The organism is Leptospiraceae bacterium (assembly GCA_024233835.1).
Lineage (GTDB): Bacteria > Spirochaetota > Leptospiria > Leptospirales > Leptospiraceae > JACKPC01.
This window is the reverse complement of the sequence record JACKPC010000003.1, coordinates 493,872-724,557: the sequence shown is the minus strand read 5'-3', so window position 1 is coordinate 724,557 and position 230,686 is coordinate 493,872. Positions and strand designations below refer to the sequence as shown.

Sequence of the window (230,686 nt, the reverse complement as noted above, 5' to 3'; positions counted from 1 at the left end):
GAAGGCACAGCTGTACGGATTATTGAAAAAACAGACCCTTATAATAATCGTGTTATATTTCAGGCAGTTACCAATGAAAATGGTTCCGTAAAAGGAAACTTTACTATCAATACAACTACTGATGTTGTTTATCTGGAAGTCCATGTAAACGGACAGGTGATTGTAAGCGAAATTAAAGTTTCGGAAGTAAATTCGGTAGATAGAAAAGTATTGGTACTGGTTCAATCTACTTCGAAAGAAATTGTGGATAGAGATGGAGACGGTATCGAAGATTCCAAAGATGATTTCCCCGATGATCCAACAAGAGCTACTCTCATTAAATATCCTTCTGATGGAACCTATTATACAGTTGCTTTCGAAGATCTTTTTCCCAAGCAGGGAGATGCAGATTTCAATGACTATGTAGTAAGAGTCCGTTATGAGGAAGAATTAAATGCTTCCGGTAAGCTGGTTAACCTGAAAGGCTTCTATCAACATGTTGCCAAAGGAGCCGGATATAACCACACATTTAATTTCAGAATTCCTTTAGAAGCAGGGGATGCCAGTTTTACCCTGAATCGCTTAAACTCTCAATCAGAACTTTTAGAAAGTATTGGTGGAGACTTAAGCCAAAAAAGAGATATAGAAATACTGGGTAATAGTAAGAATACCATCAGTCAATCCAATACTTCCAAGGGACAGGTATTCAAACCCGGAAATAAAGCCGAATTGTCTATACACTTTACAAATCCTGTAGATAAGACTATTTTTAAATCCATTCCCTTTGATATCTTCCTTTATGTAATCAATACAAAATACGAAATCCACTTCGCAGGACGCTACCTGGATGAAAATAACAAAGATAAATACCTTGATCCGGTCGGATTTCCCTGGGCAGCCATTATCCCCGGTGATTTTGCCTGGCCCTATGAATGTCAAAATATACACAATGCATATGAAAAGTTCTATAATTGGTACAGTTCATCCGGAGCTAATGATACAGATTGGTATAAGTTCCCTGATGAAAAATATGTTTTTCCCGTTCAGTAATCGTTTCAGGATTTCCAATCCCATTTTTGCAGGGCAAACAGCCCTGCTATTTTTTTATTTCCCTTTTTTTAAATAAAGTAACTTTTAGGTAGTTGCACATATATAAGGGGTAGTTTACTATGTCCGGTATGGAAATGTTTGAAAAAAAAGATCATAAAATCTTTAAAGGTGATGTAATCGAAGCCTTATCAAAACACGTTCCCGATAACTCTATTGATCTTATTTTTGCAGATCCTCCGTATAATATCGGTAAAAATTTTAATGGAAGAAAAGACAAGTGGGCTTCCGATGAGGATTATCTAAATTGGTCCTATAAATGGTTAGATCTTTGTATTTCCAAATTAAAAGAAAATGGCTCCATTTATGTAATGACATCTACACAATTTATGCCATTTTTTGATTTATATTTAAGAGATAGACTTACCATTCTTTCCAGAATCATTTGGAGATATGATAGTTCCGGTGTTCAAGCTAAAAAGTATTTTGGTTCTATGTATGAACCTATTTTATTTTGTGTAAAAGACAAAAAAAATTATACATTTAATTCCGAAGATATATTAGTTGAAGCTAAAACTGGTGCAAAAAGAAAGTTAATTGATTATAGAAAAAAAGTTCCAACAATTTACAATGCGGAAAAAGTACCCGGTAATGTCTGGGATTTTCCACGAGTCCGTTATAGAATGGAAGAATACGAGAATCATCCAACTCAAAAACCTATAGCCCTATTAGAAAGAATCATAAAAGCCAGTTCAAAGGAAGGAGATGTTGTTATGGATCCTTTCTCTGGAACCTTTACGACTTCGTACGTTTCAAGTATTTTAAATAGAAAAAGTATAGGTATTGAAATAGATACGGATTACGTAAAAATTGGTTTAAGGCGACTTAACATTTTAGAACATTATAATGGAGAAAAATTAGAACGACAGAAAAAATCTTTTGAAATAAAAAATATAAATAATTCCGAACGAAGCCTTTTTAATTTAACATGAATGATTTTACGAATAAAATCAAAGAAATTTTACAAAACAGTTTTGGCAAGGAAGCTGATGTTATTTTTGAACTTAACGATCTTCTAAAATATGTAAATATTAAAACCCGCTCTGCAAATAGTGGCTCTAAATCCAGGGGAAGTTTCGCAAATCTCTACGCCATTTACGTTTTATTAGAAGATTATAAAAATAAAAACTTTCTTCAGAATCAAAAATATTCTACATATGAAGGAGCTATTTTTTCAGAGTTATTACAGCGGCAAAGAGAACTTCCATTTGGCGCAAAGTTACAAAATCACGCACTAAATCATAGACTAAATGAAGAGTTTAAAAAATATTTTCCTACAAATGCATTTATTCCTATAATCAGAAATGTAGAGTCTAATCGATATTGGATTAATGAAAACCTTATAAAGGTAAAAATAAAAAATAAAAAATATAATTTATGCTCTGTTATTATAGAAATAATAGATGAATACATTAAAACTAAAAAAGACTCCTTTGAAAAATTTATTAGAGATTGTGAAAATTTAAAATTAGCGATTGAATCGGATGATGAAGATGTTAAAAACTTTATTATCTCTCTACTCGCACCTAATGTAGACGCAAGATTATTTGAAATAATTAGCTATTCCATATTAAAATATTATTATTTTAATCAAGAAATCTATTGGGGATTTGAAATAGAGAAAATTCAAAAAGACAATTTAAAGCTTTATAAAACAGGCAGAACAAATGCCAATGATGGTGGAATAGACTTTGTAATGAAGCCTCTTGGTAGATTTTTTCAAGTAACAGAAACATTAGATACAACAAAATATTTTCTCGATATAGATAAGATCGAGCGCTATCCAGTTACTTTTGTTATTAAATCAACAGAGGCTCCAAACTACTTATTAAACAAAATTGAATCAACTGCAAAGAAGAAATATCCTATAGATACCTTAGTCCACACTTACATGTCATGTATAGAAGAAGTAATAAATATTCCAATCCTCATTCAAAGATTCAGAGAATCTATTAAAATGGGATTTTTAAAAAATATTTTAGACGAAATAATTTTGCAATCAAAAGTGGAATTTAACCTCCCTTAAAAAGATTACTATGGATAAGAAATGAACCTTTATCAGAAAGATCTTCCGGATTCAGAATACTTCGAAGAATTGCTATCGAGCATTTCTCCACTGGTTACCCTTGATGAACACAACCGAATTCTTTATGTAAACGAACCTTTCATTGATCAATTCCCCTACTGCAAAACCCATAAGGTAGAAGGTTCCCGTTTTTTTGATGTAGTACGTTTAAATCGAGCAGAAAAAGAAAAATTTTTGCGCAACGTGCAGATGTCCAGAACGGAAAGGGTTCAAAACTGTGAGTTTAAAACCGGTACTAAGATTTTCGGTTATACCATGTTTTTGTTCTCCGGCAATACCGGGATTATCTTAAAAGATATTACAGAAACAAAAAAGCTTCAAAAAAAAGTCAGCAACCTGCATTCAAGGCTTTTAGAACTACAGGAAAAAGAAAGGCAGAGACTGGCAAGAGAACTTCACGATGGAGTCGGTCAGATTGTCCTTGCAGCTAAACTAAATTTTATTTCCTATCAAAATGATCCCATTAAGTTTAAAGATAGATTTCAAACAGGCATGTCTTTAATCGATAGAGCAAGCCAGGAGCTAAGAGAAATCTATAAGGACTTATACCCTTCTACGCTTTCAGAATTAGGCCTGGAAACTGCTATCCGTTCTTTTGTTAGGGATTTTCTTGAACTTAAAAATACAAATGCAAGTCTTAACATTCACCTTTCAGAAAAACTTCCTATGATAATTGAAGTAAACCTGTTCCGCATTATACAGGAAGTTATAACGAATATTGTAAAACATGCAAATGCCACTAAAGTAGTTTTAAACCTCAATCATAAGAAGAATATTATACACCTCATGATTAAGGACGACGGAATTGGTTTTGATGAAAGTAAAGCTCGATTAAAAAAAGATAGTTTTGGCTTAGAAAATATCCGCCGAAGAATTGATGATCTGGATGGAAACCTCGTTATTAATTCGGTGCCGGGAAAAGGCACAGCCTATGAAATTCAAATTCCACTGGAGAAAGAATAATGGAAGCAATTAGTATTTATCTCGCTGATGACCACGCGATACTACGTGAAGGTTTAAAATTAATTCTCGCGGCCAATCCGGCCTGCAAGGTCATAGGAGAATGTGGAGATGGAGCTACCGCCTTCGAAGAAATCGAACGCTTAAAACCTGTGATTGTAATCTTAGACATTTCCATGCCTGAAATGAACGGGGTTGAAGTAGCCCGCAAAGTAAAAAAATACCACGAAGATATAAGAATCATCATTCTATCCAGGCATGATAACCGAGAATATGTGGAACAACTAATGAAATACGGAGTTAATGGTTATGTCCTGAAGGACGATGCAGGTAACGATCTGCTACGAGCTGTAGAAGCTGTTATGAAAAATGAAATCTACCTCAGTCCGAGAATTGCCAAACAACTCGTCAGCGGTATTAAAGGAACAGCAGGTTCAAAACCCATACAGGACGCTTTTGCTGTGCTTACCAACCGGGAAAGAGAAATCTTAAAACTCATAGCAGAAGGTAAGTCTTACGTAGAAATTGGAGAAAAACTCTGGATTTCTCCAAGAACCGTTAAGGTACACCGGGCCAATATTATGAAAAAGTTAGACATTCATAAAGCAACAGACCTGGTTAAATATGCTATCAAATGCGGAATCATTGAAACCTGATCATTGTTGCACACAGAGGATATATTTGGATGTATTGCAGGCTTCTCCGAAGGCATTTCCATCATTAATACTAGTCAGGTTTATTACATTAGACTTACCGGTAATCCCTGAAAAAAAGGCAGTACCATCTTTCCATGTATCACAATAGGTTGCAATATCGGTTTTCCAATCGGAGTTTAAACCTGTCCACCAGAGCTTTCCGGCTGTGCTATCAAAGGCAGTATCTAAACTTGTAAAAAGGCCTTTACTATCGCTCAGGAATAATTGTACGGGAACTCCTCCATTGTCTTTCACGTAATAGGTGTTAGCCTGTAAAATCCAATCTATATGTTCGGCAACCCCTCCTCCACAATTTGGCGTAGTGCAGGCTACCCGATTGGTATCATCGACCAGTAAAGCCTTATAGTCAGTTCCGAGTCCGGGAAGACTGGCAAAGTTAGCATTCTTTTCATTCGAGCAAATATTATCCGCACCGGCTATTCCATTTGCAAAGGTTCCTTTTAAGTTTCCGTTATAAGTTCCGGAGCTTACAAAGATATATTTACCGGAGCCTATAGCACTTAAGTTTATTATATACGTTCCTTCATCCGCATCATTATTACTGATACTCAAACTTGCCGTTCTCTGCCCTATGCCCTGCGGAACAAATTGCAGAGTGAATGTAGTTGTAGAAGAAGCGGTTATATTGCTAACTCCGGGCTGAGTCAGGATGAAGTCTCCGGGATTTGCACCACTCAAACTAAGTGCAGCACTTAAAGTTAAATCGGCCATTCCGGTATTCGATATAGTAAATGTAATACTTGCAGAAGTACTTCCTCTGAGGATAGTACCAAAGCTATAATTTGAACCGGAAGCATAAGATACAGAAGAAATGAGTACATCGATTTCCGGATTGCTTGTTGTTCCCGTTCCGGTACCTGTTGTTGTTCCGGTACCTGTACCTGAACCGGTTGTAGTTCCGGAACCTGTCCCGGTACCCGTTGCTATACCGGTTCCGGTAGAACTTCCTGTAGCAGTTCCCGTACCAACTCCTGTTGAAGTATTAATTAATTCTTCGTTACCGGAAAGTAAAGATAATAGGGGTACTCCTTTCTTGAAAGATTGAGAACAAGAAAGAAACATAAAGCTTATTAGCATATATGTAACATACCGTTTCATACTTTAAGTCTATCATAAAATATAAAAGAATCAAGTCCTGTTTTTAAAAGGAGTAAGAAAAGCGTATAGAATATAATACATTCGGCTTAGATGTCTCTAATGTTTTTATAGTATCTAAACCTACATCTGCATGAATATAATATACATCTAATAGATGAAAGCCATAACCCAGTACAGCAGCTAAACCTAAGAATCTTTGATTTCTTTGATAGACACTGTGTTTTTCTTGATCTCTTGCTCTTGCCTGCCAGAGGTAAAGACTTAAAGCTGAATTATTATAGGAGTAAAAGCTTATATTGTTCGGATCATTGAGATACTGCTGGGCCAGCGCATTACCCTTTCGGTATTCAGAATAAGCAGCAAGACTGATAGCTGAAAAGAAAATCGGATAAAACATGGACTGCAAGGTATCTCCTCTCCTGTATTGAGGAAGTCCGGGTATTAGTTTTTGCCACTGAAAACCTGAGTTTTTCGTTTTAGTTTCAGGTAACTTGATTTCCTTTTTTTCTTCTATTGTTTCTTTCTTTTTTTCTTCAGCTTTCTTAAGTTCTTGTTTTGCTTTCTCTTCTTCCTCTTTTCTCTTTGTTTCTTTTCTTGTTTTATCCTTATCCACCAAAAAGGAGTTCCAGGAGGTATAAGAAGATGGCTTTCCAAATTTATTTAAAGAAGCAATCCTAAATTTGTATTTCCCGCCGGGTATTTTAAATTCATAATAATGCGTCTTTAACTTCTGTTTTAAAAACTCGGTTTGAGATTTCTCATCCTGTATTTCTATATAATAACCCTTACTCCCCTTTACTTCCTGCCACTCTATATAATACGTATATAACTTCCCTTCCTGTGGAAACAGGGGACTCAACATTAATAAGGCTGTTATAATACCACAAGCCAGCAATTTCATAAGAATATCCTTATGTACTCGACACTTACTGACTTTTCTTTCCTGAATTTACACCGGAAGGAGCTTCAGGTTGTTCATTTAAGCTTATTTTAAATATACTTTCAGAACTTTGCTCTTCATTTTCAAAAACAGCGCTTAACTCAAAAAGAAACTCACCTACATCGAGTATACTTAAATCAGTAATATTTACAGTATTAGACTTAATTTCTTTTTGAAATATAACTTTCTTTCCACCTTTTAATTGATATAGTTTGACCTTATAGAGTTTGACTTCTTTATCCATTGTCCAGCGTAAAGGTAAGGTTTCCATATTATTCATGTCTACCGTGCTTTTATGTTTTGGATAAATTATCAGTGGTTTTTGGTTCTTCCTTATTTCTTTTTTAACAACTTCTACTTCTTTAGAAGCAGCGGGAAAGGGTTCCCGGACTGGAAATTGAGTATTTGTGTTAGATGTAGGAAATACTTCTTTATTTGCTTTGAGCGATAAATTCTTTAATCTTTTCTTATAAGAGATTTTTCTACTTTCATTTTTCTCTTCTTGCCATTTTTCTTTTTCTGTAAATACAGAAAACTGAGTGCTGGCTTCCGGTGCTTCCTGGGTTTGAAGCTTTACTTTCCAGTAATAGACTCCTTCTTCCAATTTTCCCTGGTATTTTATGTAATTAGTTTTTATATTTTCTTCTTTAAATATAAGAGAATTAAACGAAGCATCAGAAGAAAGATAGAAATTATAATGCCCGGTATTACCGGGTGTTTTCCAGATAAATTGCAAACCTTTCTTTATCTTTTCCTGTTGAATGAAAGCATTTTGAGCGGGAGAAAGCAGGATAGGTTTATAAGGTTTTTGTTGAATTACTTGAAAATTTTGTATTCCACTTTTTGTTTCTATTTCTTTAAAGTTTCCATAGCTATTTAAACGCCAAAAATATTCTCCTTCAGATAAAAAAATGCGAATAGAATCACGCTCTAATTTCACTTTCTTTTCGATAATATCAAAATTTATATTCTTAGATATTTCTAAAATATGATATGTATAAAGTTTTGAAGGTAACCAGTGAAAATATACCGAAGCTTTATCCTCAAAAAAGAAGAACTTTTCCTTGTTCTTTGGAGAAAGAAGCTCAACTACAGGTTTTTGAATTAACCTGAGTTTGTGAACCATACTTCCCTGTCCGCCATCCTTATAGATTACTTTCCAATAGTAGATTCCTTCAGTCAAACTCACTCGAAAACTTGTATTCTTACTTATTTCTTTATGAATTATCTTAGAAAAATCCCTATCTTCCGATAGAATAAAAACACATTCCTGATCGGCATTTCCGGCATTCCAGGAAAAAGAAACTTCTTGTGAGTTATTATCATAGAAAAATCTGGCATTATCAAAAGGAATCTTTAGCTCAATCGAATGTTCAAGTTTGCTAATTTGCTTATTTCGAATTTCATAAGTTTCTCCCTTTTGAACCGTACCTTTTTGACCGTCTATAAAAAACTCAAGGATTCCCTGCAAAGCATGAAAGATAGTTCGTTCTTCGTTATGATGGATTCTGAACTCTCCTTCCTGTAAATTTCCAAGATAATCTCCCGTGCGCACAGAAAGCTTTTCTACCCGATTCTTTCCCGTATTCTTAATATAAAAGGAACCCTGTTTTAAATCAAAAATAACCCTATCATCTTCCACAATGATGAGAAACATACTATTCGGATCTAATTCAATTTTAGTAGTTTTATCTTTTATACGAATAATGGCTTCTGATTTCTTATCTGTTCGAATCGAGTCATAATTATAGGCCGGAAAGTTTTGCTCTACATCATTCCAGATCATACTGTTGGACAGTTTTCTCTGGGCGACTCTATACTTAAAACTTATCTCTCCAACAACTTTTCCTTGCCTTCTATCGCCCGGCCTACTTTCAAGATACAAAAAGTAAAAAGCAATTCCTAAAATTAGCAAACAGATACTCAGAACAATGCTATCAGTTTTATTCCAGGTTTTCATGTTAAACCCCCGTATCAGGAATTCCGAGAAGCTTCCTTAATTCTTGAAGGTTAGCAGGTGCACTCATATCCTCTTTAAACCCAAGAACAGCATAAGTGGCCTGTAGTTTAGATTTTCCCCTAATTTTTATTGGATCCATCTCTACAAAGTGAAAATAGTCTTTTACCTGTTCATAGGCATTCTCGGAAATCAAAATATCGGTTCCGAACTCCTTGTTTAAGTATTCGATCCTTGAAGCAAGATTTACCGTGTCTCCAATAACCGTATATTCTAATTTCTTTTCAGAACCAATTTGTCCGGCAATTAAGGGACCCGTATTAATACCACAACCGAAGCGTAAGTAAGGTCTTCTGCTGGCTTCTGACTTCTTATTAAAGTCAATCAGGGCTTTTCTCATCATAAGAGAGGCCGTTACTGCATTCAAAGTGTCGTTCTTATCGGAATATAAAGCTCCCCAGTGAGCCATAATTGCATCCCCGATAAATTTATCTACGATTCCTTTTGTATGATATACACACTCCACCATTTCGGTAAAATACTCATTCAAATATTGCACCACCTCTTCCGGCTTTAAGCCTTCTGACATCGCTGTGAAGCCGCGCAGGTCAGAAAATAAGACGGCACAAATCTTCTTTGTTCCACCCAATCGTATTTCTCCATGTAAAGCCTGCTCTGCAATTTCCTTATTCACAAACTTACCGAAGGTATTTTTAATTTTTTCTCTTTCGGCGAGACCCTTTGCCATCTTAGAAAAAGCATGGGTGAGAACTCCAATTTCATCCCTGGAACTGGGTTGTATAGAAACCTGAAAGTTTTCTTTCTCAATTTCTTCTGTTGCATCTACCAGGCGTATAATAGGAATCGTAATGGTTTTAGCAAAGAAGTAGATAATCAAGAAGGATAGGGTTAAGACAATGATAGTAATAATGAAGTTCTGTCTTTGTATTTTATAAACGGCTTCAAAGACCTTATCCGATCTTATACTGGAAATAACTCCGAGTTGAGAAAATTTTAATATATAAAAGGAACCGAGGTATTCTACACCGGAATAAGTGTATTTTTGAGAACCATTATTCGCTCCGCTCTGCATCATATTCTGAACAATAGGCTTATCCTGTTTATTTGCTGCTGCTAAGACTTCTGCTGCATTAGAATGGGCGAGAATATTTCCTTCAGGACTTAAAAGAGATAATTCAAACATCTCAGTTTTTAAAGAAGAACGAAAAATATCAGTAATTTCTTTAGAATCAATTAATAAAAGAACTATATTGTTCCTGTAAGGCATAAATAAAGCCAGTATGGGACTTTCCAAAAGTGGTGAAACATTCACCAGGACTTTTTCTCCCTGTAAGGCCCTTTCGATCATACCGGAATTTTCCTTGTATATCATGGCTTCATTCTTCTTGATTCTTTCCAGGTCCTGTTTTATGATTAAATTACTATAAAATACCTGTCTTTTTTCTAATCCAATAGCAGGATTCCAGATAGACAAATAGATATAGTTGGGATAGCGTTGATAGAACCTTGCAACCAGTTTTTCTGATTCTTTCGTTCGAAAATTCACATCTGCCAATAAAGAGATTAAAGCTTCCGTTCTATCGAGAGTATTATGCAAACCTGTTTCTACCTGTAAACCGGTTAACCTGGCAAGACTTAAGTTATATTCCTGTATTAGAATTTCACTATTATTCTTGAATAAAAAAGTAGCGAGAATGATTATGATGAGAAGACTCGTCGATAAAATTGCAGAAATAATAGATAATAGTTTTACCCGAATTGATAGCTTTGAGGGTTTAAAAGTCTGTATTTTTTCAGAAATAGGATTTTCATCAACAATATGGGTTCTGTCGCTGAGTTGCTTTACATCTATAAGTTCTTCTTTTAGTATTTCAGAAGAAGGTTTCGTATCCGGTTTTAAATAGTAAATGTATTCATTCACCAATTTTTCTTCTTCAACACTTCCATAATTTCCCCTTACCAATTGCAGGCACTGCAAAGCATTTAATTCCCTATCCTTTCTCGAAGCTAAGAGAGAAGCGAAAAAACTACACATATCTTTCTCAATCAAAGAAGGATACCAGATAAGACAGTTTCCATTCTCCAATATATTTAAAAAATATTTTTTAAACCCGGCATAATATCTAAATTTTTTCTGAAGAATAAAGCTACTCGATACAAATTTATAGCGAATTTGCATCCTTTCTAATTCTTTTATGAGAAGTTGTATGTTTTGATTGTAGCTTACATTCTTTTTTCCTTCAGGGTAAAAAAGAATCACCTGCTGGATAAAACTATCCTGAATATGGGAAATAGAAGCCCGTAGCTTGTTTCCATCCAGACCCTTATCGATATGAGAAAAGGGAAGAGTCTCATGAAACAAGAAAAACCTCTTCGGCGGAGCGAAATCAGAGCCTGCAATGTTAAGAAAGGGTAAAAGCTTCATATAAGACTAATTTCTATACCCTTATTTTTGATTTATGGCAAGTATATTTTTAGTTTTTAGCTAAAAATTCCGTAAATTATCCCTATAAATAAGACTTCCTAAAAAAGTCTCTTTGTTGTATTGTTTCAAAGAAGAGGGAGAAGCTTATAGAATTTCCGCAGGTTCTCTCTTAACCCCACACTTAAGTGTGGGGTTAAGAGAGATATCTCTGTGGTTTCGGAGTCTTCTAATAGCTTACAATAAGGAGATGTGGTTAAGAAATCCACCCTGATGTAAATAATATACTTTCCTGATGTTTTTGCTTATCTGCTTTCTATATTCCAGCAAACTATATATGGTTTTTGCAGAGTAAATAGGTTCCAAAGGAAACTTATACCGGGTATACGTTTCTTTAATAAAATCTTTTAGTTTCCGATTTACATTGGCATAGCCGGGAGAAATACTGGCCGGTATCAAGCTTAGTCTTTCGATTACTTTATCTTGTAATTCAAACTTTTCACAAATCGTTAACAGGTATTCTTTCATCTTATCTACCGGGTAACCGATTGATACTCCCAAAATTTCCGGTTGGTTTTGAAAGGGATACATCAAACAGGACAGGGCAGTAAGACCGGAACCCACATCTAAAACGATAAGACTTCCCTCTTCTATTTCACTGTCCATTTCTGACCATATACTTTTTAGACCTTCCAGACTACCTTCATGCATTCCAAATTCGTCTAAAATGAAATTTTCTCCGACATGAGAATCCCTGATTTTTAATAGCTCAAACGGTGTTTGACAGGGATAATATTGGCTCGCATATTTTCTAACAAGAAGACTATTTGGTGTTATCAAACCGGAGTCCCTACTATAAGAAGCCAAATAGGTTTTAAATCCGGAAAGGTAGAATAAATAAGTAAAAGTGGCGAGGTAATTGGAATGCGGGTTTCCGTATAAGAAAACCGTATGTATATTTTCCTGTTTGAGTCTTTTTCTTAAACCTTCAAACTTTCTCATTTTGCTTCCAAAAGAAGCAAAGGAATAGTCGTCTCTTTTTACAGAAAGCTTAAAACCTTCTGAAAGAGTAAACTCTTCTATTGGTGTATTATATACCGAAGAGATTACTTTTTCATAGAAGTTCAAGATAGTGTTAATCAGCTTTTAGAACGGCTAAAAAAGCTTCCTGGGGAATTTCAACAGAACCAAATTGTTTCATTCTTTTCTTTCCCTCTTTTTGCTTCTCTAAAAGTTTTTTCTTACGGGTAATATCACCACCATAACACTTGGCGGTCACATTTTTCCGAATGGCAGAAATATTCTCACGGGCAATAATTTTACCACCAATCGCAGCCTGTATAGGAATAACAAATTGATGACGGGGAATAAGGTCTTTTAGTTTTTCTATGATAGAACGTCCTCTCTGCTCTGCCTTGGTTCTATGCACGATAATAGAAAGTGCATCTACCGGTTCAGAATTAACCAGTATATCAAGTTTCACCAGTTTAGATTGTCTGTATCCTATAGGTTCATAGTCGAGCGAAGCATAACCCTGTGTATAAGACTTTAGTTTATCGAAAAATTCAAATATTAGCTCAGCGAGGGGAATCTCATAGGTCAACTGCACCTTGTCTTCATCCAGATATACTGTTTCTCCCTGGAATCCACGTTTTTCTACAACCAGAGACATGATATTGCCTACATATCGAACCGGGGAAATAATCGTAGCTTTTACAAATGGTTCTTCGGTAACTTCTAAAGTAAAAGGATCGGGAAATTTAGAAGGGTTATCAATTTCATAAACTTCACCGGTTTTAGCAGTGAGACGGTATTTCACGGAAGGTGCTGTGGTTAATAGATCCAGATTAAATTCTCTCTCCAATCGTTCCTGCACTATCTCCATGTGAAGAAGACCTAAATATCCCACACGAAAACCAAATCCGAGAGCCGTAGAGTTCTCCTTTTCAAAAACGAGGGCGGCATCATTCAGTTTTAATTTCTCAATCGCTTCGGCCAGTTCATCGAATTGCTCTCCATAAATAGGAAAGAGACCGGAGAAAACCATGGGCTTCACATCCTTAAAACCTTTTACCGGCTCGGAGGTTTTCTTACTATAAGCAGTTATAGTATCTCCCGTTCTGGCATCGGATACTTTTTTAATGCCGGCTACAACATAGCCCACATCTCCGGCGCAGAGTTCCGGTGTTGTCGTTAAAACAATACGGTTAATCCCGGTTTCCGTAACAATAAAATCTTTATCATTACTCATAAAGATGATTCTATCACCTTTTTTAATTTTCCCGTCGAAAATTCGAACCTTTGTCACCACCCCCATATAATTATCAAAAAATGAATCATACACCAGGGCTTTCAAGGGAGCTTCCGTATTACCTTTGGGTGGAGGAATGTGCTGTACAATAGCTTCTAAAACTTCCATCACATTTTCTCCGGTTTTAGCAGAAATCGGTATAGCTTCTTCCGGATCCAGACCGAGGGTATCTTCTATCAGTTTTTTGGCTTTGGGAACATCCGCACTGGGCAGATCAATTTTATTAATAACAGGAATGATTTTCAAATCTAATTCCATTGCCAGATAGAGATTCGCAAGAGTCTGGGCTTCTACCCCCTGGCTCGCATCTACAATCAGCAAGACTCCCTCACAGGCTTTCAGGGAGCGGGAAACTTCGTAGTTAAAGTCTACGTGCCCCGGAGTATCAATCAGATTGAAAAGATAGGTTTCCCCATCTCTGGATTTAAATTCAAAAGAGGCATTATTAGCTTTGATGGTAATACCTCTTTCCCTTTCAATATCCATCGAATCAAGAATCTGATTTTTCTTGGTTCGGTCATTCGTTACCAGAGCAATCTCTAAAATCCTATCAGCAAGTGTGGATTTTCCATGATCGATATGAGCAATGATTGAAAAATTTCGGATTCTTGTAAGCCTGTCTTTCATATTCTCCCGTTCTCTGACTGAAATTAGAAATAAGCTCAGTCAAGAAACAGTAAATTTACACTGGGGCTATTCTTCAATGCAATTTTTATATTGAGTCAGCGATTTCCCTATCTTCAGGAGTCACCCGAGAGCGCGTGTAACGTATAAATTCGACTTCTTTAATCGTCGCGATTCCATCTCCCATATAAGAATCCAAAATATGAACAATTTCTTCAATTTTTTCATCCGATTCTATTACAGTTATGATTACAGTAGAGCTTTTTGTCATTAAGACGGACATGATATCATCACCATATTTTACAATCATGTCACTTCCATAACCGGAATTTGACCTCAATATCGTACAACCGGTAACTCCAATTTCTATAAATTTATCGATTAAAGCCTTATATAGGAGTTGATCTCCCATCTTTTCCGTACCGTTTATGTAGATTTTAATTTCCTTTTTTCTATCACGAACCTTCATGAGAATACCTTTTTTTAGATTATAGCATAACTAGCTTACTCAGATTTATTCGGTTGACAATATAAAATTTTATAAAATATCCTCTTGAAATAGAGAAAAAGCCTCTTTTAAAGGAGAACCCCTATGATTAAAAAGCAGTTAATTCTTTCTGTATTCGTCCTGATTTTTCTATTAGGAATGAATTGTAAAAAAGAAAATAACAATATCAACTTGGAGACTAAAGTGCCAGAACAGAATAAATCGGAAAATACCGTGAATAATGATAAAGAAGTAGCGGTGATCGAAACCAAACATGGTAAAATTGTAATACGTTTTTTTACAGAACTTGCTCCCAAGCACGTAGAAAGCTTTAAAAGCCTGGCCAAAAAAGGTTTTTATGATGGTACAACCTTTCACCGTGTTATTCCCGGTTTTATGATTCAGGGTGGAGATCCCGTAACCAAAGAACAACCAGATAATCGTGCTATGCATGGTACCGGAGGTCCGGGTTATCAGGTTCCCGCTGAATTTTCTAAAACCAGCCATAAAAGAGGAATCCTTTCCGCTGCACGGGCAGCCGACCCTAACAGTGCTGGCTCCCAGTTTTTCATCTGTGTAAAAGATTCTCCCTTCTTAGACGGTCAATACACTGTTTACGGAGAAGTAATAGAAGGCATGGATGTTGCTGATAAAATTGTAAATGAAAAAAGAGATGGAAGAGATAACCCGATGGATAGAGTCGAGATGAAAGTTAAGATTGAAGAACGTTAAAAACATCAAAAGAAAAGCAGGCTATCTTTTAGCCTGTTTCTTCTAAATAAAATGCTTCCCTATAAAATCATACTTCTATATATCAGTTTATTCTTATTTCCTTTTTTATTTTATTCTAAATTAGTATTATTTAATTATACTCCGGGAGGAGATGCCTACTTTGAGTCCTTTCCCTTTCGGTATTATTTAGGTAAAATGTTAACAGAAGGAAACTTTTTTCCTCTCTGGATGGATGAATTAAATTTTGGACATCCCTTTGCGGCTGAAATCCAAAACAGTCTTTTATACCCTCCTACCCTCCTTTATTCTCTCATTGCCTATCACTTCGGTTATATAGCCTGGCAAAGCGATTTGCTTTTTCATCTCGGTGCTTTTAATATAGGATTCTACTTATATTATAAAGAACTTGGATTTCAAACAAGGTCCTCTGTCCTCGCTGCTTTCTCCATTACTTTTGGAGGTTTTACTTTTTCCCATCTGGGTCATAATTCTATGATTCATACTCTCAGTTTTACCCCTTATCTATTTCTTTACAGCCGAAGAATATTTTTAAATGGTAAACGGTTTGAGTTTATTATTTTTGCCATACTACTGACTTTCAGTTTTCTCAGCGGTTCGAGTCCCTTATTCTTCTTACAGTGCCTGTTTATCCTGCTTTACTTTTTATTTTACTGCATATTTTCTTTCAAGACCCTAAAGCATCTTTTTATTCAATGGAAGAAGAATCTAATCAATATCTTTTTACTTCTCCTAATTTTTCTACCTTTTTTCCTATTTCAATTTGGCTTAAGCTATCCCTTATATTCCACTTCCGGCAGAACCGCCTGGCCGGAAATGATGTACTTTGGGTTTAGAACCAATCTTTTTAGCCTCTTTCACCTCGTGTACGGGCTGGATTGGTTTCGCTTTCACCCGTTTCCCGGAGTTATGGAAGTTTACATCTATCCGGGCTTAGTCCTGATTCTCCTGCCTTTTTTTGGTTTTATTTCAAAACCTGTAAAAAAGCCGGAAACTTTCTTTTTTCTTTTCCTATTTATCCTGGGGATTATCTTCTCTCATGCTCTCAATCCTCTGTATTATTTTGTTTTCAAGCATATACCGGGTTTTTCTGCGTTTCGAGTTCCGGGTCGCTATCTATTTTTTTCTTTATTGGCTCAAATTTACTTTTCCTGTATAGGTCTGGAAAAACTGTCGGAAACCAGGCACTTCAGTAAAAAAACGATTCTTCTGATTCTTTTTTCTTTTCTTTTTTTGGCTATATTACCTTTTTATAAAAATACAAAGCGTATGCCTTTAAACTTTTCTAACTTTATGAAAAATTTAGAAGTATACAGCCTTCTCGGAATATCGTATCTTTCTTTTATTCTATTTTACCTTAAACCCAAGCGTTTATCTTTCATTTTTCTCAGTACATCGCTTTTTATAGGTTTATTCCTAAATCATAATCGTTTTACTCGGTTTCAGCCCTATCCCACAAGCACAAATCCTAATCAACGTATATATTCTTTCCATGAAACCAACTTTCCCCTGATCTCCGGTTCTCCGGATGCCGGTGGTATTTTAAGTCTTGAAAGTTTAAGAACCTATGAATTTAAGCAAAAACTAAAAGTTGTCTTACAGTCTAAGCAAGAAAGTTCAGGTCTATTTTTTGCTTCTGCTGTAGATCCTTATAAAAAAAGAAATTTCGCTTATGGCTTAAACAAAATCTTATACGCAGATAAGAAAAATCTATTAGAAGCCCTGAGTCAGTCCAAACAAACCTGCCCGGTTTATACGGAAAATAAAGAATTAGAAAATAATCATAATGAAACTTGCATAGGATTAGAACTTCTTAAAAAAGAACCTTTTTCTGAATATGAAATCCGAATCCCTAAGAAGGAATCTCTTTCTTTTCTATATGTTTCTCTTAGCTACTATCCGGGATGGAAAGCCTACTGTGACAAAAAAGAAGTTCCTATCTACAGGGCTAACTATAATTTCTTACTGATAAAACCTACAAAAAATTGTTCTACACTTCTTTTAAAGCAACATCTGTATTTAGCTTATCCTAATGGATGGAAGTTTTATTTTTAATTTCCTCTTTTCCTGTATCGATTAGAATTTCTAATACAGGTAGCATAACCGCTAATCCTCCCGCATTTACAATAAATCTCCAGAAACCTTCAAACTTTTTCCATCCCCCGGTATAAAGAAAATGCTTTAGCTTTTGTTTATATTCTTTGTGAGTATTAGAAGATTTGATTATATTTCTCCATGTATAAAACTCCCGATAAGCCCAATGATAGCCTTCTTCCAGTTCTTCTTGCTGCATCCCTTTCAGCTTATAAACCGTGTGCCTTGTGTCATATAAGTCCCAATTTTTGCTGATAATTCGTCCTTCAGTCTCCATTTTTTCAAATAACCGGGTTCCCGGGTAAGGAGTGAAAATATGGAAGGTTGCAGTGGTCAAACCTTTTTCGATTCCCCAATCTACCGTACGCTTAAAAACTTCCTTCGTATCTCCATCCAGACCAAAAACAAAGCTTCCATTAATTTTTATATCTAAAGAATGTAAACGTTTCACAACAGCCTCATAGTCTTTGTTTATATTATGCTGCTTATTTCCCTGGATAAGACTGCTTTCCGAAAAGGTTTCAAAACCAATAAAAATGCTTCCAAGACCGGCTTCCGCTGCTTTTTCAATTAAATCAGATTTTATAATAGATTCCAGTGTCGCAGCTCCCTGAAATACCCTTCCCATACCTTTCATAGCGACAAACAATTCCGAAGATAATTTAGGATTTCCGAATAAATGATCATCTAAAAAATACAGGTGCTTTCCGCCCAAACTATGAATCTCTTCTAATATTCTATCCAGATACTCTGTGTAGAATGATTTTCCTCCTTTATAAAATGCATCCTTATAACAAAAATCACAGTGATGGGGACAGCCTCTCGAAAAAACAATAGAGTTTGGAACCAGGTATTTTTCTCTCTTAATCAAATCTCGTCTCGGATGTGGAACTAAACTTAAAGTCCTTCCATGAGTAGAAATGTAGCGTTTTTTAGTTAGTTTTTTCCGAAAATCTTCTATAAATAAAGGGAAAGTTTGTTCAGCCGGACCTAAAAATATTGTATCAGCATGTATTTCTGCCTCATCGGGAAGAGAAGTTACATGCAATCCACCCAGAACCACATAGACTCCCTTTTTTCTGTATTCATCAGCAATTTTATAAGCACGATAAGCATTGGTAATATAGACCTGTATTAAAACCAGATCCGGTTCATCATCGGTTTTAAGAATTTCTACATGCTCATCAACAAGAATAATTTCATCTGAATCACTCAGATAAGCTGCCAGTGTAGCAAGACCTAATGGAGGAAATAGGGAATATTTGATCGGTCTAAAAAACGGGCTTTTAGCTTCTGTCAAAGATGGAAGAATAAATTTAGCCCGCATTTTAATTTTTTATTCTTTAGTTTTAACTTTTAAGAATTTACCGAAACCTTTTTTCTTTCCAAGATTCGGGTTTAGTTGATAATTATCTACAGCTAAGTTTCCATTGATCATTACGGTTTGCACGGCCTTAGGATTCCTCCTTACAAGACGTTTATAGGAACCAAATTCTTCCATAGCCTCCTCATGAATCTCATCTACACTTTCATCCAGACCTTCGGGATCTATGACCAGTACATCTGCTCTACTTCCTTCTTTTATATATCCTGCATCGAGGTTATACCAATCGGCTATTTCCCCTGTTAAGCGCCAGACTGCCTTTTCTAAAGACATAAGAGGTTTCCCTTCTTCATGAGAATCCTTTATAAATTTTAGCATACGTAAAGGAAAATTATAATAAGCCATATTTCGTAAGTGAGCTCCTGCATCGGAAAAACCTATCATAGAATTTGAATAATTCATAATGCTGCCCAGAGCTTTCTTCCTATCATTACCCATTACAGTATACCAGCGAAGTTTCGTTCCGTATTCACAGACCAGATCTAAAAATGTATCCACTACATCTTTGCTTTTTTCTTTTGCGATTTCTGTAAATGACTTTCCTACGAGACTATCATCCGGACATTCCTTAACTATTGCAAAGCTAAAATTTCTATGAAAGACTTTTGGAAGAAGAGGATTTTTCCACTGACGTTTAAACCAGGAACGATAATTCGGATCTTCTAAAAGTTTCCGTCTTTCTACTGCGTTTTGCAGGTGCAATGCGGCGGCACCCGCACCAAATTCCTCAAATACCACGATATCCACACCATCTGCATATAGATCAAAGGGTGTAGGTAGAGATTGGTAACGAAAATCCCCACGTAAAACTTTATTAAAAATAAAGCCAAGGCCCTGTAATACCTTATACATTATACGATTCGATCGAATATCCATGAGCGAAACAAGAGATATCTTTAAAGCTTTTCTAAAAAATAATCCTGCACTGAATAAGGCATAGATAAAAACTTCATACTTGGTAGAAATATTAGGTATTGTTTGAAGAACCAGATTTCTTTTGCGAGCCAGACTGATTACCTCTCTCAGCTCTTTCCAGCTCGCATAGGTTGAAGGAAGGCAGTGGCTATTAAACCTTTCTCCCCCCATTTTATCCCAATAAAGAGTATTTACAGATAAGCCAATTAGTCCTTCATCGAAGCCTTCCTCGATTAATGACTTAATCTTCTTAATTTCATCGGGTGTCGGTTTTTCTCCTTTTGTTAAAGAACGTTTTAAACCCATAACATAACTACGTATAGTAGAATAACCCACATAAGAAGCAACATTTGGACCGATAGGAATCTCTGAAAAATGGTCAACATATTCTTTTATAGTATTCCAGGATTTCTTATTTTCTAAAAGTGGAAGCAAATGTTCTCTGGGAATAGCCTCTACACGGGTAAATGTGTCGGCCAGATCTTCTGCGGTTCCGAGGGCAACACTTAAAGAACAACTTCCTAAAAATACCGTACTGATCCCGTGTCGAACAGATTCATGCAGGGAAGGAATCGCTTCTATTTCTGCATCATAATGAGTGTGAATATCAATAAAACCCGGCATTACCCATTTCCCCGCTGCATCTATCACTTTTACAGAGGAGTCTATTGGAATTTCTGTTTGAGAAAGCTTTACAATCTTTCCATTTTTGATCAAAAGATTTTGAACTTTTGCTTCAGCTTTTGAGCCGTTAAATAGTAATCCATTTTTTATTAATATACTTTTATGCTCCATACCTTCTCCTATTTAAAACAATTTTCTAATTTATTTCTTATGTAATATTTTATTATATGAATATTACGACATTGCCATTGCATAGAGAGGGTGATCCAGAATTAATTCATAGTATTCATCTCCAAACATTTCTGAAACTTCTTCTTTTTTAAAATATGTTAATATCCCTTTTTCTAATTCCTGCTCTTCTTGCGATAAAATCACACCCAATAGCTTTAATGCAAATAACTCACCAAGCCGGATGGCCTTACTTACATCCGGCACTGTATCCAGCTCTTCGAGTGTAAAATTTTGATAGGCAATAGAATCTAAAAAGCCTTCCGGCATTTTCCATAATTTAAAAATTTTATGGCCTATATACTGAGAGTTAGTAGTAAACATTTCCATTTCGGCCTGAGTCAAATCTTTTATTCCAAACTCAAAAAAACGCAGGGTCTCAAGATATTTCTTCGGAAAGTTCATTGCAAAAACTGTCATTCCAATTCTTCCGAGTAAAGAATACAGGAATAGATATTCTCCCTGCTTTTTAAGTCCCAATATATTAGAAAGGTCAAAACAAATCAGGGCGGAAAGAATTGGTAGTTCGTGTAAGAAACGTTTGTATAATTTTTCTTTTAGCTCTCCATACAAATTTTTCTTCGCTTGTAGGAAAACCAAATTTTTAATAGTATTTACACCTAATAAGGTTATTGCATCTTTTAGAGTCTCTATACTCCCCGAACGTCCGTAGAATGCAGAATTAGCCAGACGAATAACAGAAGAAGATATTGCTTTATCAGGGCTAATCAATTTTTCAAGTTCCCTACAGCCGACTTCAGGATCCTCCGTATTCACCCTTAGCACCTGCATAATTACTCCCGGCAGACTCGGAAGTTTTAATTCTCTCAAATCTATTTGAGATTTTTGATAGATATGAAACTCTTCTTTAGGTGCCAGATCTTTTCTACCCAGAACCTGGGCCATCTTCTCAGTAATAATTTTATCATCAAATGGCTTTAATATAAAAGTGTTTACTTTTAATTGCACAAGATCCTTTATCAGATCTTTTTCAGCATTCTTACTGATTACAACAATCTTTATATCAGGATACGTTTCTCGAATCTTCTTAAGGTTACGCAGAGCTGTCAGGGCATATTCTTCGATGTCTACAAAAAGTATTTCAGGTAATTCAGGTAAGTTTTCTAGCACTTCCACTGCAATTCTTGTGTCTCCAACAGCCGAGGTCATGGAAAATTCTTTTCTTAGCAGTATCCGAATTAAATGCTCTCTATCCTGCTTGGCAGAACTAACCACCATCACATTATAAGATAAATAGTTTTTCGGATTAATCCCGAGTGCCATATCTTTTGGATTCATAACCTACTCCTGATATTTCGGTAAAACTTACTATGAAATACAATGTGAAATAATCAAGTCTTTTAGGCAAAAAAAGGAAAGAGACTCTCCGACTAAAGTCGCCGGAGTTTTATATGAAGAGATAACTTTATATTTCTACATCCAGCTCATTTTGGTATATTTGTTCCAGACTTTGTCTTTTGCGGATCAGCTTAAATTTTCCATCATTATCCAGAAGAACCTCAGCTGCTTCCGGATGAGAATTATAGTTCTTGGTTGACATAGCGGCACAATAAGCTCCGCAACCTTCCATAATTACAAAATCCCCCACTTTGGTTTCCAAAAGTTCCCTTGTTTCAGGTTCTCCTCCAAAGGCCTGGGTAAAAACATCTCCACTTTCACAACAATGCCCTACTACCACATAGTTTTCACTTTTTCGTTCTTCTTCCTTTATCGGAATCGTAATTATCGGATGCCTCGAACCATATAAAGATGGTCGAGTATTCGTATCCATACCGGTATCGAGCTTAACAAATCGAAATCCATTTGCCCCGGTATGAACCACATCATTTACCGTCGATAGGATAGAACCCATATTGGCAACCAGAGAAGTTCCGGGTTCAATTTCAAGATGCAACTTTCTTCCATGTTTTTGGAAAAACTCCTCGAATAGTTCTTTAACAGGTTTTCCTATTACTTGAAAGTCGGTAGATACTTCTTCCTGCATTCTTCCTACTTTGTACCCACCTCCAAGATTGACAATTCTACATTCTGAAAACATTTCTGCGTATTCCAGAGTATATCTGGCTACTGCTTTCCATACTTCTGGATCACTTCCGGAACCTATATGAGTATGTATTTTATATATGATTAAATTATAGTCTTTTACAATTTTCTTAACTTCCTCGATCTGTTCATGCCAGATTCCGAATGATGATGTTGTTCCCCCCACATCGGTTTTTTTACTGGAACCGGAACCCAAACCGGGATTTATACGAATACAAACTTCCTTTCCAGGAAAAAGCTCTCCAAAACTTTTTAACTGCTTAAGTGAACAGGCATTAAACAAAACTCCTCTTCTTACCAGATCTTTCAAATTCCTGGCTTCTTCCTGGGAAGTAAGCATAATCTCGGAAGGTAGAAAACCTGCACGAATAGCACGGTAGGCTTCAAACTCAGAACTTGCATCGATATGCAAACCCTTTTCTTTCATAATACGAAGAATGGTAGAGTTAGGGTTAGCCTTCATCGCATAACGTACAGTTAAACCGAATGCGTTTGGAAAATTGAGTGCATACTCACAGCGTTTCTCCAGTTCCTTACGGGAATAAATAAAGATAGGAGTGCCGAACTCCTTTGCCGCGGCTCTAACCTGCGAAGGGCTCAAAAATCGAAGTTTTTCCATAATCTGACCTAGTATTTTTATTGTGTTTATAAAAAAAGCAGTTTTTCTGAAATCTATTTATTCCCAGATCCTTTCGTACCACTTCCTTTTAGGAGAGGTCTTCATAGAACCCAAATTCATTTTCTTTCTAATTTCCTGAATACTCCATCCGGTCAGGTTTGCAAGGTTTTGAGCTCTTTCCTCCTGCCTCTTTTCTAATTGAGTGAAATAACGCTCCGCCGCAGAACAGGAATTTGAATTTCCTGTCCAGGGGTGACGAATGATATATCTACCCTGAAAATTAGCTGTATCTGATGTCTGTTGGAACATTAGATCTTCTGGAAAAGTTTCCTGATTGTACCGAAGATGTAGTCTTGTGACTTTCACATTACTACTTCCACCAAATCTATTTCGATTAGTATTTTCTTCATCTAACCAGAAGACTCCTAAAGATTTCAACTCCTGAGGACTAAGAGGATTGGCAGCACAGGGGTCACACCAACCCATATCCCAGAAGTACTCAGTAAAAACCACACGGTAGTTTTCTTTTTTTACCTGCCGACTAAACATATCTCTATAAAAATCTTTAAATTCCGACTTCACAAATTCCGGAACCTCGGTATCAGAAGGAAGCTTGACTGTACGGTAATTCGTAGTTTCAACCCTTCCGGTCTTTGTTAAAACATAGACAAGTAATTCCTGTTCACCTTTTGCATTTATCATCCCGAGTCGAATCGGCAGCATAAACTTTTCCGATTCATAAGCAAATTGTAATGGACGAAGAAACTGCAAACCGGTTTTTAACTGTTCTTTTAAATTTACTTTAGCGACAAAAAATTTCATTTGTTGACGGATATAGGGTTGCAGAGCCTTACTGGCCCCTTTAGGAATTTTATACCCATTCGTGCTAAGCCAGGTTTCAAGACCGTTCGAATATTTAGCAGAGAGAATTTTAATATCATATTCTCCTACTGTATAACTGGCTTCTACTTTTACTCCGAGACTTCCTCCACCCTTTCTATTGTCTTTAGAATCATCCATTTTCATTTTTGCTTTTTTTCTTGAAAGCCCATTTTTATACCTTCTACGACAGGGATTTGAATCATAGTATTCAACAAGTCTCGGAGCCGTAAAAGCATCCAGATGATCGAAAACTTTTGAATCGCCCACATTTATTTGTTTTTTTTGCAAAACGACAGGTACAGGAACTACCAGAGCAAAGTCCTTTAATTCACCTTTGTAATCATTCATCATACTGACCACGGTCCTATCTTCATCTCGCACCAATACGACTCTCGATGCACTATTATAAAGACTTGCATCCGCACGGGCTACAAAAAAACCACAAAACGCCAGTATCGATGGCACAGAGAAAAAACTCATAATCAAAATGCTACTCAGTAAAATTTTTTTATTCTTCATTCAAGTCCCCTTATATCTTACTTCTTCTTCAAGAAGGATTTTACTCTAATATTTGCATTATCTCTAATATTCGAATAAAATAAATGCATATCTACTACATGATAATTATTTCCTGCAAGTACAGTCAACTTTGGAATATTAGGTTTTGAAATTTCGAGGATTCCCTTTTTACATCCGGCACCTACTGCCTTAGGATAAAACTGGAAAGAATTATTAATTCCACCCATATTATGCTCCGAAGAAACAAACTCTTCATCTACCTTCCAACTTAAAGGATTTACACAGGAAGAACCCTCAAAGCGTTCAGGAAAATACCCTGGTCTGCTTCCTTTTCCGTATGTATTCCAGGATACAAAACAGGAAGTCTGATTCGCATCTTTACAGATAGGAATCTCAGAAAATTCCTTTTCTTTTACAGGCATCCCCACCAGATAGGCTACCACAAAGTTTTTTCTGTTAACCTCTTTTCCTACTTCCTCTTTCAAGAGGCGAATCAAATGAAAAGCTCCCTGGCTATGACCGGCTAAGATATAAGGTCTACCCTTATTTAATTCTTTCATATAATACAGGTAGGCTTTGCGTACATCTGAGTAAGCAAGTTCAAGAGATTCTTTCGTATTATCATTCTCTTTAAAAAAAGCTGTAATAATTGCCTGTCTGTATTTAGGTGCATAAACCCTGCAACATTTATTAAATATACTGGCCTGTGAGCGAACCACCCTGATACCTGTTTTTTTATTCAAGCGTTCATCTTTTAAATCCGCGTTCCAACGCTCTCCCTCTAATAAGGTTGTTGGATAAATATATAACACATCTCCGCTGGCTAAACTTTGCTCATCCTGCATTTCTTTTGTTGGAGTTTTATCTGCATGATCTTGCCTCGAAGGTAGCGCTATCCAATTATTCAAGTCAGAATAATCCGGATAGGAGTCTTCGGGTTTTTGTGGAGAACCCTTGGGACTGGGGAGAGTATAACAATTCCCCAGTAAAACGAATAAAGCTAAACAAACTTTATAAATAAATTTATACTTCATAGTTAAACAACTTTTTCATTTCCCTGTATATGAACAGTCCTTGTAGGATAGGCAAACTGTATTTTGGCTGCTTCATACCGCTTCAAAATTTGCATATTTACATCAGTCTGAGTTTGAAGAATATCTCCTTCTTTTAAAATAAAATAGATAAGTAAAATCTCAAGTGCTGATTCACCAAAATTCACAAAGGAAGTCAAAACCGGTTCCCCTATACTTGCGTGTTCAGTACAAATTTCTTTCAGGATCGTCATGGCTTCTTCTACTTTTTCAGAAGGTGTATCATACTTTAACCTTAATACAAAGGAAATCTTTCGAGAGGGTTCAGCTGATTTATTTTCAACCGGATTTTCTGCAAAATAAGAATTGGGAATGGTAATTAACCTTCCGGCCATATTTTCAAGCCTGGTACTTCTCAGACCGATTTCCTTCACTTTTCCTTCATGATTCTTTATCTCAATCTTATCTCCTGATTTAAAGGGTTGATCTACAAGAATAGTAACTCCACCGAAAATGTTGGAAATTGTATCTTTGGCAGCCATTGCCAGTGCCAGACCTCCGATACCCAGACCGGCAAGAATTGCCCCCACATTATACCCGGCATTGTTTAAACCGACGATTATCCCGATTGACCAGATAATAACTTTAACACCTTTTCTTACTACCGGTACAATTATATCATCCAGATCGGTTTCTGTTTTTTCTGTTAGAGGTATCAGGTATTCTTCAAATAAAGAGTCAATCAATCTCTCAACCAACCAGGCGATATTAATAGCAATCAAGATATGATAAACTTTTCCAATCCAGCCCTTTACCTCCTGAGAAAGAGTGAGGGTTTCAGCAGCCCACCAGAGGCCGATAATGGTTATTGCAAAAACAACAGGTTCTTCCACCATATCGACGATAATATCATCTAATTTTGTTTCTGTTTTACTGGCCAATTTCTTAAAAACATTACCGGAAATCCAATACACAATTTTTGCAAGAATCACCGAAGCCAGAACAATACCAAAAGCGATAGACCAATCAAGAATCGTATTACCATAATATTTTGCAGTTAAAAAACCCATATACATCTCCCTCTCCTTTACATGCTCAGAAAATTAATAAACGGTCAAATTCTTTTTATTGCCAGAATAGAGCATTTTTTTAGAAAATCCAAAAGTACTATGTTCCCCTTAGAAAAACTATTAAACTTTGATTTTTTAAGCCAGATTTTTGCACTTCTTCTTTTTCTCTTCCTCTGGCAGTTGGAAAAGTGGAAACCTTATTATAAGTTTTCTAACAAAAAAAGCCATGGTAAACTGAATGTAAGTTTTTCGGTTTTAGCTCTTCTGATTCAGTTTCCGATTTCTTTATATACCCTATCCTATCTGGAATCCATACAGTTTCAGTTCCAGGGACTACGGGGTCAAATCAATAATGTATATATCTATTCGATTATTGCATTTTTAGGTTTCGATATGTGGATGTATTTCTGGCATCGCTTAAACCATGAATTTTCTTTTTTCTGGAAGTTTCACAGCGTACATCACAGTGATCCGGAAATGGATGTAACCAGTGCTTATCGCTTTCATTTTGGTGAACTTATCTTTTCAGATTTATTGCGGATTCCTATTTTATTACTTTTAGGTTTTAGTAAAACAGAGTTACTATACTATAATGCCTTTTTGGGAATTAATATTCTTATACATCACAGTAATATTGCATTTCCGGAAAAGATAGATAAATTCTACAGAGTTTTTCTTGCTTCTCCCGAAATGCACAAGGTGCATCATTCAGAAGTGATAAAAGAAGCCAATACGAATTATGGAAGTTTACTTTCTATCTGGGACAGGCTATTTCATACCTTCCATTTAACAAATACTTCTCGTTTAAAATTAGGAATCGGAGAAGATTCAAAACCGGAAATGCAAACCTTTGGTACCCTTCTTCTCTATCCCTTTGTAAAGCTATTTAAGAAAATTTAAATATTAGAATAAAAAGGTTGTAATATCAAACTCTCAAAAATATCATTTTTTATTTCAATACTCGGTAGATTCAAAAGATGTATTCTTCTGATGATTTTCAACCTTTCCGTAATTTTCTTATAAAATAATTCTTTATCAATTCCGTAGTCATTACTTCCCAGTTCCCTGTCCATCCATCTCAGAAAGTATTTTTTAAGATTATCTTTTTTAGGTTTGGCAAAAGCTGTCATCAGTATAATAATTTTCTCACAGCCCTTTGGAACTTCCAGTTCAATCAACCTATCAATGTCCGATATTACCCTATCTAACTGTTCATACGGAGACATCCAGTTTACTATGGATTTCATTTCCAGAACATAACGAATTCCCATCTGGGAATAGATAATCATATCAAACTTTTTGGCATTAATTTTCTGGCGTGGATATACGCTAAAGCCAGAATACTCCGGATTATTTTCTATAATTGTATCTATCTGACTGGCAAGCTCCAGGTTCATCCAACTTTTTATGTTCGCTTCGGCTTTCACCAGGTAAGAATACATCATATCATCGGGATTTTCTTCCCTTCTTTCAATCTCCTTAAAAAGATTCTGTATACCTTTTTCTACCAGTTCCATATCCTTTCTTATAATCCTTTATTTTTCTTATATTTCTTTCTAGGGAAGGCAAGCGAACCCTAATGGTTCGCTTACAATTGCTTAACTCAAGAAGAAACGGCTGCTTTGAAAAACTCTCGGTTTAATCGAGCTATATTTTTCACACTGATTCCCTTTGGACAGGCTGCTTCACATTCGTACTGGTTTGTACAATTTCCAAAACCTTCCTCATCCATAGCTTGAAGCATTTTTTTCACTCTCTCTTTTCTTTCTACCTGTCCCTGGGGTAAGAGAGAAAATTGAGAGACCTTGGCCGAAACAAAAAGCATAGCCGAAGCATTCTTGCAGGAAGCAACACAGGCACCGCACCCAATACAGGCTGCTGAATCCATGGCTTCATCCGCATCAATCTTGGATATAGGTAATGCGTTTGCATCCGGTGCTCCCCCGGTATTAACTGAAACATACCCGCCTGCCTGTATAATCCTATCAAAGGCAGAACGATCGGTTGCGAGGTCACGAATTACCGGAAAAGCTTTGGCTCTCCAGGGTTCTACGTAAATGGTTTCTCCATTTTTAAAATTAAACATATGAAGTTGACAGGCAGTAGTTCCACCGAGATGACCGTGTGCTTTTCCATTAATTACGATAGAACAGGTTCCGCAGATCCCTTCCCGGCAATCATGGTCAAAGACGATGGGTTCCTTTCCCTCTTCTTCCAGCCTTTCATTAACGATATCCAGCATTTCCAGAAAAGAAGCATGAGCGCTGATGTCTTTGGCTTCGTATTCCTCGAATCGACCCTTATCGTTTTTATCTTTTTGTCTCCAAACAACAAGTTTTAAATTTAATTTCTCCACTTACTTATAACTCCTTGTTGAGAGTTTCACATTCTCAAACTCTAATTGTTCACGATGCTCTTTGGGAGATTTTCCTTCTCCCTGGTATTCCCAGGCACTCACATGGCAATATTTATCATCCTGTCTTTTGGCTTCTCCATCATCCGTTTGATACTCGGTACGGAAATGACCTCCACAGGATTCCTCACGGGTTAAAGCATCGAGACACATCATTTCTCCAAATTCTAAAAAGTCAGCAACCCTACCCGCTTTTTCCAGATTCTGGTTAAAGTTCTCGTTTGAGCCCAGAACATTCACGTTCTTCCAGAATTCTTCGCGGATTTCCGGAATTTTTTTCAGAGCTTCTTCGAGACCTTTTTTATCCCTTGCCATTCCACACTTGTCCCACATCGTAAGACCGAGTTCACGGTGAAAAGAATCAACCGTACGTTTTCCTTTTACAGCAAGCAAACGATGAATTTTCTTCGTTACTTCTTCCTCGGCTTTTTTGAACTCCGGATGATCGGTTTTAATGTCCTTATGCCCTTCCCTGGCGAAATAATCTCCGATTGTATAAGGAATCACAAAATAACCATCTGCCAGACCCTGCATGAGTGCACTGGCTCCGAGTCGGTTTGCTCCGTGGTCAGAGAAGTTGGCTTCACCCAGAACATGAAGGCCGGGAATTGTACTCATTAAATTATAATCAACCCAGAGACCACCCATGGTATAGTGAACCGCCGGATAAATCCGCATAGGCACTTTATAGGGGTTTTCATCAGTAATTCTTTGGTACATATCAAAGAGGTTTCCATACTTATCTTTTACAACCTCTTCTCCTATGCGACGAATTTCCTCCTCACTGGAACCGGCAGGAGCTGTATTGGAACCATAACGCATGACAGCGGCTGAGAAGTCTAAAAATACTCCCTTACCACCCGGTCCGATTCCGAAGCCAGCATCACAGGCTTCTTTCGCACTTCTCGAGGCAATGTCACGGGGAGCAAGGTTACCAAAGCTCGGATATTTCCTTTCAAGGTAATAGTCTCTTTCACTTTCGGGAATTTCATGAGGAGCACGGGTGTCTCCCTTTTTCTTGGGAACCCAGATACGGCCATCATTTCGAAGGGACTCAGACATAAGAGTCAGCTTGGATTGATAGTCCCCACTCACCGGGATACAGGTCGGGTGAATCTGTGTATAACAGGGGTTAGCAAATAGAGCACCTTTTTTATAAGCTCTGTAAGCCGCGGTAACATTACAGCCTTTCGCATTAGTAGATAAGTAAAACACGTTACCATAACCACCGGTGGCCAGAATAACTGCATCTGCCGCGTGGGAACTTATTTGACCCGTTACCATATCCCGAACAATAATTCCTTTCGCGTGGCCATCAATCAGGACCAGATCCAACATTTCATGTCTGGAATACATTTTAACCGTTTTAGCCTGAATCTGGCGGGATAAAGCTGAATAAGCTCCTAAAAGAAGCTGCTGACCGGTTTGACCTTTTGCATAAAAGGTTCTCGAAACCTGTGCTCCCCCAAAAGAACGGTTTGCAAGGTGTCCACCATATTCCCGGGCAAAAGGAACTCCCTGTGCTACGCAGTGGTCAATAATCGCAGTACTTACTTCAGCCAACCTGTAAACATTGGCTTCTCTGGAGCGGAAGTCTCCTCCCTTGATCGTATCATAGAAAAGGCGAAATACGCTATCTCCATCATTCTGATAATTCTTAGCTGAGTTAATCCCTCCCTGGGCTGCAATACTATGAGCTCTTCTGGGACTATCCTGGTAACAAAAACATTCCACATTATAGCCGAGTTCACCAAGAGTAGCTGAAGCAGAAGCTCCGGCGAGACCTGAACCCACAACAATGACTTTGTATTTTCTTTTATTGGCCGGGTTAACAAGTTTTAAATCAAATTTATGCTTCGTCCATTTATCTGCCAGAGGGCCGGACGGAATTTTGGAATCTAATTTCAAAGTATCTCCTCCAAAGATTAATAAGGATATTTTAAAATACCGGCTAATACAGCTACCGGAACTGAAGAATAGCCGAGGAAAATAAAAATGGCTATCAGCCCACTCACAAGTTTTATCTTTCCATCGTTTTTCGGATCATTTAAACCCAGGGTTTGAAACAGGCTAAAAAAACCGTGGCTCAAGTGAGAGGAAAGAAGAGCCATACAGAGAATATACCAGCCTGATACAATAGGACTACTGAAGCCTTTTACAAGCATTGCATAAACATCATGCCTTCCCGTTGCATCCTTCACTAACATTAGATCAGAATCAATTGCACCTACAGTATAGTGTAATAAATGAAATATCACAAACATTAGGACCAGGATTCCTGAAATAGCCATAGTCCTTGAAGCATAGGATGCTACATGCGTTTCAAAACGCTTATAGGGAACAGGTCTGGCTTTCCTATTTTCACGTGTCAGACGAATCGCAACCCCTACGTGGGAAAGAAAAACAATAAGTAGAAATGCCCTGACCGCCCATAAAGCAGGTCCAAGGCCCTGTAAGAATGCGGCATAGTTATTCATTTTCTCCGGTCCGGCAAAAACCTGAAGGTTTCCAAGTAAATGACCTATCACAAAACCGAATAAAATAAGTCCTGTTATGGCCATTACATATTTTTTACCGACGGACGTTTGAAGCAATCCGGGTGCCTTACTCATTTAAGTATCTCCTTGCTCATAGAATACCTCTTTAAGTTCAGCATTATTCTATTGCCTTGAAAGAAAAGTAGAAAATATTTTACAGATGGGATTATTTTTATGAGATTTTTCCATACTGATAGCATCTCTCCGTATTCGGAAGTTTTGCAAGCGAACCTCCGAGAGTTCGCCCACTTTCCTGGGTTCTTCGTTTAGCTCTCAGTCGTCGTCATCATCGTCTTCATCTTCATCTTCATCGTCATCATCATCTTCATCATAGTCATCATCTTCATCATAGTCATCATCATCTTCTTCATCTTCATCTTCATAGTCATCTTCGTCATCTTCGTCATCTTCGTCATCATCGTCATCATCATCATCTTCTTCATCGTCATAGTCGTCATCATCGTCATCATCATCATCTTCTTCATCGTCATAGTCATAGTCATCGTCATCGTCATCGTCATCGTCATCGTCATCTTCGTCATCTTCGTCATCTTCGTCATCTTCGTCATCATCGTCATCTTCGTCATCATCGTCATCATCGTCATAGTCGTCATAGTCGTCATCATCGTCATCATCGTCATCATCGTCATCATCGTCATCTTCGTCATCTTCGTCATCATCGTCATCTTCGTCATCATCGTAGTTGTCGTCATCATCGTAGTCATCATCTTCTTCTTCCAAAGAATCATAATAATCTTGAATGGAATCAAAGGTTTCCTGACTACCATCTGATCTAAAAACTCCGATTTCATCACTTGGATATTCTGTTAGAATGTCTCCATTATCCATTAATTGCATTTTTAAACCCATTTCATCGTAGCCTCTTCCATTCTTATCTAATTGAGATAATACTTCCTGATATGCCTCTACAGTTGCCATAGCCTTTTGGTCTCCTAAAATCTATTTAAAAAAAATTTCCAAATTTCCTTATATATTTACCAGTATAATTTTTAAAAATAAAAAATTGAATTTGCGAAAAAAAAAGGCCTGTAGAAATTTATACTCATATTAGATGAATCCAGGCTCATTCGAACAACGGAATATAAGCCCGAAAGAAGCCATTCAGCTTCAAAAGGAACTTGCAGGTCAACTTGTAATCAAAGGAAAACCTGAAAGTGTTAAGGTCATAGCAGGAATTGACCTCGCTTATGATAAAACCTCCAACCTCGGTTTTTGTTCAATTTTAACATTTTCCTTCCCTGAGTTAAAGCTATTAGATATTTATTCCTTATATGATACAGTTTTATTTCCCTATATACCGGGACTTTTATCATTTAGAGAAGGACCCCTGATTCTCAAAACACTCAATTTACTTCCCAAACTTCCTGATGTTCTTATCTTTGATGGACAGGGTATCGCTCACCCCAGGAGACTTGGAATTGCCGCTCATATCGGAGTACTCTTACAGATTCCTTCAATTGGTTGTGCAAAATCTCACCTGTGCGGTAACTATTCAGAACCCGGAATGAATAAAGGAGACATGTCCGTAATGAAAGATAAGGGAGAAGAATTGGGTTATGTGATTCGTACCAGAAAAAATGTAAAACCCATTTTTTGTTCTCCCGGCCATCTGTTCGGAATAAAAGAAGCAGCTGATTTTTTACTCAATTGTTTGGGTTCTTATCGAATCCCGGAACCAACTCGATTGGCTGATATTGAAGTGGATAAGTTTAAGCTTTCAGTATTAAAAACGAACAGGGAATAATACTATTTCTTCTTTGATGTTTTTTTCTTAGAAGACTTCTCTTCGGTTTTTCTTTCTACAGGTTCTTTAATTTTTGTAAGAGCCCTGTCTTTTTCGGATATCTTAACCAGGTCTTTCTTCTTCTGAACGGTTAATTCTCTGGGTTTCAGAACTTCTATACTTTTCTCTGAAGAAGAGTCTTCGTTCTTATAAAACTTACAAACAAAATTTAAATAGGAGAATTCCTGATTATAAAATTGGCTTTCTTTATTGGAACACTTAACTTTTTTTTTATTAAGAAAACTATTATGAACGCAAGTTGAACATTCTTTCAATTTTTAACTCCTACCCTATTTTTTAATCCCCTCAGATTTTTGTAAACCTTCTTTGCAAAATGTAAAAACCAATTTTATAATTTTTATAAGGTATTATAACAACTCAAATAAGTATCCATTATCTCCGGGTATAGAATTCGTATGTTGTATTTTATTAAAAATGATTTCAAGGGGGATTCCATTGGGGAAGGCTTTACAGGTATGCGTTCTTTTGCAAACCGGTGCGTTGTCATGTCCGGTATAATGTTTACACATAGGGCACAGAGGTATATCCATAATTTTACTCCTTATTACTATCGGAAATAAATAATTTATTTATAGTTATAGACGTAAAGAATTCTTTATTTTATGAAATTATTTATTTCCTTTTTGTTAAAATCCTAATGAAACCTCTCAGTCCATTTCTATTTCTTCCTCCGGAATTTCAAATTCTTCCATAGCCTTTACAAAAATCTTAGCTTTATGCAGTTTCCAATTTAAATAATTAAGATCCAGCTCTTCTGATGTATGTGTGGCCAGTAATTTATTAATAACTTTTATAATCTCTTCATAGGCTTCTATTTTCTCATAATAATTGACCAGTGCTATAACAATAGATTCTTTGTTTCCTGTTTTCTTTCTCAAGGCTTTTTCAGCAGTTTCTTCTAAAAAACCGGGTGCTAAATTATAAGCAGATAGAACATCTAAATACTTGCTGATATCTTTCTTTTTCGAGTGTTTGTATTCCAAAGAGTGAATAAAAGTTTCTATATAGGATTCAAAAAATCGTAAAGCCAGAGCAGGTTCCTTATCGACCGGGGGTAGATAGTCTTTTCCTATATTATAAAGTTCTATAAATACCTTATCATCATAGATATTCTCTGTTACAGTATAGAAAATTTTCTCGAAGAGTTTTTTATCTTTCTTCTTAGTATTTTTAAATTTCTCATAAACTTGAATATATGTTTCCCGAATACCCTCAACATCCTCCAATGCGGAAAGTTTCATAAAATACTTTTCTAATACTTTTATATTCAATGGATCTTTTGAGATTTCCTCTTTCAGACTTATGAAAGTATTCTTTCCTTCTGCAATATCCTCCAGTACAGTCAAGAATTCTTCCGGAGGAAGAAAGCCTCCTATTACATCCAGAATTTCTTCATTTGAATTTAAAAATAATATTGTAGGATACCCATTCACTCTATATTTTTCTACAAGCAAGGAACCCTTTTTTGTTTCCGCATCTATCTTAAGATTGATATATGACTGTATGAGCTTTTCCTGTACCTTCTTATCTGAATATGTTTTTTCATCCAGCTCCGTGCACCAACCACACCAATCGGTAAAAAAATCGATCATGATTAGCTTATTACTTTTTTTGGCCTGTTTAACAGCTAATTCATAATCCTTAATAAAAATAGATTCCTCTGTCTTTTTCTGCGTCTTTTTTGTTCTCATAAAAGGTATTGAAAATAAAATAACAACTTTGTCAATAATTTTCTGATTGCTTTTTTAGGGATTCCTCATAAATTTATTTTCCGTTTGATACCTCTCTAATAAAAGGAGTTTTGCATTGAATCTATTTGAGCATTTTTATTTGAATTTTTATGGCTTAAGCCTTTTAGGAGGCATGATAAGCTGGACTTTCGCTGTTATCTTTATTTTTTTACTCAAGCAAAAGTCGAAACCCACCAAATTTCTTGCCTGGAATATTTTCGCCGGAAGTATCACTTACTATGCTTATATGGTTTCCCAGAGCTTTTATGAACCCTATATGACAGTCAGGATCCTCGCCTTAATACCCATCCTCTTTTTCTACCCTTTACAAAGCTATTTTCTTCTAAACTTTCCAACAGAGGTTTCCTCTCGCTTTCAAAAAATTACAGTTTCTATTAATTTTTCCTCAGCCATACTGGTTTCAATAGTCATCATTATTAGTTCTCTGAAAGCAAAAGTCGTGTATAAATTTGATGGGCATTTTTTTGATTTCGATATGCCGGTAGCTATTAAAATCTATGGTTTTGCAGTTTTATACTTTGTTTTTTATACTTTAGCAATTACAATCTGGCGATTTATTAAAGCTCCGGCTCAGGATAAATACTACGCGGGCTTTATCATTTTAGGAGTTTTCATAGAAGGAGTTCCCAGTGCAGTTTTAAATGTTCTAAATCGTCTTGGTCTTGTGAGTCGACAATTCTTTTTTACATTTTATGTACTTTTTGTTATGCTGGGAATATTCATTATCCTGATTTCCTACATTAACCGAACCCGTGATAAAACCAGTTTCATGTTCAAAATCACAAGCATCAGTTTTTTGATCCTGATTATGATCTTTAATTTTTATAGTTACATTATCATGAATTTTGCTGAAAAACAATATGATAGTAAACAAACGGATCAAGCTGCTTCTATCATTTTTCAAAAAATGTATCCTGAAGATCTTAGTTATGTTGTTGAATATAAAATAGATCAAACCGACTTAAACTACCTCTACAACAAAAATGGAGAGAAAGTAATAGAAAAAGAATTGATAGAACTTCAAAATTCCTATTTCTTAGCCAAATTCTCACAAAAGAGAGTTTCAGAAATCTCGGATAAAGATATTAAGGAAATGATTTCTAAGGGAGGCTTTGAATATACTCATTCATATATTCAACTCCTTTTAAATAATAGAAATGTGGAAAACTATAAAAACCTTTACGTCTCTGAATTTTTTCATAATTTCCAGAGAGCTATTTTTTCCCTACAAAGCCATGTTTATGATTTAAAAAGTGATAATTTCAGAACTGAATTAATTCATCTTATAGAGAAATCACCAAAAGAAATCGAACCCATCCTAAAAGTCCTTCAGTCTCAACTTGAGAAAAGTTTAAAAGAAAAAGAGGAGTTAAAAACTGAAATCCTCTTTTACCTACAGGATATAAAACCTCTCAAAGCAAGAAAATATATTAAGACCTCTCAAAACGCTTATGTTCGTTACCACGTTTACTTTCCTGATAAACCCGGATACATTTATGAATTGGGTTATTCCTATTTACATTATCGCACCTTTATACACAATATTGCAAAAGAGATCTTTTATGTATTTCTAATTTCCATTATCATAGCTGTTTTCGGGACTCCTATTTTTCTGTCCGGCTCCTTAGTTAAGCCTTTAAATGCCGTTTTGGGAGGTTTGAAACAGGTTCAGGAAGGAAACTTGAATACAAGTGTTCCGGTATATGTGCAGGATGAAATTGGTTTTTTAGCCAGTTCTTTTAATAAAATGGTTACTTCTATTCGAGAAGGAAAAGCCAAACTTGAAGAATATTCCTTGAGTCTGGAAGATAAAGTCGAGGAAAGAACGAAAGAGTTATTGGTATCCTACCGAGAAATTGAAAACTTAAAAGAACAGCAAGATGGTGATTATTTCTTAACCACATTATTACTAAGTCCCTTAAGTATAAATAGAGAAATTAGTCAGAGAAAAATTTTAATTGATTTTTTTGTGAAACAGAAAAAAGAGTTTCAATTCCGAAAACGTAAACATGAAATTGGTGGGGACATTTGCATTGCACACGACCTCAAACTAAAAGGAAAATGGTACACAGCTTTTTTAAATGCTGATGCCATGGGAAAGTCCATGCAGGGAGCCGGAGGTGTACTGGTGTTGGGTGCTGTTTTCCAATCCATTCTACAACGAACAGCAACATACAAAGAACAGTCCGAAGTTTATCCTGAAATCTGGATAAAAGCTGCTTTTAAAGAAATGCATAAAATTTTCGAAAGTTTTGACGGATCTATGCTTATCTCTCTTATCTTCGGTCTTGTAGAGGAAGATACAGGTTTAGTATATTATATAAATGCTGAGCATCCCTGGCTGATTCTCTATAGGGATGGAAAAGCTGATTTTATAGAACACGAACTATATTTTAGAAAATTAGGAACTTCCGGAATGAGTAACTCTTTATTCGTCTCTACTTTTCAAATGATGCCCGGTGATATGCTCATTATGGGTTCGGATGGTAAAGATGATCTGCTCATTTCTAATGCTGAAAATACAAGGATTATCAATGAAGACGAAACCTATTTCCTAAAACATGTAGAAGAATCTAATGGAGATTTGAATGATATTTTTAAAGCCATAACAGAAAAATATGAACTTATTGATGATTTCTCTTTACTTTCCATACAATATCCTCTTTTAGAAGAAGATCTGGAAACCAAACAAAAAGCACTGGAATTTATCCGAAAAGCTCGGAATGAAATTCGAAATAAAATGGATGATAAGGCTTTAAGTACTTTAGAATATGGATATATTCAAACAAATAAGCATCCGATCATAGGGAGAGCTCTTACAAAGCTCTATCTTAAGCTACATAATTTTCCTAAAGCAGCTGAAACCAGTCGAGAGTACATTCAAAATAATCCGGTAGATACTCCTCTCATGATTCAGACTTCCTATAGCCTTAAATTAAACCATGAATTCTCTGAAGCCATAGAAATTGCAGAAAGAGTAAAATTAAGGGAACCTTCTAATCTCCGGAACCTGGTTCATCTAGCTGATTTATATACCTACACCAGGAATTATGATAAGGCAAAGAAAACTCTGAATAAAATTTTCACTATTGACTCCAATAATCTGAAAGCAAAACGAATTCAAGAGATCCTAATTTCGGAAAGTTCAGGAAACAAGAATCTCCAGAAGACTTAGAACTCCTTCCGGGTTTTCATTGACCGATTTTAAAAATTAAATTTTCTTGGTTTAAAGTAAAGAAAAAGGAGTAGAATATGCTGGCATATTCAAAAGTAAGCTTACCTTTCGTACTGGGTTTATTCAGCTTTTTTAGTTCAACCTTTTCACAGGGTATAGTACAGGAAGAAGGAAAAATAGATAAAGTCACCCTCTATAGAAAGCAGGCCCTTGTAACCCGGAAATTAGAATTAAACCTGAATGAAGGCAGTCAGGAAATCCTTGTTAAAAAACTTCCTTCCCAAATCATTCCTTCCAGTCTATTTGCAGAAGGAGAAAATATGGAAATTCGGGCAGTTAGATTAAAGACACAGGAAGTAAAAGAAGATCCGGAAGAAGAGATTCGTGTCTTAGACGATAAGATCAATAAGCTCTCTGAAGAAATAAAGCGTGTAAATCTCCTTCTATCTGTAAACCATGCAAAGAATAATTTTCTTATTAAGCAGGGAGATTTTTCCATTCAAAAAACAAAGGAAGATTTGAATACAGGAAAACTCGAACCTCGTACCATGAAAGAACTTACTCTTTTTCAATTTGAGCAACAAAAAGAATTAGCACTTGAAAAATTAGATTTAGAAAAAGAACGATCTAAATACTATCAGGAAAAGAATCAAATCTCCAGACAAAGAAGCAAATTAGCTTCTAATAACCTGCAAACCAAGGAAGCTCTTATTTTTATTGATAAAAAAACAAAAGGGAATTCTGTAATATACTTAAACTATCTCGTTAATAATGCCGGCTGGGATCCGGTTTATAACTTTCATGCAAAAAAAGATTCAAAGAATGTCGTTGTAGAGTTTAATGCAAATGTACATCAGATAAGCGGCGAAAATTGGAATGATATTTCCTTAACCCTTTCCAATGCTTCACCCGCTTTAAGTGCTATGTCTCCGGGTATTTCTCCTTTCCGGGTTGAACTGTCCAGTGGTAGCTCTGCCGCAAGCATGGGAGCTCCCAATGATATTACAGTGCAGACGAGAGCCATCAGTAACAAGTTAAGCCAGGCTTATCAAAAACAACTTGAATCCAAAAACTGGAAAGAAAGTCAGGAATATAGCTGGGACATGAACTCAGCAGCCAATGAATACCAGGGTCTGGAACTTATCGCCAATGATGAGGATATTAACATATTAAAAAAAGACTCTGAAACAGCCTTTGCTCCTTCCGTCCAATTTGAACTGGATGGAAAAGTATCACTCGATAGTAAAAAACAGCAACAACTGATTCGTGTCAATCGGGCTGAACTTCCATCCAAATTATACATGGTAAGTACCCCAATTTTAACTGCTTATGTTTACAGAGAAGCAGAAATACAAAATAATGCCATTGAAGTTTTACTAAAGGGACCTGTCAGTGTGTATCTCGATGATAGCTTTGTAGGAAAAGCTGAATTACCTGTTATTGCAAGAGGGCAATCGTTTGTAATGGGATTTGGTATCGATTCTCAACTCAGGGCCAAAAGAGAACTGGTGGAAAAGAAAGAACGAGTTATGGGAGGAAATAAAGAACTAAGTTTTAATATTTCAATCTCTATAGAGAACTTTCATAGCACAGAAATTCCGGTTAGGATTCTCGACCGTATCCCTCTTGATGAGAAAAAAGATAATCTTAGGATTTCTCTGGACTTAAAAGGTAATGAGTTAAGTAAAGATGAGCTCTATCAAAAAACGGAAAAAACAAAGGGAATTCTACGCTGGGAAATTTCAATACCGGCTAATTCATCCGGGGCTAAGGCTAAAAACCTTGAATATTCCTATCGCCTGGAATTTGATAAAAACTTGAAAATCCAACTGCCCGGCTCAGAAAAGAAAGAAAAACTCAAACAGGAGTTTGAAGAAATTCAAAAAATGAGATATAAATATTAAGTATATCCTAAGGAAAAAATCGAAAGTTTTTATAGGTAAGCGAGCCACCAATGGCTTGCTTACTTTCAGTAAAAAGATACAATTTTATAAATCCATTTCTAAAACTAAAGGAGCATGATCAGAAAGAATTACATCCTGAAGTATATCAGAATAAATTAATTTACTTTTTAAATTATTCGTAATAAAGAAGTAATCGATTCTCCAACCCTTATTCTTTTGCCTTGCACCTGCCCTATATGACCACCAGGAGTATCGATCTGTTTTCCCTGGATGAAGGAACCGAAAAGTATCAATTAAACCCGTCGATAAATACTTACTTACCCATTCTCTTTCTTCCGGTAAAAAACCACTGGTTTTCTGGTTAGATTTTGGATTATGAATATCTATTTCCGTATGACATATATTCACATCTCCGCATAGAATCAGTTTCTTATATTCTTTTTCCCAGGACTCTTTTTTTATCAGGAAATCTTCCAAAAACTGCATTTTAATTTCCTGTCGAATATCTCCTGTTGTCCCGGATGGAAAATAGGTATTCACAAAAGCAAAGTTTTTGAACGCAAGAAGAATGTTTCTTCCTTCTTTATCATAAAGTTCATGTTGCATTCCAATTTCCACTTTTTTGGGTTTTATGCGACTGAAAATTGCGGTTCCACTATAACCCTTCTTTTCTGCACTAAAAAAATGTGGAATATATCCCAAATCTTCCCAGGGTTTCAAGTCAATATCTGCCTGTAAAGCTTTGATTTCTTGAAAAGCAATAATATCCGGATTTTCTTTCTGAATAGATTCCAGAAGTCCCTTACTGGTAGCTGAACGTAGACCATTACAATTTAAACAATAAAATTTCATACTTCTTTTTATTTTACACTCAGGATGAAGTTAAGCCTATCAAAATAAGAGTTATACTTCTCAGCACTATTCCACTGATCTGAAAAATAGGCATCCGGATAGGAAGCTTTTCTTCCGTTTTCGACTAAGCCACCAAATTGCTCAAGTAAGACTGCCGTACTATAAAATAAATCTTTCTTATCTTTTGTTGCCATTTGCACTTCTGCTGAAACACAAAAACGTTCCAGATCCCAGATAAGTGCATTGATAGAGTAATCACTCCTAACCGTTTTATTAAAGTAGCTTAAAAAATATCCGGGTTTACTCAAGGACTCTGCAACTCCTACAAAATATTTTCCTCCCGGAGCCAGATAGGGTAACATAGAAGGTAGATCCTCATGGAGAAGACTTCGAATAAGATAATCCTGTGTTTTCGTCTGAGGATCCAGAAGCATGGCACCTAAAATAGATAGCATAGAATTTAGCTCTACTTTTGTAGGTTGAGCATCGATAAGCACATCCAATATCTGACTTAAATTATCCGTATATCGGAATGCTGAAGCAGTCGACAAATAATCCTTCATAAAACCAACCAGATCATCGAATATATCCCAGGAAGGATCATTCAAATTTGTTACCGGTCTCGAATCAGGATAGGCAGCCACTCTATCCCTGAGTCTTTTGATTGAGGCTTCTATATTAAATTGTTTGCTGTTATCTGTTACCTCTGATTCAAGACGAAGTTCATTAACTATCATTTGTAAACCTTCCACGAAGTTTTTCCTCATTGTATCTCTGCTGCTTTTTCCAAGCTCAAACAGCAGACCACTTAAAGAACTTAAAGTGCTTCCTTTTCCAACAAGGCTGAATAATCCATCCTGATAACGTAACTGATTTTCAATTAGAACAGAAAAAAATCCCCTGATTTCTTTGTCGGGGTAATAAAGATCTGCTGTAGGCATCTGTGCACTTCGAATTCCAAAGGCCCCTGCTCCTCCTCGTATTTTTAAAGATACAATCGAGATGGCCTGAGGATTCGTTGTATCATTTAGAGCTACCGGATCATTGATTCGATTCATATAGGGCCTGCTTAAAACGGCTGCCAGTTCTGTTAAAAGAGAAAACGCATTTTTTCCGGAAGCTACATCTGTTTGCTCCATTAATGCTTTGGCTAATGCTACTACTAAAGGTAGTAGTTGATTTCTCTTCTCCCAATTATCCTTCACCAGTGCAGGAGTAACTTCAAGGCTGCTAATAAAGCCCAGCTTCTCCATCACATTAAAGTTCCACTTAATCGGAGCCGGAATCGGTCCGTAGAATCGAGAGGGTTCATTAAATTTAGCAAAGAGTAAACGAAATACCTGCTGATAAATAGTGCTATCTGTAAATCCGTAAACTTCTCCTGCAATACCAAAACCCCAGACCTGTATTAAAAAAGCAGAATCTCCGGGTAGATCAGAAAAATAAGTCAAATCGCCTTTGGTATCATATCCACTTTTGATTCTCTGCTTTGCCTGAAGCCAGATACCGCTATCTTTTTCAGAGCAGGTATCCGTACAATATGGTTTTACATTCATTAAACCTTTCAAACCATTTGCTACTACAGTTGCATAAACGGCTTCCCGAATTTCATTTCCGAGAGCGTCCACATGTACCGGGATAACCAGAACCATTCTCTTTTGATACAATAGCCATTGGAAATTTTTATAAAATGCCTCCTCATCGGTTTCCAGAGCTCTGTCAGTTTCAGATAAGCTCACTTCCTGAATGCTATAATAAGTTCCGTTTGCGATATTCGTAGACTCAGTTCCATCTAAGCCTGCGTAGTTTTTGATTCCTTTTGATTTCTTCTCTACTTCAATTTTATAAGAAGCCGTTCTCCAGGAACTTTTATAAGTTAAATCATTTCCGGCTGAATTTCTATAGATACTTCCATCCGAATTTAACACATTCCCATCTGCATCTTTTTTGTTTTTATTAAAGTAAGGTGCTTTACCCGAATACAGGGTATCCGCAATGAGACTTAGCACGAAGGGAATAGTTTTGGTGTATACTGAATCTGAAGCTGAACTTAAACGTCCCCTCGACTCACCTTCTAATAAACTTAAAGCCGAAGTATTTAAATATATTGGGTAATTAATTCCATCGCGCTTAACTTTTCCATTATTTAAGGCCTCGGTGTAATTTGTATTCAAAACCGCTGTTAAACCTAAATTTGTAATGCTATCATCCCCATTAGCAGGTTTTGGAGAAGAAATTTTGGATCCCAGAGAATGTGTGGCATCACCCAGACTGATAATACCTCCGCTCATACCGGTTATCTGGGTTTTCTCCTGATCATTATTCCAGTAATAACCATAAATATCAGCCAGACTTAACATGAACATTAAACTTTCGATAGCAGACACAGAATCACTGCTTGTATCGCTAGCTCTTTCTTTTCCATTCAAGTCGATACTCATCAATTGAGTAATGCTATTATCTACAGAGTTTATACTCTCTGTAAAATTCAATTTATTGTAATATACTGATAAAAGAGATAATACTGAATTACCGGAATCTTTGATATATCCACTCGGCGTAAGAATCAAATTTCTAACTCTCTTATATAAATCAGTTAAGATTGTTGCAATTTCAGTTGAGTATCCGGTTTCATTATAATTACTATCTGCATCATAAACAGAACCTCCGACTGTATAATATTTCTCTACATTTATCACCAGCTCTTTAAATACGGTCTCAGGAGATTTTGAACCCGTACCCAGACCGGCTTTAGATGCCATCATATTACCCAGCCCCTCAATTACACCTATTAGCTTTTCTTTAATTACTCTATCTTTCAAAAGACTTGAATCGAAAAATCCCTCCAAAAATTTTACAATTCCTGCTTTTATGTTCTCATTTTTGTTAATGGACTTATCTAGAATATCCTCCACATCTGTTAGAAGATCTTTAGCATCTGTACCTTTAAGTGTATTTGATATTTTTAAGATAGCTGCTTTTAATTTGTCTTCCCGTATCTTTTCTACTTCTTCATAGCTTAATGAAGTTTTACCTGATTCGGCTAACTTAATTTCATACTCTGTTTGTATGTACTTTATATCGGAACGAAGATAATGAAGAAGCGTGTAGTCTACAGGTAAAAGTGGTGCAATAAAATCCGAAGAAGAATTGCGTATTTTTTCAAAAAAAGATAAAGTATTACTATAAGCTTCCGGGTCTCCGGTTCTGAGCCGGTTTAAAAGTTTATTTACCTTAAATAAGGTAGGTCGAATATTCGAATGATCATTTTTTAATAGCTCACTCAAAGATCTCAGTGCTCCCGGTATATCTTTTCTGTCCAATTCTAAAGAAGCATTCACCTTTTGATTAAATTCTATAGGTTCAAGTTTTTTTATTCCACTTTTTAGAGCCGGATAATTATCTAAGAGACTGAACAGGGCAATTCCATCTTTGGAAAGACCATCTGAAAATAAATTTGGATCAGCTAACTGTTTTTTAGATTTATTTGAACAGCTAATTACAAAAATCGAAATAAAAAAACTAATGCCGGCCAGGATAAGGCCCGGCAAAACATTCTTAATAAACTTCTTATATTGTTTCATGGAGTTTCCTCACTTAGGCTATAATAAAGAAAAGGGAGAATATTCTCCCTTAGTTCTATAAGCTACAATTACCCGAGAATGTATAATCGCTTAACTTTGTATTGATGAGAAAATAAGGATTTGCCTCACCTTCCGGAATCGGAAGGATAGTTAAATCGTTTAGTCTGATTCCACAATTTGCCGCAATTTTATTATTCGGCATATTCGGGTCTTCTTTAGATCCATCCTGATTGCTATACTGACCGGAAGCCGGGTTATAGAGAGTATCGGTCGGATAATCTTTTGATTTTTTCTCTAAAGGTAATTCGGCTAATACATAGTTCAAAACCGGGATAATAAGCTTTTGTATGGTCGGATTCAAGACCTCGTAAATCCCATTCGGATCTAAGCCCAAAGGATTATTTGTAGTTCCGTCCAAAACTTCCAGGCTAAAAGACAAGTCATCAGAAGAACTGTAGGAACTTCTCATTGTATCACAATCAAAGGCGGAAGCTTCCGAAGTATTCCCTGAGTAATCATTGTCATCACAGACGTTTAATTGAATAGAGGTTACATTTTGAAAATCATTACTGCCGGAATTGATAGGAGAACTAAATTTATGTATGTTCATAGCAGCTTTTGATTTGAAGTTTACAAGCAAAGTTGCCATTTTATACTGCAACCCCGTTCTTTTGCCGATAACTTCAATCTTCATATTTCCAAATTCGGCTTCCATCAGAGGATAACGCATTCCTGTTCCGAGACTTTTAGAGGAGGACATCGGAAGGGTTTTTAATACCGGTGGTTGTAAAGGTGTCACCACAAATTCTACATCATCATTATCTAATATTTCAACTAAGGCATTGCCGTTCGAAGCATCCTTCACATACATAACCGAAGCAGCTCCCGGTGCCAGTACCTTTTTAATCGAAGAAGCTTTCAATAATATTTGGAAAATCTGAAAGAGTCGGTCACTATCTCCCCGGAAAGCTTTAACCGAGTTTGCAAAAGCCTGGTTCAAGTTCAAATTAAAACCACCGGCTTTCCAGAGCTGATACATTGCCTGGTTTACCGCATCGGCTCTGAGGGCAATTAAGGTTCCCGGAGACGATCCGAGTCTTGTGTAAAGACCGGAAGCTCCATCGAGTGGAGGTAATGATTTTCCACCATCAAACTTAACAAAACTATCTTTTGCAGCACCGGAACTGTGCATAGCCGGGGGTGTGCTATTCGGACTTGTAATCGAGGCTTTGATTCCTGCATGTAAACCTATACCTAAGCCCTGGGATTTTGTAACATTTGTGTTTTGTTCCTTGAGTTTTGCTCCCACATAGAGTTTGGTTGTATTAAAGGGAGCCGGGAGATAATCGGGAAGGGTAACGTCCATACCGTTGTAAGTTCCATCAAATCGAAGCTGCCCGAAAACAGCGTTAAGGACACTCGGAGCAACTACCTGTAAGGTATCTTTCAAAACTCCCTGCACAATCTTCCATTGCAAGGTTGGAATCTCGTCTTCCACAAGAGAAGTAACAAGACTGCTTAATAAACTCTCAAGAGATATACCTGCCGCGGAAATATCAGTTGCCGGATTGGATTGCTTTGCAACATTGTAAGCTAAAATAGAATCACTCCACTGGCACATATAAAAATTACTACCCGAGGTACCACAGCTATTTGGGACACTAATAATATTTAGTTTAATCTTGCCATTGCTGTCTACAGTCAAATAATTCTTGGAAGTCGCCAGACGAAATGGTTTGGAACTGCTATATACCGGAGAGGTAGAATCAAGGTTCATGGAAGGATCATAGTTCATGATAAAATCAACAGTATATACAAGGTTATCAATTTTTATTAAGATCCCAACACAGGCTCCAAAGGCCCAGAAGCCTATACACTTATCCACATCTCCTACATGTATTCTGAGCTGTCCGCGAAGTCTTTTTCCTTCAAGACTTGCATCCATTCTATCATCATAAGGGGTTAGTGTAGCCTTCACATTTGTGGAATTACTTTCAGCCAGATTTTCTATGACGATATTCGTTACATACGCATCTACAGTACCCTCAAAAGTTATAAGGAGGCTGGTTTGAAATGCTATATTACAATAGGGACCAAAATTTCCTATCCAGTTAAAAGAAGGCGTAGAATAATTACTCCAGTCAGATTTACAGGGATTTCCATCTCTATCGGTAGAGGGATGCCCTGTTGTAGGATACGTATTCGGAGCTGGATTTACAGAACTCGAAGAAAATGCAGGCTTGGGATTTTGCATATATTCATTAAAGGTTCCCCTACCGTACGGATCCGGAATTTTAAAATTCCCATTGGTAAGCGAGCCATTACTTTTAATGAATCTCTCTAATAAATTCGAGAGACGATTGATTCCATAAACTCCGGTACCCATAGCCAGAATCCCTGCATCACTGATGTAAGTACCTGTATCTGTAGCTATAGTTCCCCATTCAAAACTAAAGGTTTTATAATAAGTTTTGCTTCCCTTCTTAATTTCCACCACGTAACTATTTGAACCTTCCGTAGCCTGCAAATCACCACTCAAGGAAGAAAGAGTCACAGAAGAAGACCAATTTGTCTCATTTACACCCCCGATTTTTTTCAACTTGATTGAATCGGCCTGTCCGGAATTTGTAATAGAGCTGGAAAGACTTACAGATGAAGCAGAAGCCTTATCCAGAACCAAACCTTTAGAACCGAGGGCAAATCCATTGACAGAAAATGTAGCATCATAGTTATACTCTGTTGTAAAGGAAGTATTAACTCCTCCACCTGTATTACAGGAACCGGAAAGAAGGCATATTTTTTGAATCGGTGAAGCACCGATACTCGAATAGGTTTTACCATCCGGGATCTCCATAGTATAAGATTTACTCGGATCCAGGGGAACATAGGGATCAAAAATTAACTGAGTATAACTTGTAAAATTACTTCCATTGTATACCCCCCAGGCGCAGCGTCCATAAATTTTATTTGTAGGATTAGAAGTTTCATATATAGTGATTGCCGCATTACCATAGGTATTCGTGCTTTCATTATGGTTATTGGGGATTGTTGCCGGACAAATACTTCCCCTATCCATAGCATGAGAAAACTCGATAATAATATTTTGATACCTGTCTACATTTGTCAGAGGTTTTAGAACGGTAGCAATCACCTCGTCTGAGCCAGAACCTTTAAAAAGCAGACGAAATTCGGGGTTTATATGATCATTGGTTTTAATCAAGACCGTTCCCACTTTATAACCACTGCTATTCGGCTGAAAGCAGACATAGAAACTCGCTTCCGCAGCAACAGCGATATTTCCTGTAGGAACTGTACCTATGGCAAAATGTGTTCCATTAGTTTCCAAACTAATACTTTCTATATTTAATTCTTTTGTAGCTGAAGAAAGATTTAAAATTTTCACCAACTTTGCACCGGTATGAGAAACGTTGCAGGCAGGTGGAGCTGGAACCAGAGCTTTAGAACCATAAGAAATTTGGGTTTCAGAGCTTAAGGATACTCCCGGATTCGTGTCGATTTCGACCTGCAAAGCCGGTTTGGGTAAATTATCGGCCGTCGTTGAACTTCCCGAAGAACTTCCTGTAGAGCCCGTATTTGCAGGAACTGAACCTGCAGGTGTAGAAAGGTTATCCGGTGTATTCGTATTCAGTGGAGTATAACTTACAGGATTCGAGGATTCCCCTTCTCCTCCCTGTGAAGAAGTCAAGTCCGGAGCCATCGTATTTTCTGTCGTTTGGTTCATTCCCAATAAAGCATAAGGAACCGGGTTGAAAAACTCCGTTTTAGAACAAGAGCTTAAGAATAAGCTAAATAAGAATATACTAATAATTTTAACTTTCATGGTAATGGACTCCTTTTTTCTCATAGTTGACAGTTCCCTGTAAATGTGTAATTACCCACTTCTGCATTGAGTAACATATAAGGCATACTCGAAGTAGAAGGAATTGCTAATGTTTTTAAATTCTTTAGTTCCAATCCGCAGGATCTCATCCTCGGTAAAGGTATATCTTTTGTAACGTTATTCAATAAGGGTAGTACCAGGGACTTCACCAGCGGATCCATTACTTCCCAAATTCCATCGGGATTTAAACCAAGGGGGTTATTAGAAGAACCTTCGAGAGGTTCTACAATATAAAACAGGTCTCCGGCAGCATCAGAAATCTTTAGCTGAATCGATGTGTTTCCCACGGAAGCAAGTAAGGAAGAAGAGGGGTTAAAATTCGCCGGTGTCACTGCCGGCAAATTGTAAGTACCGAAGGTTAATTCGGCTTTAGTGCTTAAACTCACCATTACCCTTGCAATCAAATATTCCCTGTAAAACTTCAGTTCTACAGCAGTTCCCGAACTTGTTGGTGCAGCTGATAATACAATTGAATTTCCGGATACACTTTGAACCGTACTGCCTTTGTTGATACCGTTTCCGGAAACCAGCATACCGGCTTCGATTCCGCAGGCCTCCGTCAAATTAAGACCCGTGTTACCGGCTGTTACATTTGCTGTTAGAACTCTACCTCCATCCACAAATTTCAAAGATTCGGAACTCAAAGAAGAAGTGGCTGCATTAGAAAGAGTAAGTACATTGCCATTGATAGAGTTAAGTTTCGTATTGGCTGCTATTCCATTACCGCAGACAATCATATCTTTCGCCAGACCGGAAGAAGAAAAAACCGTGACAGTATTTGAACCAGATACCATATCGGCACTGATAGAACGAGTGCGGCTTACATCCGTTTTTTTACCGTATATATCAATGCCCATATCTGCCAGATTTAGCTTCACTTTCGGAACCTCTGACTCACCGGCATTCCCGCTTAAAGGAACAATTCCTACAAAAGGTAAAAGAACCGGATTTACTTTTAAAACTACTTCATCGCTCTTATAAATCCGCTCTCCCCCGGACTCTAACTTGTCTCTACCCGGGGCAAATACGGTGGTAATGGGGTCGGCTTTCAAAAGAGATTCGGTTAATTTTAAAAGTCCCGACTCACCTGCAAAACCATTGATAGTATCTATAAAAGTTTTATCGATACTAAAATTTAGCGCTCCTCCTTTCCAGAGGTGATAAAAAGCCTGGTTCACAGCATCCGCATGAATCGATAAAAGAACACCGGGATTTTCAGCACTTCTATTATAGATAGATGGTAAACTAGCTGAACCCTTAGTAATAATATAAGCATTATTTCCTCGCAGCGTAGGTGGCACATCGGGATTATTATATCCGGCTTCTCCGGGACATTTTCCTGCCACATCTTTCACGCAGGCCATAATACTGGCATTGGCATTGGCTTCAAGCCCCGAATGAGTCCCGTCATTGATAGAGCTTGCACTGTTTAGTTTTGCTTTTATTGTAATCGAAACCCGATTTAAGGGCGCCGGAAGATAATCGGGTAGTGTCACGCTAATCCCATTTTTCAACTGGCCTATGATATTATTTACTATGTCCGGAGCTACCCTCTCCGCTATGTCCTTCACCACACCCTGAACCACTCTGGGTTTTACTTCTTCGATTTTCTGATTCACCACATCAGCAATGATAGCAGCCACCGCTCCGCTACCCACTACTGCTCCTGTAGCAATATTATCCGACCACTCAATCGTCTGCGGGTTACATTCTTCCGGATGAAAACCGGTAGCACATTTATTAAAATTGATTCCATTTAGACTTGTAGGAACAGAAGGTAAGAATGTTGCCGGACTTACTGAAATTTTTAAATTACCGGCTTCAGCACCGCTTAAAACCGACAGAGAGGTTTTGGCTCTGGCAAGTCTCGGACTTAAACTGGGAGGATCATTATTCAAAGAAAAAGAAACAGCATCTCCGTCGTAACCCGAAACCGAATTACCGTAGAAAACAAAAGTATCTCCTACAAGATAGGTAAAAAATTCAATTCCCTCAAATTTTATAGAGACTCCCGTACCGCTTTGAGTGGCATTTTGAGAAAGAGTAAGCGTATTGCCATTCATAGAACTGATAGTAGTACCGGCAGGAATCCCGGTACCTGTTACGACCATTCCATTGATTAAACCTGTAGTAGAAGCTAAGGAACTTAATTGATTGGAACCGGATACCAAATTGCCTGTAGTATTTAAGGTGTCGGGTAATTTAGCGACAAGTGCCATTTTACCACTGGCTTTTTTACCATTTAAGAATATATCAACATAACCATTTTCTGTAACAATATCGATGCTCACATTATCTACATCACCCGGTTGAGCCACTTCATCAATTTTAACATCGGTTATATACACATCGGCTTTGGCCGCATATTTTACGGATGGATAGCTACTACTTACAAAAATCGTTCCCGAAACCTGTATATCACAAAAAGGTCCGATTTTACTGAGATAATTAAAAGCGGGTTTGGTTCCCCAGGACAGGCAGGTCTTACCGGAAAGATCCGTACCAGGTGGAGAATTAGCCGTACTACCCGTAATAAATTGATTCAAGGACTTACTATCCAGGACAAATTCACCCTTTCCATAACTTTTAATAAGACCGGAAAGAGCACTGGCTGTACTTTTTGAAGCTCGCGAAGCATCTAGCTGTCTGTCTAAAACAACCGTAGCCGCATTTACCGCTTCCAGATTCGGATCGGCTATATTTCCATAATCGAAATTAACGGTACGATAATATTTCTTTCCACTCTTCGACTCGATCTGATAAAAATAATTATTAGCACCATCCTGAGGCTTAATAACCGAAGAACTCAGGTTAAAAGTCAAGGTGCCGGTACAATTGCTATTACAAATTTCAATTCCTCTGGCTACTTCGGCCCGACAAATAATGGTTCCACTTGTTTCGCTTAAGTTTCCCAGCTTACACAATTTTATAGAGGCTATCGTTTCCGGCTCGTTGATGGTACTTTCTATAACTAAGAAGGAATCATTAGACTTATCGAGTAAAACCCCACTTTCTTTATTGATATCAATTCCAGAAGGAAAACTGGAACTTTTAATTTTATGAGTCATAATGAAAGTCGACTCAGTCGTAAAACTTCCCAGAAAAGGCTTCAGAGCTTTTCCCTTAAACGTTTTCGCTGAATCAGAAATGCTGATACTGTAGGTTTCCCGGACATTCAATTCTTTCCTCGGATCCATAATCAGATCCAGGGGACTATCCCAGTATAAAGCAAAACCCGGATTCCCATTGGAATCCAAAACTTCCGTACCGTTCTTATCCAGAAGTTTGATGACCTTTTCGACCGACGAAATGTCCATAGACTCGGAAAAACGAATTTGAAGGTTATTATAACGGTTTACTGCACTTGTATCAAAAAGAAATACTGCCTCCGGCTCTTTTACTCCAAAATCTGCCGGAATGCCCGGACTCGAAGTATTCGATTTCTGACTGCTACTACCCTCTTCTACAGGGGTTTGAGGGATTTCTATGACAGGAGGGGAAACCTCTCCTTTTAGTGCAATCGGTATAAGTTCACTAACTCCCCTTTCCCCGGGATCCACAGTCTTTGAGCAGGAATAAGACCAAAAAAGGAGGATTATAAGAATGTAATTAAATTTTTTAGCTTTCATGCCGGAACCTCTATTCAAAAAAAAGTAAGTTTTTATGTCGACAATCCTTATTGAACATTATTAGAATTATAATCTATCTGACACCACATTCAAGTTTTTTTTATATAGAACAATCATTATTTAAAAATTTTTTAAATAGTTCGCAAAAAAAAGACTGTGAATGTAAGCACTTAAAAAAGCTGGGAGTTTTTCTTTAAGCGTAAGCGAACACAGGTCGTTCTCCTCCTTCCCTGTAGTTAGTCACCCTTACACATAGACTTTCAATGATACAGAAAATATAGTCGACCAAATTACGATATTTATAATTGTGGTATTTTTCACCTTACATGGAGAACTTACGGATATAACATGCAGGCTCCCTTTACTACTAAAAAGGGATAGTTTTAAATGTTTCCGGGGGGAATGCGAGAATATTCCCTTATAACTTCAAGAAAATCACGAGGAATATTTTAGGACAGGATTAGAATGAGCGCATCTACTTATCGCGAAAAAATGTTAAAGACCCGTAACATCGGGATTTCGGCACACATCGATTCCGGAAAGACTACTCTTACAGAAAGAATTCTTTTTTATACCAACCGGATCCACCAGATACACGACGTTCGTGGAAAAGACGGGGTCGGGGCCAAGATGGATAGTATGGAACTCGAAAGAGAAAGAGGAATTACAATTCAATCAGCCGCTACCTATTGTCAGTGGAAAGACCACGTAATCAACATTATTGACACACCCGGACACGTTGACTTTACTATCGAGGTAGAACGTGCTCTCAGGGTTCTGGATGGAGCCATCCTTGTATTATGCGGGGTTGCCGGAGTTCAGTCCCAGTCTATCACTGTAGACAGACAGATGAGACGTTACAATGTACCGAGAGTTGCTTTCATTAATAAACTGGATAGAACCGGTTCTAATCCTTTCAAAGTCATTGAACAACTTCGTGAAAAACTCAGACATAATGCAGTAGCCATGCAGATTCCTATCGGGCTTGAAAACGAACATCAGGGTATTGTAGACCTAATTACTATGAAAGCCTACTACTTTGAAGGCGCAAACGGGATGGAAGTTACAGAAAAAGAAATCCCGGAAGACATGAAAGAACTCGCAACTAAAAAAAGAGAAGAAATGCTGGATGCAGTTTCTATGCTCGACGATGAGTTAATGGAAGCCATGTTAGAAGGCGAACCCAGTGTAGAACAGGTAAAAAAAGCTGTTCGCAAAGGAGTTCTTAGCCTTCAGTTAACACCGGTTTACATGGGTTCTGCCTACAAAAATAAGGGAGTTCAAAAACTTCTGGATGCAGTAACCGAATTCCTTGCCTGTCCTGAAGACATTACCAATAAGGCACTCGATTTAGAAAATAACGAGCAGGAAGTAATTTTAAAATCCAGCCCGGACGAAAACCTGGTAGCTCTTGCCTTCAAGTTAGAAGATGGAAGATACGGCCAGCTTACCTATATTCGCGTTTATCAGGGTAAATTATCTAAAGGTATGGCGATTTTCAATTCCAGTACCGGCAAAAAACATAACGTAGGAAGGCTTATCCGTATGCACTCCGATGAAATGGAGGACATTCAAGAAGCTGAAGCAGGTGATATCGTAGCTCTTTTCGGTATCGACTGTGCCTCCGGAGACACTTTTACCGATGGAAAAAGAAAGCTCTCCATGACCTCTATGTTCGTTCCGGAACCGGTTATCTCTCTTACTATTGAGTGTAAAGAATCCAAGCAACTCCCTAACCTGGCAAAAGCTCTCAACCGCTTCACCAAGGAAGACCCGACTTTCCGTACAGAAATGGACGAAGAATCCGGACAAACCATCATAAAAGGGATGGGTGAGCTTCATCTTGAAGTTTACGTAGAAAGGATGAAACGCGAATACAATGTGGATCTCGTTACCGGTGCTCCTCAGGTAGCCTATCGTGAAACCATTACACAGAACGCAAATTTTGACTATACTCACAAGAAACAGACCGGTGGTCAGGGACAGTTCGGTCGTGTAGCCGGTTTTATGGAACCCATCCCGCTCAGCGAAGAGAAAAACTATGAATTCGTAGATAAAATCGTAGGTGGTTCCATTCCCCGTGAATACATCAGTTCCTGCGATAAAGGTTTTAAAAGCTGTCTGGAGAGAGGTTCTCTTATTGGCTTCCCCATTATCAATGTTCGCTGTGTAATCAACGATGGTGCATACCATGATGTGGACTCTTCTGATATGGCTTTCCAATTGGCAGCCCGTTATGCTTTCCGTCAGGGATTCATGAAAGCCAATCCTCAAATTCTTGAACCAATCATGAAAGTAGAAGTAGATGGTCCGGTTGAGTTCCAGGGAGCTATTTTAGGCGGTTTAAACCAGAGAAGAGGTATCATTGTCGGAACCAGTGAAGAAGATGCTTACTGCCGTATAGAAGCTGAAGTTCCTCTGGCTGATATGTTTGGTTATTCTACAGTCCTTCGTTCTGCCACCCAGGGAAAAGCAGAGTTCACTATGGAATTCTCTCGCTACGCCCCGGTTCCAAAGCAGATTGCAGACGAATTAATGAAAAAATACAAAGTGAAAGAAGAAGATTAATTTTTATCTCTCCCGGTGGGGGTCTGGCATACCAGCCCCCTACTTCCTAATGTTGCCTACTGCAAGGGATGCTCCAACTTCTTTTCCAATTTTTCAATTTCCATTTTTAAATCCTTAATTGAATCTACAAACTGAATGAAATTTCCCCTGTTTTGCGATATTATAAATTTTGAATACGAGGTATGAATACCTTCTGTCATTACAGGTAAATCCTGAAGCCGTTCGGGTTTCAATTTTCTGTATCGGAAATATTTATAGATCCATTTGCCCAGGCGTCCCAACTCCATTAGGTAAGCCGGTACAAGAATATAGGCAGCTGTATGTAACACTTTTAATAATCGGTATTCTTTCAGCAAAAGCTGATTCGCGTACATCCAGAGTGCACAGAGTAAAAATATAGAAATGCTTAAATTTCCCCGAACGGTAGTGGGAGATATACTATTTAAAATTACCAGTAAAAGTACAGCCAATAACAAAAGAATAAAAACTTCGAGGGGGATAAAGCTAAAAAACTGGTCGAGAGTATGCTCCAGCTTCTTTTGAGCAAGCTTCAATTCCTGAAAAGAAGTCTGCATCTCTTTAAAAGATTCTTTAAGACCCACAAAGCCTTCTTTCAGGTTTATAAAGCCTTCTTTTATATCTTTGATTAGTTCCATATTTTACCTGTTTTCAGGTAAGTAAAAAACTGACAAGAGGATTCTGATTGGAGCTTTTCTTTAAATAAAAGTAAATCATCGAACATTCACCAGCAAGCGGAAAATCCCCTTTTTAGCTATTATTTCTCATGTCCAGCCTTGATAATTATCATTATATGTATATACATGTAAAGTAGGCTAAATCAGTCTATTAAGTACAGGAGGTGAGGATCATGGATACGAACACGGAAGATCTTCTCTCAAGAAAGATTAATAGCCTGGGAAAAAGCTGCTTTAATTGCATTCACTACCAACAATATATATTAGTGTCACAGGAAAAACGCTCTCAAACCGCATGTTGTGAAGTTGTAGATGAAGAAGAGCGAGCCGATTTTAGAAGGATGGGTATAGTCTGTAAACTATATAAAGAAGAAAGCCATCTGGATAAATACAGATTTAATTGAGAAGGTCTAGGACCTTCTCAATTTCATAAATATACCCATACCAATAAAGGTAGTAGTGATAACATACAAAAACTTCACCAGGCCAAGAGGAGGTAATTTCATCGGCCTGAAAGAAGACGAGATCCCGGAAAACTGGGGAAGTTGTGAGGCAACTAAAACCTTCTCTCCATTCTCAACTTCCACCGGTTCCTTAAATTTTATCACCCTTGCATTTTCTGTCAGTAAATAGTATTTACTGGCTTCCATAGCAAGAGCTTTCTCATCGTTTTTCAGCACTTCTTGCCTGATCTTGAGCTTGTCATTCTCATTTTCCAGCCTGTCTACCTCTATTCTGAGGGCTTTAATACGATTTTCCAGGTTTCGTCTTTCGATGATACCTGTCTTACTCAAAATAGAAAAATAGACCAGCACAAAAAGTAGTGCCAGGCTCAGTACAGTTGGAGTTCTTGATGTAAATCTAAACATTAAGATTATAGAACGTATCTTTTCCTTTATAGATTGCTGTCTTTCCTAATTCTTCTTCGATCCGAAGGAGTTCGTTATACTTCGCCATCCTGTCGGTTCTGGAGAGAGAACCAGTTTTTATTTGCCCGGCATTTGTTGCCACGGCTATATGTGATATAGTACTATCTTCCGTTTCACCGCTTCTATGGCTTACTACAGCTGTATAACCAGCTTTTTTGGCCATTTCTATCGCTGCAAGGGTTTCAGTCAAACTTCCAATCTGATTAACCTTGATAAGAATCGAATTACCGATTCCATCCTGAATCCCTTTTTCTAATTTTTCCACATTCGTTACAAAGAGGTCATCCCCAACAAGCTGAACTTTAGACCTTAGTTTGTCACTACAAATTTTCCAACCTTCCCAGTCGTTCTGATCCAGAGCGTCTTCTATAGTTATAATCGGATACTTGTCTACTAAATCTAAATAATATTGTACCATTTCTTCGCTTGTCTTTTCAGAAATATCGGAAATAAATTGAGATTTCTTACCAAAAGTATAACGTTTTGTTTCTTTATCGTAAAATTCACTCGAAGCTACATCCAGACCGAGCATAATATCTTTTCCTGCTTTAAAGCCGGCTTTTTCTATGGCTTCGATAATAACCTCAACCGCCTCATCATTTGTTTTTAAATCAGGAGCGAAACCACCTTCGTCACCAACTGCTGTATTTAGTTTCTTCCCTTTTAGAACGGATTTCAAGCTATGGAAAACTTCTGCTCCCATTCTGAGTCCTTCCCGGAAGCTTGGTGCGCTAACCGGAAGAATCATAAATTCCTGAAAATCTACGTTATTATCAGCATGAGCTCCACCATTGATAATATTCATCATCGGAACCGGAAGCTCTCTTGCGAAATTTCCACCTATATAACGATAAAGAGGAAGTCCGCAGTGATTGGCCGAAGCTTTAGCAACCGCTAAAGATACTCCAAGAATGGCATTTGCACCCAGATTTTTTTTATTTTTGCTTCCATCCTCTTCAATCATGAGTTCATCGATAAGAGTTTGTTCAAGAGCATTTTTGCCCAGGACAACCTTTGAAAGCTTCTCGTTTACATTGGCAACCGCTTTTAAGACTCCCTTTCCGAGGTAGCGTTTTTTATCGCCATCACGTAATTCTACAGCCTCATATTCTCCTGTAGAAGCCCCGGAAGGCACAGCAGCTCTGCCCATTGCACCACTTTCCAAAACTACATCTACTTCAACGGTAGGATTTCCTCTGGAGTCCAGAATTTCTCTTGCTTTTACCTTTTTAATGATGGATGAACCACTCATGTATGAATACTCCCTCTGCTTTTATACTTGGATAATTATTTTTAGTCAGGGGTTTTATGCCCTAAAGATAGCATCATAACCTTTTCAATTTTTTCAAGTAATTTATATTTTTCTATTTTTAAAGATAGACTTATGTATCTATTTGAGCATTATTATTAGTAAAAAAACGAATCAGAATAATCAGAACAAAAGGATTTATATTCATGATAACTATCATATTTTCTTTTATAATTGCAATTCTTTATTTTTACCTGTTTTTACCCGTACTAAACTACGGTTTTTTTGGTTTGCCAATCGGAATAATACTCATCTTTTCACCTATTGTTATAACGGAATCTGCAAAACGAAATATTCTATTCTACAGTTCAATCGCCTTTTTAGTTCTCAGTATTTTTTACATGAGTATCTATTCCTTTATAACCACATCTCCCTTATTTCGAGCCGCTTCCTATCGAAGCTTGATTGGAAAAGTTGAGGAAAGGCAAAATTTCTCCGAAGACGTATCTCCTGTATCAACAGAAAAGATACGAATTATTGACAGGGCAGTAGCGTATCGACTTGGAGATAAGGTTCTCGGAACTCGTGCTTCTCTGGGAAGTCAAACTATTTTAGGTAATTTTAATATTCAAAAGGTTGGAGATCAACTTTACTGGGTAGCTCCTCTTTTACACTCCGGTTTCTTTAAATGGAATAAAAACAGGATAGGTACTCCGGGCTATGTAATGGTTTCTGCTATTAATGAAAGAGATGTAAAGCTTGTCCAGAAAGTAAATGGTAAACCCATTCGAATAAAGTTTCAGGAAAATGCTTATTTTACTGATAACCTGGAAAGGCATATTTATATACACGGTTATCTGAGTAGAGGTTTAACTGACTTTACCTTTGAAATAGATGATACAGGAAAACCTTATTGGGTTATTACCCTTTTTAAAAAGAAAGTAGGATTTGGAGGAGAAGACGCAAGTGGTGTTTTATTAGTGGATACTGCTACCGGTTCTATACAGGAATACAGCATTGAAAATGCACCTAAATGGGTGGATAGAATTCAACCTGAAGAGTTTATTGTAAATCAATTAAATGATTGGGGAGAGTATATACACGGTTATTGGAATTTTTCTAATGAAGGAAAGTTAACAACCACTACCGGAATTTCCCTTGTATACGGAGATGATAATCAATCGTATTGGTATACAGGACTCACCTCCGTAGGTAGCGACGAGGGAACGGTTGGTTTTATTCTTGTAAATACCAGGAATAAAATGACAAAATGGTTCAGGCAGGTAGGCGCCACAGAAACCGCCGCTATGACATCGGCAATGGGTAAAGTACAGGAAAAAAGATACCAGGCATCTTTTCCTATTACTTATAATATAAACGGTGTTCCTACTTATGTGATGTCCTTAAAAGATAAAGCCGGTCTTATTAAAATGGTATCTATGGTTTCTGTATTAGATTACTCTATTGTAGGTGTGGGAGACAATTTAAATGAATGCTTACGTTCTTATAAAAACGCTCTCAATTCAGCAGGGAATGCCCTGGCTCCTAATAGTAAAATTCAACGTTTTTCGATTACTTCCGAAATTATGAGAATTTCTAAAGATATTTCTAATGGAAACACACTATATTACATATTACTCAAGGATTTTCAGAACAAGTTATTTGTTGGAAGTTCCTCAATTTCTCCAGAATTGCCTATTAGTAGAAAAGGAGATGTCGTTAAGCTAACCTACGATGAAGGGGGAAATGTTGTAGTAGATATTGCTACATTTGATAATATGAATATTATCTTACAAAAAACAGATGCTCAACAAGAGATAGAGAAATTCTTTTATATAAAGAAGAAAAAATAAGAGATAACTCCACTTCATTTGTTTCGCAAAAAGAATGACTACTAAGGAATTAAGAAATAGAGAATGTATTGTTTTACAAATATTCTATTTATAAGTTCATACTTTTCAAGGATTAAAAATATCTTTTGTCTATCTTCTTATTGATTAAGAACTTTTATTTTGTGCACTAATACCCAATTTTTTTAATAGACTGATAAGACTTAATTTTTCTTTCTGATCCAATATTGAAAGAACATCTTGAAGGTTGGCCATATGTAAAGGAAACAGCTTTTCAATCAATAATCTGCCTGCGGAAGTTAGATGAATAAGATGAGCCCGTCTATCAGCTGGATCCGGTTTTCTCTTGACTAACTTTTGTTTTTCCAGATTGTCAATGACTACCGTCAGATTTCCACCGGAAGATAAAGTTTTTTCAATAATTGTACAAATCCGCATTGGACCTTTATGATACAATAATTCTAAAACACCAAATTGGGCCATTGTTAAACCGGCTTCGGATATTACTTTTTTTTCATTTTTTTGGACACTCTGCCAGCAGCGGTTTAATGCTATCATCAATTTAAGATTTATAGTGTCTTTTTCTTCATATTCAGGCATAGTTCCATCAGAGTAAATATTCGAAATAAAGCAAGCCAAGAATGGTAAAATGTATTTCCAATTATCATTCCCGGCTATGAATAGATTTTAACAGTTGGTATGACTACCATCACAAAAAGGTGGATTATTGGTTTGCTTGCAGACACAGAGGTATACCTCACTGCCGACCTTTCCCTCCACCTTTTTCGGTCTAAATTCGGTTCCTTTGTGAGAACCATCACAAAAAGGCTGGGAAGCGGATAAACCACAGGCACACCAGAACATTGATTTTTCTGTTACTTCAACTTTTGCCGGTGCTTTCCCGGCTATCTTTCCTTTCTCAGACATAGATTAAATCTCCTTCAAATTAATACTAATTCATATATTACTAATTAGTATTAATTTGTAAAGAAGAATTTATCATTATCAAAGGTTTTCTTTGCCAATCGAAAACTATAAGAAAAATATTCCAGTTATAAACTTCTAATTCACAAAGAGAAGGTTTATAAACAAATTCTTAAACAGACGCACAAAGAAGATTTTTCGATTGCTTCAGAAAGTATAAATAATAGAATGAGCCAGAAATAGGATCTGTTCCTGCTGAAATAGAAAGACTTCCTACTTTATTGAAGCAATCGAATAATAATTGATAATGAAAATAAATCATCACATAATATCCAACTCAAATCCCGGTAAATACCAGAACCTTATTTTCATACTTTTCTATATTCTTTCTTTTGTTCTGATGATTTCCTGTTCAAGTGCCAGAATGTATAGAGCCGAAAAGACAGCGGAAGCTTCCGGTGCCGATTACGATTCTCCTGCTGAGGAAAAAACTGTCGCAGAAGAAGATGAAGCCGGAGAGGTCAGTGGTTCTGTAATGGCGGGTAAGAAGTCCAAGCCATCCAAAAAGCGAATGATCATTTACGAATCAGAGCTCAGGCTTGAAGTCGAAAGTATTCAAAACTCTATAGCAAGAACAAAAAGTCTGCTTCAGGAATACAAGGGAATTGTAGAAGAAATAGAAACCCGTAACTCAGGGAAAGAAGCCCATCTCAAACTCAGGGTTCCTGTTCATAAATTTGATGAGGCTCTTTCCGAGCTTGAGAAATTAGGAAACCTTCTTTCAAGAAGTATCAGTGCTGATGATGTCACCGATGCCTTTACCGATACAAAGCTACGCCTGGAAACCCTGAAAAAAATTCGAACCCGTCTTTATTCTCTTTTAAAACTGGAAAAAAAAGCTGAAGAGAAAGTAAAAATCTTAAAAGAAATTCAGAGGTTAACTACAGAAATTGAATTAATGCTCACAAACCTTGAATACTATAAAAATAAATCTTCTTATTCTACTATACAACTTCATCTACAGGCATTAGCCCATAAAACAGAAACGGTGTACATCCCCTCTCCTTTCTCCTGGATAAACAACCTCTCCCCTTCTTCTATATCCACACGTTATAAAGGGTTTTTATTTGATTCTTTCAAACTCCACAAACCTGAAGATTTTTTCGATCGCTTATCGGATTATAAAGATCACAAAGGAAACTATATATTTACAACACCCGGTTATACCTCCGGCCTCAGAGTAGGTTATACCCGGAATTATCCAAAGGCCAATCGAGAATTCTGGAAACAGGCTTTACTCTTAGATGCAAAGAATCGTTATTATAAAGTTGTAGAGGAAACGAAAGTTTCCGGGAACTATGAATTTATCTCATTTGAAACCTCAAAGCAGGAGATCTATTCGATAGCCTTTCAGGTTCGAGAAAAAGAAATCATCATCTGTGAAGGATATTTTAAAGATAAGGATATTTATAAACAATACAAACCTTCCTTCGTTTCATTTATAGAAAAACTGGAGGTTCTTAGATGAGTTTTCTATTCCGTTTCCTTTTTATAATTCTTTTATTTTTTCCCTCGATTCTTTTTTCTACGGAGCGAAAAATCGAATCGTATTACTTTTCTCTTATGCACCCCCTTCCCGATAAGCTCATTTCTGAACTGAGAAAACTGGCAGGTGAACACTCAGGCTACACTCTCTCCCTTCACGAAAAACGTTTAAAACTAAATCTACCTTCAGTTGAAAAAAACCCTGTAATCAATAAAATCCGCGAACTAGCCTATATAAATGATTCAAAAGAAAGAATTGAGGATATAAGCCAGAACCTACTGAGTCTGCAATCCAAATTAAGCGTAAAAGAAAAATATCTTCAGGATCTCTATTCTATCGTTCAAAACTCGAAATTTGCAGAAGCTTTAAGCACAGAAATCGAACTGGGTTCCACTATACAGGAAGTCGAAAGACTGAAAGGAGAAATTCGTAAACTAACTTATCAATCGGAAAATATAATTATAGAGATTTTAATCAACCCCTCCGATTCGAACACCCGGATAAATGAAGTAAATAGAAGTAGCTTCCGTTGGATAAAAATATTAGGGGTGCAAAACCTTTACAACCGGGAGGAATAATATTATGAAAATTTGGATATATTCGCTTTTTACTCTGAGTCTTTTATCCTGCGGACCCCAAATTCGAGTCTCCGGCAGTTCTCAACATTTTGCCCATTTCGATGAAATTCAGTCCTATTATAAAGCCATTTCTTACGATGATGTTCGAATCTTGATATACGAGGTTGAAACATCTTCAGAAACACAAACTCCGGCTGATCTATGGATGAAAGAAATCCTTCTTGAACAAAAAGCCAAAGGTTATAAATTTCTTGATTCAAAAAATTTTAAGACAGATAAAGGAGAAGAGTTTCTATATTCCGAGTTTGAGACCTTTTATAATGGAAAACCTTACCTTTACTCCGTTTCTGTCCTGGTTCGAGATGGAAAAAATATTATTTCAGAAATTTCCGGCGAAAAAGATAAATATACAAAACAAAAAAAAGAGGCCCTGAGTATAATCAGTTCGATTGAATAAAATCATATTCTTTTTTTTGAATATATTATTTTTTATGAGTACATTAAAAGTTTTTGACGTCTAATATATAATATCATTATGTGGGCGTAATTCAACTATATGGACATTTTAGTATATTAGAAATTTTTTAAACTTGGGAGTTAGTTCGGATGAATAAGATTTTTTCAGATAAACAGGAAGGTTCTCTACCTCACTTTGTTTATGAAAAGTCTTTCAGTGAAATCGCCGATGAGATGAAATACGATCCGAAGTTTTACTATCTTAAAGATAAAAGTTTTAGGAAGAAATTCGAACTCCTTTACAATAAATATGGCCCTGAATTAGAGAAATACGGCATCTCTATTAAATCCTACTTTGAATATACACGGGAAGAAATGAAGCGTATGAAAAAACCCTCCTTAACCCGAACAACAGATTACTATAGCGACTCCGACTTCAAATTCCTGGAAAAATTTCTACAGGACTTGATTCATAACTTAGATAAGAGTTCCTAGAATTTTTAGAAAAATTGATTTTACTACTACAATAGTTGATTATTCTGGCATTATCATGGTTTCACTGGATGAGAAGTTTCAATCCATACTCGGAGATATGGAGTATTTGTTGCAAAAAGGAGCTTTTCCCATCCTCCGTAAAGGGAGAGAACCACAGCCGGATAGTTATTCCTTCACCTGGGAAATAAAGGCTGAGGAACTAAAAACCCAGGAAATCGCAACAGGCATCATCCGAAAACACGCCAGGGATTCCGTAGAACCGAACTTTACCTGTAAACTCTGCCCGGGAAAGCTTGCCGGTATTCGTCAATTCATTCACGAAGGTCAAAAGCCAATTTTAGTCCTGCACTATACAGGAGAACACAGAGTCGGTAAAAAACCACAGGCTAAAAAAAGCAAGAACTTGATTTTCCGAACAGAAGAAGCCGAAGACTTATTTTCACGCCTGGTACAAAAGGTTTTTTCCATTTCTTATCGTCAACTTCACTATCAGGAATATCCGGCCTGTGTCTTCTCACCTTCCGGTTCCACAGAAAAGGATTGGAAACACAGGATTGATTCCTGCAATCAATATGTGAAAGAAACCCTGGAAAAGAAAAAAATTCGGGCAGTGATTATGCTCGGAAGCCCGGCTCTGTTTTATTTTGGGAACACCCTGGCAAGAGAAAATACAGATAAGATGGTTCGATTTAATTTTTCCGGTCTGGAGATTCCCGGTATCGTACTTCGATCTCCGGAAGCCATTCTTCATTTTGAAGATAAAAAGAAAAGCCTGAACCCGGAAAGGGAAGCTGAGAAATACAAAGAAGCCAGAGAAGAAGAAAGAAAAATCAAACTGAATATTGTGGAGCAACTACAAAGATTCCAAAAAGAAGTTGGTTTAAATTTTGTTTCTTAAGTTTGCCGATGTGGCTCTGAATATCCCTTTTCAGGATAGAGATAGCCTGACCTATATTATTCCGAAATCTATGGAAAAGAATATTTCTGTTGGAGTTCGGGTGGAGGTACCTTTAAAAGCCCGCAAAGTAGAAGGCACGGTAATCGAGATACATTCCTCCGAACCTTCCTACCCGGTAAAAGAAATTTTGAAACTGGTGGATAAAACTCCCGTAGTCACAGAAGAGCAGATCGAACTGGCATTCTGGATGAAAGATATGTATCTAGCTTCCCTCGGAGAATGTTTATATAAAATGGTACCCGGTGGAAGACGTAAGAAAAATATAAAAAACCTCGGAGTAGAAGTAGAAGCAAATTTACTCAATCTCAATTCGGAGCAAGAAATAGCTTTTAAAAATATTTATTCCTGTTTTGGTAAAGAATCTTCTCATCTCCTTTACGGGGTTACAGGTAGTGGTAAAACCGAAGTCTATATCCATCTCATCCATAAACTTTTGGAAGAAACCGACAAATCTGCTATCTATTTAGTTCCCGAAATTAGCCTTACCGTGCAAACACTCAGACGCTTACAGATTATATTTGGAGATGAGTTAGCTATTCTGCACTCAGCTTTACGAATCTCAGATAGATACAATACCTATCTTCAGATCCTAAAAGGCGAAAAAAGAATCGTAGTAGGAACAAGAAGCGCCATATTTTCACCGGTGCAAAATCTCGGATTAGTTATTATAGACGAAGAACACGATTCTTCCTATAAAGAACATTCTTCTCCACGTTACCATGCCCGACAGGTTGCCATGCAACGCTGCAAGACCCATTCGGCTGTACTACTAATGGGAACAGCAACCCCTTCCGTTGAATTGTACTACCATGCAACAAAAGGAGCTGTTCATCTTCATGTTCTTAAAAATCGAGCAAAGGCTTCTTCTTTATCGGAAATTACCATTTCAGAGAACAAAGATAAGAAAAAAATATTAGGAGATAATCTTTTATTTGAAGTAAAAAAACGCCTGGAAAGGCAGGAACAATGTATTCTACTTTTAAATAGAAGAGGCTATAGTCCCTTGCTCTATATCAAAGAACAGAAGAAGTTTTTAGAATGTCCGAATTGCACAGCCAATCTTTGCTATCATAAAAAAGGAACAGCTATCTGTCACCTCTGCGGTTTTTCAGAAAGTTTAAATGACCTGAAAAAAGACTACGGTCCGGATGGAATAGAAATGATAGGAGCCGGAACGCAAAAATTAGAAGAGTTTCTCTTAGAAAAGTTTCCTTCTGCAAGAATAGAAAGACTGGATCAGGATGTTACAAAAAATAAGGAAATTCTAACAGAGGTGATTGGGCGTTTGATTGATGGGGAAATTGATATTCTAACCGGTACACAAATGATCTCCAAAGGACTCGATGCTTCGAAAGTCACTCTTGTTGGAGTAGTCAATGCAAATATCGGCCTGGGTTTACCTGACTTCCGAGCCGGAGAAAGAGTTTTCTCCCTTTTAACCCAGGTAGCCGGTAGGGCCGGTAGAAGTGAACTCAAAGGCCAGGTAATTATCGAAACAACAAATGCCAATCATCCCGTTATCCAACTTGCCTGCACCCAAAACTATGAGAATTTTTATCAAAATGAAATTCATGCAAGATACCACACCTTCTATCCTCCTTATTCCCGATTAGTGCGTTTACTCTGTCGTTCCAAATCAGAAGAAAAATCTCAGGAAACCTGTGATAAATTAAAACTGGCTTTAGAAAAGAAACTTGAGACCTTAAAAGGCACAAACACAATACTCTTAGGCCCTGCCCCCTGCCCTTTTTATAAAATAGATACAAACTTTCGAAACCATATCATTTTCAAGACAAATGCATTAAACCAATTGCGCAATCTGATCCGTGAAGTTGTATATCCCTTTAATCTGCCTTCGAACGTTTATATAGAAATTGATATTGATCCGGTCGACCTGGTATAAATTATAAATACAGCTTGACTTTCCCTTCCAAATTTTTATTATCGATTTAGGAGTCAGGCATGAATACAGAAAAATATATCCGTTCCTATCTACAGGAAAACATTACCGAATCAGAAACCCTCGGACGTATGGGGACAGTGATCTCTGAGTTTGCAGCCAGGGCTCCCAAAATCCTGGTCACCAAATGTATTGATGGTAGAGTCCACGGAAGTAAGGCAAAAGGTTATCCTGCTACAACCATTCATTTTGGTAGAACTGATGGTAATAATGTATCGACTGAGAAAAATAATTACTGGTTCTGGCATCGCATAGAAAATATAATAAATAACGCTCGTTGTAATACACCGGAAATGCCGGCTATTTTTATAGCCTATATGCACCATTCAAGGCTGGGGACAGGATGTGCGGCCCATAAAAATAATGAAATAGAAGCTTACAAAGCCATTAACGAACAAACGAGGGCTATTAAAAAAGTATGTAGTTCGGATAAACTTTATGTATTGGAAGGAAATACGAATACCGATACCATGGCGGAAGAACTAATCTTTGATGAAAGTATTCGGCTCAGTACAATAGAATTCATAGAAAACTTTGCCTTCCAAAATCTCAGGGATATATTCCATAAGGCTTTCCTTAAATATCCGATTAAAGATCCGGCCACTTCCCGATTTGTTGCTTTTAAAACCCCGGAAGAATTAACCGAAGAACCCACTCTCCTATTTCACTCTGATTACCAGACTTCCCTCGCTATGAAATCTTTTCTTCTTTTAGAAATATCCAGAATCCTGCATGAAAATGACTACTCCTCTCAAAAACTTATTCACCCGGATTTATTTCATGCCATTCTTTCGAGGCTGGAGCAGGTGAAGACCTTACCTAAAAGTTTATTGGCTCCTTTCTTTTATCAATCTTTTTGGAATATTAGTTATGCCTTATATCAAAAAAGTATCCTGGAACAACTCAGTGAAGCTGAAAAAGATAAACAAATAAACCACTCCGAAGAATTAATCTGCTACGGAGATGGCTTTGAGCTTTTAGATCGTAATAAATCCATCCTTGTAAAGACCGGTCGAGGGGATGATTCCAATGCCCTGGTTGTAGCCAAAGAAGTATTAGAGAATAATCGTAATAAAATAAAACCGGATTATTCAAAAATAATTCATTTAAACATTGAAATTAGTGGAGAACTTACCTCCTGGGATGATTTTAATGAAAACATTTCATCAAGGATGCATACCATGCTCAGGTTAATAGACAGTATATTTGGGGAGGATATAAATATACTTACTACGTACTCCTATAGAAAAGAAAAAAGATTTTATCCCATTGTCACTTTAGATGATAAACGTATTATAAATATCATCAACATCATAGAAGGAATTAATTCGAATATGCAATTTTCGAATATGGCTCTAAAAAGCAAAGAGGCTTTGTACGCAACCAATCACTTATTATGAATTCTTTTAATAGGAATCCAAAAAAGCTGTGAGTTTTTTATTTGTAAGCGAACTAACATTGATTCGCTTACTTTCCCAACAAAGCTTTCTTCTCCATAATAATTTGAAAGGGGTCCTGTAAGCCTTTTATTGCTTCTATTTCAACTTCCATTGTTTTATAAGATTCTTTTATAAGACGTATCTTATATTTTTTCTTCAAACCAAGGGGTTTAAAAAAAAGTCCGGTTTTGGGAGATGAGGTATATTTCTCTCCTTCATAATATTTGATTCCGGGTATCTGCACCTCTGCTTCCAATGCTTCCCCAAATTGATTCCTTACTTTTAAAAAAATAGCTTCTGTTTCTAAAAAATCAAAAAGAAAAGCTTCCGTTGCCGGATGGAAATTTTTCACTACCTCCCTTGCAAGAGGATACTCGGGATTCTGATGGGAACTTTCAATCAGAAGAGCCATCGTCCCGTATGTAAAAAATAAATAGTCCTGAAAGGTTCCATCTACCGAGTAAATTTTTTTTAAAGGAGTATAACGACTAAATTTCCTTCTTATAGAAATAGCATAATCACTCATTTTTTTTGCTAACCCTTCTGCATAGGAAGGTTCCGGATTCTTTAAATTATCTATAGTATAGGGAAAAAGAATGCAGGTTCCAAAAGAATGGAAACTTAAAGAATAACTAAACCTTTCAGACTCAGCAAGTTGTATCATTGCCTGAACCTCCGGCTCCGATGCGGGACTCTCTCCCCGATAATGAGAGGATACATAATCTGAAGAAGAGGCTTTTTCATTTCCCGAATTCCAATGAAAAGGGTAATTACGATTTAAATCTACACCTGAGTGAATCCTTTCCTCTACTGAATAGCTTTTATTCTCCATACCATTCTTTCTTCCCATCTGCATGGAAAATCTCCAGAAGTTTTCATAACCATCCGGGTTAACAATGGGAACAAACCATATTTTTGTTCTTTCTAAAAGAGTTTGATATTTTCTCTTATCCCGGATGATTTTCTCCAATGTATACAAAACATGTTCGGTTGAAATTTGTTCATCCCCATGATGAGCTCCATTGAGTAAGATAGAAATCTTTTCTTTTGTTGATTTTTTATAACTGAGCACAAGTGCCGGTATATGTCTTCCCTTCCTGCTTTTTCCAATAATTTTATATTCGATAAAGGAAGGATTTTTTTCAGCTAAATTTTTAAGAGAAGTTTTCACTTCGTTATAGTCTTTATAAAAAGCAGAAGATGGATCTACAAAGAATTTAGCTTTAATATAATGAAAAGGAATATCTTTTTTTTCTAATAAATTGATTCTATTATTTGTTAAATTTTTCTTAGACTCATAAATAGAAGCACCCTCTTCTTCTAAAATTTTTTTAGGAAATGAAAAAGAAAAGATGAAAGACTTTAAACGAAATGGAATTTCCTCTTCTTTAGGAATTTTATACAAATATAAGTTTTTCTTTTCTAAAGCATCGTTAGGTCTATAATACTTTACAGGATGAGAGTATAGACCTATACAAAAAAAAACAGATAAAGAAAAAACTTCATGCTTACCAAAAACTCTTTTCTTACTTATTCTATACGACTGGGAACTCCAACAGTACTTATATCCCCATGTTGTTTTGAAAGAACTCGGTAATTTCGTAATTGGTTAATGTGTTTAAAATCTTTTCGTAAAAGCCTTCTTTGGAAATCCAGACCTCCTCTAACCAGATAATGCCAGTATCCATCCAAAACCCCTCTTCGATTCCAAGTATTTGATAATGTACTAATAATCACTGATTTGTCATCAAAGGGAAGTCCCAATACATTCTTTTTGTAGGCTTCATTAAAAGACCAGAACACTTCCACATTACTTGGATAATATACTCGAACATTTATAGACATTTTCCGGGCAGTATTACCTATGGATCGCATAGTTTTTTCTTTTAACATATCACCGGAAAGAATTACCATCCTTCCATTCTGGTACATCTGTCGTATATATTGATAAGATTCATCTGTTCTGAGCCAACCAAAATCCTTAAATAAAGCATCTTTTCGATTTGCGGCCAGATAATAAGGATATAAAACCTGTCTGTATTTTTTATAAATAGCAAGAATTCGGTTTAAGTTTTTATCTGCCTTATAGGCCTGCTTCAAAATCCAGAGACTCGCTTTTTCCCTTTCAGGCCGGAACATAGAAATAAAACCTTCCGGCTTTTCATTCTTTAGGATGAATATCTTTAAAATCTTATGTAACAAAACTATATTAATATCAAAATCAAATAGCCAGGCATATTCACTTTTTGCATGAGCTATATATGAATAATTAGCATCTGAGGCAACCCCCACATAAGCTCCTCCAAGATTTTTAATATACGAAGCAAACAGCCAGTTTCTGCGTTCATTTTTTTTGACATAAGTAACAGGATCTTTACAATTTGCAGGAGATTTATATTTCTGTTTACAGAGGGGTTTATCTAAAATATCTATGGACTCTTCAGCATGTAGAAGTGTATACAGCTCTTTATCTATAGGCTTTAATTGGTGGCTATATTTTAAATTTGTACGCAACATCCAGGCCTGACCATCAAATAAAAAAGGTGTATCTGATACACAGAAGTGGTTTTCCCTCCTTCCCTTTAATTCTTTCACTATAAGTAGTTCATCTTTATGAGCTAAGCGTTTTCCCTGGTAGGCACAAAAAGATTCGGCCATTTCTTTTGTTAAAATAAGATTTCCTTTGAATATTAGACTTTTCCTGGTTTTACAATAGCCCTCCTGTATACAGGTTTTATAGGCTTTCACTGTTATATCAGCGGAATCATAATAAAGAGAATATTCTTCTCTAAATTTATAACCATAGTCCTTTAAAAAGCTAAGAAGTTTTAAATCCCAATTTTCAAAATGACTAAATGGAACTTTTGCACACTGCATTCCGGAAGGGATTTTATTACAATCTTCCGACCAGTAGGAAAACTCTCTAAAATCAGTTATTTTAGGTTCTTCTGCCGATGGTTCTGTATGTTCATTTCTGCTTCGTTTTTCCTGTTTAGGCTCCTCGAATTTTATATAGGAAACAATATATGTTTTTGCTAATATTTGTAATGGTTTATGAAACAGGAATATAAAATAAACCAGAACTAATACGAAGAAAATAGAAAACGCAAACAGACTGCCATATTTTCTACCGGTTTTCTCCACTATCGGACTTTCTTTACTTACCTGTTTTTCATAATGCAAAAAGTTAAAAAGAATCTCCCTATCAATAGACCACTTATCAACCAATAGCTCCCAGAGTTCGTTTTCTTCCTTACCGACTTCTCCGCCTATGCTAATCATTTCACGGATATTCTTTAAAAGATAATATTTCTTTATCAATTCTTCGGATTTGAAAGTTGCAATCGCTTCTCTGAGTTGTTCTTTCAGTTCTGTTATATTATTTTGTTCTAATAAATGAAAATATCGATCTTTTAAAAGAGCAGTATTGAAATCCATTCGGGTTTCGGCAAAAATACTATTCACCATTTCTTCCCCATGCTTTTCTAATAATGCCTTTTTGTGTTTTACTTTTTGTGGATTCTTCCCTTTTATTCCCGCAAAGAAACAAAGGATAATATACATGGCCTGTTTGCTATTCATAAATTATTATCATTCTCTATAGAGTAATTTATTGCGATTAAGTCATCACTCAGATCAATTTCTTTTGAAAATTGGCATCCTATATGATATACAATCCGGTCTTTAACTGCTTCCTGTTTTTGCCAGGCCAATGTGGCCTGCAATCGAAAAGATTCTTTCGTTGATAAGTTCATTATTTCTAAAGAAAGAAATTGACCAATTTCGAGAGGAAGAGATTCCGTTAAACGTAAACCCATCCCATGACCGGAAATATTGAGTATATAACCATCTATTTTCAGTGTATAAAATTGTATTTTCACTCGAAAATGACTGAAACTTTTTGAAGAAACAATCCTTTCCTGCTGTCTTCTTTCCTGTTCTATTGACATTATCACATTCTTCTTTTAATTCAAAATTAATTTCCTTATTTTCTTTTAGGGTAAGCCCCTCATTTTTTTTCCAGATATTTTGGATAATCAAACTCCGGACTTGTTATTACGTGTAATTGCTCTTTTTTTAGTCGAGCTTTATATTTATCTAATGTTTTAGGAACAACTTTACCCTTCGGAGTAAGAAACCAAAAATATTTTGGATAATCTTCTTTTTGATTATTAATAAAATTTAGTTCTAAATTTATTCTTTCTTTTAACCACTGTAATTTTAAGAGCACTTTATCTATATCTTTCTTGCCTTCGCTTCCCCAATAATGAATTTCAATATAAATTAAGTATTCTTGAATTGTTTTCCCCTCTTTATTATAAAGTACAATATAATCCCACCTGTTATCATTATCTTCTTTTTTTATCTCTTTGTAATAATCATCTAATTTTACACTCAAACTATAGCTATAGGGTTTACTACATTTAAATCTTTTAGACTCATCTTTTTTAAGAGTTTGCAAACCGGGTTTTACATAGTCTTTCCAATCTTCATACCCCTTGATTGCCTTTTCGTATTTACTCATACAAGTCTCCCACAATCCCTGCTATTTTTTCACTATATCTTCCTATACCGCCCCAATTGGCAATTTCCTCTTTTTCGTGAATTGGGTCCAGACTGGAGATATCATGTATAATAGTTTTTCCATTTTCCTCTCTTTTAAAATAGTAAGCTTTGTATGTTTTTTCTAACAAATCCGGGAAACTTTTTAAATAGGTATTAAAATTTCTAATATTCCGTATTTCTTCTTTACTGAAAAATAATGAAATTAAGCTATCTAAAGCTTTTGTTTTCTTTTCCTTACTTACTTCTTTAATAGACTGAACGGCCCATAACAACTCTATAATTGTTACAGAATGAGTAGATACTCGAACTTTGTAACCTCTGGTTAACAAATAGAGAATGAGAAAAAATATATCTATGATTGCCGTTGGATGAAGTCCCATCTCCGGTTCTTCTATGGTTACATATTCAGAGTCTCGTCTGCTTATTTTTGCTCGAGGTAAAAGGTAATATAATCCAAGGATTAAGGGAGAAATTTCTTTCTGTCCGGCTGACCATGCTGTATAAGGAATGTGTAAATTTTCTTCTTGTGAAGAGAGAGATAATTGTGGCTTAACATTCTCAATAATTTCCATTTTTAAATTGGGATAAATGTTTCGATTTAATACATACTGAACAATTTGCGTATGTAATAATTCACGTTTATTTGAAGCTTTAATGAGTTCTCTCGCTATAAAATCACTAAAATCTTTAATTGTAAAAGGTAATTCCGGACTTAAATAAGGATACAAAGAAGGCCATCCGGCTTGCATAGTTAAAACTCTTTGTGCAGGAATATAGAAATGTTTGGTTACTGAGTTCTGGCTTGTATTTTTTTTATAGTTTTTTCCGAATAGCTTTTCAAAATCAAGCTGTTTTGAATTATATTTTATATCTGCTCGAGTTAAAATTTCATTGGAACCATCTCCCAGAAAAAGATTTAGAAATTCTTCATAATCCTCTTTCTTTCGTTTGAATTCTCTTCTTTCATTTCCTTCTATACTGGTCTTTATATGCTCCATGTCATTATATAGTTTATCAACAGTAAGAAAGATACTTTTCCCACTTGCCTGCGGACCAACCAAGACTGTCAGTTCTCCAAATTCAACTTCTCCTTCCTGAATAGGTCCTAAATGATTGACCTTAATCTTATTTCTTATATTTTTCACTGTCTTTATTTCTTTAGTCTCCGCTATTACTTTTTTATCCTGAATTCTATTTTTAATGTTTCAGGTAAGCCCCTCATTTTTAATTCATATTTTAATACAAATTAGTCAATTATTAACCGAAATTAATATTTAAAATGGATAAAAACGAACTATTCCAACTGGCCTGGTATAAGATATTCGATTCTCACCAAACCCGATTTTCTAAAAGCCCAAACTTACAGATTTATTATCGGACAATGCTCTCACAAATAAAACTCGCAAAAAGATTCGGTAAAGTAGATCTTTGCATCCTGGGTGATAGCAATGCTCATAACCTTGGTACGTACGAAAATATGAGAAAGTTCGGGAAAATCGGTCTGAGTATCAATCTTGCAATTCCCGGAAGTAGAGCTGATCACTGGCTTCACTTTTTTCATTCCGAGAATGGTAAAAAGGTTTATTCGGAAATCAAAGATAGTAAAATTCTTTGGAATATAGGAGGGAACCATATCATTCAGAAAGACATGGAACGGCTCGAAATTAAATTGCAAAAGCTTTTTTCACTTTTTTCCAAAAGTTATAATTGTCTCGTTCCTCCTATCTGGAGTCGGCATATGCACTTTTTAGGTCCAGAATTGGAAATTAATCAACAGATCCAAATCTGCAATACCTACATAAAAAAAATATGGAAGACTCATGCCATCGATACCTATAGTATATTTTTAAATTGGGATAAAACAGAACCTTTTATTCTAACTCATAAAGATCTTGTACATTTCTCAAAAATAGGAGATGATATACGTATTCCTATAATTCTTTTCAGCCTATTATTTATCCCTTAAAGACCGGCTAAAATTAATAAAAACCATACATAAGATTTAACTAATAAGCTTTTAATGCTTCCTATTTCTTTAAATACAAAAGACTTTCTGCAATTTTAATAGCGGTTTTAGATGGAAACTTTGTAGAAAATTCTATCGTATATTCATGATCTTCTTTTATTTTAGGTGATTCCATTCTCTCTGAAAAATAGGGTTCATTCGGACTAAATTTTCCGTTTTCATCACTGTTTTCATCGACATTTCCCAGATACTGAGTTCCGAAAATAGGATTATGAAACTTATATTTCTTAATAAAACCTATCAGGTCTCCCCTTTCATCGACTCCGATACCCATTACCGTAAAACGATGTTTATTACACTTATAAATGATAGAATAACTTTCCTTTTCCGCTTTCACTGAATTTACTTTACAGGTTTTGGGAATATAGGAAGGAGTCACTAACAGTAAACGATATTTCTTCAGTATCTTTACATGATTTTTTGTTAGACCCGCTTTTTTTATATCAGTGTATAAAGACTTTTTATCACTTCCCATCACAGGTGATAATAAAAAGCCAGCCAAAACCATCAAAATTAGGATTCTTCTCATAAGATAACTCCGTATAATAATATTCAAAACTCATATAGTCTGTTTTTACTTCAAGTCAAGTATTTCTTAATATTTCATAAAATAAAAGACTTGCCGAAATATTTTCATAAAGAAAGGTATCATGGTGCTGGCATTTGATCGAGAATTTTTAAATAGAATACGTTGTACTCCTGTTGAAATAAAAGAACTCTGCACAAGCATTCGAATCCTTATTTCTTTTGCAGAAAAAGCAAAAAAGGGGGGATTGTTTGTTATAGAAGCTGAACTTGAAAATGTTGATTTAGGAAATCTCCATCTAAATCGTTTTTTCAAAAAATGCTTTGAATTGGTATTCGATGGAATAGATGCGAAAAATACTTATTTTATCCTGCGAAACAGGATTCTTCTCAATGCCTATAGCGGAAAAGAACTTCTTCATCGCATTCTTATTGCCGAAGGGGCACTGGGAATTCAGGCAGGCAATAGTCCGAGACTCATACGAGAAAAATTAATTTCTTACCTTCCCGACAGTTTTTGGGACTCCCAGGAGTCTATTAGTTGTTCTGAACTTTTATAATTTTGCATATAAGATTTATCTACTTCTTCTCTGAATGATCGAGTATCATAGGTCCTTGTGTTTTTCCGTGTATAAATTGCTGTATTATCGGGTGAGCAGAACTTTGAATTTCAGTAGGTGTTCCACAAAGAACTACTTCCCCCTCATACACAAAGCTAATTCTATCGGCTATCATATAAGCACTGCTCATATCATGGGTAACAACAATAGAAGTAACATGTAATTCTTTCTGAAGACGTAAAATCAATTCATTAAATACATTGGACATTACAGGATCCAGACCTGAAGTTGGTTCATCGTAGAGAAGAATTTCCGGATTCGTCGTCAGAGCCCTGGCAATTCCCGCTCTTTTCTTCATTCCTCCACTGATGTCACCGGGTAAATTATCTTTTGCATGCACCAAATCTAACCAGCGAAGCTTCTCCATCACAATCCTATCAATATCTTCTTCTTTGGCCAGCTTATGTTCTCGCAAAGGTAAGGCCACATTTTCATAAACAGATAACCAGTTAATCAAAGCTCCTGATTGAAAAAGGACTCCCATTCTTGCCCGAATCTGTTTTTTAATTTTTTCCTTAGAGAAGGAAATGGATTGATTGAAGACCAGACAGTCCCCCTCATCGGGTTGAACCAGACCGGTTATATGTTTTAAGGTAACTGATTTCCCTGTACCGGAAGGACCGAGGATTACCATCGTCTCACCACGTCGAACCCGAATATTCATACCTTTCAAAATCTTTCGAGAACCAAATGTCTTGTGAACATTTTTTAGTTCAATAATGATGTCTTCGGCCATATACTATAAAATTGGACTTCTTTCTTTTATATAATTTCCGAACAAGAATCTCATATAAAAGCAGGCGAGAAAACACTCTCCCACCTGCATAAGAATAGTTCTATAATCAGCGCATTGCTTAACTACAGCCTGTGGTAGCCCCACAGGAATTACATTTTAAGCAGGAACCGTTTCTCACCATCTGGAAAGAACCACATTCAGGACAGGAATCACCCGTAAAACCTTTTATGATAGCCTCCTCTCGAACCTTTGTCATTAAATTACCATTATTCTGTGCAGCTGTACCTGTCCGCAGGACATTAGAAAGGGAAATAGGATCCAGTTGTTCCCGGCTATATTCTTCCTGTTTACTAACAGTAGGAGTTTCTCTTTCTCTCACAGATAGTCTCTCAGCATTATTACGTCCGATTTCATCACCCCTCAAGTCATCGGGAGAAACCTGGGCCAGGTCATATCTACCGAGATAGGTAATAGCAAGTTCACGGAAAATGTAATCGATAACCGAAGTACACATTTTTATGTGCGGGTTGCCTCCTACCATTCCATTGGGTTCAAACTTGAAAAAGGTAAAGGCTTCGATATATTCCTCCAGGGGAACTCCGTGTTGCAAACCGAGGGAAACAGAAATGGCAAAGGCATTCATGAGGCTTCGAAATGCAGCTCCTTCCTTGTGCATGTCAATGAAAATTTCTCCGATTTGTCCGTCTTCATATTCACCGGTTCGGAGATAAATCTTATGACCGCCCACCATGGCCTTTTGTGTATAGCCGGCCCTGCGGTTAGGAAGTTTTCGCCTATGGGAAACATATTTGTAGATCATACTCTCAGCAGTTTTCGCTACATTTTCTTTCTCATGCTCTCCATCTTCCTCGGTGATACTCAGAATTTCACTTACTGAATTGAGAGGTTGAGAAAGTTTAGAACCATCTCTATATAAAGCATTTGCTTTTAGCATCATTTTCCAGGAGGAATAATAAGCATCCTTAACATCTTCAATACTTGCTTCTTCCGGCAAATTAATTGTTTTAGAAATAGCACCGCTTAAGAAAGGTTGGGCAGCGGCCATCATACGTATATGAGAACTATAGGAAAGAAAACGCTTTCCATATCTTCCACATTTATTAGCACAATCGAATACAGGAAGATGTCTATCCTGCAAGAAAGGAGAATTCTCAACCGTCATAGAACCACAAACATAATCCGTAGCAGCCCGAATTTCTTCTTTGGTAAAACCTAATTTTTCTAAAAGGTTAAAGGAAATGGAATTAAACTCTTCTGCCGGAATACCCAGTTTGTTTCTTAGAAAATCTTCTCCGAGAGTGAACTTATTAAAAACAAAACTCAAATCAAATGCAGTATAAAGCTGACTCTCGATTCTATCCAGTATTTCCTGGGTAAATCCCTTCTCTTTTAATGTCTGAACATTAATATGGGGGGCACCATGTAAAGTAGCATGTCCCTTGCAATAGTTCACAATGGCATCTATCTCTCCATCCTGATAACCCAATTTTTTAAGAGCGAGTGGAACTGATTGATTGATAATTTTAAAATATCCTCCACCGGCTAACTTCTTGTATTTTACCAGTGCAAAGTCGGGTTCGATACCGGTTGTATCACAATCCATTACAAGACCAATCGTTCCGGTTGGAGCCAGAACCGTCACCTGTGCATTTCTATAACCATATTTCTCTCCGAGTTCCAGAGCTCTATCTGAATCTTCCTTGGCTGCTTTTAACAAATAACCCGGACAATAAGCCGAATCTATCCCCAAAGGTTTTATACTTAAACCTTCATAATCTTCCGCAGGAGAATTATAAGCCGCCCGTTTATGATTTCGAATCACCCGAAGCATATTGGCCTTATTTCTTTCATAGCCTTTAAAAGCTCCCAGTTCAGAAGCCATCTCCGCCGATGTGGCATAAGATGTCATGTGCATGATAGCCGTAATCGCTCCTGTGATAGCCATAGCTTCTTTAGAATCATAAGGAATTCCCATTACCATCAGTAAAGAACCGAGGTTTGCATAACCTAAACCTAAAGTTCTAAACTCATAGGAAAGTCTTGCTATTTCCGATGATGGAAATTGAGCCATAGTAACAGATATTTCTAATATAATCGTCCAAATTTTGCAAAGATAACGAAAGTCCTCAACCTTGAATACAGAAGTTTCAGGAGTATAAAACTTTCTTAAGTTGGCGGAAGCAAGGTTGCAGGCGGTATTATCCAGAAACATATATTCCGAACAGGGATTCGAAGCTTTAATTTCTCCATCTGCAGGACAGGTATGCCATTCATTAATGGTTGTATGATACTGAGTTCCCGGATCAGCACTCGACCAGGCAGCGTAGGAAATTTTATCCCAGAGATCCCTGGCTTTTATCTGTGCAGAAGGTTTCGGACGACGGTTTTCTTTTTTTGCATTTTCTTTTTCTGTACGAAAATAGAGGTTCCAGTTCTGGTCTTTTTCAACTGCCTGCATAAACTCATTGGTAATGCGCACGGAATTATTACTGTTCTGTCCGGATACCGTGTTATAGGCGTCAGATTGCCAGTCCGTGGTAAGTTCTTCAAATAAAATCTCTTTAAAGCCCTGCTTCGCAAGTTCAATTACACGCTTGATGTAACTATCAGGACAGAATGCCTTTCTTGCTTCCAAAACAGCTTTTTTCAAACCCGGATTTGTTTTTAAGTCGAAGCAGTCTGCAGGATTTCCATTGGTTGGTTTATAATCATGGCAGGCTTTCATAATATGATTCAAAAGCCGGTTATTGTGAATAGAACCGCTTACCAGAGAAGCGACTTTTTTTTCTTCTTCTACTTTCCAATCAATAAATTCTTCGATATCGGGGTGATCCATATCAAGGCTGACCATTTTAGCAGCTCTCCTTGTGGTTCCACCGGATTTAATGGCACCGGCTGCCCTATCCCCTATTTTTAAAAAACTCATTAAACCGGAACTTTTTCCTCCACCGGAAAGTGGTTCATTTGCTCCTCGAATATTGGAAAAATTAGTACCTGTGCCGGAACCATACTTAAAGAGCCGGGCTTCTCTTACCCAGAGATCCATAATTCCACCCTCATTCACCAGGTCATCGTTTATAGACTGGATGAAGCAGGCATGAGGCTGAGGGTGTTCATAAGAAGAAGCGGAACGTAGAAGTTCTCCGCTGGAAGGGTCTACATAATAATGCCCCTGAGACTCTCCATTAATTCCGTAGGCCCAGTATAATCCTGTATTGAACCACTGCGGAGAATTGGGAGCTGCCATTTGAGAGGCCAGCATAAAACATACCTCATCATAAAAGGCTTTTGCACTTTCTTCATTTGAAAAATAACCGTATTTATACCCCCAGTAGGCCCAGCAACCTGCCAGACGGTGAAAAACCTGTCTTGCATCTGTCTCGCCTACATAACGGTCTTCCGGCTTCATAGATTCAAGTTTCTCATGATCAGGTTCGGAGCGTTGTAACCATTGAGGTATCCCGTCTTCATTAACCCTTCTCAGGTATTTCGGAAGTCCCCTTCTGCGAAAATACTTCTGCGCCAGTATATCTACCGCAACCTGTGACCAGTCCTGCGGAACAAGGATATCTTTCGCTTCAAAAACCAGGGAACCATCCGGATTCATAATCCTTGAGTCCCTCTTTGTCCATTCAATACCGGGATATGCTGTTTCTCCGGTTCCGGTAAAATACCTGTTGATAATCATTCAGAGCTCCAAAACTAAAAATAATAGCCAAGTACATGGGTTTCTTCCAGGATAAAAGAAGAAACGTGAAGATCAGAATGTTGATTATGTCCCAAAAAACAAGTATTTTTATAAAGGAAAGCAAAAAGTTTGACTAAATATTCCCGAAACTCAAAGTACAAAAAACCTGTTATGATGTATTTTTGTCTGCTTTTACTGTTTTCACTCCTTGTTCCCTGTTTATCTTTTGCCGATCCGGAGGTAATTAATTACCTCGATCCTCCCCTTTATTCCAAAGTTTACTACGATTCTCAGGGAGAAAGACAGAAACAAGAAATTTATAAATCCAACCCTGCCGGCAAAAAAGAACTATGGAAAATCCTGAACTATTCTTACGGAAAAGATTACTTTCAGATAAAAGAAAACTTCGTAAAAAATAAAAAGGTCTATACATACGGAATAAAAAGACTCAACAATCAAAACTGGGAAAGTACGATCTATTTCGAAAAACCGCCTGAATCTAAAAGTAAAATCCATAGTACCATGGAATCGTTCGATAAAGAGGGTAATAAACTTTTAGAATACTATCTCGATTCTAATAACCGTCTAACAGAAAATCAATATGGAATTGCAAAGAAGGTTCATATTTATAATAAAAGCTGTCTGGAAAAATTTAAGAATACTCAGAAAAATTGCATTGAGCTTTTAAAGCATTTCAATTCCAAAGGTCAGCTAACTAAAGATGAGAACGATACTGCTATGTATAAAGCAATTTTTAATAAAGACGGAAAACTAAGTGAATTAAAAAAGTTTAATGAAAAAGGACAACCGGCAGAAAGTGATACCGGTATCGCCTCCTCTAAAATTTTTTATGACAAGGCAGGTAATGAACATATAGTAGAATATTATAATCATAAAGGACTCTTACAGAATAACTCTCACGGAATCGCAAGGTTTACTTATGCTTACGATGAAAAGAATAACCTGATAGAAGAAAAACTTTTTGACAAAGATGGAAACTTGAAAGAAAATAACCGGGGAATAGCCATTTTTAAATATAGCTATAATGATAAGGGAAAAAAAATTAGTGAAGAATACTATAACAGTAAAAATGAATTGAGTAATACAAGCGATGAAACCGGTATCTGCAAAATTACTTACTCCTATAATCCAAATAGCCAAATTGTTTCCATTCGCTATTTCAGAAAAACAACAGAAGTTAATCCCGTCGGTTATACCATTTACCAGTATGATTCCGCAGGAAAAAAAAATTTTGAAGCCAGTTTTGATGATGAAGGTTTTTTATATACCTATGAGGGGAAACCTCAATTTCGATTCTTAAACTTTTTTAAGAAAAAAGAACTCTACAAGCAGAGAATTTATGACTTTACCGGAAGATTATATAAAGAATTATATTTTTATCCATCCGGAAAAATTCGCAAGCAGATTATGCACGATAAATTTAGTAAATATAAATATTCTACTTTATTTAAATATAATAAGCAGGGACAAATCATCAGAAAATACTACTACAGGAACCATAAGACCCTCAGCTTTATCCTCGAATTTAAATATAACCCACAGGGACTTGTTAGCGAAGAAAAGCGTTTAAATCCTTCCCTGACAGCTCTTTCCGAAGACTACCGTGGAATTGCCCTTACACACTATTCATATAATTCAAATTGCCTGAAAGAAAAGTTTCATACAGATCATTGCTTTAGTTCTATAGAATATTTTGATCGATGGAGAAAAAGAAAAAAAGAAACAGGTTCATATGAAATCAGCGAATCAAGCTCGCCTTTTGAAAGGCCGATAGAAGAAGATTTTAAAGATAAAAGTTCCGGAATCTCCGGTTATCGTTTTGATTACGATGAAAAAGGCAGACGCATCAAAGAAGAGTATTTCGGAGAAGATGGTAAACTAAAATCACCTTCCAGTTCTTCTATTGACTCCAATGCAAGAATTGTTTATACCTATGATGCAAAAAACCAGATTACCAGTGAATCTGTCTTTGATGAAGAAGAAAGACCTGTATTTAAATTATATTTCAGCTATTCAGAAAAAGGTAATCTGAAAGAGGTTAAAAAACTCGGACCCAAAAATAATATACTCTATCGAAAAAAATATTTTAAGCCAAATGTTCTTCTCTTAGAAGAAGAGTTTTATTCAAACGGAGTTTTAAATCGTTTTAATTATAACCATTTCTTAAGCTTTGGAAATAATTCAGAAAATCTAATTCATTTAAAAATGGATCGATTCTTCAGACCCATTCATATTCGGTTTCAGTATGGAGTAAATAATGAATCTAAATAAATACATAGCCCTATTTTCTTTGTTAAGTTTCGTATATATTTATCCTCTCTTTGCCTCACCGGATGATTTGAATATTGGAACCATTCAATTTGAAGCAGGACGAAATTATCATCGCTTTTATAAAAAAGGTGTGGGTATAATAAAACGAGAGGGAAAAAATAAGGAATTCATTATAGGATTTGAAGACCCTTATCAAAAAACTTATTTCTTTCTTCAGGGAAAAGCAAAGACAAGAAAAAAAAACCAGCTTCTTTACAAATTTAGCTCGAATCTACATCCTATAAAACTTGCTTTTAGGCACATCGATAATAACTATTTTGTAGAAAGCTCTGTAGACTTTCTACCTGATACAGCTTCCCTTCCTTACGGAGAACTACGCAGACATCAGAGGCTGGCGAGCGAAGTAGATGTAGTACCCAATCAGAATATGGGTGGAACCGAATTAGTATTTCAAATAAAGCTCATAAAAAAGGAAAAAAGAGTGATTGAAATACAGGGCATATTTTTCGGGAAAGTGAAGTTCTCCAACAACCTCGAAGCTCGAATTGAAGAAATTAAAAACGGGGAATTTCGAGTACCTGTATTAGAATGAGGAAAACTATGGACTTAAAATGGAAACTATCGAATCGCAAAGTCTTATCATCTAACCGAATCTTTACTCTTATCAGTCGTGATGCAAGTTCTCCCGATGACAAAATACAGGGAGAATTTTATGTTATAGAAACCAGAAACTGGGTAAATGTAATTCCTATCACAAAAGAGAATAAAGTAGTCCTGGTAAAACAGTATCGTCATGGAATCAATGATTACAGTCTCGAAATACCGGGTGGAATTGTAGAGACAGAAGGAAATTCAGCTTCCCTTCAAGCCGGACAAAAAGAACTACAAGAAGAAACCGGCTACACTTCTAAAACCTGGGAATACCTCGGCAAAGCCAGTGGAAATCCGGCTATACTCAATAATTGGTGTGACTTCTTTATTGCGAGGGATGCAGAAAAAACAAGTGTACAAAATTTCGATCCTCACGAAGATATCGAAGTAATAGAAGTGGATCTAAAAGAATTACCTGTCTTACTCGAACAAAATAAGATACATCATCCTATGTGTGTAGCAGCTATCGGATGGTATTTTCTTAAATATCCGATTTCAGGATAATGATTATTAAATCTCCAATATTTTTGTATGTTTCATGACCAGCCACTCGTATTTCCTATATGAGCCACTCGTATTTCCTGTGTGAGCCGCTCGTATCTTCCGTGTGAGCCGCTCGTATCTTCTGTGTGAGCCGCTCAAGCTCCCCACTAATTTAAAGGAAAAAGTTTGAGTTACACTTAAAAATGATAGATAATATAGTACTATGTTCAAATGGCTTTTTCCTATCTTAATGTCCCTATTTCTTCTATTCAGCGGAAAGCCTGTTTCCATCGAGGACAGGGCTTATACCTTTTTATACGTCTGTGATCCAGCATCGATTCTTCACTTCGAAAAAGATGGAAGCCTCGGTTTATCCACCCTTTCGGAGTACAAGCGCAGAGAAGAAGCCAGAATCTTCGGGAAATACGGAAAGGTCTTTCTTTTCGGAACCGGAGACATTCTTTCTTCCGCTGAAAATTCGAATTCCCTTCTTCACGAGTATCAAAAGACAGGTTTTGATGCCCTTTTTCTTTCAGCTTCTGACCTGAAACTTTTAGAAACGGGTGATAATCCACTTACCGGTCTGTATCCTATTTTTTCTCACCGGGAAAATAACCTGAAAATACCGGGAGAAAAAATCTTCTCCCGGAAGGATGAAACTTTCCTCTTCTCCAGTGTAAGCACCCGTTTTAGTGGAAAAATCAATGCAGATGAGTTTAATTTGAGTGTTGTTTTCCTGCAAAGAGGAGAACTCCCAACCGATTATACCATTCTTTCCCGAAGCCAGAACCCTGTTTTTTTCATCTTTCGGGATGCAAAAGACCTCTCCTACTCTTTTTATAAAAACCATTATTACGCATCCTGCTCAAAAGAGCCCGGTTATATCGGCAAAATAAGCCTTTATTTCCGAGAAGGAAGGCTGATTCGAAACCAACACGAATTTCTTCCCCTGAATACAAAAGATAGAGAGCGTTCCTGGGTAAAACCTGATAGAAAAATTAAGCCCTGATAAAAACATAGCAATTCAGCGGAGTTTTTATGAGTTTAAATTGCGGAATCGTCGGGCTACCCAATGTAGGTAAGTCTACCATTTTTAATGCAATCACCAAAGCCGGTGCAGAAATGGCCAATTATCCCTTTTGCACCATAGAACCTAACAAAGGGATCGTGGAAGTTCCTGATTACAGACTGGAACGTTTAGCAGAAATCTATAAACCGGAAAAGGTCATACCTACTTTTATTGAATTTGTAGATATCGCCGGACTGGTAAAAGGTGCAAGTCAGGGAGAAGGATTGGGAAACCAGTTTCTTTCTCATATCCGGGAAGTAGACGCTATCTGTCATGTGGTAAGAGCCTTTGAAGACGAAAATATCACCCATGTTCACGGGAAAATTGATCCGGCAGATGACATCAGTGTAATTAACTACGAGCTTATTCTTGCCGATCTCGATAGCTTAGACAAGCAATACCAGAAGATTATTAAATCAGCACGTTCAGGTAATAAAGAAGCTAAAGAAATCTCCTCTGTTATGGAGAAAATCCTCGAAGCTTTAAAAACCGGAAACCCGGCAAGAAGTGTAGAACTCAATGAAGATGAAAAAAAGATCGCAAAACGCTTTAATCTAATTACGATTAAACCGGTTTTATACTGTGCAAATATTCATGAATCCGAGATTTCCAAGAAAGATGAAAATCCTTTCGTCAAACAAATCCGAGAATTAGCAGAAAAAGAAAACTCGGAAGTGGTTGTCCTTTCCGGCAAAATCGAAGAAGAACTCTCCGGATTGGAAAAAGAAGAACAACTCGCATTCCTCGAAGAACTGGGAGAAACCGAGAGCGGACTGGACAGGATGGTGAAAGCAGCCTACCATCTTTTAAATCTCATCACTTTTTTAACCGCCGGTGAAAAGGAAGTTCGAGCCTGGACAACTCAAAGAAACAGTACAGGACCCAAAGCAGCCTCTGTTATTCACTCTGATTTCGAGAAAGGGTATATTCGGGCTGAAGTTATGACTTTTGAAGATGTAAATCGCACCGGTTCACCTGCTAAAGTAAAAGAAGAAGGAAAGCTTCGTATTGAAGGAAAAGATTATATCGTCAAGGATGGGGATGTTATCTTTTTCCGGGTAAATGCTTAGATTATATCCACGCAATGAAGGCGACCCTCCGGAGAGTCGCCTTAAAATCGTGGGTCGCCTCCAAAACATGGGTCTCCTTCCCAATTACATTATTTTGCAGAGATTCGTTTTACTCTGGCGACTTCAGATAAGGCAGGTTCCAGGCTGGCTTTAATCTTATCTAACTCTTCCTTAGTATTTTTTCTACCCAGACGAACGACAAAAAAATCACCACTTCTATCAATAAAAGGAAAATCATCAATTTTGTTATTATTGATGATTGAGTTTTTTAGCTTTGTTGCTCCTTCTACTGTACTGAATGCTCCAAGTTGAAGTGTAAAATAATAAGAAGAAGCTTTCTTCTTTTTGGCGACTTTCTTGGCTTTCTTTTTCGTAGTTTTCTTGGTTTCAGTAGGAGCTTTTTCAATGACCGTAGACTTTTCATCTGTCACTACAGTAGAATTTTCCAGCTCTTTTTTGTCATGAACCGTATTTGAATCATCCGTTGGAACTTTTACTTCATCGGTTTTAGACGAATCAGGATTTCCTACAGGATTGACCTGAGGGTTCGTTCCTTCTTTTATTTTAGCCTTTTCGTTATTCTTGTCTTCCGTTGTAATGGGAGTAGTATTCTCTTTATCTTTACTGGCAGCACTCTTTTTACCAAAACTTCTTCCCAGCATGAATACATAAGCTATGATAACCACAAGAATAAACAACAGAATTGCAATCCGTTTTACATCGAGGTTAAATGTATAAAATGTCCTCTCCTTCATTCACTCAGTCCTTTATATTGATTTATTGTGTGATAAATATTTTCGCACTCTTTCTTTAAAATCGATAAATCCCCGTTATTATTGATTATAAAATCGGAGAGTTCTAGTTTTTTCTTAAGATTCATCTGTTTAGACAGTCGAGCCCGAAATTCAGATTCATTCATTCCGTCTCTTTTTTGAACCCTTTCCTGTGCAATCGATTCCTCAACTGCTACGGTTAAAGTGGCATCACAGAGTGCATCGGCCCCTGATTCAAAGAGTAAGGGAACTTCATACACTACAATCCTACCACCCGTCTGTGATTCAATAAGATTTATCGCCTCTTTCCGGACAAGAGGATGGATCAAATCATTTAAAGCTTTTAATTTTTGAGGTTCCGAAAAAACTATCGACGCGATAATTTTCCTATCCGGGCTCCCTTTTTCATCCAAAATAGGCACACCCACTATGTCCTCAATGTCTTTTAATATGGGAGATTTTTCAGATGAATAGAACCTCGCCAGTTCATCAGCATTTATCCGAAAGGCTCCCAACTCCTCCATGAGTTTAGAAACACTCGACTTTCCACTTCCAATGATTCCGGTGATTCCGAGAACAAACCTTTCTTTCCAGGTTTTAAGCATTACCATTTTCCTTGATCTTAGCCTTGACGGCAGGACTTATAAAACTTACATGGTTCATAAAAATAGAAAGTCCTGTACGAGTAAATAAAATTAAAGGCTCTTCCCATGAAATATCTATCAAGCTCCCAAATTATTCCTTCCAAAGGAATCTCTCATACCATGTACGAGATCGACGAAAGTGATAAAATTATCCGTATGCTCACCAGCATTCCCGATATAGATGAAATCCACATCTATCCCAAACCACCGGTTAAGAAGCTTTACAAGCCCGAACTCTGCGAAACAGTCAGCGAGATTGTCTTCAAAGAACTCTGGGCCAAAGCAGAGCAAAAAGATAATTAATTCTTATCGATTTCCTTCTTTTTTTGGGTCACGGGTAATACCTGAGATAATTTTTTTTTCTAATTCATTATAATTTGTATTGCCCAGGGTATAAACTGTTATTTCAAGTTCCAATTCTCCCCCCGGTCTGGAGATATTTTTAATAATAGGTTCTCTGGCCAGGGATGTCCAGGGGTAATTATAAATAATCTCCATAATTTTTCTCTCGATGCTACTGTATCTGGTTCCTTTTTCGCAAATCAATTCAAAAGTGTGACCTCGCAATTCCTCTTTTCTTCCACTTCTAACCACAAATTGTTTCTCCAACAAAAGCCTATAGGGAATTCGAACTCTCGAACCATCTTTCTGTAAAAGTTCCAATGCAAAAAAACCTACTTTTTTTAGTTCCCCTTCGACTTCATCCAGTTTTAATTGTAATCCGGCTTCCCAGCGATTTTCAGAAGTAAGTATCATCCCTGTAAACAAATCCTTTATAAAATTTCGGGATAGAAAAAACACGAAACCCAGACAGAAAAAGAAAAGAAAAAAATAATATATAGGACTATATTCTAATACTCTATAAGAGAAATATAAAAATATTATAAAATATCCCGGTACCAGTAAAATCGGATAAATACGGTATATTTTTCGTAATAGACGATTCCTGGTATACACTCCTGATAAAAATCTGTATATAAGCAGGGATAATACACTTAATGGAGTCATCACTATAAGAAACTCCAATAAGGCTATCATTGAGACCTGAAGACGAAATAGTTCCATTAGAGTATCCCTTTTTTTTGAAATGCCCGTATTATTTGAATTTGTAATGCCGGGTTCAAGGAAAAGTAAAAAGATTGTTGCTGAATAAGAATGTTTAATCTGAGCATTCCGTTTAATGCCTTCTTGATCTCTTCTTTAGACTCTCCTAATAAACTAATTAACTCGTCTTCTGAAGCAGATTTATAAAGTATAAGTTGAGTAACCAATACTTCCCAAAGTACGGGTAAGTCTTCTAATACTTCAGTCTGAGATAAATTCTTCATGTCCAGAAATATTGTACTTCGTTCTACTTTTTGAATAGATAATATCCAGAGACGAAGAGAATAACCAATAATACCAAAGGAACGATTAAAAAGTTTATTGAAAAATCTGGCGTATTGAAAAGAAGATATGTCTTCCTCTTCTCTGGCCTCCAAATTTAAGCCATATCCGCTTACACGGTGTTTGGGTAAAATGGAATTCATCAATTCTTCCGAGGTAAAAGGAGAACACTCAATAGAACCTAGAGTATAACTATCTATCCCGGTGGTCTTTCTCATCAGTTTGTAAGCGTATGTATTCATACTGCAAATAATGAGAACCTGCTTATCATTATTTTCGAATATTTCATATATCTCTTTTAAGACTTTATTCATATTCTCTTTTCTTTGCCAGAATAATTCCAAATCATCAATCATGATAAGATCCAGCCGAGAAAGAAATTCCTGCACCTGATTTTTTTGCAGTCCGGTCTGACGGTTTAATAAGCGATAAAAATCCTGTAATTCCCTATAGGGTATATTTTCAGGATTTAAATAAAGTCTCATATCTTTCCCGGTAATACTTTCAGATAAGTATCTCATTAACCAGGTTTTTCCTGATTCCGGATATCCGTGAACAACGAAAATTCCACCTGCATTGCCTTCTAAAATTTTTATTGCTTCCTGAATTTCTTTTTCTCTTTTGATAAAAATATCTTTAGAAAAAGTTTCTTTTCCTAAAAATACATTCTGATAATAAAATGGAAGAGCTTTTGAAACAGCTTTGTTTAAGGTATTCTCTAAGACAGTCCTTCTTAAAGACTGGTAAATATCTTCCTGACTTTTTACAACAGAAACCATTCCGGAAGATACAATCACTTTATTTTTTAGATGTAATAACCTGACCAGAAAACCTGTAAACATGGAAGAAATTGACTGAAAAACTCTTTTATAGTATCTCGTTCTTTCTTTTCGTTTCACAATATAACCCAGTGATTCTGATTCCCGGATCAAATGATAGATATCAATCTTTGAAAAAGATTGTAGTATGATATTATCCAAGTTCCTCTGAGTCTCTTTACTTTTTTCTTCAAAGGCTTTCCGTTCAAGTTCCCAATAAGAGAAGTTTTCTGATAAGACTTTTTTCTGAACCTGCTTTTTCATAATACCCGATTTCGTCATTTCGGAAATCAGTTTATTATCAATAGCTTTGATTTTTGCTATATACTCATATACGTATGTAGAAATTTCTTCTAAGCTATGTTCTACTTCCATAATAATATCTGAATCCAAAATATGCTGCATATATTTTCTAAGAGGAACAAGCATCATCTCAGGTGTATCAATTTCTCCGTTTGCAATTTTGTTAATAGAAGCTTCATTCATAACTTCAAGAGAAACCGGTAGATTATTTAATAATATTCTCAATGCTCGTTTATAAATTCCAAGATAACGATCTAATTCAAACTCAAATTCATAATAACTTGAAGCTTCGGAAGATCCGGCTTGGGGCCTTGTAATTTCGTTTTCTCGTTGTATTCGTAAGCTATCAAGAAGATCAAATAGATCCTTTTGCAATTCTTCTTCCAGCTTTCGAAATATAGAATTAGTTGAATGAAATACTTCCTCTTGAAACTGTATTAATAGAACACCATATTCAATAATAGATACTAAGCTGGTAATCGAATCTCCAAATTTCTGATTTATATCTTTAACATCAAATATAAGATCAGAATTCTTCTTTAGATGTTTGTAAGTTTTATTAAAATACCGATTCGAATCAGGGTGTTCAAATATGTCTCTGGAACGCTGTAAGAAAACCCTTACACCGGAAAGTAGTTTTTTCTTATTTAATAATTCTTCTTTACCTATATTGAGTAATAGTATATCTGTTTCTTCAAGATACTGGATAAATAATTTTTGCCTGTTTTGCTTTTCTTTTTTATTGAATTCTTTACACTTTTCTTCTGTAACAAAAGTTCTCAGTTTATAAATCTCTTGTAACATTTCATAAGACTGCTCTAATATTTTTCTTGAATAGTATTTTACTTCAGAACTTATAAACTCATCTATAAAATATCTCATAATCTCTCTGTATTGGATTGAATAATTATGTTTCTTTTTTGGAAAGATACCCAAGAACTTTTCAGAAAAAGCTCCCTCATATTCTTTTTTTAAGTCTTCTACTCTCTTACTTATACTTACACGAGAAGGTAAAGAGCGTAGATAATCGTTAAGCTTATGAATAGCTGTTTCTTCGTTTTGCTTCATGATCTCCAAAACAGATACCAGTTCTTCTTTGCCATAAGAATATAGTAATTCATATAGATCTACATCAAGATAATCTATAGATTTTTTCACTTTGGGTGGATGATGGATTTCTTTATAAGTTTTTTCGATTTCATCACGAAATTTTTTTAGAAAGTAATACTGTCCATCATAAAAAGAAGAAAAGGAAGAATCATAGAACTGAATTAAAAGGTTCTCTAAATTCTTTAAATTAGAATTTAACAAATCCTTTATTATTGGATGATTTCCAAAATCATATCCCGGTAAGCTTTCCTGCTCTACCTCTTTTTTCTTTTCTACTACAGAAGAACCAAACGATATTCGGTGAAAATAAGAAGAAGCTTTTATCCAGAGAATACTTCCGAGGGATTTTGAAAAATGAGAAATTTTTCTATCAATACTAAAAACATCTTCCATACGATAATTCGGTAAGCCTAAAAATACAAGATCAGTGCCGCGTGACTCTTCCTGAATCACATCGTAAAATGGACGCTTATTATCTTCATTATATATTACCTTTACTTTTCCATGAAGCCGGTATTCTGCTAGAATTGATTCTAATCGCAAACCCATAGATTCTAATTTGGATCTGTCCGAACTTATGAGTAAAAAACGAAATTCAGCAGATGACCAGGATACAGAAGACTGTAAATACCTCGCTAAAGAAAAAGCAAAGGAGAGATTATTTCCATGTCCCGACCACCATATATCTACAGAAGACATATCTCCAAATCCTCTTTCTTTATTATAATCAAGCATTAGAACATTATAATCCATGTTTTCAAAGTCACAGATAAGTTCTGCAAATTTTTCTGCATTAGAAAGATTCTTTGCTCTACCTAAAAAAACAGTATTGGGTTCAATACCGGAAAATCCATGAAAACGAGAAATCTGACTAATTTCACCATATACATCTTCGCATTCCATCACCCTGGTGAAAATACCTTCTGATTCCTCAGCCTCATCACTTAAAATTCGGGAACGGGCTACCGGATTCTCGTCTTTCTTTTCAAGAAGATGAAAGTTGGTGATAATACCTCTTTTATCTGCCAGGGCCCTCGATAGTTGCACCAAATAGGGTCTCGATTCGGTTCCACCGCTAAATAATAATATATTCGGTCTCCAGTTTCTCTGGTGCATAGAACCGTGACTTAAATTATAAAGACCATAACGTACAAGGCTCGACCAGATACTTTTTAAAGCATCTCCTCCTTCTAAATTTAATTCTCTTTTTTTAATATATAAAAAAAGCAAACTCATAATAAAGGTGGCACCGAGCATGGCTAATAAATCGAGCTGGATCATGATGATTAAACAGGTTATAGTACCTAAAAGTCCTACCCAGGAAGGAATCTTGAATTCGGGTCGAAAGTCCGGACTTACCCAGTTTTCGATTACACAGCTCAAATTTAAAAAACCATAAGCAGTTATAAAGAACATAGAAACTACCCTGGCGATGATTTCTAATTCACCTATAAGAATTCCGACTTCTGCAATAAATATGGTGAGAAGCAATGCGTTTCTTGGCTCTTCCGTTTTTCCGTACCCCCGTGCGAAAATAGAAGGAGTGATCCTGTCCATAGAGGTAGCCTGTAACACCCTCGGAGCACCCAAAATACTTCCTATAGCCGAAGAAATTGTTGCTCCCCAAATACCTGCCAGTAATAAGGGCACAGAAAAACTAATCTTTTGTAAAACATCTCCATCGGAAGATAAAGCTTTGGAATCTACCCGGTAAGCAAAAAAAACAGCAAGACCCAGATAAACAATAAAACCTACAATAATGGCTGTAATAGTACCAATCGGAATCGAACGCTTGGGATTCTGTAAATCACCGGACATAGATACACCGGCTTCAAAGCCTGTCACAGCGGGAAAGAAAATTCCAAATAAAGTAGCAAAGGACTCAGCACCCGGCAAAGGTTTTAGATGCGGAACAAAACCCGGATTATTTGATTTACCGAATATAACAGAAACAAGAGATACTAAAATGGCCGTCATAATCAAATACTGGGTTTTCATTGCAAGAGAAGTACTGATTATGGTAATAACAGCTACGATAAATAAAGATGCACTACCCACAAGACGAATATTGTGAATACTTTTTTCCATTCCCCAAAAAGAAAGAAAACTTTCAGAAAAACCAATTAGATAAAGACTAATACTAAAGGACATTCCTACAAATAAGGCGATACCTAAAGTGCCACCTATGGGAAGACCAAGACTTCTGGAAATCATATAATAGGAACCACCTGCCTTTACTTTTTTATCTGTTGCGATAGAAGCCACAGAAAGACCGGTAGTAAAAGAAATGATATGAGCCACCACGATGATTCCTATAGACATCCAGAGTCCACCCTGTCCGACAATCCAGGGTAAACGTAGATACATGATAACACCGAGAATGGTTAAAATGGACGGAGTAAAAACACCAGCAAATGTATTATATTTTTTCATTAGACTCTCTCTAAGGCCCTGATTTGGCCAGATTTCAATCCGGTAAAAGTCCTAGCAATAGAATTTATTTATGAAGTATGGATGCAGAAAATAAAAATAGAACAGGAGGGGCTTTCACCCCATCCTCAATATATATTATTATTGGTTCTTTATTTTAAATAATCTTTCACACCTACGTGATAAGGAATTTTATTCTTAATATCTTTACGAGCTTTTTCTTCACTTACAAGATTCCAGAGAGAACTTTTCTTTTTCAGTGTATCCGCATTTTTATAAACAAGTTCTGCAATCTTCTTAACTTTTTCACGGCTGAAAGATTTATTGGCTAAGAGATAAGAAGGAGTAGCATAAGTAAAAGCATCTTCTTTTTGCCAGGGATAAGTATTAGCCGAGAGTTGTTTCACAAAATAGAAATTCTGAATTAACTGGGGAATCTGATAATTCGATCCTACAGAAACCAGTTTTATTTTACTTTCTTCAGATGCCGGAATATCTTTTAACAGGGGAACTCCTTCCATCGAAGTAAGAAACATTGCATCCACTTCTCCTGCCAATAGCTTAGCAATGGCATCTTTATCAGGAAGGTGTATCATATTAGAATCTTTTGTAATATTAATATCATGAACCGCTTTCATAATCAGGTAAGCACTTACCCAGGTTCCCGAACGTTCCTGACCTACTACAACTTTTTTTCCTTTCAGATCATCAAGGGTATTAATCCCGGAATTTTTATGGGTAAGAATATGAATCACTTCATAGGCCATAGGTGCTACCACATGACAATTATTAACCAGCTTCTTACTTTCTTCATCTAAATAAAGTGCATTGAGAATAATTACATCATATTGAGCTAAAGCCAAATTCACAGCGCCACTTCCTAATTGACCGATATTGCGAATCGAACCTGTTGATTCTTTAATATCCAATTCAAAGAAACCTTTTTTTAGAACTTCATTCAGTTCCTGTGCCGCTTTGTAATAGTTTCCATCCTGACCACCGGTCAGTATGCTTAGTTTTTCTTTAGGTTTGGAGCAGTTAAATACTGCAAAAATAGCCACAAGGGCAAGGATAAGTATACGTTTCATACGCTTTTCTCCTGTGATTTATTATAAGAGCCTGTCTGAAAATGAAGCTACAGGCTCTTGCAGCTTGCTTTTCTTTAATAGATAAGTCTATTTTAAGACACGCTGTAAGAGTATGCTGGAGAAACGGGAAGAAAAGAGCAAGTGGAAAACCTTGCTCTATTTATTAGATAAGCTCAGCTCGAAGAGTTGCGGAACTGGAGGATTTAACCCTTACCTTAACAAGGGATCCAAGATAGTCGTTTAAACTTTTTTCTTCAGGGATGGGAAAGACAGCCATTCTTCCACAGTCCGTCCGACCGCAGAGTTCTTTTTCTGACTTACGAGATGTGCCTTCCACAAGAATTTCAAATTCTTTACCTTGCTTTTCCCGGTTTTTCTCAGCCGAAATTCCTGTTTGAAGCTCCACCAGCTCGGTCAATCTATGGCCTTTTTCCTCTTCCGAAACATCGTCCTGAAAACGCTTTTGAGCTATTGTACCTTCTCGCTCCGAGTATTTAAACATAAATGCCATGTCAAAGCGGACTTTTTCTACGACTCTGAGAGTATCCATGAACTCTTCTTTTGTTTCCCCGGGAAAACCCACAATAATATCTGTCGTAAGACCGCAGTCCGGGACTGTTTCTCGAATGGTATCTACGAGAGATAAAAACTCTTCCGGGGTATAATTTCGCTTCATTTCTTCGAGGATACGGGTATTTCCGGCCTGCAAAGGAAGGTGAATATTGGAACAAAAACGTTTTTCTCCTGCCATAAGTTTCAGAAGATGTCCCGGAAAATCTTTGGGGTGGGGGGAAGTAAATCGAATACGCTCAATCGAAGTATGCTTTAAAAGTTGTTCTACGAGATAAGCAAAATCGTGAGCTTCGTAAAGATAGGAATTTACATTCTGGCCGAGTAAGGTTACTTGCTTTACTCCTTTTTGCACCAGATCCTTCACTTCCTCGATAAGAGATTCTATAGGACGGCTTCTTTCTCTCCCTCTTGTGTAAGGAACTACACAAAAAGTACAAAAGTTATTACAGCCCCTCATAATGGTTGTAAACGCCTGGATTCCATTTATGACTGATGGTTTGAGTTCATCATAGGTCTCGGTTTTAGAAAGACGGGTAAGATTAAGGGAAGACTCTCCCTCCCGAATTTTTGTAATCAGCTCAGGTAAATCCCGGTAATTATCCGGGCCTACAACTATATCCAGTGGAAGCTCCTGGTGAAACAGGTCATCTCCGAGATTTTGAGCCATACAACCTAAAACACCAATTACAAGGGCCGGATTACGTTTTTTGAGGTATCCAAGGTTTTGCAAGCGAGAATAAATTTTTGCATGGGCATTCTCTCGAACAGCACAGGTATTTAAGAAAATTACATCGGATTCTTCCGGATTTTTCGAGATCGTAAACTCAGCTTTTTGCATGAGATTCTTCACGAGTCCGGAGTCGTATTCATTCATCTGACAACCATAAGTTTCTACGTAAACCCGATTGATACGACTCGTGTGTATTTCACCTGTTGCTTCTATTACCTGCATAGGAACCCTTTTAGAATTAGAGCCTTTTTTGTAAACAGAAAACCGGATACCTACATAAGGGTCAAATAAGAATCCGGATAAACAGGAGATAACAATTATACAGGAACTAATACTTCTGTTTTTAATTCGGATTCAGGTGTATTTCTCGGATCATTCAAGTAAAATTCTAAAGAATGATTTTTAAGTTGCAGGTTCTCTTTCTTAGCATATTCTATAATCTTCTTATAGGTATCTCCTACTTTTTGATAGGGACCCGTATGAATCATACGCACATATTTTCCTTCTTCTACATATAACTTCTTAATTCTCCCCTCGCCCTGAGCCGATTCCGGACAGGGTATTCCCATATCAATGTTCCACTTATGGAAAAATAACAAATAGACCATAGCAAAAAAACCTGTCTGATTTACCCTGTCCCAATCAAGATGATTGTATTGCGTAAAAGGAACATCTTTTTCTGTACAACTCAGGCCCTGCTTAGTAATAAGATTTAGTATTTCATGGTACGCCGGTCCCATTATCTTACCCAGTTTCATAGTACCTACTGTTTCCGTTATGCACAGGGAATGCTGTCTCGGTCTCTCGATTATGCTTATTTCTTCAGACATCTAAATCTACCTCCGAGTCCATATATCGAATTTATACAACACATATCAACATAAATTTTGGAATCATAAAAAATGGTTTTCAAACCAGGAGTTCTATGCAAAAAGATTCACTATGATAATAAGATTAATTCCTATATTTCTATTGCTCTTTTTCGTAAGCTGCATTCAGAATCTTTCGAAATGTCCCTCAGATGTTCTTTCATTAAAATCAGAATGTGAAACAGACGTAAAAAAGAAAGATCAGGATAAACTTCTACTTATTTTAGGAGCCTTATCTGCAACACCAGCTACCGGAACAGGTACAGGAACTACTACCGGAACTGGCACTGGCAGTACAAGCACAGGCGAATATACCGAGGTTTCCGGGATTGTCAGTTCGCATAATACGTACAGAGCCTCAGAGGGAGTTTCTCTGCCTGATGTAAGCTGGGATAGTACAGTTGCTACTTACGCTAAAAGCAAGGTAGAATATCTGGCCAATCAGAACAATTGCACCATGAGCCATACAGCAGGACCGAGTAACCCGGGTTACGGTGAAAATCTATATTGGAGATCCGCCGCAGGAGCAAAAGCCGATGATGTAGTAAAAGCCTGGTATAGCGAAAAGCAATACTACACCTACTCTAGCAATACCTGCCAGTCCGGACAGGTCTGCGGACATTATACTCAGGTCGTTTGGAAAACCTCAGTTAAGATAGGCTGTTATGCAGCTAAATGTCCGAGCGGTGCTGAAATCTGGGGCTGTAATTATAGTCCTCCCGGAAACTATGTAGGACAAAAACCTTATTAGAAACGATACAAAAAAATCACGATTCTACATTATGGAAAAAAACCTCAATGTAATCATTACCGGTGCTGCCAATGGAATCGGCAAAGCTTTAGCTCTTGGCTACAGTGAAACCCATGCGAATCTTATCCTAATTGATAAAGACAAAGAAAATGGAAACATTTTAGCGGAAGAATTAAAATCCAAAGATAAAAAGGCTAGCTTTTTTTATTGCGACATCAGTAAGGCAGAAGAAATTACTGATTTATTCCATATTCTAAAACAGGAATATAAGGAATTTTCCATTCTTATTAACAATGCAGGTTTTGGGATCTGGAAGTCTCCCTTCGAACTCTCCATAGAAGAATGGGATAGCGTCATCAACACAAACCTTAGAGCTGCTTTTTTATTGGCCAGAGAATCCGCAAAACTAATGCGGCCGGGTGCATCGATAATTAATATTTCTTCTACCAGGGCTTTTATGTCAGAAGAAAATAGCGAAGCCTATGCCGCTTCTAAAGGAGGACTTCTCTCCCTTACCCATGCCCTGGCGGCTTCTCTTTCTCATAAACAAATCCGGGTCAACTGTATCAGTCCCGGCTGGATAGAAACAAAAAACTATAAAGATTTGAAGGATAGCGAGCATAAACAACACTTTGCCGGAAGAGTCGGTTACCCGGATGACATTGTATCCGCCTGCCTATACTTAAGTTCTAAAGAAGCCGGTTTTATCACAGGAACCAACCTAATCATCGACGGAGGTATGACAAAAAAAATGATATACGAATAAAAAGATTTCGAAACGTGAAAGTACTTGTAGAATTTTAGATATAAAGAATATTCGATAAATCAAACATAAGGAGAATCTATGATTCTTTTTGCTCAAAGCATGAGTACCTCCGGAGCGGTCGGTCCCGGTATTTTCTTGTTTTTATTGATTATTTCTTTTCTTCTTTTCGGAGGCCTGGGTTCTCTGGGTCTATTTATAAGCTTTAAGTTTTTTATTAAAAAAGCTACACAATTCTGGATGTATATTCCTTTTGGCGTATTCTCATTATTTCCGGGATTTTACGCGCTTGTCAAAGTTCTTTTCGGAGAAGGAGCTGCCTGGTTTTTTATGTGTATTATATTAGAGCTAGTCTATATTATCCTCTTAAGCTTATGGATTTACAACCGGGCATAAAAAAAGCAAGCGGAACAAACCCGCTTGCTCTATGAAGTATATAGTTTATACGTTATTTAAAAAACTTACTTAAATTCCGCAGCTTCTTTTATAATATAGGTCCCGATTTCATTCTTCTGAATTTGACTGGTTCCTTCATAAATAGAAAGAATCTTCGCATCGCGGAACATTTTCTCTACAGGATATTCTTTTGTAAAACCATATCCACCATGAACCTGTACGGCATCCGTAGCTACCTGCATTGCAATTTCAGAACAATAATACTTAGCAATAGCAGAAAACTTGGCGGCTTCCGGGTGAAGAACTTCTGCATACTTAGCAGCCTTATATGAAAGTCCTCTACCTGCTTCTATTTTCACCAGCATATCAGCCAACATGTGGTTAATAACCTGAAAGTTAATGACTTTCTTGCCAAACTGTTCTCTTTGTCTTGCATACTTGGCGGCTTCTTTATAAGCACCTATAGCCAGACCCACAGCCGAAGAAGCAATGATTGGCCTGGAAGCATTTAAGGTTTTAATCGCATGAATAAATCCCTGGTTTTCTTTTAAACCAACGAGATTTTCTGCCGGAACTTCCATGTTTTCCATAATTACCTGACGGGTATGAGAACAACGGATCCCCAATTTATTTTCTAATTTACCAAAAGAAAGTCCCGGAGTATCTTTTTCCACGATGAAGCAGGAGATTCCACGGGTTCCTCTTTTCTTGTCAGTCATTGCAAAAATAGTATAAACATCTGCCACGCCTGCATTGGAAATCCACTGCTTGGTTCCATTCAGAATATAACGATCTCCCTTTTTCTCTGCCACAGTACTGAGAGATGGAACATCAGAACCGGCACCCGGTTCAGTCAAACCAAAAGCTGCCAGATGCTCTCCGGAAGCTAGTTTAGGTAAGTATTTTAACTTCTGCTCTTTAGTAGCTCCAAATTCAATAGGTAAAGCTCCTAATTTATTTGCAAACATGGCTGTAAAAACACCCAAACAATATTCGGAAACTGTTTCAGCCAGAAGGGAACTGACAAAACCACCGGCACCAAGTCCACCATATTCCTCTTCAAACATCACGCCAAACAAGCCGGCTTCAGTGAACTTTTTAAATATCTCGTGAGGGAACTTTTCGTGCTCATCCAAATGTTCCCTTTGAGGAACCACTTCTTTAATACAAACATCACGAGCCAGGTCAATTATCCCCTGTGCGGTTTCATCAATGGTAAAATCCAGTAGTTTATTTGCCATTTTGAGTCCTTATGTCTTCGTTTTCTAACCGTATAATTTTAAAAGTGTTTATTTACAATGAAATATTTTAGCATATACCCTGAACTTTCTCATCATGAACCACTGGCTTCTTTTAAATTGACCATTTTTGGCTTTAAATAATTCAGTAAAAACCCGGAAATGGAATCTGCATCAATTCCATAGTGTTTAAAGATATTATCCCTGTCACCGTGAACGATTATTTCCTGGGGAAAAGCAAAGGTTTTTAGATATTTCGCCAGATAAGCCGCATCAAGACGAGTTAAGAAAAAGCCAGTAACTCCTCCATCCAGATAGCTCTCATCCAGAATCACAAAATGCCGGGTTTTGTCCAGAGCCTGCTTTATGGTCGTCATATCGAGAGGGCGTATCCAAAAAAGATCAAGAATTCCCGCTTTAATTGAACTTGCTTCCAGTTTTTCTGCTACCTTTTTCGCTACATCCAGCATGGAACCTACCGAAATCAGAAGTACATCCGAACCCTCTTTCAGTAACCTCGATGTCGGCTTTTGAATCGGTCGGGGATTCGTAAAATTCAGGCTGGACGGACTTGCCGAATCTTTAGGAAAACGAATCGCTATCGGCCCCTCGTTATAGGTTTCCATATAAAACATGGCATCAATCAAATCCTGTCCGGAAGAAGGGGCAATTATAGACATATTTGGAAGAGAAGCAAGGTAAGAAATATCCGAAAGACCCTGATGTGTTTCTCCATCGGGCCCCACACAACCGGCCCGGTCAATAACAAAGCGCACAGGTAAATTCATCAACGATACATCATGAACAACCTGATCAATAGCTCTTGTCAGGAAAGTAGAATAAATACACATATAGGGAATAATTCCCCCTCCGAGTAAAGCACCTGCATAGGCTACCGAATGTTGTTCGGCAATACCCACATCGTGAACGTGTTTCGGAAAACGAGTATGGTATTCTTTCAAACCGCTTCCCTCTATCATCGCCGGTGTAATTGCAACCACCCGCTGATTCTTTTCTGTGAGACGAATCAGACATTCCCCGATGATATTACTAAAACCGATTTCATCCCCTTTCTTTTGCATGCTTCCATCCAGCTTGTTAAATGGAGTCACACCATGGTATTTTATCGGGTCATTTTCTGCCGGCTTGTAGCCCTTGCCTTTCTGGGTAATGATATGGAGAAGAACCGGGCCTTCCCTATTTTTTAACTCGTTCAGAATGTCCACCATCTTGACTACATCATGACCATCAATAGGACCTATGTAGTTGAATCCGAGGTCTTCAAAAAGTCCACCCGGTGGTGTCATCATGTCTTTTAGGCCTCTCTCCACCCGCTTTGAAAAGCTGGCCAGGGCCGGACCGATAATTGGAAGCCATTTTATGAAAGTATAAAAAGATTTCTTCCAGCGGTTATATCTTCTGGAGCTAATAATATTATTTAAATAATTTGAAATAGAACCCACATTTTTAGAGATAGACATGAAGTTGTCATTGAGTAAAACCAGACAACTCGGCTTAACATGACCGCAGTGATTCATAGCTTCCAGTGCCATACCGGTCGCCATAGAAGCATCACCTATTATAGCCACACATTTATAGTCTTCGCCAACCATATCTCTTGCAATGGCTTCTCCTATAAGCTGGGAAATGGAAGTACCGGCGTGTCCTGTATTGTACAGATCGTATTCGGATTCTTCCCGTTTTGGAAAACCGGAAATCCCCCCATATTTTCTGACAGTCTTTAACTTTTCTCTTCTTCCGGTTAATATTTTATGCGGATACGTCTGGTGTCCTACATCCCAGATAAGTCTATCCCTCGGAGTATTATAGACATAGTGCAAAGCTACAGTTAACTCTACAGCTCCGAGGTTACTGGCAAAATGCCCTCCCACTCCTGAAAGAGTATCAATGATGTATTCACGAACTTCTCGACAAATTTCGGGAAGTTCCTTTACCTCATATTTTCTCAAATCTTCGGGAAACTGAATATTGTTAAGATACTTATATTCGTTCATTATATTTTTCCCGGCATTAATAAAATTATTGTAACTTTAAATGCCTCTTCATCTTTTCATAATCCTTGTCATCAACTAAACCAATCAGCTCATAAATTCGCACAGGAAAATTCTTCCCTTTAACTTTTACAAGATCTAATTCTCTTGCATAAACTCTATCTTTAACCTTTTCATACGTATATTCAGATATAATAATATTCGTTGCATACATTTTATTGGATCCTTCCAATCTGGATCCGAGATTTATTGTATCTCCCATACAGGTATATTCCATTCTGTGAGCACTTCCCATATTACCCACAACAGCCAGACCGGTATTTAAGCCAATTCCTATATCAATAGAAGGTAAGCCTCTCGTTTTCCAATCTTCCTGCATTTTCTTTAAATGTTCCATTTGGTACAGAGCTGTCACACAGGCATAATAGGCGTGATCCTCTAACTGCATAGGTGCTCCCCAGAAGGCCATGATTGCATCTCCCATATACTTATCGATAGTTCCCTTATATGCAAGGACAATTTCTGTCATGGCCGACAAATACTCATTCAAGAGACTTACAAGCTGTTCCGGACCTAAGGATTCGGAAATGGTAGTAAAGCCACGAATGTCGGAGAAGAAAATAGTGATTTCTTTCTTGGAACCTCCCAAAGCTATTTTAGAAGGATCTTTTAGAAGTTCATCTACCACATCCGAAGAAACAAATTTGGAGAAAGTATTTTTAATATATTTTACATTGGCCTCTTCTCCGAAGATTTTAAAACCAATTAAACTCACAAAAATCAGAATCTGTTCCAGAACTACAGTCGGAAATGGGATAATCAAATGCATATTTTTAAAACTATAGAAAGCAAACCCTACAAAACCGAGTACCAGAAGATTGATGAATATAAAAGCAAACCAGGTTTTCAAGCGTGGCTGAACAAGGCCTATAAAAAGTCCCATACATAGATAAATTAGAACATTCGTATAGAACTTGGTAGAAAAGAGAAAGTCCTGGTTAAGAATCGTATTTAAAGTATGAGCGTGGTGTTCAACTCCGGAGATTTCTCCAAAAGGAGAATAGTGCTGGTCTTTCGCTGTATCCAGTCCGGTTGCATAGTACATGGCGACTAAAAAAATTGTATTCTCCATGCGGTTGTTAATCGGAGTTTCGGTATCCCAGTCTTTAGCTACTTCATGAAAATGATGTACTCGAAAACTATTACGCCCACCAGCAAAATTAATCTGCATTCTACCGTAATCATCTATAGGAATGGTAATCGTTCTTTCCGGATTCGGTCGAGTCATTATATCCTTGCTTTCGACCTGTAAAGTTTTCATATTGAAAGTTTCTATTTTTTTATTCGGGATATTCTTAATCTTCACATATTTCCCAACTACAATTTCTGTATCTTTCACCACATCTACATCATAATATCCGCAGGCAACTAAAAGGTCTATAGAAGGATAATATTCAAAACCATTTTCTACCGGAATTTTAGCATACAGGGGCATGGTACGGTTAATGTTAGTGGTTTCTTTTAAAATATTCGCAAACCCGGCTCCCGCTACACTTCTCATGACAGGACCTATAGGAAGGTGCGGAAAACGTACAAAAACTTTTCCACGATTACCCGGATCAACGACATTCTTTAAGCGAAACTTCTGATACTCCTTCAAACGCTCATCATAATGCTTGATTTCCTCTTTTATTTCCGAAGAAGAATACATTGGAAAGTCGACATAGACCTCCTTATTTCTTCGAATAGCAGCTTCTAAGTCCACCTGCTCCGGTTTTTCATCCAGAAAGAAAACGTCAAACATCAAAACCGCATTGTCTGTCTTACTGAATACATCAATGATGTTCATGTAATATTTCCAGGGAATCGGCCATTTACCGCTCAGGTTTTCTATAGACTCAGTTGTCAAACCAATGATTTGTATATCGCTTCTGGCTTCAGCCGGAGGATTGTAAACCGTATACTGCACTTCTCCCTTGTCATTGGTACGAACCCTTCGCCCATCTTCATTCTTAGAATAGTAAAATCTCCAGGATATAGAGTTTTCTTCGAGATTATGAAAAGGTTCAGATGAATTAGAAACCGCTATCATTAGAACAGTAATGACAAAAGAAATCCAGAGTCCGCCACTGATTTGCATTTTCTTTGCTACGTGAGTAATAGCCCGAAAAACAAAATAAGCACTTACAGAAAAAAGCAAGCCAAAACAAAGAAGGATAAACTTGGTACGATTATCTATATCATAACCCAAGTTTACAATATAACTCATAGCAGCCAGGGAAAGAATATTTATAACAATCCAAATATAATGTCGTATTTTTAATTTGTTGTTTTCTTGCATATAAGACTCCTTTATCTCAGGGAATGCTATTCCGTATTTCCCGTATATAATGATTTAAGCGTTTATTACACTCATCCGGTACATTCGAAAACTCTTCTATTATTTTTTGTATCGCGGATCCAATTATAATTCCATCTGCATATTGAGAAATTTCCCTGGCCTGTTCCGGTCTGGAAATTCCAAAACCGGCACAAACCGGAATTTGCATAGTAGACTTCACCAGCTCTATCCGTTCACGTAAATTTTCAGGAAGTGAATTTCTCGTACCGGTGACTCCAAAAGAGGTTACATAGTATATAAAACCCGAGGCAAACTTTTTTGCCTGTTTCATCCTGGCTGTAGTCGTAGCCGGGGTGACTAATTGAATGATATCAACTTTATATTTCTCAGCGGCTGCAAATACCGTAGAAGAATCCTTCGAATCAAAGGGAATATCCGGTATAACCAGGCCCCGAATACCGGAAGCATAAGCTCTTTCAAAAAACTTTTCGATTCCGTAATGACTTACCGGGTTGAAATAAGTAAGATAAACGAGAGGAGTATTCGGATGATTCTGGTGAATTTTATCGGTAGTGTTGAGTACCTTTTCTACAGAAAAGGGATTCTTCAAGGCTCTCTTATAAGATGCCTGTATAACCGGTCCATCGGCGACCGGGTCGGTAAAAGGAATTCCCAGCTCCAGAATGTCCGCTCCTCCCTCGATAATGGACTTGGCCCATTCCACACTGAGTTCATAGGTTGGATCACCCAGAGAAATATAGGCGATGAATTTTGACTTAGGGCTTTGTTCTGAAAAACAATCCAATAAACTTCCCAACTATTTCTTCTCCATAAGTCTGAGCACTTCTTCCACATCCTTGTCTCCCCTACCGGATAGACAGATAACAATATCCTTGTTTTTCCCGAGTTCTTTTGCGAGAGTTTTTGCCTTTGCGAAAGCATGGGAAGATTCCAGAGCCGGGATAATTCCTTCGGTTCTTGTTGCTTCCAAAAAGGCTTCGAGAGCCTGAGCATCATCCACACTCGAATACTGCACCCGACCTATAGACGAGAGATAGGCGTGCTCCGGCCCGACTCCGGGATAATCCAGACCGGCGGAAACCGAATGTGCGGGAACTATTTGACCTTCTGCATCCTGGATAATAAGAGTCTTGGTTCCGTGCAGATAACCCACCGTTCCTGTAGTAATAGTTGCCGAGTGGTCACCGGGTTTCGTTCCCCTTCCCCCTGCTTCAACCCCGTATAGAGCCACCTTCTTATCCTCTAAAAAACCATAAAACATCCCGATGGCATTGGAACCACCACCCACGCAGGCTACTACCGCATCAGGTAATTTCTTATTCTGCTTTTTAAATTGCTGTTTAGTTTCTTTTCCAATAATACTTTGAAAGTCTCGGACAATTACCGGGAAAGGATGGGGTCCAATGGCCGAACCTACAATATAATGGGTTGATTCTACATTTAAAGCCCAATCCCGCATAGCTTCCGAAGTTGCATCCTTGAGAGTGGCCGTTCCCGCACTCACCCCCACTACTTTCGCACCCAGAAGCTCAATTTTTTCTGCATTCAGCTTCTGGCGGCGCAGGTCTTCTTCTCCCATGTAAACAACAGTTTCAAAACCGAAAAGTGCTCCTACAGTTGCCGTAGCCAGACCGTGCTGTCCGGCCCCGGTTTCCGCGATAATTCGCTTTTTCCCCATGGCCCTCGCTAAAAGGCCCTGTCCTATGGTATTATTAATTTTATGGGCCCCGGTATGGTTTAAATCTTCTCGCTTAAGCCAGATATAGGCTCCATCCCAGGATTTGGTAAGTCTTTCCGCGAAAGTCAAAAGAGAAGGTCTACCGATATAATTCACATTATAATATTCCAGCTCTTTTAGGAATTTCGGACTATTCCTATGCTTTTTATAAACCGCTTCTAATTGCTTGAGAGCCGGTGTCAGGACTTCCGGGGAATAACGCCCCCCGAACTCCCCAAAATAACCATTTTCTTCGTTAAACTCTTCGTCTTTCATAAAAATCAGGTGCTTCCTTAAACACTCAGTTCCGCGTAAAGCTCCTGCCTTACTTTTAGAATTTCCTTCAGAAGGTCTTCTTTGGACGTAAAAGGGATATTTTTCTCAGTATTTTCCCTGCGGACAGCAAGGGCGTATTCCTGGGACTCAGAAAACTTTTTCCCAAAAACCACACGAATGGGAATACCGATAATTTCGGAATCCCTGAGTTTAAAACCGGGACTTAAATTCCTATCATCATACAGGACATCCACCCCGTTTTGCTGTAAAAACTCATAAACTTCGTCTACAATCTTCAGTTCTTCTTCTTTTTTCAAAATACTTACAAGAGAAACCTCGAAAGGTGCCACGCTTATCGGCCAGATAATACCTTTTTCATCATTACCCTGTTCAATAATAGTAGCCATTGTCCGGTTCACGCCGATTCCGTAGCAGCCCATTGTTGGTACCGCGTTTCTACCGTTTTTATCGCTTACGGTAAATTCAAAGGCTTCGGTATATTTCTTTCCGAGTTTGAAGATATGGCCTACTTCTATGCCCTTTTCGATTTTCAGAGCTTTTTTGCACTCCGGACAGGGATCATTTTCTATGACCAGGGCGAAGTCTTTGTAATCCTTGAATACAGAATCCCTTGAAATTACAAAGTTTTTCACATGCTTATCTATTTCATTTGCACCGGCTATATAGCCTTTTCCGGGCTGAATACTGTTATCTATATAAACAATGAAATCCTCAGAAACTTTGATTCCGGGACCTGTGTAACCCGGAACTAAAGAAAGCTTTTCGCATTCCTTAGTGGAAAGAGGTCTGAGTTCAGTACAGGCAGTAAGGCTTTTTAACTTGGCTTCGTTCACCTCTCTGTCTCCCCGGATAAAAAGGATGAAGTTTTTCTCTTCGTCTCCCTTCAGCATAACCGCTTTGATAGTATCTGCCGGAGTCTTTCCTAAAAATTTTGCTACCTCTTCTATGGTTTTGGTACCGGGAGTATCCACGACTTCCGGAGAAGAGGCTTCGGGTTGCCCGCTTTTTGTCTCGCTTAGAAGCGGAGTCTTTTCAACATTACTGCGATACCCGCAGGAAGGACAAATAGCCAGACTTTCCTCTCCTATAGGAGAAACCACCATGAATTCTTCTGAACCCGAACCTCCCATGGCACCTGAATCTGCCTGAACGGGAATGGTTTCCAGACCGCAGCGGTGGAAAATATTGCGATAGGTCTGTCTCATCTGCTGATAGGTTTTATCCAGACAGGCATCGTCCAGGTGAAAGGAATAAGCATCTTTCATCGTAAATTCACGGGAGCGAATCACGCCAAAACGAGGACGAATTTCATCCCGAAATTTTGTATGAATCTGGTATACATTCCGGGGAAGGTCTTTATAGGACTTTAAAATAGGTTTCATGAGACTGGTAAAAGTCTCTTCGTGTGTGGGCCCGAGAGCATAATCCTGCTCGTGTCTGTCTTTTTGACGAAACATTTCCTTTCCCATTTTCGTCCAGCGACCGCTCAGTTCCCAGAGTTCAGCCGGAGTTAAAATGGGAAGCTCGAATTCAAGAGCTGATGCAGAATTCATCTCTTCCCGAACGATATTCTCGATTTTCTTGAGAGTACGTAAACCGAGGGGAAGATAACTATAAAGACCGGAAGACACTTTTCGGGCAAGGCCGGCTCGAATCATTAACTTATGGGAGGCCACTACCGCGTCTGAAGGGTCTTCTTTGGTTGTAGGTATGATATAATTAGAAGCTTTCATATTTATCCTGAAGAATAAAGTTACATTATTTTTAAGGCCTTTTTCACGAAAAGCGAGTTTTTATACACTGAGACTATTTAGGATTTTATTCGAGTATCCACAAAAAAAAAGCCGGAAGTTTCACGCAAACAAACCACCGGTGGCTCGCCTGCTTCCCTGAAAAAATGAAGTGGACTAAATATTCTTGTCATGATATAAATTGTTAGATTAAATGGTAAATATATGAATGGTAACAGAACTGTAGCTACAATAGAGCTTACCTTTCCATCGAGCATTACCCTCGATACAGAGGTGCTGGCAGGTTTTCAGAGCCATAATCCCGACCTATACTTAGAACTAAAGGATTCGAATTTAATCATCCGCGAAAGAGAACTGCATTTTTCCCAAATGGATTTTTTCAAACTCCATTTACCCTTTAAAATGCGGGAAGAAGAACTTTTTGAGCTGGATAGGCTCAATGACAACCTGAAACTGGAAGGAGAAGAGGATTTAATCCTGATTAATATGGGAACATCATTTTTTATCGGAACTTTTACACTTTTAATTGGAGCAACGCTAATCTATTGGAATAGAAAGATGAAATTGGGTAAAGTTACCGATTCTTCTACCGGTCATGACCTGGAAATAAACGGTAAAAAAAAGCACCGCATTCCCGATGTCTCCTTTATTGCCTTTACAAAATTTGCTCACCGCGTTCTTGATATGAGTTCTCGTGCCGGCTCTCCCACCCTTTGTATCGAAGTTGTTTCTCACAAGAAAAGCCTGAAGCAGGATTTAGCCAAAATGGCAGAAGACTGGATGGCGGGTGGTGCCGACATCGGCCTTGTCGTTTGTCCGCATCACCAGAAATACTATGTTTTCGAAAGAGACAGAACCGGATACAATACCGTTTCCTTTGCCAGACCTTTTACCCACAGCCTCCTTCCACAACTGGAACTGGATTTTGCTGCCCTCTTAGCAGAAGCCATAGAAGAAACCAAAAGAGCTGGAGCTGAGTTGTCATAATGAATGGTAACAGAACTGCAGCTACAATAAAACTTACCTTTCCACTGAGTATTACCTTAGATGCAAAGGTGCTGGCAGGTTTTCAGAGCCATAATCCCGACCTATACTTAGAATTGAAGGATTCGAATTTAATCATCCACGAAAGAGAACTGCATTTTTCCCAAATGGATTTCTTCAAACTCCATTTACCCTTTAAAATGCGGGAAGAAGAACTTTTTGAGCTGGATAGGCTCAATAACAACCTGAAACTGGAAGGAGAAGAGGGTTTAATCCTGATTAATATGGGAACATCATTTTTTATCGGAACTTTTACCGTAGCAATACTGGGAACATTATATATATGGAATAGAAAGATGAAATTGGGTAAAGTTACCGATTCTTCTACCGGTCATGACCTGGAAATAAACGGTAAAAAAAAGCACCGCATTCCCGATGTCTCCTTTATTGCCTTTACAAAATTTGCTCACCGCGTTCTTGATATGAGTTCTCGTGCCGGCTCTCCCACCCTTTGTATCGAAGTTGTTTCTCACAAGAAAAGCCTGAAGCAGGATTTAGCCAAAATGGCAGAAGACTGGATGGCGGGTGGTGCCGACATCGGCCTTGTCGTTTGTCCGCATCACCAGAAATACTATGTTTTCGAAAGAGACAGAACCGGATACAATACCGTTTCCTTTGCCAGACCTTTTACCCACAGCCTCCTTCCACAACTGGAACTGGATTTTGCTGCCCTCTTAGCAGAAGCCATAGAAGAAACCAAAAGAGCTGGAGCTGAGTTATTGTAATGATCATACATCCTTATTGCTGTTGCAGCATCTTTACTTGCCATATTAGAATTTTTATTTAAAAGAAAATGAAAGCATATTCCCTATTTCTCATATTCTTCCTTATATTCTCTATTTCTTATGCCGCTCCCAAGAAAAATAAAACCACTCAGAAATCGGAACTACAACTTCTGAGAGAAGAAATGCAGACCTTAAAAGACAAAGTGGAAAAACTCGAAGGCCAAAAAATAAATAATCCTGCAAAGCCTGAAGAGAATTCTAAAGAAAAGAGCAAGGTGGTTCCCAATGAAGAGGAGGAAGCAGTCAGCAAATCCCTTGAAAAACGCCCACATAGAAAATATAATAACGCTCGAAAAAAAGGCCTCAAGATACAGGAACTCAGTGAGAATAATATCGGTAAGCGGTATGCAATCGTAATCGGAATCAATAACTACGAAGACATATCCATAAGCAATCTCTCGAAAGCCAGAAATGATGCAATTGTCATGGCAAAACTTCTGGAAGCCCAGGGACAATTTGAAAAGGTTTTCTTAATGACTGATGATATTGATAATAAAGGAAAGAATCGTAATCTTTACCCTACCCGCCTGAACATTTTAGCCAAACTGGACAGTGTCTTAAACTTTGCGACAAGCGATGATATGGTCTTATTTTTTTTCTCCGGGCATGGCATCTCTGATTATGATGAAAACGGTTACCTGGTAACGGTTGATACTTTAGCAGAACATAAATTTAACTCATCTCTAAAAGTTCATGAAATAGTCTCTCGTTTACAAAAAAAGGGTATCAAAAAATCTCTTCTAATCCTCGATGCTTGCCGGGATAAAATCTATACAAGTAAAAGTACGCAACAAAATCCTTTGCGACAGGAACAATTTGAATCCGCAGAATTAGCGGCTACTTTTTATTCCACCAAGGCCGGCTATTACTCCTATGAAGATGAGGATTCAGATTTTGGAGTATTTACCAAACATTTAGTCTATGGTATTGAAGGTCAGGCAGATTCTAACAAAGATGGTGTGGTTACTTTTGGAGAACTAAAACTATTTGTCCAACAGAGTGTTCGTGACTGGTCTTTAAAGAATAATAAAGAACAAAAGCCCTATGTCAAAATTTATGGAGAATCTTACGGAGACCTTGCCATTTCCATAACTCCGGTTCTACCAGAAAAAGGAGAAAGTCTTGCTGATAGGCGCATTCCCAAGAAAACCCGTATCCCTTATATCTGGCGTTCGGCAGTTCTTCCCGGCTGGGGACAATACCATGATGACTCTAAGAACCGTGGCTATGTTTATATGGCAACGGGTGCAGTATTAGGATATTATTATTTAAGTAACCGCTTACAATTGGATAAATTACAAAAGAACTACGATTCCGGTTTTGTATTGCCGGGAAGCCTTCTTCTACCCACCTACCTGGACATGCAATCTCGAAAAGATGCACTAATCAAACAGGAGTCTAAAACAGATATTGCCTACTATTTATTCATGAGTTTCTGGGCATGGAATATCTACGATGCTGCTGTTTATGAAAAACAGGACGGTTTTCGATTCTGGGAATTTGCTATGTATCCGAGATTGACTCCCAATACAATTTCCTCCACAGCAAGTACAAACGTAAGGAGGGAAACTTTTGGTAAACTAAATTTTTTTAAAAAATTTTAGACTAGCCGAAGGTTTTTAAGAATTCAATGAAATTTATAAAAAACTGAGAGACAAAGATGAAAAGAAATGTGTTTACTCTATATTTAATTCTGGTATTTGTAATGGGTTGTTATCTCTTACCTCCGGAATCAAAGCTTAAAAATCCATTTGATGGGCCTTTGCCTTTTTTTGCTACTTTACTGGATGATTTGTCCCGTCAGTTGAGTGCGTCGAATACGGCCAATACCATTGAGGTAAGCGGGGTGATTGATACGGTTGCAGAAGGTCAGGCTTTTACTGTAGGAATAAAGCTGTCAAAAGCACCGGCAGGAACAGTCTCTGTAAGTATTTCTTCGAATAGCTCTGCTTTGACTCTGAACGGAGCTACTACCTATACCATTTCGTTTAATGGGTCTAATTATTCATCGGAGCAGTATATTACTGTAGCAACGAGAATAGACAGCAATAATGTGAATGAGTCGGTTACACTTTCTTTCAAAGCGGAAGGTTTTTCGGAAGTTACAAGGGTGGTGACTGTTTCGGATGACCTGATTCCTGTGATTACGGGAACTCCGAGTTCGATAGAGGAAGGAAAAACGGCTACGATTCAAGTAAAATTATCAAAAGCTATTACCCTCAGCAGAGAGCTAAGCATAAACTCCAATAATGCTGCTATTGCTGTGAATGATTCTTCCCGTGTGGTTCTGACTTTTGATGAAACCAATTGGGATAAGGAACAGAATGTGGTTCTTACTGCTGTGACGGATAGTAATACGGATTCGGAAACAGCGAATCTCTCCTTTGTGTTGGATGGCTCGGGGATTGTAAACTACAGTGTAACCAATCAGGAACAGGCTTCCGGCACTGTAGTAAATACATTTTCTTTGAGTAATGTTCCGACAGAAGTTCATGAAGGTATGGATACAGAGCGTACGATTTATATTCGGTTATCACTAAAGTCTCCAACCACTCAAAGTGTTAGTATTATCAGTGATAGAAATACAGTTACCATTATACCATCAACATTAATATTTACACCTGAAAATTCAACAGTGGAACAAAGCTTCCAGATAAGCATTTTAGGAAAACCAGATGACAATACTAATGATGATACCATAAATATTATTTTAAAAGCTGATGCCTTAGAGACATACACATTGCCTATTAAGGAAATTGATAAACTTCCTGCAGAATGCTATTCAGCAGAAGCATGGAGTGAAGCCGGTTGTTTTTGGGATAATAACAATGGTACTGTTTTATTTAAAGGTGCTGGAGCTTTCCTTGGAACCACATTGGTCTGGATGAAATGTACACAGGGTCAAGTCTGGAACTCAAGCAATAACGACTGCACCGGAATCGGTAGTAGTGCTGACAACTATGGGGCTGATAATAACAGGTTGCAATATTGTACATCAAACGATAATTCCTGTGATGATGGAACAAGCCTCACCAGTGGTTCAGTTTTTTCTTCCTGTGATTCTCTATCTTTTACAGGTAAAACAGATTGGAGGGTTCCATCAATAAATGAATTAAGCTCACTCATTTATTGCAATGATAGAATAATACCAACTAGCGGGCAATGTAATAATTTTAGTTCACCTACAATAAATTATTTATTTCCAAATTCAGTATCGTCCTTTTATTGGTCTACAAATTCCGATCGCACTTGCTGTGCATGGGTTGTTCAATTCTCTACCGGTTTTGCAAGTACCGGTGGTGTTAAATATTACCAAGAACTTGTCCGTTGTGTTCGCACCGGGCCGTAGTTCGATACGCCACCATATTTATAGTTGGAGAGGGCTTACAGTGTAGTTTTTACTTATTCAATTAATGGTAAAATTTCTTTAAATTCAGAATATTTTATAATTTTGATATTTTTATAAGGGTTCAAAACAAGTAGATCTTCATCTCCGGTAATGATGAAATCTGCTCTGGCATTTATTCCCATTTCTAAAAGAAAATTATCCTTTGGATCACGACAATCAGAGATGTTTCCTTCAACATCTACAAAAAAACTAACTTTTTTGAGTAGAATTTCTAATTTTTCAATTTTCTCATAAGGAATTATTTTTTTAAACTTTGGCCTTTTTAGAACTCCAATAATTTCATCAAGTTGTTTATCTGATAAAATCAAATCATATCTTTTTTGAGTAATATCATTCAAAATTTCAGAAGTATATTTTCCTAAAAGTGAACTAATAAAAAGGTTGGTATCAATTACAACTCTCAAACAAATTTTTCCTGACGATAACTTTCTACTTCTTTACTTATATCATCCATGGAAAGAGGAATTGATTGTCCTAACACGAGAAACTCTTCAAAAAGCAATTGTAATTCAGAAAACTTATTTAACTCCATGAAAAGAGTTTTTTTTTCATCTTCTGGTAATTGTAAGATAAGCTCTATAATTTGATTTACTCCAATATTAAGGGTTGCAGGCATGTTATTTCTCCTTTCTGGATTATTTTTTCATCGAAAGTATTGTCAAGTTTGATTTTCCTTTTTTTGTAGTAATATCGCATTCGTCTTATATTTCCCATAAAGCGGCCAAATTCATTACAAACGCTCTCTCTATTATGCTAAGTACGGTGTCCCCGCCGGAATGGGAAGGAGTGGAGGCCTTGGAGAGTAAGTAATTATTAAGGAAGAATGAAAAATTAAGAATGAGGGCTTATAGCCCGTTCTTTAGAGCGGGGATGCACAATCATCGAATTCCAAATTCCTTCTCTTCATCATAACGCACAAGATAAACTTGAATCGCTACCCCCTCAATGCTCTCCACACCTTCCTTCGACTTAGTCGATGATAAGAACAAATTTTTGATTTTTCCCAATTCATCGGCCAACAACCGAAAATAGGTGCTTTTGCCGGTTTGCCTCGGTGCCCATATAGTGAAAAGATGTAGAAGTTTTGAAGAGTAAGTGTCCACTAAAACGTAACTAACTCTACTTCGTATTTAAAAAATGTTTCCCATTATACAGGTTTCATATATTTTTGTAATTTCATAATTTCTTAGTTAACTATAATTTTCACAAGGACAAAGCATGAATCGAGAAACAATCATTGATGAAGAATCAGCCAGTTTATATTTTTATCCCGAATTAAAAGTAATACACCACTCATTCCATAAGTTTCTTAATGATGGTACATTTAGAAGGGTTCTAACGAAAGGGGCTGATCTTTTTATTAAACATAATTGTAAAAAATGGTTATCAGATGATAGACAAAGTCCCATAATCAAAAAAGAAGATCTTGATTGGGGAGTGCAACATTGGACTCCAAGAGTTACAAAAGCCGGATGGAAATACTGGGCGATAATTTTACCGGATAAAGAAGTGGGAAAAATAATGATGAAACCTTTAATTGAAGAGTATTCTAATAATGGAATAACCGTTAAAATATTTAATGATGATGTATCAGCCTTAAAATGGTTAAGTCAACAATAGTTAGATTTACCGCAAGTTTCTATTTCCTCAAAAAAGTAAGCGAACCTTCCCTGATTCGCTTACTTTACGATAATTCAGCTACTTGAAAATTATTTTAAATCTTCTAACCAGGTAGAATCTTTAAGCTCCTTTTGGGAAGCCTTCTCTTTAAATTCCTTCTTCGCATTCTCATCATTAAGTATATTTTTTAAGATACCTACATAATTATAGCTTCCCTTTAACATAGACATTCCTAAAGAACTTTCCAATACACCGGGTTTAATAAGATTTGATACATGCTTCTGAAAAGCATCAGCATTTTCTAATTTTACAGACATATCTACAGATAAATTTCCAGCATAAACTATTTTATTACTTTCAACTTCTATCAGAGTAGATTTTGCGACCTCTTCTGAAAAAAAAGTAATATAATCTGTTGGACCCGGGGTCACACTTACTGTAAGCGTACCGGACTTTCCGACCGAAGAACTGGATGAAGAAGTTTGTCCCATAGGTTTCATTGAGTAAAGCACTGCACTGCTACATACTTCCCTGGTTTTGCGTTAAACAGATATTGTCTGTCATTGGCTGAGTAATTAGAAGCGAAGATCTACTATTTTCAAAAATTGCATATAAAATTAGTACCATTCATTTATTTTATAATGCTTTGTTTTTATTTATTATATTTTGAATGGAAAAGAAATCCGAGTAAATAGCTTCAGAAATATGATTTAATTTCTGCTGAAATCTATCAAGATACTCATGTATACCAACTTTAATTATATCAGATATGTCCGAATATTCTAACTCCGACTTAAGAAGTCCCAATTTCTTTGTCGATGTTTTCAAATAACTATTATTTGCATTTCTGGAAATCATACTTAAAGATTTTTCTGCTATCAATAAACATCGCAACATTGCTCTTGGAAATTCTTTATCGAGTATTAAGAATTCAGAAATACTACTAACATTTAACTTTCCATATTTTTTTTGATACATATCATAAGCACTCGCAGATTTTAATAAAGCGACCCACTGAATTAAATCCAGAGGCGTACCTACCTCTTGAGGTGCCGGAAGAAGAATATGGTATTTTACATCAAGTATGCGTGATGTTTTATCAGCTCTTTCTAATAATTTTCCTATATTCCCAAAATGATATCCTTCTGTTCTGGATATCGTTGCATCAAAAATACCATACAACAGTTGACAGCCTTTCTTTATTTCAACAAAAAAACTTCTGGGATCTTGCTTTTGCCAGAATTTTTTTTTGCGCCCTTCCTTCACGAGAAAGTAAAGATAATTTGTTTGCTCCCACACTTCTTTTGTAATTTCCGGTCGAATAGTTCGAGCATTTTCCCTGGCCTGAAGAACACAATTATATATAGAACTCGGATTTTCTTCTGAAAAAGCGAGAAAGTGTATTACATTATTCTTATCAGGTTTATTGTATAAGGATTCAAATAATGCCCAGTCTCCGGTTGTAATTACAAGAGGCTGCCATTGTTCCGGAATGTTAGGAGGAAGATCTAATGATAAATTAAAATTTACATCCATAAACCTTGCATAATTTTCAGCTCTTTCAATATAACGATTCATCCAATAAACTGCATTTGCTACTCTACTTAACATAAAAACTCCTTTATATATTGTCAATCACCCAGGTATCTTTGCTCCCTCCTCCCTGAGAAGAATTTACCACAAGGGAACCTTTTTTAAGTGCAACTCGAGTTAATGCACCGGGGATAATCTTAATTTCTTTCCCAAATAATATGTAAGGTCTCAGGTCTACATGCCGACCTTCTATTGTATTTTCAGAAAGAGTAGGCACTCTGGAAAGATTTATAACAGGCTGTGCTATATAATCCCTGGGATTTTGCTTAATTTTTTTGGCAAATTCTTCTTGTTCGTCTCTAGTAGATTTCGGCCCTATTAGCATTCCATAACCACCGGAGGCATTTGTTTGTTTTATAACCAATTTATCAATATTTTCCAATACATATTTATAATCATCTTTTTCAGAACAAATATAGGTTCTTACGTTGGGAATAATAATTTCTTCTCCAAGATAATATTTGATAATTCTATCAATATAAGCATATACAGCTTTGTCATCTGCAACACCGGTACCGGGTGCATTTACAAGAACTACATTTCCTTTCTTGTAGGCTTTGAACAGACCGGGAACTCCTAAAAGCGAATCTTTCCTAAAAACGAGTGGATCCAGAAAATCATCATCGACTCTTCTATAAATAACATCTATTTTTTCCGGTCCATGAGTTGTAATTTTATATACATAATCATTGTCTACAATCAAATCCTGTCCTTCTACCAGTTCTGCCCCCATTTGCTGTGCCAAGTAGGAATGTTCAAAATAAGCAGAATTATATATACCGGGTGTAAGTACGGCTATAGAAGGAGAATGAAAAGATACAAGTGATTGAAGCATATCTTTCAAGTAATGTGTATAATTATAAACCGGACGAACATTTAACTTTTCGAATAATTCAGGAAAAGTTCTTTTTAATATTTCACGATTTTCTAACATATAAGAAACACCGGAAGGACATCTAAGATTATCCTCCAAAACGTAAAACTGCCCTCCATCTCCTCGAATAAGGTCAGTTCCCGTAATATGCGTCCATACATTTAGCGGGGGATGTAGCCCCAGACACTCTTTTAAATAAGTTTTGCTTGAAAATATTAGTTCCTCAGGAATAATTTTATCTTTCAATATTTTTTGTTCATTATAAATATCATTGATAAAAAGATTCAATGCTGTGATTCGCTGCATTAAACCTCTTTCTAAAAAATCCCAATCTTTACTATTGATGATTCTCGGAATAATATCAAGATGTAAAATTCTCTCTATTCCTTCAGAATCACTATAGACATTGAAAGTCATTCCCAAAGATAGCTGAATCCTATCTGTTGAATGTTGTAATGAATTAAGTTTTTTCCAACCCATCTGTATTAATCTTTCTTTAAAAAGTTTATAATGCGGATGAATTCTTCCATCTTCTATAAACATTTCATCGTAAAAACCAGAGGTATTATAATTTTTTAATATTTCTTTTATCATAATTCACTTCCTAATATATTTATTAGTTATTTATAATTATCATATATATCTAATTAAATATTATAACCTATTTTATTAACTGTCAAGGACTTTACTCAGGTTTTTTTGTTTTTCATAGTCGACTTCACTATTTCAGGATAGCTTTTTAAAATAATTATCGATCTGAATAAAAATTACTTGCTTTTATCGAATTGTAATGCAAAGCTGTAAATATGTTCTCAGGAAAAAGACATACTACATTTAAACTAAACTCTGTCTCTCTAACAGTAGTCCTTGTAGTTATGTACGATACCTGAGAGACAAATATATACGCTCCCGGGTGTCGAAAGGCAAACGGGAAGCACCCACCGCATTCTACGTTTCCTTTTCTCTCCCTGGATAGGAGAATCTTATGAACCAGTTTGAAACAGGAGCCGAATGTATCATTCGCTTCTTAGAAGAAATCAAAACCGAATATATCAGCGGCATACCCGGTGGTGCCAACTTACCGCTATACGATGCTTTATATTCCTCTAATATTCAGCATATACTTGCACGACACGAGCAGGGAGCAGGTTTTATTGCCCAGGGTATTTCCAGAAGTTCTAATAAACTCGGAATCTGCTTTGTTACATCCGGACCGGGCTTCACGAATGCGGTAACTGCTATAGCCGATGCGAATATGGATTCCATTCCCATGCTTATCTTCAGCGGACAGGTTAGCAGTACTTTGAAAGGTACGGATGCCTTCCAGGAAGTTGATGCCTCTGCCATTGCAAAACCTATCACAAAAAAAACGTATTTCATCCAATCGAGTGAAGACTTATACCATATTCTTCCAGAAGCTTTTCACCTATCCCGTAAGGGTAAGCCGGGTCCCATTTTAATTGATATTCCTAAAGATATTCAATTACAAAAAATGGAGAAAAGAAAATTTGTTTTTGAGGATACACTTAAGTTTGAATCTAAACCAGTAAATACCTCTGAAATAAGTGAGTTTATTAATTTATTCAATCAATCTAAAAAGCCTTTATTGTATATCGGAGGAGGAATACAGGCAGCAAAAGCTTCTGAAATCCTAATGCAGTTTGCAAGAAAATACCGGATACCGCTTGTTTCCAGCCTTATGGGTCTCGGTGCCTTTCCATCTATTGATCCACTTTTTTTTGGAATGCTCGGAATGCACGGACTTCCCATAGCTAATTATGCGGTTCAAAATTCTGATCTAATCTTAGCTTTCGGAGTTCGTTTTGATGATAGAGCAACAGGAAACGTAAAGAGCTTTGCTCCAAATGCTAAAATTATTCATGTAGATATTAGCCCGAAAGAATTAGGAAAAATCATCAAACCCGAATTAGGAGTTCATACAGATATTAAGCTATTCTTAAATACTATACTAAAAGAAGCATTAAAAACCAATACAAAATCCTGGTTGGATGAATTAATGTACTATAAGAATACACTTTCGTATTCAAGTCCGAATATACGAAACTTCTTTATAAACTTAAATTCCATTTTTCCTTCGGATACAATTATTAGTACCGATGTTGGAAAGCACCAGATGTGGACAGCACAGTTTTATGCTTTTGAGAAACCACATACACTTCTTACAAGTGGAGGACTCGGCACTATGGGCTTTGGCTTACCTGTTGCTATAGGAGCCGCCCTCGCAAATCCGCATAAAACGCTTGTCTGTATTACAGGAGATGGTTCTATTCTCATGAACCTCCAGGAACTGGCTCTTATCCGGGAGTTAAACTTAAATATCAAAATAATTCTTTTAAATAATCGCTCATTAGGAATGGTTAAACAACAACAGGAATTATTTTATGAAAAAAGATACAGTGCTTCTGACTTCATGTTTATACCGAATTTTCAATCATTAGCAGAAAGTTTTCAAATTCCTTATATTAGCTATTCCTATTCTAATAATCCTAATTTTAAAGAGCATGAAACCTTTTTAAAGAAAAATGGTCCGATATTTATGGAACTTGAAATTCCGGATACAGAAGGAGTATATCCAATAGTTCCTCCCGGAAAAAGCAATTCAGAAATGATTTGCTATCCGGAAGTAGACTTAAGTACTAAACCGAGTCCTTATTCTTTAAAAGAGAAAACTCCCGTGTTGCAGAAATGATTTCCCTTGTAGAAGTAACAAAACTACGATTTACCACAATCAATCTCGACATATCATTTCTGCCGGGATTGAATTCTGCGATGAAGTTTAAGGTAGTCTGTAAGAATTTCTTATCGTCTTCATTAACTTCATCAAGAAGTTTTGTAAAATCGGCTTCTACAAATTCTTCTGAGAGCTTTTTATTTAATTGAGAAGACAGAGAAGTATAATACCTTAACATTTTCTTACGAAACTCTATATAACGTTCATTAAAATATTTTATTTCAGATGCTTCCAGGTTTTCTAAATCGCGGGTAACGTCTCTTAAGTTTTTGGCAGAAAATATAGCTACCCGGATACTATGCAGGAGATGCTCCATATTCCCGGCATCCCATTCCTCTAAAGATTTCTTTTGAATCTGGGAGGATAAAGAATAAAGCTCAGCCTGGTATAGTAAGAGTTCCTCATAAATATCTTCAATCTTCTTGCCTGTAGCAAAATTGATTTCCTGAAGAGATTTATCACTAATAATAAGCTCCGGTTCAAGACTCATAATTTTTAAATTATGATATATACAGAGATCCAAAAAAGCTTTCACTTCTTTTTTAAACTCATGAATCGCTGCTTCCGGAATATCCGTATCTATCAAGGAATGAAAATTTGCATATTGATTATTATCTTTTGGAGAAATCTTTTCTATAAATAATGCAAACTGTTTTACGAACGGAAAGAAAAGTAAAACACCAAATACATTAAACAAACTATGGAACGTAGCCAGGGCTATAACCGGGTCCTGTCCGAGATGTAAAAAATCCTGTATTAGGTAACTATAAACCGGCAATAACAATACGCTGATAAAAGCAGTAATTATATTAAAGAAAAAATGACTGAAAGCAACCTTCTTTTGGTTGGATGTACCTCCAATAGTTCCGAGAAGTACAGTTGCCGTAGTTCCTATATTTGTACCGATGACAATAGCTATAGCCATTTCAAAAGTTATAATTCCGGAGTTAAGCGCCGTAAGAACAATCGCTATCGCAGCCGAGCTGGCCTGTATAAGAGCTGTTAAAACAGTGCCGAATAATAAAAAAGAAAAAAGTCCATACGATTTAAAGGAATTAACATCAAACTTTGAAGCCAACACATCCACACTTGACTTCATATAACCGATTCCCATAAAAAGAAAACCAAATCCAACAAATAAAAGGGAAAGGTATTTCCAAAATTCTTTTTTACCCAATAACACATAGCTGATTCCGCCAAGACCGACAAGAGGCATAGCAAAGGATTCTAACTTTACTTTAAATCCCATTGTAGCAACTATCCAGCTTGTCATAGTGGAACCAATATTTGAACCTAAGATCACTCCTATCGCATTACTCAGATCCATTAATCCGGCACCGACAAATGCCACCAGCATAAGAGAGGAAGCCGAACTACTCTGCAAAATAGATGTACTCACAAAGCCACTCAGGATAGAACGAATTCTTGTTTTTGTATACATCCGAATTAATCTTTTCAGACTCTTTCCGGATAAAGCCTTAATCGCATCCTGCAAAAGTGACATACCCAGTAAAAATATACCGAGGCCCGCCAGAAACTCCCAAACATTCCAGGTTTTCATAAAGAATTCCTTATTTCTCTTTTTTTAATATATTAGCATATAGCCTGAGATGTTCATTTTCTATTTGGAGTTTATTTTCTTGAATCATTTTTTTTATAAAAATAGAAAGTTCTTCCTCTTTATCCTTATAAAATGATAATAACTTTTTATCTTCGATTGCAATATGGGATATGAGCCATTCTTTCAGATCGGAAACCAGACCATATATAGCAGAATAAATTCCTTCTTTCTTTTGTTTTAAGCGAAAACCTAAAAAACTGGTAAATTTTCTATGATAACTGACATGAGTATCCAGGGCCGGATAGTTAAATTCTTTCATAATTAACTCTTCGGTATAGAAGTGATACTTGGAATATTCTATCGCCTGGTATATACTTTTTTGAAATTGAAGCTCTCTTTTCTTGTTATCATTGGTTTGTATTCCCTGTTCTAATTCGACAATAATCTTTATAAGCCAGAGATGCTGAATATCCAGAATAGGAATATCAGTGGACAAAGAATAGGTTTTCCAGAGTTTATAAATATAGGTAGTTTCATTTTTCTCGCGAGCTTCTATTAAATCACTATTATCAGCCACATAGTTATATATTGTAATTTGCTTTCGACTGAGTCTCGTTTCACCTGAATTAAGAAGTTTTTTAAAAACAGGGGCCGCATCTATATTACGATTCTGTAAAAATTTTTGATATTTTTTATCTTCATTTAAAATATGACTGAATAACCACTTCTTTAAAAAATTAATCAATTTTTCCAAAAAATCTGTTTCATTTTTACTATTTTTTTCTTTTACCCGATCCTCTATAAAAAAAATAAATTTCTGATGTTGCTTTTTATGCTCTGAAGTTTCCGGAAAATTAAAGGATTCAAAAAGCTGCTCTTCTACAGAAAAATGTTCAATAGTAAAATCAATGAGCTCCGAAAGAATCTCCTGTAGTTTGACTTCTTTTTCTTCCGAATCCTCTCGTAAATTAATTAGCTCTAATTGAACGATCAGGTTTAACAACCAGATATGCTGTAAATCAAGGATAGGAATATATAACTGGAAGGGTTTGGATGTCCATATCTCCTTTATATGATTCATAACATCAATTTCTGAATTTTCATTTGGAACTTCCATGAACACTCCTATAGTAAATATAGAAACATCTAAGCAGATTTAAAAAATTAGTCAATTTTTTAGCGGGTTTATGGAGAGGGAAAAAAAATGATTTATTTCATCTCAGCTTTACCGGACAAAGTATAAAAAAAACTCTTGATTAATTTGATTTTCCTCACGATTTTTAAAATACAATTGCAAACTTTTAATGGTAATATACCATGTACAGAGTTAGAATCTTATGTCCGATACAAATAGGCCAGTAATAGAAAGAAATGCAGATGGAGAATTTTCCCTGACGAGCTATGGGGAGTTTTTATCCTTCTATCACTCCCATCTTCAAATTTTCAAGAAAATCCTGATGGAAAAACAGATTCCAGCCAAAAAGATTGATTCTCAAATTGAGCAAATCAAAAAATTTATGGTTGCTAATGTAAAAAAAGTTTCCGACTTTACTGATCATATACATGAATTTGCCAGCTTCCTTTCTATGAGAAACGAGCAATTCAATTCCTATATGGGTGAGAATTTCTTTCCTATACTTACAAAAGTTCAACAAAAGCTGGTAGAGCAGGAAGTTGAACTGAAAAAAAGCCTGTCAAGCGACTCCTATCATCTCCTTACAGAAGAAATTGTGGATAAGCTGGGTGAGTTTATGCCTGCCGGATCACGATTTGTGATTATCGATAACCTCTTAGTAATTGAAAATATGAAAACCGGGGCTCTTACCGAACCCGGTGGAGTCCTCAAAGAAATTAAAAACGATCAGGAAGCTTCCGCTGAAAAGAAAATCGCCAAGAAAGAGAAGCCTAAAACACCCCAGAGTGATAACGAGCCCCGCTTTTTAAACGAGTTAGTAGAAACATTTAAGGATGAATTTTTTGGTTCTCCTATCGATGTAAGCGTGTTCCTTCCACAGATGGAAGCAGAGGCAGAAACAGTTATTAAAGAACCGGAAAAACCCAAGCCCATTTTAGATGAAATTCCGGACCTTGATTTTGAGGAAGAAGAGCTGGAGATAAAGACAGAACCCAAACAGGCTACAATTGATTCCGTTGATCTCGACGATATACTGGCCGGAGTTGGTGGAGCAGAGACCTCCTCTCCCAAAAAAGATGAGGCAGATTCTTTCAGTCTCAAGGAATACCAGGATCTTCAAAAAATAGTTTTGAACTACAAACAAAAAGGAGACAAGCAGGCCTACGCCAATTGGTTAAACTCAGAAACGTTTCCACGCAAGTGCGTTGTTTCCATTAAGAACGCCCTGAGTTCTGAAAAAGCCGGTCAGTCTATAAACTGGCAGGATCAGTATAAAGCCATGGGGGCTAAATCCGGTTTATCTATAACTGTAATTCAAAAGTTACACCTGAAAGTAAAGCACTTTGAATTCGTACGCGGCATCTTCGACTTTACCGTAAAAGAATTTAAAAACTTCCCACCAAATGTGCTCCAACTGGCTAAAAACGGCTGGCCTCATTTTCTGAAAGCTTATGAAAAAGCACCTGATTACTCAGAAGTAGAAACAGGCATTCGGGACATTCTTTCTAAGATAAAAGATCCGACCCTGCGCTCTCCCATAGAAAATATCTTACTGAAGGGATTAAATAAAATCAAATCTGATTTTGAAACCAATTATAAGAAATTATCTCAATAGCTTTTTTTTATAATCCAAAGAATCTTCTGGAATTAATTTTACTAAGCCTTAATTAGGTACTAATATATATTTCCTGCAATTATAAACCCTCTTCTTTTGAGGGAAGAAAGAGCTATAAACTTATGAATGAATACAAGCAACAATTAGAACTGGCAAAATACCTCGAAACAAATGGCTTATACGATCCACTTCATGAACATAGTAGCTGTGGAGTGGGTTTTATCGCTTCCTCCACAGGAGAAAGAAGCCACCGAATCGTTCAAATGGGCCTAAAAGCAGTTAGTCTTTTAACCCATAGGGGAGCAGTAGATGCCGATCAGGTGACAGGCGATGGAGCCGGCATTCTGATAGAAATTCCCAAAGGTCTCTTCGCTGATTATATAGAAGATATGGGTCATAAAAGACCCGATGAAGATTCAATTGCAGTGGGTATGTTCTTCTTACCCAGAGATGACATCAATACCCAGGATGCCTGTCGTTCCCTTGTTGAATCAAAATTCATGGAATTCAATCTAAAAATCTACGCATGGAGGGATGTACCGGTAAATCCCCTTGTTCTGGGTCCGAAAGCAGATGCTTCCCGCCCCCAAATTGAGCAACTCCTGATAGCAAGGCCTGCCGACCTATCAAAAGAAGATTTCGAGATTAAGCTTTTTCTTATACAAAAAATGCTCATGAGAGCCTCCCAGAAACAGTCCTTACATGATTTTTACGTTTGCTCCCTCTCCTCCGATAAAATTGTTTTTAAAGGACTCTTTAGCGGTAACCAGGTTTCCGAATTTTATCTGGACTTGCAGGATAAAAGAATGATCTCTTCTTACTGCGTTTATCACCAGAGATACAGCACCAATACCTTTCCGGGCTGGGCTTTGGCTCAACCTTTTAGAGTTCTGGCCCATAATGGAGAAATCAATACTATAACCGGAAACCGTATCTGGATGACGGTGCGGGAAGAAGAACTTACCTGTGAGAAATGGGGCATTGCCCAGGAAAAAATCCACCCACTTATCCGCCAGCAAATGAGTGACTCCGCAAGCCTCGACAATGCATTTGAGGCAGTTCTCCGTTCCGGCAGTAAAGATGTACTGCATACAAAAGCCATGTTTATTCCGAATGCCTGGAGCAAGACAGTGGTAATGTCAGACTCTCTAAAAAGTTTTTATGAATATAATAATATTCTTATAGAACCCTGGGACGGCCCCGCAGCTCTTGTATTTACCGACGGCCCCTGGGTAGGAGGAGCACTGGATAGAAACGGGCTTCGTCCGGCAAGATATACCATAACCGAAGACGGCCTGGTTTTCATGGGTAGCGAAACCGGTCTGGTTCCTTTTGATGAAGCCAAAATTATCAAAAAAGGTAGATTGGGTCCCGGTGAAACGATAGCAGTAAACCTTGCAGAAAAGAAAATCTACTATCATGACGATATAAATCAGTTGTATGAAGCAAAATACAGTTATACTGACTGGCTAAAAGAAAATGTTACCTACCTGAATCAGGATTTAGATGATTCCATTGACAAGTATAGAAATTTTCAGGGGGATGAACTAAAACGAAGACAAATTCTTTTTGGTTATAGTCCCTACAAAATGAAAGTTGTATTGAAACCACAGGCAGAGAATGGTCAGGAAGCGACCGGTTCCATGGGAGACGATACACCTCTTTCCATTTTAATGCTATCCCGAATCGGACTTTATACCTACTTCCGTCAAAGGTTTGCCCAGGTAACCAATCCTCCTATAGACTACATCCGGGAAAAAACTGTGGTTAGTTTAAGCACAAGGATTGTAAAAAAAATAAACCTATTCGATCCAAATCAGAAACCTGAAAAATGTATAGTTTTCATAACTCCCTATATTACAAATAATGAATTACAGGAATTAAAAAATCTAACGAAAGATGAACATGGATTTATTGAGCTGGATGCGACCTTCCCGGCAAATCATGAAAATCCCGATTCTGAAGAATTAGAAAAAGCTCTTCAGTCTATCCTCGATACTGCACTTCAGGCAGTTAAAGAAGATAAGCATGTACTAATTCTTACCGATAAAAATTTATCGAAAGATAGAGCCCCTATTCCTATGGAACTGGCCGTTGCTGCGGTTCATAACCACCTGATTCGAAATAAGAAACGTGCTTCTTCGAGTATCATCGTAGAAACCGGTTCCGCCTTCGAAATTCATAATGTTGCAGTGCTTATGGGTTACGGAGCCTGTGCGGTTAATAGTTATCTGACCTGGGACACCCTTCAAGATCTCCGGGAAAGAGGAGAGTTTGATGAAAGTGGAACCCGTCCCGCTTTTTATAAGATCTGTGAGCTTTATCGGAAGGGAATGAATAATGGCCTCTATAAAGTCATGTCTAAAATGGGAATCTCGGTTATGTCCTCTTATATGGGTGGTCAAAATTTTGAAGCTATCGGGCTTTCTCGTTCCCTGATTTCAAAATATTTCCCAGGAACGTTTTCCCGTATTTCCGGTATTGGAATGGGAGGAATCGAGAAAAACATTTTAAGAAACCACAAATCAGCTTTTCTGAATAAGCTTCCGGAGGAAGAATCAGCGAGGGACAATCAACCTCATAGATGGTCTCCGAAAGTAGTGAAATATTTACGACAGGCTGCGGTAAATAATGATTATAAAATATTTAAAGAGGCTACGAGAGCCCTTGAAGATTCCGAAGCTACTACGATTCGAGATATGTTTGAACTGGTAAAAGGAACTCCCATCCCTATTAATGAAGTAGAAACTATCACAGGTATACGAAAACGTTTTGTTGTGCCCGGGATGAGTCACGGAGCCCTTTCGACTGAAGCCCATACAGACATTGCCATTGGTGTTAACCGTATTGGAGCCAAATCCAGTTCAGGAGAAGGTGGAGAAGATTCAAAACGCTATAAAACCGACAGCCATGGAAATAATCCAAACTCCCACATTAAACAGGTAGCCAGCGGAAGGTTTGGTGTTACCTCGAATTATCTCAATTCGGCCATGGAGATTGAAATTAAAATAGCCCAGGGTGCAAAACCGGGAGAAGGTGGACAACTTCCCGGTTTTAAAAACGTGGGTGAGATTTCTCGAAACCGGATGGCTCCCGAAGGAGTAACCCTCATCTCCCCTCCTCCCCATCATGATATCTACTCAATAGAAGACCTGGCCCAGTTAATCTACGATTTAAAACAGGTTAACTCCGAAGCACAGGTTACGGTCAAACTGGTGGCAGAAGCAGGTGTAGGAACCATAGCAGCAGGAGTTGCCAAAGCAAACGCAGATATTATCCTGATATCCGGTCATTCCGGTGGAACCGGTGCTGCGCCGGTGAGTTCCATCAAATATGCAGGTTCTCCCTGGGAACTGGGTCTCTCTGAGGCTCATCAGGTTCTAACAATGAATAATCTCAGGAATAAGGTGGTTCTGAGAACGGATGGAGGGTTTATCAATGGTCGAGATGTAGTTATTGCGGCCTGCCTCGGAGCAGAAGAATACGGTTTTGGAACCGGGTCCTTAATTGCCCTCGGCTGTGTAATGGCAAGAAAGTGCCATCTGAACAACTGTCCGACCGGTATAGCCACACAGGATCCGAAGTTCAGAGCCAAATACAAAGGAGACCCTTCGAATATCGTCAATTACCTGACTCATATTGCCATGGAAGTCAGAGAAATTCTGGCTGAACTCGGCTTTCGTAGTCTCAGTGAAATTATAGGAAGAACCGATCTACTAAAACAAATTGCCCGTTATGAGTACGACAGGTTGGATTCTCTGGACTTAAATCCTATCTTAGTCAGAATGCCCCTCAGCCACTCAAAGGATAAGCTAAAGGATAGAAATTATCGTAAAGAGCCCATAGGATTTAATCTGGATGAACAGATTATCCGAGATGCAGCCCCGGTTTTACAGGGAAAAGGTTCGATTTCTCTGTATTACGAGATCAATAATACCATGAGAACCATAGGAGCCAAAGTTTCCGGCCTTATCTCCAAGCAAAATGGAGATACAGGGCTTAGTAATGGAACTCTGGAAATAAACCTGGAAGGGACTGCCGGTCAAAGTCTCGGAGCCTGGTTAGTAAAAGGAGTTCGAATTAACCTGATGGGAGATGCCAATGATTACGTTGGAAAAGGACTATGCGGTGGAATCATTACCGTAAAACCTCACCCGCGTTCCAACCTGATTCCTTCTGAAAATGTGATTATTGGAAATACCTGCTTATATGGAGCAACAGGCGGAGAGCTATATTGTTCCGGAAGAGCCGGAGAAAGGTTTGCTGTAAGAAATAGTGGAGCTAACGGAGTTGTAGAAGGGGCGGGAGATCATTTCCTTGAATACATGACTGCCGGAACCGTACTCTGTCTTGGAAGCGTAGGAATGAATATGGGCTCCGGTATGACCGGAGGAATTGCCTATTTCTATACTAAAGACTGGGAATTGGCTCCATTAATGAATTCCGAATATGTTGAATTTGGAAACATGGAGGAGGAAGATTTCTTAAAAATACAAACTCTCCTCGAAAACCATGTAAAATATACAAATTCAGAAAGTGCCGGAACCCTATTAAAAAGCTTTGAACAGGAAAAACAGTTTTTCTTCAAAGTCCAACCAAAGAAATAGAAGGATCGAGATCGAGTAGGAGGGGGTTTTACGCCCCGTCCCTCTCACACCACCAAAGCCTGATTTCTCTAAACCAAAGCCTGATTTCTCCAAACCAAAGCCTGATTTCTCCAAACCAAAGCCTGATTTCTCCAAACCAAAGCCTGATTTCTCCAAACCAAAGCGTGGTTTGTCCTAAAGCAAAGCGTGGTTTGCTCCAAAGTAAAGTGTGGTTTGCTCCAAAGTAAAGTGTGGTTTACTCTAAAATAAAGTGTGGTTTACTCTAAAGTAAAGCTCAGCACAAGTCGCAGGAAAGTGGGGATGAGAGATAGGAGGGCTTTAGCCCGATAAGAAAAGTTTCTCTCCGAAAGTTTTCAGGCTGCCCTCCCTTCGGTATACAGCAACTTGTTAGATTATTGTAATATTAGAAGAAGTAATCTCTTAACCCCTCGTTTCAACGTGGGGTTAAGGAGGGATTGGAAACCCGAGGGCGTGGGTTTGAGCCACGTCATCGGGTAGTAAGCTCTCAGAGAACGGCCTGACATGAAACGGTCTAAAACGGAACGGTCGCGACCGTTCCTTACCTATACCCACGTTTCAACGTGGGGTACGGGGGATTTGGAAAAAATCTTAAAAATTATCCCAAAAGTCCAGTTTCGGTTTCCCTTCTATAATAATTTTTTGTTCATTCTGTGCATTTTCAAACCCTTTATAGTAGGAGATCGTAAAATGAAACAGGAAGAATCAGAAAAGTCAGCGGGGCTTTTGCCTTTACATGTGGATATAGTATTTAAGATATTCTGCATAAACAATCCCAAATTATTGATGAACTTACTCAATGCAGTCTTAGGCTTTGAAAAAGAAGAAAAGATAAAAGAGATAAAGATTTTGAACCCCGAAATCCCGGGAGATTTTCATGATGAAAAAATTTCCATACTGGATATACACGCGGTAAATGAAAAAAAAGAACATTTCAATGTAGAAATGCAAACCAGTTCCCAGAGCTTTTATGGAAAAAGAATCCTTTACTACTGGGCCAGGCTTTACACGACGCAGATAGATAAAGGGGAAGAATACGGTGATTTAAGGCCCGTGTATTCCATCTCGTTTTTAAACTTTCAAATGAAACAAACCAGAAATTTCCACTCCAGTTTCCGGCTACTGGAAAAAGACAGTCCTGAAATACACTTGACGAAGGACCTTGAAATTCATATAATAGAACTACCCAGGTTCAAAGGGAATCTTGAAACCCTTGAGACAGAACTGGAAAACTGGGTATACCTTTTACGAGAAGCGGGACAGCTAAAGGAAAGAGAGATGAGCGATTTAAAAATCAAAAACCCTGTAATTCGAGAGGCTGTTGAAGCTCTTCAGGATATTTCTCTGGACAACAAGACCCGGAATTACTATGAAATGCGCCTGAAAGCTGCACGTGATTACGAGGCTATGAAAGACTATGCTTATAAAGAGGGGAGAAAGAGCGGTTTCGATGCAGGAATTGAAAAGGGAATAGAGAAGGGACGCCTTCTGGCAGAGAAAAAAATTGAGAGAGAACGAAAGCGAACCGAAAGAGCCGAGCATAAAAGTAAGCTCAGGACTGCAATCAATTTAAAAAAAGAAGGAGCTGAATTAAAATTTATTTCCCGTATTACAGAGCTCCCAGAAGCCTATCTGGAGAAGTTCTTTCGGAAATCGGCAAGATAGCTGGAACGGTCGCGACCGTTCCTTACCTATACCCACGTTTCAAAGCGGGGTAAGGGGACTATTCTTCGAGTTTATACTCATCAAGAGCACTTTTTAAAAACTGGGATCTGGGAAACCTCGTCTGTAAAGCACTGAGAATTACCTTTCCCTCCTCCTGCTTCCCCAGCTCCAAAAGAACCAGGGCTTTTATGTATAGCATCTCAGCCTGAAATTTAAAACGTCCCGATAGAGAAGCATGGTGTAAAAATTTATAGAAATCATTATCAAAGAAATATACTACAGCAATAGAACGATTTATAATATAGGAAAAAGGTTGCTTCCTGTAGCTTTCCAGGAGGCTTTCTCGAATTAAGAAAGATTCAGTACTATTTAAAAGTAAAAGAATTTCAAAAGGTTGTAAAAAATAGAGGGAATTATCTTTCTTTAGAAGCTTTACTCGATTTTTTAATTGGGTAGGCTGGCTCAAATTTACTTCCGGAAGAGAATGCCTTTCTATCTTTCCATTTTTCTCCTTTTCTTTCTCCAGCCAGGCCCGGACTCCTTCCTTTGACTCTAATTGTTTTAGAAGAAAATAAATGTTGAGATACTGTCCGCTTTTCTTAAATGAAGCAAGAAAAACTCCCTTTTCTTCTTCAGAAAGATGGGAAAACTGAGTCTGAATTTTTGCATAAAGGGGATATATATTCCTTGGACCCTCAAATTCATTTCGAAATAATTGAAAAACCAGGCCGAGGAGGTTTGCATATTCTCCGGAGATTACCTTATCATATAGGAAATCTTTCTCTGCCCGATTAATAGAAAAATTCTTAAATTTATACAGAATTTTTAGTACATCCTGCTCTATAGCTTTTAGAAATTCTTCTTTAATCTTATTTTCATAGCGACCTATAATGGAAAGAAACATCTCGTGTTCAATTGGCAAAACGGCATGTGAATCAAAGGTTTCACAGAGTTCCAAGTATTCAGAAAAACAATCTTTTCTTAGAAGATAATTGCCAAGATAATCCAAAATCTCGGAATCGTCCAGAAAAGAATCCTTATAAAAACTTATAAGCTCTTCACAGATACTTGTATATAATTCTTCCTGCTCCGGATTTGAAAGAACACTGTCTGCGTTATTTTTATAATCCAGCCTCCCGGTAAGACTCGTATCGATGAACCCTACAGCCTGAAACCCCGAACTTATCCCGGAAATTTCTTCCTTTAGTCTGGATTTAAGTTCCAGTACTTGATCGGGAGACATCCCTGTCTCTTTTGGTTTCGTTTCAATCGTCTCTTCCGGCTCTTCGAGGATAATAGGGCTGGATTTGGTTTTATTACTCAGATATATTTCTTCCCACATATAAATTTCATTATCTCCAGTGATTCAGGAAAGTCAAGATTGACTACAGGATAAGCCAGTTAAACATGATATTATGTTCAGAATAATAAAAAAAACCCCTTATCTATTTCTACTTTTTTTTATTTTCACTTCTATAGAAGCCAATACAGGGCTTGAATACCTCATTAAGACCATGAGCTGGAAACAAATCAGAAGAAGCCTTTCTGAATCCAGTGTTAAAAATGAACTTGAAGCCTACGCCCTGATACGCTATCATGAAGAATCCGGAGAAGGAAGCAAGGATGAAAAATTAAGGCTTTTATATGCAGTTGTTACGGGCTTAAAACCAAAAACTGTCGGAAAAGCTGAGGTAAGTTACCTTCTCAGCCATTCGATTATGGAACAAACCAATATCGTAAAACTCTGCTTCTGGAAACTATACCTCGAATTAAAGGAAAGAAACCTTTTACCGGAAGAAAAAAGGGTTGATTACCTCCGAAAGGTTAAAATTGAAGAAGATCCTATCATTGTTAAGGTTTATGAAAATATTGTAAGGGTTTACAAAGAAGATAAAAAATATCTAAATGCAGTTCTATTTGCAGAAAAGCTACAAAAATCCTCCACTCCGTATCTTTATACCGAACCGGTCCAGAGGATGCAAGCCCTGTGTTTATTAAAATTAGGAAGAGAAAAAGAAGCCAGAAAACTATATCTTTCCTTAACAAAAAAAGATAATATCTCCTACTCCATTAAACGTAGAATTATAGAAGATCTGAAGGATAATTTTGGTAAAAGCTATCTGGAGAAACTTTCCACAAACGAGATTGCAGGAATTGTAAATATGCTTCCTCAAAACCAGCAAAAAGAATTTATTCAGAAAGAAAACCTGCATAAAAAAGGAATCTTTAAGTATCTCCGACTTTTTAAAAATGTGGCTTATTCCTTAATCCGACACAAACCTTCAGATTTAGAAGACTATTTAAAAAGACACAAGGACCTTGTATCCATTGATAAAGGCTTCTTGCATTACTCAATCAAATTACTCCTGAGTAAAAAGGAAACATCAATAGCCAAATCTATACTAAATACTTATTTATCTGCTAACCTGGATGCAGAAACCTATGAATCCTATCTGTATTTATACCAGAAATTAAAGGATAAGGAAAACTACTTTAAATACTTAATTTTATACCTGGAACAACAACCCTATAACATGGGAATTCAGGATAAACTCATAGACTTTTTAGCTGACCACTCAGACAAAAAAATTAGCTATAAACCAGAAAAATACTGGGAAGAATCCATTAAAAAGATACCCAATCTGCCCATTAAAGGACGCCTTATATACTGGTATTTGCGATTTCTTAAAGACAACGGTAAAATAACAAAGTTGAAAGATATGTTGGATGGATTTCATTACTACTGTCCGGGTTCTTATTATAACGAAGTAATTAAATCCGAATTTGCAGTTGAAATTAATACTCTAAAAGATCCTCCTGACCCACTGGGAAATGTTAGAGATCTACATAAATATCTTTCTCTCAATAATATGAAGAAGTATTCAAAAGAATTAAGAGGAAAAGATTTATATTTTGCTTATTACGATAATTCAAAAGAATTAGGTGAGATTCTTAGCAAGTCTTCAACCATCTATGAAAGTGATCCTTTTCTACAAAAATCTATTTCTTACTTTAAGCTGGGAGAATATATCAATGGAATCTGGCTTGCCAACCGCCATGTAGAACAAAAAAAGCTGAATACCGCACAAAAATATATTTTATATGTAGCACTGGGAGATTTGAGTTCTCACCAGTATCTTTCCCTTTACTACACCCGCCTGCTTATGAAGATAAAACGAATCCCTGATGAACCCGTTTTATTACCGGCATCTATCACTTCGAGATTATATCCACGTCCTCACGGTAAACTGGTAACAGACTACTCCAAAAAGTTTTCTATCAGTAAGAATGTAGTATATGCTGTAATGAGACAGGAATCTTTCTTTAGAGAAGAAGCCATTTCTCCGGCAAAAGCAAGGGGTTTAATGCAGGTAATGCCAGCCACCGGAAGGGTTTTAGCTAAAGGTCTAAAGGTTAGTAAATATTCTCTTCATGACCCGGAAATTTCCATTATGTTCGGAGCCAGATTCCTGGCTGATCTTTTGAAAATGTATAAAAATGATTTGAGATGGGCAACAATAGGCTATAATGGAGGACCGGGAAATTTACGGAAATGGAAGCGAAATCACTACCACGGTGATTTTAACCACTTTTTAGAAAACCTTCCTTCTCGAGAATCCAGAAATTATTGCCGTATCGTTATTTCCAACTACATTAATTACAGGGTTCTGGAAAGTTTAAATACAAACCCGGTAAGTGACTGATAAGAGACTCAGGCTAAAAGTTATATGATAAAAAAGATGAATCTCATACTCTTTTTAAGATTTACAGATTTTGAATAATCATTCAGATTGTTAGTACGTATGCGGAAATAATATAATTTATGGAGAATCTTGAAAAGAGGTATAAATAGCATGGCAGACAAATGTAAAATTACACTGGAGGGGAAGGAATACGAGTTTCCTCTGGTGGTGGGAACTGAGAATGAAAAAGCTATAGATATATCTAAGCTAAGATCTACTACAGAGGGATTCATTACCCTTGATAATGGCTATCTGAATACAGGTGCTTGCTCAAGTGCCATCACTTTTCTGGATGGAGAAAGGGGAATCCTTCGTTATAGAGGAATACCCATTGAACAACTGGCTGAAAATTCCACTTTTGTAGAAGTAGCCTATTTACTTATTTATGGCAAGCTACCCAAAGATACGGAATTAAAAAAATGGAACCAATCATTAACCCTCCATACCCTTATCCATGAAGACCTAAAACGTCTCTTTAATGGATTTCCTAAAGATGGACACCCAATGGCAATAATGTCCTGCATGATTGCCTGTTTATCGACCTATTACCAGGATTCTTACGATCCTATGAATCCCGAACATAGAGAAATCTCCATTTTAAGGCTTTTAGCTAAATTCCCAACTATTGCAGCCTATTCTTATAAGAAATCTGTAGGTCAGCCTTCCGTATACCCGAACAACTCCCTCGGATATGTAGAAAATTTCTTGAATATGATGTTTGCAGTACCTGCTGAAAATTATGAAATCGATCCTGTGATTTCGAAGGCCCTGAATCTGCTCCTAATTCTTCATGCAGATCACGAACAAAACTGTTCAACTTCTACAGTTCGTCTGGTCGGTTCAAGCCTTGCGAATCTTTACGCTGCTATTTCTTCCGGAATTTGTGCTCTATGGGGCCCCAGACACGGTGGTGCCAATCAGGAAGTTTTGGAGATGCTAACTCACATCAAAGATACAGGTATGACTGTAAAAGATGTAATCATTAAGGCTAAAGACAAAACAGATGCTTTCCGCCTGAGTGGATTCGGACACAGGGTCTATAAAAATTTCGACCCAAGAGCCAGAATCATCAAAAAAGCAGCTGATAATGTTCTGGATAAACTGGGGATAAATGATCCTCTACTTGACATTGCCAAGGAATTAGAGGAAGCGGCTTTGCAGGATGATTATTTTAAATCCAGAAACCTTTATCCTAACGTAGACTTCTATAGTGGTATCATTTATCGTGCTTTAGGCATTCCAACCAACATGTTCACGGTAATGTTTGCCATGGGAAGGCTACCCGGATGGATTGCTCAGTGGAAAGAAATGATTGAAGCTCCTGACATGAAAATCGGCAGACCCAGACAGGTTTATGTGGGTCCTAAAGAAATTTCCTATGAAGAAGCCAAGAAAAATGCCTGATTTCATTTATAGGAGATTTGGATAGATTCCTTTCGTAAAAGTGGTTTTTAGATTACAGGGAGCCACTTTTGCGTTCTTTATTCTTTTTTAGAATCAAAGTGTTTTAGTATATTCCTATTCCCTAATTTTATTACTGTTAACCTATTGAAACTTCATCCATTAGAAATTGATTTTTCCAGGCATATCTCCCTTCAAAAGAAACATCCCTGGATTTTTAGAGATAAGTTTAAAAGTTATACAAAAACTTTTAAAAATGGTGACATCATCCATATCAAAGATATACAAAGTAATAGAGAAACCTATGGAATTTATTCAGAAAGTGGTCCTGTTAGCATTCGAATCTTTCATTTCTCTAATACTTTTAACCTGGATACATTACTAATTAATAGTATTCGCAAACGCTTTCCCCTTTTAAAAGAAACCAATTCACTTCGCTGGATACATGGAGAGAATGATGGTTTTCCCGGAGTTGTTATTGATGGACATGCAAATGTACTGACTGTCATGTACTATTCTCCATCTTTACAAGTTTATGCTCGCTTCTTAGCATCTAAGGTTTTTAAAATCCTCAGTTCATCTTCAGAAGTCATTGATAAACCCGAGATCATTATAAATCTTCAGGCAAGACGAACGGGAGAAGGTAAAACTTCCGGTACAAGATTCTGGAGAGGAAATATAGATAAAAATGCAGAAATTATGATTCATTACGATAAGCTAAACTATCGTATTCGTCCTTTTAGCGGTAAGGGTGGAATTTACAATGATATTCGTAACTTAAGAAGATATCTTTCTCTGCATATCGAATTAATAAAAAATAAGCACATTTTAAATCTGTTTTCCAATAATGGCTTGCTATCAATTTATCTTGAAAAACTTGGAGCAAGTCAGGTAACATCCTTAGAAAGCAGTAATACAATGTTGGAGAACCACAGAAATAATTTAATTATAAGTTCTAATAAACAAATAATTTCTAAAGTTGATATATTTCAAAACCTAAAAACTTCCTTATCTGCACTGAATCAAAAATATCATATGATCATTATTGATCCACCGAATCTTACTGCCTCGGAAAAGGATAAAGAAAAAGCAAAAAAAACCTATAAGCGTCTTATAACAGAAACCCTTCCCTTTCTAAAAAGAGATGGAATTTTGATTATGTGTTCCTGTTCAAATCGAATTAAGGAAGAGGATTTTATGGCTAATTCAATCTCCACTTTTAAAGAATACCATTTAAAATATAAATTATTAGACAAGCTAAAAGAAGAAATAGACCATCCATGCAACCCACTATTTCCGGAAGGAAAATACTTTAAAGTTCATATTTTTAGGATTTATTAATGAATACATATTCCTTGCTTGACTCAGGAGAAAATCAAAAGTTAGAACAAATCGGTAAATTTCAAATTATCCGTCCTTCTCAAAATTCTCCCTACTTAAAAACTAAACCACATACCTGGAATAACCCGGACGCTATTTATCATAGAAACGATAAAGGCGGAGGGCACTGGCAATTTGTTCGCCATATTCCGGAAGAGCAGATTATTAGCTATGCCGGAATGAAAATTAAAATTAAACTAACTCCTTTCGGACATTTAGGTATTTTTCCAGAACAAAAATCTAACTGGGATCTCATTCGTTCACTGGGTTCCGGATATTCCCAAGAAGAAGTTTTGAATCTATTTGCCTATTCCGGTTTATCAACAATAGCCTGTTTACTTGCCGAAATGCCTGTTTGTCACGTAGATTCATCGAAAGGTATGGTCGATTGGGCCAGAGAGAATGCAATGATAAACAATCTTGAAAACAAAAAGGTGAGATGGATAATAGAAGATGTTTTAAAATTTGTAAAAAGAGAAGTAAAACGTAAGAAAATTTATAAAGGTTTTATCCTGGATCCACCAAGTTTTGGAAGAGGAAGTAAGGGAGAAGTCTGGAAAATAGAAAAGCATCTTCCCGAACTTATGGAGCTTTTAATGCAACTCTGCCATTCAGAACCGGAATTTATAATTCTTTCCTGTCATACCACCGGCTACAGTCCTATCGGACTGGAGCGACTGCTTCGTTCTATGGTAAAATCAGAAGGTCAGTATTACTCCGGAGAATTATTTGTAGAAGAAAAATCCGGTTCTAAACTTCCCGGTGGTTTTTGTTCTTATTTTATATCTTCAAAATTTAAAGGTATAAAACCTATATGAATTCACAAATCATTACCAGTTTTTCGAATGAAAGAGTTAAGTTAGTTCAAAAATTGCGAAATAAGAAAGACAGAGAAAAAGAAGGACTCTTTGTTATAGAAGGATATAGGGAATTACAAAGGGCTTTACTCTCCAATAGAATTAGATTCCATTCTTTGTTCTTTAGCCCGGATTGCTTTTTGGGAGAAAATGAATTTTCCTTAATCAGCAAGTTTCAATGTAAATTATTTCAGTTACCCCAAAAAGTTTTTGAAAAAATTTCTTATCGAGATAGACCTGATGGTTTATTAGCTTTAGCTTACACTCCGGATTTTACAATTACCGAAGACACAATCATACCGGAGGGAGATCTTTTTTTGATTATCGAAGGTGTTGAAAAACCGGGTAATCTCGGTACAATCCTTCGAACCTCTGAAGGTGCCGGAGTTAATGCTGTTTTTGTTTCAGACTCAAGACTTGATATTTTCAATCCCAATGTAGTGCGTGCCAGCACCGGAACTTTATTCACAATTCCAATCTTTATCGGCTCTATTTTAGAAATTCTTGAAAAACTAAATAACTTAAGAATACCGGTATTTGCACTCAGTCCTGAAGCAAAAGATTCCTACTTCAAAGAAAATTTTAAAACAAAAACAGCTTTTATTTTTGGAAGTGAACAATATGGTTTAAGCCGGGAAGCAAAATTAAATTCCCAAAAACTTATTTCTATCCCTATGAAAGGTGAGGCTGATTCATTAAACCTTGCTATGTCCTGCGGCATTCTCTTATATGAAGTTTTACGCCAAAGGTCAATTTAATGCGAATAGCTTATTATATAAGTTCTCATGGTTTCGGACACATCAGTCGTTCGTATGAAGTAATAAAAAGATTATTATCTAAAGATAGTATTTCCAAAATTTACGTAATCAGCAAACGAAATTATTTCATTAAAGATACACATGAAAAATTAGTTTTCATTGATAAACAGTTTAGTCCTGGATTAATACAAAAAACTTCCTTAGATATCGATTATATTTCTTCTATAAAAGCTTTACAAAATTTTTATTCTAAAAAGGAAGAACTTTTAGAAGAAGAAGTCCACTTTTTAAAAACTAATAAAATTGATAGAATCATTAGTGATGCAGATTCCTTTCCTTTTTATTGTGCTATAAAAACCCGGATTCCCTCAATTTTCATTGGCAACTTTACCTGGGATTTTATATATAAGGGATTTATAAAATATCATTCAGATTACCAGTCAATAGCAGAATTTTTTGCTGAGTTTTATTCACATTGCTCAAAAGGTTTAATTCTACCCTTTAATTGCCCGATTTCATCCATTCAAAAGTTAACCTACATTCCTCTTGTGGGAAGAACATCATTGAAAGATAAAAATACAGCAAGAAGAGAATTTGGTTTTACAGATGATAAAAAATATATTTTATTCTCTTTTGGAGCCTACGGCCTTTCCGAAACTCTTTTTAATTTCAATCTTTTAGATCCTTCCTGTATACTGGTTACCTCAGGCTATGACGGACTTTTTCATGAAAGCGTAATGCATCTGGATAAGGCTTACTACCCGGACGTTTTAAAAGCCTGTGACTATGTTTTAACAAAACCGGGTTATGGTATTTTGAGTGAAGCTTATAATTGTCAGACTCCTATTCTCTACACCAGCAGAGGGGATTTTCCGGAGTACCCCTATCTTGTAAAAGCCTTAAAAACTTACTTTAAAGCTCGATATATTGAAAATGAAGATGTTTATAATTTTCGCTTCCCTATAAAAGAAATGGAACAAACAACATTTAAAACTGCTCATACCCTTCCAGAGGGTAATCCTTATCAGATAATCTATGAAGCTCTTCTTTAATAACGAAATTTAATTATTTCGCGCGGGATATCATCCAAACTTACAACAGTATCTACTCCCCCCCTTTTAATAGCTTCTTTCGGCATACCAAAAACAACGCAACTATTTTCATCCTGTGCAACCGTGTATGCTCCTTCATCATGCATATCCTTCATTCCGGAAGCCCCATCATCTCCCATGCCTGTCATAATAATACCCACCGCATTTTTACCGGCACTTTTGGCAACTGATCGAAATAGAACATCAACTGAAGGTCGATGTCGACTAACGTGGGGTCCATCAATAATTTCAACATAATAATTAGTCCCGCTCTTTTTCAGAACCATGTGTTTATTTCCCGGAGCAACTAAAGCCAGACCTTTACGAACTTTGTCCATATGTTCAGCTTCTTTCACCTCCATTTCAGAAATTGCATCCAGTCTTTTAGCAAAGGTGGCTGTAAACTTCTCCGGCATGTGCTGAACAATCACAATTCCGGGTGCATCATGAGGTAATTCTTTTAATATATGTTCAAGGGCTATAGTTCCACCTGTAGATGTCCCGATAGCGATTACTTTTTCTGTAGTTTTAAATTGTAATATAGGTTTATTATGATGAATTGCTTCCTGTTTCGGCTTGGTACGGTTCTCAGGTTTGGGGATTTCCTTCTTTACAGGTTCTTTTTTTACAGGCTTGACTTCTACTTTTTGAATTCTATCTTTTAATATTCTAATATTTGATCGAGAGGCTGCCTTTATCACATGAATAAAGTTGTTACGGCTTTCTATCAAAAAGCTTTTTAGACCCAATTGCGGTTTTGGAATAATGTCAACAGCACCTGATTCTATGGCTATCATCGTAGCATCTGTATCTTTCTGTGTAAGAGATGAGCAAATCACAACCGGAGTTGGATTTTCGTGCATGATTTTTTTTAAGAAAGATAATCCATCCATCCTGGGCATTTCGACATCCAAAACAAATACATCCGGCCAATTACTTTTTAGCTTTTCAATTGCAAAAATCGGATCAGAAGCAGCAAATAATAATTCCAATTCAGGATCTGATTTTATAAACTCACTTAAAACCTGTCTTACAAGAGCGGAATCATCCACAACCGCTACTTTTATTTTAGCCTTCATCGTTTGCCTTCTTTCGTTCAGCCTTCATGTCTCTTTAACCAGACATTACCACTCCAGATTTCAAAATGTATTCTCCGAGACTGAATTCCACCGAGATTTTCGGAAACTACATTTAAACTGTTAGTACGTATAATATTTCTTGCAATTTCAATATTCTTGTCCCCCATTTTCATGGATAGGACATTTCCCTTTCCCTGAAACATGCTCGCTCCACCAAATAGCTTGGTAACATATTCGCTTGGTTTAGTTCCCAGGCGATTTATTTCTTTTCTAAAAAGCTCCCAGGCTTCATCGGCATATTTCCCATCTAATTCTCCTTTAGGTCTTCTATCTCCACGAGTGGGTAACATATAATGACACATACCGCCTTCCAGTTTGACAGGATGCCACATGCAAATAGAAATACAGGAACCTAAAATTGTTCGAATTCTTGTTCCGGAATCACCCCAATAAAAGTCACCGGGTTGTAAAAAAATATCAATAACATTTTCAGGGCGATTCACAATAAAAATTTTGTCCTTTTTGATTAAATGTATAGAGCCACCATATTGAATAAATATTCCTGAAATGCAAGAAATTTATACTCAACTATGTATATATGTAAACCTTCTTTCTGCTGAGATGCAAACGAAACACCTGCTCCAAACTTTCTTGAGAGGATACATGTATATGGATTTAGACTATTTTTTTTTAATTTTCCTTCTTTAAATTACTCTCTATTTCAGATAATTCCTCGATAGAAAAAACATTTTTTATATTTAGAAGGACAATAAACTCATCCTCAATTTTACCCAGCCCATTAATAAAATCTAATCTAAGCTTCGAACCAAAGTTAGGAGTTTTCTCTATATTCTCAAGCGGAATATCAAGTACCTCACTGACAGAATCAACCAAAACACCAATATCCACCAGTTCTCCCTCATGATCGATTTCAACAATTATTATACAGGTTCTTTTTGTAATCTTAGTAGGTCTTCTACTAAATCTTAAAGATAAATCCACTACCGGAACAACATTACCACGAAGGTTTATTACACCTTTAATAAAATCAGGCATCATGGGAATACTTGTAACGTTTATAAATTCTTTAATCTCTTTAATATAAAGAATATTTATACCAAATATTTCTTCTCCACAGTAAAAGGTTAAATACTGGTTTTCTTCATAATTCTGATTTCCTGTCATTTTAAAACCTCTCAAAGGATTCAAACTCAGCATCCATTTCTTCAGAAATAGCATCCTTACTGGTTTTTGTATTTACAGAATTCTTTTTTTTGGAAACTCGTGAAACTTCCATTACTTCCTGTGAATCTCTTGTTTTAAAAAATAAAACAGCATTTCTTAACGATTCAGCACGATTTGTTAACTCTTCTGAAGTTGAAGCTAATTCTTCAGAAGCAGATGCATTCTGTTGAGAAACTGAATCTAACTGGGCTATCGCTTTGTTGATCTGAGACACTCCGGTTGCCTGTTCATTGCTGGATGCAGTAATTTCTTGAACCAAATCTGCTGTTTTATTAATAGATGGAACAATATCTGTAATTAACTTTCCTGCTTTTTCGGCGATTTCTACACTTACCGATGCAAGTTCTCCAATTTCACTGGCAGCAATCTGGCTTCTTTCTGCAAGTTTTCTTACTTCCGAAGCAACTACAGCAAAACCTTTTCCATGCTCACCCGCTCTGGCAGCTTCAATAGCAGCATTCAAAGCCAATAAATTTGTCTGATAGGAAATATCTTCAACTATATTTATCTTCTCTGCAATTTGTTTCATTGCTTTAACAGTTTCTAATACAGCCTCACCACCATTTGTCGCATCTTTTGAGGCTCTTGAAGCAATTTTATCTGTCATTTTTGCATTTTCTGCATTCATAGAAATCGAAGCCCCCATTTCTTCAAGGGAAGCTCCCGTTTCTTCAAGAGAAGCAGCTTGAGTACTCGCGCTCTGACTGATACTCAATGAAGTCATACTCACTTCTTCAGCAGCAGTTAATAAAGACTCAGCGCTTAATCGTACTTCTCTCATAACATTAGAAAGCTGATCTACAGTTGAATTGCAAAAATGTTTTAATTCTCCAAAAGTACCTTTATAGTCTTTTTCAATTTTCTGAGTTAAATCTCCATTGGAAATCGATTTTAAAACCCGACTCAAGTCTTTTAAACCTTCATCACTTATCTGTACAAATTTATTAATTCCTTCACTTAACTTTAAGAAAAAGCCGGTCTGTTTATTGATATTAATTCTTCTTTCAAAATTTCCTTCTGCAGCAGCCATAACAATAGTATCAACTTCTTCCTGTGCCAGAAGTTCATTACTAATATCTTCCCACTCAACGACACTTCCAAGTCTAAGGTTTTTATCAGTCATAATAGGATTTGCGGTTAATTCAAAATGCCTTCCACCAATTTGAATCTTTGTTTTATGAGTATTCATTAAACCACTCAGGATATTCTTTTGGTGTTCAGGTTGCTTATGATACTGATGTATGCTTTGTCCGATGATATCATTAGAATTAAAATGTGGTATCTGCTTTTTTATATCATTTTCTGCTATCTTAAACATATTTTGAACTGATTTATTCAGATATACTACATTAAAATTGTTATCGGAAATCATTATATTTGCAGAAACATTTTCAAGGGCTACCTTTACCATCAACATTCTTTCTGACTCTATTATTTTAGCAATGGAAGAAGATACTAATTTGGATATATTTCTTAATAGGTTCTGCTTTTCCTCATCTAGTTCCAATTCAGCTTTTATAAAAAAGTCAAAAACCCCTATTACCTCACCCTTAACAATTAATGGAAATGCAACACCGGAATGAAGACCATTTGCAGCAGCTATTCGAGAACGACTACAATCACCCAGCTTGGAAAGATTTTTGGAATATACGACATCTTTACTCTGCCAAGCTTTACCATTTAAACCTGCACCCTCTTTATAGACTATGGTTCTGGACTCAGAGGTAAATTCGTGATTTACTCCACCCTGCTCCTGTGCAAATTGTAATTCACTTGTTTTCGGATTCTTTTCCCAATAAGAAGCATATTCCCAATGAAACCCTTCTCTAATATGACTTAGTACCTGTTTAATCGCAGGATCTACAGAGTTGGAACTAAATATAGAATTTACTACATCATTAATAATTTTAGATTCACCACCACTTCTTTCAAGACCTTGAAATTTTCCATATAAAGTTTGCTTCATATTTTCAAGAGCTTCGAAAACTTCTTGATAATCATCCTTTCTCTTATATACACTTGAAGGAGCAAAATCAGATCTTGAGATAGTTTTAAAAGTTTGAATAAGTAAAGCAATCGGGTTAACGATAGACCTGGTAGTTATAAAAGTAAGGAAAGTTCCAAGAATGATTGCGATTCCACAAATGCCCATTAATAAAATGATTCTATTTTTATAAGAATCATTTGTATATTGATGAATAGATGAAATTTCTAATTTTTCCTTTTGTATAGCTTCATCTAGTGATTTTTGAAATTCCAAACTTCGTTTAGAAAACACTTGTGATAGATAATCAAGACTTACACTTTTCTTCCCAGCTTCAAGACTAACCAGTTCTGTAATCCCTTCAAACACTAACTTTTTATTTTTATTTACTATAGAAATGATTTCTTTCTGCCTTGGGTTATCTTCTTTATAAACATCATAACTTGCATCGATTTCCTCTTTTAGTTTTTTTATATTTTCTTTTATAATCATTTTTTCAGAGGCCGATTCAAATAGTAATAATGCCTGGAGTTCTTTTTCTGTAGATATACTTAATCGTTTTAAATTAGTTAATGCTTCAAGGTGCTTATTATTTTTATTGATTACATGATCCAAAAAACTTTGAATAGAAGCATAACCAATTACACCCAGGCTACCCAGACCGAGTATAATAAACAAAAACATAAATAATGTTAAATATAACCTTGTTGAAATTTTTAGGTTTTTCATTAATATTTCTCCAAAATATTATCTTATAATTTCTTCTTGTCTATTCCAGCATTTTCATCATGAATAATTTTTTGAACTAACAATGGTATATCTAATATTAAAGCAATTTTACCATTTCCTAAAACTGTTGAACCGCTTACTCCCTTTAAATGGTTAAATACCTTGCCTAAAGGTTTAATAACTGTTTGTATTTCTCCCAAAAATGCCTCCACCAAAATTCCTATTTTATGTCCTGCAAATTGAACGACAAGAATATTCTTTCTGGAATTTGGATTCAACTTCAAATGGAATAATTCATGAATTTTAATAAAAGGTAATAGTTCTCCACGCAAATTAATATAATCTTTATTTTTTGATTTATACTCTTCTTTATATTCCAGACATTCCACAACTATATCCAGAGGAACCACATAAAAAGAGTCAGATACTTTAACCAAAAATCCTTCAATAATAGCCAGAGTTAAAGGTAATCGAATTATAAAACGGGTCCCTTTCCCAATTTCAGTTTCTACATTTATAGCACCACGTAGAGCTTCTATATTTTTTTGAACTACATCTAAACCGACTCCCCTTCCGGATAAATTTGTCACTTTCGAAGCAGTAGAAAAACCGGGTTTAAATATTAAGTCAACCGCAGAATTTTTAGAAATCTCAGTTGCACTTCGAATAATACCTTTTTCTAATGCTTTTCCTATAATTTTTTCCGGATCCAGTCCCTTTCCATCATCCGAAACTTCAATAACAATGTAGCCTGTTTCATGATAGGCATTCAAACTTAGAGTTCCTTCCTCTGGCTTCCCGATTCTTTTTCTCTCTTCAGAAGACTCAATTCCGTGATCAATTGCATTTCGAATCAGATGCATTAGCGGATCATTAATTTTTTCAATTACAGTTTTATCAAGTTCCGTATCTCCACCGCTAATTTTAAAGTTAATTTTTTTATCTAATTCCTGACCTATATCACGAACAGTTCTTTGAAAGCGGTTAAAGGTGTCTCCCACCTGTACCATTCTGAGTTTTAAAGCTCCTTCTCTTATTTCACTAATGAGATGGGTCATAGATTGTGTAACTTCAGATAAATCAGCGATTTTTTTCTCGTTTGATACCTGTTGTAGATTGGCACCCGTTATAACCAATTCTCCGACCAGGTTAATCAGTTGATCCAACTTATAGGCATCAACTCGAATGTATTTGCTTTCAATGCTTTTTTGTATTTTTGAAATATCGCTTTTTTTAGGTTCAGGAAGGTTTGTCTTTAACTCAGAACTCTCACTACCAGATTTATTTTCTACCTTATCTAATAAGTTTTCCCTTTTTTCTGTTTTCGTTTCTGTAAATTTTTCCTCAGAAATTTCCTGTTCTTTTACAACTTCAATAGGAAGAATATTAGATTCTTCCTTTTTACCTTTTGTTAACTCTTCTCTAGCGGGTAAAGCACCCATATATCGCAAAATTCGAGCCAATCGAAATCGTTCATCCTTAAATACAGCAAATAATTGTTGATACTCAATCCGACTTCGTATTGGTGGTAAAATAAAAATGCGACAATCGTGCTGGATGAATTCAAAAGCGGCTTCTAAATCTTTTTGGTTGCCCGAAAACTCTAACTCAATTTCAAACCCGAGATAGCAGCTTTCAACATTTAAATCCGTCAGAGAAAAAATTTTGTTTGTTAGGGTAACAATGTTTTGTATCTTTCCCATTTCTCGAAGGTATGATAGTATAGAAATGGGCTCAAATCCATTGTAATAAGCTTCTTCACCGAAGCGCAATGAAATATGCCAATTAGGGAAAACAATATCTGAAACAACTTCTTCTTGTTCTTCTAATGCCTGAAACTCAAGCAAGCGGGGAATCTCTTCCGGAATTACTTCATTTTCTTTACTTTCTTCTGCATCATCTATAGGAAGTTCTTTATTATCCAAAATAGCCTGTAATTTCTGTAACAGGGACTCCTCCAAAGACTTCATATCATCGTTCATTCCCTGCTCATTAGAAATACATTCTATTTGATCGGAAATGAAATCTCTACTTGCCAGAAGAAGTTGTATTATGTTTTTTTTTAATTCCAGCTCCCCATTTCTTATTTTGTCCATCAGGCTTTCTACAATGTGGGTAAAGGACACTACATGTTCATATCCAAATATACCGGCAGAACCTTTAATAGTATGGAAACCTCTAAACAAATCATTTATTAGATCATCATTAGGAGGATTGGATTCAAGATACAACAAGCTTGATTCCATCTTTTGTAGAATCTCACTTGATTCTGCGATAAAGGTCTCTTTTATTTCATCCAGTCTCAATGAATCTCTCCGGCTATTTTACAATTTTAAAAAATTGGGAAGCTTTTTGGTACCATATTGGAAGGAAAATTCCTTCCGCTTATCCCGATTTAAGCTTATTTTATCTTCGAAGAAAGATAGCATACCAAATAAATCCAGTACTTTTAAAACAGAATCACTATGATTGTAAAATCGCAACTTTTTATTCTGCGCTTTTGCTTCTCGTTTTAAGCCTATGAGTATCTGTAAAGCAGCACTATCAAAGTCAATTACTTCAGAAAAATCAAGATGAATTTTAGAATGGTTCTTAAGAATTTCTAAAAAAGAATTTCTTATATCTAAAGCCTGATAAATATTCAATTCACCAGAAATTTTACAATCCACCGTTCCATCTGATTCAGTACGAGTAATTTCAATTTCCATTTTATCTCATCAATCTGGAAATTGCAGAAAGTAACTGTTCCGGAGAAAATGGTTTCACAAGCCAGGCCCTGGCTCCGGCTTCCATTCCCTTTAACTTTTTTTCTTCTTGAGATTCGGTCGTTAACATAATAACCGGAATAAATTTTAAACTCGGATTTGCTCTTACTTTGCCAACAAAGGTAAGTCCATCCATATTCGGCATATTAACATCACAAATAATTAAGTTTACCTTTTCAGCCTCTAACTTGTTTAGTGCATCTAATCCATCTACAGCTTCGACAACCTCAAAATTTGCATTTTTTAAATGCATAGAAACGACTTTGCGAAAAACCGTAGAATCATCGATTATCATTATTTTCTTTTGCAAAATATTACTCCTTACGCGCTTCCGAAAATATATTTATCTAGTATTACATCGAAAAAAAAAACAGATCTCTCAAGTTTTTCTGGAAATAATTTTCTATTCTAAGCCAGCTTAAAAACCTTTTCTTTTCGCAAGCGAATTCTCCAGGTTCGCTTGCAATTGTCTTAAAACCTTTTTCTTATGAAAAGGCAGTCTGAACCAGTTCCTGCTGTTCTTTTGTATGAATTTTCAAATGGCCTGCTGCCGGACTCGAATACGCCTTACGACCGGCAAATTTTAAAGATTTTAGTCCGACTATGAGTTCCAGTCGCTCTTTTACAAATGACCAGGCTCCCTGATTCTGAGGTTCTTCCTGTGCCCAGATATATTCTGTGGCATGTTTATATTTTTCAAATATTTTGTGAAGTCCTGAATCAGGAAATGGGTATAATTGTTCCAAGCGAATAATCACAACATCACTTCGATTGCCCTTTTCTTTTTCCTGTATTAAATCATAATACACTTTTCCTGTACAGAAAATAATTCGTTTTATTTTTTCTACATCAGCCATATCATCATCAATTACTTCCCTGAATGCTCCCTGCATTAAATCACTCAAAGCTGAGGTTGCAGCCGGCAAACGTAAAAGACTTTTCGGACTTAATATAATTAATGGTTTTCTATAGTTTCGTAAAATTTGCCTTCTGAGTAAATGAAAATACTGAGCAGGGCTTGTACAATTACAAACCTGTATATTATCATTCGCACAGAGCTGTAAAAGTCTCTCCGGTCTGGCACTGGAGTGTTCCGGGCCCTGTCCCTCATATCCATGCGGCAATAAAACTACCAACCCGCTCATCCTCTGCCATTTTACCTCAGAACTACTGATAAACTGGTCAAATATAACCTGGGCAGTATTAGCGAAATCACCAAATTGAGCCTCCCATAAGACCAGAGAAGAAGGATTTGATAAAGAATATCCGTATTCAAAACCAAGACAGGAATACTCAGAAAGAGACGAGTTAATGACTTCTATTTTACCCTGCTTATCAGAGATATGATTTAAAGGAATATACTTTTCTCCGTTCTGAATATCTACCAGAACCGCATGTCTATGTGAAAAGGTTCCTCTCTGGGCATCCTGACCGGCAAAGCGAATATGGAATCCATTTTCTAAAATCGAACCAAGAGACATAGCTTCTGCAAATCCCCAATCTATCGGCATTTCTCCAATTCCCATTTTATAACGATTTTCTAATAATTTTACAAGCTTTGAGTTAGGTTTAAATGTATCAGGAATGGTTGTAATAGCTTTCAGTATAGATTTTTCTTGCTCGGCTAATAACTCAGTTGCCGGTTGAGAATCAAGAGGATCTTTTGAATAAGAAGCCCATACACCTTTCATTGTATCAATTTGAATGGTAATCTTCTGCTCTTTTGTTTCCTGAAAAGATTTTTCCAGATACTGCTTGGCATCTTTCTTTATCTGATCCAGGTCTTCTTTGGGAATCCCTTCTTCAAAAAGATATTTTTCATACAGTTTGGCTGTAGTAGGATGGTCTTTAATCACACTGTACATAGAAGGTTGTGTAAATGCCGGTTCATCCGTTTCATTATGACCGAGCCTCCTGTAGCAGATTAAGTCAATAATCACATCTTTATTGAACTTTTGCCTGTATTCTAAAGCTAATTTTACAACCCTATAAGCCGCTTCCGGATCATCTCCATTTACATGAAAAATCGGGATCTGAAAACCTTTTGCCAGATCAGTTGCATAAAGCGTAGAACGGGATTCTTCCGGTAAAGTAGTAAATCCTATCTGATTATTAATCACAATGTGGAAGGTACCACCCACATCATACCCCTCTAAATTCATAAGGTTTAGAGTTTCAGCCACAATTCCCTGTCCGGCAAAAGCAGCATCTCCGTGTATTAAAATAGGCATCACTTTTTTTCTATCTTTGTCTTTATATAAGAACTGTCTCGCCCTCACGGAACCTGTCACAACGGGGTTAACCGCTTCTAAGTGACTCGGATTAAAGGCAAGAGATAGCTTAACTTCCTTTCCGGATTCTGTGGTTCTGGCTGTAGAATATCCTAAATGGTATTTAACATCCGCATATTCCTTACCGGGATTTACATTTTCCTCGAATTCTGCAAATATTTGGCTTGCAGGCTTATCAAAAATGTTAACCAGAACATTTAATCTTCCCCTGTGTGCCATGCCGATAACAAGGTGTTCCATGTCATGCTTTCCGGCTTCTTCAATAATGGTATCCATTATCGGAATAAAAGTTTCTCCTCCTTCTAAAGAAAAACGCTTCTTCCCCACATATTTTTTAGCTAAGAACTTTTCAAAGTAATCAGCCTTAAATAGTTTTCGAAAAAGTCTGAGTCTATCCTTTGTAGAGATGGCCTCCGAATTGGCCGTGCTTTCCATGCGTGTTTGCAACCATTCTCTTTCCACATCATCTACGAGATAGTACTGCTCTGCCCCGATACTATCACAATATGTTTTCTCGTACCAAGTAATCACGTCTTTCAATTTCACAACCCCCAGGCCGGGCCCGGTCAATTTTGCTTCAACGTAACTTTCCAAATCTTCTTCACTCAAACTTTTCAATTTTTTATCTATAAAAATACGATTCGGTTGCTTGATCTTTAGAGGGTCCAGATGGGCAGCCAGATGTCCCTGCCTCCGGTAAGCATTCAGTATATTCAAAACCCCCATTTCCGATAGGGATAATACACCATCAATTTGCGAGCCGGAAGGAGGAGTTGAATAGGCCTTTTTTTCTAAAGAACCAACCTGATGAAAAACTCCACTTTCATCTACAGAACCCGAAGACTCTGTTTCGAGTTGGTGAAAGAGTATAGCCCAATCACCACTCACATTAGCCGGATTTTGTTTATAACGAATATATAATTCTTCCAGGACTTCCAAATTACCCACATTTAATGCCATTAACTTTTCTTCAAAACTCATAGACTCATTCTCTCCTTTAGAGAATCTTAAGAATGTATAGCCCAGTTATCTACTGACATAGCAGCTTCTTTTACAATTTCAGATAGTGTCGGATGTGCATGAACTGTCCTTGCTATGTCTTCTGCAGATGCACCAAATTCAAACGCAATAGCCGCTTCTGCAATCATATCTGATGCTCTCGGTCCAATTATATAAATACCCAGAATTTTATCTGTCTTCTTATCAGCTAAAACCTTGACCTGCCCTTCTATTTCATTCATGGCTTTTGAACGAGCATTCGCCCTGAACAAAGATTTGCCTACCTTATATTCTATACCTTTTTCTTTTAATTCTTCCTCACCCTTTCCAATCCAGGCAACCTCCGGCCAGGTATAAACAATTGAAGGAATTGCATTGTAATTCACATGTCCGGCCTGTCCGGCAATGATTTCGGCAACGGCAATTCCCTCTTCTTCAGCCTTATGTGCTAGCATTGGTCCGTCGATCACATCCCCAATTGCATATACATTGGGGATATTGGTTTGAAATTTATTTAATCCGGCTTTTATCCTGCCCCTATCCGTGAATTCGATTCCAATTTCTTTTGCTCCCAAATTATCGGCATATGGCCTTCTTCCTACTGAGACCAATACTACATCTGCATCCATCTGAATTTCTTTACCGGCCTTGTCTTCAACCAAAACTTTAGCTACATTATTTTTGACCTCACAAGTTTTCACTCTATGTTCGAATAATAGTTTCAAGCCTTGAGAGTTTAAAATCCTTTCCGCGAGCTTAGACATTTGTTTATCAGCTCCGACAAATAAGCGGTCCTGCAACTCAACAATCGTCACTTCCGAACCCAGTCTGGACCAGACAGAACCTAATTCAAGACCTATCACCCCGGCCCCGATAATTAGCATTCTCTTAGGTACCTCTGTGAGTGCAATCGCTTCGTCAGAAGTAATAATCACCTTTTTATCTACAGGAAAGGTCGGTATATCTATAGGAACAGAACCCGTAGCAATAATGATTTTCTGTGCTTTTATAGCTTCTGTACTGCCATCAGATTTTTTGAGAGAAAGTTCAGTAGAAGTAACAAATTTGGCTTCTGCATGAAAGTGTTCAATTTTATTTTTTTTCATTAAAAAATCAACTCCTCCGCAAACTTCAGAAACCACCTTTTCTTTTCTCTCCATCATTTTCTTCAGGTCAAATTTTACATTATCCACAGTAATCCCGTGATCCTGTAATTTGTGTACTGTTAGATGGTATTGCTCGGAAGAATCTAATAAAGCTTTTGATGGAATACATCCCACATTTAGACAGGTTCCACCCAGAGTTTCTCTTTTTTCAATGATAGCAGTTTTTAAACCCAACTGAGATGCCCGTATAGCAGCCACATATCCACCGGGTCCTGCACCTATAACGGCCAGATCAAATTCTTTCAAGTTACACCTCCAGGAGTAAGCGGCTCGGATCTTCAATACACTCTTTTATCTTCACCAAAAATTGCACGGCTTCTTTTCCATCAACAATACGGTGATCATAGGAAAGGGCTATGTACATCATTGGCCTGATTGCAATTTCATCGTTCACAACAACCGGTCGCTTTACAATATTATGCAGTCCTAATATACCACTCTGAGGAGGATTCAAAATCGGAGTCGACATCATAGAACCATAAATTCCACCATTTGAGATAGAAAAAGTTCCACCCTGTAAATCATCTAAATTGATCTTGCCATCTTTTACCTTATTAGCTAAACGTAAAATTTCCTGTTCGATACCCGCAAAGCTTAATCGATCCGCGTCTCGAATAATCGGAACAACTAATCCTTTCGGACCCCCTACAGCTACGCCTATGTCATAATAGTGTTTATGAACAATACTATTTCCCCGAATTTCAGCATTAATTAATGGAAATTTTTTAAGAGCTGCAATAGAAGCCCTGGTAAAAAAACTCATAAAACCGAGACCTACATTATGAGTTTCTTTAAAACTATCTTTATACTTCGCTCTCAGGTTCATAACTCCTGACATATCTACTTCATTAAAGGTAGTTAATATAGCGGCATTCTGCTGAGCGGATAGTAAGCGATTGGCTATCGTCTGCCTTAATTTGGACATAGGCTCAATCGTTTCTCTCTCTGTTATCTGCATTGCCTTCTCCTCAGCTTTCACTGGAGTTTTAGCAGAAAGAGATTGTATTTTCTCTAAGATAGAAGGTGAAACACTGGAAGGTTTAGAACTCTCTTCGGAAGATTTACTTTGCTTTTTTTGTTTTTCAAGATATTCTAATACATCTTCTTTTGTTATCTGCCCATTTTTTCCACTTCCTTTTATATCATTAGACTTTATATGATTTTCTTCCATAAGTTTTCGTACAGAAGGTGGAAGAGTATCGTTTGTCTTTGTATCTGAAGTGTAAGCCAAGTCTTCTTTCTTGGATATTTCGGATATTTCTTCTTTTTTGGGGCTCAAGGTTCCGGATTCATCGATTAAGCCAATCACTTCTTTTACACTGACCGTTTCTCCGGCTTTCTTTTGAATTTTACTTAAAACTCCGCTTGCCGGTGCCGGAACTTCCATAGTAACCTTGTCTGTTTCTAACTCCGCCAGAATATCATCTGCTTTTACACTATCCCCTTCCTGAAAGGACCAGGAAAGAATTGTGGCTTCTGTTATGGATTCGCCCATTTCGGGAACAATGATTTCTTTTGCCATTTCAACTCCCTTTTTTTTCTTTTCAAAAAAGAATCTTTCTAAAAATCATACTTATGTACCGAACTAAGAGGTAAAATAAAAAAAAGTTTTTTATTAAAAATCTATCATTTGAAGTTCTATCTACTAAAAATTTTTTCTATATTCTTTCTACTTTATTCCTGTTCCCTGATAGACCCTACACATATAGAGGAAAAAGAGTTTTCCTGTACGGAGAATTTGTATTCAATTTCTTTTCTCTGCAATTTTGAAAAAAAAACACTAATTATAGCTGATAATCTTCAGACTGCTTTAAATCTGCAAATGTCATCTCCAAAAGATCGAGAATTTATAAACCAATTCCCTGATATCAATCTTGCTACAGCCTTATTCTATCTATCCCTTCTCCGGGAAAAAATAAATCAGCGATTTCTTGAGTATCTGGATAAAAAAGAAATTGAGCTAAAAAATAGCTATCCACTCTATAACAGAAAAGATATTCTCATGGTATTTGTACCCGGCATGTTTTATAAATCAAACCCGAATCCCACGGCAAGAGGAAAAAGTATTTTATCTTTAAGTAAACTATTAGGAATCTCAAATACTCTTTTGGAAATAAACGAAACAGGAGAAGTAAAACATAATGCAAAGATGATTTGCTCTTTTATAAAAAGAAAGCAGGATAAAAAACTGCTAATTATATCTCTTAGCAAAGGAAGCTCCGACGTAAAAGTTGCATTGCAAATATGTCGAGAAGAATTCAAAAGCGTAAAAGCCTGGATAAGCATTTCCGGTTTACATAAAGGGACTCCACTTGTAGATCACTATTTTTCAAACATATATAAAAATATTCTGCTTCACTTATATTTTAAATATCATAATTTCTTAATACAGGGTTTTAAAAGTTTAAACTCAAATAATCAACTATTGCAAAATGAGATAAAATTACCTAAAGGGCTACTAAATATAAATATCATAGGAGTTCCCTTATCTTTCCATATTACAGATAAAGCTTTAGATTTTTACGAAATACTTAAATTTTTCGGGCCAAACGATGGACTTAGCCTTTTAACAGATATGTATATACCGGGTTCAATACACTATCCCATTTTTAGAAATGATCATTACTTATCTTATCCGCATTCTCACTTTCGAATTTTAGCCATCCTGATATACTGTATAGAAACAGCTTTTTAACAACTATCCTTTTAATACTTTTTTGAGATACTGACCTGTATAGGAATGCTTCTGTTTAGAAATTTCTTCCGGTGTTCCCTCGGCAATGATTTCTCCTCCAGCATCTCCTCCTTCCGGGCCAATATCAATGATATGGTCGGCTGATTTAATTACATCAAGATTGTGTTCAATCACTACCATTGAATTTCCCTTGTCTACCAGTGTGTTTAAAACCTGTAAAAGCTTTTTTACATCATCAAAATGTAAACCGGTAGTAGGTTCATCTAGAATATATAATGTTCTTCCAGTAGAACGTTTGGATAGCTCTGTAGCCAATTTTATCCTCTGAGCTTCTCCACCGGATAAAGTAGTAGCTGCCTGTCCGAGTTTTATATAATCCAGGCCCACCTCAATTAAGGTTTTTAATTTGTTTCGAACAGAAGGAATATTTTCAAAAAATAGATAAGCATCTTCAACCGGCATATCCAAAACTTCATATATAGTTTTTCCCTTATATTTTACCTCAAGTGTTTCTCTATTATAACGCTTTCCCTTACAAACATCACAAACCACATAGACATCGGGTAAAAAGTGCATTTCGATCTTTATAATTCCATCTCCCTGACAATTTTCACACCTTCCTCCCTGTACATTAAAACTAAATCTTCCGGGACTATAACCTCGAAGCTTTGCTTCCTCCAGGTTAGAAAAAAGTTCTCGTATTGGCGTAAACAGTCCCGTATATGTAGCCGGGTTAGAGCGAGGAGTCCTGCCGATTGGAGACTGGTCAATATTAATGACCTTGTCAATATGCTCCATGCCCTTTATAGCTTTGTGCTTGCCGGCTAAAGTCTTGGTTCTCATAATACTATGTGCGGTTTGCTTATAAAGAATTTCATTTACCAGAGTTGACTTTCCTGAGCCGGAAACACCTGTAATGACAATCAATTTTCCCAGAGGAAATTTTACATTCAAATTCTTTAAATTATTTTCCGATGCTCCGATAATCTCTAAAGTCTTTCCGTTTCCGGGTCTTCTTTCTTTAGAAAAGGGTATTTTCAGTTTACCTGATAAATACTTACCTGTTACCGAATTTTTATCGGCCATTACTTCTTTAGGAGTCCCCTGTGAAACTACCTCTCCTCCGTGTACTCCGGCACCGGGCCCCATATCAATAATGTAGTCAGACTCAAGCATTGTCTCTTCATCGTGTTCGATAACCAAAACCGTATTACCTAAATTTCTTAAGTTTTTAAGAGTAGAAATAAGCCTTGTATTGTCCCTCTGATGTAAACCTATAGAAGGTTCATCTAAAATATACAGGACTCCCATCAGGCCGGAACCAATTTGTGTTGCCAGTCGAATTCTCTGAGCTTCTCCACCGGAAAGAGTTCCGGCACTCCTATCAAGAGTGATATAACCAAGTCCGACATTATATAAAAATCCCAATCGTTCTTTTATTTCCTTGAGTATTGGTTTTGCAATTACTTCATCCGAACCCTTTAATTTAATATTTTTAACGAATTCCAGAGACTTCTCTATAGACATAGAAGTAAATTCATGAATATTAATATTTTCTACTGTTACAGAGAGACTTTCCGGATTCAGACGTTTTCCTTTACAGGTTTCACAGGCCTGAGAAGTCATATAACCTTCCATCCACTGTCGCATCGAGTCAGATTTGGTTTCTTTATATCTGCGCTTTAAATTGGGAATTACGCCTTCAAATTCTCGGCTAAATTCATACCGTGCATTATCGGAACGGAAATCATAATCAATCTTAATATTTGAATCTCCGTATAAGATTACTTTTTTTATCTTTGAAGGTATATCTTTCCAGGGAGTATTCAAATCAAACTTGAATTTTTTTGCCAGGGCATTTATAGTAGCTACATACCAGTAACCACTACTTTTTCCCCAGCCCTCCATACAACCTTCCATGAGAGACTGCTCCTTGTCGGTAACCAGTAGTTCTTCATCAAACTCTAATAAAGAGCCGATCCCATCACAGGAAGAACAAGCACCGTGTGGTGAGTTAAAAGAAAATATCCTCGGAGAAAGTTCTGAAATCTGTATGGAATGACCATTAGGGCAGGACATTTTTTGAGAATAAATATGGTCTTTTTCTCCATCATTTATTAATAGTAAACCTTCAGCCTGCTTCAAGGCAATTTCCACAGAGTCTGTAAGTCTTGTTCGTATGTCAGGATTTAACTTGATTCTATCCACAACTATTTCAATAGTAGATTTGATGTTTTTTTTAAGTTTGATTTCCTCGTCAAAAGTAAAGACCTCACCGTCAATCCGAACACGGTTAAAACCTTCTTTTTTAGCTTTATCTAAAATATCTTTATGTTCCCCTTTTTTATCCCGAACTACAGGAGCAAGTACCATTAATCTTGAATCTTTCGGTAATTGCATAATTCTATCTATAATTTCGTCGGTAGACATGGGCTCTATAGAAGCAAAGCATATAGGACAATGTGGCTTTCCTGTCCTGGCAAAAAGCAAACGAAGATAATCGTATATTTCCGTTACAGTCCCTACTGTAGAACGCGGGTTTCTGTGGGTGGTTTTTTGTTCTATTGAAATAGCCGGACTTAAACCCTCAATTAAATCAAGATCGGGTTTATCCATTTGACCTAAAAACTGTCTTGCATAACTGGAAAGACTCTCTACATATCGTCTTTGACCTTCTGCATAAATCGTGTCGAAGGCAAGAGAAGACTTCCCTGAACCGGAAAGACCCGTAATCACAACCAACTTGTCTCTCGGAATATCCAGGTTGATATTTTTTAAATTATGTTCGCGAGCCCCTCTGATTCGAATATGCGTAATTGACAAAGCTTTCCTCCAATGATTACATCCATTCTTTTTTTAGTAGAAAAACTGCACAGTTATTTTTCTTCTTCAAATTGAATCACTTCAACACTACCACTTGCCTGTATTAGCTTTCCTGGATTTTGATAATAAATTCCTTCCAGCTTAATAGTTTTACTTTGAAGGTTCAATAACTGGCTATAGTATTTTCCTTTTTTTATGGTAAAATATTGATTCATCTCATCTTGAATTACAAGAGAAGCGAAAGGTTCATTTCCTACAAATCGAAGAATTCCTCGAAGCCTGACTTTTTCCCCTTCTTTTGCAAAGAATTCTTTTTTTTGATTTCTTTTCATAGGCAAAGTTTTTTTATCTTCTTCTTGAGAAGAATGGGTTCCAAAGCAAGAGATAAATAGAAATAATATAATTATAGAATATATAAATTTCATAAATTATTTTCCTTTAATATAAATAATAGTCTTCCGCGATATGCTTCCAGTAGTTTTCTGACTCTTTTAAATATTCTTCGATTTCCTTATATTCTCTTTTCCCATCCAGATATTCAAGCAGGTATTCATCTCCTACTAAAATTTCAATAGCTTTTCGATTAGAGCAAAACTCATATACTCCTTCTCTATAAGAAAAATTTGAGAGATATTCTTCCTGTATACAACGCAAAAAGTGCAAAGTAAATAAAAGACTGTGAAACCTTTTTTTATCTTCCAGCATAAGTTGAAAACCACCACAGATTTCATTTGCGTGTTTATGAAAAGTGGGAATAAATAATAAGGGACGTAACTGAAAAGTTCCGTGACTGTGTTCCGCCAATCGCTTCAATAGATTCCTGTTTTCAATATTAATATAAGGAGCACCAAAAATTTCAAAAGGTCTTGTCGTTCCCCTTCCTTCGGATATATTCGTTCCTTCTAATAAACATTGACCCGGATATACGTAACAGGTTTGGCGTGAAGGTATATTAGGAGAGGGAGAAATCCAATCGGAAACTTTCATTTTCTTAGGATAAATGGTTCCAACCGGAAGAATATGCAAATTCAAGCGTAATTTAAAGCGATAATTGTAATAAGATAAAAGTTCTGCCGGACTGAGTCCATGTCTATGCAAGACCCCTTCCACTCCAACAAAAGACTCATAAGCAACTTTTAACGGACTCCCCTCAATTTTCCGACCTATTGGATTAGGAGAATCTATTATTAGAATTTCCACAGCTTTTCCTTTTCGTTTTCTATTATGCCTGTGTATTGCTTTCATAATATATAAGGCTGTTGTCAGGAATGTATAATATCTCGCTCCTACATCTCTAATATCTATTAATACATAATCCAGACCGGAAAGAACCGTCTCATCTGCATACAAAGAGGACTCAGTATCTCCATACAGATTAGAAATACTAATTCCTTCATAATGATAATGTAAATTACTTCCGGATACCTGATCCTGCAATTCAGCAAATAATCCATGCTCCGGCAAAAATAACACTTTTACATTCAGATGCTGTCTGTACAGTTGAAAATGATACTGATGATTATAACCATAGGCACTTTGATTTGTTAAAATCCCTACATAAGCATTCTCAAACCGTTTAAAAAAACGCTTTATTGTTTTATCCATATTTTTTACCTATAAAAAATTGCAGTCAATACATATCCAAAAAATATTACCAACAAAAATGAAGTCACTACTGATTGACGGGTAGCCCGTCCAACACCGATAGCTCCGTTAGAAGCCCTGAGTCCGTGAGAACAGGAAACAACTGATACAATAATCCCGAATACATAGCCTTTGAACAAACCTACCCATAAATCTTTTAAGCCGGGAATTGTAGAAACACGATTTATAACATCATTAAAATATACCTTATAATTTACTCCCAATTGAAACTGTCCTACAACGGCACCACCTAAAACTCCTAATATACTGGAATATACACAGAGTATCGGAACAACACTCGAAAAACCAAATACCCTGGGAAAAACAAGATAACGAACCGGATCTATAGACATAACCTCTAAAGCATCAATTTCTTCTGACACCTTCATGGTTCCAATTTCAGCAGCCAGAGCAGAGCCTACTGAAGCGGCCAGTATTAAAGCTGTCATAAAGGGAGACATCTCTCTTGTTAGAGTAATTGTCAATAAATAACCAATTTGTCCTTCCGCACCAAAATCTTTTAAACCGAGTCCTGCATTTAAGGCCATAATCATACCGGTAAAAACAGCTACAATAGATACTACAAAAAAGCTGCTAATCCCGGTAACATACATCTGATGAAGGATTTCATTTCTTTTAAAGAAAATAGAAGGAGATTGTAAAAGAGTATGGTAAAGTAAAATAATCGTATAACCTGCACCATATATAGATTCCTGTAATAATTTTATAAAAAATTTCATAGCTCCAAAAACCAGAAAAGTTTAAACTTTTTTCCTTCTCCTTTTCTTTCATACCCGATTAGACCGTATAAAACTTCCCAGTTTTTATTTTCCTCTTTAATAGAGAAGTCCAGTAGTAAAGGTATATATAAATGAAATTCTTCCTTCGACCACCTCTGCGTATAAAGTCTAACCAAAAGGGATAGCCTTTTTTCACCGTTAATATATTTAGAATATTCTACTATTGAAAATATTGGATCCCAGATTCTCTCCAGATGAATAGACTTGATAGGAAACAAAGTTAAAGTATTCCAGAAAAGATTTCCTTCTGAATCCTTATGATACCGAAATAAAGGCCAGAGTTTGTAATAATTCTCTCTCCTGTCTTCTTTAATATAGTGTTTTAAAGAGCGAATATAAAAAGGAACTAAAAATAGATAATCAGATTTCATGTGATATGTGTCCGATTTCATTCGAAAATAAAACGGAGTAATAAAAGTGGATTCTTTACTGGCAAAATGAGAATAGCCATAAAAGGGAAAGAAGATAAGTTTATGATAATCTTTATCATTTGAACGACCGAACTGAAAAAAGCCGAATAAAAATCTGTATTCTACTGAATTTACCCTCTTATCATAACCATAAGCAAATAATGCAAAAGGTAAATAAAGAAGGGTATAACTTTTCATATTACCATACAGAGACGATTTGTATCCATAAAAGGGAAAATATAGCCTATAGGAATAGGGTTCTTTTTTATCGAGATTCATTTCTCCGGATTGATAAAAAGGCCAGAGTATGGAACTTCTCCTATATTTACCTGTATGAGATTTATAGGAATAAAAGGGAAAGATACGATATTCTTTTCTGACGAGACCTTTTCCGTAAACGGTAAAAGGCCATAAAACTGAATGAGCTTTAAAATCTTTATGGGACCAGTACGTATAAATCGGCCATAAAACAAAACCTACCTCCGACCAGCTAAAAGCCGATTTTATTTTACCATAGAATGGAAATATGGCCGTATAGTTTTCTCTGTCCGTATCACCCTTTCCGGAGCGATAAAACGGACCGAAAGTAGTATCTCTGTCCTCTCCATAATCCGGATGCTTTACATAGTTTCCATCAAAAATAAAAAGGAAACTCCATTTTGCCCAGTGAGGAGTTTCTTGTTTTGCATAAACCGGGTATAGAGAAGTAGTATAAGAATAACCGCTTATAGATTCAGAATACCGGCTATAAAAAGGTCTAAAAATGAATTCTTTTTGACCTTCTCTTTTTTCAGACTGATACAAGAACCAGAATTGATGATAACTATCGGTTTTAAACTCTCCCTGAGGATAGATTGGATGAGCTTCATTTGAAAAAGCAAACATCAATCCCAAAAAAAAGATAATCCCCAAAAAAAGATTTCTCACAGGTATGGAGTCAGAAAACCTTTTAACTTCAACTCTGATTCGATTAAAGTTTTTCTGTATGGTGAAAAATAAAGGCCATGTAGCCCTCTTCCGTTTCTTTTCCATCTGCCAGTTTTTTAATGATTTCTTCTAAGTCTTTTTTTCTTCCATTGTATTTATGGCCATTTTTTTTTAGCATTAATAAGAGAGTAAATAAAGCTGTACGTTTGTTTCCATCCTGAAATGGATGATTGGAAATGATCCTGAAAGAAATCTTTGCACAAACTTCAGGAACACCTAAAGAAGGGTCATACATAGATTTCAATGCAGACTCTATTTTATTTTCATCAAGGATTAATGGCCCTCCTCCATATCTATCTATAGATTTTTGATGTTGTTTTATAACCTGTCTGATAGTTGGAATTTCTATCATTTAGCAAGCTCTACCATAACATCATCAAAATTTTCTATAATGTCCTCCCATACTTCTTCTACCTCCTCATCCAGTTCTTTCTCTACCAATTCAGGAATATTAAGATATTGACCTTTTTTTGAGTTCTTTACCGGATATGTATTATAAACAAATTTGATAAATTCATTATAGTTCATCGCTTTATGAATAGCTAGAAAGTGATCGAGAATTTCTTGAATCTCTCCAGGAAGTTCCTCAACAGGAACGTTTACTTTATATCGTGTTACAGGAGCACCAAAAGCAGTTACTGATTGAAGACTCTCCCCATAGTTTTCTTTAAGAAAAGCTTTCTCAGTATCATGGGTAAAAGGCCCAAATTGGTTAAATTCCCAATTAATCCCAGTAAATGTTTCATTATTGCGTTTACAATAATTATAATCCAACAGGAAAACAAGCTTGGATAGTTCTGATCTGCTAAGGTATGGGTTCTTAGTAAGAAGATAAGATGCAATTCTACCTAATGTTACTTTTTCCTTTTTGTTTTCCATGTCCAACCCCTCTTACTAAATATACATTTAGTATTTATGCCTGTTTTTACATTCGACCGATAAATATAGATTTTTGTAAATAAAAATATTTTTAATATAATTTAGTATCTACAAAGAAAAGTCAAGCATACTTATAACTTATATCAATTGTAAAAACTTGAGGATCTTAATCTGTTGTGAAAAAAAGGCTTAGGAAGTATATTCCATGCGAATATAAGAAGGGGTTGCATTGGCTTCGGGGAGAATCGAACTCCCGACACAAGGATTTTCAGTCCTCTGCTCTACCGACTGAGCTACAAAGCCGTTGCAAAGACAGATTAAAACGGAAGGTATTCCGGTCAAGTAAAAAAAGTATAAATAAATCCTTTTTTTATACTTTCTTTTGCTTTTTCCAGGCAGAAACAATCTGATCTTTTCTTATAGGCACTCCAAACTCCACTTCTCCTACAGACTTTAAAAGAACAAATTTAATCCCTTCTGCATCTGTTTTTTTATCATGCAGCATGTGTTCTGTTAGTTTTGAAGCCTGAATCTTTGAATAGGTTGGAAAATCAGAATTCCTCATGAACTCCAGAACTTTGTGTAAATCATTTTCAGGAAAAGAATACATCTCCCCGGAAAGTAAAAGGGCTGTTATAAGTCCTATTGCAACCGCTTCTCCATGAGAGTATTTTTTATAGGAAGTATAGGATTCAATAGCATGACCTGTAGTATGACCGAGATTTAATATAGCTCTTCTGCCGGTTTCTTTTTCATCTTCTGCTACCACTGAGGCCTTGAACTGAACCGAGCGGGTAATAAAATACTGAATAAGTACAGAATGCTGAGAAAGTTCAGATAAGCGAAAAGGTAAAACTCTTTCAAAAAAACTTCTATCACTTAACAAAGAATGCTTCATAACTTCTGCCAGACCGCAACGCCATTCTTTTAAAGGAAGGGTATAAAGAGTATGTAATGCTGCATAAACGAGAACCGGTTGATGAAAAGCTCCCACCATATTTTTTCCACTATCGACATTAACGGCCACTTTTCCACCCACAGAAGAATCCACACAGGCGAGAAGAGTTGTTGGAAGTTGAACAAAGCGTATTCCACGAAGGAAGGTAGAAGCTACAAATCCGGCAAAATCACCCACAACCCCACCACCGAGAGCTAAAATAACCGCTTTCCTATCTATTCGTTTTTTTATTAGAGAATTGTAAACTTCTTTCAACCTATCAATATGCTTATTTTTTTCTCCACCCTTAATGTAGATAAATTCATAGGGAATTTTAAGAGTATCAAGCTGCAAGGAAACTTCTTTTCCGTAGAGTCCGGCTATTTTTTTTTCTGTTAAAATGATATAACGAGAAGCTTTTGCATAGGTATTCAGCTCAGAAGCCAGACCGGAATAATCCCGGTACAGCTTTACATAATAATTAGTTCCAGGAAATTGAACCCTCTCTTCAGATAAAAACATTAATCAGCCAACCATCTGCTTTTCAAAAAGCGTAAAGAATCAGGTATTACAAGTGTTTCGATCCGCTTTCCCTCGATTTCTTCAAAAAACTCGGTAATAGCCGGACGAATTTCGAGTGTCAGGATTTTATCATGAGAAAGAAAAGCAAAATCAACCAGAGCCTTGTCTTTTATCTCAGCTTTATAACTCTCTACCCTGACATAAAAAACAATTTGAATCAGGTGTTTTTTTCCATTTGGATCGATACTTTCACTAAAGAAGAGAAATTTGGAATCATTCGTATCCAGATTCAATTCTTCTTTTAATTCTCTGGCCAGGGCTTCTTCTGCCGATTCACCAAACTCAATTCCACCGCCCGGAAGAAGCCAATACTCCTTATTCTTTTTCTTTTGTTGAATAAAAAGAATTTCCCCATTCTCATTTTCTATAATGCCGGCCACCCTCACCCGCATTTTCTTTGCTTTTCGAAAAAAATCTACCATATTATTACCAGACGTATTTTATTGTTTTAATGTTAATAAAGCTTTTTTAGCTGCATCTCTTTCTGCTTCTTTCTTACTTTTTCCAACCCCTTTAGCCTGTAAATTTCCATTTAAATAGAGCGCAACCGTAAATGTATTATCATGATCCGGCCCACTTTTAGAAAGAACCTCATAAACAGGAATTTCTTTAAATTGTTTCTGGCAATATTCCTGAAAAGTAGTCTTATAATCAAAAAAAATATTATCTTTCTCCAATTTTTCTGTCATGGGTTTGATAAAACTCAGAATAAACTGCCTCGCTACACGTAAACCCTTATCCAAAAAAATGGCTCCCAACACTGCCTCGACCAGATTAGCTCGAATGCTCTTTCGCTTTGCACCACCCTGCTCCTTTTCTCCCTTCCCCAGAAGTAAAAAAGGATGTAAATTTAAACTTTCTTCAATTTTGGCAAGAGAATCTTCAGAAACCAGCTTCCCTTTTAAACGAGCCAGCTTCCCCTCCGGGTATTCCAAAAACCTGTTGTACAGGTATTCATTTACGATAAGAGCTAAGACAGAATCTCCGAGAAACTCCAGACGCTCATTATGCTCAAAATTGTATTTTGATTCGTTAGTATAAGAACTATGTATAAAGGCTGTATTAAGTATCTGAATATCTTTAAAGTATATTCCCAGCTTTTCCTGTAACCTGGTTAATTCTTGATGTCTTTGAAGGGGAATAGGCGGAAGTTGTTGCTTAGTTGGTTTAATTTTTTTCAAAAGCTACCTAAGAACCAGATCCGGGCAAAGCCCGAACCCGGTAAGGATACGTAAAAAATTAAGCTTTCAGCTTATCAATAAATTTAGCTACGTCTCCTACAGTTTGGATTTTTTCTGCATCTTCATCAGAAATTTCAATTCCAAACTCTTCTTCAAGAGCCATTACAAGCTCTACTGTATCAAGGGAGTCTGCACCTAAATCATCGATAAAATGTGCTTCCGGTGTTACTTCAGATTCATCAACACCAAGCTGCTCAACGATTATAGCCTTAATTTTTTCCATGTCTGCCATATAGTTATCCTCCGGCACTTTATTTATTTATTCAAAATTTTCTTATAAGCTTCTGCTATAAAAAAACAGTATTTTACGCCTTTCTCCGGAAAAATCCGGAGGCACAGGCGAAGTTGATACCTTAAAATATCTTTTGTTTTTTTCGAGCATATGAATCAAATATTTTTTTGGGACACTGACCTAATTTTTTTCATTTTCTTGTTTTTTTATTTTTTGCAAATTTCCGTCCAGATTGGACTATTTTTTCGGGTTTTTGAATAATAGAGCTGTATAGCTTCTATCATCATTCCATCCTGCTTCCGGATCAAGTCCATAAATTCTTCTAAACTCGGCTTTTTTTTCATTGCTTTTAAAGTGGTTTTCTTAAATTCTTCCGAATCCCAATTCTTTATCAGTTCCTTATAAGCGTCCGAAAGGGAAGCCGGTCTGGCTTTTTTTAAAAGTTTATGGATATCAGTCAATTCTTTTACTTTTTTTTCCGGATCAAAACCTATATGCTCCATAGCCCTGAAGAGATACTTATATTTATAATAAAAATCCTTTTCATACCGAAAAGCCCGTATATATTGCTCTAAAGCAGCTCCTTCCTGTTGCAATTCCCGGATTTTCAGATTGGAGCTATATTCCGGAAATTTTTCATTGAGTCGTTTTTGAATATCACCTTCCCTATCAATTACCCAGGTTCTAATGGAACCGGATTGCATATAATAGGCACTATCTTTTAATGCCAGAAAAATTGCATAGAAACGAACAGCTTTCGGACTTAGAGGATCTATTGCATTTTTCTGTAAAAAACCTTTGTATTCCTTTCCGGATTCAACAGAGAAGATTTCCGTAGCAGGGCTCTTGGGTTCCGGTAAAGTGAAATTAGCCGAACAGAGCTGTTTTAATGAGGATTCCGAAGCTGTGTGCTCTCCCTCAAGATGCCTTTCCCTCATCTTCTTTTCATTCAGTAGGATAATTTTGCTTGTGGTCAAGACATCTTCCTGAACACAGGACTCGACTTTATCTTTGGATTCAGCCCGGCAGGACAGAATATCAATAGGATCCAGAAGTAAGCTCAGTTCTATAGCCCTATCCGGTTCTTCCACCCGGTCTTTGAGCCAATCTTTAGCTGTTTCCAGGTTTTTATAGGAAACACTCATATCGATATCTTTCAGAGCTGATTCAAGGTTGATAATAGAGCTTATATCCCTGGCCGAACCTGTTGGTATCGCTTCGAATAATAAAACAGCACATTTTGCTAAAATGGCCCTGGCCTTTAAAACTCTCAAACTCCTGTCTTTATCGTTCTGAGAATTAGAGGCAAGAAGAGGTTTGTGAAACTCTGCCCAGCTCGAAGAACCTATTTCAGAACGGATGATATACGATACATAGCCAAGTTCTTCATCTTTCTGGCAGTAAGCCGTATCTACCGATTCGAGGGAAAGTTCCTTTTTAATTCCGGAATACCGAATACTATCTATACAGGAAATAAAACTGGATAAGATAATTAAAAAACTATAAAACTGTATATTTCTTCTTTTCATTCAACATTTATTGCAATAAAATCTATACCTGTCAATTACATTGCCTTCCGGAAAACTGCTTTTTCAATCGATTTTCACTTTCCACAAATTGAGATGCTTCCCCCCTCTGTCCTTTTTTCAGTAAGGTATATATCATCGGATAATATAAACGGTGATCATAACTAATCAAAAGTAAATCCAGACCGGCTCTAAGAGAAAGAAACCCCAGCTCACCTATATTTTTTTCATGGTAAAAGGCAGGGCCCATACTGAAATCATCACTTAATAAAATATGGGAAGGTGCAGCCTCCTGTCTTAAAAAGGAAATCACCTTTGAAGAAAAAGGAGAAGCCAGATTCTTATCCAGAGCCTGTATTTTAACGAATCCTAACATAATTCCCGTATTATATTTTTTGGGCAATTTCCAAAAGGGTAGCCAATCTGTTTGCCCCAGTACTTTGAGCGCATCCTTTATTTCAGCTGTAAAAAAATGTGTATCCTTATGAATACGGGCCAATCCCGGAAAATGCTTAATCACAGGAAAAACTCCTTCTTTTAGCATAGCTTCGATGTAAGCCCCGGCCACTTTTTCAACCAGAACCGGATCTTTCGAAATAGCCCGCTTCCAGATCTGGGTATGTAAATCTACATTTGCATTAGAAGGTTTCTTTTGTAGATCCACAACCGGAGATAAATTCATATTAATACCTATGTCTTTCAAGTCTCTTGCTTTCCTTCCAGCGTATTTCTTAACTCCTTCTATCCCTTCTTTAGTGTATACTTCTCCCGGAGTTTGGTAATATCTTAATGGAGGACTGAGCCTTGAGACCATTCCTCCTTCCATATCAGCCGTAACAATTAATTCCTCTCCTCCACTCTCCCTACAGTAAATAGTTTTCCAATTTTGTATCATTTGCTTGAGTTCAGTCCTGGATTTATTTCTTACATTTTTAGGACTTAAGAAAACTCCTCGTATTCCCACGTTTTTAATAAGCATTTCTATTTCTTTCTCATCGGTATATCCAAGAATAATATGACGTCCGTATCTCTGTAAGGTTTCTTTTCCGGTTTTCCATACAATTTGTTTTTGATAATAAAACCGAAGCTTTATGAAAGAAGTATAGATAACTATAGAAACATTCAGGCATACAAGAGTATATAGAATAAATTGATGAATCCAATTCTTCTTCATTCGATGGCGGTATTTAAGTATCAGGAAAATAAGCCCGATAGCTCCGAGTAAGCTCAATATATAATCGATATAACGTAATTTAAAAAATAAGGGACTATGAACCTGGGAAGCAAATAATCCAAGTCCTAAACTCAGGATGATAAACATAAGAATCGAATTCATATTTTCTCATGATGACAAACAAGATCCCTGTAAAGACTTTTTTAAGTAAAACCATCTATACCTTTTGTATCATTTTTCTAATGCTTTTTTAATTTTTTGTAAAAAAAAAGCTTCTTGCATAGGTCTTATACTATATGGAATCTCCTTATTTAGTAGTATTTGCTGATAATAGGCCTGCCCGTGAAGCATTTATTGAAGCCTATAAAATGCAAAGAGCAGGCAAAATAAAGGAAGCCGTACATTTCTACAGGCTCAGTATAAAATTCAAGCCTACTGCGGAATCTTATACTTTCATGGGTTGGACATTTTCCTTAATTGGCAAATATGCAACTTCTATCAAATTATGCAAGAAAGCCATTCGAATCGATCCGGGCTTCGGTAATCCTTATAATGATATAGGAATATACCTGATGGAACAAAAAAAATTTGATAAAGCAATCCCCTGGTTCTCCAGAGCAAAAGAAGCAGACCGTTATGCGACCTACTTCTATCCCTATTATAACCTCGGAAGACTTTATGAAACTATCGGCAGGATAGAAAAAGCAAGACTGGAATATGAAGCCTCCATTCGTCTGCGACCTGACTTTCTGCCGGCCAGACTCTATCTTCTCAGAATTCTAAACCTGTATAATTAAACCGGTTTTAGAATTAAAAAAAACATTCATCTTTTAAAAAGTCTTGCTAAGATCGATAATAAGATAAATGTTATTATTACTATATCCGGGAGGAAGCATTCTTTGAAAGTTATTTATTTTTCCGATACGTTTTTACCCAAAATCGATGGAATCGCCGTTTCTATTAAAAACTTTTCCGATCTCTTATCCATGAAGGGACACGAATTTTTAATCTGTGCTCCCGGTTATGGAGTAGATGATTTCACACGTTTGAACGAAAATACCCGTATAGAACGTTTTATCAGTGCTCCTCTGCCCAGTTATCCGGATGTAAAAATGGTACTGCCCAATCCGAATCGCATCAGCCAGATCATTAAAGAATTCCAACCGGAGCTGGCTCATGTTCACACACCGGGTTTACTCGGCCAGTATGCAATTCGAGTAACCGAAAGACTGGGGATTCCTACTATCGGAACCTATCATACTCTGATTTCAGAACAGGATGCCTACGCTTCTGTCTATAGACTGATGAAACTGGATAAGCTATTTAATAAAATCTCCCGTTTTGATAAGCTCAATATCAAAGACCTATTAAAGTTGATCAAAACCGATAAGTTCAATATTAACAAAAAAATTCTACTCAAGCTCTGCAATTATTTCTATGATAAATGTGAGATCATTATATCTCCCTCCCATCTTCTTAAGGCCCAGCTCTTAGAATTTGGAATTAAAAAACCGATTCGTGTTATTTCTAACGGACTTGATTTATCCCGTTTCAAAGGAGAACCAAAAAAGCTTTCTGAAAACCCAAGACTTCTTCATGTTGGTAGGATTTCTTATGAAAAGAATTGTGATGTGGTGATAAACGCTTTTAATCTCATTCTTAAAAAAATTCCTTCTGCAAGCTTAACGATTATAGGAGATGGCCCTGCCCTTTCCTCTTTAAAAATCCTCGCAGAAAAACTCAAACTTCAGGATAAAATTACCTTCACAGGCTTTGTTGATCATTCAACTCTTCATGAACACTATCCGAAGTATGATTTATTTATGACTGCTTCTACTATGGAAACACAGGGATTGGTTGTCTTAGAGGCTATATCCTGCGGTTTACCGGCCATAGGCGTAAATGCCTATGCTATCCCGGAATTGGTACAGGAAGGAAAAAATGGCTATAATGCAACACCTTTCAAACCGGAAGAAATGGCAGAAAAAACTTTGAGTATATTAGAAAACCCTTCTTTATACGAAGAATTTTCCAAAAATTCTCTCCAAATCGCTTCCGGTCATGAGCTCAACCGCTGTGCAGATTTAATGGAAGATACCTATAGAGAAGTCGCTTCCCTGCATAAAAAGAAAAGGACTTCTCTATTTAATATAATATTTTAAGATGCTAAAAAAAGGCTTCTTCGTATTCTTTTTTCTTCTGCTTCTCTGCAAACCTGAAATGCAAAAGAAGAAAAGTACGTTTGCAAAAAAACCGGAATTCAAATCTTTTGAAGGTACGGTAAAAGCTCCTGCCTTCCCTTCCGGTTTAAAATGGGTCAACACATCCAAACCCCTATCTTTATCGGAGCTCAAAGGCAAGGTGGTTATACTTGATTTCTGGACTTATTGCTGTATTAACTGCCTGCATGTGATTCCCGATTTAAAAAAATTAGAAGAAAAATGGAAGAAAGAACTGGTTGTTATCGGGGTTCATTCAGCCAAGTTTGATACGGAAAAAGAATCACAAAACATAGCCCAGGCGATTGAACGGTATGAAATCCAGCACCCGGTTATAAATGATAACCGCTTTGAAATCTGGAATCAGTATGGCATAAATGCCTGGCCCTCCTTTATTATCCTCGATCCGGAAGGAAAGGTATTCGGAAAGCATTCAGGAGAAGGAGTATATGAGCTTTTTGATGAAATAGTCCGGGGAATGGTTCAGACATTCCAAAAAAAAGGTATCTTAAATTCAAAACCCATTTCGCAGGTAGAAGAAGCAAGGAAAATTCAACAAAAAGGTTCTCTTTTATTTCCCTCTAAAGTTCTCATTTCGGAGGATGGGCAATATCTTTTCATCTCCGATACAAACCATAACCGGGTGCTTCGAGTAGAAAGAGAAAGCGGGAAAATTCTAAATAGCCTCGGTTCGGGCAAAAAAGGTTTTAAGGATGGAACTTTTTCAGAAGCAGAATTTTTTCATCCGCAGGGCATGGCTTATCATTCTAACATATTATATATTGCTGATACAGAAAATCATGCCATAAGAAAAGCCGATTTTACAACAGGGAATATAGAAACCCTTGCAGGAAACGGAAAACAGGCTATGAATTTTAACATTTCCGGAAAAGGTAAAGATGTAGAACTAAATTCCCCCTGGGATATAGTATATCACGAAAACAATCTTTATGTGGCTATGGCAGGCTCTCATCAAATCTGGAAAATCGAAATCACATCAGCTAAAGCAGGACCCTTTGCCGGCTCAAGTCGAGAAAATATTTTTGATGGCAAGCTTTTACAGGCAGCTCTAGCTCAGCCCAGTGGAATCTGCCAGCAAGGAGAAAATCTTTATTTCGTAGATAGCGAAACAAGCTCCGTAAGAAAAGCAAGCCTTCACCCCGGGGGAGAAGTGAACACAATAGTCGGTCAGGGACTATTTGAATTTGGTGACGTTGACGGAGACTATATGGATACAAGGCTTCAACATCCCCTCGGAATTACCTGCGATACAGATAAATTATACATTACGGACACTTATAATAATAAGATAAAAATAATAAAACCCGAAACAAGAGTAAGTATATCCTTAAATACTAAAACTGTAGCCGGAAATAAAGATGGCCCGGTATCCGTCGCAAGTTTCGATGAACCTTCCGGTTTAAACCTGTACCAGAAATATTTATATATTGCAGATACCAATAATCATCGGATCCGGGTAATCGACTTAGAAACCAGACTTGTAAGTACCTATCAAATTCAATTTTAATCACAGGATTTTTGAATGCATCTCACAAAACCACTTAAACTTTATATTCTCTTAAGTTCCATCTTTATTAGCTTTCTCATTATGGCTGAAGTAACGAGTAGCAAGCTCTTTACTGTTTTTGGCTTTGTAATGAGTTTTGGAGTCGTTCCATTTCCTGCCACATTTATAGTAACCGATCTACTGAATGAATACTTCGGGAAAAAAGTAGTTCGATTTACTACTTTTATCGGGATGATTATGATCCTGTTTGCTTTTTTGATTATTATCATCGGTTTAAATATTCCGGCCATGCAGGGTTCCCCGGTAGATGATGTGTCTTTTGAAAGAGTATTTTTTAATTCAGGACTTATTATCATCGGCTCTATCATAGCCTATCTCATAGGTCAGCTTATAGACATACAGGTTTTTCATTTTCTTCGAAAGAAAACACAGGGAAGGTATATCTGGCTTAGAGCCACAGGATCAACCATAATTTCTCAACTCATAGATTCCTATATTGTAACATTTATTGCTTTCAGCAAATATAAGACAACTCCAGAGTTATTTGAAATTAGCACTACTAATTTTTCCTATAAAATGCTCGTAGCTATCGGAATAACTCCACTTATATACCTCGCTCATTTTGTAATTGACAAATATCTTGGTGAAGAGGCAAAACTTTTAAAAGAAACTGCCCATCATAAGTAATAAGCTTTGAAAAAAAGAATGACAATTAGCAGTAAATACCTTACATTGAAAAGTATGAAAAACTCAGTTATTATTATCCTTAGCCTGCTCCTCCAAGTCTGCGCCTCCAACCAGGAACCACCGGTCACAGCTTCAGCTTCTGATCCGGTTGTAAATATCTATATTAACCCCTGTGCCTGTTCTGCTTCCGAACAGAAAAAAGTAGCCATGAAAGAACTACTTTCAGCAGGACTCGACCGTTACCTGGTCAAAAATTACATCATTCTTGATGATGGAATAGAAAAGGAATTAAAAGAAAAACCTTCCAGATACCTTTATAACTTCTCTATGAATAATGAAGAAAACGAAGAACCAAAAAAAGTGGCCTCAAAACCTGTTACACCCGGTTCCGATTTTGATAAAAAGAACGAAAACACAGGCAAAACTACGATAAACCCGGGCATGACTACAGTGGAAGAAGAAATTAAAACTACTGAAAAAGAAAACTTAAGGCAAAAACCCGAATCCAATCACGCTATGTCTTCCGACTACATGGATTTCAATGAAGTAAATACCGGTGATAAAGAGAAAATAGAGTCTCTGAAAAATAAATCCAATACACCGAACCACCAACCGGAAAAAGAAGGAAAGCTTGTGAGTGGTAAAATTAATGAAGCTGAAATACAAAACTATCTTAACTCCAAGCACAAAGCTAAGATAGGTCAGCACCATGTATATAGCAATTCCCCAATTCAAAACCGGGGCTTAGAAATAATAAAAAGTTTTAAATCTGACAGACAAAAATACAAAGAGGAAATGCAAAAAAGAATGCAATTTCGAGAAAACCAGAGAATAGAAAATTATAAAAGATACTCACCCGTTCCTGAAAAATCCAGACCGTACTGAGGACGTGTCTGGAAACCTAATAAATTTCAACCGGAAAGTATAAAAATCCGATGTTTATTAAAACATTTTTTTTAAATCTTTCATAATATCATTAATAGGATTAATAGGTTTTTTTCCTCTATTTTTCTTTTGCAATTCTTTATACTCTTCTTCAGTTAATAGTTTAACTTCTTTTGTGATCTCTTTTTCAGAATCTTTTACTCGCAAAAAAACCCTCTCGGAATGGTAATCTTTCTTTGATAGAATAATAGTGTACCCACCCGGAAAAAGCTTAAATTTGGCCGGAGTCGTCTTTTTTGTATCTTCGTTATTAATAGTAATATTTGCTCCGTCTGGTTCTGAGCTTATAAAAACATTCTCCTTATGCCCGCCGAAGAATATTTTAAAAATACTGAATATCGCAATAACAGCAATGACTCCGTAGCCGGCAAAAATATGTTGCTTTTTCAGTGGAATCTTTCTACCAAATAAGCTTATATATTTTGTGACAGGAATATTAGACTTTTTTTCTGGTTCAACTAGAAAACTTCGTAAAGTCTCAGCAAATTCATCTGCTTTTGAAAAACGATTCTTTTTATTCTTTGCTGTCGCTTTTTTTATAATTGCTTCTAATTGTTCAAATTTCTCAAATTGTATATTTTGAAAAATCTCATTTTGATACTTAGGTAAATTAAGTAATGCTTTTCTTATATTAGGAGTTTCCTTTGTACTGTGTTGAGTAATTACCGTAACCGGATCCCCTTTGAAAGGTAATTCTCCTATCAATAACTCATAAAGCATAATACCTACTGAATATATATCACTTCTTCCATCAATCTCCTCTCCAACACATTGTTCCGGACTCATATAACTTACCGTTCCAATAGCCATGCCGGTTTGAGTTTTTATCCCGGATGATTTTACCTTCGCAATACCAAAATCTAATATTACGGGTTCAAATTTCTCGCGGAGCATAATATTCTCAGGCTTTATATCCCTGTGTATCACTCCATTTTCGTGTGCTCTCGAAAGTCCATCTAATACCTGTGCAACAAGATTCACGGCGTATTGAGGCTCTAAAGGCCCCTCTTTTTCTAAAAGATCTTTCAGTGAACCAAGATCCAAATACTCCATCACATAATAGGGTCGGTATTCAGCCATACCCACATCAATGATATTCACTATATTACGATGTTTTAATTTAGCCCCGGTTCTGGCTTCAAAAAGAAACCTCTCCCGCATTTCTTCCTGCTTGGAAAGAGCATCATTCAAAACTTTTATGATGATTTTGATTTCCAGGGCCAGGTGCTCTCCGACATAAATTTCAGCCATCCCCCCCTCTGCGATTTTTTTCTCAACCCTATAGGTACCGGAGAGATTGTTTTTTAAAAGATACAGAGTACTATCTAATTCCTGATCTTTTTGCATGGAGGCACCACAGTAACCACAAAATTTAGCACCATCATTCAAATCTTTACTGCACTTTGGACATTTTATCATAATTTGAGCCTTAAAAAAATCTGGGGTTTTCAGCCAAAATAGCTTTTTGGGAAAAGTAAAAATTAACCTATAACTGCGGTCAAGGTAAAAAAAAACTGGATTTTTTTCTTTATTTCAGAATTATGAGAAAATATGGCTACTGTATTTTTTAATAAGCCTTCCACCTGTCCGAGTTGCAAATATATCGTATCAGAAGGTTCAAAGTTTTGTACTCAGTGTGGAAGTCCCCTCGCAACACAAAAAACATTCAAGCTGATAGATATCGCAACTCAAGAGGAATTTATCATAAAGGATAATGATACACTCGGAACTACCGGTGACATTCCCCTTTCTGAAAAAAATTTAGCTGAAAAAGCGGTTCAATTTTCTATACAGAAAGAAGTTTTAAAACTAAAGTCTCTTTCGGAACATTCAGGTGTTTTTATAGAACTACCCATAAATACTGAATATGAACTTAAAAAAAATATGTTTATCAAGATAGGTGATAGAGTTTTCAGATTTGATTAACAAACGAAAATTTACCTTATAGAGCCGAACTGTATCACTCCCATGATGAACCAGGAACAAACAGATACAATAAGCGAAATTTTACAATTATAATCATCCAAATTAGTTTTCATTTATAAAATAGAATTGTAGTATAAAAATATCTTCAAATATTCTAAAATACTCTCAGAAAGAAGAATTATAAATATATGAAAGAATGTCCGGATTGTAAAAACAAGATCCCCAGGGAAGCAAAATTCTGTAGCTTTTGTGGATATAATTTTTCGAAGCAAGAAGAATTCAAATCAGACTTAGTCCTATTACAGGAGACTATATCCCAGCAATACTCTATCCTCAAGAACCTGGGGAAAGGAGGAACGGCCACTATCTTCTATGGTTTATCAAAAGAAAATGATACTCCCGTAGTTATCAAACTTCTAAATAAAGAGCATGAAAAGAATCCTCTCTTAAAAGAAATGTTTATACACGGAATCAAAGTAAATCAGAAAATTATTCATCCTAATATAGTGAAAATCTTTGATACAGGTTTTGTTGGTGAACGCCCCTATTTTATCATGGAATATGCGAAAATAGGTCCCCTGTCCTGGCTACTAAAAACCTACCCCCGGGCCGGTATGCCCATTCGACAATCCATATCGATCCTTCTAAAAATTCTTTCCGGCTTACAGGCAATTCACGATCACCAAATTGTTCATAGAAACTTAAAACCCGATAGTATTTTTATACTAAGTGATGGAGAACCCATTATCGGAGATTTTAGTATTTCAAAAGTTGGTAATCGACACACCGGCTCTGGAATCTCAGGTACTTTACACTATATGAGTCCCGAACAATGTCTGGGTTTGGAAGACATAGACCACAGAAGTGATTTATATTCTGTAGGAATTATGTTGTACGAACTTCTAACAGGAGAGCTTCCTTTTTCTGAAACTTCAGAAAGGGTATTAATTAATAAACAGGTAAACGAACCTTTACCCGACATTTTTGAGAAACTTCTATCTCGCGGTTTAAAGTTTCTTTTATCTTATGAAGATTTAAAAAAATTGCGGGACCTAAACTTAAATGGAATCCTTCAGAAAGCCTGTGACAAAGATAAGAATAAAAGGTATTCCTCCGCAATTGCCTTTGCCACTGATCTGCAAAATCTTTACGATGAACTTCATAAAAAAGCAAGCCCTAAACCCCTGACAAAGAAAACAGCTCTATCCGGATTTAACCCGGATAATAATTATAATTTAGCCGATAAGCTAGGAATCAATAGCTCCGTACAAAGTTTTTCCAGATTAATTGCTTCCCGCTCCTTAACACCTCCCTTATCTATAGGATTATTCGGAAGCTGGGGTTCAGGAAAGACATTTTTCATGAAGAAGTTAACTAAAGAAATTGAAACCTTATCTTCTGAAATGAAAAAGGAATTAGAAGCAGGAAAGAAACAAAAGGATTTACCCTTTTATGCAAAGATTGTACAGATCCATTTTAAAGCCTGGCATTTTATGGACGGTAATTTCTGGGCCAGCTTTGTAGATCATTTGTTTTCTAATTTAAAACTCGCAGGTGAGCCGGGGGATAGTGTTGAAAAAAGAAGAAACTTATTAATACAGGAAATTGAAAAAGAAAAAAAAGGTCTCGATATTCTTGAATCGCAGATCCAGGACTATGCAAAAGAAGAAGAAAAACTTCGTGAAGAATTAGAGCAGCAGAAACATAATTATACCCATGAAATAAAAAATGTTTTTGCTATCCAGTTAAATGAAGAAATTGCGAAAAAGCTTCCTCCGGCAGAAGTAAAGAAGTGGTTCGAAAAGGCCGGGATTCCCTACAAGGAAGATGAGCCCCTCAGCGCACAACTCTATACCTTATACAAAGAAACAGATCAGTTTAAAAACTTGCCTCTATGGCAAATGTTGAAAAGAAGATACCGTGCTTTTTTATACCTCGGTCTTATCGCACTTCTCATTGCTTTAGGCTTACTCACCTATTCTCTGGTGCATTATTTTTACGGAAATTTAATTAAGGATTTTTTCCAGGGTATAAGTTTAAAAATTACTTCCTGGTTAACCTCTATTTTGACTGTGTTTGCTCCCATTATTGGTTTTTGGAATAAGATCAAAACCTGGATGTCTAAAAATTTAAACTGGTCAGAAAAGTTTACAGAAAAAGTTAAATTAGTATTTCCTAATCTTCAAAAAGAATTAGATAAAAAAGAACAGGAACAAGAAAAAAAAGAAAAGGAGATTTTGGAAAAACGAGAAAAATTAAATCAAGATAAAGCCGGTCTGGAAGAAAAGGTGCAAAATCTCGAAGCAGAATTAGAAACTACTTCGCATGAAAATTATCTTTCTAATTTTATAGAAGAGAAAGGAGGAGGAGATAGCTATAAGAAATATCTAGGAATCATAACCCAAATAAGAAATGACTTTCAAAAATTATCATCCCTTCTCACGAATTATAATCAAAGTCTGGAAGCCGAAGACAATACATCCGCAGATAATACTTATCTTGTTAATAGGATTGTCTTATATATTGATGATCTGGATAGACTTCCTCCGGAAAAAGTGTTACAAACCATTCAAGCTATCCGTTTACTTCTTTCCTTTGAAGCCTTTGTTGTGGTGGTATCGGTTGACTCAAAATGGTTATCAGGAGTTTTAAATGCAAATTTTAGACAAATATTTGGTGACTCCAGTTCCCGTGATACGGAAGGAGATGGACAGGTAGATCTCTATCGCACTTCTTCTTATGATTACCTCGAAAAAATATTCCAAATACCTCTCTGGTTGACTCCTATGAATCTTGAAGGAAGACAGAACTTATTGAACTATTTGATGGAGAAAGATTTGTTGGTTGCTCACGGATTGGCAGAAGATATGGAAAAAGCGGTGAAGGCAACTCAAGAGTTTAATTCGCTAACCGGTTCCTCCTTGCCTGAACAAAGCTTACCGGAAGAAAAAGAGAAAATACAAATTCTTTCCAAAGACTGGAGTTTTGCTGAGCCAGATGAGAAACAATTCAGGATTCAAAAAAGAGAACATGAATTTTCTCTAAAAATTGCACCTCTTCTGGGGAGATTTCCCCGCTCTTTAAAGAGATTTGTTAATATATATCGACTTATCAAGGTAGGTTTATCAAAACTTCAGTGGGAAGTATATTTTCTGGACATAAACCCGGTTACAGGCTATAGCGGAAGGGAAGGTACGGTACGTAATTTTGAAGTAGTTATGTTTCTCCTGGCAGTTATCACCGGCCTTCCTTATACATCTCGTGTATTTTTCCGTACTTTAAAATTATCAGAAAAAGACAATCTTAAAGATTTACTGGAAAAAATCGGTGTTATAAAAACAGAAAAAAGTTGGGATATTCTTGGCGTAAAACGTGAGGAAGTATTATTTTCTGGAAATAAAATTACCAACTCTCCGGGAAATAAGAATCCTGATTTTTTAAGCTTACAGGCAGAGTTTATACACCTTACATCATGGCTCGATAAAAATGCTAACCAGAAATGGATGAACCTGGAATTAGACCAATTGCGGTATTGGGAACCACATGTTTCTCGCTATTCATTCCGTGTTGAGCCCATCATGTTCGGAGATGAATAAATTAATGCCCGCACCTTCTCACAGATGAAGAAACAATCGCAGAAATCGAGAATGCTCACAACTAATCATGAAACATATCGTACATCTGTCTTAAGGGTATTTTTGCACATTCCCTTAAGATGGAAGAGTTTTTCTACTTGACTTTTATTTGTGTAAGTTTAAAATTTTGGTTTCTTACCGATTGCTGTTTGGCATATTATGAAAGCTTTATTTACTCTTTTTATTCTACCTACTTTTTTTGTTCTAAATTCCTGTAATAAAAATATTACTTCTAAAGAAATAATTGCAGACAGGCTTATAAGCAAAATATTATTAATACCTTATAAAGATAGCATATTCTATGAAGGAAAATATATTTCTTTCAATCATTATTCGCTAAAAAATAAAAGCGATCTAAATTCCTACCAAAAAAGTATTGAAGGAATCTTCCAACTAAATTTCAAATCTGCAACAAAGAGCAGATTTAATCTGCTGCATAGATGTAATAAGGCAACTGAAAATAAAATTCTTTATTGGTCACAGCAATTTTTCAACCAAATTTATCCTATATATTTTAAATATGAAGTCTCCTACAACTTCCGGCTGGTTTATTTTAAAGACAGAGAAGAATTGAAAAATAAAACCAGAATTGATGCTTTTGGATTCTATCTACAATCCGATCATAATAATCCCTATCATCTAACCAATAGAATCCTATATTCTTACTGCAATTCCGGTATCGGGACTTTATGGCATGAACTTATACATGCTTTTATAGATGTAAACTCACCTTTAGTTCCTCCTGATTGGTTCGGAGAAGGTTTGGCTTCCTTTTATGAAGAAGCCTCCTTGATAAATGGAAAGGTAATCGACGGTTATACGAATTGGAGAATGCCTGCACTTATAAAAGCCATAAAAAATAAAGATACTTACCCTTTATCGAAGTTCTTAAGAGCTTACCATTTTCATCAAGTTCATTCTTATCCACAGGCGAGATTTTTGTTTTGTTATCTCTGGATGAAAGGCATAATACAAGCTTTCAGCAGGAATTTCGTATATTTGATAATTCCGAAGTATGATAAAGAAATTTGGGGAGACAAAGCCATTGAAACATTAGAAGAACTTACAAAAAAAGATATAGAAGAAATCAACAAAGAATTTGAAAAGCTCTCTCTGAAATTTAAAAAACCTCAAAAGTTGAATATGGAGAAATTAGGAAAGCCTCAATAAGCTCTTAACAGGTAGGCTCCCCACCTGACCCAGTTTTGTATGGTTTTCATAAAAACAGCAAAATAGTAGTTTTTATTCTCTGCTGCATAAGTATGCAAGCCAATAGTTTTGAGCACCTGAGAAGTAAATAGGATATTGAGATTTCTCCTAATTTCAGGAGAGTTTTTTTATAGTCCTGTAAATAAAGTCCATTTTTATAGTAAAATCATGCTGAGACCTATCGAACAGGCTATTGAAGAAATTCGCAACGGAAAAATGATTATTCTGGTAGACTCCGAAGACAGAGAAAACGAGGGTGACCTTGTAATCGCGGCAGAGTTTGCCGGCCATGAAGCTATTAATTTCATGGCTATGCACGGGAGAGGCCTAATCTGCATTCCCATGACAGGAGAAAAACTTTCCAGGCTCGGTCTGGGTAGAATGGTGAAAGGAGAAGGAGACCATCATGGAACCGCCTTTACCGTTTCTGTAGATGCAAAACTGGGTGTCAGTACCGGTATTTCGGCTAAAGACAGGGCCAAAACCATTTCTGTTTTACTCGATGAAAATTCTAAACCGGAAGACCTGGTAAGACCCGGTCACCTTTTCCCCCTTGAGGCGGTTCGAGGAGGAGTCCTGCGCAGGGCTGGCCATACGGAAGCCTCTACTGACCTTTGTCAACTGGCAGGTCTCAAACCAGCTGCTGTGATTTGTGAAATCATGAATCCGGATGGAAGTATGGCCCGATTGACCGACCTGCAGGAGTTTGCCAGACTCCACAATCTGCATATTTATACCATTGAAGACCTGATTCGCTACCGCCGAGAAAAGGAAGAACTGGTTCGTCTCGAAGTAGAAACCCGGCTTCCGACTGAATACGGCTCTTTTACTATTCGAGCCTATTCTACCGCCATAGATGATAAGGTTCACTTAGCCCTTATTATGGGAGAAATTAAGCCTGAAGACGAGGTTCTAATCCGGGTGCATTCCGAATGCCTGACCGGAGATATTTTTTTCAGCCAGAGATGCGATTGCGGACCCCAACTACATGCTGCTTTAAAGAAGATTTCAGAAGAAGGAAAGGGAGTCCTGCTTTATATGAGGCAGGAAGGCAGGGGAATCGGCCTTATAAATAAGCTCAAAGCCTACAATTTTCAGGATAAGGGTTTTGATACGGTAGAAGCCAACGAGAAGCTTGGTTTTCCCCCGGATTTGCGAGACTACGGTATCGGAGCCCAGATTTTACGGGATCTCGGAATCCACAAAATGCGGATTATGACGAATAATCCGAGAAAAATTGTCGGTCTGGAAGGCTATGGACTGGAAGTAACAGGTAGAATTCCCCTTGAAATAGAAGCTGTGGAGGATAATCACCATTATCTTCTGACCAAGAAAATGAAACTCGGTCATATTCTCGGGATTCACTAGAATTCTGGTAAATATCTTTTTTCTTGTGGAATTATTCTAAACCTGCTATAATACTAGAAATCTGTATCCCTGTGATCGGAATGGTTCTATGTGGTATTTAAAAAAAATATTTTTATTCAGCTTTATCCTATTTCTACTTTTCTCCTGCGAAAGACCGGTAGATAAAATTACCCTTTCAAGGAAGAAATCGAAAGATTCCCTGTCTACCCTGGTTATCTACAGCCGCGGAGAGTCTCGAATTCTGCATTCAAATCTCACGGAAGAAAAGGCAAACCTGGGAGCCTATTTTTCTACCGGAGATGAAATTCAAACCTACCAAAATTCTATGGTAGATATACAGGTTGGTTCTTCCAGCATCATACGTATCAAGCAAAATTCAATATTACGCTTTGAGCTTTTAACAAAAACGGATAAAAGTGCTGAAATAACTGTTTTTTTAGAAAGAGGGAAAGCTCTGGTTCAGGTGAATAAAACTGCAAAAACAGAAGAATTCGTTTTTTTAACTCCGTCCGCTTCAACTACTGTTAAAGGAACATCCATTATTTTAGGAGTAGATGAAGATAAAAATACCTATTTAAAAGTAGTGAATGGAGTAGTATCCATATCTCATAATGAAAGCGTTCTTGAAGAGAAAATTAAAAACCTGCCAGAAGAACAACAACTTGTTTGGCAAAAAGCTCTTAAAGAGAAAAAAGATTTAAATCTCGGAGAAGAAAATCAGGCCCTGATTACATTTGAGAAGGTGCTAAATCCCAAGAAACTTATACCCACTAACTCTTCGAAACTCTTACAGAAGTGGAAAAACCTCAAGATTCAAACCCGTTCTATAGAAATTACCAAGAGAGAAGAGCAGGAACTTAATACTATGGTTACTGTAGAGATGGATAAGGCCGACCAGATCATCCGTATTAATGAAGAATTAAGTAGTGGGGTGATTGATGAAGCAAAAGCCGATCGTCTCGAAAGAGAACGTTTGAAGCTGGAAAAAGAAATCAATGATAAACAAAGTATCGAGAAGGAAAAATTTAATGAAGCGATTGCAGTTAAACCGAGGAAGTTTAAATCGAATAAAGAAATTATCCAGTATTATGAAAGAATTGAAAAGGTTATCCTAATAGATGGAAAGATAGAATACGGGGCCATCATCGACCAGATAGGAAACTCTCTCATGATTGTTCATACAGAGAGAGGTATTAAGCGTATTCCTATGGACCAGGTGATGGAAGTAATCTATGATTACCAGACCCGCAATAAGTTCTACGAAGCCGATTGATCAGGTATCGAGTTCCTTATTATATTTCTAAAAACTCGGATCACTTTATTCGAATTAATAGAATATAAATTAGCGGTATAAAAAACAATACCGATGTGGTTCCTACCAATAATCCCCAAGCCATAGCCATTACCATCGGTGATATAAAATAATCTACTCCTCCTATGATTCCATAGGCAGTTGGAATAAGACCCACAACCGTTGTCAGGGTAGTAAGAAGAATCGGTCTGAGTCTTGTTTTCGCCCCTTCTATCACCAGTGCGAGAAAAGTATCTTTATGCAATTCTTCTTTCTTCTGTTCTCGAATCAGAATATTGATGTAGTCCACCATTACGAGAGAGTCATTGATGATTACTCCGGTAAAACCTAATATACCGATAAGAGCCAGCATCGATATGTCCATCCTCTGTAAACCAAATGCGAGGAAAATCCCAACAAGACCGAAGGGAATGGCCAGTATGACCATTACCGGTTGCAGGTATGAATCAAACTGTAAAACCAGTAAAAAATAAATAGCGATAATAGAAATAAAAATAGCAGAACCCATCTGGAATATAAATTTATAACTTTCTTTGGCTTCACCTCCGAGTTCAATACTAAAACCGGGATATTTCTTGGAAAAGTCCTTATACTTGTCCCGAATTTTATTGTAAATCTCTATGGGTTTCGTTTTCTTTTTATCCACATTTCCTGTAATCGTATTGGTTCTGTAGGAATTATAATGAAAAATATCCAGAGGAGAAACTCCTTCCCTTACTCGAACCAGGGATTTAATCGGAATCAGGTTCCCCTGTTGATTCCTGACCAATAGACCTTCAAGGGGAGCATTTGGATTTAGGAACTCTTTGTCCAGGCTTACTCGAAAAGGAATCTTTTCTTCGGCATCCTGCTTGTAAGCTACGATGCTCCCATCATAGGCGGTTCGAATTACAGAAGCAATTTGTGCTACGTTTAATCCGGCTGAAGCGATAAGCTTATAATCAGGAAGAATCCGTAGTTCTTTTTTTCCATCTTTGAAATCGGAGTCAATGTCGTCAACTCCGGCCTCCTGTAAATCTTTCTTAATTTTTTCGAGAATTTCTTTTCTGACTTCTTTTTCGTTACCAGTAACCCGAATTTCTATTGACTTTCCTACCGGTGGCCCTCCTCCATCGATTAAGAAATGAACCTGATTCAGACCGTGATCGGGTTTTTCTTTAAGCTTCGCTTCTATAAATTTTTGAACATCCCTGGCTGTCATTTCCCTTTCACTGGCCGGACTCAGATTCAGAATAAATGTATAGGAGTTATTAGAAGGTAAAAATCCTTCCCCCCGGTTAAAATCTAAGCCTGTATAATTCAGATAAGAATGCACTACACCTTTTGGAAGTGATTCAATAACTTTTTCTAAGTGAATAGTTTTTTCCTCACTGTATTCGAGAGTACTATCCTTGGCAGTTTCTCCATATATAAAGATTCGATAAGATTGCTCTATAGGAAACATATCAAAATTACTGAGCCAGAGTCCGATAGCAGAACCCAGGACTAAAAAGCAGAGACTAAAAAAGAGGGATAAATATTTTCGCTTGAGACTGAACTGTAAAAGACGTTCATAAGATATTTCTAATAACTCGATAAATTTTTGTCCGGGTGGAACTTTACTTTTTTGAGGATTCGTATTTGCAAGGTGAGCGGGCAGAAAAAAGGTGGCTTCTAAAAAGCTAGCGGCCAGCATAAGGATTACAATAGAAGGGATTTCCATGCTGAAGCTTCCCAACATTCCGGGAAGAAAATACATAGGCACAAAAGCCAGCATAGTAGTAATAATCGTTCCGATAACCGGTTTAATTACTTTTTGAAGACCGTCAATAGCCGCTTCTGTAGCTCCAAGTCCGGATTCTCTCGAACGAGCAATACTCTCGGAAATAATGATAGCATCATCCACTACCATCCCGATGACAACTACCAATCCGCAAAGGGAAATACTATTGATAGTAATATCAAATAAAGGCAGAAGAATAAGAGTCATTGCAATAGAAACCGGAATTCCAAAAGCTGTCCATAAAGCAGTAGAGCTATCTAAAAATAAAAAGAGTACGATTAATACAAAGAGGAAACCTAAAATAGCATTTCCGTATACAATCTCCAGGCGTTCTTTTGTCTCAATAGAAGTATCAAAAATCGGAACTAAACGCAAAGAAGAAGGTGCAAATTCTTCTTGAAAGCGTTTTAGAGTCTTCTCTACTTTTTCTACTGCACGAATTACATCCGCAGTACCCTTTTTTATAATACTCAGACCGATTCCCTTTTTAGAATTGAAACGAACAATATTATCCTCTTCTTTAAAACCTTTCTCAACTTTTGCGATGTCTTTCAAGTAAATTCGATTACCTTCAAAGTTGGCCCGTATAATAATATTCTCAATTTCCTCTATAGATTCAAATTCGGAAAAGGTGACTATATTTGTTTTAGTAGTAAATGATTCAATGCTTCCTCCACTTGCCCGAATTTTATTTGTTTTAATGGCCTGTATGACTTCATCGAAAGATACAAAATTTCTTGCCATTTTCTCGGTATTCAAAAGAACTTTTATTTCCTGTTCCGGCATTCCGATGGTTTTAACAGTTGAAAGCTCAGGAATTTCGAGAAGCTGACGTTTTAGCTCTTTTGCATATTTTAAAAGACTTGCTTTGGAAGCATTCTCCATGCTCAATACGGTTATATAAATTTCGAAGTTATCTACCTTTATCTCCATGATCTCCGGCTTCTTCTCTACTTCTATTGGTAGATCATTGACACTTTCAATAGCCCTTCGAATGTCCTGTTTATTGCTAATCTTATCCTCAGAATCCGGATCAATAAAAATGTCGATAATTGAAACATTTTCCATAGAGCGAGAAAAGAATTTTTCTATACCGGAAGCCTGTTTCAATGCCTGTTCCAATTTGACGGTGACGTTAAGTTCCACGTCTTCCGGAGAAGCTCCCGGATAAACAGTTGTTACACGCATTCTATCAAAATCCACCCTCGGATGCCCCAGTCTCTGGATTCGAGGAATGGAAGATACCGCAAATAGAAAAAGTAGAATGAGAATTAACTTGAGTAGACGTGGTCTTGAAATCAGGTATTGAACAATTTTTATCATAGTATCCTCAAACTAATGTTTCTCGTTTTTTATTCTGAGGCAAGAAAAAAATTGAAATAGGAATAGGTTTACAAAAATTATTATATTATGGATATTAAGGTTTGTATTAAAGGGCAGCCATCGTACCATTATACAACAAAGCCCAGACCCTTCGATACTAAAACTCCGTATTTCTCTTAAGGTTCTGCTAAATAACGATAATCTTTATGAGTGAGAAATAATGCAACTACACAGCCAACCATAAGAGAACCAAGAAAAACAAAAAATCATTGGAAGTCATTTAGATTCGAACTTCTTCTTTAGATTTTCAGCTATCATACCGGATAATCCTTTAGCCATAAATGTTAAGCCTATATATACTACAAACACTCCACAGCGGACACTGAGTAAGGCGACAGCCTGTATCGAAGTGCAGTCAGCGACCATATCGAACCTCTCTATAAAGCTATATCTCAACATAATACCACTTTTTAATCCGATGCGGTGTGTAATAATCCGATTTCGGTGTCTGATAATGCACGGCTGTAGATGCGAATTTCATCTATTTTGCCGTGGAAGTATTCGGTTGGCGAATTACCGATTTTCAGATTTGCTGATACGTCCATAACATTTGCCGTGAGGCTTCCACCGCTGATGTTGTTTCCGATTTTTCTTAGGGCTATGTGGTGGTATGTGTTTAAGGATTCTATTTCAATACTTAATACGAATAAATAATCTTATATAGTAATACGATTATAAAACAGGGTTGATAATAGAAAGACCTTCAATATTTCTAAAATCAGAGATATTTTTAGTCATTAACACATAACCTTCCTCTAATGCTGTCGCTGCTATAATTGCATCGGGAAGTTTGATTTGATAAATATATTATTATATTAGTATACAGCAATATTTTCATCTTTCCCATTCGCTCCGAATATTTTTTTGCCATTCTACCGGATCTGTTATTTCTCGATAAGGATATATATCTTTATATTGTTCAAAAATATGTATCACTTCTTCTAAGATATTATTTGCAGGTTCAAAAGAATCTTTTTCAACAGAGGTCTTGATAATTATTTCCACTTTTTGACCATTTGGAATGTTAATTTCTTCTTCTAAAGTAATATTTCTTGTATCTTTTACTATCCCTTTAATTATAATCGCCTGTTCCATAATAATTTCTATGTAATTCTATATCACAAATAAACACAAATCTTTTTTGTAAAAACATTGATACTTCTATACGATCCTCCGGCTCTCCGGCTTCTACAGCCCTTGGCTTCAATCTTTTCGATTACTTCTTTTTATATAATCAATAATAGCCAGAATTGATGCTACAAATGCTACCACCTGTATCCATATATCTACATAAGGTTTAAAATCTCTGTAAAGAGTTAGAAGTTGAATCAAGAGACCGATAAAAACTAAAATTAGAATAAAAAGAATCTTATCTATCAATTTATCTTTCATGTTTTATCTTCTTGACCTGCTTCCTTACCTCACGCTCAATCATTCGTAAAATTACCCCATAAAGAAGGTAAGCCAGGCTAATAAGCCCGATTAAACCAACAAAATATATATAATAATCGTATAACATATTTCATTCTCCATTATCAATCATAGTATAGTGAGAAAAGTAATTTTATCAATCATAAAATTTTCCCTCCGGCTTCTAAAGCCCGGAGGTTTCGGTACAATTGCGGACACTGAGCTTGCAGTGAGTTGTATCGAAGGGCAGTCTTCGATTATAAAAATGTCTATTTTCTATTCTTAAGTAAAGATACAACACCCATCAAAAAACTAGAGACAGTCAAAACAATCATAAAAGGTTCTGCTAAATAACGATAGTCTTTATGAGTGAGAAATAATGCAACTACACAGCCAACCATAAGAGAACCAAGAAAAAACAAAAAATCATTGGAAGTCATTTAGACTCTAACTTCTTCTTTAGATTTTCAGCTATCATACCGGATAATCCTTTAGCCATAAATGTTAAGCCTATAGACACTACAAACACCCCACAAATGATAAACCAGAAAGGCATAATTTCCTCCTTTTATAATATTTTATCTCTTTCAATTTTTATTGTCAATAGCTTTTCTGTTAGAAAGGTACTTCAGCAATCGCTCAGCCAGTGGACATATCGCATCTTTTTTCTCTTAAGGTGATGCTTATGGTTCGATACGCTTCGCTACGGTTGGTGAGCTATGCCGAACTACACCACCCGCATCACCTTAAGAGAGTAGCTTATCGAAGAGTTTTGTTATTTTATAATAACGTAAATATTAACATCTTTTAATTTTAGTTTTTCTTTCAGTGTATATACATCCTGATTACTCAGATACAATGTTTGGATATGCTTTTTATTACATTCTATTGTATAATTATTCCATATTGCTTCTGCTTTTGAAAAAAGTTGTTGTTTCCCTGATATGTTCTATTTTTCCATCTGTCTGATCTTGCATCATTCCACCGATGATAAGTTCTATAGCCTCCAGTTTTATTCCTTTTTTATTTTCCATTTTTTCAACCCTAAATAATAACTAACTGAAGCTCTTTATCCTGTTTTTGTAATAATAATCTATAGTAATTAATTATAAAATTTTGAAGCTTTGCCAGATTTTTGATTTTAAGGAAGCTTTCTTTTTGTTCTTCCGGGATTTCAGATTTTTGATAGTTTACAAATGCTTTTTCAAGTTCACTTTTGATGCTATCAGATAATATATCAATTTTATCTTTGAAGATACTCTGGTATTTAATTTCTATTTCATCTTCAAATGCTAATAACTCGGTCTTATAATCATGTAATAATGTATCCAAATAATCTGTGAGGATTAATTCTCCCTCTGATAATTCAAGATCTGCGTCATACCTGTCTTTCTTATTCTTTTTCAGTTCTGCAATTTTTAAGACCATTGCCATGATAAAATCTCCAATATAAAGATTTATTCTTCCCGAATCTACCAAGAATAGAAAAATACTTAAACAATGTCAAGATAATTTCTCTCAGTTCGCAATACTCCGGCTTCTAAAGCCCTTGACTTCCCTTCTTACAGCTTATCCATTTTTCAATCCGAAGCGGTATGTAATAGTCCGATTTCGGTGTCTGATAATGCACGGCTGTAGATGCGAATTTCATCCATTTTACCGTGGAAGTATTCGGTTGGCGAATTACCGATTTTGAGATTTGCTGATACGTCCATAACATTTGCCGGGAGGCTTCCACCGCTGATATTGTTTCCGATTTTTCTTAGGGCAACGTGGTAAAAGGTCAGTATACTACCCGCTATACTATCCAGTATACGTACAGGTAGGCGAAAAAGCCTATAATTACGTATACCGGCAGCTAATCCGGTACCTATTCTCGATCGCCTGTGAACCTGAAAGGTATACTGTAGTTGTAAGCTTTCTGTAAATTGGAGGTATAAAGGGCTAATTTTTGGAGTGTGAATAGAATGTTTTTTGGAGAGAGTAGTAAAAAACCCGATTCTTTAGTGACAAAATTTCTTAAAATAAGGAATTCCTGAGATGAGGGAAAAATACGATTTTCTCCAAGAAGAAGCGAATTTATTGATTAGAAACAAAACGTAGTTCGCTCAAAAGTGCCTTTAGAAGACTCGATACTAACTTTTCCTGCAAATTCTTAGTTTCATCCATAATATATATACATTATTTTTACATAGTATCCTATGAAGCAATTTTCTATTTTTGCCTTTCCTTTTTTTGTTGTCCTTTTATAGGGAATGTTATTAAGATGTTAAAGTGGAGGATATATTTTGTTTTATCGAGCATATCCGAACCGACGGGAAGTAAGGATCAATTTATAGTAATCGAATATATACTATGCACTTTATTGCTTAGAAGGCGTTTTTTAATATTAATAAAATAGTAAGTATTTTTTTATTACATTCCTTTTGTTTTCTTCCAATACATTTGCTGAAAAAACAAAAACCGTGTTGAGCGAAATTTTTATATATACTCATAGGAACACGGATATTTTAGATTACATTAATAATTATAATGTATTTTTAAAAGGAGAAGAATATTCAAATAATATAAGTATTTACGCAGGAATAAGCTTTTAAGATAATATCACTATTTTTTTCAGAATCACCGGAAAAATAATTGCAGAAGCTGATGAGAAAAATATCGTCATAACAGATATTGGAGCCAGCCGTCTGATTTGTCTTGATTGTGAGGTGGAAATTAAAAAACGTGGAATTAAATCCTGGACAATTTTCTCAGGAAAGAAGTCCAAGAAAAGGCAAGATTCATAATGGATAAAATGGTAAAACAACAGATTAAAGAGAAAATATCCAAACTTTCAACGTATAATCAGCTTGCTTTTGGAGTCATGATAACAGAAAGGTTTCTACCAAATTACTTTACCTTCTATATTGCAGAACGGTGGGGTAATCCCATGATTTTATTAAACGGTATAGACCTCTTAAAGAATATTGCCAGACAGGAAAGCTATGAACTGGAAGAACTCGAACTTATTGATAATTTTATTGAAGATGTCACACCAGATATGGATGATTTTTCCGGTTATTTAGAAGCCTCGCTGGCATTAGATTGTTATAGTCTGCTTTATGACTGTTTTTCTTTTGTTAAAGATAAAGATTCTTCTCATATAGAAAGCTGTTCCGAAATTGCCTTTGGTTCTTTAGAACTATTTATCCAAAAAGGAGATAATCTAAGCCATGATCTTTCAATAAAAGAATTGGAAGCATATTTGGCAAAAGATGAATTGATTCAAAAAGAAATAGAATACCAATTAAACTTACTTGATGAATTGACTGATAAGAAGATCAGTTATAAATTGTATATTGAAAAAAGTATGAATGCTCCCCTTTTAAAATGTTGAGATTTTATAGTGATATACCAAGAAACAGTCCTCAAACAGAAAGCATATGAAATTGTGATAGATAAATTTTTAAAGTTACGAAATAACTTTACAATAAACTCATTTCAGTATAGCAATAATATAACTATTTATCGGTTAATATCTGATGATATTATTAAAATAGAAAGCACTATTGTTACTAAAGATCAAAACGTAATAAAAGCACAATTAATTTTATATTTTGAATACGATTATAATATTAGTAATAGTAAATCTATCAGGAACTTCGCATTCCTCGACAGGCTCGGGAACCCGTAGCAAAGTTCACGCCAGCTTTGAAATGTTAGGTAGTATTTTAGATATTATTAATATATGATAGTACTAAAGGAAGTATTATAATAGGAAACAATTTGGTCTGAAAAAGTGAGAAGTAGTTATTGAAAATCTATAAAAAGGGAATTGGTTCTGAGAAATAGCATTAAGTATATAATTCAACCAATGATTAGAGGAGGAACAAAATGTTTACAGTAGAACAAATTGAGCAGGCACATGAGAAAGTTAAATCAGGTGGAGACTTTCCAAAATACATTCAAGAAATTAAAAAATTGGGTGTGAAGGGTTTTGAAACTTGGGTTGTAGATAGCCACACAGTGTATTTTGGTGATAATAATTTCAGTGTTAAATCAAAAGCTAAGTATGATAAACTATTGATTTCAGAGAAGATTAACAAGGAAAATTTTATAATTCAACTTAAATTACACCAACAAGGGAAAACAGACTATTTCACTTTTTGTAAAGACTGTGCTGAAGCTGGAATTGAGAAATGGGCTGTTAGTCTTGATAAAATGACTTGTATTTACTATGATAAAATTGGGAAAGAAATTTTGGTGGAAAAAATACCAGAATAATTAAGGACATTGACCAGCAAAAATAATAAACAACGAACGGCTAACAGCGGTTTGGCGAAGGTTGTACAGCCTATTGTAAAGTGCGGGTTTTTATACTCTTGTAATCAATGCGGCTCTTTGCGGTCTTGAACCCCAGAAATATCTTGAGGCCCTCTTTCATGAAATCATCCATAATCCGGATTTCAATCCGGCAGATTGGACTCCCCGGGATTTTGCAGGCAGAAAAATTTGAGGGAGGGGTTTACCGGATGCTTACAAAAGAACTTTTCATCGCCGAGTATTTACTGATAATATTTCATAAACAGCTTTTTAATAATCTTCGTCCTGTAGGTATCCTTTTTCTATCAGTTCTTCTGTAAGAATTTTAATAGTCTCTAATTCTCCGATTTTTCCATATTTATCAAGAAACTTATACTTTGTTTTATAACCTAAAAGAAGAATTGCATTTTCTATGGCTTTTGCCCGTTCTTTCGGATAAGCAGAATATAAGATTTGTATAATATTATTTCCATCAACCGTATAGCCCGAATAAATAGCCCAATCTTTCCAGTTTCGATAAGAAGTTCCGTAATCTCTCCCGGTAAGTTCTTTTAATTTTAGAGAAAGCTTCTCTTTATGCTTGCTAAATTTATTTTCATCCATCTGATAAGAAAGCTCTTTAAATGTACCAGCAAAACCAAGAGTAATCATATTCATAAAAAGGTTTCCTAAAATAGAACCAGATTTCTGCCTGCTGTATTTTTCTTTTAAACCGAGTATAAGATAGGGAACGATACTCTTATCCCGGAACTCCATAAGAGTTTTCGCTGCAATGACCCTGGTAGATTGTTTTCTGGCAATTTTCATCTGCTTACAGAGAAGCAATTGTATCCTGGTATTTCTCAGGTCTTTGAATATCTGCATAGCTCCAATTTTCAGACTTTCCTCTTCTGCTTCTAAAACCTTCACATACTCCGAATATTTTTCTTCTTGAGTTCCCCAGTGTTCCAAAGCTTTCAATGAAATAATTTTTTCTTCTACAGGAGAATTAGAATTCTTTAATATATCGGTAAAAATCGGATAGTCTTTTTTGTTATCAAATTCGATTAAATAAGAAAGCACACTGAGTCTCAATTCTTTTTCGTTAATTTGCTGTCGTATAAAAGAATAGCTTTCTTTAGAAAAATATTTACCTAAATAGGTGAGAGCCACACTTCTATCCGGAGAACCTGCTTTTTCTATTAGCTTTAATAGAAAATCTTTTGCATATTTATGTTTGGTTTTAGCTATCAATTGAATCAGTTCTTCTCTATCTTTTTTCCTATAGCTATCCTTATAATTCTCAATCATATACAAAAGATAACGATTTGGTTCTTTAGAAACTATAGTCTGTATACTCGATTTAATCATGTGATCACTTAACATCTTTTGTATAAGCAGGTTGTCTGTCTTTTCCATCTTGAGAACCATACAGGCAGAAACCCCGGCTTCCCGATTCCAATACGAAGTATCAGATAATAATTTTATAGTCACATCGGCAGCTTCAGGAGTTTTGAGATTCCCCAACTTTTCACCGAGAGTTTTCTTTCTCGATAAGGAACTTTCCCGTATGATAGCTTCATGAAGAATTTGTTCTTTGCTATCTTTAGCCTGTATGGGATAAAACAAAAAAGTAAAGAGAAACATAAAGTATATACTGAAGATTTGAAGTTTCATAAGTAATTCCTTAATTTATTTCGTAGGTTCCATAACTTAAGGTCTGAGAAGAATAAGACTCTAAAGCCAAATGCAAAATCTCATTCACCATATCTCGATAAGAACCGAAGGTTTCTTTATAACAGATAGGTAGAGAACTATACCTATAAGATAGACCCGGAGTAAGATTTATTTCCAAGAAATAGCAGGACTTAAATGGATCCACCATAAAATCGAGGCGAGCATAACCTCGAACTTTTAGCCTTCTACAAATTTTTACTGACTCTTTCTGTATAAGTTTCTCTAAATTATCTTCTGTGTCAAAGACTAATTTTTCAGGCATCTCAGCCTTGGACTTTATATCACAGGAATACACCTTTCCGGGATAGACAAGCCTCGCAACCTTTGTTGTACGATACTCATCCGGATTACCAAATACACCAACTGTATAATCCTCTCCCCGAATAAACGTTTCAGCCAGAACTTCTCCAAAAGTTTTTAGCATCGGAATCAAGTTTTTCTTCAGTTCTTCAAAATTTCTCACTCTCGATTGTTCTGTGACCCCAAGACTCGAACCTTCGTATACCGGCTTTAAAAAAACCGGATAGGTAAGAGAAACTTCCTGAGGGATAGAATTTAAATATTCTGAATCGGCGGTTAAAATATTTAGCTCCTTTGCCAGAAGCTTTGTAAGGTGCTTATCGAGGGAAACCGATTGTGCATAGGCCGTAGAACCCGTGAAAGGAAAGCCCAAAAATTCCGCCAGGGCCGGGACATAGGACTCACGGGACGGAGAGGAGAAGCCCTCTACAAGGTTAAATAAAATAGTTTCTGCTTTTTGGGGCAGATACTCCTGAAGCTTTTTTAAGACATCGGTCCTGGAGCGCAGAGGTTCAAGGATTATACATTCCATCCCCACTTGCCGAATTGTATCGGCAAGAAACTCTACACTATCACGGGATTCCCATTCCTGCTCCAGGTTTTCATTACCGACCGGTAAGCCGTGGACATCAGCTAAAAGTAAAACCCGATAGTTCATCAGTTCAGGATTTTAAACTCGACCCTCCGGTTTCTTTCCCTTCCTTTTTTGGTTTTGTTACTGGCGATAGGAGAAGATTCCCCCTTGCCTACTATTTCTATCTGAGAACCTGCAATTCCCTGTTTCTTCAAAAAATAGGCTATCGAGCTTGCCCGGTATCTGGATATTTTACGGTTCAACTTCCTGCTTCCACGGTTACAGGTATGACCGGTGATTCGGATTTTAGCTTCCGGATTTGTCTTCAGGTATTCGGCAATGCCTCTCAAAGCCGGGAGAGAATCAGAAGTATACCAATTGCTATTTCTCGCAAAACGAAGCTTTGTCTTTTCAATTTTTTCTTTGGAATAAACTTCAAGAGACTCCGGTTGGTTTGTTTCAGGTTTAGTCTCTTTTTCTTCCGGTTCAAAAGTTTTCTCTGCGGTTTTCTTCTCTTCTTTATTCTCTAAGGGTTTTTCCGAACTGTCCTTCTTTTCTTCTTTTAGTAGCGGTGGTTCTTCCGTTTTATTTACTACTTTCTTCTCAGGTTCAGAATCCTTTTTCTCCGGTTCTACCTTCTTACCCGGCACGGTATCTCCGCCTTCCGGTATTTCCGATTTCTTATCCTCAGGACTTTTGAGAGGCTCATCGGTAATAAGCGGATCTTTGCTTTCATTCAGGGTCTGTTTATCTTTAGGTGTATCCGGACTAGTGTTCTTAGTCGGATCGGGATCATTATTATTACAGGCTCGATATAGAAAGAAAAGGATAAGTAAGACTATCAGACCAAGAATTATTAAACGTAATAAACCGCTCTTCTTTTCTTCTTTTTCTTCTTCTTTCTGAATAATCGGAGTTCTCGGAGCTGTAGGAGGAAGCTCTGTTTTTCGGGTTACAGGTGGTTCTACAGGTTCTTTCACAACTTCTTTAGGAGGAGCCTTAAAGAGAGGTTCCGGCTTAGAGCGGGTTACTTCCCTATCTTCTTCTATCTTTCTTAATCTATCCGAAAAAGAAGGAAATAGATCCTCCATTTTCTTTTCTGCTTCAGAAACTTTCATTTCCTGTTCGAGGTTCTCAGCTTTTAAAACCTCAGTTTTTGGCTCTTCAGCAGGAGGAGGAAGTCTATCTTCCGGTTCTTCTGTTGAAAAATCAGAATCAGGCTCTTCCTTCACAGCAGAAGGAAAGTCTACAGGAACTAATTTTGGAGATGTAGAAGAGGTTTTTTCTTTTTTCTTAGCCGCTTTCTTTTTCGCTCCTGCCTTCTTTTTAGCTGCTTTGGCCTTAGGTTTCTCTTTGTCGGCTTTGGAAGCTTCTAAAAGCAGGATTTTTGCCTGCGGACTGACCGGGTAGTGTTCTGCGATATAGGCAAGACTCGCTTTTTCTACCTCCGTTACAATATTACCATCTCCGGCGCTTTCTATAAACTCCTTCGCCTTTTGAACGGTAATCTTCTTCTGAGGATTTTCCGACTGGAACTTTTCTGCTTCATCTAAAAGCCCTCTGTCGTATTTGATTCCATCTATTATCCTGTAATAAGACTTTGCCATAATGCACTATTATCTAATGAGACAGAATTCTGAAAAGAAGAAATTTTTTAGGGAACAAACGAACTCTCACTGTTTCCCTAACAGAAATAACTTTCCTGTATATATCCATAAAAAAAACAGTTGTAAATTTATTTCTCCCCTATACATTTCTCTCGATGCTACACAGGATTCGAGAAACCATAAGTTCCCTCTTATTTTTTAAAAGCCGGGATGGATACCCCGATACTTTTCTTGAGGAACTACACTTCCAATCCAATAAGATCATTCTTCCTGCCGGTTTAATCTATCTTTTTGCCTGGCTCCCCTACATTCCGGTAGATTCTCAACTCGTTCCGAATCAGGTCTGGATAATCTACTTACGCTACGGACTCAGCCTTTGCGGTTTTTTTGCCATCTTTCTTCATTTCAGTGTTTTTAAAAATAAAGCCATGTTTACCCTCATATTTCTGGGTATATATCTTGAACTCGCTGTAGGAATTATTACAGGATTATCCGGAGCTTCTCCTAATTATATTGGGGGCTATTTATTTTGCCTGATGCTACTTCTAATGACTCCTATTCCCATTTCAGCTTCTCTGGGAATCCTTGCCCTATCGATTATCTCTTTTCTTATTTCTTTTCTTTCCACGGGTGTTGACTTCCAAAAACTCCCATTAAATTATAAGTATAGCCTACAAGATCTGACGATTACTGTCTTAGTCCTTGGAGTTTTTTTACAAATTTTAAATAGAACCCGGTACAGAAGCTGGAAAAAGTCCAAACAAATTGAGATTCAGAAAGAGGAGACGAAAAAAGATAAAGAGAAAATTGATAACCTGCTTTTAAATATCCTTCCCGGTGCGATTGCCCAGGAATTAAAGGAAAATGGTTATGTAAAACCCATACATTACAACCTGACCACTATTGTATTCACTGATTTCGTGGATTTTACTAAAATTGCTGAGAAGTTAAAACCGGACGAGCTGGTAAAAGAGTTGGATAATTTCTTTACTGAGTTTGATAGGATTATCGGAGAACTCAAACTGGAAAAGCTAAAAACTATCGGTGACAGTTATATGTATGCAGGCGGCATTCCTTTAAGAAATACACAAAATCCAATTGATTGTTCTTTAGCTGCTTTAAAGATCCGTCATTATATCAACAGCAAAAACCAGGAAAATGAAAATCACCTCGAATGGAAAATCAGAATAGGAATCAATTCGGGACCGATCATGGCTGGCGTGGTGGGAAAGAAAAAATTCATTTATGACATCTGGGGGGATACAGTAAATATTGCTTCCCGCATGGAATCTTCCGGCTTACCGGATAAAATCAATATTTCAGAATCCACGTATTTACTGGTAAAGGACTTTTTTGAAATCGAGTTTCGCGGAAAGGTGTATGCCAAAAACAAGGGAGAACTCAGTATGTATTTCTTAAACCGCTTAAAACCTGAATTCTCCGAAGATAAAGAAGGCATTATACCGAATGCAATTTTCTGGGATAATTATAAAAAAATTGGATAAAAAAGGGGAAACAAAGTTCCCCTTCCAGGTAATTTCCTAAAGAATTCAGTATATCTAATATTCGAAACTGATATTGACTTCCTGAGTTTCAATTTCCTTATCTTTTTTGCTGAGATTCTTTTCAATTTCATTCTGGATAGCACTTATATGCGATACAACATCCGGATTTTCCGGACTTATTTTTAGCGCATCCTCAAGTCTTCGTAAAGCTACATAGTGTAAGCCCTTTGTTCTGTAGATTTCCGAGAGTAATATCAAAGTATTAATATCATAAGGATTTCTCAGCCTCAAAGCTTCACCATAATCTGCTGCTAAATCATATTGACCGCAACTCTTCAAGGATATGACAATATCCGTTATCACAGAAGAATCATTCGGTGCCAGGGAGAAATAATTCATAAGAATATTAGATTTTCTTAAATAATCTTTTTGTGCCGTATAAATATTCAAGAAGAGATTATATACTTCAGAATAGAAAGGCTTTCCATTAAAAGTTTTCCTCAATATACTGAGAGATTCATCATATTTTTTCTCATTATACTTTTCCAGGGCTTTATAGTATTCAGATGATTCATCACTTTTCATTTCGTTGTGAAGCTTAAAATCACTGGCATTGTAATCAATAACCAGTAGGGAAAGGTCATCCTTTATCCTTCCGGTATTTCTTATATTCTCAATAATGTTCTGTAAATCTCCACCTGACTTTTCTACTGTTTTTAAGAAAAGGGTTTCATCATAGTTCATCTCTTCCTTTCCCGATGCATCTTTAATCATAATATCATCGCGACCGTCTGAACCTAATATGACCCTATCTCCTTTCCCCAGTTTAAATGTTTGAATTCCAAGATCAATTTTATGCTCTCCGGGCGTTCCTACTTTCCTTAAAGACAGGTTATCTTCCAAAAAGGAAGCCACTCCATCTCTATACAATACAGGCCAGGGGTGCTCTGCATTCAGATAGTACATCACACCGGTAAGCTCATCAATCAAACCTATTGCAGCAGAAATTAGCATAGAACCATCAAAGGTTTTGAAAAGCTGGTTCAAATCCAGGTAAAGGTTTTTTAACCAGAGTTCCGGCAAAGCAGTAAAAGTCTTACCCGCCTTTGTCTGTATAAGATGGGCTTTTACCGAAGCACCAAATAATAAGACTCCTCCGGCTCCCTGAATAGATTTTCCCATAGCATCCGCATTTACAAAGAAAACGTAATCTCTTCCATTCAATACAATATTATCTGTGATGCAAATATCTCCACCGATTTCGTTTTTCCATTTTCTAAAAACAAATTGTTTGTATTGTTCTATATGAGATTTTGTTACAATCCGCTTTGACTCGTTCTGTTCCGACTGTAATGGTTTCACTAAAAGGGCAGTTAAAAAGTAGTCTCCGTCCTGTTGAACCTTTAATGCGTTTACCTGTTTTAAGGAATCACTCAATTCGGAAGTCCTCTGAATGACCTTGTCCTCAAGGGAAGCGTTTAACTGGGTTAATTCTTCCTGAGATCGTTTCCTGTGCTGAACCATTTCATTAAACTGTTCAGAAATGTGTCCGAGTTCATCATCAAAGAAAGGTTGAACCTTATAATCCAGGTTGTTCTTACTGATTTCCTCGATGGCCATTAAAAGTCGGGTTAGAGGTTTGGTAAGATTAAAGTATACGAATCCAAAAAGTAAAACTACTGTCAAAGCCGAGGTAGCCACAATATAGCCCGCCGATAGGTAGTTGATCTCTTTCATAGAATCCAAAATGTCCTGTGTGTAAACTCCCGAACAAACTACCCAGTCCCAGGCCCAGAAATACCTTGCATAGGTAGTCTGGGGTTCAAAGATAATCGGACTATATTTTGACTGCCAGACATAGCTCACGAATGCTTCTGAGTCTCTTTGAGAATTCAGCACCATCTCTCGAAATATCAGGTTACCATCCGGATCTTTTTTATCCATCAGGTTTTTACCTTCTAATTCCGGCTTAAGCGGATGCATAACCATATTTCCTTTTCCATCCATGATGAAAAAGTATTCCGTCTTATCATAGCGCATCTGCCGAATATTTTTTATTACCAGCTTCTTAGCTTCTTCAATGGTTTTAGGCATAGAAGGATCATTCTCCCAGGCCCTACTTCTTATACTTCTTTCATAATAATCCATCAAAGAAGTAACCGAGTTCACAACCGCCCTCAGTTTTCCTCTTCGCTCTTCTAATTTACCTTTTTCTAATAGAGGGAGGACTCTTAAAAAGAGAATAAGCGCAAAAATTCCCACCACTAAGAGACCTACAAAATTCATCTTCTTTCGAATCGAAAGCCGACTCACCTTATGCCAGAATCCCTTATTTTTATATAAATTTCCCTTCTCACTCATTATTTGGTCCAACCTTTTATAAGTTCTTCGTATTTAACTGTTTTAGGAGTTTCCCTCGGTCGTTCCGGTTTGGGTGAGCCCGGTTGCGCCAACCAGTATTCACGTCCCTTTTTGGGGTTTAATATAGGTGAATACGCCTGCATCTTCAGAGAACCCATTAAGGCATCCTGTTCTTCCGCCAATTTATCCAGAGCCTGCTGAGGTGTTACTTCGCCGGTGATGGCTTTTGCAATATTCTTCCACCAGAGGGCAGAAAGGCCGGAGTAGTAGGGAACGTTAGGACCGCTATCCGTCCATTTCTTTCTTTCAGAAGAACGATAAAATTCAATTAAGCCACCATATTCGTCTTTTCTCTCCGTCAGGTAATCATGAAAGATAGTAGATTTACGAATAGGAGTTCCACCTACCAAAAACTTTTTTAAATCTACTGTTTTAGAAACGGTAAACTGAGCCCAGAGCCAGGCCATAGCCCTTCTCTTTCCGGTAATGTTTTTCGGAATTGTCCAACTTCCTGCATCCTGGTATCCCACTTTCATACCATCATCCCAGTATCTTCCCCTCGGCGTAGGAGCCACTCTCCACTTGGGTTTACCGTATTTATCACAAACGGGGCTGTCCGCACTATGAAACCTGGAATCCGATAACCAGGTAATATACTGAAAAACTCTTTGTGCGATATTTCCTTCCGAAGCTTTTGGACCGGCATCTACCCACTCCCAGTTTAAAGCTTCGGGAGGCGCATACTTTTTTACCCACTCGATATATTTGGTGAGAGCATAAACTGCCGCAGGAGCATTGATGGCCCCTCCTCTTTCCACAGAGGAACCTACCGGGATTTTATTCTCCACACGAATTCCCCACTCGTCTACAGGTAGACCATTCGGCAAACCCTTATCCCCCACACCGGCAATGGAAAGCCAGGCATCCGTAAAACGCCAGCCCAATGAAGCAGAAGGTTTTCCGTAGTCAAGGTGCCCGTAAACTTTCTTTCCATCAATTTCTGTATTTGTAAAAAATTCGGCTATATCCTCATAGGCAGCCCAGTTAAGAGGAACTCCCAGTTCATATTTATATTTTTCACGAAATTTATCTTGAATGTCTTTGCGGGAAAACCAGTCATAGCGAAACCAATAAAGGTTAGCAAACTGCTGGTCGGGAAGTTGCAACTGGTTTCCATCGTAATCCTGACCGAATTCGAGGTTTAAAAAATCATCTAAATCTAAATTTGGATTTGTGTATTTTTTCCCCTCTTCTTTCATATAATCACTTAAGATTACCACACCTTTGGTTCTTAAGTGAGTTCCAACCATATCTGCGTCGTTTACATAGGCATCATAAAGAATCTTATTGTTTTCAATCTGATCCATGATACGGGTAACCACATCCCCCTCACCAATGATTTCATGCTCCACATGAATCCCTGTTATATCCTCAAAAGCCCTGGCCAGAACCCGGCTTTCCCAATAATGAGTTTCAATATTTTCTGCGGTAGTTTTAATACTTTCTCCACGAAACTCCGCACTGGCATTTTTAAACCAGAGTAATTCCTCAATTTTTTGTTGCCTTGATAAGCTGGAAGGTGAAAAAATCTCAGACCATTTCAGGATTTCTTCATCAAATTTATCCTTTGGCTGAAAGTTTACCTTTTCATCTACTTTTCGATTACAGGCAGAAAATAAAGTTATACCTATAAATCCCAAAAAAACCACCAGTAAAGTATACCATTTCTGATACATGAAACCCTCTATCTATTATTAAGTCAGTTCTTTATCTCTCATTTAAGTCTTGGGGGGTAAATACATTTTTTTCGAGAAATCAAAAAAAATCCTTTTCCTTTTTTTGATTTAATTAAATAGCAATAGATCGAGAAATAAATAGAATAGTTTACTTTTCTAATATACTTTTTTCTCAGCAAATTTATGAACAAAGATATAGGATTTATGAAAACAAAAATTCTCCTTACATTTTTTCTTACATTAGGTTTCACTCCCTTATTTTCTGATACAATTGTTTTAAAATCAGGAAAAAAGATAGAAGGTGTTTCAATAGAAAAAAATAGTGATGATTATGTAATTGCCAGAAGCCAGGAAGGTTACATAATTAGCATTAACAAATCAAACATTGAGAGTTTAAATAATGAAAAATTAGCTCCTTCCAGCAAAGACTATTCTTTCACATTTGTACAATTTATGTGGAATGATGTTCCTTTTCGGGGATACAGTGTATACGGTGAACGATTAAGCCAGAGAAATAACCAGCCTTATAAAAGTTTCTATGATGCCTGGAACCTCGTTTCCGGTCTTTCCTTTACGACACCTATAGAAAACCTAAAGATCAGCATGAACATGTACATGCCAACCGCTCACCGCTCACGCAGAGATAATGACTATTATTATCAGGTAGCGGCCGGAGATAAGACTGATTACACCGATGATATGGTCAAATCCATCATCAATGGAAAATATGAAGGAAATTTAAACTGGTCGAATGCGAGTATAGCCAGACAAAGAAAAGAGAATAATGGATTAAAAGATATCTTTGATACATTAATTCTCTATAATTGGAATACGAAAATTGGAAATGTCACTACAGGTTTTTATTTTGCCAATAATAATAATATAACACCTATTACTCTCGGAGAATTAGTTGTTGGATGGAAACCCAGAGTATTAGAGTTTCTAAATCCTTCTTATACAGCTTATTATCGTTTCACATCAGAAGCCGGTGGAGGGAATAACTCTACCAGTAATCACAGGTTTGACATCAGTCATACCTTTTTTAATGAGTCTGATTTTAAAATTACTCCTTCTGTATCTTCAGGTTATCAATTAAAGAATAATAGCAGTGATAGAAGACACGGTGTTTCTGATATTTCACCCGGTGTTAAATTTGAATTTAAAAACTTCTTCCTATCTTTTACAGATATGTACAGACCTGATGTTAGACTTTATGATAACGGTTCTGATTTAGGCGTATACAAAGACGTTAATAAAAATGACGGCTTAACTACCGATCCTTCCAAAGTTCACGGAATCAATAACCGAGTTGCACTTAAGGAAATTGATAACATCGTTGCAAATTCCGGTCTAAATGGTGACGCAGAAAAGGAAAGGTTAAAAATTGCCCTTACCGAAAAATACCAGCAGCAAAAAGTAGTTAAACATTACTACAGAGTTGCTTTCGGATATAGCCTCAAATTTTAATTCAGCTAAAGCAGGTGAACTTTCGAAAGTTCGCTTGCTTTTTTGCACAAACCGATAAAATGGATGTATGAGCCATGAATTTTGGGATAAAGTCTATGATTCCGAAACCTACATTTACGGAACCGAGGTAAATGATTATATAAAAGAAAAATTCAAAGTTTTTCCAAAAAATGCTGAGTTACTGGAAATTGCCTGTGGAGAGGGTCGTAATGCCTGTTATCTCGCAGATTATGGCATGAAAGTAACCGCTATCGATATTTCCGGAAAGGGGATTTCCAAACTTAATAAACTGGCCGAAGAAAAAAACCTCTTGATTACAGGTATAGAGGCAGATTTCCTGACATATCCTTTTGAAAAAAAATTTGATGTAATCCTTTGCACGTTTTTCCATCTACCCAAAGAAGAACGAACCTTTTTTTATAATAAAGTTAAATCTATCCTAAAAACCGGAGGCTTCTTTCTGGCAGAGTGGTTTCACCCTGATCAAAGAAAGAAAGGATACAACAGCGGAGGTCCTCCTGATCCGGCTTTGATGCTTACTGTTGAAGAATTAAACAGGACTTTTCTGGATTATGAAATTCTTCACCTCGAAAAAAAAGAAAGAGAATTGCAGGAAGGAACCCATCACAGGGGAAAAGCCTCGGTTGTACAATTCCTTTCAAGAAAAGTTTAAAGAATCCTAAATCCTCTTGCAAAATTTTATAGGCCAAGTATCCTTAAAATAAACTTTTCAAGGAAAGAGGGAAGTGTCTTAATAAATCCATAAAGGAAACTTCAAGTCCTAAAAAACTGTATGGAAATACTTAAAAACTTCATTCAACAAACTCGGAGCGATCTGGAACGGATCAGGAAAAATGTTCAGGCTCTTGAAACAGGGCAGGAACCCGTCCAACCTATGGCTACCGTTTATAAAATTTTGCATATAATCCAGGGAACCAGTAGCCTTTACGGCCTAAAATCCCTCGAAGAACTCACAGGTAATGCAAAAAATAAAACACGTGAGATTCAAAACGGTTCCGGAGATTTATCCGAAGGTATCAAACTGCTAAATTCCTATATAGAACATGTTTCAGAAAGTCTGGCTCTTTTGGAAGAAACGGGAGAAGAGGCCCAGACAAGCCTGGAAACGGGACACAGTCATTTTGAAAAAGAAACAGAATTCGAGAACTCACCTCATCCGGAAGAATCCCAACTCCAACAAATTGCCGATCTGGTTTGTGAATTGGCCCTGGTTAAAAATGAAATTTTTAAATACAAAAATACAATTGAGGAAAATGAATTCCAGAGAAACCTAAACTTTCTGGGTAGCCTTTCCAACCAGATACTAAAAAAATTAAAAAAAGTTAATATTTCTCCTTCCAATTTCAGCGTAACGGAAGCTCTTGTTCTTCAATCCGGAAAAAATATTTATGCAATTCCCCTGAAGAATACCACTGAAATTCTTCTCTTTCACCAGGGAAAAAAAGAAAAATGGATTAACTCCTTTCCCGGAAATGCAAGGTTCTTACACCACCAAAAAGACTATCCCCTCTTCAGCCTGGAAGAAATATTAAGTGGAAATCCGCAAAATACTACTGATGAACTCTTGCAAAATGAAACTTCTATTAATCTGGTCCTCCTAAATTATGCAGGTAAAGAATTGGCCCTTATACCGGAAAAAATCCTGGATATTGACTATCTCGTTGTAAAAGCTCCCGGAAAAGTCTTAGAGGGCCTGAGTCTTTTTACCGGGGCATCCACGACTCCGGGTGGAAATATTGTTTTTGTAATTAATCCCGAGTTCATTGAAACATATGGTTCAGAAATCAAAAAACCGGAAATCTATCAGACAACATCGAAAGAAAAAACAAATCAAGAATTGGAAAGTCTTTTACTATTTGAAACGGAAGGAAAACACTTTGCTATTCATACGGGAATAATACAATTGGTTCAAAAGATTCATTCAGATATATTGCATCTTGAGGCAAACCCTCCCCTTATCGAAATTCGTGGGAAAGAAATAGGCCTGGTTCCTCTTCCGGAAACCATTTTTTCACCTCAAAAAGAAAAAGGTTCTGAGGGATATGTAATAGTTTTTCATAAAGATGAGAGCTTAAAAGGAATTATCGCCGATAATATTCTGGGAACTACAGAAGAGTATCAGGTCGCAAAAGTGGATTCAAATTCAGCCCCCGAAAGCAATCATTTTTCCATTCTGGGGAAATCCACTATAAAAGAAAAGGATACCCTTTTATTGGGTATATAGATTGAGAACTTACATCTGGACAGAGAAATGAGAAAATTTATTATAAATAACCATAAAGGCGGAAGTTGTAAAACAACATCAGCTGTAAATTTAGGAGCAGCACTGGCAGAAAAGGGGAAAAAAGTCTTACTCATAGACCTCGACCCGCAGGGTTCAGCTTCTATCTGGTTCGGACAAAAGCGAATTCAAAAAGGAGAAAGCCTTTTCTCTCAGGATGCCGAACCCGGTCTTGTCGACAGAATTACGATCCCTACAGAAACAGAAAATTTGTTTCTCATTCCCAATATTAGCATTAAAGAAAGAAACAATAAAGACACGAAACAATCGGCATCCAGAGGCAATGTTTTAAAAACTCGATTGAAAGAGTTAGAAGAGAGCCGCTATGATTTTATCTTTTTTGACTGCGCTCCGGGCCTAAACCTTGTTACTCTTAATGCACTCGCAGCTGCTGATGAACTTCTCATCCCGATTGCAGCCAATTATCTGGTTTTGAATGGTGTTATTAGCCTTTTAGAAACAATAAAAACAGTGAAAGTTAAATTAAACCCAAACCTGCATATCTCCGGTGTCCTTCCTTCGAGAGTAGATGCGAAAGTAAAGCATACCCTTGAAATTTTAGATTTGTTAATAGAGAAATTTGGAAGTCTGGTTTATCAGACCTATATTCGGGAAGATATTAAGCTTGCTGAATGTCCCTCATTTGCAAAGACAATCTTTCAATATGATAGTAAAAGCATGGGTGCAGAAGACTTCAGTGCCCTTGCTGATGAAATTTTGGATAGGTGATTGGAGAAATAGATGGAACAAAACAGACTGACTATTGGTAATAATCCTTTTGATATTTCTCTTGATATTCCGGGAATTGAACGACCTATTCAAAAGCCCAAGAAAGAGGAAGTTAAAGAAGCTACAGATAAAAATGCTGCTTTTGATATTGAATTTCGAAAAATTGTAGGAAGAGCCAGGTTAGGTGAATTCTCTCTAAGATTTAATAAAGAACAATACGAAGGAAAATGGAAGGAACTGGCAAATGGAATAAATTCCATATTGGATGCCTTTCAAAAAACCTCTCAGGAAAAGAATGAAACCCTGGAAGAAGTCCAATCCTTTTTAGTTGAACACAAAGCCGGTTTAGAATCAGAAATGCAGTCATTAGAGACTGTTGAAACCAGGTCCAAAGAAACCTCCGAGAAGCTTTTAGAAGAAGCCAATCGAGCAGTAAGCAGCCTTCATAATTTAACCGAGATTCTGGAAGAAAGCAGAGAAAGTATAGAAGTACCGGATGCTTCGACTTCCGGTTCTGATTCCAGGGAAAAGTTAAACTTATTTAAAGAAAGACTTCTGGAGTTGAATCGTATAGAAAAATTCATTTCAGAGATTAATTCTCAAATAAATGTTCTTTCTCTGAATACCATCATTGAAGCCAGTCGAATTGAAGAACCCGGCAAAGAAAGTGTACTGGCCATCGCGAGAGAATTGAAAGATTTTTCTAAAGAGTCTTCTTCTCAGCTCCAGACATTCATTACGAAAATTCAATCATTTCAGATAGAGGCCTCAGAAACCCTGAATCAAATTTCGTTCAGAATGGAATATCTCAATAATATGGGTTACGCCTTATCCTACCTAAAGGAAATGATAAAGAAATCACTAAAGGAGCTCCAGAACTTTGAAGATTCAATCCAGAAAACGAGAGATTCAGCCTTCTATCTACAGGAAAATACTGTTCAAAAGCTCAGTGCTTTGACTGAAAAAGGAAAGAAAGACTTGGAGAGTCTTAAAAAAATATCCGAAGATGTTCTTAGAATTGCGGAAAAATCAGACTAAACTTGAGATTCAAAAGGGAATGCAAAATTTTTTAAAGATAAGTCTTAGAATTGGAATACTTATTTGTCTCATCTGTATGCCTTTTTTTACAGCTGCAGACGAATTACCGGATTTCAGGAGAGGAAAATCAAAGGCCAAAGATAATTTCAAAATGGGCCTGAAATATTTCCATAGGGCTCAATTCGGAGCAGCTAAAGAAAACTTTATTGCATCTCTTTCTGTAATGGAAGATTTCCACTTAGCAAGAAAGTTTCTTTCAGATACCTATTTCCTTTCCGGAGAATGGCAGGAAAGCCTGAATGAGTTAGAAATACTGGATCGTTCAAGGAAAAATCCTTACTGGAAAAATCGTATAGAGGTACTCAGACTTCTAATTGCCGGTGAAGGAAAAACTCATCCCCTTACTTTTTATAATAAAATTCTGGGAGATGATTATCGCGGTTACCGTTTCGAAAATCCTACCGATGCCCTTGTCGATGAAAATGGAAATCTCTTCATTCTTTCCTTTAAAACCGGTAATATAGTTAAATTCGATACAAATGGCTTTCCGAGAGGTAATTTTAAAGGTGGTTTCGCCCGTTCCATGAAAGGGCCTATGTTTTTCACCCTATTTAAAAATAACCTGTACGTTAGTGATTTTACTTCAGATAAGATTTATGTATTTAATACCAAAGGATATTTCAAAACAAGGTTTGGAAAAAAAGGAACAGGAAAAGGTGAGTTCATAGGGCCGGCCGGAATAGCCGTTTCCTCCCGTGAAAAAATCTACATCGCAGACTCCGGGAATAACCGCATTCAAAAATACGATCTGGATGGAAATTTTCTTCAATCATTTGGAACGAAAGGAAGAGGAAAACTTTACTCTCCTGCCGGAATAACAGTTTCAGAAGATGAAACGATTTATGTAGTCGATAAGGGGCATAGGAGAATCGTTAACTTTGATGATGAAGGAAATTATATTGGTGAACTCACTCACCCGGACTTTATTCGCCCCCGTTCTATTAAAATTTATAACAACAAGCTTTATATAACCGATGAAGATGCAGGACTCATGATCTATGATCCACAGAAAGTGGAATGGTCGCATTTTCCTTCTTATATGGATGAGACAGGTAAATATAATACTTTACTTCGCCCTTTTTCCTGTGCTCACGATTATACCGGAGCTTTTTATACAATAGACAATGCCAGGCACAGAGTCGATATTTTCACCCCTCGCAATACTCTCGGTTCTAACCTGAATGTTTTTGTTGAAAAAGTAATCCTGAATCGTTTTCCGGATATATCTTTATTAGTAAACGTAAAGGATAGGTTAAATAAAAATCTGAAAGGCATTAATCGAAGTGCATTCAGAATTATAGAAAATGAAAATATCTACCCCCTGGTTGGCCTTGCTGATATGAAACGATTTAATGATAGAATCAGTGTGGCTTTTGTTTTTGAAAATAGTCCGGCTATACACAATATTTCTGAAAAGATTCCGGGTTTCATGGGTCATCTATTTGGTTCCTTTACAGAAAAAGATAGAGTAGAAGTAATCAGAGCCGGTAATGATTCTGTTCGAGTCTATGACTTTGGATATTCCGTTCTGGATGTATATTCCAAAATTCGAAAATCTCAGGCTGAAAAAGGTTTCATCAATCTCGGTAAAGGAATTTTCGAAGGAATAAGTGATTTAAATGATAGACTGGGTCCAAAAGCTCTGGTCGTACTTGTATCCGGGGAAAAATTAGACAATAGTTTTAAACAGTATGATATTATTAGAAATATACAATATGCGAATGCACATTCAATTCCCATCATCTTTCTTTCTTTAAAAGGAGATGGAGAAATGGTTTCCCAATACAAAGATATGGCCGAAAAAACAGATGGATTATTCATTAAAGTTCCGGGAAGTCAGGAAGAAAAAAATCTTTATAAATTTATAAAATCAAAAAAAGATAAAAGGTATATTGTTTCCTACAGAACGAAAACAGCTTCTGAGCTGGGAGGCAAGTATATGGACATACAGGTGGATGTTTTTCACCGCAGGATAATAGGAAAAGCGAGGACAGGATACTTTGTGCCCGAAGATAATTAAAACCGTTTTCTTTAGCGCTTTATTTTTTGTAACTTTCGCTGCTTCAGCAGAAGATATTTATGATCATCTCAAGCAAGCAGATGCATTATATCAGAAAAAAAATTACAATAGAGCCCTGTTTCATTATAAAAATGCTATCAATGTAAATCCATCTTCAATAAGGGCACTATCCGGGTTTGCACGATCCTCTATGAAAATAAATTCCTCAGTTGATGCTCTACAAGCCTATAAAAGAATTCTTGAATTAGAATCTAAAAACATAGAAGCTATAGCAGGAATTGCAGAAATTTACGCAAATTCAGATAAGTTTAAAGAAGCATTAGCCCTTATTGATGAGGGACTGAAGATTGAACCTTATAACCCAAAGCTTTTAATCACCCGTGCCTCGGTTCTATTAAAAAGAGGAGAATATAAGAAAGCCCTGCGTAATCTTGAAGACTCTAAAAATAAAATAGTCAATAACCAGGAATTTAATCTTTTATATGCAAGAGCCAACGCCCTGACCGGACGTTATAATAAATCCGAAAAAATTTTAAATCATCTCATTACAAATTTTCCTGATAATGCAATTTACTTTGTTGAAATGGCAAAAATAAAGTTTCAAAAGGCTATTGATATTTATCCTTCTAACCAAATCGATAGTTTAATGAAAGAGGCCAAATCAAATCTTTTAACGGCTATTGCTCTTGATGGTGAAAATGAAGAAACTCGCTGGCTATTAATAAAAACCTATATCTGGTTTCAGGAATATGATAAGGCCCAATATAATGCAAAAATCCTCGAAGAAAGCAAACCAAATGATGCTTCTTTAAAATATATACTCGCTTTTTTGAGTGATAAGCGAAACGATATTTCCTCCGCCACTTCAGCTTATGGTGATGTTCTGCACCTGAATAATCAGGATGAAATCGGTAGATTTTCTTCGGAAGCCTTTGCCATTAAACATCTGAATGAAAAACACAAGTTTCGAACTTATTTAGGAAAAGTCCGAATGTTGAGTTATAGAAATTCTAAAAATGATTACTCCTATGGTGAATCCACGTTTCACTTAATGAGAAGTAAAGATCTGATTCCAAATAGCAGCCTGGTTAGAAAGGAAACACTAGAATTTCATTATAGAGCCGGTCATCTGGATGAATTGATTAACACCTTAAAAAAAATACGGGATGACGAGCCGAGTAATATTAAAGTTCATAATCGTTTAGAAAATGCTCTTCGCTACAGAAAGCAAAGCCTTTCTTATCGCGAGGGTTACAGTACGATTGAAGGAGCAACTGATTTGCGAATCCGCTCTGTTCCGGAAATCTTTATCTTTGATCCAAAACCAGATAACTTCCTGGAAGGACATCCCGATACTTCTGTTATTATCGGTCATGCAATGAAAAATGCGTTTTCTGTTCAAAACGGTTTAAATGTGGTGAATGGAAAAGAAGAAGAAAGGATTCGTAGTAAAATCCTGGAAGTAAAAAAAGAATATAAAGCTACAGAAGGGGTTTTTTATTCTCCCGAAATCTTGAATTACCTTGATATAGATAGGAAACAATACCGTAAAATTCGCTATGTGGGATTTGGAAATTATAAACAGACTGGAAATTCTCTCAGTCTCAAGTTTCAAGTATATGATAGGTTAGAAGGAAAAATTATAAAAAAAATAAAACTCTCCTCTCAGGGTGGTAACTTCTTAACTGAGCTGGCAGTCCGTACTGCTGAATCTGTAAGTCGATCCATTCCTATAATGGGTAAGGTCTTAAAAATAAAAGATCATAATGTAATCTTGAATCTTGGATACAGAGATGGTCTGGCAAAAGACCAAATTCTCGATATTACACGAAAAGGTAAAAAAGTAGCGGAAGTTAAAATAAAAAAGATGGACGAGTTTATTTCTCTTGCTGAACCTATTAATGTGGATTGGAGAAAGAAAATCAGTCCCAAAGATACTGTAGAAAAAGGGAAGCCAGATGATAAGCAAAAAAAAGGCGGGAAGAAAGAGAACTCGCAATCAAACTAAAAAGGATTTCGTACAAGAGGAACTTCAAAAAAAGGAAATTCCTTCAGTACAAAAGACTTCCGAAACTGAAGATATTCAATTTCAGGTTATAAATCCTGCCAATCTTGAGGTAATCGGCTCTTTACCGATTTTTAATCAGGAACAGGTAGAAGAAAAAATACGTTATGCAAGAGAAACGTTTCCCTCCTGGTCTTCTTTGAGCTTAAACCAGAGATCTCGTGAATTACTCAAGCTTCGTTCCTATCTGGCGAAAAATTCGGAAGAAATGATAAGCACCATCTGTCTTGAAACAGGAAAATCCCGGATGGATGCTCTAACAGAAGTTTTAACTGTCTGTGAATCTATAGACTATGTTGCCAAACAGGGAAAAAAACATCTGAAACCACAAAAAAGAAACACCGGTTTAATTTTAGCCCATAAAAAAGCTTATATTAATTACCATCCTTATGGTGTTGTCGGTGTAATCTCTCCCTGGAATTATCCCCTTATTTTAAGTTTAACCCCCATTGTAAATGCCTTGATGGCAGGAAATACCGTTGTTTTAAAACCTTCTGAAATAACTCCTTTCACTGCTCTCAAAGTATTAGAATTCTTTCAAAAAGCGGGACTTCCTGAGGGTATTCTTCAAATTGTTACCGGCAAAGGCAGTACAGGAGCTGCTCTGGTAGAATCCATGGGAACCCATATGATCTGCTTCACAGGCTCAACAGCTACCGGAAAAAAAATCGCTGAAACCTGTGCAAAAATGTTAAAACCGGTAATTTTGGAACTGGGTGGAAAAGATCCCCTGCTGGTATTTGAGGATGCTAACCTGAAACGGGCGGCAAAGGCTGCTATCTGGGGTGGTTTCTTTAACTCAGGCCAAACCTGTATTTCTGTAGAAAGAGTCTATGTTCAGGATTCAGTATACGACTCATTTATTCACCTTCTCATGGAAGAATATAAAAATGTAAGACAGGGACAGGAGAACAATTTTCCGGAAGTTGGGAGTATGACTTCTCCCGGGCAAGTAAAAATTTTAGAAGAACACTATGAAGATGCCCAAAAAAAAGGAGCAAAAATACTTGTCGGTGGAATTCGACAGGAAAATCAAAAGGGTTACTATCATAAACCTGCTATACTTGTAGATGTAAATCATACAATGAAAATTATGAAAGAAGAAACTTTCGGACCGGAAATTTCTATTATGCGCTTTAGTACGGAAGAAGAAGGAATCGCTCTGGCAAATGATAGCTGTTACGGATTAAATTCTTCTATCTGGACGGGAAATGCAAATAGGGGAAAGCAAATTGCTAAAAAGATTCAGAGTGGAAGCGTTTGTATAAATGATTGCTTGAGTAATTATCCTGTTTCTGATCTTCCCTTTGGTGGATTTAAAGAAAGTGGTATGGGTAAAGTCCATGGACCGGAAGGAATTCGTAGTTTCTCACAAATTCAATCGGTTATAATGAATCGCTGGTTCTGGAAATTGGATAAAGAACTCTGGTGGTACCCCTACTCGGAGAAATTCTATAAGTTTATGGACAGGATGATGAAACTTTTATTTGGCTAAGAATTTATTTCAAATATAGACAGGGACTTATGATATCTCTCTTGAGTCCTTGGCTGCAAAAATGCAATTACCTCAGTCATTACGTTTCGTTTAATATTAAATATAATACTATCTGCAATTTCACGGCAAATAAAAAGTCCTCGACCGTGGGAATCAGATAATCCGAAAGGAAGACCCGTTTCAGGGTTTGTATAAATATGTCTGTCAAAACGTTTTAGGATTTCTTCTTTTCGTAGCGAACCAAACCTGTCTCGTGTCACAATAATAAAAATATTATCACAGATTCCAAAGCCGAGTTGAAAGGCATCCTCCCTTTCCAGTGTAATATTTTTTAATGGAATCAGGATATCCTTGGAAGGAAACTCGTACTGATACTTAGAATTACCGTAGATATCCCTCGGCGCCCTAATCATTGCATTAGAACTTAGTTCCTCTAAAATCTGAAAAACCACAGTCGGGGCTCCATTATCAATCATGTAAGTGCCAATATTTTCACATAGTTCCACACGATTCGTATCCGAATATATGGAAGTGAAAACAACTTCATTCTCAGCCGGAACTTTAAATTGCTCAGTCTGAACTACCTGAAGTTTTTCCTCAAAATATTTCTCTACTCCAAAAATATCCCCACTTAAAAGCTTATTCGCGACAACAGAAATGAATTTGAAGTCTAAAAAGGAGTATTTCGGGATAATATTATAGATTTTATGCTCGTATGCGTAATGAACATAATGGTTTATATCATAAGCGGTTATCAGAGCGTACTGAATCTCAGGAAAATTATTCTTTACATAATCAATTAGCTCTAAACCGGATTTTCCGGGCATTCTGATATCGGAAAGAACCAGATGAATTGGAAACCGGTGTAAGAGTTCTATAGCTGTTTCAGCGTCTTTAGCGTCAAACACCTGAAAATTCTCGGCTAATAGAGCATCGCGTATACTTACCCGGATAGAATCTACATCTTCAACTATAAGAATAGACTTATTCATCTTTTTTAAACTATGTACTTGCAGAAATTTATATCAGCTAATAATGTTAAATCCATTAATATTTAATCGCAATAACTGTCTACACTATATTCGACCTAAATGCCGAACTTTTCTTTCAGGAGTAATAAAATGAAACATTCCTTTCTTCTTTTTTTCTTTCTAATATATCTCATAATTTGTCTGAATCCTGTTTCTGCAGGTGTAAGGAAAAAAAGTAGAATTTTCAAAGTTCTGGTTGCAGGGGATGTAATGTTTAATTGGGGAATACGAAATTCTAAAAAAATATTAGGTAAAAAAATGTTAGGAACGGAACTTCGTAATGTTTTTTCTGAAGCCGAGGTAAGAATGATTAACCTCGAAACCCCGATTACAACACATAAGGAAGGGATGCAAAAAAATAAATCTTATATTTTTCGGGCAGTACCTGAAGATATAAGTATTCTTCAAGAATTGGGAGTAAATACAGTTTTCTTAGGAAATAACCATGCCATGGATTATGGAGATACCGGAATTAAAGATACATTTAACTATTTAAACCAATACAAGATTCGCTTCAGCGGGGCCGGTATAAACCGGGAGGAAGCCTATAGAGCATTAAAAGTAGGCCCGGGAATTAAACTCGTTTCAGTAAGTGGTATTGGTCCGACGAACCTTTTTGCAGGTAGTAAATCCCCCGGTGTAGCTCACCTTTCTTATCCTTCTTTAAAAAATGCCTTAAAGAAAAAAAGAAAATCAGAAATTTTTATTCTTTCCTGTCACTGGGGAGTTGAATATAATCCTGAACCCGACAAAAACCAAAGAAATCTTGCAAAGAAACTGATTGATGCAGGGTACGATATTATAGTAGGACATCACCCCCATATCCCCCAGGGAATCGAAATATATAAAAATAAACTCATTCTGTATTCACTGGGAAATTTTATGTTTGGTAGTCGAAACCAATATCTAAACCACAATGTGATTGCGATTTTACATTTTAAAGAGAATCAATTAATCACCTGTGAAATTATACCGGTTTTCGGAAAGTTTCAGGAAGAAGAGCATCATGTATTTCGAATATTAGAAGGACAGGATAGAGATGTATTTTTTACAGAATATAAAATTCTATGTAAAAAACTGGGTACAAACCTTATCATTAAAAATAACAGGGCTTACATCCATTTCCCGACCGCCAGGTAAGCTCTATGTATCATATCAACAAATACCATAAAAAATCCAATGAGAAGCAGGAAATAAGAAATTTCCAATAAGTGGAGCTTGTAAAATCCGAGTAAAGAAAGGGTAAATGCTGTAAAAAAAATAAGACCTGAAATTTTAAATAAATAGCTGGAATTGCAAAGCCAGAGAACAAGTCCCGTTACACCCGAAGCTGCATAAATAAATAACCAGCTTACAAGGCTTATCTCTTTTGTATTCAACAAACTTTCTTCCAATAATATAACAGACTTGGCTTCTAAAACCGAGTTTAATTTGAGATTTTTTATAATAATAAAAAAAGCAGAAAAAAATAACAGGAAATAAAATAAAACTTTCCAAAAGAAACGCAATTTTACTTCTGTATACCCTAAGTGAAAGATACTGGCAAAATACAGTATATACACCGGTATTAAATAATATACAAGAGAAAGAATGGTTTGAAAAGATTTCTTTTTCTTATAAAAACTTTGCTCTTCCGGCCCTCCCAGCAAATTGCGTATATCTTCTTTATCTGAAGCAAATTCAAGTGAAAAATACGAAATACTTAAATAAGAATGCTTTGAACTACCTGGTATTTCAGGAGACTTAAAAAGAATCATAAAAACCAGAATCCAAAAAAAAGCTCCGGATATAATTCCATAAACTATGTGGCGAGAGTTGAGCCAGAATGTCTTCATTTATCTGACCTGGGCAGAAACATTCTTTAAAGTATAGAGAAGCTTTCGAAGCGCATAAGAAGAACGAGAATCATGAAGAAACTTAAAACCATAACCATTTGGCTTATCATATAAATTACCATTATTTATCCAGCTTACTTCCGCGTCTATAGGAATCCTTTTTGCCTGCGGATATAATAAAAGCCTACACCTATCACCCACTTTTAAATCCAAAAGTTCTGTCTCTAAAAATATTCCATTTTGTGAAAGATTTATTGCAGATGTTATGTGCTTTTTTTCGATTGTCCTATGAGAAAGTAAAACAGAGAAGCGAACACTATAACGGGGTGAGTGATATCGAATTAGAAACTCACGGATAGATGCCTTATCTTCCTCACTGGTTTCGAGAATTTTAAGCCAGAGACCGATTCTTCCGGAATTGAGCGACTCCTTTGCAAACAAACTCGTAACCATCTCTGCTTTTCCGCGACTATAAAGGTTTAAGGAGAGAAATATAAGTATATTTGAATCTTCTTCCGGTAAATAATCAAAATCCTCTTCATAAACCTTCAAATATAAATATTTCTCTGTAATCAGGCTCGACTCGAGAAAATATTCATCTCCCAGCACATTGATAGTTACCGGTATTCTAACCCCATTTTGATGTCTCTTTAAAAATTCTTTTTCAAAAAAATTAAAGTATACGTGCTCAATTAATCCCTGAACTCTTTGTTTCATCCCTTATGATATTGGTAGTAGATTTATTTTCCCAGTCAAGAGGAAAATTCTCTTCTGAAAAAAGAGATGAATTCCTGGCCTAAAAAAAATTGCTTGTTTGTATGAATTATATAATCTATCGTCTTCTTATTTTTAGTCTCCTTTTTATCTTATTCTGTAAGAAAACAGAATCCATTAAACCCATAAAACCCGGTCAAAACTTTGAACTACAGGGACACCGGGGAGCACGAGGTCTTTTACCGGAAAATACAATCCCCGCTTTCCAAAAAGCTCTTGAGTTAAATATGAATGTTATTGAACTTGATACAATCTTAAGTTCAGATAAAGAAATTCTTGTTTACCATGATATTTTTTTAAACTCCAATCTTTGTAGAACACAGGAAGGCAAAAAACTGGAACCCAAACCTGTTAATCATATCAGTTTACAGGAATTCAAAAATCTAGATTGTGGCAGTGTAAAGAATCCAAAATTCCCTGAGCAAAAAACCATCCCCAAAACTCATCCACCTGATTTAGAAGAAGTTTTTTCTTTTATAACAAGCTATGAAAGAAAAAATCCGGAAGCTAAAAAAGTATATCTAAATATAGAAATAAAAGCAAATCCTCATGATATGACAGACAAAGATCTATATTTTCATGCAGATAAAATCATCACTCTTGCTGAAAAATATTCCTTAAAAGATAGAATTACTATTCAATCCTTTGAACATATCGTTCTAACATATATCAAAGAAAAATATCCTTCTGTAAAAACTTCTGCTCTTTTTTCCATGACCTACTTTCAGTTTTTTCGTTCTAAACTCGGATGGATAAAAGGTTTGCAAAAGGAAGTAATTGAAAAATCTATTACTTTAAAAGTAGATTACATATCTCCTTTCTATGCCTATGTAAACCCGGACTTTGTAAAAGCCTGTCATGAGAAAGGTTTAAAGCTTATTCCCTGGACAATCAATAGTGAAGAACATATTGAAGAAATTATGTCATACGGAGTTGATGGTATTATATCAGACTATCCGGATAGGTTATACAGGGTATGGAAAAAATTAAGCGAATCTTCATTATAATTTTTCTTGCTCTTCACCCGGCTTTATACGCAAAAGAAGCCAAAAACTGGATCTATGTGGTTTTTAATACATTAGATAAGCTTAAACTATCAGACCTTCAGTATAACTTAAAACCTTATAGTATTTATTGCATAACAGGTCTTAAACTAAAAGCTAATGGTTCAATATTCATACCTATTTCGTATGTATCTATGATTAAAAAAAAATTAGATTCTAAAATAAAAGCAGGTTCTAAAATATATCCTATGATTATTTTTGCCTCATCCCGAGAAGGAAAGGCTTTTTTGAAAAATAAAAATTCCTGGCTCTTATTTAAGCAAAATATAATTACTTTCTTAATACAAAACTCTTTTTCCGGAATTCATCTTGACTTCGAACATCTTCCTTCCGGATATAGTACAGATTATAAGGATTTTCTTAAATACTTATATCCCGAATTTTTAAAAAATCAACTGAACTTAAACCTGGCAATCTATCCACCCCTTGATTTTCCCTCCAAAAAAAATGGTTTCCACGATATTCAAAAGTTATCTCCCTATACTTCCGGGATCATTTTAATGCTATATGACTACTACGGACCATTTACAAGAAAAAAGGGACCTGTGAGTTCTTTAAGCTGGATTCGTAAAAATCTCAGTTATAGCCTCCGGTACTTATCATCTAAAAAAATCTGGTTAGGAAGTCCGCTGTATTCCTATTCGTATAAAGGTTATAAACGCAGCATTCTCAGCCAAAAACAGTCTGCTAAACTTTTAAAAAAATATCCTTTTAAAAGACATTCATCCGGTCTTCTTTTTTATCAGGATAAAGAAAATTTAATTTTCCATCCTGATAATTTCTTTAAATCAAAAACCCTGGAAATTCAAAAAGAATTAGATTTAGCCGGAATTGCCTATTGGAGAGCAGGATTTTGAAAAATTAAGTCTTGACGCATATCAAAGGTAAGGCTGTAATTAAGTTTGGTACGGAGAAAATCATGAGAAAGCTAGCCCTCGGACTCATCATAATTATTTTATCTACAGTCTCGGTTATTTACGGAATTCATTTCTACATAGATAATATGCGACTTTCACAAATGGAAAAACTCCCCCTGTACGAACTGGAACCGGCGAAGGTAGTAAGCCTGAGTACCGGCAAAAATGTATCTATGAGTCTTAAAAACGTAAACTTTCGTTTTACTCCCAAGATATACCTGAACATTCACAGTCTCGAAGCAGAACTAAGACCCAAAGAACCTGCAAGAATTGTAAACTTTGATGATCTGAATTCCTTTCATATTGAAATTTTCGCTGGAGAGGCTTTCCTGCACTCCAGTATAATGAAACACATTTTTAAGGATATTATCTTCAATTATCCAAATTCTCCTCTAAAATTAGAAAGTCTGGAACTTTTAGAACCTCTACCCGGCTCAGAAGCCAGTCGGGTCAAACTTTCCGGGGAGGTAAATTTCATGTTCTGGCTCAAATTTACCATGTATGGAATTATGGAATTAAATAAATCCGACATGAGCATCCGTATCAAAGCGGAGAGAATGGATGCACTTTACAACCCTTACACCAAACAACTCCTCGGCCTTGTCGGTCTGGACATGGAAAAACTCTTGAAACCTCTGCCACCCGGAAGGGGTTTAGTGGTAAACGGTAATACAATTATTGTAAATCCCTTTTCCCTTTTTCCTCCTCCCAGCATGTATGGAAAATTGGAAAGTTTAAAAGTGAAAAATAACGGAATAGTTCTCAAGTTTGAACGGGTCAAAACTATGAACTTTCCCAGTATGCCTTCCTCTAATGCCAAGAACTATCTCTTCCTTTTTAATGGAGACGTGAAATTTGGACAGTTAGTTATGAATATGATAGGAAACGCAAACATGGAAATGGTAGACAGCGACCCCAGTGATATATTTGATTTTTATCTCAAGGAATATTTTAATGTTCTAACCGGTCCCGGAACTCGTGTAATTATGCAATCCAATAAATCTATCCTGGTAGAAATGATGGACTATGACGACTCTATGCGCTTAAGAAATAAACTTTAATCCTCTGAAATGGGAGATTACCAAAAAATAGTTCATGTAAAAAATGATTTGCATTATAACCGATTTAACTAAAACTTAAAGAACTTTATGGCTAACTCAAAACAGAAGCTTGATCCGGATAAAATTTTTAAACTGACTTCCCGTATCAATTCTACAGAAAGCCTCGATTCTCTTCTGGATACAATCATGGATACCGCCAGGGATCTACTTAATGTGGAAGGAGCTTCTCTTTTACTATATGATCGAGAAAGAAGTGATCTGGTTTTTTGTCATTCCCGTGGCCTAAAAAGCGAATCCTTGCAAAATCTTCGAGTTCCAAAAGGTAAAGGCATAGCGGGTACTGTTCTGGAAACCCTTAAACCCATTATTGTAAATGATGCAAACAATGATCCCAGGATTTATCGTGTCATTGATGAATCCATAGGTTTTGTAACGAAAAATCTGGTCTGCGTACCTATGATTGCCCAGGGTGAAATTCAAGGAGTTTTGGAAGCTGTAAATACTCTCGATAGAGAACAATTTGATGATGAAGATTTAAATACTTTTTTAAATCTATCCGAGATAGCAGCCATTGCTATTCGAAACCGTCTGTTGATAGAAGATCTACAGGCTCGATTAGATGACATACGAAATCTCTTATACATTGTACAAACCCTGTCTACAATAACAGAATTGGGTACGTTCATTCATACCACTTTTCGTCTTATCATTCATGCTATGAAATGCGAAAGAATCTCCCTTGTATTAAAAAGTCAAAAGACCGGTCACTGGTTTTTGGCAAAATCAATTGGCTTTCAGCTTAAAGGAAAAAAACGGCTGATTGATATTTCCAGAGGAGTAATTTCCCGTGTTCTAAAAACTGGTCAGCCAATTTTCTCAGAAAATAAACTACCCGACAATCTTATATTTCCAAGGAGAAACATTTATAGGAATGATTCATTTATTTCCATTCCTATAAAAAATGAATTTGATATTGAAGGGGTTCTCTCTATCAGCAATAGAAAAGATGGTAAACCTTTCTCTAAAAATGATCTGGACATTTTGATTTTAATTCTCCACTACTTTCGGGAAACCTATAACTCTCTTCGTTCGAGGGAGAGAAAGCAAAAACTGGACTCCTTCAAGCGAGATCTGGAAATTGCCGGAAAAATACAGAAATACTCTCTTCCTAAGATACCGGAACTTCTTGGCGGTTTAGAAATTATAAAAACCTACCTACCATCTAAAGAAGTGGGAGGTGATTTCTATGATTTGATATACCATAGCGAGTTTGAGTTTTCCTTTATAATAGCTGATGTTTCCGGAAAGGGTATTTCAGCTGCTCTTTTCATGGAGTTTTCTAAAAATATAATTTCAGACGAAGTAGCCAGGTTTTCTTCTCCCTCCCGAGCTTTGATGAATTCCAATACGATCATTCAGGAAAAATTCTATAGCATGATGTATGTTGAAGTTATGCTGGCAAAAATTAATACCCGTACTAAGACTCTGACTATTGCAAGCGCCGGACACCACCGTCAATTTCTTTATAGGACCTCAAGCGATCAACTATTCATTTTAAAAAGTAAAGGACTTCCCCTGGGTACCCGACTTCAAAATTTTGAAATTGATGAATTAGAAATTTCCTATGAAGATGGAGACCTATTATTTTTATACACGGATGGAATTACAGAAACCAGAAACCAGGATAAAGAGTTTTTTGGGGAAGAAAGACTAAGTAAATTAATTAGAAATCATGCAAAAGACCCCCTGCCCCGTATCAAAACCATTATAAAAAAAGCTACTGATGCTTTCAGGGGAAACAGAGAACTCGAAGACGATTTCACATTTATATTGATCCGTCTACATTAAAATTTTGTAAGTACTTATAAAAAAATAAAATTTTTTGTATAGACGTTTCAGACTCGAAATCTGCATAGTAAGAACTACAAGAATAAACCTTACATGGAGATGAATGTGATCAATTTAAAAGAATTACAACAGGTAGTACAGGATGCTATAGATAAAGGTGCAACTTCCGTAGAACAAGTTCACAGACAAATTGCCAATATGCCTCTGGATATGCTGGCAAAAATCGAACAATTGGAAGGACCTGTTAACCAGGCAAGAGACTTCAACGATAAAACTATCGGAAGTATTTATGAACTCATCCACAACCTTAACAATAAAGCTGGTGAAATTGCTAGAGAACTACTGGCAAAATTAGACGGTGGAGACCAGGCGTAAATATAAAACAAACCGGGCTGAGTAGACTTTTACCAGCCCTGCAAGCTTTATTTTAGAGGAATCCCCCTCTTTTTAAACTGTTCTTCTCGATTTAAAATTTTTATAATTTTGTTTAACCTGGCTAACTTAAATACTGTTTCAAGAGAATTAGACAATCCAACCAGTAAAAAATCTATATTTTTCTTATTTGCTAGACCAACAAGACTGATGAATTTACCAACCCCCGAAGAATCTATAAAAAACAGGGAAGAACAATCAATTATTATTTCATCAACATTCGAACCCATTTCCTTTTCAATTGCATCAGAAATTTCAGGAGCCTCTAACATTCCCAGTTTCCCGGTTATAGAAACAACCACAGTTCGGCCATATTTCTTTATTTGAAAGAATGTTTCAGTTTTTTGCTGCATTATCCTCTCCCTTAAACAACATAGTAAAATATTCTTTACCGAAATTCAATCTAAAAAAATCTATTTAAATTGAAAGGAAATCCTTCTGTATGTATACAAACATTTCTGAAAACTATATCATCTCCCAGGATGGTTTAAAAATCCCGTATTATGTTCAGGGAGACGGTTATCCTATGTTTTTTTTTAATGGATTTACCTGCAGACAGGATAATCTAAAATACCTGATCCAACATTTTTCCAAAAATTATAAAATTATCACCTGGGATTACAAAGGACATGGAAATAATCCTATGCCGGAGAATTACAACTACTGTAGTATAAATTCTTTTGTTTGGGATGCCCAACGTATATTTGATGAACTAAACATTCAAAATGTAATCCTTGTGGGCTATAGTATTGGAACAGAACTCATGTATGAATTTGCATTAAAAAATCCGAAAAAAACCCGACTGATTATCAGTATCAACGGTCTGACCGGAAATGTAGCAAATAGTTTATTTCATACAAATCTATTCAAACATGCTCTGGAATTTTTAAAAAGAAGTTCCCCTTATTTAAGTGATATCTATAATAAAACCTGGACCATTATAAATCAAGCTCCATTCTCATGGAAGTATCTTTTTGCTTCCCCTTTTATTGATAAAGCAAAACTAAATAAAGATGATATGGTGCCTTTTATAAATGGACTTTCTCAAATGAAAGCTGATTTTTTGATCCACCTTTTAGATGAATTTCATAAACATTCTGTTCTAAATGATTTACTCTTTTTAGAACAACCCACACTTTTACTGGCAGGAGAAAAAGATCATTTTGTTCCCTATAATTGTTCTCTCGAAGCCCACCGTAAAATACCGCATTCGGAGTTTGTTAAAATTCCGGGTGGAACACATAATATGAATATGGAACAGTATGAGAAACTTATTCAGGAAATGGAAATTTTTATAAATAAAAATAAGTATTCTCTTTAAAATAAATATATTAATAACCTTATACACCTATAAAATGAATATACCAACAGAAAAAAATATAATTTGGCATGAAGCTTCTCTCAACAAATCTTTGAGAGCAAAAATTAAAAACCAAAAACCCTGTATAATCTGGTTTACCGGTCTTTCCGGCTCCGGAAAATCTACCCTGGCCAATGCTCTGGAACATGAGCTTTTTATGTCAGGTCATCATACTTATTTACTTGATGGAGATAATATTCGTCTTGGTTTAAACAAGGATCTCGGATTTTCCAATCATGATAGAGAAGAAAATATTCGCCGTATTGGTGAAGTAGCCAAACTCATGTTGGATGCAGGCTTAATTGTTTTGACTGCTTTTATTTCTCCCTTTATTAAAGATAGAAACACAGTCAGACAGCTTGTACAGGAAAATGAATTTATAGAAGTTTTTGTGAATACTCCCCTTGTAGTTTGCGAAGAAAGAGATACAAAAGGTTTATATAAAAAAGCAAGAAAAGGAGAAATCAAAGGTTTTACCGGTATCGATTCTCCTTACGAAGCACCTATGTCGGCTGAACTCGAAATTAGAACAACAGAAGAAGACTTAAATTTTTCTATTCAAAGAATTATTTGTTATATTAGTAAATTAAAATAATGAAAGATAGTCCTTTTTATTCCAAAGAAATCTTATACGAAAACGAACTTGCCTTTGTAGTTGCTGATAAATTCCCTGTTTCTAAAGGGCATTGTCTTGTTATACCAAAACGTTTAGCAAAAAATATATTTGAATTAAATGAAATGGAAGTGCTTGCCATATTTTCTCTTATTCAAAAAGTAAAACAGGAATTTGATGTATTATATCAGCCCGATGGTTATAATATAGGCACCAACACCGGTGAAGCAGCCGGACAAACAATCGCCCACTGCCACTTTCATTTAATACCGAGGTATAAAGGAGATACCCAAAATCCAAAAGGTGGAGGAGTCCGTTATGTAAAAGCCATCAAAATCAAAGATGGGCTTTATGGAGATTTTCGAGAAAAATACCGAGAAAATCGTTGAATAACTCACTTCAAAGATGATTTACTATCTACTTTTGGATACATAATATCAGGGACCGGATGATTTAAAAATTTACATAATTCCTTAAATCCATCTCCATTATAAATATCAAATATTAATAACTTCTCAGGTTCGTTTTTAAAATACTCTTTCACACTTGAAATATAGTTATCATAAGCAAAAGATAGTCTATCACGGTTATAGGTGTAGCATCCATAAACACTGGCACGTAAAAATTTTCTTATCTCTAACTTATGATTAAAACCATTCTGAGAATGAACCGGTTTATCTTTCCAGTGCCTTTCCATGGCATTAAGCCAGTCTTCCTTGGGGCGAACTGTCAGTATAAATTTGGAACCTGGGTATAATTTATCCAATTGAGGATATATGGCTGCCGCTGTAATATCTGTTATCCCTTCATAAGTTTGTAGTATAGTCAAAGAATCAAAATTCCCGGTAATTTCCTGAAAAGTTATTTCATCATTCGGATAATGTACTATATCATAACCTAATATTCCAAGTGCTTTTGTTAAACTCTTGGTTCCTGTTCGGCTCAAACCTATTCCAAAAATCTTGGCTTTACCCATAATCGATTTATTTATATAAATCATCGAAGAAACTTCTTCTTCTGTTTTTTTAACCCCTTCAATTCTTTCAAGTTCTTTCAAATCATTAAAAGAAAAATCTTCTTTTTCTTTTATTCCAAGCTTTTGGATTTCTTTCTTACCTATCTCCGTTAGGTTATCAATTAGGTTTTTGGTAAATTCAAAATCGGCATCATCTCCCACATTTTCTCTTGCGTAATTAATAGCAGCAAGAGCCACTTTATAATCTAAATCATTCTGATTGGCTTTCCATTCTTCTATGCGTTTTGCCAGGTCTTCTCTGCTATGAGATTTTCGACTTCTCAATTCTCTCAGAACATACTTGGAAAATATGTCTTTATAGTATTGTTCGAAATCGTGTAAGATATGAAATGATTCGAAATGTTTAAGCCAATTATTGGCTTTAAGAGCCAGGTGTCTAGTTCTGGACTCCGGTCTCAACATATATCTTACATCGTATTTAGATAATTCAACAGCTTTCATGGCACGAACCAGATCAACCCTTGTTATATGCACCCCACAATGAATATGGCCTCTGAATTTATCTAAAACATAGCAATCAATGAAAGGCCTATCATTCTCTTCCAGATAAGGCCTTATATCCTCAAGAATCAAACAATCTGCATCCATAAACACAACAAAATCTGCATCATAGTCTATTTGCAGAGACTTTTCAACTGCCAGAGAAAAAGGTTTAACATTTTCGAAAAAGTGTATTTTATTAGGATTGATATTCTTTTTTGCAAGCTCAAGAGCAACTTTGCTTGTTCTTTCTTCAACAGAGCGAAAAACCAGATCTATCTTCTTCATTTAAGGTTCCTCAAAACTGGTATTTAATGTACCTACCATTTTATCAAAAAGATTTTTTGCATCTTCGCTTAATTGTGTTTTCCATTTACTATCATGCTTTATAGCCTGAGGATGTTCTAAATAAGATTGCTTGGATGATGATAATTTAGTCTCCAACTCACCTTTCGCCTTAACGGAACTCAATAAGGATTGGGTTCCTTCATTACCACCCAGAGGATGATGCTCGTACTCATAAAATTCTAGCATACCAGGTTCATAAGGAATATCTAAAAATTCACAAATCTTGGATACTTCCAGAGCTGGATCAGCTGTCAACTCATGATATAATAAAACCTGCTTTTTCCCTTTGAAATTATTGTATAATTCGTCGCTTTTTTCGATTTGCTCCAACCAATTTTCAATATGATTTTTTGCCTCTATATCAGGATACTTTCGGATCCTGGAATTTAAAACAGCTCTTCCATCTCTTTTTAAATATATTAGATATGGAATTCGTTTTTCAGCTGAAGCAAGATCTATATGGGACTGAATCCATTCTGTACCCTTGCTGGAATCTACTAAAAAACCAGAATCTACAATTTTATCAAATCTCTGATATAAACTCAGACCTGAATTTTTTAATTCATGAAAAGGTTTCCATAATTTACAATCAGGACCACAAACTTTACAATAACGTTTTCTCTCCGGTTTATCTAAATCATATAGATATTTTGACTTTTTTGCTTCACCCAGATAATGTCCCTGACTATGACTTCCTAAAACTAATCCTAACAAAGTAGAACCGGAATGACCGGCACCACACATAAAAACAACTTTATCAATCATGATTTTGTATTATTCCAAATTATAATATGCAAGATACCAATCCACAAATTTCTTTAATCCCTCCTCTATCGAAGTTTCGGGTTTAAAATTATATTCTTTTTGAATTAAACTGATATCCGCATAGGTTTCCAGCATGTCCCCATTTTGTAAAGGTTCTAGTCTAACTATTGCTTTTTTCCCTAAATAAATTTCAAGTAAACTTAAAAATTTTTTCAAACTAACGGGACTATTATTTCCTATATTAAAAATTTTAAAATTATCATCCATTGAATCTGAAATACTTTTCTCTCGTTCTATAATATTGCTCAAGGCGGACACAATATCATCTATATAGGTAAAATCTCGCTTCATCTCACCAAAGTTATAGAGTTTTATCGGCTTTCCGTCACAGATAGCTTTTGTAAAAATAAAAGTAGCCATATCCGGTCTTCCGTAAGGACCGTATACCGTAAAAAAACGTAAACCTGTAGTCGGTAATTTATAATTGTAACTATAAGAATGAGCCACCATTTCATTAGATACCTTGGTAGCTGCATATAAACTGATTGGATGGGTAATAGCCTGTCCTTCATGAAAAGGGATTTCTTGAATAGAACCGTATACACTGGAACTGGAAGCATATACAAAATGCTTTATCCCATATTTTTGAGACAACTCAATCGTCGTACCAAAGCCGAGTTGATTATTAAGAAAATAAGACTGGGGATTCTCAAAGCTATATCGAACTCCCGGCTGTGCAGCAAGATGCAGCACTTTATCCGGCTTTTCCGAAAGAAAAATCCTCTCCAGGGAAGAATAATCTGTTATATCAATTTGATAAAAACTGAATTTTGAAAATTCGGAAAGCTTCTTAAGTCGACTTTTTTTCAATTCAGGACTATAGTAATCGCATAAATTATCAATTCCGAGAACAGTATAACCTCTTTGTAAAAGTGACAGAGAGGCATGCATTCCAATAAATCCCGCACACCCGGTCAGAAGTATCGTTTCCATTTGTTTTGCTTGCATAAAAAATCAACTTGAAAGTCTTATCCTTTATTTATAGGGCTAAGAAAAAAAGATTACCTGTATCTTCTTAAATCTATTCCAGAAGTTTTGAAAAGGTTATTTTTTCAAGTTCTAATTTTACTAAATTATCAATCTCCTGCAACTTTACCTTTAGATTTATGGAATATTTTTCTAACTCTTTTTCTGAAGCATAAAAATATTCAGCAACTACCAATTTATAGATTGTATATAAGGAAACTTTCTCCGGAAAACGAACCGGACTCAGTTTTCCTTCTACATTTGTTATAATTAAATCCCTCTCTTCAAATTTCTTAATAATTCTTTCATACTCCATTTCAGACAGCCCGCTCAAGGATTGTAAGCGTTTGGAACTCATTGGTTTTTGTTTCTTTTCATGGTGTTTGTATAGTTCCATTAATATTCTCATATATTCATAAAATGAATTTTTTGTTTCCTCTTCGATACCACTAAAAGAAGTACCATAAAGAAGTATCCTTTCTCGATATTGTATGGAGGCTGTTATCTCTGCCCCATATAAGATAATGATAGATAAGGAATATATAGATAAAAGAGATATTGGTATTGCAGCCAGGGCCTGGTATATTAAAATAGTTGAAGTTGAGAAAGATTTAACATAAAACAAAAACCCCCAGAAAAATAATAAAAGAATAAGACCTGTAACAAAGGCTCCTTTTGAAGCAGCTCCAAATGGTACCCGCACGCTGGGTATTAAAGTATATAATAATACAAAAAATAACCAGATTGCTACGAGAGGTATAATAGTATTGATAATAGAATATATGGAAAAGAAAGACTCACCTCCTTCGTAATACTTCCAGTAAACACGGTTAACCTCAATCCGGGTAATTAGCATCATCTCAAAATCACCGATAACCAAAAAATCTGCCATTTCACTGAAAATTTTCTTTATCTTATCATTATCCCAGGTTATTTCCTGGTTTCGCTTAATCTTAAATTTCTTTTTTATATCCAGAGGTAATGAATTGGAGCTGATAGGTATAATATGATTAGCTTTTCCTTTCTCTGCTTTATAAAAAGTATACCAGTTTTCACCTTTATCCTTAGAATATAAGAGTTCTCCTTGTTTATTCAATAAGAATAAATATAATTGTTCTTTAAACTTGGTACTCCATACTTTTCTAAAGCTAAATAACTTATGAGAGTATTTGTCAGACCAGGTTTCGCCTGCATCTTCGCTTACATAAATTCGACCCTTGTCTCCTACTATCATAAAAAAACTATCATCAATAAATGCCATATCGTTTAAATCATAATCCCCTATTTTACTCAAACGAAATGTATTTCCTCCATCGATAGTTTTCCAAAAATAGCCGTTATGACCTAAAATAAAACCATTTAACTCGTCTTTAAAAATAATCGCATTGGGTTTATCATCTTCTCTTGTATCAATTTCTGCTTTATCAAGCTTAATCAGCTTTACTTCACCGTTTAAATTATAATGTATCAACTCACCGGTTTCATATAAAATAATAAGTTCATCTTCATTCAATACCTGAAAATCCTTAAACTTTGCTTGATTGAATAAATGAATTTTCCAATCATAACCGAGATTTTTAGAATATAGTAATACACCTTTTCTGGAAACTGTATACACAGTTCGGTTAAGGCTTACTGATTTGAAAAATTCCTCATTTTTTAGCCTGGGTGCTTCACAGGACTCAAGCCTCGTTCCATCAAAACCCATACAGTAAATATTTTCATAGTCAATAGTAAAATTATTAAGACTTGAAATTTGTCTTCCGTCCTCTGTTAATTTTATTATAGTTCCTTTTTCCCCGCTTATCCAGATATTTTTCTCAGTATCCATAATGGCATATTGATAGTGAGCCCCGCGAAATGAATCAGAAAGACGAACAGCATAACCGATGAGAACAACCAGCAATAAAGGACCTATCGTCATGATAAAAAAGTAGAAGATTATTTTAGAAAAAAATGGCCTGGCCCTTGAGACCCTCCAGATCTGATTGAAAGCTCCTTCAAATGTACGTAAGACGGCAGTAGCGGAAAAAATTAATACAATAAAACCTATAGCTCCTATCTGCGTGGCTGAATTTACCAGCTCATTCAACGTTTTTAAATAAGGACTTACATCGATAGGTATGTTATTCTTGAGAAAGTAATCAGTGATATACTCAAAAAATTCTTCTTTCTTTGTATCAAAACCGGAGGATAAAGTAATTAAAGCCATACCTACCGTTAAGGTGGGTACAAGAGATATAATGGTTGTGTAAGATACCCCTGAAGCTTTCATGAGACAATCATCAACCAAAAAGCGCTGCATGGAGACAAGAATGATTCGTAGAGTAACAACAAGTCTATACCGCCAATTCTTTGTTTCCGGTATCACTAAAAATTTTGCTAAAAAATTCTTTGAAGCTTCCTTTGCCATTTTATTATCCTTTAAATGCGTATAAGACCATACTGGAAGTAGAACCCTTTATGAGACTACTCCTATAATGATAGTAGGATATTCGAAACCAGCGAAGATAGTCCTTCCAGGTTTTAAAACTTCCTCTTGATTTTAATAATTTTGCCGATAAAGAAAAATCGACCCCGTAATATTCCTTGAAATTTTTAAAACCATTCAATCGTAAGATTTCTTTCAAGTTAGAAAGAGAGTAGTAATACAAATGTCCGGGTAAATAATAATGATAATTCGCTCCTTCTTCTATCGCCTGCTTGCCTTCAAAATTTGCAGTTTGAATCAATAGAAGCCCTCCCGGTTTTAAGTATGCAGATAATTTTTGAAAAACTTCTTTTGGTTTTTCAAGATGCTCAATAACCTCTACAAGAGTTATTACATCGAAACTTTCCTTTTCAAAATTACTGTTAAGGAAATTCCCCTGAAAAACTTCAATACCCCGCTTTTTTGCATACTCCGCGGAATATTCCGATACCTCTACTCCGTATACCTGAAAACCCTTAAGTTTTGCCCTTGATAAGAAACCACCAAAGGAACAACCTACATCCAGAAAGTTTCCGGTTTTTATAAATTTTTGAATATTTTGTATGCGAGCATCCCAAACATAGGCATCAAATTTCTCGGTTTCTCTTTCATCCCTATAGGTATACTCCGAGCCACCCTTATAGTATTCGCCACCATATAGCTTTTCATATTCTATAGATTCATCGGTATGAATTGTTTCCAATCCGCAGGTATTGCACCTGAAAACCGGTAGCTTATAAGAATTAAAAGTCGAATAATATTTAAATGTCCATTCACATTTTTTCTGAATAGGACAGTTCTGAACTAATTTTTCACGAGGTATATCCAATGACAGATCCTCTCCTCTAGTTTACCAATCGGACTTCTTTCCATATAGGCCAGTTTTACATCATCAAAACCTGATAATAAGTCTTTAAGTTCTTCAAGGCTATAGAGATCCACATTAGCTCCTTTCAAGTCCTTAACTTCAGTAAGTCCCTCATTTACCCTGAGATAGGTTTC

186 protein-coding genes, 1 tRNA gene and 1 pseudogene (2 of these 188 only partly in view) are annotated in these 230,686 nt (G+C 36.5%); 78 read left to right on the top strand and 110 right to left on the bottom strand.

The genetic code is table 11. The features are described 5' to 3' along the window. From H7A25_17450 to H7A25_17430, 5 genes are all read left to right on the top strand, one after another. On the top strand, positions 1–1,029 hold the 3' portion of the coding sequence (locus H7A25_17450; GenBank protein ID MCP5501692.1) for an LruC domain-containing protein. It extends 372 nt beyond the left edge of the window; the window shows 1,029 of its 1,401 coding nt (coding positions 373–1,401); its start codon lies beyond the left edge, outside the window; the stop codon is at positions 1,027–1,029. A gap of 128 nt (positions 1,030–1,157) precedes the next feature. Next, complete coding sequence (gene yhdJ, locus H7A25_17445; protein MCP5501691.1) at positions 1,158–2,018, top strand: adenine-specific DNA-methyltransferase; 861 nt, start codon at positions 1,158–1,160, stop codon at positions 2,016–2,018. Then, positions 2,015–3,112, top strand: a complete 1,098-nt coding sequence (locus H7A25_17440) for a restriction endonuclease (GenBank protein ID MCP5501690.1) — start codon at positions 2,015–2,017, stop codon at positions 3,110–3,112. The genes yhdJ and H7A25_17440 overlap by 4 nt, the downstream gene beginning before the upstream one ends. 21 nt (positions 3,113–3,133) lie before the next feature. Next, positions 3,134–4,135, top strand: coding sequence for a sensor histidine kinase (locus H7A25_17435; protein ID MCP5501689.1), 1,002 nt, complete (start codon positions 3,134–3,136; stop codon positions 4,133–4,135). Further along, positions 4,135–4,788 carry a response regulator transcription factor gene (locus H7A25_17430; protein ID MCP5501688.1) on the top strand — a complete coding sequence of 218 codons (654 nt, stop codon included), beginning with the start codon at positions 4,135–4,137 and terminating at the stop codon, positions 4,786–4,788. Before H7A25_17435 ends, H7A25_17430 begins: the two co-directional genes overlap by 1 nt. Here the strand turns inward: H7A25_17430 and H7A25_17425 are convergent, their stop codons facing one another. From H7A25_17425 to H7A25_17395, 7 genes are all read right to left on the bottom strand, one after another. Further along, complete coding sequence (locus H7A25_17425; protein MCP5501687.1) at positions 4,789–5,946, bottom strand: DUF1554 domain-containing protein; 1,158 nt, start codon at positions 5,944–5,946, stop codon at positions 4,789–4,791. 43 nt (positions 5,947–5,989) lie between these two features. Continuing rightward, a complete protein-coding gene (locus tag H7A25_17420) occupies positions 5,990–6,847 on the bottom strand; it encodes a hypothetical protein (protein ID MCP5501686.1) in 858 nt (285 codons plus the stop codon). A 25-nt stretch (positions 6,848–6,872) separates the two neighbouring features. Beyond that, positions 6,873–8,846, bottom strand: a complete 1,974-nt coding sequence (locus H7A25_17415) for a FecR domain-containing protein (protein ID MCP5501685.1) — start codon at positions 8,844–8,846, stop codon at positions 6,873–6,875. A 1-nt stretch (position 8,847) separates the two neighbouring features. Further along, a complete protein-coding gene (locus H7A25_17410; protein MCP5501684.1) occupies positions 8,848–11,226 on the bottom strand; it encodes a HAMP domain-containing protein in 2,379 nt (792 codons plus the stop codon). A gap of 297 nt (positions 11,227–11,523) precedes the next feature. Continuing rightward, on the bottom strand, positions 11,524–12,414 hold the full coding sequence (locus tag H7A25_17405) for a hypothetical protein (protein ID MCP5501683.1): 891 nt from the start codon (positions 12,412–12,414) through the stop codon (positions 11,524–11,526). A 7-nt stretch (positions 12,415–12,421) separates the two neighbouring features. Then, on the bottom strand, positions 12,422–14,224 hold the full coding sequence (lepA, locus tag H7A25_17400; GenBank protein ID MCP5501682.1) for an elongation factor 4: 1,803 nt from the start codon (positions 14,222–14,224) through the stop codon (positions 12,422–12,424). 85 nt (positions 14,225–14,309) lie between these two features. After that, on the bottom strand, positions 14,310–14,690 hold the full coding sequence (locus tag H7A25_17395) for a DUF190 domain-containing protein (protein MCP5501681.1): 381 nt from the start codon (positions 14,688–14,690) through the stop codon (positions 14,310–14,312). A gap of 177 nt (positions 14,691–14,867) precedes the next feature. Between H7A25_17395 and H7A25_17390 the strand changes: the two genes are divergently transcribed. Continuing rightward, entirely contained in the window at positions 14,868–15,440 is a 573-nt protein-coding gene (locus H7A25_17390) for a peptidylprolyl isomerase (GenBank protein ID MCP5501680.1), read from the top strand. Positions 15,441–15,491: 51 nt separating this feature from the next. Continuing rightward, positions 15,492–17,513, top strand: coding sequence for a hypothetical protein (locus tag H7A25_17385; GenBank protein ID MCP5501679.1), 2,022 nt, complete (start codon positions 15,492–15,494; stop codon positions 17,511–17,513). Here H7A25_17385 and H7A25_17380 read toward each other — a convergent pair. The 7 genes from H7A25_17380 to H7A25_17350 all read right to left on the bottom strand — a co-directional run bounded on the left by H7A25_17380 (position 17,488) and on the right by H7A25_17350 (position 26,888). Beyond that, on the bottom strand, positions 17,488–18,879 hold the full coding sequence (locus H7A25_17380) for a B12-binding domain-containing radical SAM protein (protein MCP5501678.1): 1,392 nt from the start codon (positions 18,877–18,879) through the stop codon (positions 17,488–17,490). The genes H7A25_17385 and H7A25_17380 overlap by 26 nt on opposite strands. Before the next feature lie 9 nt (positions 18,880–18,888). Then, positions 18,889–20,646 (bottom strand): amidohydrolase family protein, encoded by a 1,758-nt coding sequence (locus H7A25_17375; protein ID MCP5501677.1) that lies wholly within the window; start codon positions 20,644–20,646, stop codon positions 18,889–18,891. A gap of 63 nt (positions 20,647–20,709) precedes the next feature. Beyond that, positions 20,710–22,002 (bottom strand): HDOD domain-containing protein, encoded by a 1,293-nt coding sequence (locus H7A25_17370; GenBank protein MCP5501676.1) that lies wholly within the window; start codon positions 22,000–22,002, stop codon positions 20,710–20,712. Between the two features lie 127 nt (positions 22,003–22,129). After that, positions 22,130–23,386: a diaminopimelate decarboxylase gene (locus H7A25_17365; protein ID MCP5501675.1), complete on the bottom strand. Its 1,257-nt coding sequence runs from the start codon at positions 23,384–23,386 to the stop codon at positions 22,130–22,132. 57 nt (positions 23,387–23,443) lie between these two features. Beyond that, positions 23,444–24,787 carry a DUF2330 domain-containing protein gene (locus tag H7A25_17360; protein MCP5501674.1) on the bottom strand — a complete coding sequence of 448 codons (1,344 nt, stop codon included), beginning with the start codon at positions 24,785–24,787 and terminating at the stop codon, positions 23,444–23,446. A gap of 17 nt (positions 24,788–24,804) precedes the next feature. After that, positions 24,805–25,821 (bottom strand): DUF3089 domain-containing protein, encoded by a 1,017-nt coding sequence (locus tag H7A25_17355; GenBank protein MCP5501673.1) that lies wholly within the window; start codon positions 25,819–25,821, stop codon positions 24,805–24,807. 2 nt (positions 25,822–25,823) lie between these two features. Continuing rightward, positions 25,824–26,888, bottom strand: coding sequence for a mechanosensitive ion channel family protein (locus tag H7A25_17350; GenBank protein ID MCP5501672.1), 1,065 nt, complete (start codon positions 26,886–26,888; stop codon positions 25,824–25,826). Positions 26,889–26,909: 21 nt separating this feature from the next. Between H7A25_17350 and H7A25_17345 the strand changes: the two genes are divergently transcribed. Further along, complete coding sequence (locus H7A25_17345; GenBank protein MCP5501671.1) at positions 26,910–27,788, top strand: sterol desaturase family protein; 879 nt, start codon at positions 26,910–26,912, stop codon at positions 27,786–27,788. On the opposite strand, the gene H7A25_17340 is transcribed toward H7A25_17345, so the two are convergent. The 5 genes from H7A25_17340 to H7A25_17320 form a co-directional block, all read right to left on the bottom strand. Beyond that, a complete protein-coding gene (locus H7A25_17340) occupies positions 27,785–28,405 on the bottom strand; it encodes a hypothetical protein (GenBank protein MCP5501670.1) in 621 nt (206 codons plus the stop codon). The two genes, H7A25_17345 and H7A25_17340, sit on opposite strands and share 4 nt — an antisense overlap. A gap of 86 nt (positions 28,406–28,491) precedes the next feature. After that, a complete protein-coding gene (locus H7A25_17335; protein ID MCP5501669.1) occupies positions 28,492–29,244 on the bottom strand; it encodes a succinate dehydrogenase/fumarate reductase iron-sulfur subunit in 753 nt (250 codons plus the stop codon). Further along, positions 29,245–31,209 (bottom strand): fumarate reductase/succinate dehydrogenase flavoprotein subunit, encoded by a 1,965-nt coding sequence (locus H7A25_17330; GenBank protein MCP5501668.1) that lies wholly within the window; start codon positions 31,207–31,209, stop codon positions 29,245–29,247. 17 nt (positions 31,210–31,226) lie between these two features. Next, entirely contained in the window at positions 31,227–31,913 is a 687-nt protein-coding gene (locus H7A25_17325; GenBank protein MCP5501667.1) for a succinate dehydrogenase cytochrome b subunit, read from the bottom strand. Positions 31,914–32,111: 198 nt separating this feature from the next. Beyond that, positions 32,112–32,777 carry a hypothetical protein gene (locus H7A25_17320; GenBank protein MCP5501666.1) on the bottom strand — a complete coding sequence of 222 codons (666 nt, stop codon included), beginning with the start codon at positions 32,775–32,777 and terminating at the stop codon, positions 32,112–32,114. Between the two features lie 133 nt (positions 32,778–32,910). Between H7A25_17320 and H7A25_17315 the strand changes: the two genes are divergently transcribed. Beyond that, positions 32,911–33,603, top strand: a complete 693-nt coding sequence (locus H7A25_17315; GenBank protein ID MCP5501665.1) for an endonuclease V — start codon at positions 32,911–32,913, stop codon at positions 33,601–33,603. Positions 33,604–33,605: 2 nt separating this feature from the next. Here the strand turns inward: H7A25_17315 and H7A25_17310 are convergent, their stop codons facing one another. The 3 genes from H7A25_17310 to H7A25_17300 form a co-directional block, all read right to left on the bottom strand. Further along, a complete protein-coding gene (locus tag H7A25_17310; protein ID MCP5501664.1) occupies positions 33,606–33,917 on the bottom strand; it encodes a hypothetical protein in 312 nt (103 codons plus the stop codon). 93 nt (positions 33,918–34,010) lie between these two features. Then, positions 34,011–34,193 (bottom strand): hypothetical protein, encoded by a 183-nt coding sequence (locus H7A25_17305; protein MCP5501663.1) that lies wholly within the window; start codon positions 34,191–34,193, stop codon positions 34,011–34,013. Positions 34,194–34,310: 117 nt separating this feature from the next. Further along, the gene (locus H7A25_17300) at positions 34,311–35,354 is read right to left on the bottom strand and encodes a thioredoxin family protein (protein MCP5501662.1); all 1,044 of its coding nucleotides are present in this window, start codon (positions 35,352–35,354) and stop codon (positions 34,311–34,313) included. Between the two features lie 115 nt (positions 35,355–35,469). On the opposite strand from H7A25_17300, the gene H7A25_17295 reads away from it, so the two are divergent. Together H7A25_17295 and H7A25_17290 are read left to right on the top strand one after the other, a co-directional pair. After that, positions 35,470–38,589 (top strand): SpoIIE family protein phosphatase, encoded by a 3,120-nt coding sequence (locus tag H7A25_17295; GenBank protein MCP5501661.1) that lies wholly within the window; start codon positions 35,470–35,472, stop codon positions 38,587–38,589. Positions 38,590–38,666: 77 nt separating this feature from the next. Continuing rightward, positions 38,667–40,493 (top strand): mucoidy inhibitor MuiA family protein, encoded by a 1,827-nt coding sequence (locus tag H7A25_17290; protein ID MCP5501660.1) that lies wholly within the window; start codon positions 38,667–38,669, stop codon positions 40,491–40,493. 84 nt (positions 40,494–40,577) lie between these two features. Here the strand turns inward: H7A25_17290 and xth are convergent, their stop codons facing one another. Genes xth through H7A25_17270 form a run of 4 tightly spaced genes read right to left on the bottom strand, consistent with a single transcriptional unit; the run spans position 40,578 to position 52,459 of the window. Next, a complete protein-coding gene (gene xth, locus H7A25_17285) occupies positions 40,578–41,345 on the bottom strand; it encodes an exodeoxyribonuclease III (GenBank protein ID MCP5501659.1) in 768 nt (255 codons plus the stop codon). Between the two features lie 8 nt (positions 41,346–41,353). Further along, positions 41,354–44,929 (bottom strand): hypothetical protein, encoded by a 3,576-nt coding sequence (locus H7A25_17280; protein ID MCP5501658.1) that lies wholly within the window; start codon positions 44,927–44,929, stop codon positions 41,354–41,356. Positions 44,930–44,984: 55 nt separating this feature from the next. Next, entirely contained in the window at positions 44,985–48,770 is a 3,786-nt protein-coding gene (locus tag H7A25_17275) for a hypothetical protein (GenBank protein MCP5501657.1), read from the bottom strand. A gap of 20 nt (positions 48,771–48,790) precedes the next feature. Beyond that, positions 48,791–52,459 (bottom strand): Ig-like domain-containing protein, encoded by a 3,669-nt coding sequence (locus H7A25_17270; protein ID MCP5501656.1) that lies wholly within the window; start codon positions 52,457–52,459, stop codon positions 48,791–48,793. Between the two features lie 465 nt (positions 52,460–52,924). Between H7A25_17270 and H7A25_17265 the strand changes: the two genes are divergently transcribed. Beyond that, positions 52,925–55,027 carry an elongation factor G gene (locus tag H7A25_17265; protein ID MCP5501655.1) on the top strand — a complete coding sequence of 701 codons (2,103 nt, stop codon included), beginning with the start codon at positions 52,925–52,927 and terminating at the stop codon, positions 55,025–55,027. A gap of 56 nt (positions 55,028–55,083) precedes the next feature. Here H7A25_17265 and H7A25_17260 read toward each other — a convergent pair whose 3' ends face one another. Beyond that, positions 55,084–55,683 carry a hypothetical protein gene (locus H7A25_17260; protein MCP5501654.1) on the bottom strand — a complete coding sequence of 200 codons (600 nt, stop codon included), beginning with the start codon at positions 55,681–55,683 and terminating at the stop codon, positions 55,084–55,086. Positions 55,684–55,895: 212 nt separating this feature from the next. Here H7A25_17260 and H7A25_17255 point away from each other — a divergent pair, with 212 nt between their 5' ends. Beyond that, positions 55,896–56,126 carry a hypothetical protein gene (locus tag H7A25_17255; protein ID MCP5501653.1) on the top strand — a complete coding sequence of 77 codons (231 nt, stop codon included), beginning with the start codon at positions 55,896–55,898 and terminating at the stop codon, positions 56,124–56,126. Positions 56,127–56,132: 6 nt separating this feature from the next. On the opposite strand, the gene H7A25_17250 is transcribed toward H7A25_17255, so the two are convergent. Both H7A25_17250 and eno read right to left on the bottom strand, forming a co-directional pair. Beyond that, positions 56,133–56,591: a septum formation initiator family protein gene (locus H7A25_17250; GenBank protein MCP5501652.1), complete on the bottom strand. Its 459-nt coding sequence runs from the start codon at positions 56,589–56,591 to the stop codon at positions 56,133–56,135. Further along, positions 56,584–57,903 (bottom strand): phosphopyruvate hydratase, encoded by a 1,320-nt coding sequence (gene eno / locus H7A25_17245; protein MCP5501651.1) that lies wholly within the window; start codon positions 57,901–57,903, stop codon positions 56,584–56,586. The genes H7A25_17250 and eno overlap by 8 nt, the downstream gene beginning before the upstream one ends. 203 nt (positions 57,904–58,106) lie before the next feature. Between eno and H7A25_17240 the strand changes: the two genes are divergently transcribed. Beyond that, a complete protein-coding gene (locus H7A25_17240) occupies positions 58,107–59,753 on the top strand; it encodes a hypothetical protein (protein ID MCP5501650.1) in 1,647 nt (548 codons plus the stop codon). A 144-nt stretch (positions 59,754–59,897) separates the two neighbouring features. Here the strand turns inward: H7A25_17240 and H7A25_17235 are convergent, their stop codons facing one another. Together H7A25_17235 and H7A25_17230 are read right to left on the bottom strand one after the other, a co-directional pair. After that, on the bottom strand, positions 59,898–60,350 hold the full coding sequence (locus H7A25_17235) for a MarR family transcriptional regulator (GenBank protein ID MCP5501649.1): 453 nt from the start codon (positions 60,348–60,350) through the stop codon (positions 59,898–59,900). A gap of 87 nt (positions 60,351–60,437) precedes the next feature. Next, entirely contained in the window at positions 60,438–60,677 is a 240-nt protein-coding gene (locus H7A25_17230) for a CDGSH iron-sulfur domain-containing protein (protein ID MCP5501648.1), read from the bottom strand. A gap of 304 nt (positions 60,678–60,981) precedes the next feature. On the opposite strand from H7A25_17230, the gene H7A25_17225 reads away from it, so the two are divergent. From H7A25_17225 to H7A25_17195, 7 genes and pseudogenes are all read left to right on the top strand, one after another. Further along, on the top strand, positions 60,982–62,202 hold the full coding sequence (locus H7A25_17225) for a DUF4349 domain-containing protein (protein MCP5501647.1): 1,221 nt from the start codon (positions 60,982–60,984) through the stop codon (positions 62,200–62,202). After that, positions 62,199–62,798 (top strand): DUF4349 domain-containing protein, encoded by a 600-nt coding sequence (locus tag H7A25_17220; protein ID MCP5501646.1) that lies wholly within the window; start codon positions 62,199–62,201, stop codon positions 62,796–62,798. The genes H7A25_17225 and H7A25_17220 overlap by 4 nt, the downstream gene beginning before the upstream one ends. A gap of 4 nt (positions 62,799–62,802) precedes the next feature. Continuing rightward, positions 62,803–63,255, top strand: a complete 453-nt coding sequence (locus H7A25_17215; protein MCP5501645.1) for a hypothetical protein — start codon at positions 62,803–62,805, stop codon at positions 63,253–63,255. Between the two features lie 149 nt (positions 63,256–63,404). Continuing rightward, on the top strand, positions 63,405–63,749 hold the full coding sequence (locus H7A25_17210; protein ID MCP5501644.1) for a hypothetical protein: 345 nt from the start codon (positions 63,405–63,407) through the stop codon (positions 63,747–63,749). Between the two features lie 55 nt (positions 63,750–63,804). Beyond that, the gene (locus H7A25_17205) at positions 63,805–64,647 is read left to right on the top strand and encodes a hypothetical protein (GenBank protein ID MCP5501643.1); all 843 of its coding nucleotides are present in this window, start codon (positions 63,805–63,807) and stop codon (positions 64,645–64,647) included. After that, positions 64,643–66,610, top strand: a pseudogene (priA, locus tag H7A25_17200) (primosomal protein N'). Before H7A25_17205 ends, priA begins: the two are co-directional and overlap by 5 nt. Before the next feature lie 59 nt (positions 66,611–66,669). Continuing rightward, a complete protein-coding gene (locus tag H7A25_17195) occupies positions 66,670–68,067 on the top strand; it encodes a hypothetical protein (protein ID MCP5501642.1) in 1,398 nt (465 codons plus the stop codon). Positions 68,068–68,134: 67 nt separating this feature from the next. On the opposite strand, the gene H7A25_17190 is transcribed toward H7A25_17195, so the two are convergent. The 5 genes from H7A25_17190 to H7A25_17170 form a co-directional block, all read right to left on the bottom strand. Next, a complete protein-coding gene (locus H7A25_17190; protein MCP5501641.1) occupies positions 68,135–69,511 on the bottom strand; it encodes a peptidase M14 in 1,377 nt (458 codons plus the stop codon). Positions 69,512–69,636: 125 nt separating this feature from the next. Further along, complete coding sequence (locus tag H7A25_17185) at positions 69,637–71,688, bottom strand: hypothetical protein (GenBank protein MCP5501640.1); 2,052 nt, start codon at positions 71,686–71,688, stop codon at positions 69,637–69,639. Beyond that, positions 71,685–72,056 carry a PilZ domain-containing protein gene (locus H7A25_17180; protein ID MCP5501639.1) on the bottom strand — a complete coding sequence of 124 codons (372 nt, stop codon included), beginning with the start codon at positions 72,054–72,056 and terminating at the stop codon, positions 71,685–71,687. The genes H7A25_17185 and H7A25_17180 overlap by 4 nt, the downstream gene beginning before the upstream one ends. Before the next feature lie 59 nt (positions 72,057–72,115). After that, positions 72,116–72,631 carry a hypothetical protein gene (locus tag H7A25_17175; GenBank protein ID MCP5501638.1) on the bottom strand — a complete coding sequence of 172 codons (516 nt, stop codon included), beginning with the start codon at positions 72,629–72,631 and terminating at the stop codon, positions 72,116–72,118. Further along, the gene (locus tag H7A25_17170) at positions 72,624–73,817 is read right to left on the bottom strand and encodes an ATP-binding protein (protein ID MCP5501637.1); all 1,194 of its coding nucleotides are present in this window, start codon (positions 73,815–73,817) and stop codon (positions 72,624–72,626) included. The genes H7A25_17175 and H7A25_17170 overlap by 8 nt, the downstream gene beginning before the upstream one ends. Positions 73,818–73,951: 134 nt before the next feature. On the opposite strand from H7A25_17170, the gene H7A25_17165 reads away from it, so the two are divergent. Then, a complete protein-coding gene (locus H7A25_17165; GenBank protein MCP5501636.1) occupies positions 73,952–74,638 on the top strand; it encodes an SGNH/GDSL hydrolase family protein in 687 nt (228 codons plus the stop codon). A 61-nt stretch (positions 74,639–74,699) separates the two neighbouring features. On the opposite strand, the gene H7A25_17160 is transcribed toward H7A25_17165, so the two are convergent. Continuing rightward, a complete protein-coding gene (locus tag H7A25_17160; GenBank protein MCP5501635.1) occupies positions 74,700–75,227 on the bottom strand; it encodes a hypothetical protein in 528 nt (175 codons plus the stop codon). A gap of 124 nt (positions 75,228–75,351) precedes the next feature. Between H7A25_17160 and H7A25_17155 the strand changes: the two genes are divergently transcribed. Continuing rightward, a complete protein-coding gene (locus tag H7A25_17155) occupies positions 75,352–75,783 on the top strand; it encodes a hypothetical protein (GenBank protein ID MCP5501634.1) in 432 nt (143 codons plus the stop codon). Between the two features lie 19 nt (positions 75,784–75,802). Here H7A25_17155 and H7A25_17150 read toward each other — a convergent pair whose 3' ends face one another. Then, positions 75,803–76,579: an ABC transporter ATP-binding protein gene (locus tag H7A25_17150; protein MCP5501633.1), complete on the bottom strand. Its 777-nt coding sequence runs from the start codon at positions 76,577–76,579 to the stop codon at positions 75,803–75,805. 118 nt (positions 76,580–76,697) lie between these two features. Then, the gene (locus H7A25_17145) at positions 76,698–80,288 is read right to left on the bottom strand and encodes a vitamin B12-dependent ribonucleotide reductase (protein MCP5501632.1); all 3,591 of its coding nucleotides are present in this window, start codon (positions 80,286–80,288) and stop codon (positions 76,698–76,700) included. A 129-nt stretch (positions 80,289–80,417) separates the two neighbouring features. Between H7A25_17145 and H7A25_17140 the strand changes: the two genes are divergently transcribed. The 5 genes from H7A25_17140 (at position 80,418) to ychF (ending at position 85,853) form a co-directional block, all read left to right on the top strand. Beyond that, a complete protein-coding gene (locus H7A25_17140; protein ID MCP5501631.1) occupies positions 80,418–82,580 on the top strand; it encodes a hypothetical protein in 2,163 nt (720 codons plus the stop codon). After that, positions 82,567–83,172 carry a hypothetical protein gene (locus H7A25_17135; protein ID MCP5501630.1) on the top strand — a complete coding sequence of 202 codons (606 nt, stop codon included), beginning with the start codon at positions 82,567–82,569 and terminating at the stop codon, positions 83,170–83,172. Before H7A25_17140 ends, H7A25_17135 begins: the two co-directional genes overlap by 14 nt. Continuing rightward, positions 83,169–83,735 carry an NUDIX hydrolase gene (locus tag H7A25_17130; GenBank protein MCP5501629.1) on the top strand — a complete coding sequence of 189 codons (567 nt, stop codon included), beginning with the start codon at positions 83,169–83,171 and terminating at the stop codon, positions 83,733–83,735. The genes H7A25_17135 and H7A25_17130 overlap by 4 nt, the downstream gene beginning before the upstream one ends. A 202-nt stretch (positions 83,736–83,937) precedes the next feature. Beyond that, the gene (locus H7A25_17125; protein ID MCP5501628.1) at positions 83,938–84,723 is read left to right on the top strand and encodes a hypothetical protein; all 786 of its coding nucleotides are present in this window, start codon (positions 83,938–83,940) and stop codon (positions 84,721–84,723) included. A 29-nt stretch (positions 84,724–84,752) separates the two neighbouring features. Beyond that, the gene (gene ychF / locus H7A25_17120; GenBank protein MCP5501627.1) at positions 84,753–85,853 is read left to right on the top strand and encodes a redox-regulated ATPase YchF; all 1,101 of its coding nucleotides are present in this window, start codon (positions 84,753–84,755) and stop codon (positions 85,851–85,853) included. An 89-nt stretch (positions 85,854–85,942) separates the two neighbouring features. Here the strand turns inward: ychF and H7A25_17115 are convergent, their stop codons facing one another. Next, positions 85,943–86,608: an SPOR domain-containing protein gene (locus H7A25_17115; protein MCP5501626.1), complete on the bottom strand. Its 666-nt coding sequence runs from the start codon at positions 86,606–86,608 to the stop codon at positions 85,943–85,945. Continuing rightward, positions 86,605–87,231, bottom strand: coding sequence for a dephospho-CoA kinase (locus tag H7A25_17110; protein MCP5501625.1), 627 nt, complete (start codon positions 87,229–87,231; stop codon positions 86,605–86,607). Before H7A25_17110 ends, H7A25_17115 begins: the two co-directional genes overlap by 4 nt. A 105-nt stretch (positions 87,232–87,336) precedes the next feature. On the opposite strand from H7A25_17110, the gene H7A25_17105 reads away from it, so the two are divergent. Next, positions 87,337–87,573, top strand: coding sequence for a hypothetical protein (locus H7A25_17105; protein ID MCP5501624.1), 237 nt, complete (start codon positions 87,337–87,339; stop codon positions 87,571–87,573). Positions 87,574–87,576: 3 nt separating this feature from the next. Here the strand turns inward: H7A25_17105 and H7A25_17100 are convergent, their stop codons facing one another. The 5 genes from H7A25_17100 to H7A25_17080 form a co-directional block, all read right to left on the bottom strand. Further along, positions 87,577–88,335, bottom strand: a complete 759-nt coding sequence (locus H7A25_17100; GenBank protein MCP5501623.1) for a mechanosensitive ion channel — start codon at positions 88,333–88,335, stop codon at positions 87,577–87,579. Next, positions 88,335–93,320, bottom strand: a complete 4,986-nt coding sequence (locus H7A25_17095; protein ID MCP5501622.1) for an amino acid permease — start codon at positions 93,318–93,320, stop codon at positions 88,335–88,337. The genes H7A25_17100 and H7A25_17095 overlap by 1 nt, the downstream gene beginning before the upstream one ends. 149 nt (positions 93,321–93,469) lie before the next feature. Next, the gene (locus H7A25_17090; GenBank protein ID MCP5501621.1) at positions 93,470–94,405 is read right to left on the bottom strand and encodes a TAXI family TRAP transporter solute-binding subunit; all 936 of its coding nucleotides are present in this window, start codon (positions 94,403–94,405) and stop codon (positions 93,470–93,472) included. A gap of 163 nt (positions 94,406–94,568) precedes the next feature. Beyond that, positions 94,569–95,930 carry a tRNA (N6-isopentenyl adenosine(37)-C2)-methylthiotransferase MiaB gene (gene miaB, locus H7A25_17085; GenBank protein ID MCP5501620.1) on the bottom strand — a complete coding sequence of 454 codons (1,362 nt, stop codon included), beginning with the start codon at positions 95,928–95,930 and terminating at the stop codon, positions 94,569–94,571. Positions 95,931–96,025: 95 nt separating this feature from the next. Then, positions 96,026–96,538 (bottom strand): GyrI-like domain-containing protein, encoded by a 513-nt coding sequence (locus tag H7A25_17080; GenBank protein MCP5501619.1) that lies wholly within the window; start codon positions 96,536–96,538, stop codon positions 96,026–96,028. A 112-nt stretch (positions 96,539–96,650) separates the two neighbouring features. Between H7A25_17080 and H7A25_17075 the strand changes: the two genes are divergently transcribed. The 3 genes from H7A25_17075 (at position 96,651) to H7A25_17065 (ending at position 98,487) form a co-directional block, all read left to right on the top strand. Continuing rightward, on the top strand, positions 96,651–97,328 hold the full coding sequence (locus H7A25_17075) for a hypothetical protein (GenBank protein ID MCP5501618.1): 678 nt from the start codon (positions 96,651–96,653) through the stop codon (positions 97,326–97,328). 31 nt (positions 97,329–97,359) lie between these two features. Beyond that, positions 97,360–98,094 (top strand): SDR family oxidoreductase, encoded by a 735-nt coding sequence (locus H7A25_17070; protein MCP5501617.1) that lies wholly within the window; start codon positions 97,360–97,362, stop codon positions 98,092–98,094. Positions 98,095–98,172: 78 nt separating this feature from the next. Continuing rightward, a complete protein-coding gene (locus H7A25_17065; GenBank protein MCP5501616.1) occupies positions 98,173–98,487 on the top strand; it encodes a hypothetical protein in 315 nt (104 codons plus the stop codon). Between the two features lie 65 nt (positions 98,488–98,552). Here H7A25_17065 and H7A25_17060 read toward each other — a convergent pair whose 3' ends face one another. From H7A25_17060 to H7A25_17035, 6 genes are all read right to left on the bottom strand, one after another. Next, on the bottom strand, positions 98,553–99,728 hold the full coding sequence (locus H7A25_17060; protein ID MCP5501615.1) for an acyl-CoA dehydrogenase family protein: 1,176 nt from the start codon (positions 99,726–99,728) through the stop codon (positions 98,553–98,555). A gap of 92 nt (positions 99,729–99,820) precedes the next feature. Then, entirely contained in the window at positions 99,821–101,740 is a 1,920-nt protein-coding gene (locus H7A25_17055) for a 1-deoxy-D-xylulose-5-phosphate synthase (GenBank protein ID MCP5501614.1), read from the bottom strand. A gap of 25 nt (positions 101,741–101,765) precedes the next feature. After that, complete coding sequence (locus tag H7A25_17050; protein ID MCP5501613.1) at positions 101,766–103,877, bottom strand: adenylate/guanylate cyclase domain-containing protein; 2,112 nt, start codon at positions 103,875–103,877, stop codon at positions 101,766–101,768. Between the two features lie 217 nt (positions 103,878–104,094). Continuing rightward, the gene (locus tag H7A25_17045; GenBank protein MCP5501612.1) at positions 104,095–104,895 is read right to left on the bottom strand and encodes a tryptophan synthase subunit alpha; all 801 of its coding nucleotides are present in this window, start codon (positions 104,893–104,895) and stop codon (positions 104,095–104,097) included. Further along, entirely contained in the window at positions 104,896–106,092 is a 1,197-nt protein-coding gene (gene trpB, locus H7A25_17040; protein ID MCP5501611.1) for a tryptophan synthase subunit beta, read from the bottom strand. 17 nt (positions 106,093–106,109) lie between these two features. Continuing rightward, positions 106,110–107,846: a proline--tRNA ligase gene (locus H7A25_17035; protein ID MCP5501610.1), complete on the bottom strand. Its 1,737-nt coding sequence runs from the start codon at positions 107,844–107,846 to the stop codon at positions 106,110–106,112. A gap of 222 nt (positions 107,847–108,068) precedes the next feature. On the opposite strand from H7A25_17035, the gene H7A25_17030 reads away from it, so the two are divergent. The 4 genes from H7A25_17030 to H7A25_17015 all read left to right on the top strand — a co-directional run bounded on the left by H7A25_17030 (position 108,069) and on the right by H7A25_17015 (position 113,042). Beyond that, positions 108,069–108,851, top strand: a complete 783-nt coding sequence (locus tag H7A25_17030; GenBank protein ID MCP5501609.1) for a Uma2 family endonuclease — start codon at positions 108,069–108,071, stop codon at positions 108,849–108,851. Next, the gene (locus H7A25_17025) at positions 108,851–109,633 is read left to right on the top strand and encodes a Uma2 family endonuclease (protein ID MCP5501608.1); all 783 of its coding nucleotides are present in this window, start codon (positions 108,851–108,853) and stop codon (positions 109,631–109,633) included. The genes H7A25_17030 and H7A25_17025 overlap by 1 nt, the downstream gene beginning before the upstream one ends. A gap of 68 nt (positions 109,634–109,701) precedes the next feature. After that, positions 109,702–111,297 (top strand): caspase family protein, encoded by a 1,596-nt coding sequence (locus H7A25_17020; GenBank protein ID MCP5501607.1) that lies wholly within the window; start codon positions 109,702–109,704, stop codon positions 111,295–111,297. Positions 111,298–111,353: 56 nt separating this feature from the next. After that, the gene (locus tag H7A25_17015; protein MCP5501606.1) at positions 111,354–113,042 is read left to right on the top strand and encodes a DUF1566 domain-containing protein; all 1,689 of its coding nucleotides are present in this window, start codon (positions 111,354–111,356) and stop codon (positions 113,040–113,042) included. A gap of 53 nt (positions 113,043–113,095) precedes the next feature. Here H7A25_17015 and H7A25_17010 read toward each other — a convergent pair whose 3' ends face one another. Continuing rightward, on the bottom strand, positions 113,096–113,506 hold the full coding sequence (locus tag H7A25_17010; GenBank protein MCP5501605.1) for a putative toxin-antitoxin system toxin component, PIN family: 411 nt from the start codon (positions 113,504–113,506) through the stop codon (positions 113,096–113,098). After that, on the bottom strand, positions 113,503–113,718 hold the full coding sequence (locus tag H7A25_17005; protein ID MCP5501604.1) for a hypothetical protein: 216 nt from the start codon (positions 113,716–113,718) through the stop codon (positions 113,503–113,505). Before H7A25_17005 ends, H7A25_17010 begins: the two co-directional genes overlap by 4 nt. A gap of 602 nt (positions 113,719–114,320) precedes the next feature. On the opposite strand from H7A25_17005, the gene H7A25_17000 reads away from it, so the two are divergent. After that, positions 114,321–114,722 carry a hypothetical protein gene (locus H7A25_17000; GenBank protein ID MCP5501603.1) on the top strand — a complete coding sequence of 134 codons (402 nt, stop codon included), beginning with the start codon at positions 114,321–114,323 and terminating at the stop codon, positions 114,720–114,722. Between the two features lie 89 nt (positions 114,723–114,811). On the opposite strand, the gene H7A25_16995 is transcribed toward H7A25_17000, so the two are convergent. The 3 genes from H7A25_16995 to H7A25_16985 form a co-directional block, all read right to left on the bottom strand. Beyond that, positions 114,812–115,222, bottom strand: a complete 411-nt coding sequence (locus H7A25_16995) for a hypothetical protein (GenBank protein MCP5501602.1) — start codon at positions 115,220–115,222, stop codon at positions 114,812–114,814. 136 nt (positions 115,223–115,358) lie between these two features. Further along, entirely contained in the window at positions 115,359–116,333 is a 975-nt protein-coding gene (locus H7A25_16990) for an alpha-E domain-containing protein (protein ID MCP5501601.1), read from the bottom strand. 10 nt (positions 116,334–116,343) lie between these two features. Then, a complete protein-coding gene (locus tag H7A25_16985; GenBank protein MCP5501600.1) occupies positions 116,344–117,783 on the bottom strand; it encodes a circularly permuted type 2 ATP-grasp protein in 1,440 nt (479 codons plus the stop codon). Between the two features lie 391 nt (positions 117,784–118,174). Here H7A25_16985 and ilvB point away from each other — a divergent pair, with 391 nt between their 5' ends. Continuing rightward, positions 118,175–119,899: a biosynthetic-type acetolactate synthase large subunit gene (gene ilvB / locus H7A25_16980; protein ID MCP5501599.1), complete on the top strand. Its 1,725-nt coding sequence runs from the start codon at positions 118,175–118,177 to the stop codon at positions 119,897–119,899. On the opposite strand, the gene H7A25_16975 is transcribed toward ilvB, so the two are convergent. Both H7A25_16975 and H7A25_16970 read right to left on the bottom strand, forming a co-directional pair. Further along, the gene (locus H7A25_16975; GenBank protein ID MCP5501598.1) at positions 119,847–121,502 is read right to left on the bottom strand and encodes a Na/Pi cotransporter family protein; all 1,656 of its coding nucleotides are present in this window, start codon (positions 121,500–121,502) and stop codon (positions 119,847–119,849) included. The genes ilvB and H7A25_16975 overlap by 53 nt on opposite strands. 10 nt (positions 121,503–121,512) lie before the next feature. Next, positions 121,513–122,619 carry a hemerythrin family protein gene (locus tag H7A25_16970; GenBank protein MCP5501597.1) on the bottom strand — a complete coding sequence of 369 codons (1,107 nt, stop codon included), beginning with the start codon at positions 122,617–122,619 and terminating at the stop codon, positions 121,513–121,515. A gap of 220 nt (positions 122,620–122,839) precedes the next feature. Here H7A25_16970 and H7A25_16965 point away from each other — a divergent pair, with 220 nt between their 5' ends. Both H7A25_16965 and gltB read left to right on the top strand, forming a co-directional pair. Then, positions 122,840–124,252 (top strand): hypothetical protein, encoded by a 1,413-nt coding sequence (locus H7A25_16965; protein MCP5501596.1) that lies wholly within the window; start codon positions 122,840–122,842, stop codon positions 124,250–124,252. Between the two features lie 122 nt (positions 124,253–124,374). Then, on the top strand, positions 124,375–128,859 hold the full coding sequence (gene gltB / locus H7A25_16960; protein ID MCP5501595.1) for a glutamate synthase large subunit: 4,485 nt from the start codon (positions 124,375–124,377) through the stop codon (positions 128,857–128,859). On the opposite strand, the gene H7A25_16955 is transcribed toward gltB, so the two are convergent. Further along, positions 128,803–129,015 (bottom strand): hypothetical protein, encoded by a 213-nt coding sequence (locus H7A25_16955; GenBank protein ID MCP5501594.1) that lies wholly within the window; start codon positions 129,013–129,015, stop codon positions 128,803–128,805. The genes gltB and H7A25_16955 overlap by 57 nt on opposite strands. A 552-nt stretch (positions 129,016–129,567) precedes the next feature. Here H7A25_16955 and H7A25_16950 point away from each other — a divergent pair. Beyond that, positions 129,568–130,542, top strand: coding sequence for a PD-(D/E)XK nuclease family transposase (locus H7A25_16950; protein ID MCP5501593.1), 975 nt, complete (start codon positions 129,568–129,570; stop codon positions 130,540–130,542). A gap of 58 nt (positions 130,543–130,600) precedes the next feature. Here the strand turns inward: H7A25_16950 and H7A25_16945 are convergent, their stop codons facing one another. Beyond that, positions 130,601–131,884 carry a hypothetical protein gene (locus tag H7A25_16945; GenBank protein ID MCP5501592.1) on the bottom strand — a complete coding sequence of 428 codons (1,284 nt, stop codon included), beginning with the start codon at positions 131,882–131,884 and terminating at the stop codon, positions 130,601–130,603. Between the two features lie 73 nt (positions 131,885–131,957). On the opposite strand from H7A25_16945, the gene H7A25_16940 reads away from it, so the two are divergent. The 6 genes from H7A25_16940 (at position 131,958) to H7A25_16915 (ending at position 139,733) form a co-directional block, all read left to right on the top strand. Continuing rightward, positions 131,958–134,246 (top strand): transglycosylase SLT domain-containing protein, encoded by a 2,289-nt coding sequence (locus H7A25_16940; protein MCP5501591.1) that lies wholly within the window; start codon positions 131,958–131,960, stop codon positions 134,244–134,246. A gap of 150 nt (positions 134,247–134,396) precedes the next feature. Further along, positions 134,397–135,689: a citrate synthase gene (locus H7A25_16935; protein ID MCP5501590.1), complete on the top strand. Its 1,293-nt coding sequence runs from the start codon at positions 134,397–134,399 to the stop codon at positions 135,687–135,689. Between the two features lie 144 nt (positions 135,690–135,833). Then, entirely contained in the window at positions 135,834–137,027 is a 1,194-nt protein-coding gene (locus H7A25_16930; protein MCP5501589.1) for a class I SAM-dependent methyltransferase, read from the top strand. Then, complete coding sequence (locus H7A25_16925) at positions 137,027–137,884, top strand: class I SAM-dependent methyltransferase (protein ID MCP5501588.1); 858 nt, start codon at positions 137,027–137,029, stop codon at positions 137,882–137,884. Before H7A25_16930 ends, H7A25_16925 begins: the two co-directional genes overlap by 1 nt. Further along, entirely contained in the window at positions 137,881–138,681 is an 801-nt protein-coding gene (locus H7A25_16920; GenBank protein MCP5501587.1) for an RNA methyltransferase, read from the top strand. The genes H7A25_16925 and H7A25_16920 overlap by 4 nt, the downstream gene beginning before the upstream one ends. After that, positions 138,681–139,733, top strand: a complete 1,053-nt coding sequence (locus H7A25_16915; GenBank protein MCP5501586.1) for a glycosyl transferase — start codon at positions 138,681–138,683, stop codon at positions 139,731–139,733. The genes H7A25_16920 and H7A25_16915 overlap by 1 nt, the downstream gene beginning before the upstream one ends. Here the strand turns inward: H7A25_16915 and H7A25_16910 are convergent. The 10 genes from H7A25_16910 to odhB all read right to left on the bottom strand — a co-directional run bounded on the left by H7A25_16910 (position 139,730) and on the right by odhB (position 153,552). Then, positions 139,730–140,851 (bottom strand): chemotaxis response regulator protein-glutamate methylesterase, encoded by a 1,122-nt coding sequence (locus tag H7A25_16910; protein MCP5501585.1) that lies wholly within the window; start codon positions 140,849–140,851, stop codon positions 139,730–139,732. The genes H7A25_16915 and H7A25_16910 overlap by 4 nt on opposite strands. Before the next feature lie 17 nt (positions 140,852–140,868). Continuing rightward, positions 140,869–141,354: a chemotaxis protein CheD gene (locus H7A25_16905; protein ID MCP5501584.1), complete on the bottom strand. Its 486-nt coding sequence runs from the start codon at positions 141,352–141,354 to the stop codon at positions 140,869–140,871. A gap of 187 nt (positions 141,355–141,541) precedes the next feature. Continuing rightward, entirely contained in the window at positions 141,542–142,036 is a 495-nt protein-coding gene (locus H7A25_16900) for a chemotaxis protein CheW (GenBank protein MCP5501583.1), read from the bottom strand. A 1-nt stretch (position 142,037) separates the two neighbouring features. After that, positions 142,038–144,809, bottom strand: a complete 2,772-nt coding sequence (locus tag H7A25_16895; GenBank protein MCP5501582.1) for a GAF domain-containing protein — start codon at positions 144,807–144,809, stop codon at positions 142,038–142,040. A gap of 23 nt (positions 144,810–144,832) precedes the next feature. Next, entirely contained in the window at positions 144,833–147,115 is a 2,283-nt protein-coding gene (locus H7A25_16890; GenBank protein ID MCP5501581.1) for a chemotaxis protein CheA, read from the bottom strand. An 18-nt stretch (positions 147,116–147,133) separates the two neighbouring features. Next, positions 147,134–147,517, bottom strand: coding sequence for an STAS domain-containing protein (locus tag H7A25_16885; protein ID MCP5501580.1), 384 nt, complete (start codon positions 147,515–147,517; stop codon positions 147,134–147,136). A 1-nt stretch (position 147,518) separates the two neighbouring features. After that, positions 147,519–147,869, bottom strand: coding sequence for a response regulator (locus H7A25_16880; protein ID MCP5501579.1), 351 nt, complete (start codon positions 147,867–147,869; stop codon positions 147,519–147,521). A 190-nt stretch (positions 147,870–148,059) separates the two neighbouring features. Continuing rightward, positions 148,060–150,846: a 2-oxoglutarate dehydrogenase E1 component gene (locus H7A25_16875; GenBank protein ID MCP5501578.1), complete on the bottom strand. Its 2,787-nt coding sequence runs from the start codon at positions 150,844–150,846 to the stop codon at positions 148,060–148,062. A gap of 26 nt (positions 150,847–150,872) precedes the next feature. Beyond that, the gene (lpdA, locus tag H7A25_16870; GenBank protein ID MCP5501577.1) at positions 150,873–152,276 is read right to left on the bottom strand and encodes a dihydrolipoyl dehydrogenase; all 1,404 of its coding nucleotides are present in this window, start codon (positions 152,274–152,276) and stop codon (positions 150,873–150,875) included. A gap of 1 nt (position 152,277) precedes the next feature. Continuing rightward, positions 152,278–153,552, bottom strand: a complete 1,275-nt coding sequence (gene odhB, locus H7A25_16865; GenBank protein ID MCP5501576.1) for a 2-oxoglutarate dehydrogenase complex dihydrolipoyllysine-residue succinyltransferase — start codon at positions 153,550–153,552, stop codon at positions 152,278–152,280. Between the two features lie 108 nt (positions 153,553–153,660). Here odhB and H7A25_16860 point away from each other — a divergent pair, with 108 nt between their 5' ends. Further along, a complete protein-coding gene (locus tag H7A25_16860) occupies positions 153,661–154,725 on the top strand; it encodes a hypothetical protein (protein ID MCP5501575.1) in 1,065 nt (354 codons plus the stop codon). Between the two features lie 3 nt (positions 154,726–154,728). On the opposite strand, the gene uvrA is transcribed toward H7A25_16860, so the two are convergent. The 14 genes from uvrA to H7A25_16790 form a co-directional block, all read right to left on the bottom strand. Continuing rightward, positions 154,729–157,542 carry an excinuclease ABC subunit UvrA gene (uvrA, locus tag H7A25_16855; protein ID MCP5501574.1) on the bottom strand — a complete coding sequence of 938 codons (2,814 nt, stop codon included), beginning with the start codon at positions 157,540–157,542 and terminating at the stop codon, positions 154,729–154,731. Between the two features lie 59 nt (positions 157,543–157,601). Then, entirely contained in the window at positions 157,602–157,973 is a 372-nt protein-coding gene (locus H7A25_16850) for a hypothetical protein (GenBank protein ID MCP5501573.1), read from the bottom strand. Positions 157,974–157,986: 13 nt separating this feature from the next. Next, entirely contained in the window at positions 157,987–159,153 is a 1,167-nt protein-coding gene (locus H7A25_16845; GenBank protein MCP5501572.1) for a DUF1343 domain-containing protein, read from the bottom strand. A 5-nt stretch (positions 159,154–159,158) separates the two neighbouring features. After that, positions 159,159–159,932 carry an ABC transporter permease gene (locus tag H7A25_16840; protein ID MCP5501571.1) on the bottom strand — a complete coding sequence of 258 codons (774 nt, stop codon included), beginning with the start codon at positions 159,930–159,932 and terminating at the stop codon, positions 159,159–159,161. Continuing rightward, the gene (locus tag H7A25_16835; protein ID MCP5501570.1) at positions 159,929–161,389 is read right to left on the bottom strand and encodes a hypothetical protein; all 1,461 of its coding nucleotides are present in this window, start codon (positions 161,387–161,389) and stop codon (positions 159,929–159,931) included. The genes H7A25_16840 and H7A25_16835 overlap by 4 nt, the downstream gene beginning before the upstream one ends. Beyond that, positions 161,373–161,741, bottom strand: coding sequence for a type II toxin-antitoxin system death-on-curing family toxin (locus tag H7A25_16830; GenBank protein MCP5501569.1), 369 nt, complete (start codon positions 161,739–161,741; stop codon positions 161,373–161,375). The genes H7A25_16835 and H7A25_16830 overlap by 17 nt, the downstream gene beginning before the upstream one ends. Beyond that, complete coding sequence (locus H7A25_16825; protein MCP5501568.1) at positions 161,738–162,268, bottom strand: SocA family protein; 531 nt, start codon at positions 162,266–162,268, stop codon at positions 161,738–161,740. The genes H7A25_16830 and H7A25_16825 overlap by 4 nt, the downstream gene beginning before the upstream one ends. 230 nt (positions 162,269–162,498) lie before the next feature. After that, a tRNA-Phe gene (locus H7A25_16820) sits at positions 162,499–162,571 on the bottom strand. Positions 162,572–162,638: 67 nt separating this feature from the next. Beyond that, positions 162,639–163,727 (bottom strand): 3-dehydroquinate synthase, encoded by a 1,089-nt coding sequence (gene aroB, locus H7A25_16815; GenBank protein ID MCP5501567.1) that lies wholly within the window; start codon positions 163,725–163,727, stop codon positions 162,639–162,641. Next, positions 163,727–164,209 (bottom strand): NUDIX hydrolase, encoded by a 483-nt coding sequence (locus tag H7A25_16810; protein ID MCP5501566.1) that lies wholly within the window; start codon positions 164,207–164,209, stop codon positions 163,727–163,729. Before H7A25_16810 ends, aroB begins: the two co-directional genes overlap by 1 nt. 18 nt (positions 164,210–164,227) lie before the next feature. Continuing rightward, positions 164,228–164,968 carry a ribonuclease III gene (gene rnc / locus H7A25_16805; protein MCP5501565.1) on the bottom strand — a complete coding sequence of 247 codons (741 nt, stop codon included), beginning with the start codon at positions 164,966–164,968 and terminating at the stop codon, positions 164,228–164,230. A gap of 58 nt (positions 164,969–165,026) precedes the next feature. Further along, positions 165,027–165,260, bottom strand: coding sequence for an acyl carrier protein (gene acpP, locus H7A25_16800; protein ID MCP5501564.1), 234 nt, complete (start codon positions 165,258–165,260; stop codon positions 165,027–165,029). Between the two features lie 206 nt (positions 165,261–165,466). Next, on the bottom strand, positions 165,467–166,789 hold the full coding sequence (locus tag H7A25_16795; protein MCP5501563.1) for a hypothetical protein: 1,323 nt from the start codon (positions 166,787–166,789) through the stop codon (positions 165,467–165,469). 31 nt (positions 166,790–166,820) lie between these two features. Next, positions 166,821–168,122, bottom strand: coding sequence for a glycoside hydrolase family 3 protein (locus H7A25_16790; GenBank protein MCP5501562.1), 1,302 nt, complete (start codon positions 168,120–168,122; stop codon positions 166,821–166,823). Between the two features lie 191 nt (positions 168,123–168,313). Between H7A25_16790 and H7A25_16785 the strand changes: the two genes are divergently transcribed. The 5 genes from H7A25_16785 (at position 168,314) to H7A25_16765 (ending at position 173,279) form a co-directional block, all read left to right on the top strand. Beyond that, positions 168,314–168,757: a hypothetical protein gene (locus tag H7A25_16785; protein ID MCP5501561.1), complete on the top strand. Its 444-nt coding sequence runs from the start codon at positions 168,314–168,316 to the stop codon at positions 168,755–168,757. A gap of 102 nt (positions 168,758–168,859) precedes the next feature. Next, positions 168,860–170,122: a glycosyltransferase gene (locus tag H7A25_16780; protein MCP5501560.1), complete on the top strand. Its 1,263-nt coding sequence runs from the start codon at positions 168,860–168,862 to the stop codon at positions 170,120–170,122. A gap of 58 nt (positions 170,123–170,180) precedes the next feature. After that, positions 170,181–171,707: a redoxin domain-containing protein gene (locus tag H7A25_16775; protein ID MCP5501559.1), complete on the top strand. Its 1,527-nt coding sequence runs from the start codon at positions 170,181–170,183 to the stop codon at positions 171,705–171,707. A gap of 15 nt (positions 171,708–171,722) precedes the next feature. Further along, the gene (locus H7A25_16770; GenBank protein ID MCP5501558.1) at positions 171,723–172,394 is read left to right on the top strand and encodes a queuosine precursor transporter; all 672 of its coding nucleotides are present in this window, start codon (positions 171,723–171,725) and stop codon (positions 172,392–172,394) included. A gap of 54 nt (positions 172,395–172,448) precedes the next feature. Next, positions 172,449–173,279: a hypothetical protein gene (locus H7A25_16765; GenBank protein MCP5501557.1), complete on the top strand. Its 831-nt coding sequence runs from the start codon at positions 172,449–172,451 to the stop codon at positions 173,277–173,279. Positions 173,280–173,336: 57 nt separating this feature from the next. On the opposite strand, the gene H7A25_16760 is transcribed toward H7A25_16765, so the two are convergent. Further along, the gene (locus tag H7A25_16760) at positions 173,337–174,758 is read right to left on the bottom strand and encodes a protein kinase (GenBank protein ID MCP5501556.1); all 1,422 of its coding nucleotides are present in this window, start codon (positions 174,756–174,758) and stop codon (positions 173,337–173,339) included. Positions 174,759–174,890: 132 nt separating this feature from the next. Here H7A25_16760 and H7A25_16755 point away from each other — a divergent pair, with 132 nt between their 5' ends. The 5 genes from H7A25_16755 to H7A25_16735 all read left to right on the top strand — a co-directional run bounded on the left by H7A25_16755 (position 174,891) and on the right by H7A25_16735 (position 182,750). Further along, positions 174,891–175,265 carry a zinc ribbon domain-containing protein gene (locus tag H7A25_16755; protein MCP5501555.1) on the top strand — a complete coding sequence of 125 codons (375 nt, stop codon included), beginning with the start codon at positions 174,891–174,893 and terminating at the stop codon, positions 175,263–175,265. 188 nt (positions 175,266–175,453) lie between these two features. Continuing rightward, positions 175,454–178,861, top strand: a complete 3,408-nt coding sequence (locus tag H7A25_16750) for a protein kinase (GenBank protein ID MCP5501554.1) — start codon at positions 175,454–175,456, stop codon at positions 178,859–178,861. Between the two features lie 198 nt (positions 178,862–179,059). Then, positions 179,060–180,070: a hypothetical protein gene (locus tag H7A25_16745; GenBank protein ID MCP5501553.1), complete on the top strand. Its 1,011-nt coding sequence runs from the start codon at positions 179,060–179,062 to the stop codon at positions 180,068–180,070. Between the two features lie 207 nt (positions 180,071–180,277). After that, entirely contained in the window at positions 180,278–181,477 is a 1,200-nt protein-coding gene (locus H7A25_16740) for a bifunctional 3,4-dihydroxy-2-butanone-4-phosphate synthase/GTP cyclohydrolase II (protein MCP5501552.1), read from the top strand. Between the two features lie 88 nt (positions 181,478–181,565). Beyond that, positions 181,566–182,750 (top strand): FecR domain-containing protein, encoded by a 1,185-nt coding sequence (locus H7A25_16735; protein MCP5501551.1) that lies wholly within the window; start codon positions 181,566–181,568, stop codon positions 182,748–182,750. A 40-nt stretch (positions 182,751–182,790) separates the two neighbouring features. Here the strand turns inward: H7A25_16735 and H7A25_16730 are convergent, their stop codons facing one another. From H7A25_16730 to H7A25_16690, 9 genes are all read right to left on the bottom strand, one after another. Continuing rightward, on the bottom strand, positions 182,791–185,874 hold the full coding sequence (locus H7A25_16730; GenBank protein MCP5501550.1) for an efflux RND transporter permease subunit: 3,084 nt from the start codon (positions 185,872–185,874) through the stop codon (positions 182,791–182,793). 276 nt (positions 185,875–186,150) lie between these two features. Next, entirely contained in the window at positions 186,151–186,333 is a 183-nt protein-coding gene (locus tag H7A25_16725; GenBank protein ID MCP5501549.1) for a hypothetical protein, read from the bottom strand. A gap of 11 nt (positions 186,334–186,344) precedes the next feature. Beyond that, entirely contained in the window at positions 186,345–186,479 is a 135-nt protein-coding gene (locus H7A25_16720) for a hypothetical protein (protein ID MCP5501548.1), read from the bottom strand. A 289-nt stretch (positions 186,480–186,768) separates the two neighbouring features. Then, positions 186,769–187,029: a hypothetical protein gene (locus H7A25_16715; GenBank protein MCP5501547.1), complete on the bottom strand. Its 261-nt coding sequence runs from the start codon at positions 187,027–187,029 to the stop codon at positions 186,769–186,771. 108 nt (positions 187,030–187,137) lie between these two features. Next, positions 187,138–187,326, bottom strand: a complete 189-nt coding sequence (locus tag H7A25_16710; GenBank protein MCP5501546.1) for a hypothetical protein — start codon at positions 187,324–187,326, stop codon at positions 187,138–187,140. After that, positions 187,316–187,453: a hypothetical protein gene (locus H7A25_16705; GenBank protein MCP5501545.1), complete on the bottom strand. Its 138-nt coding sequence runs from the start codon at positions 187,451–187,453 to the stop codon at positions 187,316–187,318. The genes H7A25_16710 and H7A25_16705 overlap by 11 nt, the downstream gene beginning before the upstream one ends. Positions 187,454–188,240: 787 nt before the next feature. Beyond that, positions 188,241–188,378 (bottom strand): hypothetical protein, encoded by a 138-nt coding sequence (locus H7A25_16700; GenBank protein ID MCP5501544.1) that lies wholly within the window; start codon positions 188,376–188,378, stop codon positions 188,241–188,243. Positions 188,379–188,388: 10 nt separating this feature from the next. Then, positions 188,389–188,778 carry a hypothetical protein gene (locus H7A25_16695; protein ID MCP5501543.1) on the bottom strand — a complete coding sequence of 130 codons (390 nt, stop codon included), beginning with the start codon at positions 188,776–188,778 and terminating at the stop codon, positions 188,389–188,391. A 146-nt stretch (positions 188,779–188,924) separates the two neighbouring features. Beyond that, positions 188,925–189,059 carry a hypothetical protein gene (locus H7A25_16690; protein MCP5501542.1) on the bottom strand — a complete coding sequence of 45 codons (135 nt, stop codon included), beginning with the start codon at positions 189,057–189,059 and terminating at the stop codon, positions 188,925–188,927. 1,073 nt (positions 189,060–190,132) lie between these two features. On the opposite strand from H7A25_16690, the gene H7A25_16685 reads away from it, so the two are divergent. Next, a complete protein-coding gene (locus tag H7A25_16685) occupies positions 190,133–190,723 on the top strand; it encodes a DUF416 family protein (protein MCP5501541.1) in 591 nt (196 codons plus the stop codon). Positions 190,724–191,220: 497 nt separating this feature from the next. Then, complete coding sequence (locus H7A25_16680) at positions 191,221–191,610, top strand: DUF1398 domain-containing protein (protein MCP5501540.1); 390 nt, start codon at positions 191,221–191,223, stop codon at positions 191,608–191,610. Between the two features lie 309 nt (positions 191,611–191,919). On the opposite strand, the gene H7A25_16675 is transcribed toward H7A25_16680, so the two are convergent. Genes H7A25_16675 through H7A25_16665 form a run of 3 tightly spaced genes read right to left on the bottom strand, consistent with a single transcriptional unit; the run spans position 191,920 to position 195,846 of the window. Continuing rightward, complete coding sequence (locus H7A25_16675) at positions 191,920–193,305, bottom strand: hypothetical protein (GenBank protein MCP5501539.1); 1,386 nt, start codon at positions 193,303–193,305, stop codon at positions 191,920–191,922. Between the two features lie 10 nt (positions 193,306–193,315). Next, positions 193,316–194,323: a hypothetical protein gene (locus H7A25_16670; protein MCP5501538.1), complete on the bottom strand. Its 1,008-nt coding sequence runs from the start codon at positions 194,321–194,323 to the stop codon at positions 193,316–193,318. Then, positions 194,323–195,846: an OmpA family protein gene (locus H7A25_16665; protein MCP5501537.1), complete on the bottom strand. Its 1,524-nt coding sequence runs from the start codon at positions 195,844–195,846 to the stop codon at positions 194,323–194,325. The genes H7A25_16670 and H7A25_16665 overlap by 1 nt, the downstream gene beginning before the upstream one ends. 155 nt (positions 195,847–196,001) lie before the next feature. On the opposite strand from H7A25_16665, the gene H7A25_16660 reads away from it, so the two are divergent. Next, positions 196,002–197,351, top strand: a complete 1,350-nt coding sequence (locus H7A25_16660; GenBank protein MCP5501536.1) for an adenylate/guanylate cyclase domain-containing protein — start codon at positions 196,002–196,004, stop codon at positions 197,349–197,351. A 54-nt stretch (positions 197,352–197,405) separates the two neighbouring features. Here H7A25_16660 and H7A25_16655 read toward each other — a convergent pair whose 3' ends face one another. Together H7A25_16655 and H7A25_16650 are read right to left on the bottom strand one after the other, a co-directional pair. Next, complete coding sequence (locus H7A25_16655; protein MCP5501535.1) at positions 197,406–199,712, bottom strand: cache domain-containing protein; 2,307 nt, start codon at positions 199,710–199,712, stop codon at positions 197,406–197,408. After that, positions 199,712–201,319, bottom strand: a complete 1,608-nt coding sequence (locus H7A25_16650; protein MCP5501534.1) for a carbohydrate ABC transporter substrate-binding protein — start codon at positions 201,317–201,319, stop codon at positions 199,712–199,714. The genes H7A25_16655 and H7A25_16650 overlap by 1 nt, the downstream gene beginning before the upstream one ends. A 333-nt stretch (positions 201,320–201,652) precedes the next feature. Between H7A25_16650 and H7A25_16645 the strand changes: the two genes are divergently transcribed. The 8 genes from H7A25_16645 (at position 201,653) to H7A25_16610 (ending at position 212,624) form a co-directional block, all read left to right on the top strand. Beyond that, positions 201,653–202,915 (top strand): hypothetical protein, encoded by a 1,263-nt coding sequence (locus tag H7A25_16645; protein MCP5501533.1) that lies wholly within the window; start codon positions 201,653–201,655, stop codon positions 202,913–202,915. 67 nt (positions 202,916–202,982) lie between these two features. Continuing rightward, the gene (locus H7A25_16640) at positions 202,983–203,588 is read left to right on the top strand and encodes a methyltransferase domain-containing protein (GenBank protein ID MCP5501532.1); all 606 of its coding nucleotides are present in this window, start codon (positions 202,983–202,985) and stop codon (positions 203,586–203,588) included. 120 nt (positions 203,589–203,708) lie between these two features. After that, positions 203,709–205,160, top strand: coding sequence for a chemotaxis protein CheW (locus H7A25_16635; GenBank protein MCP5501531.1), 1,452 nt, complete (start codon positions 203,709–203,711; stop codon positions 205,158–205,160). 27 nt (positions 205,161–205,187) lie between these two features. Beyond that, entirely contained in the window at positions 205,188–205,946 is a 759-nt protein-coding gene (locus H7A25_16630; GenBank protein ID MCP5501530.1) for a ParA family protein, read from the top strand. Between the two features lie 12 nt (positions 205,947–205,958). Continuing rightward, positions 205,959–206,984: a methyl-accepting chemotaxis protein gene (locus tag H7A25_16625; protein ID MCP5501529.1), complete on the top strand. Its 1,026-nt coding sequence runs from the start codon at positions 205,959–205,961 to the stop codon at positions 206,982–206,984. A 19-nt stretch (positions 206,985–207,003) separates the two neighbouring features. Beyond that, positions 207,004–209,064 (top strand): NHL repeat-containing protein, encoded by a 2,061-nt coding sequence (locus H7A25_16620; protein ID MCP5501528.1) that lies wholly within the window; start codon positions 207,004–207,006, stop codon positions 209,062–209,064. Further along, complete coding sequence (locus H7A25_16615; GenBank protein ID MCP5501527.1) at positions 209,045–211,072, top strand: hypothetical protein; 2,028 nt, start codon at positions 209,045–209,047, stop codon at positions 211,070–211,072. The genes H7A25_16620 and H7A25_16615 overlap by 20 nt, the downstream gene beginning before the upstream one ends. Continuing rightward, positions 211,023–212,624, top strand: coding sequence for an aldehyde dehydrogenase family protein (locus tag H7A25_16610; protein ID MCP5501526.1), 1,602 nt, complete (start codon positions 211,023–211,025; stop codon positions 212,622–212,624). Before H7A25_16615 ends, H7A25_16610 begins: the two co-directional genes overlap by 50 nt. Here the strand turns inward: H7A25_16610 and H7A25_16605 are convergent. Beyond that, the gene (locus H7A25_16605; protein ID MCP5501525.1) at positions 212,621–213,616 is read right to left on the bottom strand and encodes a response regulator; all 996 of its coding nucleotides are present in this window, start codon (positions 213,614–213,616) and stop codon (positions 212,621–212,623) included. The genes H7A25_16610 and H7A25_16605 overlap by 4 nt on opposite strands. A 129-nt stretch (positions 213,617–213,745) precedes the next feature. Between H7A25_16605 and H7A25_16600 the strand changes: the two genes are divergently transcribed. Beyond that, on the top strand, positions 213,746–214,795 hold the full coding sequence (locus tag H7A25_16600; protein MCP5501524.1) for a CapA family protein: 1,050 nt from the start codon (positions 213,746–213,748) through the stop codon (positions 214,793–214,795). Here the strand turns inward: H7A25_16600 and H7A25_16595 are convergent. Both H7A25_16595 and H7A25_16590 read right to left on the bottom strand, forming a co-directional pair. Further along, positions 214,768–215,490: a hypothetical protein gene (locus H7A25_16595; GenBank protein ID MCP5501523.1), complete on the bottom strand. Its 723-nt coding sequence runs from the start codon at positions 215,488–215,490 to the stop codon at positions 214,768–214,770. The genes H7A25_16600 and H7A25_16595 overlap by 28 nt on opposite strands. Beyond that, a complete protein-coding gene (locus H7A25_16590; GenBank protein MCP5501522.1) occupies positions 215,491–216,207 on the bottom strand; it encodes a PilZ domain-containing protein in 717 nt (238 codons plus the stop codon). It lies immediately after the preceding gene. 101 nt (positions 216,208–216,308) lie between these two features. On the opposite strand from H7A25_16590, the gene H7A25_16585 reads away from it, so the two are divergent. From H7A25_16585 to H7A25_16565, 5 genes are all read left to right on the top strand, one after another. Further along, entirely contained in the window at positions 216,309–217,271 is a 963-nt protein-coding gene (locus H7A25_16585) for a glycerophosphodiester phosphodiesterase (GenBank protein ID MCP5501521.1), read from the top strand. Beyond that, complete coding sequence (locus H7A25_16580) at positions 217,241–218,185, top strand: hypothetical protein (GenBank protein MCP5501520.1); 945 nt, start codon at positions 217,241–217,243, stop codon at positions 218,183–218,185. Before H7A25_16585 ends, H7A25_16580 begins: the two co-directional genes overlap by 31 nt. A 62-nt stretch (positions 218,186–218,247) precedes the next feature. Continuing rightward, positions 218,248–219,306 (top strand): hypothetical protein, encoded by a 1,059-nt coding sequence (locus tag H7A25_16575; protein MCP5501519.1) that lies wholly within the window; start codon positions 218,248–218,250, stop codon positions 219,304–219,306. An 87-nt stretch (positions 219,307–219,393) separates the two neighbouring features. After that, entirely contained in the window at positions 219,394–221,154 is a 1,761-nt protein-coding gene (locus tag H7A25_16570) for a SpoIIE family protein phosphatase (protein MCP5501518.1), read from the top strand. Between the two features lie 105 nt (positions 221,155–221,259). Next, on the top strand, positions 221,260–221,529 hold the full coding sequence (locus H7A25_16565; GenBank protein MCP5501517.1) for a hypothetical protein: 270 nt from the start codon (positions 221,260–221,262) through the stop codon (positions 221,527–221,529). 47 nt (positions 221,530–221,576) lie between these two features. Here the strand turns inward: H7A25_16565 and H7A25_16560 are convergent, their stop codons facing one another. Beyond that, entirely contained in the window at positions 221,577–221,939 is a 363-nt protein-coding gene (locus H7A25_16560; GenBank protein ID MCP5501516.1) for an STAS domain-containing protein, read from the bottom strand. A gap of 89 nt (positions 221,940–222,028) precedes the next feature. On the opposite strand from H7A25_16560, the gene H7A25_16555 reads away from it, so the two are divergent. The 3 genes from H7A25_16555 to H7A25_16545 are packed head-to-tail and all read left to right on the top strand — an operon-like array spanning position 222,029 to position 223,948. Continuing rightward, positions 222,029–222,907, top strand: a complete 879-nt coding sequence (locus H7A25_16555) for an alpha/beta hydrolase (GenBank protein ID MCP5501515.1) — start codon at positions 222,029–222,031, stop codon at positions 222,905–222,907. A gap of 34 nt (positions 222,908–222,941) precedes the next feature. Next, a complete protein-coding gene (gene cysC, locus H7A25_16550; protein ID MCP5501514.1) occupies positions 222,942–223,541 on the top strand; it encodes an adenylyl-sulfate kinase in 600 nt (199 codons plus the stop codon). Continuing rightward, the gene (locus H7A25_16545; GenBank protein MCP5501513.1) at positions 223,541–223,948 is read left to right on the top strand and encodes an HIT family protein; all 408 of its coding nucleotides are present in this window, start codon (positions 223,541–223,543) and stop codon (positions 223,946–223,948) included. Before cysC ends, H7A25_16545 begins: the two co-directional genes overlap by 1 nt. A 5-nt stretch (positions 223,949–223,953) precedes the next feature. Here H7A25_16545 and H7A25_16540 read toward each other — a convergent pair whose 3' ends face one another. From H7A25_16540 to H7A25_16515, 6 genes are all read right to left on the bottom strand, one after another. Next, positions 223,954–225,363 carry a hypothetical protein gene (locus tag H7A25_16540; GenBank protein MCP5501512.1) on the bottom strand — a complete coding sequence of 470 codons (1,410 nt, stop codon included), beginning with the start codon at positions 225,361–225,363 and terminating at the stop codon, positions 223,954–223,956. After that, on the bottom strand, positions 225,364–226,188 hold the full coding sequence (locus tag H7A25_16535) for a sulfotransferase domain-containing protein (GenBank protein MCP5501511.1): 825 nt from the start codon (positions 226,186–226,188) through the stop codon (positions 225,364–225,366). Positions 226,189–226,197: 9 nt separating this feature from the next. Then, on the bottom strand, positions 226,198–227,181 hold the full coding sequence (locus tag H7A25_16530; GenBank protein ID MCP5501510.1) for a GDP-mannose 4,6-dehydratase: 984 nt from the start codon (positions 227,179–227,181) through the stop codon (positions 226,198–226,200). An 88-nt stretch (positions 227,182–227,269) separates the two neighbouring features. Then, positions 227,270–229,627: a YihY family inner membrane protein gene (locus H7A25_16525; GenBank protein ID MCP5501509.1), complete on the bottom strand. Its 2,358-nt coding sequence runs from the start codon at positions 229,625–229,627 to the stop codon at positions 227,270–227,272. A 4-nt stretch (positions 229,628–229,631) separates the two neighbouring features. Further along, the gene (locus H7A25_16520; GenBank protein ID MCP5501508.1) at positions 229,632–230,513 is read right to left on the bottom strand and encodes a class I SAM-dependent methyltransferase; all 882 of its coding nucleotides are present in this window, start codon (positions 230,511–230,513) and stop codon (positions 229,632–229,634) included. Further along, on the bottom strand, positions 230,489–230,686 hold the 3' end of the coding sequence (locus H7A25_16515; GenBank protein ID MCP5501507.1) for a class I SAM-dependent methyltransferase. Its footprint extends 435 nt past the window's final position; 198 of the gene's 633 nt are visible here — the last part of the coding sequence; the start codon falls outside the window, past its right edge; it ends in the stop codon at positions 230,489–230,491. The genes H7A25_16520 and H7A25_16515 overlap by 25 nt, the downstream gene beginning before the upstream one ends.

What these genes read in the sequence shown, in the direction of transcription:
- yhdJ (MCP5501691.1), top strand. Translation starts at nt 1,158, where the DNA reads ATGGAAATGTTTGAAAAAAAAGATCATAAAATCTTTAAAGGTGATGTA.
- H7A25_17440 (MCP5501690.1), top strand. Translation starts at nt 2,015, where the DNA reads ATGAATGATTTTACGAATAAAATCAAAGAAATTTTACAAAACAGTTTT.
- H7A25_17435 (MCP5501689.1), top strand. Translation starts at nt 3,134, where the DNA reads ATGAACCTTTATCAGAAAGATCTTCCGGATTCAGAATACTTCGAAGAA.
- H7A25_17430 (MCP5501688.1), top strand. Translation starts at nt 4,135, where the DNA reads ATGGAAGCAATTAGTATTTATCTCGCTGATGACCACGCGATACTACGT.
- H7A25_17425 (MCP5501687.1), bottom strand. Translation starts at nt 5,946, where the DNA reads ATGAAACGGTATGTTACATATATGCTAATAAGCTTTATGTTTCTTTCT.
- H7A25_17420 (MCP5501686.1), bottom strand. Translation starts at nt 6,847, where the DNA reads ATGAAATTGCTGGCTTGTGGTATTATAACAGCCTTATTAATGTTGAGT.
- H7A25_17415 (MCP5501685.1), bottom strand. Translation starts at nt 8,846, where the DNA reads ATGAAAACCTGGAATAAAACTGATAGCATTGTTCTGAGTATCTGTTTG.
- lepA (MCP5501682.1), bottom strand. Translation starts at nt 14,224, where the DNA reads ATGAAAGACAGGCTTACAAGAATCCGAAATTTTTCAATCATTGCTCAT.
- H7A25_17395 (MCP5501681.1), bottom strand. Translation starts at nt 14,690, where the DNA reads ATGAAGGTTCGTGATAGAAAAAAGGAAATTAAAATCTACATAAACGGT.
- H7A25_17390 (MCP5501680.1), top strand. Translation starts at nt 14,868, where the DNA reads ATGAATTGTAAAAAAGAAAATAACAATATCAACTTGGAGACTAAAGTG.
- H7A25_17385 (MCP5501679.1), top strand. Translation starts at nt 15,492, where the DNA reads ATGCTTCCCTATAAAATCATACTTCTATATATCAGTTTATTCTTATTT.
- H7A25_17380 (MCP5501678.1), bottom strand. Translation starts at nt 18,879, where the DNA reads ATGCGGGCTAAATTTATTCTTCCATCTTTGACAGAAGCTAAAAGCCCG.
- H7A25_17375 (MCP5501677.1), bottom strand. Translation starts at nt 20,646, where the DNA reads ATGGAGCATAAAAGTATATTAATAAAAAATGGATTACTATTTAACGGC.
- H7A25_17370 (MCP5501676.1), bottom strand. Translation starts at nt 22,002, where the DNA reads ATGAATCCAAAAGATATGGCACTCGGGATTAATCCGAAAAACTATTTA.
- H7A25_17365 (MCP5501675.1), bottom strand. Translation starts at nt 23,386, where the DNA reads ATGGAAAAACTTCGATTTTTGAGCCCTTCGCAGGTTAGAGCCGCGGCA.
- H7A25_17360 (MCP5501674.1), bottom strand. Translation starts at nt 24,787, where the DNA reads ATGAAGAATAAAAAAATTTTACTGAGTAGCATTTTGATTATGAGTTTT.
- H7A25_17355 (MCP5501673.1), bottom strand. Translation starts at nt 25,821, where the DNA reads ATGAAGTATAAATTTATTTATAAAGTTTGTTTAGCTTTATTCGTTTTA.
- H7A25_17350 (MCP5501672.1), bottom strand. Translation starts at nt 26,888, where the DNA reads ATGGGTTTTTTAACTGCAAAATATTATGGTAATACGATTCTTGATTGG.
- H7A25_17345 (MCP5501671.1), top strand. Translation starts at nt 26,910, where the DNA reads ATGCTCAGAAAATTAATAAACGGTCAAATTCTTTTTATTGCCAGAATA.
- H7A25_17340 (MCP5501670.1), bottom strand. Translation starts at nt 28,405, where the DNA reads ATGGAACTGGTAGAAAAAGGTATACAGAATCTTTTTAAGGAGATTGAA.
- H7A25_17325 (MCP5501667.1), bottom strand. Translation starts at nt 31,913, where the DNA reads ATGAGTAAGGCACCCGGATTGCTTCAAACGTCCGTCGGTAAAAAATAT.
- H7A25_17320 (MCP5501666.1), bottom strand. Translation starts at nt 32,777, where the DNA reads ATGGCAACTGTAGAGGCATATCAGGAAGTATTATCTCAATTAGATAAG.
- H7A25_17315 (MCP5501665.1), top strand. Translation starts at nt 32,911, where the DNA reads ATGAATCCAGGCTCATTCGAACAACGGAATATAAGCCCGAAAGAAGCC.
- H7A25_17305 (MCP5501663.1), bottom strand. Translation starts at nt 34,193, where the DNA reads ATGGATATACCTCTGTGCCCTATGTGTAAACATTATACCGGACATGAC.
- H7A25_17300 (MCP5501662.1), bottom strand. Translation starts at nt 35,354, where the DNA reads ATGAGAACAAAAAAGACGCAGAAAAAGACAGAGGAATCTATTTTTATT.
- H7A25_17290 (MCP5501660.1), top strand. Translation starts at nt 38,667, where the DNA reads ATGCTGGCATATTCAAAAGTAAGCTTACCTTTCGTACTGGGTTTATTC.
- xth (MCP5501659.1), bottom strand. Translation starts at nt 41,345, where the DNA reads ATGAAATTTTATTGTTTAAATTGTAATGGTCTACGTTCAGCTACCAGT.
- H7A25_17280 (MCP5501658.1), bottom strand. Translation starts at nt 44,929, where the DNA reads ATGAAACAATATAAGAAGTTTATTAAGAATGTTTTGCCGGGCCTTATC.
- H7A25_17275 (MCP5501657.1), bottom strand. Translation starts at nt 48,770, where the DNA reads ATGAAAGTTAAAATTATTAGTATATTCTTATTTAGCTTATTCTTAAGC.
- H7A25_17270 (MCP5501656.1), bottom strand. Translation starts at nt 52,459, where the DNA reads ATGAAAGCTAAAAAATTTAATTACATTCTTATAATCCTCCTTTTTTGG.
- H7A25_17265 (MCP5501655.1), top strand. Translation starts at nt 52,925, where the DNA reads ATGAGCGCATCTACTTATCGCGAAAAAATGTTAAAGACCCGTAACATC.
- H7A25_17260 (MCP5501654.1), bottom strand. Translation starts at nt 55,683, where the DNA reads ATGGAACTAATCAAAGATATAAAAGAAGGCTTTATAAACCTGAAAGAA.
- H7A25_17255 (MCP5501653.1), top strand. Translation starts at nt 55,896, where the DNA reads ATGGATACGAACACGGAAGATCTTCTCTCAAGAAAGATTAATAGCCTG.
- H7A25_17250 (MCP5501652.1), bottom strand. Translation starts at nt 56,591, where the DNA reads ATGTTTAGATTTACATCAAGAACTCCAACTGTACTGAGCCTGGCACTA.
- eno (MCP5501651.1), bottom strand. Translation starts at nt 57,903, where the DNA reads ATGAGTGGTTCATCCATCATTAAAAAGGTAAAAGCAAGAGAAATTCTG.
- H7A25_17240 (MCP5501650.1), top strand. Translation starts at nt 58,107, where the DNA reads ATGATAACTATCATATTTTCTTTTATAATTGCAATTCTTTATTTTTAC.
- H7A25_17235 (MCP5501649.1), bottom strand. Translation starts at nt 60,350, where the DNA reads ATGCCTGAATATGAAGAAAAAGACACTATAAATCTTAAATTGATGATA.
- H7A25_17230 (MCP5501648.1), bottom strand. Translation starts at nt 60,677, where the DNA reads ATGTCTGAGAAAGGAAAGATAGCCGGGAAAGCACCGGCAAAAGTTGAA.
- H7A25_17225 (MCP5501647.1), top strand. Translation starts at nt 60,982, where the DNA reads ATGAAAATAAATCATCACATAATATCCAACTCAAATCCCGGTAAATAC.
- H7A25_17220 (MCP5501646.1), top strand. Translation starts at nt 62,199, where the DNA reads ATGAGTTTTCTATTCCGTTTCCTTTTTATAATTCTTTTATTTTTTCCC.
- H7A25_17215 (MCP5501645.1), top strand. Translation starts at nt 62,803, where the DNA reads ATGAAAATTTGGATATATTCGCTTTTTACTCTGAGTCTTTTATCCTGC.
- H7A25_17210 (MCP5501644.1), top strand. Translation starts at nt 63,405, where the DNA reads ATGAATAAGATTTTTTCAGATAAACAGGAAGGTTCTCTACCTCACTTT.
- H7A25_17205 (MCP5501643.1), top strand. Translation starts at nt 63,805, where the DNA reads ATGGTTTCACTGGATGAGAAGTTTCAATCCATACTCGGAGATATGGAG.
- H7A25_17195 (MCP5501642.1), top strand. Translation starts at nt 66,670, where the DNA reads ATGAATACAGAAAAATATATCCGTTCCTATCTACAGGAAAACATTACC.
- H7A25_17185 (MCP5501640.1), bottom strand. Translation starts at nt 71,688, where the DNA reads ATGAATAGCAAACAGGCCATGTATATTATCCTTTGTTTCTTTGCGGGA.
- H7A25_17180 (MCP5501639.1), bottom strand. Translation starts at nt 72,056, where the DNA reads ATGTCAATAGAACAGGAAAGAAGACAGCAGGAAAGGATTGTTTCTTCA.
- H7A25_17175 (MCP5501638.1), bottom strand. Translation starts at nt 72,631, where the DNA reads ATGAGTAAATACGAAAAGGCAATCAAGGGGTATGAAGATTGGAAAGAC.
- H7A25_17165 (MCP5501636.1), top strand. Translation starts at nt 73,952, where the DNA reads ATGGATAAAAACGAACTATTCCAACTGGCCTGGTATAAGATATTCGAT.
- H7A25_17160 (MCP5501635.1), bottom strand. Translation starts at nt 75,227, where the DNA reads ATGAGAAGAATCCTAATTTTGATGGTTTTGGCTGGCTTTTTATTATCA.
- H7A25_17150 (MCP5501633.1), bottom strand. Translation starts at nt 76,579, where the DNA reads ATGGCCGAAGACATCATTATTGAACTAAAAAATGTTCACAAGACATTT.
- H7A25_17145 (MCP5501632.1), bottom strand. Translation starts at nt 80,288, where the DNA reads ATGATTATCAACAGGTATTTTACCGGAACCGGAGAAACAGCATATCCC.
- H7A25_17135 (MCP5501630.1), top strand. Translation starts at nt 82,567, where the DNA reads ATGAATCTAAATAAATACATAGCCCTATTTTCTTTGTTAAGTTTCGTA.
- H7A25_17130 (MCP5501629.1), top strand. Translation starts at nt 83,169, where the DNA reads ATGAGGAAAACTATGGACTTAAAATGGAAACTATCGAATCGCAAAGTC.
- H7A25_17125 (MCP5501628.1), top strand. Translation starts at nt 83,938, where the DNA reads ATGTTCAAATGGCTTTTTCCTATCTTAATGTCCCTATTTCTTCTATTC.
- ychF (MCP5501627.1), top strand. Translation starts at nt 84,753, where the DNA reads ATGAGTTTAAATTGCGGAATCGTCGGGCTACCCAATGTAGGTAAGTCT.
- H7A25_17115 (MCP5501626.1), bottom strand. Translation starts at nt 86,608, where the DNA reads ATGAAGGAGAGGACATTTTATACATTTAACCTCGATGTAAAACGGATT.
- H7A25_17110 (MCP5501625.1), bottom strand. Translation starts at nt 87,231, where the DNA reads ATGCTTAAAACCTGGAAAGAAAGGTTTGTTCTCGGAATCACCGGAATC.
- H7A25_17105 (MCP5501624.1), top strand. Translation starts at nt 87,337, where the DNA reads ATGAAATATCTATCAAGCTCCCAAATTATTCCTTCCAAAGGAATCTCT.
- H7A25_17100 (MCP5501623.1), bottom strand. Translation starts at nt 88,335, where the DNA reads ATGGAACTATTTCGTCTTCAGGTCTCAATGATAGCCTTATTGGAGTTT.
- H7A25_17095 (MCP5501622.1), bottom strand. Translation starts at nt 93,320, where the DNA reads ATGAAAAAATATAATACATTTGCTGGTGTTTTTACTCCGTCCATTTTA.
- H7A25_17090 (MCP5501621.1), bottom strand. Translation starts at nt 94,405, where the DNA reads ATGAAACGTATACTTATCCTTGCCCTTGTGGCTATTTTTGCAGTATTT.
- miaB (MCP5501620.1), bottom strand. Translation starts at nt 95,930, where the DNA reads ATGCAGGTAATAGAAGCAACAGGTGAAATACACACGAGTCGTATCAAT.
- H7A25_17080 (MCP5501619.1), bottom strand. Translation starts at nt 96,538, where the DNA reads ATGTCTGAAGAAATAAGCATAATCGAGAGACCGAGACAGCATTCCCTG.
- H7A25_17075 (MCP5501618.1), top strand. Translation starts at nt 96,651, where the DNA reads ATGATAATAAGATTAATTCCTATATTTCTATTGCTCTTTTTCGTAAGC.
- H7A25_17070 (MCP5501617.1), top strand. Translation starts at nt 97,360, where the DNA reads ATGGAAAAAAACCTCAATGTAATCATTACCGGTGCTGCCAATGGAATC.
- H7A25_17065 (MCP5501616.1), top strand. Translation starts at nt 98,173, where the DNA reads ATGATTCTTTTTGCTCAAAGCATGAGTACCTCCGGAGCGGTCGGTCCC.
- H7A25_17060 (MCP5501615.1), bottom strand. Translation starts at nt 99,728, where the DNA reads ATGGCAAATAAACTACTGGATTTTACCATTGATGAAACCGCACAGGGG.
- H7A25_17055 (MCP5501614.1), bottom strand. Translation starts at nt 101,740, where the DNA reads ATGAACGAATATAAGTATCTTAACAATATTCAGTTTCCCGAAGATTTG.
- H7A25_17050 (MCP5501613.1), bottom strand. Translation starts at nt 103,877, where the DNA reads ATGCAAATCAGTGGCGGACTCTGGATTTCTTTTGTCATTACTGTTCTA.
- trpB (MCP5501611.1), bottom strand. Translation starts at nt 106,092, where the DNA reads ATGAAAGACGAAGAGTTTAACGAAGAAAATGGTTATTTTGGGGAGTTC.
- H7A25_17035 (MCP5501610.1), bottom strand. Translation starts at nt 107,846, where the DNA reads ATGAAAGCTTCTAATTATATCATACCTACAACCAAAGAAGACCCTTCA.
- H7A25_17030 (MCP5501609.1), top strand. Translation starts at nt 108,069, where the DNA reads ATGAATGGTAACAGAACTGTAGCTACAATAGAGCTTACCTTTCCATCG.
- H7A25_17025 (MCP5501608.1), top strand. Translation starts at nt 108,851, where the DNA reads ATGAATGGTAACAGAACTGCAGCTACAATAAAACTTACCTTTCCACTG.
- H7A25_17020 (MCP5501607.1), top strand. Translation starts at nt 109,702, where the DNA reads ATGAAAGCATATTCCCTATTTCTCATATTCTTCCTTATATTCTCTATT.
- H7A25_17015 (MCP5501606.1), top strand. Translation starts at nt 111,354, where the DNA reads ATGAAAAGAAATGTGTTTACTCTATATTTAATTCTGGTATTTGTAATG.
- H7A25_17005 (MCP5501604.1), bottom strand. Translation starts at nt 113,718, where the DNA reads ATGCCTGCAACCCTTAATATTGGAGTAAATCAAATTATAGAGCTTATC.
- H7A25_17000 (MCP5501603.1), top strand. Translation starts at nt 114,321, where the DNA reads ATGAATCGAGAAACAATCATTGATGAAGAATCAGCCAGTTTATATTTT.
- H7A25_16995 (MCP5501602.1), bottom strand. Translation starts at nt 115,222, where the DNA reads ATGAAACCTATGGGACAAACTTCTTCATCCAGTTCTTCGGTCGGAAAG.
- H7A25_16990 (MCP5501601.1), bottom strand. Translation starts at nt 116,333, where the DNA reads ATGTTAAGTAGAGTAGCAAATGCAGTTTATTGGATGAATCGTTATATT.
- H7A25_16985 (MCP5501600.1), bottom strand. Translation starts at nt 117,783, where the DNA reads ATGATAAAAGAAATATTAAAAAATTATAATACCTCTGGTTTTTACGAT.
- ilvB (MCP5501599.1), top strand. Translation starts at nt 118,175, where the DNA reads ATGAACCAGTTTGAAACAGGAGCCGAATGTATCATTCGCTTCTTAGAA.
- H7A25_16975 (MCP5501598.1), bottom strand. Translation starts at nt 121,502, where the DNA reads ATGAAAACCTGGAATGTTTGGGAGTTTCTGGCGGGCCTCGGTATATTT.
- H7A25_16970 (MCP5501597.1), bottom strand. Translation starts at nt 122,619, where the DNA reads ATGGAAGTTCCAAATGAAAATTCAGAAATTGATGTTATGAATCATATA.
- H7A25_16965 (MCP5501596.1), top strand. Translation starts at nt 122,840, where the DNA reads ATGTCCGATACAAATAGGCCAGTAATAGAAAGAAATGCAGATGGAGAA.
- gltB (MCP5501595.1), top strand. Translation starts at nt 124,375, where the DNA reads ATGAATGAATACAAGCAACAATTAGAACTGGCAAAATACCTCGAAACA.
- H7A25_16950 (MCP5501593.1), top strand. Translation starts at nt 129,568, where the DNA reads ATGAAACAGGAAGAATCAGAAAAGTCAGCGGGGCTTTTGCCTTTACAT.
- H7A25_16945 (MCP5501592.1), bottom strand. Translation starts at nt 131,884, where the DNA reads ATGTGGGAAGAAATATATCTGAGTAATAAAACCAAATCCAGCCCTATT.
- H7A25_16940 (MCP5501591.1), top strand. Translation starts at nt 131,958, where the DNA reads ATGTTCAGAATAATAAAAAAAACCCCTTATCTATTTCTACTTTTTTTT.
- H7A25_16935 (MCP5501590.1), top strand. Translation starts at nt 134,397, where the DNA reads ATGGCAGACAAATGTAAAATTACACTGGAGGGGAAGGAATACGAGTTT.
- H7A25_16925 (MCP5501588.1), top strand. Translation starts at nt 137,027, where the DNA reads ATGAATACATATTCCTTGCTTGACTCAGGAGAAAATCAAAAGTTAGAA.
- H7A25_16920 (MCP5501587.1), top strand. Translation starts at nt 137,881, where the DNA reads ATGAATTCACAAATCATTACCAGTTTTTCGAATGAAAGAGTTAAGTTA.
- H7A25_16915 (MCP5501586.1), top strand. Translation starts at nt 138,681, where the DNA reads ATGCGAATAGCTTATTATATAAGTTCTCATGGTTTCGGACACATCAGT.
- H7A25_16910 (MCP5501585.1), bottom strand. Translation starts at nt 140,851, where the DNA reads ATGAAGGCTAAAATAAAAGTAGCGGTTGTGGATGATTCCGCTCTTGTA.
- H7A25_16900 (MCP5501583.1), bottom strand. Translation starts at nt 142,036, where the DNA reads ATGACAGGAAATCAGAATTATGAAGAAAACCAGTATTTAACCTTTTAC.
- H7A25_16895 (MCP5501582.1), bottom strand. Translation starts at nt 144,809, where the DNA reads ATGAAAAACCTAAAAATTTCAACAAGGTTATATTTAACATTATTTATG.
- H7A25_16885 (MCP5501580.1), bottom strand. Translation starts at nt 147,517, where the DNA reads ATGGAAATTGAAATTACTCGTACTGAATCAGATGGAACGGTGGATTGT.
- H7A25_16880 (MCP5501579.1), bottom strand. Translation starts at nt 147,869, where the DNA reads ATGATAATCGATGATTCTACGGTTTTTCGCAAAGTCGTTTCTATGCAT.
- H7A25_16875 (MCP5501578.1), bottom strand. Translation starts at nt 150,846, where the DNA reads ATGAGTTTTGAAGAAAAGTTAATGGCATTAAATGTGGGTAATTTGGAA.
- odhB (MCP5501576.1), bottom strand. Translation starts at nt 153,552, where the DNA reads ATGGCAAAAGAAATCATTGTTCCCGAAATGGGCGAATCCATAACAGAA.
- H7A25_16850 (MCP5501573.1), bottom strand. Translation starts at nt 157,973, where the DNA reads ATGAAATTTATATATTCTATAATTATATTATTTCTATTTATCTCTTGC.
- H7A25_16845 (MCP5501572.1), bottom strand. Translation starts at nt 159,153, where the DNA reads ATGGATAAAACAATAAAGCGTTTTTTTAAACGGTTTGAGAATGCTTAT.
- H7A25_16840 (MCP5501571.1), bottom strand. Translation starts at nt 159,932, where the DNA reads ATGAAATTTTTTATAAAATTATTACAGGAATCTATATATGGTGCAGGT.
- H7A25_16830 (MCP5501569.1), bottom strand. Translation starts at nt 161,741, where the DNA reads ATGATAGAAATTCCAACTATCAGACAGGTTATAAAACAACATCAAAAA.
- H7A25_16825 (MCP5501568.1), bottom strand. Translation starts at nt 162,268, where the DNA reads ATGGAAAACAAAAAGGAAAAAGTAACATTAGGTAGAATTGCATCTTAT.
- aroB (MCP5501567.1), bottom strand. Translation starts at nt 163,727, where the DNA reads ATGTTTTTATCTGAAGAGAGGGTTCAATTTCCTGGAACTAATTATTAT.
- H7A25_16810 (MCP5501566.1), bottom strand. Translation starts at nt 164,209, where the DNA reads ATGGTAGATTTTTTTCGAAAAGCAAAGAAAATGCGGGTGAGGGTGGCC.
- acpP (MCP5501564.1), bottom strand. Translation starts at nt 165,260, where the DNA reads ATGGCAGACATGGAAAAAATTAAGGCTATAATCGTTGAGCAGCTTGGT.
- H7A25_16795 (MCP5501563.1), bottom strand. Translation starts at nt 166,789, where the DNA reads ATGAAAAGAAGAAATATACAGTTTTATAGTTTTTTAATTATCTTATCC.
- H7A25_16790 (MCP5501562.1), bottom strand. Translation starts at nt 168,122, where the DNA reads ATGAATTCGATTCTTATGTTTATCATCCTGAGTTTAGGACTTGGATTA.
- H7A25_16775 (MCP5501559.1), top strand. Translation starts at nt 170,181, where the DNA reads ATGCAAAAGAAGAAAAGTACGTTTGCAAAAAAACCGGAATTCAAATCT.
- H7A25_16770 (MCP5501558.1), top strand. Translation starts at nt 171,723, where the DNA reads ATGCATCTCACAAAACCACTTAAACTTTATATTCTCTTAAGTTCCATC.
- H7A25_16765 (MCP5501557.1), top strand. Translation starts at nt 172,449, where the DNA reads ATGAAAAACTCAGTTATTATTATCCTTAGCCTGCTCCTCCAAGTCTGC.
- H7A25_16760 (MCP5501556.1), bottom strand. Translation starts at nt 174,758, where the DNA reads ATGATAAAATGTCCAAAGTGCAGTAAAGATTTGAATGATGGTGCTAAA.
- H7A25_16755 (MCP5501555.1), top strand. Translation starts at nt 174,891, where the DNA reads ATGGCTACTGTATTTTTTAATAAGCCTTCCACCTGTCCGAGTTGCAAA.
- H7A25_16750 (MCP5501554.1), top strand. Translation starts at nt 175,454, where the DNA reads ATGAAAGAATGTCCGGATTGTAAAAACAAGATCCCCAGGGAAGCAAAA.
- H7A25_16745 (MCP5501553.1), top strand. Translation starts at nt 179,060, where the DNA reads ATGAAAGCTTTATTTACTCTTTTTATTCTACCTACTTTTTTTGTTCTA.
- H7A25_16740 (MCP5501552.1), top strand. Translation starts at nt 180,278, where the DNA reads ATGCTGAGACCTATCGAACAGGCTATTGAAGAAATTCGCAACGGAAAA.
- H7A25_16735 (MCP5501551.1), top strand. Translation starts at nt 181,566, where the DNA reads ATGTGGTATTTAAAAAAAATATTTTTATTCAGCTTTATCCTATTTCTA.
- H7A25_16730 (MCP5501550.1), bottom strand. Translation starts at nt 185,874, where the DNA reads ATGATAAAAATTGTTCAATACCTGATTTCAAGACCACGTCTACTCAAG.
- H7A25_16725 (MCP5501549.1), bottom strand. Translation starts at nt 186,333, where the DNA reads ATGTTGAGATATAGCTTTATAGAGAGGTTCGATATGGTCGCTGACTGC.
- H7A25_16720 (MCP5501548.1), bottom strand. Translation starts at nt 186,479, where the DNA reads ATGGACGTATCAGCAAATCTGAAAATCGGTAATTCGCCAACCGAATAC.
- H7A25_16715 (MCP5501547.1), bottom strand. Translation starts at nt 187,029, where the DNA reads ATGGAACAGGCGATTATAATTAAAGGGATAGTAAAAGATACAAGAAAT.
- H7A25_16710 (MCP5501546.1), bottom strand. Translation starts at nt 187,326, where the DNA reads ATGAAAGATAAATTGATAGATAAGATTCTTTTTATTCTAATTTTAGTT.
- H7A25_16705 (MCP5501545.1), bottom strand. Translation starts at nt 187,453, where the DNA reads ATGTTATACGATTATTATATATATTTTGTTGGTTTAATCGGGCTTATT.
- H7A25_16700 (MCP5501544.1), bottom strand. Translation starts at nt 188,378, where the DNA reads ATGGAAAATAAAAAAGGAATAAAACTGGAGGCTATAGAACTTATCATC.
- H7A25_16695 (MCP5501543.1), bottom strand. Translation starts at nt 188,778, where the DNA reads ATGGCAATGGTCTTAAAAATTGCAGAACTGAAAAAGAATAAGAAAGAC.
- H7A25_16690 (MCP5501542.1), bottom strand. Translation starts at nt 189,059, where the DNA reads ATGGACGTATCAGCAAATCTCAAAATCGGTAATTCGCCAACCGAATAC.
- H7A25_16685 (MCP5501541.1), top strand. Translation starts at nt 190,133, where the DNA reads ATGGATAAAATGGTAAAACAACAGATTAAAGAGAAAATATCCAAACTT.
- H7A25_16680 (MCP5501540.1), top strand. Translation starts at nt 191,221, where the DNA reads ATGTTTACAGTAGAACAAATTGAGCAGGCACATGAGAAAGTTAAATCA.
- H7A25_16675 (MCP5501539.1), bottom strand. Translation starts at nt 193,305, where the DNA reads ATGAAACTTCAAATCTTCAGTATATACTTTATGTTTCTCTTTACTTTT.
- H7A25_16670 (MCP5501538.1), bottom strand. Translation starts at nt 194,323, where the DNA reads ATGAACTATCGGGTTTTACTTTTAGCTGATGTCCACGGCTTACCGGTC.
- H7A25_16665 (MCP5501537.1), bottom strand. Translation starts at nt 195,846, where the DNA reads ATGGCAAAGTCTTATTACAGGATAATAGATGGAATCAAATACGACAGA.
- H7A25_16660 (MCP5501536.1), top strand. Translation starts at nt 196,002, where the DNA reads ATGCTACACAGGATTCGAGAAACCATAAGTTCCCTCTTATTTTTTAAA.
- H7A25_16655 (MCP5501535.1), bottom strand. Translation starts at nt 199,712, where the DNA reads ATGAGTGAGAAGGGAAATTTATATAAAAATAAGGGATTCTGGCATAAG.
- H7A25_16645 (MCP5501533.1), top strand. Translation starts at nt 201,653, where the DNA reads ATGAAAACAAAAATTCTCCTTACATTTTTTCTTACATTAGGTTTCACT.
- H7A25_16640 (MCP5501532.1), top strand. Translation starts at nt 202,983, where the DNA reads ATGAGCCATGAATTTTGGGATAAAGTCTATGATTCCGAAACCTACATT.
- H7A25_16635 (MCP5501531.1), top strand. Translation starts at nt 203,709, where the DNA reads ATGGAAATACTTAAAAACTTCATTCAACAAACTCGGAGCGATCTGGAA.
- H7A25_16630 (MCP5501530.1), top strand. Translation starts at nt 205,188, where the DNA reads ATGAGAAAATTTATTATAAATAACCATAAAGGCGGAAGTTGTAAAACA.
- H7A25_16625 (MCP5501529.1), top strand. Translation starts at nt 205,959, where the DNA reads ATGGAACAAAACAGACTGACTATTGGTAATAATCCTTTTGATATTTCT.
- H7A25_16620 (MCP5501528.1), top strand. Translation starts at nt 207,004, where the DNA reads ATGCAAAATTTTTTAAAGATAAGTCTTAGAATTGGAATACTTATTTGT.
- H7A25_16610 (MCP5501526.1), top strand. Translation starts at nt 211,023, where the DNA reads ATGATAAGCAAAAAAAAGGCGGGAAGAAAGAGAACTCGCAATCAAACT.
- H7A25_16605 (MCP5501525.1), bottom strand. Translation starts at nt 213,616, where the DNA reads ATGAATAAGTCTATTCTTATAGTTGAAGATGTAGATTCTATCCGGGTA.
- H7A25_16600 (MCP5501524.1), top strand. Translation starts at nt 213,746, where the DNA reads ATGAAACATTCCTTTCTTCTTTTTTTCTTTCTAATATATCTCATAATT.
- H7A25_16595 (MCP5501523.1), bottom strand. Translation starts at nt 215,490, where the DNA reads ATGAAGACATTCTGGCTCAACTCTCGCCACATAGTTTATGGAATTATA.
- H7A25_16590 (MCP5501522.1), bottom strand. Translation starts at nt 216,207, where the DNA reads ATGAAACAAAGAGTTCAGGGATTAATTGAGCACGTATACTTTAATTTT.
- H7A25_16585 (MCP5501521.1), top strand. Translation starts at nt 216,309, where the DNA reads ATGAATTATATAATCTATCGTCTTCTTATTTTTAGTCTCCTTTTTATC.
- H7A25_16580 (MCP5501520.1), top strand. Translation starts at nt 217,241, where the DNA reads ATGGAAAAAATTAAGCGAATCTTCATTATAATTTTTCTTGCTCTTCAC.
- H7A25_16575 (MCP5501519.1), top strand. Translation starts at nt 218,248, where the DNA reads ATGAGAAAGCTAGCCCTCGGACTCATCATAATTATTTTATCTACAGTC.
- H7A25_16570 (MCP5501518.1), top strand. Translation starts at nt 219,394, where the DNA reads ATGGCTAACTCAAAACAGAAGCTTGATCCGGATAAAATTTTTAAACTG.
- H7A25_16560 (MCP5501516.1), bottom strand. Translation starts at nt 221,939, where the DNA reads ATGCAGCAAAAAACTGAAACATTCTTTCAAATAAAGAAATATGGCCGA.
- H7A25_16555 (MCP5501515.1), top strand. Translation starts at nt 222,029, where the DNA reads ATGTATACAAACATTTCTGAAAACTATATCATCTCCCAGGATGGTTTA.
- cysC (MCP5501514.1), top strand. Translation starts at nt 222,942, where the DNA reads ATGAATATACCAACAGAAAAAAATATAATTTGGCATGAAGCTTCTCTC.
- H7A25_16545 (MCP5501513.1), top strand. Translation starts at nt 223,541, where the DNA reads ATGAAAGATAGTCCTTTTTATTCCAAAGAAATCTTATACGAAAACGAA.
- H7A25_16540 (MCP5501512.1), bottom strand. Translation starts at nt 225,363, where the DNA reads ATGAAGAAGATAGATCTGGTTTTTCGCTCTGTTGAAGAAAGAACAAGC.
- H7A25_16535 (MCP5501511.1), bottom strand. Translation starts at nt 226,188, where the DNA reads ATGATTGATAAAGTTGTTTTTATGTGTGGTGCCGGTCATTCCGGTTCT.
- H7A25_16530 (MCP5501510.1), bottom strand. Translation starts at nt 227,181, where the DNA reads ATGGAAACGATACTTCTGACCGGGTGTGCGGGATTTATTGGAATGCAT.
- H7A25_16525 (MCP5501509.1), bottom strand. Translation starts at nt 229,627, where the DNA reads ATGGCAAAGGAAGCTTCAAAGAATTTTTTAGCAAAATTTTTAGTGATA.